The 227,799-nt window shown below is 65.0% G+C and carries 202 protein-coding genes, 2 tRNA genes, 18 pseudogenes and 1 riboswitch (2 of these 223 cut by a window edge); of the genes and pseudogenes, 113 read left to right on the top strand and 109 right to left on the bottom strand.

The genetic code is table 11. From position 1 onward, the window contains the following. Positions 1-861, bottom strand: partial view of a PAS domain-containing methyl-accepting chemotaxis protein gene (locus tag FOM02_RS01405; protein ID WP_035730573.1) — the 5' portion only. It extends 786 nt beyond the left edge of the window; 861 of the gene's 1,647 nt are visible here — the first part of the coding sequence; its start codon is at positions 859-861; its stop codon lies beyond the left edge, outside the window. A gap of 375 nt (positions 862-1,236) precedes the next feature. On the opposite strand from FOM02_RS01405, the pseudogene FOM02_RS01400 reads away from it, so the two are divergent. From FOM02_RS01400 to trmB, 12 genes and pseudogenes are all read left to right on the top strand, one after another. Next, positions 1,237-1,503: pseudogene (locus tag FOM02_RS01400) on the top strand (tRNA (adenosine(37)-N6)-threonylcarbamoyltransferase complex dimerization subunit type 1 TsaB); the annotation flags it as partial. Then, a pseudogene (gene rimI / locus FOM02_RS01395) lies at positions 1,463-1,879 on the top strand (ribosomal protein S18-alanine N-acetyltransferase); the annotation flags it as partial. The pseudogenes FOM02_RS01400 and rimI, both read left to right, overlap by 41 nt. A 38-nt stretch (positions 1,880-1,917) precedes the next feature. After that, positions 1,918-2,373, top strand: a complete 456-nt coding sequence (locus tag FOM02_RS01390) for a Fur family transcriptional regulator (RefSeq protein ID WP_027563929.1) — start codon at positions 1,918-1,920, stop codon at positions 2,371-2,373. A 9-nt stretch (positions 2,374-2,382) separates the two neighbouring features. Beyond that, positions 2,383-3,063, top strand: a complete 681-nt coding sequence (locus FOM02_RS01385; RefSeq protein WP_027563928.1) for an HAD family hydrolase — start codon at positions 2,383-2,385, stop codon at positions 3,061-3,063. A gap of 191 nt (positions 3,064-3,254) precedes the next feature. After that, positions 3,255-4,649, top strand: a complete 1,395-nt coding sequence (gene miaB / locus FOM02_RS01380) for a tRNA (N6-isopentenyl adenosine(37)-C2)-methylthiotransferase MiaB (protein WP_027563927.1) — start codon at positions 3,255-3,257, stop codon at positions 4,647-4,649. Positions 4,650-4,713: 64 nt separating this feature from the next. After that, entirely contained in the window at positions 4,714-5,709 is a 996-nt protein-coding gene (locus FOM02_RS01375) for a PhoH family protein (RefSeq protein ID WP_265441411.1), read from the top strand. Between the two features lie 82 nt (positions 5,710-5,791). Next, a complete protein-coding gene (ybeY, locus tag FOM02_RS01370; RefSeq protein ID WP_416207757.1) occupies positions 5,792-6,280 on the top strand; it encodes an rRNA maturation RNase YbeY in 489 nt (162 codons plus the stop codon). Position 6,281: 1 nt separating this feature from the next. Then, positions 6,282-7,400: a hemolysin family protein gene (locus FOM02_RS01365; RefSeq protein WP_027563924.1), complete on the top strand. Its 1,119-nt coding sequence runs from the start codon at positions 6,282-6,284 to the stop codon at positions 7,398-7,400. Continuing rightward, positions 7,397-9,010 (top strand): apolipoprotein N-acyltransferase, encoded by a 1,614-nt coding sequence (gene lnt / locus FOM02_RS01360; RefSeq protein ID WP_027563923.1) that lies wholly within the window; start codon positions 7,397-7,399, stop codon positions 9,008-9,010. The genes FOM02_RS01365 and lnt overlap by 4 nt, the downstream gene beginning before the upstream one ends. Positions 9,011-9,231: 221 nt before the next feature. After that, on the top strand, positions 9,232-9,645 hold the full coding sequence (locus FOM02_RS01355) for a helix-turn-helix domain-containing protein (RefSeq protein ID WP_018319423.1): 414 nt from the start codon (positions 9,232-9,234) through the stop codon (positions 9,643-9,645). A gap of 85 nt (positions 9,646-9,730) precedes the next feature. Continuing rightward, positions 9,731-10,888, top strand: a complete 1,158-nt coding sequence (locus FOM02_RS01350; protein ID WP_027563922.1) for a M20 family metallopeptidase — start codon at positions 9,731-9,733, stop codon at positions 10,886-10,888. Beyond that, on the top strand, positions 10,885-11,595 hold the full coding sequence (gene trmB / locus FOM02_RS01345) for a tRNA (guanosine(46)-N7)-methyltransferase TrmB (protein ID WP_027563921.1): 711 nt from the start codon (positions 10,885-10,887) through the stop codon (positions 11,593-11,595). The genes FOM02_RS01350 and trmB overlap by 4 nt, the downstream gene beginning before the upstream one ends. Positions 11,596-11,649: 54 nt before the next feature. Here trmB and FOM02_RS01340 read toward each other — a convergent pair whose 3' ends face one another. Next, positions 11,650-12,732, bottom strand: coding sequence for a DUF2336 domain-containing protein (locus FOM02_RS01340; protein WP_027563920.1), 1,083 nt, complete (start codon positions 12,730-12,732; stop codon positions 11,650-11,652). A 369-nt stretch (positions 12,733-13,101) separates the two neighbouring features. Between FOM02_RS01340 and rimP the strand changes: the two genes are divergently transcribed. The 8 genes from rimP (at position 13,102) to pnp (ending at position 23,047) form a co-directional block, all read left to right on the top strand. Further along, positions 13,102-13,857 carry a ribosome maturation factor RimP gene (gene rimP, locus FOM02_RS01335; protein ID WP_027563919.1) on the top strand — a complete coding sequence of 252 codons (756 nt, stop codon included), beginning with the start codon at positions 13,102-13,104 and terminating at the stop codon, positions 13,855-13,857. 2 nt (positions 13,858-13,859) lie between these two features. Then, complete coding sequence (gene nusA, locus FOM02_RS01330; protein WP_027563918.1) at positions 13,860-15,470, top strand: transcription termination factor NusA; 1,611 nt, start codon at positions 13,860-13,862, stop codon at positions 15,468-15,470. A gap of 23 nt (positions 15,471-15,493) precedes the next feature. After that, positions 15,494-16,177 (top strand): RNA-binding protein, encoded by a 684-nt coding sequence (locus FOM02_RS01325; RefSeq protein WP_027563917.1) that lies wholly within the window; start codon positions 15,494-15,496, stop codon positions 16,175-16,177. Positions 16,178-16,248: 71 nt separating this feature from the next. Further along, entirely contained in the window at positions 16,249-18,540 is a 2,292-nt protein-coding gene (gene infB / locus FOM02_RS01320) for a translation initiation factor IF-2 (protein WP_265441410.1), read from the top strand. A gap of 156 nt (positions 18,541-18,696) precedes the next feature. After that, entirely contained in the window at positions 18,697-19,128 is a 432-nt protein-coding gene (gene rbfA, locus FOM02_RS01315; RefSeq protein ID WP_265441409.1) for a 30S ribosome-binding factor RbfA, read from the top strand. Then, positions 19,125-20,243, top strand: a complete 1,119-nt coding sequence (gene truB / locus FOM02_RS01310) for a tRNA pseudouridine(55) synthase TruB (protein WP_027563914.1) — start codon at positions 19,125-19,127, stop codon at positions 20,241-20,243. The genes rbfA and truB overlap by 4 nt, the downstream gene beginning before the upstream one ends. Before the next feature lie 2 nt (positions 20,244-20,245). Then, positions 20,246-20,515: a 30S ribosomal protein S15 gene (gene rpsO / locus FOM02_RS01305; RefSeq protein WP_018644188.1), complete on the top strand. Its 270-nt coding sequence runs from the start codon at positions 20,246-20,248 to the stop codon at positions 20,513-20,515. A 369-nt stretch (positions 20,516-20,884) separates the two neighbouring features. Further along, the gene (gene pnp / locus FOM02_RS01300; RefSeq protein ID WP_027563913.1) at positions 20,885-23,047 is read left to right on the top strand and encodes a polyribonucleotide nucleotidyltransferase; all 2,163 of its coding nucleotides are present in this window, start codon (positions 20,885-20,887) and stop codon (positions 23,045-23,047) included. A 106-nt stretch (positions 23,048-23,153) separates the two neighbouring features. On the opposite strand, the gene katG is transcribed toward pnp, so the two are convergent. Beyond that, positions 23,154-25,313, bottom strand: coding sequence for a catalase/peroxidase HPI (katG, locus tag FOM02_RS01295; protein WP_027563912.1), 2,160 nt, complete (start codon positions 25,311-25,313; stop codon positions 23,154-23,156). Between the two features lie 114 nt (positions 25,314-25,427). On the opposite strand from katG, the gene FOM02_RS01290 reads away from it, so the two are divergent. The 3 genes from FOM02_RS01290 to FOM02_RS01280 all read left to right on the top strand — a co-directional run bounded on the left by FOM02_RS01290 (position 25,428) and on the right by FOM02_RS01280 (position 27,487). After that, positions 25,428-26,354 (top strand): hydrogen peroxide-inducible genes activator, encoded by a 927-nt coding sequence (locus FOM02_RS01290; RefSeq protein WP_027563911.1) that lies wholly within the window; start codon positions 25,428-25,430, stop codon positions 26,352-26,354. 78 nt (positions 26,355-26,432) lie between these two features. After that, complete coding sequence (locus tag FOM02_RS01285) at positions 26,433-26,894, top strand: GNAT family N-acetyltransferase (RefSeq protein ID WP_027563910.1); 462 nt, start codon at positions 26,433-26,435, stop codon at positions 26,892-26,894. Further along, positions 26,891-27,487 carry a glutathione S-transferase family protein gene (locus tag FOM02_RS01280; RefSeq protein ID WP_027563909.1) on the top strand — a complete coding sequence of 199 codons (597 nt, stop codon included), beginning with the start codon at positions 26,891-26,893 and terminating at the stop codon, positions 27,485-27,487. Before FOM02_RS01285 ends, FOM02_RS01280 begins: the two co-directional genes overlap by 4 nt. A gap of 111 nt (positions 27,488-27,598) precedes the next feature. Here FOM02_RS01280 and fabI read toward each other — a convergent pair whose 3' ends face one another. The 3 genes from fabI to fabA all read right to left on the bottom strand — a co-directional run bounded on the left by fabI (position 27,599) and on the right by fabA (position 30,316). After that, positions 27,599-28,396: an enoyl-ACP reductase FabI gene (gene fabI / locus FOM02_RS01275; RefSeq protein WP_027563908.1), complete on the bottom strand. Its 798-nt coding sequence runs from the start codon at positions 28,394-28,396 to the stop codon at positions 27,599-27,601. A gap of 135 nt (positions 28,397-28,531) precedes the next feature. Then, positions 28,532-29,755 carry a beta-ketoacyl-ACP synthase I gene (gene fabB / locus FOM02_RS01270; RefSeq protein ID WP_027563907.1) on the bottom strand — a complete coding sequence of 408 codons (1,224 nt, stop codon included), beginning with the start codon at positions 29,753-29,755 and terminating at the stop codon, positions 28,532-28,534. A gap of 39 nt (positions 29,756-29,794) precedes the next feature. Further along, positions 29,795-30,316 carry a bifunctional 3-hydroxydecanoyl-ACP dehydratase/trans-2-decenoyl-ACP isomerase gene (gene fabA, locus FOM02_RS01265; protein WP_027563906.1) on the bottom strand — a complete coding sequence of 174 codons (522 nt, stop codon included), beginning with the start codon at positions 30,314-30,316 and terminating at the stop codon, positions 29,795-29,797. A gap of 354 nt (positions 30,317-30,670) precedes the next feature. Between fabA and irrA the strand changes: the two genes are divergently transcribed. After that, on the top strand, positions 30,671-31,162 hold the full coding sequence (irrA, locus tag FOM02_RS01260; protein ID WP_027563905.1) for an iron response transcriptional regulator IrrA: 492 nt from the start codon (positions 30,671-30,673) through the stop codon (positions 31,160-31,162). Between the two features lie 175 nt (positions 31,163-31,337). Here the strand turns inward: irrA and FOM02_RS01255 are convergent, their stop codons facing one another. Further along, positions 31,338-31,868, bottom strand: coding sequence for an SH3 domain-containing protein (locus FOM02_RS01255; protein ID WP_027563904.1), 531 nt, complete (start codon positions 31,866-31,868; stop codon positions 31,338-31,340). Positions 31,869-32,186: 318 nt separating this feature from the next. Here FOM02_RS01255 and FOM02_RS01250 point away from each other — a divergent pair, with 318 nt between their 5' ends. Continuing rightward, complete coding sequence (locus tag FOM02_RS01250) at positions 32,187-33,188, top strand: 2-hydroxyacid dehydrogenase (protein WP_027563903.1); 1,002 nt, start codon at positions 32,187-32,189, stop codon at positions 33,186-33,188. Positions 33,189-33,330: 142 nt separating this feature from the next. On the opposite strand, the pseudogene FOM02_RS01245 reads toward FOM02_RS01250, so the two are convergent. Further along, positions 33,331-34,243 (bottom strand): annotated as a pseudogene (locus FOM02_RS01245) (LysR family transcriptional regulator). Positions 34,244-34,359: 116 nt separating this feature from the next. Here FOM02_RS01245 and FOM02_RS01240 point away from each other — a divergent pair. Next, positions 34,360-35,367 (top strand): aldo/keto reductase, encoded by a 1,008-nt coding sequence (locus FOM02_RS01240; protein ID WP_027563901.1) that lies wholly within the window; start codon positions 34,360-34,362, stop codon positions 35,365-35,367. A 9-nt stretch (positions 35,368-35,376) separates the two neighbouring features. On the opposite strand, the gene FOM02_RS01235 is transcribed toward FOM02_RS01240, so the two are convergent. Further along, positions 35,377-36,180 (bottom strand): HesA/MoeB/ThiF family protein, encoded by an 804-nt coding sequence (locus FOM02_RS01235; RefSeq protein WP_027563900.1) that lies wholly within the window; start codon positions 36,178-36,180, stop codon positions 35,377-35,379. 156 nt (positions 36,181-36,336) lie between these two features. Between FOM02_RS01235 and FOM02_RS01230 the strand changes: the two genes are divergently transcribed. Together FOM02_RS01230 and FOM02_RS01225 are read left to right on the top strand one after the other, a co-directional pair. Then, positions 36,337-37,698, top strand: a complete 1,362-nt coding sequence (locus tag FOM02_RS01230; RefSeq protein WP_027563899.1) for a serine protease — start codon at positions 36,337-36,339, stop codon at positions 37,696-37,698. Between the two features lie 123 nt (positions 37,699-37,821). Further along, positions 37,822-39,303, top strand: a complete 1,482-nt coding sequence (locus tag FOM02_RS01225; RefSeq protein ID WP_027563898.1) for an aldehyde dehydrogenase — start codon at positions 37,822-37,824, stop codon at positions 39,301-39,303. Between the two features lie 67 nt (positions 39,304-39,370). Here FOM02_RS01225 and ggt (FOM02_RS01220) read toward each other — a convergent pair whose 3' ends face one another. Beyond that, complete coding sequence (ggt, locus tag FOM02_RS01220; RefSeq protein ID WP_027563897.1) at positions 39,371-41,050, bottom strand: gamma-glutamyltransferase; 1,680 nt, start codon at positions 41,048-41,050, stop codon at positions 39,371-39,373. Between the two features lie 245 nt (positions 41,051-41,295). Here ggt (FOM02_RS01220) and FOM02_RS01215 point away from each other — a divergent pair, with 245 nt between their 5' ends. Next, positions 41,296-42,039, top strand: a complete 744-nt coding sequence (locus tag FOM02_RS01215; RefSeq protein WP_027563896.1) for a ParA family protein — start codon at positions 41,296-41,298, stop codon at positions 42,037-42,039. Between the two features lie 230 nt (positions 42,040-42,269). Here FOM02_RS01215 and FOM02_RS01210 read toward each other — a convergent pair whose 3' ends face one another. Both FOM02_RS01210 and mutM read right to left on the bottom strand, forming a co-directional pair. Next, entirely contained in the window at positions 42,270-42,854 is a 585-nt protein-coding gene (locus FOM02_RS01210) for a GNAT family N-acetyltransferase (RefSeq protein WP_027563895.1), read from the bottom strand. Positions 42,855-42,860: 6 nt separating this feature from the next. Further along, positions 42,861-43,760: a bifunctional DNA-formamidopyrimidine glycosylase/DNA-(apurinic or apyrimidinic site) lyase gene (mutM, locus tag FOM02_RS01205; protein WP_027563894.1), complete on the bottom strand. Its 900-nt coding sequence runs from the start codon at positions 43,758-43,760 to the stop codon at positions 42,861-42,863. An 81-nt stretch (positions 43,761-43,841) separates the two neighbouring features. On the opposite strand from mutM, the gene ubiE reads away from it, so the two are divergent. From ubiE to FOM02_RS01145, 12 genes and pseudogenes are all read left to right on the top strand, one after another. After that, entirely contained in the window at positions 43,842-44,603 is a 762-nt protein-coding gene (gene ubiE, locus FOM02_RS01200) for a bifunctional demethylmenaquinone methyltransferase/2-methoxy-6-polyprenyl-1,4-benzoquinol methylase UbiE (protein ID WP_027563893.1), read from the top strand. Beyond that, complete coding sequence (ubiB, locus tag FOM02_RS01195) at positions 44,600-46,174, top strand: 2-polyprenylphenol 6-hydroxylase (protein WP_027563892.1); 1,575 nt, start codon at positions 44,600-44,602, stop codon at positions 46,172-46,174. The genes ubiE and ubiB overlap by 4 nt, the downstream gene beginning before the upstream one ends. Before the next feature lie 57 nt (positions 46,175-46,231). Further along, positions 46,232-47,684, top strand: a pseudogene (gene coaBC / locus FOM02_RS01190) (bifunctional phosphopantothenoylcysteine decarboxylase/phosphopantothenate--cysteine ligase CoaBC). Further along, positions 47,681-48,139, top strand: coding sequence for a dUTP diphosphatase (gene dut / locus FOM02_RS01185; RefSeq protein ID WP_027563890.1), 459 nt, complete (start codon positions 47,681-47,683; stop codon positions 48,137-48,139). The pseudogene coaBC and the gene dut overlap by 4 nt, the downstream one beginning before the upstream one ends. A gap of 278 nt (positions 48,140-48,417) precedes the next feature. Further along, complete coding sequence (locus tag FOM02_RS01180; RefSeq protein ID WP_027563889.1) at positions 48,418-50,922, top strand: sensor histidine kinase; 2,505 nt, start codon at positions 48,418-48,420, stop codon at positions 50,920-50,922. Beyond that, positions 50,919-52,451 (top strand): tRNA (adenosine(37)-N6)-threonylcarbamoyltransferase complex ATPase subunit type 1 TsaE, encoded by a 1,533-nt coding sequence (gene tsaE / locus FOM02_RS01175; RefSeq protein WP_027563888.1) that lies wholly within the window; start codon positions 50,919-50,921, stop codon positions 52,449-52,451. The genes FOM02_RS01180 and tsaE overlap by 4 nt, the downstream gene beginning before the upstream one ends. Before the next feature lie 77 nt (positions 52,452-52,528). Further along, complete coding sequence (locus FOM02_RS01170) at positions 52,529-52,846, top strand: PilZ domain-containing protein (RefSeq protein WP_027563887.1); 318 nt, start codon at positions 52,529-52,531, stop codon at positions 52,844-52,846. Positions 52,847-52,984: 138 nt separating this feature from the next. Beyond that, positions 52,985-53,707: a nucleotidyltransferase family protein gene (locus FOM02_RS01165; protein WP_027563886.1), complete on the top strand. Its 723-nt coding sequence runs from the start codon at positions 52,985-52,987 to the stop codon at positions 53,705-53,707. Between the two features lie 218 nt (positions 53,708-53,925). After that, positions 53,926-57,072 carry a double-strand break repair protein AddB gene (gene addB, locus FOM02_RS01160; protein ID WP_027563885.1) on the top strand — a complete coding sequence of 1,049 codons (3,147 nt, stop codon included), beginning with the start codon at positions 53,926-53,928 and terminating at the stop codon, positions 57,070-57,072. Then, the gene (addA, locus tag FOM02_RS01155) at positions 57,066-60,575 is read left to right on the top strand and encodes a double-strand break repair helicase AddA (protein ID WP_027563884.1); all 3,510 of its coding nucleotides are present in this window, start codon (positions 57,066-57,068) and stop codon (positions 60,573-60,575) included. The genes addB and addA overlap by 7 nt, the downstream gene beginning before the upstream one ends. Positions 60,576-60,642: 67 nt before the next feature. Continuing rightward, positions 60,643-60,963 (top strand): thioredoxin, encoded by a 321-nt coding sequence (gene trxA, locus FOM02_RS01150; protein ID WP_008540017.1) that lies wholly within the window; start codon positions 60,643-60,645, stop codon positions 60,961-60,963. 144 nt (positions 60,964-61,107) lie between these two features. Further along, entirely contained in the window at positions 61,108-62,121 is a 1,014-nt protein-coding gene (locus tag FOM02_RS01145) for an ATP-dependent DNA ligase (RefSeq protein ID WP_027563883.1), read from the top strand. Here FOM02_RS01145 and FOM02_RS01140 read toward each other — a convergent pair whose 3' ends face one another. From FOM02_RS01140 to FOM02_RS01080, 12 genes and pseudogenes are all read right to left on the bottom strand, one after another. Beyond that, positions 62,122-62,862: a metallophosphoesterase family protein gene (locus tag FOM02_RS01140; protein WP_027563882.1), complete on the bottom strand. Its 741-nt coding sequence runs from the start codon at positions 62,860-62,862 to the stop codon at positions 62,122-62,124. 142 nt (positions 62,863-63,004) lie between these two features. Then, a pseudogene (locus tag FOM02_RS01135) lies at positions 63,005-64,347 on the bottom strand (bifunctional folylpolyglutamate synthase/dihydrofolate synthase). Further along, complete coding sequence (accD, locus tag FOM02_RS01130) at positions 64,344-65,285, bottom strand: acetyl-CoA carboxylase, carboxyltransferase subunit beta (RefSeq protein ID WP_027563880.1); 942 nt, start codon at positions 65,283-65,285, stop codon at positions 64,344-64,346. Before accD ends, FOM02_RS01135 begins: the two are co-directional and overlap by 4 nt. A 175-nt stretch (positions 65,286-65,460) precedes the next feature. Next, positions 65,461-66,297, bottom strand: coding sequence for a tryptophan synthase subunit alpha (trpA, locus tag FOM02_RS01125; protein ID WP_027563879.1), 837 nt, complete (start codon positions 66,295-66,297; stop codon positions 65,461-65,463). Beyond that, entirely contained in the window at positions 66,294-67,511 is a 1,218-nt protein-coding gene (gene trpB, locus FOM02_RS01120) for a tryptophan synthase subunit beta (RefSeq protein ID WP_027563878.1), read from the bottom strand. The genes trpA and trpB overlap by 4 nt, the downstream gene beginning before the upstream one ends. Beyond that, the gene (locus FOM02_RS01115; RefSeq protein WP_027563877.1) at positions 67,508-68,167 is read right to left on the bottom strand and encodes a phosphoribosylanthranilate isomerase; all 660 of its coding nucleotides are present in this window, start codon (positions 68,165-68,167) and stop codon (positions 67,508-67,510) included. The genes trpB and FOM02_RS01115 overlap by 4 nt, the downstream gene beginning before the upstream one ends. 65 nt (positions 68,168-68,232) lie before the next feature. Beyond that, complete coding sequence (locus tag FOM02_RS01110) at positions 68,233-68,625, bottom strand: lipopolysaccharide assembly protein LapA domain-containing protein (RefSeq protein WP_027563876.1); 393 nt, start codon at positions 68,623-68,625, stop codon at positions 68,233-68,235. Positions 68,626-68,696: 71 nt separating this feature from the next. Further along, on the bottom strand, positions 68,697-69,002 hold the full coding sequence (locus FOM02_RS01105; protein WP_008539997.1) for an integration host factor subunit beta: 306 nt from the start codon (positions 69,000-69,002) through the stop codon (positions 68,697-68,699). Positions 69,003-69,174: 172 nt separating this feature from the next. Further along, complete coding sequence (gene sppA, locus FOM02_RS01100; RefSeq protein ID WP_027563875.1) at positions 69,175-70,155, bottom strand: signal peptide peptidase SppA; 981 nt, start codon at positions 70,153-70,155, stop codon at positions 69,175-69,177. An 899-nt stretch (positions 70,156-71,054) separates the two neighbouring features. Next, positions 71,055-72,578, bottom strand: a complete 1,524-nt coding sequence (locus tag FOM02_RS01090; protein ID WP_027561593.1) for an AMP-binding protein — start codon at positions 72,576-72,578, stop codon at positions 71,055-71,057. Positions 72,579-72,634: 56 nt separating this feature from the next. Beyond that, on the bottom strand, positions 72,635-73,765 hold the full coding sequence (locus tag FOM02_RS01085; protein WP_027561594.1) for a DUF5938 domain-containing protein: 1,131 nt from the start codon (positions 73,763-73,765) through the stop codon (positions 72,635-72,637). A 38-nt stretch (positions 73,766-73,803) separates the two neighbouring features. Continuing rightward, positions 73,804-74,607, bottom strand: a complete 804-nt coding sequence (locus FOM02_RS01080) for an SDR family NAD(P)-dependent oxidoreductase (protein ID WP_027561595.1) — start codon at positions 74,605-74,607, stop codon at positions 73,804-73,806. 280 nt (positions 74,608-74,887) lie between these two features. Between FOM02_RS01080 and FOM02_RS01075 the strand changes: the two genes are divergently transcribed. After that, positions 74,888-75,526 carry a TetR/AcrR family transcriptional regulator gene (locus FOM02_RS01075; protein WP_035730566.1) on the top strand — a complete coding sequence of 213 codons (639 nt, stop codon included), beginning with the start codon at positions 74,888-74,890 and terminating at the stop codon, positions 75,524-75,526. Between the two features lie 24 nt (positions 75,527-75,550). Here the strand turns inward: FOM02_RS01075 and FOM02_RS01070 are convergent, their stop codons facing one another. From FOM02_RS01070 to FOM02_RS01025, 10 genes are all read right to left on the bottom strand, one after another. Continuing rightward, the gene (locus tag FOM02_RS01070) at positions 75,551-76,663 is read right to left on the bottom strand and encodes a tetratricopeptide repeat protein (protein ID WP_027561597.1); all 1,113 of its coding nucleotides are present in this window, start codon (positions 76,661-76,663) and stop codon (positions 75,551-75,553) included. Positions 76,664-76,786: 123 nt separating this feature from the next. Continuing rightward, a complete protein-coding gene (gene ptsN, locus FOM02_RS01065; protein ID WP_008141251.1) occupies positions 76,787-77,248 on the bottom strand; it encodes a PTS IIA-like nitrogen regulatory protein PtsN in 462 nt (153 codons plus the stop codon). A gap of 252 nt (positions 77,249-77,500) precedes the next feature. Then, entirely contained in the window at positions 77,501-78,112 is a 612-nt protein-coding gene (gene hpf / locus FOM02_RS01060; RefSeq protein WP_027561598.1) for a ribosome hibernation-promoting factor, HPF/YfiA family, read from the bottom strand. A 170-nt stretch (positions 78,113-78,282) separates the two neighbouring features. Continuing rightward, positions 78,283-79,911, bottom strand: coding sequence for an RNA polymerase factor sigma-54 (rpoN, locus tag FOM02_RS01055; RefSeq protein ID WP_027561599.1), 1,629 nt, complete (start codon positions 79,909-79,911; stop codon positions 78,283-78,285). 90 nt (positions 79,912-80,001) lie between these two features. Continuing rightward, positions 80,002-81,003 (bottom strand): LPS export ABC transporter ATP-binding protein, encoded by a 1,002-nt coding sequence (gene lptB, locus FOM02_RS01050; protein WP_027561600.1) that lies wholly within the window; start codon positions 81,001-81,003, stop codon positions 80,002-80,004. Between the two features lie 243 nt (positions 81,004-81,246). Beyond that, complete coding sequence (locus tag FOM02_RS01045; protein WP_027561601.1) at positions 81,247-81,972, bottom strand: LptA/OstA family protein; 726 nt, start codon at positions 81,970-81,972, stop codon at positions 81,247-81,249. Between the two features lie 5 nt (positions 81,973-81,977). Continuing rightward, positions 81,978-82,697 (bottom strand): LPS export ABC transporter periplasmic protein LptC, encoded by a 720-nt coding sequence (lptC, locus tag FOM02_RS01040; protein WP_027561602.1) that lies wholly within the window; start codon positions 82,695-82,697, stop codon positions 81,978-81,980. A 145-nt stretch (positions 82,698-82,842) separates the two neighbouring features. Further along, complete coding sequence (locus FOM02_RS01035) at positions 82,843-83,457, bottom strand: ribonuclease D (RefSeq protein WP_027561603.1); 615 nt, start codon at positions 83,455-83,457, stop codon at positions 82,843-82,845. A gap of 98 nt (positions 83,458-83,555) precedes the next feature. Then, complete coding sequence (locus FOM02_RS01030; RefSeq protein ID WP_265441403.1) at positions 83,556-84,629, bottom strand: UbiA family prenyltransferase; 1,074 nt, start codon at positions 84,627-84,629, stop codon at positions 83,556-83,558. Further along, a complete protein-coding gene (locus FOM02_RS01025; protein WP_265441402.1) occupies positions 84,623-84,874 on the bottom strand; it encodes a hypothetical protein in 252 nt (83 codons plus the stop codon). Before FOM02_RS01025 ends, FOM02_RS01030 begins: the two co-directional genes overlap by 7 nt. A 305-nt stretch (positions 84,875-85,179) precedes the next feature. Here FOM02_RS01025 and FOM02_RS01020 point away from each other — a divergent pair, with 305 nt between their 5' ends. The 3 genes from FOM02_RS01020 (at position 85,180) to FOM02_RS01010 (ending at position 87,104) form a co-directional block, all read left to right on the top strand. After that, entirely contained in the window at positions 85,180-86,451 is a 1,272-nt protein-coding gene (locus FOM02_RS01020; RefSeq protein ID WP_027561605.1) for an MFS transporter, read from the top strand. A 99-nt stretch (positions 86,452-86,550) separates the two neighbouring features. Then, a complete protein-coding gene (locus FOM02_RS01015) occupies positions 86,551-86,808 on the top strand; it encodes a type II toxin-antitoxin system ParD family antitoxin (protein ID WP_027561606.1) in 258 nt (85 codons plus the stop codon). Continuing rightward, a complete protein-coding gene (locus tag FOM02_RS01010) occupies positions 86,805-87,104 on the top strand; it encodes a type II toxin-antitoxin system RelE/ParE family toxin (protein ID WP_027561607.1) in 300 nt (99 codons plus the stop codon). The genes FOM02_RS01015 and FOM02_RS01010 overlap by 4 nt, the downstream gene beginning before the upstream one ends. A gap of 48 nt (positions 87,105-87,152) precedes the next feature. On the opposite strand, the gene FOM02_RS01005 is transcribed toward FOM02_RS01010, so the two are convergent. Continuing rightward, positions 87,153-87,239, bottom strand: a tRNA-Leu gene (locus FOM02_RS01005). A 149-nt stretch (positions 87,240-87,388) separates the two neighbouring features. Between FOM02_RS01005 and FOM02_RS01000 the strand changes: the two genes are divergently transcribed. Continuing rightward, entirely contained in the window at positions 87,389-88,354 is a 966-nt protein-coding gene (locus FOM02_RS01000; RefSeq protein WP_027561608.1) for a complex I NDUFA9 subunit family protein, read from the top strand. A 102-nt stretch (positions 88,355-88,456) separates the two neighbouring features. Here the strand turns inward: FOM02_RS01000 and FOM02_RS00995 are convergent, their stop codons facing one another. The 3 genes from FOM02_RS00995 to FOM02_RS00985 all read right to left on the bottom strand — a co-directional run bounded on the left by FOM02_RS00995 (position 88,457) and on the right by FOM02_RS00985 (position 91,428). Next, on the bottom strand, positions 88,457-89,197 hold the full coding sequence (locus FOM02_RS00995; protein ID WP_035730563.1) for an SDR family oxidoreductase: 741 nt from the start codon (positions 89,195-89,197) through the stop codon (positions 88,457-88,459). Between the two features lie 3 nt (positions 89,198-89,200). Then, entirely contained in the window at positions 89,201-90,526 is a 1,326-nt protein-coding gene (locus FOM02_RS00990; protein ID WP_027561611.1) for an FAD-binding oxidoreductase, read from the bottom strand. 95 nt (positions 90,527-90,621) lie between these two features. Then, positions 90,622-91,428 carry an undecaprenyl-diphosphate phosphatase gene (locus FOM02_RS00985; protein ID WP_027561612.1) on the bottom strand — a complete coding sequence of 269 codons (807 nt, stop codon included), beginning with the start codon at positions 91,426-91,428 and terminating at the stop codon, positions 90,622-90,624. A gap of 169 nt (positions 91,429-91,597) precedes the next feature. Between FOM02_RS00985 and FOM02_RS00980 the strand changes: the two genes are divergently transcribed. From FOM02_RS00980 to FOM02_RS00970, 3 genes are all read left to right on the top strand, one after another. Beyond that, positions 91,598-92,290 carry a glutathione S-transferase family protein gene (locus FOM02_RS00980; RefSeq protein WP_027561613.1) on the top strand — a complete coding sequence of 231 codons (693 nt, stop codon included), beginning with the start codon at positions 91,598-91,600 and terminating at the stop codon, positions 92,288-92,290. After that, positions 92,239-93,414 (top strand): tRNA epoxyqueuosine(34) reductase QueG, encoded by a 1,176-nt coding sequence (queG, locus tag FOM02_RS00975; protein WP_027561614.1) that lies wholly within the window; start codon positions 92,239-92,241, stop codon positions 93,412-93,414. Before FOM02_RS00980 ends, queG begins: the two co-directional genes overlap by 52 nt. A 222-nt stretch (positions 93,415-93,636) precedes the next feature. Then, positions 93,637-94,437 (top strand): acyl-CoA thioesterase domain-containing protein, encoded by an 801-nt coding sequence (locus FOM02_RS00970; RefSeq protein WP_035730561.1) that lies wholly within the window; start codon positions 93,637-93,639, stop codon positions 94,435-94,437. A 115-nt stretch (positions 94,438-94,552) separates the two neighbouring features. Here the strand turns inward: FOM02_RS00970 and FOM02_RS00965 are convergent, their stop codons facing one another. Both FOM02_RS00965 and FOM02_RS00960 read right to left on the bottom strand, forming a co-directional pair. Continuing rightward, positions 94,553-95,020 (bottom strand): nuclear transport factor 2 family protein, encoded by a 468-nt coding sequence (locus tag FOM02_RS00965; protein ID WP_027561616.1) that lies wholly within the window; start codon positions 95,018-95,020, stop codon positions 94,553-94,555. Between the two features lie 143 nt (positions 95,021-95,163). Continuing rightward, positions 95,164-95,952, bottom strand: coding sequence for an alpha/beta hydrolase (locus tag FOM02_RS00960; RefSeq protein WP_027561617.1), 789 nt, complete (start codon positions 95,950-95,952; stop codon positions 95,164-95,166). A gap of 251 nt (positions 95,953-96,203) precedes the next feature. Between FOM02_RS00960 and infC the strand changes: the two genes are divergently transcribed. Continuing rightward, a complete protein-coding gene (gene infC / locus FOM02_RS00955) occupies positions 96,204-96,743 on the top strand; it encodes a translation initiation factor IF-3 (protein ID WP_080134054.1) in 540 nt (179 codons plus the stop codon). 109 nt (positions 96,744-96,852) lie between these two features. Here infC and FOM02_RS00950 read toward each other — a convergent pair whose 3' ends face one another. Further along, entirely contained in the window at positions 96,853-97,257 is a 405-nt protein-coding gene (locus tag FOM02_RS00950; protein WP_027561619.1) for a hypothetical protein, read from the bottom strand. Positions 97,258-97,530: 273 nt separating this feature from the next. Between FOM02_RS00950 and rpmI the strand changes: the two genes are divergently transcribed. Together rpmI and rplT are read left to right on the top strand one after the other, a co-directional pair. Beyond that, positions 97,531-97,731, top strand: a complete 201-nt coding sequence (rpmI, locus tag FOM02_RS00945) for a 50S ribosomal protein L35 (protein ID WP_008539890.1) — start codon at positions 97,531-97,533, stop codon at positions 97,729-97,731. 80 nt (positions 97,732-97,811) lie between these two features. Next, positions 97,812-98,171, top strand: coding sequence for a 50S ribosomal protein L20 (rplT, locus tag FOM02_RS00940; RefSeq protein ID WP_027561620.1), 360 nt, complete (start codon positions 97,812-97,814; stop codon positions 98,169-98,171). An 8-nt stretch (positions 98,172-98,179) separates the two neighbouring features. Here the strand turns inward: rplT and FOM02_RS00935 are convergent, their stop codons facing one another. After that, positions 98,180-98,713, bottom strand: coding sequence for a hypothetical protein (locus FOM02_RS00935; RefSeq protein ID WP_416207756.1), 534 nt, complete (start codon positions 98,711-98,713; stop codon positions 98,180-98,182). A gap of 32 nt (positions 98,714-98,745) precedes the next feature. Here FOM02_RS00935 and pheS point away from each other — a divergent pair, with 32 nt between their 5' ends. The 3 genes and pseudogenes from pheS (at position 98,746) to FOM02_RS00920 (ending at position 103,023) form a co-directional block, all read left to right on the top strand. After that, positions 98,746-99,828 carry a phenylalanine--tRNA ligase subunit alpha gene (gene pheS / locus FOM02_RS00930; RefSeq protein WP_027561622.1) on the top strand — a complete coding sequence of 361 codons (1,083 nt, stop codon included), beginning with the start codon at positions 98,746-98,748 and terminating at the stop codon, positions 99,826-99,828. After that, positions 99,825-102,234 (top strand): annotated as a pseudogene (gene pheT, locus FOM02_RS00925) (phenylalanine--tRNA ligase subunit beta). Before pheS ends, pheT begins: the two are co-directional and overlap by 4 nt. Positions 102,235-102,253: 19 nt before the next feature. Then, positions 102,254-103,023 (top strand): annotated as a pseudogene (locus FOM02_RS00920) (sulfite exporter TauE/SafE family protein). A 176-nt stretch (positions 103,024-103,199) separates the two neighbouring features. On the opposite strand, the pseudogene FOM02_RS00915 reads toward FOM02_RS00920, so the two are convergent. Then, positions 103,200-104,595: pseudogene (locus tag FOM02_RS00915) on the bottom strand (flavin monoamine oxidase family protein). Between the two features lie 192 nt (positions 104,596-104,787). Between FOM02_RS00915 and FOM02_RS00910 the strand changes: the two are divergent. Beyond that, positions 104,788-105,772, top strand: a pseudogene (locus tag FOM02_RS00910) (YiiX/YebB-like N1pC/P60 family cysteine hydrolase). Positions 105,773-105,925: 153 nt separating this feature from the next. On the opposite strand, the gene FOM02_RS00905 reads toward FOM02_RS00910, so the two are convergent. Then, complete coding sequence (locus FOM02_RS00905; RefSeq protein WP_007598521.1) at positions 105,926-106,201, bottom strand: metal-sensitive transcriptional regulator; 276 nt, start codon at positions 106,199-106,201, stop codon at positions 105,926-105,928. A 51-nt stretch (positions 106,202-106,252) separates the two neighbouring features. On the opposite strand from FOM02_RS00905, the gene FOM02_RS00900 reads away from it, so the two are divergent. The 3 genes from FOM02_RS00900 (at position 106,253) to FOM02_RS00890 (ending at position 110,206) form a co-directional block, all read left to right on the top strand. Beyond that, complete coding sequence (locus tag FOM02_RS00900; RefSeq protein WP_027561627.1) at positions 106,253-108,712, top strand: heavy metal translocating P-type ATPase; 2,460 nt, start codon at positions 106,253-106,255, stop codon at positions 108,710-108,712. A 57-nt stretch (positions 108,713-108,769) separates the two neighbouring features. Then, a complete protein-coding gene (gene nikR, locus FOM02_RS00895) occupies positions 108,770-109,216 on the top strand; it encodes a nickel-responsive transcriptional regulator NikR (protein ID WP_027561628.1) in 447 nt (148 codons plus the stop codon). A gap of 249 nt (positions 109,217-109,465) precedes the next feature. Continuing rightward, positions 109,466-110,206 carry a sulfate transporter family protein gene (locus tag FOM02_RS00890; protein WP_027561629.1) on the top strand — a complete coding sequence of 247 codons (741 nt, stop codon included), beginning with the start codon at positions 109,466-109,468 and terminating at the stop codon, positions 110,204-110,206. A 6-nt stretch (positions 110,207-110,212) separates the two neighbouring features. Here the strand turns inward: FOM02_RS00890 and FOM02_RS00885 are convergent, their stop codons facing one another. The 3 genes from FOM02_RS00885 to nth all read right to left on the bottom strand — a co-directional run bounded on the left by FOM02_RS00885 (position 110,213) and on the right by nth (position 113,889). Continuing rightward, the gene (locus FOM02_RS00885) at positions 110,213-111,841 is read right to left on the bottom strand and encodes an MFS transporter (RefSeq protein WP_027561630.1); all 1,629 of its coding nucleotides are present in this window, start codon (positions 111,839-111,841) and stop codon (positions 110,213-110,215) included. Beyond that, entirely contained in the window at positions 111,828-112,964 is a 1,137-nt protein-coding gene (locus FOM02_RS00880) for an HlyD family secretion protein (protein WP_027561631.1), read from the bottom strand. The genes FOM02_RS00885 and FOM02_RS00880 overlap by 14 nt, the downstream gene beginning before the upstream one ends. A 136-nt stretch (positions 112,965-113,100) precedes the next feature. Further along, a complete protein-coding gene (nth, locus tag FOM02_RS00875; protein ID WP_027561632.1) occupies positions 113,101-113,889 on the bottom strand; it encodes an endonuclease III in 789 nt (262 codons plus the stop codon). Positions 113,890-113,911: 22 nt separating this feature from the next. Between nth and FOM02_RS00870 the strand changes: the two genes are divergently transcribed. Beyond that, complete coding sequence (locus FOM02_RS00870; protein ID WP_027561633.1) at positions 113,912-114,445, top strand: DUF2244 domain-containing protein; 534 nt, start codon at positions 113,912-113,914, stop codon at positions 114,443-114,445. A gap of 54 nt (positions 114,446-114,499) precedes the next feature. Then, positions 114,500-115,396: a methylated-DNA--[protein]-cysteine S-methyltransferase gene (locus FOM02_RS00865; protein WP_027561634.1), complete on the top strand. Its 897-nt coding sequence runs from the start codon at positions 114,500-114,502 to the stop codon at positions 115,394-115,396. Positions 115,397-115,532: 136 nt separating this feature from the next. Here FOM02_RS00865 and FOM02_RS00860 read toward each other — a convergent pair whose 3' ends face one another. From FOM02_RS00860 to dnaK, 8 genes and pseudogenes are all read right to left on the bottom strand, one after another. Then, positions 115,533-116,156: a 2,3-bisphosphoglycerate-dependent phosphoglycerate mutase gene (locus FOM02_RS00860; RefSeq protein WP_027561635.1), complete on the bottom strand. Its 624-nt coding sequence runs from the start codon at positions 116,154-116,156 to the stop codon at positions 115,533-115,535. 25 nt (positions 116,157-116,181) lie between these two features. Then, on the bottom strand, positions 116,182-117,000 hold the full coding sequence (dapB, locus tag FOM02_RS00855) for a 4-hydroxy-tetrahydrodipicolinate reductase (RefSeq protein ID WP_027561636.1): 819 nt from the start codon (positions 116,998-117,000) through the stop codon (positions 116,182-116,184). 182 nt (positions 117,001-117,182) lie between these two features. Next, the gene (locus tag FOM02_RS00850) at positions 117,183-117,494 is read right to left on the bottom strand and encodes a DUF1330 domain-containing protein (RefSeq protein WP_027561637.1); all 312 of its coding nucleotides are present in this window, start codon (positions 117,492-117,494) and stop codon (positions 117,183-117,185) included. 22 nt (positions 117,495-117,516) lie between these two features. Next, positions 117,517-118,227 carry an orotidine-5'-phosphate decarboxylase gene (pyrF, locus tag FOM02_RS00845; RefSeq protein WP_027561638.1) on the bottom strand — a complete coding sequence of 237 codons (711 nt, stop codon included), beginning with the start codon at positions 118,225-118,227 and terminating at the stop codon, positions 117,517-117,519. Between the two features lie 6 nt (positions 118,228-118,233). Beyond that, positions 118,234-118,812, bottom strand: coding sequence for an NADPH-dependent FMN reductase (locus tag FOM02_RS00840; protein WP_027561639.1), 579 nt, complete (start codon positions 118,810-118,812; stop codon positions 118,234-118,236). A gap of 57 nt (positions 118,813-118,869) precedes the next feature. Beyond that, positions 118,870-119,469: a class I SAM-dependent methyltransferase gene (locus FOM02_RS00835; RefSeq protein WP_027561640.1), complete on the bottom strand. Its 600-nt coding sequence runs from the start codon at positions 119,467-119,469 to the stop codon at positions 118,870-118,872. Positions 119,470-119,557: 88 nt separating this feature from the next. After that, positions 119,558-120,687, bottom strand: a pseudogene (dnaJ, locus tag FOM02_RS00830) (molecular chaperone DnaJ). 244 nt (positions 120,688-120,931) lie between these two features. Then, positions 120,932-122,833: a molecular chaperone DnaK gene (gene dnaK, locus FOM02_RS00825; protein WP_025033017.1), complete on the bottom strand. Its 1,902-nt coding sequence runs from the start codon at positions 122,831-122,833 to the stop codon at positions 120,932-120,934. Between the two features lie 397 nt (positions 122,834-123,230). Between dnaK and FOM02_RS00820 the strand changes: the two genes are divergently transcribed. Both FOM02_RS00820 and pncA read left to right on the top strand, forming a co-directional pair. Next, positions 123,231-124,172, top strand: a complete 942-nt coding sequence (locus FOM02_RS00820) for a hypothetical protein (protein ID WP_027561642.1) — start codon at positions 123,231-123,233, stop codon at positions 124,170-124,172. Positions 124,173-124,446: 274 nt separating this feature from the next. Beyond that, positions 124,447-125,169, top strand: coding sequence for a bifunctional nicotinamidase/pyrazinamidase (gene pncA, locus FOM02_RS00815; protein ID WP_027561643.1), 723 nt, complete (start codon positions 124,447-124,449; stop codon positions 125,167-125,169). A 59-nt stretch (positions 125,170-125,228) separates the two neighbouring features. Here the strand turns inward: pncA and grpE are convergent, their stop codons facing one another. Together grpE and hrcA are read right to left on the bottom strand one after the other, a co-directional pair. Beyond that, positions 125,229-125,828, bottom strand: a complete 600-nt coding sequence (grpE, locus tag FOM02_RS00810; RefSeq protein WP_027561644.1) for a nucleotide exchange factor GrpE — start codon at positions 125,826-125,828, stop codon at positions 125,229-125,231. A 96-nt stretch (positions 125,829-125,924) separates the two neighbouring features. Continuing rightward, a complete protein-coding gene (gene hrcA, locus FOM02_RS00805) occupies positions 125,925-127,013 on the bottom strand; it encodes a heat-inducible transcriptional repressor HrcA (protein ID WP_027561645.1) in 1,089 nt (362 codons plus the stop codon). A 169-nt stretch (positions 127,014-127,182) separates the two neighbouring features. Here hrcA and rph point away from each other — a divergent pair, with 169 nt between their 5' ends. The 3 genes from rph to hemW are packed head-to-tail and all read left to right on the top strand — an operon-like array spanning position 127,183 to position 129,743. Further along, complete coding sequence (gene rph / locus FOM02_RS00800; protein ID WP_027561646.1) at positions 127,183-127,896, top strand: ribonuclease PH; 714 nt, start codon at positions 127,183-127,185, stop codon at positions 127,894-127,896. 10 nt (positions 127,897-127,906) lie between these two features. After that, a complete protein-coding gene (gene rdgB, locus FOM02_RS00795) occupies positions 127,907-128,542 on the top strand; it encodes an RdgB/HAM1 family non-canonical purine NTP pyrophosphatase (RefSeq protein WP_027561647.1) in 636 nt (211 codons plus the stop codon). A 16-nt stretch (positions 128,543-128,558) separates the two neighbouring features. Continuing rightward, complete coding sequence (gene hemW, locus FOM02_RS00790) at positions 128,559-129,743, top strand: radical SAM family heme chaperone HemW (protein WP_051378281.1); 1,185 nt, start codon at positions 128,559-128,561, stop codon at positions 129,741-129,743. 118 nt (positions 129,744-129,861) lie between these two features. Here hemW and FOM02_RS00785 read toward each other — a convergent pair whose 3' ends face one another. After that, positions 129,862-131,097, bottom strand: coding sequence for a penicillin-binding protein activator (locus tag FOM02_RS00785; RefSeq protein WP_027561649.1), 1,236 nt, complete (start codon positions 131,095-131,097; stop codon positions 129,862-129,864). Between the two features lie 352 nt (positions 131,098-131,449). Between FOM02_RS00785 and rsmI the strand changes: the two genes are divergently transcribed. The 3 genes and pseudogenes from rsmI (at position 131,450) to gshB (ending at position 133,744) form a co-directional block, all read left to right on the top strand. Next, on the top strand, positions 131,450-132,400 hold the full coding sequence (gene rsmI / locus FOM02_RS00780; RefSeq protein WP_027561650.1) for a 16S rRNA (cytidine(1402)-2'-O)-methyltransferase: 951 nt from the start codon (positions 131,450-131,452) through the stop codon (positions 132,398-132,400). Beyond that, entirely contained in the window at positions 132,387-132,788 is a 402-nt protein-coding gene (locus FOM02_RS00775) for a YraN family protein (RefSeq protein WP_027561651.1), read from the top strand. Before rsmI ends, FOM02_RS00775 begins: the two co-directional genes overlap by 14 nt. A gap of 10 nt (positions 132,789-132,798) precedes the next feature. Continuing rightward, positions 132,799-133,744, top strand: a pseudogene (gene gshB / locus FOM02_RS00770) (glutathione synthase). A gap of 24 nt (positions 133,745-133,768) precedes the next feature. Here the strand turns inward: gshB and FOM02_RS00765 are convergent. Beyond that, the gene (locus FOM02_RS00765; protein ID WP_231164172.1) at positions 133,769-134,767 is read right to left on the bottom strand and encodes a helix-turn-helix transcriptional regulator; all 999 of its coding nucleotides are present in this window, start codon (positions 134,765-134,767) and stop codon (positions 133,769-133,771) included. Between the two features lie 184 nt (positions 134,768-134,951). Here FOM02_RS00765 and FOM02_RS00760 point away from each other — a divergent pair, with 184 nt between their 5' ends. The 6 genes from FOM02_RS00760 to FOM02_RS00735 all read left to right on the top strand — a co-directional run bounded on the left by FOM02_RS00760 (position 134,952) and on the right by FOM02_RS00735 (position 140,591). Beyond that, positions 134,952-135,422 carry a hypothetical protein gene (locus FOM02_RS00760; protein ID WP_231164173.1) on the top strand — a complete coding sequence of 157 codons (471 nt, stop codon included), beginning with the start codon at positions 134,952-134,954 and terminating at the stop codon, positions 135,420-135,422. Next, positions 135,419-135,850, top strand: coding sequence for a BA14K family protein (locus tag FOM02_RS00755; protein ID WP_084334613.1), 432 nt, complete (start codon positions 135,419-135,421; stop codon positions 135,848-135,850). Before FOM02_RS00760 ends, FOM02_RS00755 begins: the two co-directional genes overlap by 4 nt. 312 nt (positions 135,851-136,162) lie before the next feature. Beyond that, the gene (cpaB, locus tag FOM02_RS00750; protein WP_027561656.1) at positions 136,163-136,981 is read left to right on the top strand and encodes a Flp pilus assembly protein CpaB; all 819 of its coding nucleotides are present in this window, start codon (positions 136,163-136,165) and stop codon (positions 136,979-136,981) included. A gap of 13 nt (positions 136,982-136,994) precedes the next feature. Then, positions 136,995-138,518 (top strand): type II and III secretion system protein family protein, encoded by a 1,524-nt coding sequence (locus FOM02_RS00745; RefSeq protein WP_027561657.1) that lies wholly within the window; start codon positions 136,995-136,997, stop codon positions 138,516-138,518. Positions 138,519-138,570: 52 nt separating this feature from the next. Further along, the gene (locus FOM02_RS00740) at positions 138,571-139,305 is read left to right on the top strand and encodes a CpaD family pilus assembly protein (RefSeq protein WP_027561658.1); all 735 of its coding nucleotides are present in this window, start codon (positions 138,571-138,573) and stop codon (positions 139,303-139,305) included. Beyond that, on the top strand, positions 139,302-140,591 hold the full coding sequence (locus tag FOM02_RS00735; protein WP_027561659.1) for an AAA family ATPase: 1,290 nt from the start codon (positions 139,302-139,304) through the stop codon (positions 140,589-140,591). The genes FOM02_RS00740 and FOM02_RS00735 overlap by 4 nt, the downstream gene beginning before the upstream one ends. A 56-nt stretch (positions 140,592-140,647) precedes the next feature. Here the strand turns inward: FOM02_RS00735 and FOM02_RS00730 are convergent, their stop codons facing one another. Next, positions 140,648-141,421 carry a tetratricopeptide repeat protein gene (locus FOM02_RS00730; protein ID WP_027561660.1) on the bottom strand — a complete coding sequence of 258 codons (774 nt, stop codon included), beginning with the start codon at positions 141,419-141,421 and terminating at the stop codon, positions 140,648-140,650. Positions 141,422-141,501: 80 nt separating this feature from the next. Further along, positions 141,502-141,747: a PilZ domain-containing protein gene (locus tag FOM02_RS00725; protein WP_011083489.1), complete on the bottom strand. Its 246-nt coding sequence runs from the start codon at positions 141,745-141,747 to the stop codon at positions 141,502-141,504. A gap of 224 nt (positions 141,748-141,971) precedes the next feature. Here FOM02_RS00725 and FOM02_RS00720 point away from each other — a divergent pair, with 224 nt between their 5' ends. The 3 genes and pseudogenes from FOM02_RS00720 to FOM02_RS00710 all read left to right on the top strand — a co-directional run bounded on the left by FOM02_RS00720 (position 141,972) and on the right by FOM02_RS00710 (position 146,447). After that, complete coding sequence (locus FOM02_RS00720; protein WP_092211635.1) at positions 141,972-143,510, top strand: YifB family Mg chelatase-like AAA ATPase; 1,539 nt, start codon at positions 141,972-141,974, stop codon at positions 143,508-143,510. Positions 143,511-143,621: 111 nt separating this feature from the next. Next, positions 143,622-144,089, top strand: a complete 468-nt coding sequence (locus FOM02_RS00715; RefSeq protein WP_027561665.1) for a hypothetical protein — start codon at positions 143,622-143,624, stop codon at positions 144,087-144,089. A gap of 196 nt (positions 144,090-144,285) precedes the next feature. Next, positions 144,286-146,447: pseudogene (locus FOM02_RS00710) on the top strand (ATP-binding protein). Between the two features lie 133 nt (positions 146,448-146,580). On the opposite strand, the gene coaA reads toward FOM02_RS00710, so the two are convergent. The 7 genes and pseudogenes from coaA to hisB all read right to left on the bottom strand — a co-directional run bounded on the left by coaA (position 146,581) and on the right by hisB (position 151,309). Beyond that, on the bottom strand, positions 146,581-147,537 hold the full coding sequence (gene coaA, locus FOM02_RS00705) for a type I pantothenate kinase (protein WP_027561667.1): 957 nt from the start codon (positions 147,535-147,537) through the stop codon (positions 146,581-146,583). A gap of 21 nt (positions 147,538-147,558) precedes the next feature. Then, a complete protein-coding gene (locus FOM02_RS00700; protein ID WP_027561668.1) occupies positions 147,559-147,885 on the bottom strand; it encodes a phosphoribosyl-ATP diphosphatase in 327 nt (108 codons plus the stop codon). Between the two features lie 76 nt (positions 147,886-147,961). After that, a complete protein-coding gene (gene hisF / locus FOM02_RS00695; protein ID WP_027561669.1) occupies positions 147,962-148,735 on the bottom strand; it encodes an imidazole glycerol phosphate synthase subunit HisF in 774 nt (257 codons plus the stop codon). 3 nt (positions 148,736-148,738) lie between these two features. Beyond that, positions 148,739-149,475: pseudogene (gene hisA, locus FOM02_RS00690) on the bottom strand (1-(5-phosphoribosyl)-5-[(5-phosphoribosylamino)methylideneamino]imidazole-4-carboxamide isomerase). Then, positions 149,472-150,122 (bottom strand): imidazole glycerol phosphate synthase subunit HisH, encoded by a 651-nt coding sequence (hisH, locus tag FOM02_RS00685; protein ID WP_027561671.1) that lies wholly within the window; start codon positions 150,120-150,122, stop codon positions 149,472-149,474. The pseudogene hisA and the gene hisH overlap by 4 nt, the downstream one beginning before the upstream one ends. Further along, complete coding sequence (locus tag FOM02_RS00680; protein WP_027561672.1) at positions 150,119-150,649, bottom strand: DUF2628 domain-containing protein; 531 nt, start codon at positions 150,647-150,649, stop codon at positions 150,119-150,121. Before FOM02_RS00680 ends, hisH begins: the two co-directional genes overlap by 4 nt. Positions 150,650-150,715: 66 nt before the next feature. Continuing rightward, positions 150,716-151,309, bottom strand: a complete 594-nt coding sequence (hisB, locus tag FOM02_RS00675; RefSeq protein ID WP_027561673.1) for an imidazoleglycerol-phosphate dehydratase HisB — start codon at positions 151,307-151,309, stop codon at positions 150,716-150,718. Positions 151,310-151,563: 254 nt separating this feature from the next. Here hisB and hslV point away from each other — a divergent pair, with 254 nt between their 5' ends. From hslV to FOM02_RS00650, 5 genes are all read left to right on the top strand, one after another. Continuing rightward, positions 151,564-152,124, top strand: a complete 561-nt coding sequence (gene hslV, locus FOM02_RS00670) for an ATP-dependent protease subunit HslV (RefSeq protein WP_027561674.1) — start codon at positions 151,564-151,566, stop codon at positions 152,122-152,124. Positions 152,125-152,310: 186 nt separating this feature from the next. After that, positions 152,311-152,796, top strand: a complete 486-nt coding sequence (locus FOM02_RS00665; protein ID WP_027561675.1) for a GNAT family N-acetyltransferase — start codon at positions 152,311-152,313, stop codon at positions 152,794-152,796. Beyond that, a complete protein-coding gene (locus FOM02_RS00660; RefSeq protein ID WP_027561676.1) occupies positions 152,793-153,410 on the top strand; it encodes a DUF2585 domain-containing protein in 618 nt (205 codons plus the stop codon). The genes FOM02_RS00665 and FOM02_RS00660 overlap by 4 nt, the downstream gene beginning before the upstream one ends. 49 nt (positions 153,411-153,459) lie before the next feature. Then, positions 153,460-154,764, top strand: coding sequence for an ATP-dependent protease ATPase subunit HslU (hslU, locus tag FOM02_RS00655; RefSeq protein ID WP_027561677.1), 1,305 nt, complete (start codon positions 153,460-153,462; stop codon positions 154,762-154,764). Between the two features lie 193 nt (positions 154,765-154,957). Next, positions 154,958-156,082 carry a hypothetical protein gene (locus tag FOM02_RS00650; protein ID WP_027561678.1) on the top strand — a complete coding sequence of 375 codons (1,125 nt, stop codon included), beginning with the start codon at positions 154,958-154,960 and terminating at the stop codon, positions 156,080-156,082. A 5-nt stretch (positions 156,083-156,087) separates the two neighbouring features. Here the strand turns inward: FOM02_RS00650 and FOM02_RS00645 are convergent. The 3 genes and pseudogenes from FOM02_RS00645 to FOM02_RS00635 form a co-directional block, all read right to left on the bottom strand. Next, positions 156,088-156,480, bottom strand: a pseudogene (locus FOM02_RS00645) (Smr/MutS family protein); the annotation flags it as partial. Between the two features lie 18 nt (positions 156,481-156,498). Next, positions 156,499-157,902, bottom strand: coding sequence for a murein transglycosylase A (locus FOM02_RS00640; RefSeq protein ID WP_265441396.1), 1,404 nt, complete (start codon positions 157,900-157,902; stop codon positions 156,499-156,501). Further along, on the bottom strand, positions 157,880-158,578 hold the full coding sequence (locus FOM02_RS00635) for a Tim44/TimA family putative adaptor protein (protein ID WP_027561681.1): 699 nt from the start codon (positions 158,576-158,578) through the stop codon (positions 157,880-157,882). Before FOM02_RS00635 ends, FOM02_RS00640 begins: the two co-directional genes overlap by 23 nt. A gap of 410 nt (positions 158,579-158,988) precedes the next feature. Between FOM02_RS00635 and secB the strand changes: the two genes are divergently transcribed. Continuing rightward, entirely contained in the window at positions 158,989-159,477 is a 489-nt protein-coding gene (secB, locus tag FOM02_RS00630; RefSeq protein WP_027561682.1) for a protein-export chaperone SecB, read from the top strand. A 22-nt stretch (positions 159,478-159,499) separates the two neighbouring features. Here secB and dnaQ read toward each other — a convergent pair whose 3' ends face one another. From dnaQ to FOM02_RS00610, 4 genes are read right to left on the bottom strand one after another with little or no spacing between them, the layout of a single operon-like run. After that, complete coding sequence (gene dnaQ, locus FOM02_RS00625; protein ID WP_027561683.1) at positions 159,500-160,216, bottom strand: DNA polymerase III subunit epsilon; 717 nt, start codon at positions 160,214-160,216, stop codon at positions 159,500-159,502. A gap of 30 nt (positions 160,217-160,246) precedes the next feature. After that, the gene (coaE, locus tag FOM02_RS00620; RefSeq protein ID WP_027561684.1) at positions 160,247-160,846 is read right to left on the bottom strand and encodes a dephospho-CoA kinase; all 600 of its coding nucleotides are present in this window, start codon (positions 160,844-160,846) and stop codon (positions 160,247-160,249) included. A gap of 24 nt (positions 160,847-160,870) precedes the next feature. Then, on the bottom strand, positions 160,871-161,479 hold the full coding sequence (locus tag FOM02_RS00615) for a Maf family nucleotide pyrophosphatase (protein WP_027561685.1): 609 nt from the start codon (positions 161,477-161,479) through the stop codon (positions 160,871-160,873). Then, on the bottom strand, positions 161,479-162,318 hold the full coding sequence (locus FOM02_RS00610) for a pyruvate, water dikinase regulatory protein (RefSeq protein WP_027561686.1): 840 nt from the start codon (positions 162,316-162,318) through the stop codon (positions 161,479-161,481). The genes FOM02_RS00615 and FOM02_RS00610 overlap by 1 nt, the downstream gene beginning before the upstream one ends. 460 nt (positions 162,319-162,778) lie before the next feature. Between FOM02_RS00610 and hemJ the strand changes: the two genes are divergently transcribed. From hemJ to FOM02_RS00575, 7 genes are all read left to right on the top strand, one after another. Further along, on the top strand, positions 162,779-163,213 hold the full coding sequence (gene hemJ / locus FOM02_RS00605; RefSeq protein ID WP_027561687.1) for a protoporphyrinogen oxidase HemJ: 435 nt from the start codon (positions 162,779-162,781) through the stop codon (positions 163,211-163,213). Between the two features lie 249 nt (positions 163,214-163,462). Beyond that, positions 163,463-164,728, top strand: a complete 1,266-nt coding sequence (gene rho / locus FOM02_RS00600) for a transcription termination factor Rho (RefSeq protein WP_011083462.1) — start codon at positions 163,463-163,465, stop codon at positions 164,726-164,728. A 316-nt stretch (positions 164,729-165,044) separates the two neighbouring features. After that, the gene (gene mnmE / locus FOM02_RS00595) at positions 165,045-166,394 is read left to right on the top strand and encodes a tRNA uridine-5-carboxymethylaminomethyl(34) synthesis GTPase MnmE (RefSeq protein WP_265441395.1); all 1,350 of its coding nucleotides are present in this window, start codon (positions 165,045-165,047) and stop codon (positions 166,392-166,394) included. A 529-nt stretch (positions 166,395-166,923) separates the two neighbouring features. After that, positions 166,924-168,804 carry a tRNA uridine-5-carboxymethylaminomethyl(34) synthesis enzyme MnmG gene (gene mnmG, locus FOM02_RS00590; protein WP_027561689.1) on the top strand — a complete coding sequence of 627 codons (1,881 nt, stop codon included), beginning with the start codon at positions 166,924-166,926 and terminating at the stop codon, positions 168,802-168,804. 22 nt (positions 168,805-168,826) lie between these two features. Then, a complete protein-coding gene (gene rsmG / locus FOM02_RS00585; RefSeq protein ID WP_027561690.1) occupies positions 168,827-169,600 on the top strand; it encodes a 16S rRNA (guanine(527)-N(7))-methyltransferase RsmG in 774 nt (257 codons plus the stop codon). Between the two features lie 30 nt (positions 169,601-169,630). Then, the gene (locus FOM02_RS00580) at positions 169,631-170,485 is read left to right on the top strand and encodes a ParA family protein (protein WP_027561691.1); all 855 of its coding nucleotides are present in this window, start codon (positions 169,631-169,633) and stop codon (positions 170,483-170,485) included. Positions 170,486-170,630: 145 nt separating this feature from the next. Then, complete coding sequence (locus tag FOM02_RS00575) at positions 170,631-171,518, top strand: ParB/RepB/Spo0J family partition protein (protein ID WP_027561692.1); 888 nt, start codon at positions 170,631-170,633, stop codon at positions 171,516-171,518. A 292-nt stretch (positions 171,519-171,810) separates the two neighbouring features. Here FOM02_RS00575 and holA read toward each other — a convergent pair whose 3' ends face one another. The 3 genes from holA to leuS form a co-directional block, all read right to left on the bottom strand. Beyond that, positions 171,811-172,839 (bottom strand): DNA polymerase III subunit delta, encoded by a 1,029-nt coding sequence (gene holA / locus FOM02_RS00570; protein ID WP_027561693.1) that lies wholly within the window; start codon positions 172,837-172,839, stop codon positions 171,811-171,813. Positions 172,840-172,951: 112 nt separating this feature from the next. Further along, positions 172,952-173,503, bottom strand: a complete 552-nt coding sequence (gene lptE, locus FOM02_RS00565) for an LPS assembly lipoprotein LptE (RefSeq protein WP_027561694.1) — start codon at positions 173,501-173,503, stop codon at positions 172,952-172,954. Next, positions 173,490-176,114 (bottom strand): leucine--tRNA ligase, encoded by a 2,625-nt coding sequence (leuS, locus tag FOM02_RS00560; protein ID WP_027561695.1) that lies wholly within the window; start codon positions 176,112-176,114, stop codon positions 173,490-173,492. The genes lptE and leuS overlap by 14 nt, the downstream gene beginning before the upstream one ends. A gap of 190 nt (positions 176,115-176,304) precedes the next feature. Between leuS and FOM02_RS00555 the strand changes: the two genes are divergently transcribed. Continuing rightward, a complete protein-coding gene (locus FOM02_RS00555; protein WP_027561696.1) occupies positions 176,305-177,351 on the top strand; it encodes a GGDEF domain-containing protein in 1,047 nt (348 codons plus the stop codon). Here the strand turns inward: FOM02_RS00555 and FOM02_RS00550 are convergent. Further along, a complete protein-coding gene (locus FOM02_RS00550; RefSeq protein ID WP_027561697.1) occupies positions 177,348-179,051 on the bottom strand; it encodes a diguanylate cyclase domain-containing protein in 1,704 nt (567 codons plus the stop codon). The genes FOM02_RS00555 and FOM02_RS00550 overlap by 4 nt on opposite strands. A 107-nt stretch (positions 179,052-179,158) precedes the next feature. On the opposite strand from FOM02_RS00550, the gene FOM02_RS00545 reads away from it, so the two are divergent. Beyond that, complete coding sequence (locus FOM02_RS00545) at positions 179,159-179,848, top strand: YggS family pyridoxal phosphate-dependent enzyme (protein ID WP_092211609.1); 690 nt, start codon at positions 179,159-179,161, stop codon at positions 179,846-179,848. 160 nt (positions 179,849-180,008) lie between these two features. Here FOM02_RS00545 and FOM02_RS00540 read toward each other — a convergent pair whose 3' ends face one another. Together FOM02_RS00540 and FOM02_RS00535 are read right to left on the bottom strand one after the other, a co-directional pair. Next, positions 180,009-180,794 carry a 2-keto-4-pentenoate hydratase gene (locus FOM02_RS00540; RefSeq protein WP_027561699.1) on the bottom strand — a complete coding sequence of 262 codons (786 nt, stop codon included), beginning with the start codon at positions 180,792-180,794 and terminating at the stop codon, positions 180,009-180,011. A 6-nt stretch (positions 180,795-180,800) separates the two neighbouring features. Continuing rightward, the gene (locus FOM02_RS00535) at positions 180,801-181,370 is read right to left on the bottom strand and encodes a L,D-transpeptidase family protein (RefSeq protein ID WP_027561700.1); all 570 of its coding nucleotides are present in this window, start codon (positions 181,368-181,370) and stop codon (positions 180,801-180,803) included. A gap of 202 nt (positions 181,371-181,572) precedes the next feature. Here FOM02_RS00535 and FOM02_RS00530 point away from each other — a divergent pair, with 202 nt between their 5' ends. Together FOM02_RS00530 and FOM02_RS00525 are read left to right on the top strand one after the other, a co-directional pair. Further along, positions 181,573-182,259: a response regulator transcription factor gene (locus FOM02_RS00530; RefSeq protein ID WP_008142830.1), complete on the top strand. Its 687-nt coding sequence runs from the start codon at positions 181,573-181,575 to the stop codon at positions 182,257-182,259. Between the two features lie 58 nt (positions 182,260-182,317). Further along, the gene (locus FOM02_RS00525) at positions 182,318-182,761 is read left to right on the top strand and encodes a cyclic nucleotide-binding domain-containing protein (RefSeq protein WP_027561701.1); all 444 of its coding nucleotides are present in this window, start codon (positions 182,318-182,320) and stop codon (positions 182,759-182,761) included. A gap of 150 nt (positions 182,762-182,911) precedes the next feature. On the opposite strand, the gene xth is transcribed toward FOM02_RS00525, so the two are convergent. From xth to FOM02_RS00465, 12 genes and pseudogenes are all read right to left on the bottom strand, one after another. Further along, positions 182,912-183,727, bottom strand: coding sequence for an exodeoxyribonuclease III (gene xth / locus FOM02_RS00520; protein WP_027561702.1), 816 nt, complete (start codon positions 183,725-183,727; stop codon positions 182,912-182,914). A gap of 160 nt (positions 183,728-183,887) precedes the next feature. Beyond that, positions 183,888-184,644: pseudogene (locus FOM02_RS00515) on the bottom strand (outer membrane lipoprotein carrier protein LolA). A 150-nt stretch (positions 184,645-184,794) separates the two neighbouring features. Next, a complete protein-coding gene (locus FOM02_RS00510) occupies positions 184,795-187,164 on the bottom strand; it encodes an FtsK/SpoIIIE family DNA translocase (RefSeq protein ID WP_265441394.1) in 2,370 nt (789 codons plus the stop codon). A 9-nt stretch (positions 187,165-187,173) separates the two neighbouring features. After that, on the bottom strand, positions 187,174-188,388 hold the full coding sequence (locus FOM02_RS00505) for an aminotransferase class I/II-fold pyridoxal phosphate-dependent enzyme (RefSeq protein WP_027561705.1): 1,215 nt from the start codon (positions 188,386-188,388) through the stop codon (positions 187,174-187,176). A 322-nt stretch (positions 188,389-188,710) separates the two neighbouring features. Next, on the bottom strand, positions 188,711-189,115 hold the full coding sequence (locus FOM02_RS00500) for a GFA family protein (protein ID WP_027561706.1): 405 nt from the start codon (positions 189,113-189,115) through the stop codon (positions 188,711-188,713). Positions 189,116-189,319: 204 nt separating this feature from the next. Next, on the bottom strand, positions 189,320-190,768 hold the full coding sequence (locus tag FOM02_RS00495) for an ammonium transporter (protein ID WP_027561707.1): 1,449 nt from the start codon (positions 190,766-190,768) through the stop codon (positions 189,320-189,322). Positions 190,769-190,805: 37 nt separating this feature from the next. After that, on the bottom strand, positions 190,806-191,144 hold the full coding sequence (locus FOM02_RS00490; protein ID WP_027525082.1) for a P-II family nitrogen regulator: 339 nt from the start codon (positions 191,142-191,144) through the stop codon (positions 190,806-190,808). Between the two features lie 401 nt (positions 191,145-191,545). Further along, positions 191,546-192,148 carry an ATP-dependent Clp protease proteolytic subunit gene (locus FOM02_RS00485; RefSeq protein WP_092211597.1) on the bottom strand — a complete coding sequence of 201 codons (603 nt, stop codon included), beginning with the start codon at positions 192,146-192,148 and terminating at the stop codon, positions 191,546-191,548. 41 nt (positions 192,149-192,189) lie between these two features. Beyond that, complete coding sequence (locus FOM02_RS00480; RefSeq protein WP_027561709.1) at positions 192,190-192,546, bottom strand: SRPBCC family protein; 357 nt, start codon at positions 192,544-192,546, stop codon at positions 192,190-192,192. Between the two features lie 12 nt (positions 192,547-192,558). After that, complete coding sequence (locus FOM02_RS00475) at positions 192,559-192,873, bottom strand: ArsR/SmtB family transcription factor (protein WP_027561710.1); 315 nt, start codon at positions 192,871-192,873, stop codon at positions 192,559-192,561. A 39-nt stretch (positions 192,874-192,912) separates the two neighbouring features. Beyond that, positions 192,913-194,214, bottom strand: coding sequence for an ammonium transporter (locus tag FOM02_RS00470; RefSeq protein WP_027561711.1), 1,302 nt, complete (start codon positions 194,212-194,214; stop codon positions 192,913-192,915). Between the two features lie 128 nt (positions 194,215-194,342). Next, the gene (locus FOM02_RS00465) at positions 194,343-194,681 is read right to left on the bottom strand and encodes a P-II family nitrogen regulator (RefSeq protein ID WP_027535359.1); all 339 of its coding nucleotides are present in this window, start codon (positions 194,679-194,681) and stop codon (positions 194,343-194,345) included. A 237-nt stretch (positions 194,682-194,918) separates the two neighbouring features. On the opposite strand from FOM02_RS00465, the gene FOM02_RS00460 reads away from it, so the two are divergent. Then, entirely contained in the window at positions 194,919-195,803 is an 885-nt protein-coding gene (locus tag FOM02_RS00460) for a DUF4339 domain-containing protein (protein ID WP_027561712.1), read from the top strand. Positions 195,804-195,872: 69 nt separating this feature from the next. Here FOM02_RS00460 and FOM02_RS00455 read toward each other — a convergent pair whose 3' ends face one another. Beyond that, complete coding sequence (locus tag FOM02_RS00455; RefSeq protein WP_231164174.1) at positions 195,873-196,739, bottom strand: IclR family transcriptional regulator; 867 nt, start codon at positions 196,737-196,739, stop codon at positions 195,873-195,875. Positions 196,740-196,814: 75 nt separating this feature from the next. Here FOM02_RS00455 and FOM02_RS00450 point away from each other — a divergent pair, with 75 nt between their 5' ends. From FOM02_RS00450 to FOM02_RS00435, 4 genes are read left to right on the top strand one after another with little or no spacing between them, the layout of a single operon-like run. Then, positions 196,815-198,377, top strand: a complete 1,563-nt coding sequence (locus FOM02_RS00450) for an acyl-CoA synthetase (RefSeq protein WP_027561714.1) — start codon at positions 196,815-196,817, stop codon at positions 198,375-198,377. A 15-nt stretch (positions 198,378-198,392) separates the two neighbouring features. Then, positions 198,393-199,532 carry an FAS1-like dehydratase domain-containing protein gene (locus FOM02_RS00445; RefSeq protein WP_027561715.1) on the top strand — a complete coding sequence of 380 codons (1,140 nt, stop codon included), beginning with the start codon at positions 198,393-198,395 and terminating at the stop codon, positions 199,530-199,532. A 24-nt stretch (positions 199,533-199,556) separates the two neighbouring features. Further along, a complete protein-coding gene (locus FOM02_RS00440; RefSeq protein ID WP_084334626.1) occupies positions 199,557-200,780 on the top strand; it encodes a CaiB/BaiF CoA transferase family protein in 1,224 nt (407 codons plus the stop codon). Positions 200,781-200,831: 51 nt separating this feature from the next. Continuing rightward, on the top strand, positions 200,832-201,794 hold the full coding sequence (locus tag FOM02_RS00435) for a Bug family tripartite tricarboxylate transporter substrate binding protein (RefSeq protein WP_051378275.1): 963 nt from the start codon (positions 200,832-200,834) through the stop codon (positions 201,792-201,794). A 61-nt stretch (positions 201,795-201,855) separates the two neighbouring features. Here FOM02_RS00435 and tesB read toward each other — a convergent pair whose 3' ends face one another. Beyond that, entirely contained in the window at positions 201,856-202,719 is an 864-nt protein-coding gene (gene tesB / locus FOM02_RS00430; protein WP_028146488.1) for an acyl-CoA thioesterase II, read from the bottom strand. Positions 202,720-202,925: 206 nt separating this feature from the next. Between tesB and FOM02_RS00425 the strand changes: the two are divergent. Next, positions 202,926-204,145, top strand: a pseudogene (locus FOM02_RS00425) (ubiquinone biosynthesis hydroxylase). A 67-nt stretch (positions 204,146-204,212) separates the two neighbouring features. Here the strand turns inward: FOM02_RS00425 and FOM02_RS00420 are convergent. Both FOM02_RS00420 and FOM02_RS00415 read right to left on the bottom strand, forming a co-directional pair. Then, positions 204,213-204,410 (bottom strand): Trm112 family protein, encoded by a 198-nt coding sequence (locus FOM02_RS00420; RefSeq protein ID WP_007598651.1) that lies wholly within the window; start codon positions 204,408-204,410, stop codon positions 204,213-204,215. 52 nt (positions 204,411-204,462) lie between these two features. Continuing rightward, entirely contained in the window at positions 204,463-204,993 is a 531-nt protein-coding gene (locus tag FOM02_RS00415; RefSeq protein ID WP_027561720.1) for a TetR/AcrR family transcriptional regulator, read from the bottom strand. 92 nt (positions 204,994-205,085) lie between these two features. On the opposite strand from FOM02_RS00415, the gene FOM02_RS00410 reads away from it, so the two are divergent. The 6 genes from FOM02_RS00410 to FOM02_RS00385 all read left to right on the top strand — a co-directional run bounded on the left by FOM02_RS00410 (position 205,086) and on the right by FOM02_RS00385 (position 208,668). Continuing rightward, positions 205,086-205,436 carry a hypothetical protein gene (locus FOM02_RS00410; RefSeq protein ID WP_027561721.1) on the top strand — a complete coding sequence of 117 codons (351 nt, stop codon included), beginning with the start codon at positions 205,086-205,088 and terminating at the stop codon, positions 205,434-205,436. A 41-nt stretch (positions 205,437-205,477) separates the two neighbouring features. Next, positions 205,478-206,281 (top strand): crotonase/enoyl-CoA hydratase family protein, encoded by an 804-nt coding sequence (locus FOM02_RS00405; RefSeq protein WP_027561722.1) that lies wholly within the window; start codon positions 205,478-205,480, stop codon positions 206,279-206,281. Beyond that, positions 206,278-206,721, top strand: a complete 444-nt coding sequence (locus tag FOM02_RS00400) for a PaaI family thioesterase (RefSeq protein WP_027561723.1) — start codon at positions 206,278-206,280, stop codon at positions 206,719-206,721. Before FOM02_RS00405 ends, FOM02_RS00400 begins: the two co-directional genes overlap by 4 nt. Before the next feature lie 3 nt (positions 206,722-206,724). Continuing rightward, positions 206,725-207,537, top strand: a complete 813-nt coding sequence (locus FOM02_RS00395) for an SDR family oxidoreductase (protein ID WP_027561724.1) — start codon at positions 206,725-206,727, stop codon at positions 207,535-207,537. 224 nt (positions 207,538-207,761) lie between these two features. Continuing rightward, entirely contained in the window at positions 207,762-208,040 is a 279-nt protein-coding gene (locus FOM02_RS00390; RefSeq protein ID WP_027561725.1) for a PepSY domain-containing protein, read from the top strand. A 34-nt stretch (positions 208,041-208,074) separates the two neighbouring features. Further along, positions 208,075-208,668: a cytochrome b/b6 domain-containing protein gene (locus tag FOM02_RS00385; protein ID WP_027561726.1), complete on the top strand. Its 594-nt coding sequence runs from the start codon at positions 208,075-208,077 to the stop codon at positions 208,666-208,668. Positions 208,669-208,787: 119 nt separating this feature from the next. Here the strand turns inward: FOM02_RS00385 and FOM02_RS00380 are convergent, their stop codons facing one another. Together FOM02_RS00380 and trxA (FOM02_RS00375) are read right to left on the bottom strand one after the other, a co-directional pair. Further along, on the bottom strand, positions 208,788-209,465 hold the full coding sequence (locus FOM02_RS00380; RefSeq protein ID WP_027561727.1) for an LON peptidase substrate-binding domain-containing protein: 678 nt from the start codon (positions 209,463-209,465) through the stop codon (positions 208,788-208,790). Between the two features lie 84 nt (positions 209,466-209,549). Further along, entirely contained in the window at positions 209,550-210,473 is a 924-nt protein-coding gene (gene trxA, locus FOM02_RS00375) for a thioredoxin (RefSeq protein WP_027561728.1), read from the bottom strand. Between the two features lie 276 nt (positions 210,474-210,749). Here trxA (FOM02_RS00375) and FOM02_RS00370 point away from each other — a divergent pair. Next, positions 210,750-210,824 (top strand) — tRNA-Gly (locus FOM02_RS00370). Positions 210,825-210,900: 76 nt separating this feature from the next. Next, positions 210,901-211,887, top strand: a complete 987-nt coding sequence (locus tag FOM02_RS00365; RefSeq protein ID WP_027561729.1) for an NAD-dependent epimerase/dehydratase family protein — start codon at positions 210,901-210,903, stop codon at positions 211,885-211,887. Positions 211,888-211,963: 76 nt separating this feature from the next. Here the strand turns inward: FOM02_RS00365 and FOM02_RS00360 are convergent, their stop codons facing one another. Further along, on the bottom strand, positions 211,964-212,089 hold the full coding sequence (locus FOM02_RS00360) for a hypothetical protein (RefSeq protein WP_265441393.1): 126 nt from the start codon (positions 212,087-212,089) through the stop codon (positions 211,964-211,966). Between the two features lie 178 nt (positions 212,090-212,267). On the opposite strand from FOM02_RS00360, the gene FOM02_RS00355 reads away from it, so the two are divergent. Continuing rightward, positions 212,268-213,542 carry a PQQ-dependent sugar dehydrogenase gene (locus tag FOM02_RS00355; RefSeq protein WP_027561730.1) on the top strand — a complete coding sequence of 425 codons (1,275 nt, stop codon included), beginning with the start codon at positions 212,268-212,270 and terminating at the stop codon, positions 213,540-213,542. Positions 213,543-213,726: 184 nt separating this feature from the next. Further along, entirely contained in the window at positions 213,727-214,320 is a 594-nt protein-coding gene (locus tag FOM02_RS00350) for a c-type cytochrome (RefSeq protein WP_027561731.1), read from the top strand. Between the two features lie 183 nt (positions 214,321-214,503). Here the strand turns inward: FOM02_RS00350 and panE are convergent. The 4 genes and pseudogenes from panE to FOM02_RS00330 all read right to left on the bottom strand — a co-directional run bounded on the left by panE (position 214,504) and on the right by FOM02_RS00330 (position 218,201). Beyond that, positions 214,504-215,428 (bottom strand): annotated as a pseudogene (gene panE, locus FOM02_RS00345) (2-dehydropantoate 2-reductase). Between the two features lie 112 nt (positions 215,429-215,540). Next, positions 215,541-216,149, bottom strand: coding sequence for a 2-hydroxychromene-2-carboxylate isomerase (locus FOM02_RS00340; protein ID WP_027561733.1), 609 nt, complete (start codon positions 216,147-216,149; stop codon positions 215,541-215,543). Positions 216,150-216,239: 90 nt separating this feature from the next. Beyond that, complete coding sequence (locus FOM02_RS00335) at positions 216,240-217,589, bottom strand: MATE family efflux transporter (protein WP_027561734.1); 1,350 nt, start codon at positions 217,587-217,589, stop codon at positions 216,240-216,242. An 88-nt stretch (positions 217,590-217,677) separates the two neighbouring features. Continuing rightward, positions 217,678-218,201 (bottom strand): annotated as a pseudogene (locus FOM02_RS00330) (DUF2239 family protein). Between the two features lie 152 nt (positions 218,202-218,353). Between FOM02_RS00330 and FOM02_RS00325 the strand changes: the two are divergent. Further along, positions 218,354-219,019, top strand: a complete 666-nt coding sequence (locus tag FOM02_RS00325) for a glutathione S-transferase family protein (RefSeq protein ID WP_027561736.1) — start codon at positions 218,354-218,356, stop codon at positions 219,017-219,019. 104 nt (positions 219,020-219,123) lie between these two features. Here the strand turns inward: FOM02_RS00325 and FOM02_RS00320 are convergent, their stop codons facing one another. Both FOM02_RS00320 and ggt (FOM02_RS00315) read right to left on the bottom strand, forming a co-directional pair. Further along, on the bottom strand, positions 219,124-220,419 hold the full coding sequence (locus FOM02_RS00320) for an MFS transporter (protein WP_027561737.1): 1,296 nt from the start codon (positions 220,417-220,419) through the stop codon (positions 219,124-219,126). A 94-nt stretch (positions 220,420-220,513) separates the two neighbouring features. Next, complete coding sequence (ggt, locus tag FOM02_RS00315) at positions 220,514-222,262, bottom strand: gamma-glutamyltransferase (RefSeq protein ID WP_181411725.1); 1,749 nt, start codon at positions 222,260-222,262, stop codon at positions 220,514-220,516. 103 nt (positions 222,263-222,365) lie between these two features. Here ggt (FOM02_RS00315) and FOM02_RS00310 point away from each other — a divergent pair, with 103 nt between their 5' ends. After that, on the top strand, positions 222,366-223,754 hold the full coding sequence (locus FOM02_RS00310) for an MFS transporter (RefSeq protein ID WP_027561739.1): 1,389 nt from the start codon (positions 222,366-222,368) through the stop codon (positions 223,752-223,754). Positions 223,755-223,955: 201 nt separating this feature from the next. On the opposite strand, the gene purH is transcribed toward FOM02_RS00310, so the two are convergent. From purH to FOM02_RS00295, 3 genes are all read right to left on the bottom strand, one after another. Then, positions 223,956-225,548 (bottom strand): bifunctional phosphoribosylaminoimidazolecarboxamide formyltransferase/IMP cyclohydrolase, encoded by a 1,593-nt coding sequence (gene purH, locus FOM02_RS00305; RefSeq protein WP_027561740.1) that lies wholly within the window; start codon positions 225,546-225,548, stop codon positions 223,956-223,958. 24 nt (positions 225,549-225,572) lie between these two features. After that, positions 225,573-225,654, bottom strand: a riboswitch (ZMP/ZTP riboswitch). Positions 225,655-225,712: 58 nt separating this feature from the next. After that, positions 225,713-227,431: a heparinase II/III family protein gene (locus tag FOM02_RS00300; protein ID WP_027561741.1), complete on the bottom strand. Its 1,719-nt coding sequence runs from the start codon at positions 227,429-227,431 to the stop codon at positions 225,713-225,715. A 155-nt stretch (positions 227,432-227,586) separates the two neighbouring features. Further along, a protein-coding gene (locus tag FOM02_RS00295) for an RsmB/NOP family class I SAM-dependent RNA methyltransferase (protein ID WP_027561742.1) crosses the window boundary here: on the bottom strand, positions 227,587-227,799 show its final stretch. 1,134 nt of this gene lie beyond the right edge of the window; the window shows 213 of its 1,347 coding nt (coding positions 1,135-1,347); its start codon lies beyond the right edge, outside the window; its stop codon occupies positions 227,587-227,589.

The following is a 227,799-nucleotide window of genomic DNA, read 5'->3' as shown; positions in this document are numbered from 1 at the left end:
CTTGCCTGATATCTCGGACAGCGTATAGCCGAGCGCACTGAGGAAGTTCGCATTGGCGGTCAGAATCTTGCCGTCCATGCTGAACTCGATCACCGCCTGCGACTTGCCGATCGCCTCGATCTGGCCGGCGAAATTCGCGTTCGACAGCTTCTGCGCGCTGACGTCGGTGGCGAATTTCACCACCTTGAACGGCTTGCCGGCGTCATCGAGGATCGGATTGTAGGAGGCGAGGATCCAGACCTCCTTCCCACCCTTGCCAAAGCGTTTGTACTCGCCGGACTGGAATTCGCCGCGGCCGAGCTTCGCCCAGAACTCGCGATAGGCTGCGCTGTCGCACTCGCCGGCGCCGACGAACATGCTGTGGTGACGGCCCTGGATCTCGTCGAGCCGGTAGCCGACCGTCGCCAGAAAGTTCTCGTTGGCGGTGATGATGGTGCCGTCGAGATTGAATTCGATCACCGCCTGCGCGCGGCCGATCGCGGAGATCTTGCCGGCATCTTCCAGGCTGCGGATCTTGCGCGCGGTGATGTCGGTCGCGAACTTGACGACCTTCACCGGCTTGCCGGCCTCGTCGATGATCGGATTGTAGGACGCCTGGATCCAGATCTCACGGCCGCCCTTGCCGAGCCGCTTGTACTCTGCGGACTGATATTCGCCGCGGGCGAGCCGTGCCCAGAATTCGCGATAGGCCGCGCTGCCCCGCTCCTCCGGCGTCACGAATATGGAGTGGTGCTTGCCTGCGATCTCGTCGAGCCGGTAGCCCATCGCGTGCAGGAAATTCTGGTTCGCGGTGATGATGGTGCCGTCGAGGTTGAATTCGATGACTGCCTGCGATCTCGAAAGTGCGGTGACCTGGGCCATAGCCTCGCGCGCTGAAGAGCCGCTTCGCCAAAAAGACATTAATAAAATCCTTCCAATTGCCCGGAACGCGCGTGGCTCGATCTGCCAAAAATGCATCGCCCGAGTCGCCGTTGACTCGCTTTTCCGCAACCGAAGGGTCTCACTTGATTGCTAACGCACTATTAATTTGAAACAATTTCAAGCACTTACACATCTTTTAGGTTGTAAATAATGCGATTGCATCAAATCAGGAGAGCCGATCAGGGCTGAGAATTGCATGCTTTTCCCGAAGACGTAGAATTACGGGAGAGGTCGACTTGTCGCGCCGCTGGCCGGTTGTGCAATCCTCAAACTTGGTTCTGGTTCTGTCGGTACAGGACCGACTAGATTGCAGCCATGCTGATCCTTGCCATCGATACCGCGCTGGAGGCGTGCGCGGCTGCCGTTCTCGACACCGACGCCGGCGAGCTGCTCGCGCAAGAATCCCTGCTCATGAAGCGCGGTCATGCCGAGGCGCTGATGCCGCTGATCGCGCGCGTGATGCGGTCGGCAAACCTTGCGTTCACCGCCTATCTGATCGTGCTCTTGATCGACGAGCGTCCGGAAGAAGTCACGGACATGCAGCGCGCGGCTCGCGCAGCTGCACGGCGCGTCGTTTGCGCGCGGCTGGGGCGAAGGCGAATTCGAAAGCATGATGATCGAGCGCAACACGCTGGTGCATCGCTTGCGCCTCGGCCGCAACACGATCGGCTTTGCGGTGTCGCGGATCGGCGCCGACGAGGCGGAAATCCTCTCGATTGCAGTCGACCGGGCCCATCGCGGCCGCGGTCTTTCGCGGACACTGCTGATGACCCATCTCGGCCACCTCGCCGGGCGCGGGGTGCGCACAATATTTCTCGAAGTCGAGGAAAATAACCAGCCGGCGCGGCGGCTCTACGATGGGGCCGGATTCATGGTGGTGGGCCGCCGCGTACGCTACTATAAGCAGCCGAACGGGGAACAATTGAACGCCCTTCTGATGCGACGTGACTTGTCGTAACATCGATGGCAGAAAGCGCCCCGCCAGGCAGACACATCATGACCGCACTGAAACCTTCTTCCGCATCCAAGGCGTCCGGCATCGAGGCGCGCTGTGCCGCCACCGGCATGCGCATGACCGAGCAGCGCCGTGTCATCGCCCGCGTGCTGGCCGAGGCGGTCGATCATCCCGATGTCGAGGAATTGTACCGGCGCTGTGTCGCCGTCGACGACAAGATCTCGATCTCGACGGTGTATCGCACCGTGAAACTGTTCGAGGATGCCGGCATCATCGAGCGCCATGATTTCCGCGAGGGCCGCGCGCGCTACGAGACGATGCGCGACAGCCATCACGACCACCTCATCAATCTGCGCGACGGCAAGGTGATCGAGTTCACCTCCGAAGAGATCGAGAAGCTGCAGGCGGAGATCGCCCGCAAGCTCGGCTATCGCCTGGTCGATCACCGGCTCGAGCTCTATTGCGTCCCGCTCGACGACGACAAGCCCACGTCTTAAGTAAGTCTAGTGTCCATCGATCTCATCATCTTCGATTGCGACGGCGTGCTCGTGGACAGCGAGGCGATCTCCTGTCGCGCGCATGCCGATGTGCTCACCCGCCACGGCTATCCGATCACGTCGGCACAGGTGTCCGAACGCTTCCTCGGCCGCTCGACAAAACAGGCCAATCTCGAGATCGAAGCCGAGCTCGGCCGTAAATTGCCCGACGCCTATCACGGCGATCTGCAGGACGAGCTGTTTCGCGCCTTCGAAGCCGACCTCGAAGCGATCCGCGGCATCCACGACGTGCTCGACGTCCTGACGCAACGTGTCTGCGTTGCCTCGAGCGGTTCGCATCCGCGCATGCAAGTGAGCCTAGGGAGCACGGGGCTCTATGAACGCCTCGCGCCGAACATCTTCTCGTCCTCGCAAGTGACGAATGGCAAACCCGCACCGGACCTGTTCCTGTTCGCGGCCAAGGAAATGGGCGTGCCGCCGGAACGCTGCGTCGTCATCGAGGACAGTCTGGCCGGCATTACCGGCGCACGGGCGGCCGGGATGAAAGTATTCGGCTTTTACGGTGGCAGTCATTGCGGCGCCGGCCATGCCGAAACCCTGCGCCAGGCCGGGGCCGACCTGACCTTTGCCGACATGCACCAGCTGCCGGAGCTGGTCCGGCGGGTCGAGGCCGACGCCCTGACAGGCTGATTTCGCGCCTCCCGGTCATTCCGGGGCACGCGCGGCGCGCGTGAAGTGCGGAATCCAGAGGTTTTGGCGCGAGATTCCGGGTTCGCGCTGGCGCGCGCCCCGCAATGACGGCCGAAATGGCCTCCTTCGCTGGATTTTCGGCCCTCCAGCCTATATCTGAGGGCCGTCCTCCACCTCAATTTTCGGGTTCCATGACGCCGCCGCGCAAGCTGCACATCAAATCATATGGCTGCCAGATGAATGTCTACGATGCCCAGCGCATGGTGGACACGCTGGCTCCGGAAGGATTCGTGGAGACGGCGAGCGCCGAGGACGCCGATCTCGTCATCCTCAACACCTGCCATATCCGCGAGAAGGCTTCCGAAAAGGTCTATTCCGAGCTCGGGCGCTTACGCGTCGCCAAGGACGAGGCCGCGCGCTCTGGCCGCGCGATGCAGATCGCGGTCGCCGGCTGCGTGGCGCAGGCCGAGGGCGAGGAGATCGTGCGCCGTGCGCCTGTCGTCGACGTCGTGGTCGGGCCGCAGAGCTATCATCACCTGCCGGATCTCTTGAAGCGCGCCGGCAATGAAGGCCGCGCGATCGAGACCGAGTTTCCGGCCGCGGACAAGTTCGGCTTCCTGGCCCAGCCCAAGCCCGACGCGATCCGCGCGCGCGGCATCGCCGCCTTCGTCACGGTGCAGGAAGGCTGCGACAAGTTTTGTACGTTCTGCGTCGTGCCGTACACGCGAGGCTCAGAAGTTTCGCGACCGGTCGCGAAGATCGTCGACGACGTGAAGCGGCTCGCCGACAACGGCGTGCGCGAGCTCACGCTGATCGGCCAGAACGTCAACGCCTATCATGGCGAGGGCCCTGACGGGAAAACCTGGCCGCTCGGCCGCCTGCTCGAGCATCTCGCGACGATTCCCGGCATCGCACGGCTGCGCTATTCGACCAGCCATCCCCGCGACGTCGATGACAGTTTGATTGCGGCCCATCGCGATCTCGATGCCTTGATGCCGTTCGTGCACCTGCCGGTACAATCGGGCTCCGACCGGATTCTCGCTGCCATGAACCGGAAACATACCGCCGATGATTATCGGCGTGTCGTCGACCGTTTCCGTACCGCACGCCAAGACATTGCTTTTTCATCAGATTTTATCGTCGGCTTCCCCGGCGAAAGCGAGCAAGATTTTCTCGCCACTCTCGCGCTTGTCACGCAAATCGGCTACGCTGCAGCATATTCGTTCAAATACTCCGCCCGGCCGGGAACGCCGGCCGCGGATATGCAGGAGACGGTGTCCCCCGCCGAGATGGACCAGCGATTGGAGCGGCTCCAGGAACTGATCGACAGCCAGCAAGCGGCCTTCAACAAGGCTGCGATTGGCTCAACGGTCGACGTGCTGTTCGAACGTCCGGCGCGCAAGGACGGCCAGATCGTCGGCCGCACCGCCTTCCTCCAGCCCGCGCATGTGATGGCCTCGCCCGACATCATCGGACAGATCCTGCCGGTCAGGATCGACAGCCTCGAGCGCTACAGTTTCCTCGGCGAGCTCGCCACACCGCGCAGCGCGCGCGAGCCCGCTTTATCGCAAGCCACTGGAGCCTGAACCCTTGCCCAAAAGCGCATCGGATTCGTCTTCTATCGCTCCCAGCCGCAAATTTGACCGCGACATGCAAGTTCCGCCCGAGACCCAGGTCGTCATCGACTTCGACGACAACCGCGCCGCATCCGCGCTGGTGGGCCCTTATGGCCAGCACCTCGCGCAGATCGAGCGGCGGCTCGGTGTCGTCGTCGACTCCAAGGGCAACCATATCACCATCGGCGGCACGCGCGACGGCTGCGATGCCGCGCGCCGCGTGCTGGAGACGCTCTACGCGCAAGCCGTGAAGGGACAGGACCTCGACCAGGGCGAGGTCGAGGGCGCGATCCGCGCCGTGATCGCGCAGGGGTCGCTGTTCGAATTCGACGCCAAATCGGCCAAGGCGACCTTCGACAGCATCAACTTGCGCAAGCGTCCGGTGCGCGCGCGCACCCCTGCACAGGATTCCTACATCCGCGCGCTGAAGCGGCACGAGCTGGTGTTCGGCATCGGCCCCGCCGGCACCGGCAAGACCTGGCTCGCGGTGGCGCATGCCGCGCAGCTGTTCGAGCGCAAGGAAGTCGACAAGATCATCCTGTCGCGTCCGGCGGTGGAAGCCGGCGAGCGGCTCGGCTTCCTGCCCGGCGATCTCCGCGAGAAGGTCGATCCTTATCTGCGCCCGATCTACGACGCGCTTTATGACCTCATGGATGCGCGCATCGTCGAACGCGCGCTGCAGACCGGCGAGATCGAGATCGCGCCGCTCGCCTTCATGCGCGGCCGCACGCTGACCAATGCCGCCATCATCCTGGACGAGGCGCAGAACACCACGTCGATGCAGATGAAGATGTTCCTCACTCGTTTGGGCGAGAACAGCCGCATGATCGTGACCGGCGATCCCTCGCAGATCGACCTGCCGAACGGCCAGACCTCGGGTCTCGCGGAAGCGACCAAGCTCTTGAGCGGCGTCGAAGGCATCGCACAAGTTCATTTCAAGGCCGAGGACGTGATCCGCCACGAGCTCGTGGCGCGGATCGTCGCCGCTTACGAAGGCTCGCCGCAGCGGCCGGCACCCGATAGATCCTGACGGGACAACAGCCGGACCAAGCGGGCGCGGACACAGCGCCTCATCGTTCCGAACAAACACAATGTCACATCCGAACCTTCCCATGACCGAGGTCCTCGTCGTTGCCGATTGCTGGCAGCGCGAGCCCGATTCCGAAGCCGTGATCCAGCGCGCCGTTGCCGCCGCCGCCGAGAGCGTCGATGAAGACGTCGCCGACGCGGAAGTGGCTGTGATGCTGACCGATGACGCCGGCATCCGCACCCTCAACAGCAACTGGCGCGGCATCGACAAGCCGACCAACGTGCTGTCGTTCCCCGCGCTCCAGCCTGAGGGCGAGTGGAAGGAAGGCGATGCACCCCGCATGCTCGGCGACATCGCGATCGCCTACGAGACCATGCGGCGCGAGGCGGACGAGGAACACAAGCCGTTCGACCATCATTTGAGCCATCTCGCCGTGCACGGTTTCCTGCATTTGATCGGCTACGACCACGAGAACGACGACGACGCCGAGGAAATGGAAGCGCTGGAGACGCAGATCCTCGCTCACCTCGGCATCCCCGATCCCTATGCCGAGCGCCCGGGGACGCACTGAGATGCCGGATTCAGAGCCTATTCACGACAATCCGCGCAACACGGCCAATCTGCCGGCCGTGGTGACGCCCGGCGAAGTTCTGCGCCCGACCGCGGAAGGCTGGTTGCTGCGCGCCATCCGCACGCTGTTCGGCTGGAAGGCCGGATCGGTGCGCGACGACCTCCAGGTCGTGCTCGACGCGACTACGCCCGACGACACCGGCTTCTCCGCGGTCGAGCGCACCATGCTGCGCAACATCCTCGGCCTGCACGAGCGCCGCATCGCCGACGTCATGGTGCATCGCGCCGACATCATCGCGGTGAAGCGCGACATCCCGCTCGGCGAGCTGATGGACCGCTTTGAGAGTGCCGGGCATTCGCGCCTTGTCGTCTACAACGAGACGCTCGACGATCCCGTCGGCATCGTCCACATCCGCGACCTGCTCGCATTCATGACCGTGCGTGCGCGCGTGTCGGAAGCCGCCAAGACCAAGCGCAAGAAGCCGCTGCCGGCCGGGCTCGACCTGCGGACGGTCGATCTCGCATTGCCGCTCGAGGATGCGCGCATCATCCGCAAGCTGCTCTACGTGCCGCCGTCGATGCGGGCGATCGATTTGCTCGCGCAGATGCAGGCGACGCGCATCCATCTGGCGCTGGTCGTCGACGAATATGGCGGCAGCGATGGCCTCGTTTCGCTGGAAGACATCGTCGAGCAGATCGTCGGCGAGATCGACGACGAGCACGACAGCGACGAGCCGCCGTCGATTGTGCGCCTGCCTGACAACGCTTTCATCGCCGACGCCCGCGCCAGCCTCGACGACGTCCGCACCGTGATCGGCGAGGACTTCGTCACCGGCGAGGCCGGCGAAGAGGTGGAGACGCTCGGCGGCTATCTCGTCAGCTTCGTCGGGCGCCTGCCGGTGCGCGGCGAGGTGATCTCGGGCCCCGGCAATTACGAGGTCGAGGTGCTCGATGCCGATCCGCGCCGCGTCAAGCGGCTGCGCATCTCGACACGCAAGGAACGCCCCGCCCCGCGCACCCAGCGCGAGAGCCGCCGCCGCGAGGCTGCGCCGGATAGCAGTCAGCCGCCGGCCGGCGACACGCCCACCCCGCCGCCGAGCGAGGGGACCGGCCAGCAGTGAGCGCGCTCCAGCGACTTCGGCAGATCGCGCTTGCCATCATCCTCACCTGGGGCTGGAAGCGTGCGCTCATCGCGATGGCGGCCGGCGCATTGTCGGTGCTGGCATTGGCGCCGTTCAATCTCTTCCCGGTACTGTTCATTACTTTTCCGGTGCTGGTCTGGCTGATCGACGGCGCCGGCGCGGGACGCTATCGCGGCGTGCCCGCTGCGGCGCTGACCGGCTACTGGTTCGGGCTCGGCTATTTCGTTCCCGGCCTCTACTGGATCGGCTACGCCTTCTTCGTCGACGCCGATGTGTTCGCCTGGCTGACGCCGTTCGCGGTGCTGGGCCTGCCGGCCTATCTGTCCATCTTCACGGCGATCGGCTTTGCGCTCGCGCGCCTGCTCTGGTCCAAGAACGCCACGCGCGTGCTTGCTCTCGCGGCTAGCCTCACCATCAGCGAATGGCTGCGCGGTCACGCGCTGACCGGCTTTCCCTGGAACGCGTTCGGCTACGCGCTGTCCGAGCCGCTGCCGCTGGCGCAGACGGCGTCGCTAATCGGGCTGTGGGGCATGACGTTCCTGACGGTTGCGATCTTTGCGAGCCCTGCGACGCTGATCGACCGCACGCCCGATCGCCGCCTGCAATGGCGCGTGCCGGCGGCTGCGATCGCGCTCCTGATCGTCATGGCCATCTTCGGCGCAGTCCGGCTGTCGCTGCATCCGACCACGATGGTCGCGGGCACCAAGCTGCGGCTGATGCAGCCCGACCTGCAGCAGGACGCGAAATTCAACTACGCCGCCAAGGCGGAGGTGATGAAGAAATACCTCGCGCTGTCGGACCGCGCCTCCGGGCCGCAATCGACCGGCGTGCGCGATGCCACCATCCTGATCTGGCCGGAATCCGCCTTTCCGTTCTTCCTGACCCGCGAAGCGGACGCGATGGCGCAGATCGCCGAGCTGCTGCCGAAGGGCACGACGCTGATCACGGGTTCGGTGCGCGCGCCCGATTTGCCGCGCGGCGTGCCGATCACACGCGCCTACAATTCGATCTATGTGATCGATCACGACGGCAGCGTGCTCTCGGTCTACGACAAACTGCACCTCGTGCCGTTCGGCGAATTCCTGCCCTATCAGAATTTGATGGAGAAGCTCGGCTTCGAGCAACTCACGCGCGTGCGCGGCGGCTTCATTCCCGGAACCGTGCGACATGCCCTTTCGGTACCGGGCGCGCCGAGCGCGCTGCCTCTGATCTGCTACGAGGCCATCTTTCCCGGTGAAGTTGCCGGACGCAACGAGCGTCCAGGCTGGATCGTGAATCTCACCAATGACGGCTGGTTCGGCATCTCGACCGGCCCTTATCAGCATCTCGAGCAAGCGCGCATGCGCGCGATCGAGCTCGGATTGCCGCTGGTGCGCTCCGCCAATACCGGCGTCTCCGCGGTGATCGATCCGGTCGGACGAACGATTGCCAGCCTCGGTCTCGGCATCGAAGGCATTTTGGATGCAAGCCTGCCCGCCGCGATCCCGCCGACCGTTTATGCGCGCGTCGGCGATGCGCCGGCAGCGATGCTCGTCGCGCTGGCGGTATTTCTGGCGCTCCGCCGCCGTGTTGCGAAGCGGCACCCCTGATCGCACCGTTGCCGCCGGCCGGGCCGGAATCCTTTGACAACCGTAGTCCCACGGTTGACAGACTGCACGCGGGTTCCCCATTCTGCACGGGCTGCGAAAGACAGCTGTGCATTGCTAAATTTCTCCGCAATGTGACCCAATAACAGGGTTTGATTTTGACGATGCTGGCACCTGAGGCAACTTGCTGATTGCGCTGAGGGTGGTGTTTGGAGGCTGAGGAAATGTCGAAAGCGCCCAACCCTGTTGACAAATATGTCGGCAGTCGCGTGCGTATGCGCCGCATCATGTTGGGCATGAGCCAGGAAAAGCTCGGTGAAGCTTTGGGCCTGACTTTCCAGCAGATTCAGAAGTACGAGAAGGGCACCAACCGCGTCGGCGCGAGCCGCATCCAGCAGATCGCCGAGATTCTCCAGGTGCCGGTATCGTTCCTGTTCGAGGGCGGACCGAGCGGCGTGCCGGGGCCGGATGGCTTCAGCGAAGGCGCCTCGCCCTCTTACGTCTCCGACTTCCTCGCGACCTCCGAAGGTCTCGCGCTGACCAAGGCGTTCACCCGAATCACTGATTCGAAGATGCGTCGCTCGATCGTCGATCTCGTCGAGCAGATCGCCGCGCGCGAAGGCCCCGACAAGCGCTGAGGCGCCGCCTCGATCCGATTTGAGACTGCGCGAAATCTGGCCTATGTCGTCATTTGCGGCCGCGTTTTGTTGCGCGCCCTTTCCGATGATGCAGTTCGAAGGCACAGATGCGTTCATGACCAGCGCCAATTGGTTCGATACCCAAACTATTCTCGATGGCATCCGCCGCTGGGTGGAGATCGAGACACCGACGGACACACCCGAACAGGTCAACAGACTGATGTCGCTGGTCGCGGAGCAACATCGCGATCTGCCTGTCACGCTCGAACGCGTCGCCGGCATCGATGGCTGCGGCGATCATCTCATCGCGCGTTCGACGTGGGGACAGGACCAGCCGGGCATCCTGGTCCTCAGTCATCTCGACACCGTTCACCCCATGGGCTTCATCGAGCGCCTGCCGTTCAAGGTCGAAGGCGACAGCGCGTTCGGTCCCGGCATCTACGACATGAAGGGCGGCGCCTACATCGCCCATCACGCCCTTCGCGCGCTTTGCGCCGATGGCAATCGCTCGCCGCTCGGCATCACCCATGTCTTCACCTCCGACGAGGAGATCGGCAGCCCCACATCGCGTGCGCTGATTGAGAAGGAGGGACGCAAGGCGAAATACGTGCTGGTGACCGAGCCAGCGCGCGAGGGCGGCAAGATCGTCACCGGGCGCAAAGGCGTCGGACGCTTCCGCGTGTTTATCAAGGGCGTGCCTGCGCACGCCGGCACGCGGCCCCAGGACGGCCGCAGCGCCGTCCGCGAGCTCGCCAACGTGATCCTGGCGCTCGAAGGCATGAACGATCTGAATCGCGGCGTCACCGTGAATGTCGGCGTGGCGCGCGGCGGCACTCGCCCCAACGTCACGCCGGAGGAGGCCTATGCCGAGGTCGATCTGCGCGTGCCGAGCTTTGCCGATGCAGAAGAATTCGTCGGCAAGATTCTCGGACTGACCTCGAAGACTGAAGGCGTCACCGTCACGGTCACAGGCGAACTCAATCGTCCGCCTTACGAGAAGAGCAATGCCGGCGCCTCGCTGTACGAGCATGCCAAGACGCTCGCCACCGAAATCGGCTTCGAGCTGATCGACACCCACACCGGCGGCGGCTCGGACGGCAATTTCACTGCCGCGCACACCGCAACGCTCGACGGCCTCGGCGTCGACGGCAAGGGCGCGCATACTCATTATGAGCAGCTCTACGTCTCCTCGCTCGCGCCGCGCGCGCGGCTGCTGCATCGCCTGTATCAGACGCTGCGATGATCGAGCGCAAATCAGATCCCGATCGCGACGACAGCGAGCGCGCCTTCTTCGGGCGCCGCAAGGGCCACAAGATGCGGCAGCACCAGGCCGAGCTGATCGATCAGCTGCTGCCGCATCTCGCGCTCGACATTGAGAGTGAGGCGCCGGCGAATGCCGCGGAGATCTTCGATCCCGCAGCAGACGATGTGCGGCTCGAGATCGGCTTCGGCGGCGGCGAGCATCTTGCGGCGGAAGCGCAGCAGTTCACGACGACCGGCTTCATCGGCTGCGAGCCCTATGTCAACGGCATGGCAAAAATCCTCGCGCAGATCGAGGCTGCCAATATTTCCAACATCCGCCTGTTCGCCGGCGATGCCGCCGAGCTCGTGGCGTGGCTGCCGCCGGCGTCGCTGTCGCGGATCGACCTGATCCACCCCGATCCCTGGCCGAAGCGGCGGCACTGGAAGCGGCGCTTCGTCCAGGACAGGACGATCGCCGCGATGGCGCGCGTGCTGAAGAGCGGCGGCGAATTCCGCTTCGTCTGCGACATCGACGATTATTGCGCCTGGACGCTGTCGCATCTGGCGCGCTCTTCCGATTTCGTCTGGCTTGCCGAACGCGCCGACGATTTCCGCCAGCCATGGGCCGGCTACACCATGACGCGCTACGGCCGGAAGGCCGCGCGTGAGGGCCGCAAGGCGGCGTACTTGCGGTTCAGGCGGAAATGATTGTCTTCCGGGGCGATGCGCAGCATCGAACCCGGAACGACCAGCAAAGAAAACTCAGATCGCTTGCCGGTTGCGCCAGAAATTGACGACGCGTTCGGCCGTCGCGGGCATCAGGCGCGTGAAGTTCACGCGAGCCTGCTCGATGTCGGCATCGGCCGGCGTGCGATGCAGCCCGTACCACATCAGCACCAGCGCGCGCACCGTGGGCCAGCCGAGATTCAGCATGCGGCCCAGCACCAGGATCGGATCGTAACGGTCGCCCGCGATCAGGCGGTCGAGGATCGAGAGGCGGACGCCGGACATCGCCGACAGCGAAGCGATCGATTCCTCGTATTTGTGCGCCTTGGCGAAGCCGAGCAGCGCGCTCTCGCCGAGATGACCCTCGCGGTGCAGTGCGAGCACGGTGCGCTGCGCGCCCGAGTAATCGCGGCGCGGCCCCGGCGGCAGCGCGGCCTCCTCGATCGCCGCCATGGCTCGCTTGATCTCGACCTGACGCACGGGATTGACCACGGTGGAGAGACGTCGGCGGATGACGTCGAGCGTGCCGTCGAGCAGCTCCTTCAGATTCTCACCCGAGAGATCGCTGCGCTGACCAATCTTCAGCGTGAGCACGCCGTCCTGCGCCGCGCGCTTGATCAGCTCGGAATAGCTGCCGGGCGAGAACACGGCGCCGGCATTGCCCGCGGCGCGACGCACCACGTCGCGATCGCCGCGCTCGACCAGCACGTCGGTGATGACAGAAGACAGAACGGGACGCTCGGTCATCGCCAGCAGATGGCCCTGGCCCTTCAGCCGCGCGATCTCGACCAGAGCGGCGTCGTCGAGCACGGGCGAGCGGCGCAGCACGGGGCCCGCCACCATGATGTCGTTTTCGTGCGCGAGCTGGTTGACCAGATGCGGAGGCGCATTGTTCAGGCGCGAGAAGCGCTCGGCGAGATCGATCCGCGAGGCGAGCTCGGCATGGGGGACGAGATCGGTCAGGAGATTGTCGAAGAGATCGATCAGCTCGGGACGGAGCCTTTCGGGATCCTGGAAGAACAGGTCGGAGATGGCGCGCGCGATCTCGCCACGACGCCTGGGGTCGCCGCGTTTGACGATATCGTCCAGTCCGGGAATGAGCGACGTGGCAACGGTCATGAAAACGCAAACTCGTACAGGGCACGCCGCGGGTGCGCCCTTGGTCCAAGCCGCCCCACAATCAGGGAATTTAGGCCTGCTTGATGAAAGAAGCGTTGCCGCTGGGGACCGCGAATCGGGCCCAAAAAGCCTCCTCGCCCCCGCGATGGGCCTTGTCCGGGAGGACGGAAAGGGCTATATCAGCGCCAATTCATCTTCTCATACGATCCGCGTAGTGAGAGTGGGCCCGAAAGGACCCGCTCTTTTTTATTACCTGAGCGCGGCTCGGCGGAAGATGCGGCCCGACGCGCTGTCGGGAAAGTTCCAAAGCGGGCTTTGTTAACCAAGCCTTAACCCACGCGTTAATCAACGAGCGCCTTGATCCCTGCGATGACCGAACCGACCACTGGTTCCACCGATGCCGAGTTGCTGGCCGAGCCGAGGCTCGTGGTCGAGCCGGGCGTGGCGGCACGGGTATCTGCGGTCGCAACGCCTGTGCTGGAAGGCATGGGTTACCGCCTGGTGCGGATCCGCATCTCTGGCGAGGCCGGCTGCACCGTGCAGATCATGGCCGAGCGGCCGGATGGCTCGATGCAGCTCGAGGATTGCGAGGCGATCTCGCGGGCGCTGTCGCCCGTGCTCGACGTCGCCGATCCCATCGACCGCGCCTACCGGCTGGAAATCTCATCGCCGGGGATCGATCGTCCGCTTGTGCGCCGTTCCGATTTCGAGCGCTATTCCGGGCATCTCGTCAAGATCGAGATGGCGGTTGCCCATGAGGGGCGGAAGCGGTTCCGTGGCATGATCGGGGCTGTGGAAGGCGACCGCGTGCATCTGCATCGCGATGACGTCAAGGCGGGCGATAATCCCGACGTGCTCCTGACGATGGAAGACATCGGCGAGGCACGGCTGGTGCTGACCGACGAGCTGATCGCCGAATCCATGCGCCGCGGCAAGGCCGAGGAGCGGCAGATGCGCCGGGATCTCGGCCTGGAACCGCCGCAAGCACCGCACGCCAAGATCAGCGAAAAAACCACCAAGAACACCAAGCCGAAGAAGAAACCGGCCCCGACCAATACCAAGAAGCATCGCCTGGCCGCCGAACGGGCGCGGCGTGGCGAGATCGAGCCTGACGAAGGAGACTAGCCATGGCAGTCAGCGCCAATCGACTTGAATTGCTCCAGATCGCCGACGCCGTTGCGCGCGAGAAATCGATCGACCGCGGCATCGTCATCGCAGCGATGGAGGACGCCATCGCCAAGGCCGCGCGCGCCCGTTACGGCAGCGAGACTGACGTTCATGCCGAGATCGACCCGAAGAAGGGCGAGCTGCGGCTGTCGCGCCACATGCTGGTAGTCGACAAGGTCGAGAACCACTCCAACCAGATCTCGCTGATCGATGCGCAGCGCGCCAATCCGGGCGCTCAGGTCGGCGACACCATCGCCGACACCCTGCCGCCGCTGGAATACGGCCGCATCGCCGCGCAGTCGGCCAAGCAGGTGATCGTGCAGAAGGTGCGCGAGGCCGAGCGCGACCGTCAGTATCAGGAATTCAAGGACCGCATCGGCGACATCGTCAACGGCGTCGTCAAGCGCGTCGAATATGGCAGCGTGATCGTCGATCTCGGCCGTGGCGAAGCCATCATCCGCCGCGACGAGATGCTGCCGCGCGAAGTCTTCCGCAACGGCGACCGCGTCCGTGCCTATATCTTCGACGTCCGCCGCGAGACGCGCGGCCCGCAGATCTTCCTCTCCCGCACCCATCCGCAGTTCATGGCGAAGCTGTTCGCGCAGGAAGTGCCTGAGATCTACGACGGCATCGTCGAGATCAAGGCGGTCGCCCGCGATCCGGGCTCGCGCGCGAAAATCGGCGTGATTTCCCGCGATTCCTCGGTCGACCCGGTCGGCGCCTGCGTCGGTATGCGCGGCTCGCGCGTGCAGGCGGTGGTGAACGAATTGCAGGGCGAGAAGATCGACATCATCCCGTGGTCGCCCGACATCGCGACCTTCGTGGTCAATGCGCTGGCGCCGGCCGAAGTCTCCAAGGTCGTCATCGACGAAGACCGCGAGCGCATCGAGGTCGTGGTGCCCGACACCAACAACCAGCTCTCGCTGGCGATCGGCCGCCGCGGCCAGAACGTGCGTCTGGCCTCGCAGCTCACCGGTTGGGACATCGACATCCTGACCGAGCAGGAGGAATCGGAGCGCCGTCAGGCCGACTTCGAGAACTCCACCCGCGTCTTCATGGAATCGCTCAACGTCGACGAAGTGGTCGGCCAGCTCCTGGCGTCCGAAGGCTTCACCTCGGTTGAGGAACTCGCGATGGTGGACCTCAAGGAACTCGCCAGCATCGAAGGCTTCGACGAGGAGACCGCGCAGGAGCTCCAGAGCCGTGCCCGCGAATATCTCGAGCAGCAGGAAGCCGAGATCGAAGCCCGCCGCAAGGAGCTGGGTGTCGAGGACGCTGTCAAGGACGTCCCCGGCGTGACCTCGAAGATGCTGGTGAAGTTCGGCGAGAACGACATCAAGACGGTCGACGACCTCGCCGGCTGCGCCACCGACGATCTGGTCGGCTGGACCGAGCGCAAGGAAGGCGGCGAGCAGACCAAGTTCGCCGGCGCGCTCGACGGCCTCGGCATCTCCCGCGACGAAGCGGAAGCCATGATCATGCAGGCCCGCGTCAAGGCCGGCTGGATCACCGAGGCCGATCTCGCCAAGCCCGCTGAAGAGGCCGAGGCGACCGAAGATCAGCCGGCTTAAGGACGAAGGAGAATGTCGCCCGGATGCTCGCAGACACTGCTCACGAACTTGACCATGGACCGCGGACCGAAAGGTCCGCGACCATGCGCACGTGCGCGGTCAGTCGCGAGGTCCGGCCGATCGACGAGCTGATCCGCTTCGTCATATCGCCTGACGGGCAGATAGTTCCCGATCTCAAGCGCAAGCTGCCCGGGCGCGGCATGTGGATCACCGCCTCGCGCGAGGCGGTTGCGGAAGCCGTCCGGCGTCACCAATTTAGCAAAGCCTTCAAGCGCGAGCTGCGCACCCCTCAGACGCTTTCCGCCGATATCGAGGCGCTTCTGGTTCGGAGCGTGACGGAAGCCCTTGGGATCGCCGCCAAGGCGGGCCAGGTCGTGGCCGGCTTCGGCAAGGTCGAAAGCGCGCTTCGGGAAGGCACGGTCGAGGTCCTGATCCACGCCAGCGACGGGGCCGCGGACGGAATCCGCAAATTGGACATGCTGGCGCGTCAAAATGACGGGAATCGCGGCGCCAAGCCGCAGATTCCCGTCGTCACCGCACTGAAATCGGTAGAATTGGATTTGGCACTAACCCGGTCAAATGTGATACATGCTGCCCTGCTCGCGGGCCCGGCGAGCAAGTCATTCCTGTCGCGTAGCCAGATGCTGGTCCGATACCGGATGGCGGACGCTGACAAGACTGCCGAAAAGCCCGGCCAGGATTTCTGAGAGACAACGACGACCCGATGGGACTGTGCGGGAACGCACAACACTAACAAGATCAGGATTAGGACTGCTGAATGGTTGATACCAAGACCCCTGGCGACAAGAAGCTGAGCGTTCCGAGCAAGACGCTATCGCTCAAGCCGCGCGTCGAAACGGGCACTGTGCGCCAGAGCTTCAGCCATGGCCGCAGCAAGCAGGTCGTGGTCGAGAAGCGCGGCAAGCGCCGCATCGACGGCACCCCTGAGCCGCAGACTGCCGAGGCGCCGAAGCCCGCGCCTGCTGCGCCCGCGCCCGCGACCGCGCGCCCCGGAACGACCACAGCAAGGCCGGCCGGCGGCCCGTTGGGTCGCGCCCCCGCCGTTGCGGCCGGCCCGGATGAGGATGATGGTCCGCGCCAGATCCGTCGCGGTCCTGGCGGCGCTGCGCGTCCTGCGGCGGCTCCCAAGACCACCCACAAGCCCGGCCCGCAGAAAGAGCGCGGCCGCCTCACCGTCGTCACCGCGCTCAATGCCGACGAGGTGCGCGAGCGTTCGATCGCCTCGTTCCGCCGCCGTACCCAGCGCCTGAAGGGTCACGCCTCGAACGAGCCGAAGGAAAAGCTCATCCGCGAGGTGACGATCCCGGAAGCGATCACCATCCAGGAACTCGCCAACCGCATGTCCGAACGCGCGGTCGATGTCATCCGCATGCTGATGAAGCAGGGCGCGATGCACAAGATCACCGACGTGATCGATGCCGATACCGCGCAGCTGATCGCCGAAGAGCTCGGCCACACCGTCAAGCGCGTTGCCGCCTCCGACGTCGAAGAGGGCCTGTTCGACCAGGTCGACGATTCCACCGACACCGAGACGCGGTCGCCTGTCGTGACCGTGATGGGCCACGTCGACCACGGCAAGACCTCGCTGCTCGACGCGCTCCGTCATGCCAACGTGGTCTCCGGCGAAGCCGGCGGCATCACCCAGCATATCGGCGCCTATCAGGTGTCCTCGCCCGAGACCGGCAAGAAGATCACCTTCATCGACACGCCCGGCCACGCCGCGTTCACCGCGATGCGCGCCCGCGGCGCCAAGGTCACCGACATCGTCGTGCTGGTGGTTGCGGCCGACGACGGCGTGATGCCGCAAACGGTGGAAGCCATCAACCACGCCAAGGCGGCAGGCGTGCCGATCATTGTTGCCATCAACAAGATCGACAAGCCCGATGCCAAGCCCGAGCGCGTGCGCACCGAGCTGCTCCAGCACGAGGTGCAGGTGGAATCCTTCGGCGGCGACGTCGTCGACGTCGAGGTGTCCGCCAAGAACAAGACCAATCTCGACAAGCTGCTCGAGATGATCGCGCTCCAGGCCGAAATCCTCGACCTCAAGACCAATTCGGAGCGTCCGGCCGAAGGCACCGTGATCGAAGCCAAGCTCGATCGCGGCCGTGGTCCGGTCGCAACCGTGCTGGTCCAGCGCGGCACGCTCCGTGTCGGCGACATCATCGTCGCCGGCGCCGAGATGGGCCGCGTCCGCGCGCTGATCTCGGATCAGGGCGAGACGGTGCAGGAAGCCGGCCCCTCGGTGCCGGTCGAAGTGCTCGGATTCAACGGTCCGCCGGAAGCCGGCGATCGTCTCGCCGTGGTCGAGAACGAAGCTCGCGCCCGCCAGGTCACCAGCTACCGCGCGCACCAGAAGCGCGAGAACGCGGCGGCCTCGATCTCCGGCATGCGCGGCTCGCTCGAGCAGATGATGTCGCAGCTGAAGACGGCGGGCCGCAAGGAGTTCCCGCTGATCGTCAAGGCCGACGTGCAGGGCTCGCTGGAAGCGATCCTCGGCTCGCTGGAGAAGCTCGGCACCGACGAAGTCGCAGCCCGCATCCTGCATGCCGGCGTCGGCGGCATCTCGGAATCCGACGTGACGCTCGCGGAAGGCTTCAACGCCGCGATCATCGGCTTCTCGGTTCGTGCCAACAAGGAGGCCGCTGCGGCCGCCAAGCGCAACGGCATCGAGATCCGCTACTACAACATCATCTACGACCTCGTGGACGACGTGAAGAAGGCGATGAGCGGTCTGCTCGCGCCGACCTTGCGCGAAACCATGCTGGGCAATGCCGAGATCCTCGAGATCTTCAACATCTCCAAGGTCGGCAAGGTTGCCGGCTGCCGCGTCACCGACGGCACCGTGGAACGCGGCGCCAACGTGCGCCTGATCCGCGACAACGTCGTCGTGCACGAAGGCAAGCTGTCGACGCTGAAGCGCTTCAAGGACGAAGTGAAGGAGGTCCAGTCCGGTCAGGAATGCGGCATGGCCTTCGAGAACTATCACGACATGCGTGCCGGCGACGTGATCGAGTGTTATCGCGTGGAGACGATCCAGCGCTCCCTGTAAGTCCAAATCTTACCGAAGCGCCCGGATCTTTTTGAGCTGAAATTGCGGGAGTGCGATGGCCGGATTTTTTCCGGCCATCCACACCTTATTCGTTTCAACAGGACAAATGACAATGCTCGTGTCCCAAACACGGGCACGACGAGGTGATTTTCGACGATGCCGCGCCACCACCAGAAGAAGAGTTCCGCGCCCGGCGGCTCGCAACGGCAGTTGCGCGTCGGCGAGCAGGTTCGCCATGCGATGGCCGAGATTCTGGCGCAAGGCAATGTGCATGATGCGGACCTCGAAGGTCACATCATCACCGTGCCGGAGGTACGGATGTCGCCAGACCTGAAGCTCGCGACAGTCTATGTGATGCCGCTCGGTGGCCGCGACACCGAGATCGTGATCGCTGCGCTCGAGCGCAACAAGAAATTCCTGCGCGGCGAAGTCGCGCGGCGCATTAACCTGAAATTTGCACCTGACATTCGTTTCCGCGTCGACGAGCGATTCGACGAAGCGGAACGGATCGAGAAGCTTTTGCGAACACCTGCGGTGCAGAAGGACCTGGAACAGGATCCGGATACGGATCGGGAAGAAGAGCAATGACGATGGACCCCGTACACGGCACGATCGGCGGCAACGATGCCGATCAGCGCGACGTGACGAAAAATAATTTTGCGGATCTCGGCGGCAATTCCCAGCCGCATCAGGAGCCGCGCCGCGTCAACAACGACCCGCGCGCCAGGCAGCAGAAGGGCAACCAGCCTCGCCGCGACCGCCGCGACGTCCACGGCTGGGTGGTGCTCGACAAGCCGATCGGCATGACCTCGACGCAGGCCGTTGCGGTGCTCAAGCGCCTGTTCAACGCCAAGCGCGCCGGACACGCCGGCACGCTCGACCCGCTCGCCTCGGGCGGCCTGCCCATTGCACTTGGAGAAGCCACCAAGACCGTCCCCTTCGTCATGGACGGCCGCAAGCGCTACCAGTTCACCGTGTGCTGGGGCGAGGAGCGCGATACCGACGACATCGAGGGACGCGTCACCGCGACCTCCGACCAGCGCCCGACCCGGGAGGCGATCCTGGCGCTGCTGCCCCGCTTCACCGGGGTGATCGAGCAGATCCCGCCGCGCTATTCCGCGATCAAGGTCCAGGGCGAGCGGGCCTATGACCTCGCCCGCGACGGCGAGGTCGTGGAACTGGCCCCCCGTCCGGTCGAGATTCACCATTTAACCCTTGTGGATCAACCGGATAACGACCGGGCCGTGTTCGAGGCCGAGTGCGGCAAGGGCACCTATGTCCGGGCGCTGGCCCGCGATATGGGCCGGATTCTCGGTACTTTCGGCCATATCTGCGCGCTGCGGCGGACCCTGGTCGGCCCATTTGACGAAAACGACATGATTCCGCTGGATCAGTTGGAGGCTTTGTGCGATAGAGCCGCGTCCGGCGAGGGCAGCCTCGCCGACGCGCTCATGCCCGTTGAGACCGCGCTGGACGACATCCCGGCACTGGCCGTCACTCGGGCTGATGCGGCAAGGCTCCATCGGGGCCAAGCCGTTTTGTTGCGCGGACGGGATGCGCCCACTTGTAGCGGCACAGTCTATGTCACGGTGGCAGGCCGTCTTTTGGCGCTTGCTGAAGTCGGCAATGGCGAAATCATCCCCAAGCGTGTGTTCAACCTGACCGGCCTGACTGCCAGCCCCGGTCGCAACGAGAGAAATTGACGATGTCGATTGCCGCCGAACGCAAAGCGGAAGTCATCAAGACGAATGCCACCAAGGCCGGCGACACCGGCTCGCCCGAGGTTCAGGTCGCGATCCTGTCGGAACGCATCAACAACCTGACCAACCATTTCAAGACCCACGTGAAGGACAACCATTCGCGTCGCGGCCTCTTGAAGCTGGTCTCGACCCGCCGCTCGCTCCTCGACTACCTCAAGAAGAGGGACGAGGCGCGGTACAAGGCGCTGCTCGAGAAGCACAACATTCGTCGTTAAGTGTCCCTGCGCGCGCCACTGGCGCGCGTTTTCGCGCGTGGTTTCGAACGAAAGCGCTTATTTAAAGGTTTTTGATCGAGGCTGCGTGCGCGTCGGATGCAACGATTCGCATCCGAGGCATGATCGGCGAAGACCGCGGTTCGGTGTTCGCGTTCGTGCCGACTGACAGTCCAGCAGCAATCCGGCGGCTGGGCACAACGGGCAAGGCGCCCGTATGACCCGAAAGGATGGACGCCATCCGACATCCAAAAACCATGGCAGGATCGCAGGACGCTGATCGCCCGCTTCGATCAGCGTCCCGCAATCTTGCGCATGGTTTTTGTTTTTCGAGCCGTCCCTTCTTTCGAGAACCCATGAAAGAAGACCTCTATGTTCAATAAGCATTCAGTCGAGATCGACTGGGGCGGACGCCCTCTCAAGCTGGAAACCGGCAAGATCGCGCGCCAGGCCGACGGCGCCGTCGTCGCCACCTATGGCGAGACCGTGGTGCTCGCCACCGTCGTCGCGGCGAAGGCGCCGCGCGAGGGCGTCGACTTCCTGCCGCTGACCGTCGACTACCAGGAGAAGACCTACGCCGCGGGCCGCATTCCCGGCGGCTATTTCAAGCGCGAGGGCCGTCCGACCGAGAAGGAGACGCTGGTCTCCCGCCTGATCGACCGTCCGATCCGTCCGCTGTTCGTCGACGGTTGGCGCAACGAGACCCAAGTGATCGTCACCGTGCTCTCGCACGACATGGAAAACGACCCCGATATCGTCGCGCTGGTTGCGGCCTCCGCCGCGCTGACCCTGTCCGGCGCACCCTTCAAGGGCCCGATCGGCGCAGCGCGCGTCGGCTTTGCCAATGACGAATTCATCCTCAACCCGACGCTCGACGAGATGGTCGACACCCAGCTCGACCTCGTCGTCGCCGGCACCGCCGACGCCGTGCTGATGGTGGAATCGGAAGCCAAGGAGCTGAACGAAGACATCATGCTCGGCGCCGTGATGTTCGGTCACCGCCACTTCCAGCCGGTGATCAACGCGATCATCGATCTCGCCGAGAAGGCCGCCAAGGAGCCGCGCGAAGTCACCGTCATCGACAATTCGGCGCTCGAGAAGGAAATGCTCGGCCTGATCGAGCAGGAGCTGCGCGCCGCCTACGCGATCCCGGTGAAGCAGGATCGCTATGCCGCGGTCGGCGTCGCCAAGGAAAAGGTGATGGCCCACTACTTCCCGGAAGGACAGGAGCCGAAATACGACAAGCTCCGCGTCGCCGGCGTGTTCAAGGAGCTGGAAGCCAAGATCGTCCGCTGGAACATCCTCGACACCGGCAAGCGCATCGACGGCCGCGATTCCAAGACCGTGCGCAACATCGTCGCCGAAGTCGGCGTGCTGCCCCGCGCCCACGGCTCGGCGCTGTTCACCCGCGGCGAGACCCAGGCGATGGTCGTGACCACGCTCGGCACCGGCGAGGACGAGCAGTACATCGACGCGCTGTCGGGGACGTACAAGGAAACGTTCCTGCTGCACTACAACTTCCCGCCCTACTCGGTCGGTGAGACCGGCCGCCTCGGCGGCACCAAGCGCCGCGAGATCGGCCACGGCAAGCTGGCCTGGCGCGCGATCCATCCGGTGCTGCCGCCGCACCACGAATTCCCCTACACCACGCGCGTGGTGTCGGAGATCACCGAGTCCAACGGCTCCTCGTCGATGGCTTCGGTCTGCGGCGCCTCGCTCGCGCTGATGGACGCCGGCGTGCCCTTGAAGCGGCCGACCGCGGGCATCGCGATGGGCCTGATCCTCGAAGACAAGCGCTTTGCGGTTCTCTCGGACATCCTCGGTGACGAGGACCATCTCGGCGACATGGACTTCAAGGTCGCCGGCACCGAGCAGGGCATCACCTCGCTCCAGATGGACATCAAGATCGAGGGCATCACCGAGGAGATCATGCGTGTCGCCCTTGGCCAGGCCAAGGAAGGCCGCATCCACATCCTCGGCGAGATGGCCAAGGCCCTGACCGCTGCGCGCGCCGAGCTCGGCGAATACGCGCCGCGCATCGAGACCTTCAAGATCCCGACCGACAAGATCCGCGAAGTGATCGGCACCGGCGGCAAGGTGATCCGCGAGATCGTCGAGAAGACCGGCGCCAAGGTCAACATCGAGGACGACGGCACCGTGAAGGTCGCCTCCAGCGACGGCGAGGCGATGAAGGCTGCGATCAAGTGGATCAAGTCGATCGCGTCCGAGCCGGAAGTCGGCCAGATCTATGACGGCACCGTCGTTAAGGTGATGGAGTTCGGCGCCTTCGTGAACTTCTTCGGCTCCAAGGACGGTCTCGTCCACATCAGCCAGCTCGCTTCGGCGCGCGTGCAGAAGACCTCCGACGTCGTCAAGGAAGGCGACAAGGTCAAGGTCAAGCTGCTCGGCTTCGACGATCGCGGCAAGACCCGCCTGTCGATGAAGGTGGTCGACCAGACCACCGGCGAGGACCTCGAGGCCAAGGACAAGGCCGCCGAGGGCGAGAAGGCCCCGCGCGAAGCCGCCGGCGAGTAAGCCTCGCTGCTGCATCAGAAACACGAAGGGCGGCCGAGAGGCCGCCCTTTTTGTTTGTGTCGGAAGCGCTGTGCACCTCTCCCGCAAGCGGGAGAGGTGCAGTAACTCACGCCGCGATGTCGAAGCGGTCGAGGTTCATCACCTTGGTCCAGGCCTTGGCGAAGTCCTTGACGAACTTCTCTTTCGAATCCGAGGTCGCATAGACCTCGGCGAAGGCGCGGAGCTGCGAGTGCGCGCCGAAGATGAGATCGGCACGGGTGCCGGTCCAGTTCACCGCGTTGGTCTTGCGATCGCGGGCCTCGTAGCTGCCGTCGGCCGCCGGGGTCCACTGCGCGCTCATGTCGAGCAGGTTGACGAAGAAGTCGTTGCTCAGCGTGCCCACCTTCGAGGTGAGGACACCGTGCTTCGACCCGTTCGCGTTGGCGCCGAGCACGCGCAGGCCGCCGACCAGCACGGTCAGCTCGGGTCCGGTCAGCTTCAGAAGCTGCGCGCGATCAATGAGCGCCTCTTCCTGCTGCAGGAACTGCTGCTTCTTGCCGATATAGTTGCGGAAGCCATCGGCCCGCGGCTCGAGCGGAGCGAAAGACTCCGTATCGGTCTGCTCCTGCGAAGCATCCATGCGGCCCGGCGTGAAGCCGACCTTGACGTCGACGCCGGCATCCTTCGCGGCCTTCTCGACCGCGGCGGTGCCGCCGAGGACGATCAGGTCTGCGAGCGAGACCTTCTTCGCACCGGTGCTGAACTCCTTCTGGATCGCTTCGAGCTTGCCGAGCACCTTGGAGAGCTGGGCCGGCTGGTTGACCTCCCAATCCTTCTGCGGGGCAAGACGGATGCGCGCACCATTGGCGCCGCCGCGCTTGTCCGAGCCGCGGAACGTCGAGGCCGACGCCCAGGCGGTCGAGACCAGCTCGGAGACCGAGAGGCCCGAAGCCAGGATCTTGCTCTTCAGCGCCGCGATGTCCTGGTCGCTGACCAGCTCGTGGTCGACCTTCGGAATCGGATCCTGCCAGATCAGCGTCTCCTTCGGCACCAGCGGGCCGAGATAGCGCTGGATCGGGCCCATGTCGCGATGGGTGAGCTTGAACCAGGCGCGGGCGAAGGCGTCCGCGAACTGATCCGGGTTCTCCAGGAAGCGACGCGAGATCTTCTCGTAGGCCGGATCCATGCGCAGCGAGAGGTCGGTGGTCAGCATGGTCGGCCGATGCTTCTTCGACTTGTCGAAGGCATCCGGAATGATGGCGTCGGCGCCCTTGGCCGTCCACTGGTTCGCACCGCCCGGGCTCTTCGTCAGCTCCCATTCGTACTTGAACAGGTTCTCGAAGAAGTTGTTGCTCCACTTGGTCGGCGTCGCGGTCCAGGTCACTTCGAGACCGCTGGTGATGGAATCACCGGCGAGGCCCGACGCATGCTTGCTCTTCCAGCCGAGGCCCTGGTCTTCCAGCGCGCCCGCTTCCGGCTCCGGTCCGACCAGCGACGGATCGCCGGCGCCGTGGGTCTTGCCGAAGGAGTGGCCGCCGGCGATCAGCGCGACGGTTTCCTCGTCGTTCATGGCCATGCGGAAGAAGGTCTCGCGGATGTCCTTGGCCGCGGCGACCGGATCCGGCTTGCCGTTCGGACCCTCCGGGTTGACGTAGATGAGGCCCATCTGCACGGCGCCGAGCGGCTCGGCGAGCTGGCGTTCGCCGCTGTAGCGCTCATCGCCGAGCCAGGTGCCTTCCGGACCCCAATACAGCTCTTCCGGCTCCCACACGTCGGCGCGGCCACCGGCAAAGCCAAACGTCTTGAAGCCCATCGACTCCAGCGCGACGTTGCCGGCGAGCACCATCAGATCGGCCCAGGAGATCTTGCGGCCGTATTTCTGCTTGATCGGCCAGAGCAGACGGCGCGCCTTGTCGAGGTTGGCGTTGTCAGGCCAGCTGTTCAGCGGCGCGAAACGCTGCTGACCGGCGCCGGCGCCGCCGCGGCCGTCGGTGGTGCGATAGGTGCCCGCGCTGTGCCAGGCCATGCGGATCATGAGGCCACCATAGTGACCGAAGTCTGCGGGCCACCACTCCTGCGAATCCGTCATCAAGGCGGTCAGGTCCTTGATGACCGCGTTCAGGTCGAGCGTCTTGAATTCCTTGGCATAGTCGAAGTCCTTGCCCATCGGATCGGACAAGTCGGAATTCTTGTGCAGCATCTCGATGCTGAGCTGGGTCGGCCACCAGTCGCGGTTCACGCGCGTGGGTTTTCCGCCCGAAAACGGGCACTTCGAAGTGTCATCCATGATTACCTCCTCTGGTGGCGTCGAACTCGCGCCTTTGACCAGGTAGAACCACTCTAAGCGCCGCCTCCTATCAGGTGAAGTTGACTTTAGTGATCGCTGCGATAGGATTTTCTGATGATCAATCTGACGCTGCGCCAGCTCCGGTATTTCGACGCGCTGGCGCGGCACGGTCATTTCGGCCGCGCGGCGGAGGCCTGCTCGATCTCACAGCCGGCCTTGTCGATGCAGATCAAGGAGTTGGAGGAAGCGCTCGGCGGCCTGCTGCTGGAACGCAGCGCCCGGCAAGTGGCGCTGACCCGGTTCGGCGAGGAACTCGCCCAGCGCGTCCGCGACATTTTGCGCTCGGTCGATGAGCTCGGCGATTTCGCCCGGGCGTCGCGGGACCGCTTTGCCGGCCGCCTGCGCATCGGCATGATCCCGACCATCGCGCCCTATCTGCTGCCCAAGATCACGAAAAATCTCACGCGCCTGCATCCGGAGCTCGACATCCGCGTGCGCGAGACGATGACGCCGCGGCTGATCCAGGAGCTGGTGGAGGGCCGGCTCGACACCGCCATCGTGGCGCTGCCGGTGTCGGAGCCCTCGCTCACCGAGGTCGCCTTGTTCGACGAGAAATTCTTGCTGGTGCGCCCCGGCTCCGACGAAGGCACCCCGGTGCCGTCACGCGAGATGATGCGCGAGATGCGGCTGCTGCTGCTCGAGGAGGGACACTGCTTCCGCGACCAGGCGCTGTCGTTCTGCAACATGCAATCGGCGCCGCCGCGCGAGATGCTGGATGCGAACTCGCTGTCGACGCTGGTTCAGATGGTCAGCGCCGGCATCGGCGTTACCTTGATTCCGGAGATGGCCGTGCCGGTGGAGACACGCTCCGCCTCGGTCTCGCTGTCGCGCTTCCGCGACCCGCAGCCCTCGCGCACCATCGGCATGGTCTGGCGCAAGACCAGTCCGCTCGCGCGCCAGCTCCTGCAAATCTCCGAGGTAGTATGCCTGTCGGCCGGCAAGGCACGACCGAAGCAAGTCGTGCGCAGCCAACGGGCCTGAAGCGGGAATTTCTCGAGACAGTCGGGATCATTCAAGTGACCTCCCGCGCATGGCGGGCAGATCGAGCCGAGAACACCGATGCCTGATCCGATCATCCGCCCCGCCCGCACCGACGAATATGACGAGATCGGCCGCGTCTGGATGGAGAGCTGGGTCTCGACGGGTCTGGCCGAAGCCAGCGAATTCCTGCTGGCGAACCTGCGTGCGCGGATTCGGCGCGAGATCGACAACGGCTGGAGGCTGTTCGTCGCCGACGACGAAGGCACCATCGCCGCGATGCTGGCGCTGCATCTGCCGAAGCTTTATCTCGACATGTTGTTTGTCGGGCCCGCCTACCAGGGCCAATCGCTCGGGCGGAAACTGCTCGCCTTCTCGCGCACGCAAATGCCCGACGAGATATACCTGCGCTGTGTCCGCGAGAACGAGAAGGCCTGGCGCTGGTACGAGCGCGAAGGTTTTGTGTTCGAGAAGGAAGAGATCGAACCGTCGAACGGGTTCATGATGAAGTATTACCGGTGGAAGAAGGGAATCCCGCCATGATCAAGCTCTATTGGTCGCCCCGCTCGCGCTCGTTCACGACGCTCTGGCTGATGGAAGAAAGTGGCCTTCCCTATGAGCGCGTGCTGACCGACATCTCGACCGGTGCACAGAAGGCGCCGGAGTTCCTCAAGGTCAACCCGATGGGCAAGGTGCCCGCACTCAGCGACGGCGACGCCGCGCTCGGCGAAGCCGCGGCGATCTGCGCCTACATCGCCGATCGCTATCCCGAAACGAAGCTGGCGCCCACCGCGACCGATTCGCGCCGCGCGCGCTATCTGCAATGGCTGTTCTTCTCGCCCGGCTGCATTGAGCCCGCCATCATCCAGATCTTCACCAAGATTGAGATCCCGGCCTCGACCGCAGCCTGGGGCAGCGCGACGCAGGTGTTCGACGTGCTGGAGGCCGCGCTTGCCGAGGGACCGTGGATTCTGGGCGAAAAATTTTCCGCCGCCGACATCACGGTCGGCTCGGGCCTGAACTTTGCGGTGCGCCTGTTCAAGATGGTGCCGTCGCGCCCGGCCTTCGACGCCTATATCGCGCGCTGCATGGCGCGGCCGGCGTTCCAGCGCGCGGAGAAGATCGCGGCGGGCTGAAGTGACTCTCGTAGGGTGGGCAAAGGCGCAGCGCGCCGTGCCCACCATCTGCAATTATTGAGAGATGGTGGGCACGTCGCTTGCGCTCCTTTGCCCACCCTACGGCATCGTCTATTCCGGCTTCAAATCGTCCGGGCGCGGCATCAGGACGATGTTGTAGCCGGAATCGACATAGTGGATCTCGCCGGTCACACCGCCTGACAGATCCGACAGCAGATACAGCGCCGAACCGCCGAGCTCGTCGAGCGTGACGCCGCGGCGGAGCGGCGAATGCTTTTGCATGAAGGCGAACATCGCGCGCGCCTCGCCGATGCCGGAGCCGGCGAGCGTGCGGATGGGCCCCGCGGAGATCGCGTTGACGCGGATGCCGCGCGGTCCGAAATCGGAGGCAAGATAGCGCACCGAGGCTTCCAGCGCCGCCTTGGCCACGCCCATCACGTTGTAATTCGGCATCGCACGCTCGGAGGCGCCGAAGGTCAGCGTGATCATGCTGCCGCCGTCGGTCATGAGCTCGGCCGCGCGTTTTGCCACCTCCGTGAAGGAGAAGCAGGAGATCACCATGGTGCGCGAAAAATTCTCGCGGCTGGTGTCGGCGTAGCGACCCTTCAGCTCGTTCTTGTCGGCAAAGCCGATCGCGTGAATGACGAAATCGAGCTTGCCCCACTTTTCACGGAGCGCAGCGAAGGTCGCATCGACGCTGGCGATGTCCTCGACGTCGCAGGGCAGCACCAGATCGACGCCGAGCTGTTCCGCCAGCGGCTTGACGCGCTTGCCGAGGGCTTCGCCCTGGAAGGTGAAGGCAAGCTCGGCACCGTGGGCATGCAGCGTCTTCGCCATGCCCCAGGCGATCGAATGATCATTGGCGATGCCCATGATCAGACCGCGCTTGCCTTTCATCAGTCCTTCCATTTCGCAATTACTCTCCGCTGTCCGTCATGCCCGGGCTTGTCCCGGGCATCCACGTTCTTCCAACCGGTAACAAAGACGTGGATGGCCGGGACGAGCCCGGCCATGACGAAAAACTACCAGTGCGTACGCAAGGCCTCACACATCCAGCCGGCTGAACACCAGCGTGGCGTTGGTGCCGCCGAAGCCGAAGGAGTTCGACAGTACGGTGCCGATCTTGGCATTGTCGATGCGCTTGCGCACGATCGGCATGTCAGCGAACACCGGATCGAGCTCCTGGATGTGCGCGCTCTCGCAGATGAAGCCGTTGTTCATCATCAGCAGCGAGTAGATCGCTTCCTGCACGCCGGTCGCACCGAGCGAGTGGCCGGTCAGCGCCTTGGTCGCCGAGATCGGTGGGCATTTCTCGCCGGCGCCGAACACGCGACGGAGCGCGTCGATCTCCGGCGGATCGCCGGCCGGGGTCGAGGTCGCGTGCGGGTTGATATAGTCGACCTTGGTCTTCACCGTCGACATCGCCATGCGCATGCAGCGCTCGGCGCCTTCACCCGACGGCGCGACCATGTCGTAACCGTCAGAGGTCGCGCCATAGCCGACGACCTCGCCATAAATGCGCGCGCCGCGCGCCTTGGCATGCTCGAGCTCTTCCAGGACGAGGACTCCCGCGCCGCCGGCAATGACAAAACCGTCGCGGTTGAGGTCGTAGGGCCGCGAGGCGGTGGCGGGCGTGTCGTTGTACTTCGAGGACATCGCGCCCATGGCGTCGAACAGCACCGAGAGCGACCAGTCGAGCTCCTCGCAGCCGCCGGCGAAGATGACGTCCTGCTTGCCGATCTGGATCGTCTCATAGGCGTTGCCGACGCAATGGTTCGAGGTCGCGCAGGCCGAGGAGATCGAGTAGTTCACGCCCTTGATCTTGAACCAGGTCGCAAGCGTCGCGGAGGCCGTGGACGACATCGCCTTCGGCACTGCAAACGGACCGACGCGCTTCGGGCCCTTGGTGCGGGTGATGTCGGCGGATTCGACGATGGTGCGCGCCGACGGGCCGCCGGAGCCCATGATGATGCCGGTGCGGATGTTGGAGACTTCCTCAAGCGACAGGCCGGAGTCCTGGATCGCCTGCTCCATCGCGACGTGATTCCACGCCGCGCCCTGGCCGAGGAAACGCATTGCACGCCGGTCGACCACCGTCGAAGGATCGAGCGTCGGCGCACCCGCGACCTGCGACCGGAAGCCGAGCTCGGCATATTTTTCAGCCCGCGAAATGCCCGACTTCGCCTCGTGAAGGCTCGCAAGCACTTCCTGGGTGTTGTTTCCGATGGACGAGACGATGCCCATCCCGGTGACCACAACCCGCCTCATGACAGCCTCGCCTTAATCGTTGTCTTCTTGCTAATGCGCTCAGCCCAGGCTCGTGCCCTGCTTGAACAGGCCAACCTTCAGATCCTTGGCGCGATAAATAATCTGGTCATCGACCGAAAGCCACCCGTCGGCGATACCGAGCACCAGCTTTGAACGCATCACGCGCTTCATGTCGACGTTGTACACAACCTTGCGGGCCTCGGGCAGCACCTGGCCGCCGAACTTCAATTCGCTGAGGCCAAGAGCACGGCCACGACCTTCGCCGCCGACCCAGCCCAGATAGAAGCCGACCATTTGCCACAGCGCATCGAGGCCGAGGCAACCCGGCATCACCGGATCGTTCTTGAAGTGGCAGCCGAAGAACCAGAGATCCGGCTTCACATCGAGCTCGGCGCGGACCAGGCCCTTGCCGAACTCTCCGCCAGTCTCGGTAATTTCCGTGATGCGGTCGAACATCAGCATCGGCGGCAGCGGCAGCTGGGCATTGCCCGGACCGAACATCTCGCCACGGGCACATGCCAGCAGATCTTCGTATTCGTAACCGTTGCGCTTGTTCAGCATGCACGAGCCTCTGTTCTAATCCCGATTGAGCGGCGTTTTTTGGCGAAAATGGGCCCCGTCGCGATCGGAGAGCAACGCCAACTGCCACCGTCGGGCGCCGTTCCCGCAAGGCCGCCCGGATGGGCTGCTGGCCGGGCTTGCCTGCCTGGCCGCGCCAAAATCGGCCAGCGGAACCGCGCGCTCTCTAACACAGGCCTTTTCGGTGGCAAAGCGCTGTCATGAAGGTAAAATGACGGGGGTCCTCGCCCAGTTCCAAGGTTAATTAGAACCTCTCTAGTTGCGAGAAACTTGCATCTGCATCTATCTGTCCATATATTGCAGATAGATAGTGTCAATGCGTGCCGAAATCTGGAAATGAGCGAGAATACACCGCATCATCACGACGACGATGCCCACACGGCGGCCCTTCTGTCCGGCCGCCAGCCTGCGCTGACCGGCTGCCCGTGGCATGACGTCAACGAAATGCTTCAGTCGGCCGGCCTTCGCCCGACGCGCCAGCGCATGGCGCTCGGCTGGCTGCTGTTCGGCAAGGGCGCGCGCCACCTTACGGCTGAAATGCTCTACGAGGAAGCAACCCTCGCGAAGGTTCCGGTGTCGCTGGCGACCGTCTACAACACGCTGAACCAGCTCACCGATGCCGGCCTGCTCCGCCAGGTCAGCGTCGACGGCACCAAGACCTATTTCGACACCAACGTCACCACCCACCACCATTATTACCTCGAGAACAGCCATGAGCTGGTCGACATCGAGGATCCGCATCTGGCGCTGTCCAAGATGCCGGAGGTGCCGGAGGGTTACGAGATCTCCCGCATCGACATGGTCGTGCGGCTGCGCAAGAAGCGCTGAGATCGTCCCAAGATCGGATTGAGATCGTCATGGCCTGGCTTGTCCCGGCCATTGTCGTTTCACGCCGTCATTCCGGGGCGGTGCGAAGCACCGAACTACGGTGCGCGCTTGCGCACCTGAGGATCCCGAGATCCCGGGTCTGGCGCCTTGCGCCATCCCGGGATGACCCTTTGCGTCAATTCACCTGCTCGTCCGAATAGACGCCCCAGAGGCGTTCCTGCTGGATCCAGCCGTCAAAACCGTTGCCGGTGACGCGGCACCAGCTTGCGACGCACTTTTTCACCTGCGTGACGACGCCGGCCTGGAGCTTTGCTGCAACCGCGCTGTCGGGATCGGCGCGGTCATAGATCGGCGCCAAATCGTCCTTGTGCTTCATGGTGACGACCGCAGTGCGGCGGCCCGACAGCAGTGAGTGATAGACCCAGCCCTCGGCGCCCTCGGAATCGCGCACCCGGCGCCAGTTTTCGAACTCGGCGGTGATTTCGACCGGCAGGCCGGCGCGGGTATAGACCCAGGCGACGTCGTTGTCCTTGGTCGGACCGGCGCGGACATTGACGTGGTCGGACTTGAGGCTGACATAGCGCGGCACGGGCAGCCCGCTGGCGGTCTGCGGCGTACTGTCCTTGGCCGAATGCGAGGGACCGACCGAGGCGCCCAACCAGGTGCAAACGAGCGCCATCACCGAACAAAAACGCCCCAACGCCATCAAACCCGTCTCCTGTCGAAGACCCGGCCAGGCCAGGTCCTCACCCAAATTCCAAACTCTGCCGTGCACCCCGCCCGCCCCACGCGGGTGTTCCCGAAGCTGACCCGTGGTTCTTGTCTTGGCCCGGCCTTCTGCTAGAGAGGACGGGCACTTGAACAACCAGTTTGCCCCGATTTTCCGGCCGGAAATGTCGGGAGAGCTTGAAGGAAACGCCGGGGACGACACGGCAAGGGCAGTGTCGAACAACCGGGTTAATGAGGCCTGAACGGCCGGCCTTTGGTGACAGAGGCGGCCCCCAGCGCCTCATGAGGGCAGGATATGTCGGTGAAGAAAAAGCCCCTCGTCGTGGTGACGCGCAAGCTGCCGGACTCGATCGAGACGCGGATGCGCGAGCTGTTCGACGCGCGGATCAATCTCGAGGACACGCCGATGTCGGCCGAGCAGCTCGCGGAAGCCGCGCGCACCGCCGACGTGCTGGTTCCGACCGTCACCGACCACATCACCGCCGACATCGTCAACCAGCCGGACTGCAAGCTCCGCCTGATCGCCAATTTCGGCAACGGCGTCGACAATATCGACGTCGAGGCCGCGCATGCCCGCGGCATCACCGTCACCAACACGCCGAAGGTTTTGACCGAGGACACCGCCGACATGACCATGGCGCTGATCCTGGCGGTGCCGCGCCGGATGATCGAAGGCGCCTCGATCCTGACCGAAGGAAAGCCGTGGCCGGGCTGGTCGCCGACCTGGATGCTCGGCCACCGCATCGGCGGCAAGCGTCTCGGCATCATCGGCATGGGCCGCATTGGCCAGGCGGTGGCGCGCCGCGCCCGCGCCTTCGGCCTTCAGATCCACTATCACAACCGCCGTCCCGTCGCGCCGAAGATCGCCGAGGAGCTTGGCGCGACCTATTGGGAAAGCCTCGACCAGATGCTGGCGCGGATGGACATCATCTCGGTGAATTGTCCGCACACGCCGGCGACCTATCATTTGCTCTCGGCGCGGCGGCTGAAGCTGATCCGCAAGGACGCCTACATCGTCAACACCGCGCGCGGCGAGGTCACCGACGAGGACACGCTGATCAAGCTGATCGAAGGCGGCGAGATCGGCGGCGCCGGCCTCGACGTCTACGAGCACGAGCCCGCGGTGAATCCCAAGCTGGTGCGGCTCGCCAAGGCCGGCAAGGTGACGCTGCTGCCGCATATGGGCTCGGCCACGATCGAGGGCCGCGTCGAGATGGGCGAGAAGGTGATCATCAACATCCGCACCTTCCTCGACGCCCACAAGCCGCCGGATCGCGTGCTGCCGAGCATGCTCTGAGTCAACTTTACTGCGTGCCAAGCTGTATGCCCTCATCCTGAGGAGCCAGCGAAGCGGCGTCTCGAAGGATGAAAGGCCGAGCTGCATCAGCGCGGGCCTGCATGGTTCGAGACGGCGTTTCGCGTCTCCTCATCATGAGGGTCTACTGTCTGCGCCCTTCGCGCTTGCGCCAATCCGCGACGAAATCGATGAAAGCGCGCAGCGCAGGTGGCGTCTGTCGTCGGCTCGGATAATACAGGAACGGGCCCGGAAACGGCTCGCACCAATCTTCCATCAGGCTGACCAGCGCGCCGGACTTCACGGCGTCGCCGACATAGCCATCGAGCGTCGCCCAGATACCGGCACCATCAAGCGCAGCGCGCATCGCAAGATTCATATTCGTCGAGATCAGTTTTGCCGGCGGATCGACCTTCACGATCTGGCCCGCCTTCTCGAACTCCAGATCATGCATGACCCCGCTCGAGTAGCGGGCGCGGATGCAATCGTGATCGAGCAGGTCCTTCGGATGAAGCGGCCTACCGCGACGCGCGATGTAATCGGGTGACGCCACGACGACGTAACTCTGCGGACCGCTCAGCGGAATCGCGACCATGTCCTGCGCAAGATGCTCGCCGTAGCGCACGCCGGCGTCATAGCCCCCGCTCACGATGTCGACGAAGCCGCTTTCCGAGACGATGTCGAGGTCGACCTGCGGATGCGCGGCGAGGAATGGGCCGACCATCGGGCGCCAGCACGAGGTCGACCGCCGGCGGCGGTGCGTTGATGCGCAGCCGGCCCGAGGCGACCTCGCGCAGGCCCCGCACTTGATCCAGGGCGTCGCCGACATCGCGCAGCGCCGGGGCGACGCGCGACAGCAGCAGCTCGCCGGCTTCGGTTAGCGCGACGCTGCGGGTGGTCCGGTTCATCAGGCGGACGCCGAGGCGCTCCTCGAGGTCCCGCAGCCGCTGGCTAAGGCTCGATACCGACGCGCGCATTTCGACCGCCGCACGCCGGAAATTGCGGGTGCGGGCAACCGCCAGGAAGACATCGAGATCGCGAAGGTCGAGATCGGCCATTGTTCGCCAATGTGAACAAGTCGTTCCGTATTGTCCAGCTTATCGGCGCAATCGCGCCGGCGCATATCTCGCCTCGTCACGCGGCGCGATCAGCCGCCCTTTCGAGGAGAGCCATCATGGAACAGCGCAAACTCGGTTCAACCGGCCCCATTGTTTCTGCCCTCGGGCTCGGCTGCATGGGCATGTCGGAAGTCTACGGCCCCGCCGACCGCGGCGAGGCCATCGCCACGGTGCATGCGGCGCTCGATGCCGGCATCACGCTGCTGGATACCGGCGACTTCTACGCCATGGGTCACAACGAGATGCTGATGCGGGACGCACTCGAGGAAGTGTCGCGCGAAAAGGTGCAGATCAGCGTGAAGTACGGCGCGCTGCGCGGACCCGCCGGCGAATTCGCCGGAATGGATACGAGGCCGGCCGCGACCAGGAACTTTCTCGCTTACTCGCTGCAGCGCCTCGGCACCGACTACGTCGACGTCTATCGCCCGGCCCGGCTCGATCCCAACGTGCCGATCGAGGAGACCATCGGCGGCATCGCCGACCTCGTGAGGGCCGGCTATGTCAGGCATATCGGCCTGTCCGAGGTCGGCTCCGACACGATCCGCCGCGCGCATGCCGTGCATCCGATCGCCGATCTCCAGATCGAATATTCGCTGATCGAGCGCGGGATCGAACGCGATATTTTGAAAACCTGCCGCGAGCTCGGCATCGCCGTCACCGCCTACGGCGTGCTCGCGCGCGGCCTGATCAGCGGCCATTGGACGAAGGATTCCGGGAAAGCCGGCCGCGACTACCGGCTGATGACGCCGCGCTTCCAGGGATCCAACCTCGACGCCAATCTCGCGCTGGTGGAGCAGTTGCGCGCCATCGCGACCGAGATCGGCGCCACGCCGGCGCAGATCGCGATCGCCTGGGTGGCGGCGCAAGGCAAGGAGATCGTGCCGCTGATCGGCGCCCGCACCCGCAATCGCCTCAGCGAAGCGCTCGGCGCGACGAAGGTGACGCTGACGCCGGCTCATCTCGCGGCGCTGGCCAAGGCATTTCCGCCGAACGTTGCCGCCGGCACACGTTACGCGGCCGAGCAGATGGCGCATCTCGACAGCGAGAAGCCGGCGACGAGGTAGCGCCAGCACTCAGGTGCGATGGGCGCTGAGATCGGTGATCACAGGCCCGTCGCCATTGAGCGGATTGGCGGGATCACGTCCGTACCGCAGCGTCTCAAAGCGCATCGCGCGCGCATCGATCATCAGGAGGCGGCCGATGAGGCCGTCGCCGAAGCCGACAATCTCGCGGATCGCCTCCAGCGCCATCATCGAGCCCAGCACGCCTGCAAGCGCGCCCATGACGCCGGCTTCCGCACAGGCCGGCACCGTGCCGGGCGGCGGCGCTTCCGGAAACAGGCAGCGATAGGTTGGGTTGAATTCGCCCTGCTCGTTCCTCTCATGCGCGCGGATGGTGGTGAGCGAGCCGTCGAAAGTGCCGAGCGCCGCCGTGATCAGCGGCCGCTTCGCGAAGAAGCAGGCGTCGGAGACCAGATAGCGCGTCGAGAAATTGTCGGAGCCGTCGAGCACGAGATCGTAGTCGCCGATCAGGCTGAGTGCGTTATCCGCGTTGAGCCAGGTGGCGTGTCCGACGAAGCGCACATGCGGATTGAGCGCGGCGATCCGCTCCGCCGCACTCTCGACCTTGTGGCGGCCGATATCGGGCGTGGTGTGGATCACCTGACGCTGGAGATTGGACAGCGAGACCACGTCGTCGTCGACCACGCCGAGCGTGCCGACGCCGGCTGCGGCCAGATACATCAAAGCGGGCGCGCCGAGCCCGCCGGCGCCGATCACCAGCACGGAAGCCTTTTTCAGCGCAGCCTGGCCGGGACCGCCGACATCGCGCAGCACGATGTGGCGGGCATAGCGTTCGAGTTCGTCCGGGCTCAGCATCCTTCGTTCCTCTCAACCCTCATGGTGCGGAGGCGCCAACGGCTCCACAGGATGAGGGTTTGGCCCTTATTGCAGGCCCGAACCACCCCAACATTGTTCGCGACCAACGAGATGTGCTTCAATGGCATGGCGTTCAATGGGCTGGCTGGATTTGTCATGAGATCGATGCTTGCGGCAACACTGATGTTGGCGTCTGCCGCGGCTGCGAACGCCCAGATGACGACGCCACAGGTCCCCGGCACCAAGCCGAAGGTCGTCCAGACCGTTCCGATCAAGCCGCCCGCCCTCCAGACGCCGTCGGAAACGGCGGACGGCATGACGCAGGGCGAGCGGCTGTCGCTCCAGTCTGATCTTGCCTGGGTCGGCCAGTATAACGGCGCCATCACTGGCGATGTCAGCACGCGGATGGTCGAGGCCATCAAGGAATACCAGAAGCTCAAGGGCGGCAAGCTGACCGGCGTGCTCAACCCGCAGGAGCGCGCCGCGCTCGCCGACACCGCGCGGCGGAAGCAGGAGAGCGTCGGCTGGAAGATCGTGACGGAGATGACCAGCGGCGCGCGGCTCGGCATTCCCGCAAAGCTGGTGCCGCAGCAGGTGACCGACGCCAACGGCTCGAAATGGACCTCGCCGACCGGAACCGTGCAGGTGCTGCTGAGCCGCCGCAAGGAGGCAAACCCGACGACCGCGAAGCTCGCGGACGCCGAGAAGAAGGAGCCGGCCGGCCGCAAGGTCGACTACACCGTGGTGAAGCCCGACTTCTTCGTGCTGTCGGGGCTCCAGGGCCTGAAGAAGTTTTACGTCCGCGGCACCTTCAAGGGTGACGAGGTCCGCATCATGACGATCCTCTACGACCAGGCCACCGAGAACACTGTCGAGCCCGTCGTGATCGCGATGTCGAGTGCGTTCAATGCATTCCCGTCAGGACCGCAGGCCGGTCCGCCGCCGCGCAAGACCGTCGAATACGGCACTGGCATCGTCGTCAGCGACGACGGCGCGATTATCGCGGATCGCCTCGTCACCGATAGCTGCCTCGCGATCACGATCGGCGGCTATGGCAGCGCCGACCGCCTCGCCGAGGACAAGGAGCACGATCTCGCGCTGCTGCACATCTACGGCGCGCGCGGCCTGAAGCCGCTCAGCCTCGCCGGAGGCGGGATGAAGACGAGTGTCGATATCATTGGCATCGCCGATCCCCAAAGCCAGGGCGGCGCGGCCAACATATCGACCGTCAAGGGCGCGCTGGCGCCGGTCACATCGAGCGATTCCGCATTGTCACCGCCGCCTGCGGTCGGGTTTTCGGGTGGCCCGGCCGTCGACGGCGACGGCAAATTCGCCGGCATTGCGCTGTTGAAGCCGGCAATGGTCGCGGGACCCGCGACGGCGGTGCCGGCGTCGCAGGCGGTGATGGTCTCCGCAGAGACGGTGCGCGATTTCCTGAAAGCGAACGCCGTCACCGCGAACGGCACGTCGACCGACGCAAAAGCCGCCGTCGTGCGCGTGATCTGCGTACGGAAGTAGGCTGGCGCGACAAGCGCAGACCAGCCGCAACTTTTGTGAGTGGCTCCGCCGCAACGAAGTCATGGTAGCCGTGATAGCCTCCCCTTCAGCCGCAATCATAATGCGCCCGGTCGGGAGGATTTCATGAAGACCTATCAGCTCTACATCAACGGCCAATATGTCGACCCAGCCAATGGCGAGTGGTTCGACACGGTTGATCCTTATCAGGGCAAGCCCTGGGCAAAAATTCCCCGCGGATCGGCTGCCGACGCCGACAAGGCCGTGAAGGCGGCCAATGAGGCGATGTGGCGCGGCCCATGGGCGAAAATGACGGCCTCCGCGCGTGGCAAGGTCATGCGCAAGCTTGGCGACCTCGTTGCTGCAAACGCGGAACGTCTTGCCGAGATCGAGGTGCGTGACAACGGCAAGCTGATGGCGGAGATGCTGGGCCAGCTTCGCTACCATCCGGAATGGTGGTGGTACTTTGGCGGACTGGTCGACAAGCTGGAAGGCGGCCTCGTGCCGATCGACAAGGCCGACACCTTCGCCTACACGACGCATGAGCCTGTCGGCGTCGTCGCGGCGCTGACCGCCTGGAACTCACCGCTGCTCTTTGTCGCGTGGAAATGCGCCGCAGCACTCGCCGCCGGCTGCGCCGTCGTCGTCAAGCCGTCGGAATTCACCTCGGCCAGCACGCTGGAATTTGCGGCGCTGACGAAGGAAGCCGGTATTCCCGACGGCATCTTCAACGTCGTCACGGGTTTCGGCCCCGAGATCGGCAGCGAGCTGATCTCGCATCCCGGCGTCGCCAAGATCACCTTTACCGGCTCGGACACGACAGGCGCGCGGGTTTACGAGACCGCCGCACGCAGCCTAAAGCGCGTGTCGCTCGAGCTCGGCGGCAAGTCGCCCAACATCGTGTTCGAGGATGCCGATCTCGCCGCGGCAGCCGCCGGTGCCGTCTCCGGCATTTTTGCCGCGACTGGCCAGACCTGCATCGCCGGATCGCGCCTGCTCGTGCAACGCTCGATCAAGGACAAGTTCGTGGACCGCCTGCTGGAGCTCGCGCGCTCGGCCAAGATCGGCAATCCAATGCAGGCTGACACCAACATCGGCCCCGTCACGACGCCCGCGCAGTACAAGAAGATCCTCGACTATATCGATATCGCCAAGGCCGAAGGGGCGCGCTGCCTGCTCGGCGGCAAGCCGGCTAAGGGCGAAGGCATCATCGGCGGCCAGTTCGTCGAGCCGACGATCTTTACCGATGTCGACAATACGATGCGGATCGCGCGCGAGGAGGTGTTCGGCCCGGTGCTCTCGATCATCGCCTTCGACACCGAGGAAGACGCCATCCGCATCGCCAATGACACGATCTACGGTCTTGCGGCAGGCATCTGGACCCGCGACCTCGCGCGCGCCATCCGCGTGCCAAAGCAGCTGCGCGCCGGAACAGTGTGGGTGAACACCTATCGCGCCATCAGCTACATGATGCCATTCGGCGGCATGAAGCACTCCGGCGTCGGCCGCGAAAGCGGCATCGACGCAGTGCGCGAGTATCAGGAAACCAAGAGCGTCTGGATCTCGACCGCGACGGACGTGCCGGCCAATCCGTTCGTGATGCGGTAGCGAAACGCGATGTCGCGTCTTCACCTCTCCCGCTTGCGGGAGAGGGAGCCGACCTTCCGGGTGTTGGCTAGCCCAGTCTGAACCGGATCCCGCTCTTCGCGAGCCCACCCGAAATCCCGATCGGCGTGCCGTCGGCGCGCCAGCAGGCGGCGCCCGTCATGGTGCCGTCGTCATGGAAGGCGATGCCGTTCATGCCGCCGGCGACGGTTGCGACGGGTTGCACCTCGTGGCCGAGCGCGGCGAGCCCTAGACGCACGCTATCCGGCACGGTCTGCTCGACCTCCAGCGCATTGCCCTCAGTCCAGACCCGCGGCGCCTCGACGGCTTCCTGCAGGCTCATGTCGTGGTCGATCAGGTTGACCAGCGCCTGCATCGCGCTCGGGAAGATGCGCTTCCCGCCGGGCAGGCCGAGCGCATAGCGCAGCTTGCCGTCACGCAAGGCCATCATCGGTGACATCGAGGTGGTCACGCGCTTGCCTGGCGCGACCGACAGCGCATGGCCCGGACGCGGATCAAACAGGTTCATGTAGTTGTTGGCGATGGCGCCCAGGCCCGGGATCATGATCTTGGCACCGAACAGATTGTTGATGGTCTGCGTGGTCGCGACCACGTTGCCGAAGGCATCCGCCGCCGTCATATGCGTGGTATGCGCGCCTTCGAGCTGCGACACGCCGGCGCCCCAGGCCTGCGCCCGTGCCGGATCGATGGCGCGACGGCGCTCCTCGGCATAGGCCTTCGAGGTCAGCTTCTCCACGGGCACGCCGACATAGTCAGGATCGCCGCTGGCCGCGGCGCGGTCGGCGAAGGCGATCTTCAGCACTTCGGCGAGATAGTGGATGGTCTCGGGCGTGCCGAAGCCGAGACCGCCTATGTCGTAACCCTCCAAAATGTTCAGCATCTGCGTGATATGCACGCCGGAGGCCGCTGGCGGCGGCGGGCCAAGGATGGCCCAGCCGCGATAGTCGGCGCGGATCGGCTGCCGCTCGACGGTCTTGTAATTGCTGAGGTCGTTGCGGCGGATGAAGCCGCCGGTCGTCTCCATGTAGTCGACGAGAATGTCGCCGAGCGGCCCTTCGTACAGCGCCTTCTCGCCGTGATCGGCGATATATCGCAAGGTCTCGGCATATTCGGCCTGCACCACCCGCTCGCCGACCTTCAGCGGCTCGCCATCAGGCAGGTAGATCGCCGCGATCGGCTTGTCCTTGCGCATCTCGGCGGCGCTCTCGCTGATGCATTCGTGCAGATAAGGCGTCGCCGCATAGCCGCGCGCGGCATGCTTGATCGCCGGCTGCATGACATCGGCGAGCGGCATGGTGCCGAACCTTTGCAGCGTCTCGCACCAGGCCTTCAGCGAGCCCGGCACTGCGACCGCCTTCGGGCCGTTGAGGTTCTCGTTGCCGACAGTGTCGAAAACGTCGTGCGCCGAGCCCGGTTTGGAGGTGTAGGTGGTGTCGCGCACCGCGGCCGGCACGGTGCTCTGGCCGTCGATGAAGCGGTGGCTGCCGTCGGAGAGACGGATATGCGCCATACCGCCGCCGATGATGCCGACCATCATCGGCTCGACCACGGTCAGGGTGAACAGGGTCGCGATCGCGGCATCGATAGCGTTGCCGCCGGCCGCCAGCATCTCGGCGCCGGCACTGGAGGCCAGCGGGTGGTTGCTCACCACCATGCCGCGGCTCGAAACCGCCGGCATCTTCTGGCATTCAAAGGTAGTTGCCGTCCGGTCGCGCCAATTTCCGCCCATGCCGCCTGCCTTCTTGTTCACGGCGGCCAGCACATCACGCGCACAACGACGGGTCCAGTGATGGTACGGATTGGCTGGCATTCCCGATTCTGCCATCATCGTACCCGTTGATTCGGACATCCGCGGTCCCCTTTGGATCGGGCAGGGCACGTCCTGAGCGAGAAGAGCTCAGCATCGAGAAGCGATGCACGTTCGCGTGTGGCGTTACCCCAAAGACCCAGGCATTCCAAAGGATTGAACTTTCCATGCATACGATCGTACTGGCCACCCAAAAGGGCGGCAGTGGCAAGAGCACGCTCGCCATCGGCCTCGCGCTGGCAGCCAAGCAGGCCGGCTTCACCGTCCGCCTGATCGAGACCGACCCACAGGGCACGCTGTCCAACTGGCTGCGTCGCCGCAACACCGACGATGTCGTCGTCGAGCCGATCTATCACGCCGCCGATTACGAGCCGCGCCTGAAGATGCTGGCCGACAGCGGCCTCCAAGTCGCGATCGTCGACACCGCGGCCGGCCTGTCCGCCGTGACCACCGCCGCGATCCGCCATTCCGACCTCTGCCTGATCCCGTCCCGCCCGACCGTCGCCGACATCGAGGCGACCGTCTCGACGCTGAGCGTCGCGCGCGCCTGGAAGCGGCCCTACAGCTTCGTGCTGAACCAGACCCCGATCCGCGGCCAGCGCATCGACAATGCCGCGGTCGCGCTCGCCGAGGAGGCCGCGCTCGATCTCGCTGAGGTGCTCGCGCGTCCCCTGATCGTGATGCGCAACGACCACCAGGATTCGCTCGCCTCGGGCCTCGCCGTCAGCGAGTTCGCGCCGAACGGCAAGTCGGCGGACGAGATCCGCGGCCTCTGGCGCTGGATCGAGAACCGGCTCGAGCTCGAGGCCACGACCAACGTCCTCATCGACCAGGTCATCTTGGCCGCGAACGGCGTGTTGCACGTCGCCGCCGGGCTTGCGGCAGACGAGACCACGACACTGGCGTCCTGAGCGGGGCGATCGCTCGGGCGACAGGCGGGCTCCTCGCTATCCGGTGAAAGGCCCAAGCGACGAAGCAATTCGGCCACCAGCCCGGCCGGATTGCTTCGCTTCGCGGTTTTTGTCGAAAACAACCCCATGCACAGTAGAACCGCATTCGACCGAATCATCTCGGTGACGGGGCGTAGATATTTGACTGCTCGGGCAAAACCGCCGTTCGGCGAACAACGACTTAGACTGCGTCAAATCTCGCCTGGCTTCGCCACTGGCGTCACGGACCTGCCACTCAGCCAAGCCTCCCGCCGCACGATCCATTTCTCCGACTTCGTCTGCCCGCCGTGATGGGCGAGCTCGATGAAGCCGACAAACTCCGCGCCGGTCTTCTGCTTGACCCGGCGCGAGGCCTCGTTGGTGGCAGCGTTGCAGACGTAGAAATGATCGAGGCCGAGCGTGAGGAATGCAAAATCGTTCACCGCGGTGATGGCCTCCGTCATCAGGCCGCGGCCCCAGTAGGGTTCAGCCAGCCAGAAGCCTCGATTGCCTTTGGCGCCGTCGGCACGGGGACGGAAATGAATGTTGCCGATCGCCTCGCTATCGCGGCCCTTCAGCACCAGCACCCAATGATTGATCTCCTCGCCGGCTGAAATCTTGTCGAGCTGCATCCTGACGAAGGTCTCCGCACCATCAGCCGGATACGGCCAGGGCACGACGGCAGCGAGATGCCGGATGATATTCCAATTGTCGAAATGGCGCTGGATCGCAGGCGCGTCGGATAGCGCCAGCGGACGCAGGATCAAGCGTTCGGTCTCGAGCTGCGGCGTCTGCATGGCCTGCTACTTCTGGCACTTCGGACACCAGAAGGTCGACCGGCCATTCTGGGTGAAACGCTTGACCGTGCCGCCGCAGCCGGGCGTCGTGCATTTCTCGCCCTCGCGGTCATAGACCTTGAAGGAGTGCTGGAAGTAACCGAGTTCGCCCGAGGTCTGGCGGTGATCGCGCAGCGACGATCCGCCGGCCTTGATGGCGTCGTTCAGCACGGTGTGAATCGCGCTGACGAGCCGCTTCGCGTGATCGGTCGGCTCGCCGCCGCCAGCGCCCTTGCGGCCCTTGGTCGCGAGCGTCGCGGCGATCCGGCGCGGCGACAGATGCGAGCGGTGCAGCGCTTCACAGACATAGATGTTGCCGAGACCCGCGACCACGCGCTGGTCGAGCAGCGCCGCCTTGAGGCTCGTGGTCTTGCCTGCGCAGGACCGCGCCAGCATCGCGGCGTCGAATTCGTTGCCGAGCGGCTCGGGGCCGAGCCCGCGCAGCAGCGGCTCATCGTCGAGCGCGTTGCGTGCGATCACTTTCATGTAACCGAAGCGGCGCGGGTCGTTGAAGACGATGTCGGCGCCGGAGGACATCCGAAACAGCACGTGGTCGTGCGTGGAATCCTTGCCCCTGGGATAGTGAAACTCGCCGGGGGCCGCCTCGTTGTCCGGCTTGACGACGCGAAACGAGCCCGACATGCCCAGATGCATCAGCAGCACGTCGCCGGAGGCGAGATCGGCCATGAGATATTTTGCGCGGCGGCCGAGGCCCGTGACGACCTGCCCCTTGAGCCGGGCCACGAAGTCCGGCTGGAACGGAAAGCGCAGATCAGGCCGGCGGGCCTCCGCCTTGAGGATTTTTGCGCCTTCCATGACGGGCTGAAGGCCGCGGCGGACGGTCTCGACTTCGGGCAATTCAGGCATGGTCAGGCATTCACCTTATGAGGGCGGTGTGATAGCGCCATTGCGGCGGGCAGGCTATGGTCCGCCTCGTGGAGTAGAGTAATGGATCGGCCGGGCGAAACCACGCATTTTGGCTTCAGGGACGTTCCCCTGGGGGACAAGCAGACGCTGGTGAACGATGTGTTTCACAGCGTGGCGTCGCGCTATGATTTGATGAACGATTTGATGTCCGGTGGCCTGCACCGGGTCTGGAAGGACATCATGATCAACACCCTCAACCCACCCAAGGGCGACCGGCCGTTCGCGCTGCTCGACGTGGCCGGCGGCACCGGTGACATCTCGTTCCGCGCCGCCAAGGCGGCGGGCCCGGGCTTCCATGCCACTGTCTGCGACATCAATTCCGGGATGCTCGACGTCGGCCGTGAGCGCGCCGCCAAGCAACATCTCGATACCCAGGTCGATTTCGTCGAGGGCAATGCCGAGGCGCTCGCCTTCGCCGACCGCAGCTTCGATGCATATACGATCGCTTTCGGCATTCGCAACGTGCCGCGGATCGACCTTGCGCTGCGCGAGGCCTATCGCGTGCTGAGGCCCGGCAGCCGTTTCCTGTGCCTGGAATTCTCCACCGTCGAGGTGCCCGGGCTCGACCGGATCTACGACCTGTTCTCGTTCAAGGTGATCCCGCCGCTCGGCCGCATGGTCACCGGCGATGCCGAGTCCTATCAATATCTGGTCGAATCGATCCGTAAGTTTCCCAAGCCCAACGCCTTCGCCGACATGATCCGCGACGCCGGCTTCGCCCGCGTCAGCTGGCAGACATTGTCCGGCGGCATCGTCGCTCTGCATTCGGGCTGGCGTTTGTGATCTCTGCCTTTACCCACATTGCGCGCCTGATCCGCGCCGCGTTCGTATTTGCGCGCGAGGGCGTGTTCGGCTCGGTCGATCCCAGCCTGGTGCCGCCGCCCGGCCAGCTTGCGCTGAAGCTTGCGCGCATCGTCGAGCGGCGCGGCGTCAAGCAGGGCCCGCGGATCTCGCGCGCACTGACGCGGATGGGCCCGGCCTATCTCAAGCTCGGCCAGTTCCTGGCGACCCGCCCCGACGTGGTCGGCTTCAACATGGCGCGCGACCTGGAAAGCCTCCAGGACCGCCTGCCGCCGTTTCCGCAGGCGGAGGCGGAAGCTGCCATCGCGACGTCGCTGGAGCGGCCGCTCAAGGACGTGTTTGCCAGCTTCGGCCCGGCGGTCGCAGCCGCCTCGATCGCGCAAGTGCATCGCGGCGAGGTGCTGCGCGATGGCATTTGCAAGCCTGTCGCGGTCAAGGTGCTCAGGCCGCACGTGGCCGCGCGCTTCCGCCGCGACCTCTCCGACTTCTTCTTCGTCGCGCACAAGGCCGAGACCTATTCGGCCGAGGCGCGGCGCCTGCGCCTGATCGAGGTCATCAACACCATGTCGCGCTCGGTCGCGATGGAGATGGACCTGCGGCTCGAGGCTGCCGCGTTGTCCGAGATGGCGGAGAACACGCAGGACGATCCCGATTTCCGCGTGCCGACCGTCGACTGGGACCGCACCACGCACAACGTGCTGACCATGGAGTGGATCGACGGCATCGCGCTGAACGATCACAAGCGCCTGGAAGAGGCGCAGGTCGACCTGCCCGATCTCGGCCGCAAGGTGATCCAGAGCTTCCTGCGCCACGCGCTGCGCGACGGCTTCTTCCATGCCGACATGCATCCGGGCAATCTGTTCCTGGATGAGGCCGGCCGCCTGGTCGCGGTCGATTTCGGCATCATGGGCCGGCTCGGGATGAAGGAGCGGCGCTTCCTCGCCGAGATCCTGCTCGGTTTCATCACCCGCGATTATCGCCGCGTCGCCGAGGTGCATTTCGAGGCGGGCTACGTGCCCGCGCATCACTCGGTCGAGAATTTCGCGCAGGCGATCCGCGCCATCGGCGAGCCCATCCACAACCGCACCGCCGAGGAGATCTCGATGGCGCGGCTCTTGACGCTGCTGCTCGAGGTCACCGGCCTGTTCGACATGACGACGCGGCCCGAATTGATCCTGCTGCAGAAAACCATGGTGGTGGTCGAGGGCGTGGCGCGCGCCTTTGATCCCAAGCTCGACATCTGGAAGATCGCCGACCCCGTGGTGCGCGAATGGATCGAGCGTAACCTCGGTCCGATCGGCCGGGTGCAGGGCGCGCTCGCCGGCGGCGGCGACCTCGCCCGCGTGCTGATGCGCCTGCCCGACATCGCCCAGCGCTCGGTCGCGGTGCTCGAGCAGCTCGAGACCATGACGCGGGAGGGCATCCGGCTGTCGCCGGAGAGCATCGCCGCCATGGGCCGCAGCGAGGGCCGCAAGAACCGTTGGCGCACCGTGGCGCTCTGGATCATCGCCGCGACCTTCATCGGGATCCTGATCGCCGTCCGGAATCTGTGATTGCACTGCAATCACGTGGATGATAGCATCGCTATCATTCCGTGCTGGAGGGGCGTCATGGCAAGCCTGACCATCCGCAAGCTCGATGAGGGCGTCAAAACCTATTTGCGGCTGCGCTCGGCCAAGAACCGCAGATCGGTCGAGGAAGAGGTCCGCATCATCCTGGGCGAGCTGATCCAGGGCCACGAGGAGCCGCTGACGCCGATGGCCGCTCCCCCGGATCATGCGCCGGCTCCTGTCTCCCAGCGCACCGGCGCCGTTCCAGAGGCCAGCGTCACCCTGATCATCGGCGGCGGCATCGCGGCCTATAAATCGCTCGACCTGATCCGCAGGCTGAAGGAACGCCGCGTCGAGGTCCGCTGCGTGCTGACCAAGGCCGCGCAGCAATTCGTCACGCCGCTGGCGGTGAGCGCGCTCTCGCATGAGCGCGTCTATACCGACCTGTTCGATCCCCAGAGCGAGTTCGACGCCGGCCACATTCGTCTGGCGCGCGACTGCGATCTGATCGTGGTGGCGCCCGCGACGGCGGACCTCATCGCGAAGATGGCGAACGGCCATGCCGACGATCTCGCCAGCGCCATCCTGCTCGCGACCAACCGCAAGATTCTGCTGGCGCCGGCGATGAACCCGCTGATGTGGAACAACGCGGCGACGCGGCGCAACGTCGCGCAGGTGCAGCGCGACGGCGTTGTGCTGATCGGACCCAATTCCGGTGAGATGGCGGAAGCGGGCGAAGCCGGTGTCGGCCGCATGTCGGAAGCCACTCGAGATCGCCACCGCCGCCGAGCGGCTGCTGCGGCCGCCGGTGCCGCGCCCGCTCGCCGGCAAGCGCGTGCTGATCACCGCGGGTCCGACGCATGAGCCGATCGATCCGGTGCGCTACATCGCCAACCGCTCCTCCGGCAAGCAGGGTTTTGCCATTGCCGCCGCAGCGCAGGCCGCGGGCGCCGAGGTGATCCTGGTCAGCGGCCCCGTCGATCTCGACGATCCCGCCGGTGTCACCGTCAAGCATGTCGAATCCGCCCGGCAGATGCTGGAGCAGGTGCAGGCCGCACTGCCCGCCGACATCGCGATCTTCGCGGCCGCCGTGGCTGACTGGCGCGTCGCCAATGAGGGCGAGCAGAAGCTGAAGAAGACCTCGGCCGGCATGCCGCCACTTCAGCTGGTCGAGAATCCCGACATCCTCGCCACGATCTCGAAACTGACCGACAAGCGCCCGCCGCTGGTGATCGGCTTTGCTGCCGAGACCGAGCATCTGATCGACAATGCCAAGTCGAAGCTCGCCCGCAAGGGCTGCGACTGGATCGTCGCCAACGACGTCTCGCCCGCAACCGGCGTGATGGGCGGCGACCGCAATACGGTCCACCTCATCAGCCGCAAGAATGGTGAGAAGGACGGCGAGATTGCTGTTGATTCCTGGCCGGTGATGACCAAGGAACAGGTCGCCATCGAACTGGTCGCGCATGTCGCAAAGAGCGTGACCGGCAAATCCCTGGAGTCCGCATCTTGAGCACGAAAGTCACGGTCGAACTGCAACGCCTCGCCCATGCCGAGGGCCTGCCGCTGCCGGCCTATCAGACCGCGGAGGCCGCCGGGCTCGATTTGATGGCTGCAGTTCCAGAGAGCGAGCCGCTGACGCTCGCGCCCGGCCAATATGCGCTGGTGCCGACGGGCCTTGCGATCGCATTGCCGCCCGGCTTTGAAGCCCAGGTGCGGCCGCGCTCGGGCCTTGCCGCCAAGCACGGCGTCACGGTGCTGAACTCGCCGGGCACGATCGATGCGGACTATCGCGGCGAGATCAAGGTGATCCTGATCAATCACGGCACCGCGCCGTTCGTGATCAAGCGCGGCGAGCGCATCGCGCAGATGGTGATCGCACCCGTGGTGCAGGCCGCGCTGGTTCCGGTGGCGACATTGTCGGCGACCGATCGCGGCGCCGGCGGTTTTGGCTCGACAGGGCGCTGACGCAGCCCGCGAGCTGGGTGAACCTCCCCCGCAAGCGGGGAAGGCGGCGCAGCTTCATCGGGGCAGGCAATCCGCGTGACGCGCTAACCCACGGCAATCCCAGACGAATCACCCGCAGGATGACGCGAGCCTGGAACCTCACGCCCCGCATTTTTTTGGGGCCGCCTTTGCGTTCACGATCTGGACTCTTACCGCTGGAGTCGCGGTGGGGGTATTGTCGTTTGATTCGCGTGCGGCGGGGGTCGCTGCGCGCAAATCCGTGCGGTCTTGGGGCAACTATGTCAGGCGTGATCGTGTCGATGCGTCGGACGCTGCTGTCGTGCACATCGTTGGCGCGCAACAGCTTGTTGGGAGGCGCTCTCGCAGCGCTGCTGCCGGCTGCGCCGGCCGAGGCCGCCGACCTCATCGACACCCTCTCCACATTGCTGGATTTCAACCGGCAGGAACTCGCAGTGCTCGCCACTGCGCTGGCCCTGCTCGGCTTCTCGGTGATGGCCGCGATCTTGTTGATGCGCACGCGCGTGCGCACGGCGGACAACGAGGCGCGGCTGCTCGCGCGGATCGGCGAACTCCAGCTCCAGGCCGACCGCTACGGCGCGCTGCTGTTCGCCGAACCGCAGATCATGATCTCCTGGCCCGCCGGCGACAACCGCGCCCAGATCACCGGCGACATCTCGATGGTGATGCCGCGCGATTCCTCGCCGCAGCGCGTGCTGGCGTTCGGAACCTGGCTGCCGCCGGAACCTGCGCTGCAGATGGACCATGCGGTCGATGCGCTGCGCGAGCGCGGCGACGGGTTCCAGCTGACGCTGACCACCGCGCATGGCCACACCCTCGAGGCCATCGGCCGCGCCATCGGCGGCCAGGCCATTGTCAGGATTCGCGAACTGTCCGGACTGCGGCGCGATCTGGCCGAGACCCATCTGCGCTACAAGGCGCTCTCGGACGAGACCGAGATGCTGCGCGGCTTCGCCGCCGCCGCGCCCTGGCCGATCTGGGCCAAGGCCGCGAACGGCGCGCTGACCTACGCCAACCCTGCTTATGTCCGTGCGACCGAGGCCGCCAGCATCGCCGATGCCCACGAGCGCAAGCTCGAACTGCTCGACAGCGCCGACCGCACCGCGATGGAGCGGGGACTGAAGGACGCCGCCAGTTTCACCTCGCGGCTGCCGATCGTCGTCAGTGGCGAGCGGCGCATGTACGATGTGCGCGCGGTCAATGTCGGCAGCAACAGTGTCGGGGTCGCGATCGACGCCAGCGAAGCGGATGCGCTGAGCTCGGCGCTGGTGCGGATGGCCGAGGCGCATCGCCGCACGCTCGACCAGCTCTCCTCCGGCGTTGCCGTGTTCGACGGCCATCGGCGCCTTGCCTTCTACAACGATTCCTATCGACGGCTATGGGACCTCGACCGCACCTTCCTCGACGCCAACCCCGACGATTCCAGCGTGCTCGACCAGCTCCGCGCTGCGCGCAAATTGCAGGAGCAGCCGGATTTCCGCGCCTGGAAGGCCAAGCTGCACGAGGCCTATCGCGCGGTCGAGGCGACCCATGACACCTGGTATTTGCCGGACGGTCGCGCGCTCTCCGTCGTCACGACGCCGAATCCGGAAGGCGGCGTCACCTACCTGTTCGACGACGTCACCGAAAGCCTCGACCTCGCCCGCCGCTTCGACGGCCTGATCCGGGTCCAGCGCGAGACGCTCGACAGTCTCGCCGAGGGCGTCGCGGTGTTCGGCAGCAATGGCAAGGCCCAGCTGTTCAACCCGGCCTTTGTCCGGATGTGGAAGCTCTCCAGCGACGCCATGCGCGACGAGCCGCACATCCAGACCGTCGAAGGCTGGTGTCACCAGCTGTTCGACGACGCCGTGGTCTGGCGGCAGATCCGCGAGGCCATCACCTCGATCGAGAACCGCGGCGATGTGCCGCTGAAGCTGGAGCGCAAGGACGGCAGCGTGCTCGACGGCATGATCCGCCCGCTGCATGACGGCGCCACCATGCTGACGTTCCAGGACATCACCGACACCGAGAACGTCGAGCGTGCGCTGCGCGAGCGCAACGAGGCGCTGGAGGCCGCCGACCAGATGAAGGTGGATTTCGTCCACCACGTCTCCTACGAGCTGCGCTCGCCGCTCACCACCATCATCGGCTTCGCGCATTTCCTCAGCGATCCCTCGACCGGGCCGCTGACGCCGAAACAGGCCGAATATCTCGACTACGTCACCAAATCGACCAACGCGCTGCTGGCGCTCACCAACAACATCCTCGATCTCGCCACCATCGATGCCGGCGCGATGAAGCTGGAACTCGGGCCGGTCGACGTCAGCAAGACCATCGAGCTCGCCGCGGAAGGTATCCAGGACCGGCTCGCCACCGACCGCATCCGCCTCAAGGTCGAGATCGCGCCCGATATCGGCAGCTTCGTCGGCGACGAGAAGCGCGTGGTGCAGGTGCTCTATAACCTCCTCGCCAACGCCGTCGGGTTTTCTCCACAGGATTCCACCGTCGGCATCAGTGCGCGGCGCACCGAGCGCAGCGTGGTCTTCACCGTGACAGATTCCGGGCCCGGAATACCCGCCGACATGAAGGACAAGGTGTTCAACTGGTTCGAAAGCCGCTCGCAGGGCTCGCGTCACCGCGGCGCCGGACTCGGCCTGTCGCTGGTGCGCTCCTTCGTCGAGCTGCATGGCGGCAAGGTGCGGGTGGATTCGATCGTCGGCCGGGGCACGGTCGTGATCTGCGATTTCCCGACCGACCAGGCGGCGCATCGCGACGCCGCCGAATGATCGCGCCAACCACATTCTCCGTCGCGCTTCAGAACGAGACGGCCACCGCGCAACTGATGGCCGATCTAGCGCTGCTGGTCGGCCCGGGCGACGTCATCACGCTCACCGGTGACCTCGGTGCCGGCAAGACCGCAGCCGCCCGCAGCCTGATCCGTTATCTCGCCGGCGACGACGAGCTGGAAGTGCCGAGCCCGACCTTCACGCTGGTGCAGGGCTACGAGCTGCCGCCCTTCCCAGTGATGCATGCCGATCTCTACCGCGTCGAGGACGAGAGCGAGCTCGAGGAGATCGGCCTGTCGCCGCTCCCCGATGCGACGCTGGTGCTGATCGAATGGCCGGAGCGTGCGCCATCGGCGATGCCGGAAGACCGCATCGACATCGCACTGACGCATCGGCCGGCGCTCGGCCCGAATGCGCGCGCGGCCGACATCACCGGCTATGGCAAGGCTGCCGCCACTGTTGCGCGGCTGCAGACGCTGCGGGAATTCCTCGATGCGTCAGGTTACATCGACGCAGGCCGCAAGCGCATGGCGGGTGACGCCTCCACCCGCTCCTATGCGCGGCTGCTGCGCGATGACGAGATCGTCATCCTCATGAATTCTCCGCAGCGGCCCGACGGCGCGGCACTCTACAATGGAAAGTCCTACAGCGCCGCGGTGCATCTCGCCGAGAACGTCAGGCCGTTCGTCGCGATCGACGAAGCCCTGCGCGCGCAAGGAATTTCGGCGCCGGCGATCCATCATGCCGATCTCGACCATGGCTTCCTGATCACCGAGGATTTCGGCAGCGAAGGCGTGATCGAAGGCGATCCGCCGCGACCGATCGCCGAACGCTACGAGGCTGCGACCGACGCGCTCGCCATGCTGCACGGCAAGACGCTGCCGGAGACATTGCCGCTGGCGGATCAGACCTATGCCATTCCCGTCTTCGACGCCGAGGCGCTGCTGATCGAGATCGGCTTGATGCCGGAATGGTATCTGCCCGACCGCAACGCGCCGCTGAGCGCGGAGACGCGCGACGAATTTTTCGCGATGTGGCGCGAGCTTTTGAAGAAGCCGATGGCTGCGCCGAGAACCTGGATCATCCGCGACTATCATTCGCCCAATCTGATCTGGCTCGCGGACCGCACCGGCATCGAACGCGTCGGTGTGATCGATTTCCAGGATACCGTGCTCGGACCGCAATCCTATGACGTGGTCTCGCTGCTGCAGGATGCCCGCATCGACGTGCCCGAGAATATCGAGCTCACGCTGCTGTCGCGCTACATCAAGGCGCGCCGCGCCGAGGATGCAGGCTTCGACGCGGCAGGCTTTGCCGAGCTCTACGCCATCATGTCGGCGCAGCGGAACACGCGCCTGCTCGGCACCTTCGCCCGGCTCAACCGCCGCGACGGTAAGCCGCATTATCTGCGCCATCAGCCGCGGATCTGGACCTATCTCCAGCGCTCCCTCGCGCATCCGGCGCTCAGCTCCTTGCGCGACTGGTATCTCGCCAACGTGCCGCCGCCGGTAGCCCAGACTGGAACCTGATTTACCGCCTGTTAGCCATCGCATCGGTATCATCGCCCGCAGTCAGCCGGAGAATTACGGGGCTGGAGCAAGGGCAGATGGCGGTGAAGACGGACCAGCGCGGCAACAGCCGGGTTGTTTTCGAACGCGGGATTCCGGCCCAGATGATGGGGATCGACGGGACCTGGCGACGCGACTGCACCATGGAGGACGTCTCCGAGAGCGGCGCCAAGCTGACCATCGACGGCTCGGTTGAAGGACTCCACCTGAAAGAATTTTTCCTGCTGCTGTCGTCAACCGGACTCGCGTACCGGCGCTGCGAGCTGGCCTGGGTCAATGGCGACCAGATCGGCGTCAATTTCCTGAAGCTTGGCGACAAGAAGAAAAAGGCGCGTTCCACATCTGTTGGGGCGTGAGGGCAACACTCGTCGTACAACCGTCACGGCGGCTGGTTAAGGCGGATGAGATGCGGTGCGGCCGGTTGCGGTCCGTGCTAGGATTGCTGCGAACGCGAAATCGACAGGTCAGAGAAAGAAGATCCGAGAAAGCAATTGATGTCCGTCAAACCGACCAAAGCCATGGTGCTCGCCGCAGGGTTCGGCCTGCGCATGCGTCCGTTGACGGATAAGATGCCAAAGCCCCTGGTGCGGGTGGCGGGCCAGCCGCTGCTCGACCATGTGCTCGACAAGCTCGGTCAGGCCGGCGTCACCGATGCCGTGGTCAACGTGCACTATCTGCCGGACCAGATCATCGACCACACCGCATCCCGCAAACATCCGCGCGTGACCATCTCGGACGAGCGCGACCAGGTGCTCGGCACCGGCGGCGGCGTGGTCAAGGCGCTGCCGCTGCTCGGCGATGCGCCGTTCTTCCACGTCAACTCCGACACGCTGTGGATCGACGGCGTGCGCTCCAACCTGGCGCGGCTTGCTGAAAACTTCGATCCCGCGCGGATGGATATCCTGCTGCTGATGGCGCCGACCGCGACCAGCATCGGCTATAGCGGCCGCGGCGATTACGGCATGACGCCCGACGGTGCCCTGCGCAAGCGCAAGGAAAAAGAGATCGTTCCGTTCGTCTACGCCGGCGCTGCGATCCTGTCGCCGGCGATCTTCGCCGATGCGCCGCAGGGCGAGTTCTCCCTGACCAAGATGTTCGACCGTGCCAATGAGCAGGAGCGCCTGTTCGGCCTGCGCCTCGATGGCGTCTGGATGCATGTCGGCACGCCGGATGCGGTGCATGCCGCGGAAGAGGCGTTTTTGGAGAGCGTGGCGTAAGGGCCCCCTCGCACACAGTGCCGTAGGGTGGGCAAAGCGAAGCGTGCCCACCATTCAACCTGAGAAACTCGATGAGAGACACGTGGGCACGGCGCTGTCGCGCCTTTGCCCACCCTACGGCACCTGTCCTGGTCGAACAGCGGGGACGACTCGCTCCCAGCCCATGACCGTTCGCGCCCGCCTCCCTATATTGCCGTGATCTCCGAATCAGGCAGCCCATGCGCGTCGTCAGCGTTCCCCTCTCAGTTCCATTCCTGCGCACGGTCGTCTCGAGCCTGCTCGACGGCCGGCTGGTCGATGGATTCGAGGCGCGCAAGGAACCGGCGCGGCTGGCCGACGCGACGCTGTATTTGCCGACACGGCGCGCCATGCGCGTCGTCCGCGAGATCTTCCTCGACGAGATGAAGGCCGATGCCGTGGTGCTGCCGCGCATCGTCGCGCTCGGTGACATCGACGAGGACGAGCTCGCTTTCGCCGACGAAGGCGAGCAGTTTTCGGGCCTGGCGCCGCTCGACATTCCGCCGCGGCTCGGCGAGCTGGAACGGCGGCTGACACTGGCGCAGCTCGTCGCGGCGTGGGCCAAGGGCCCGGTGCTGTCGCCGCTGGTTGTCGGCGGGCCCGCCTCGACGCTGGCGCTGGCCGGCGATCTCGCGCGGCTGATCGACGATATGGTCACGCGCGGAATCGACTGGAGCGCGCTCGACGGGCTCGTGCCTGACATGCTCGACCGCTACTGGCAGCATTCGCTCGAATTTTTGCGCATCGCCCGCATCGCCTGGCCTGGGCATCTGGCCGAGATCAACCGCATCGAGCCCGCGGCGCGGCGCGACCTCTTGATCGCTGCCGAAGCAAGGCGCCTGACCGCACATCCTCATGGCCCCGTCATTGCGGCCGGTTCGACCGGCTCGATGCCCGCCACCGCAAAATTCCTGCATGCGGTCGCTTCGCTGCCGCATGGCGCGGTCGTGCTGCCGGGCCTCGACACCGATCTCGACGACGATGCCTGGCGCACCATCGGCGGCGTGCGCGATTCGCTCGGCAAGTTCGCCGAGCATCCGGCCTCGAACCATCCACAATATGCCATGCACGCGCTGCTGGATCGCTTCGGCATCAAGCGCAGCGACGTCGAGATCCTGCAGCCGCCGGCGGACGGCGGCCGCGATCTGCTCGCCTCCGAATCGATGCGGCCGTCGGCCAAGACCGAAGTCTGGCACGATCGGCTGAAGCAGCCGGATGTCGCCGCGAAGATCGCCGGCGGCATGAAAAACCTCGCGGTGGTCGAAGCCCCCAATCCCGAGATGGAAGCGCTCGCGATCGCCATTGCGATGCGCGAGGCGCGGCATCTCGATAAGTCCGCAGCGCTGGTGACGCCGGATCGCGCGCTGGCGCGGCGGGTCATGGCGGCACTGACGCGATGGAATCTCGATTTCGACGATTCCGGCGGCGACGTGCTGATGGAAACCTCCGCCGGCGTCTTTGCACGCCTGGTGGCGGAAGCCGCGACCAAGGGACTGGAACCGCCGACGCTGCTGGCGATGCTGAAACATCCGCTGTGCCGGCTCGGCCGCGCGCCCAGCGCGTGGAAGATGGCGATCGAGAGCCTTGAGCTCGCGGTGCTGCGCGGCACGCGCCCGCCTGCGGGCACGGGCGGCCTCTTGCGCGAGTTCAATCGCTTTCGCGACGAGCTGACAAAGCTGTGGCGTAGCGAGCTCTCCGCACTCCACAAGGCCGAGCCGCGCGCACGTCTCAAGGCCGAAGACCTCGATCGTATCCAGACGCTGATCGACACCTTGCAGAAGGCCTTGGCGCCGATCGAGAGCCTCGCATCGTCAAAGCCATTCGACTTTGCCGAGCTCGCGCACCGGCATCGCGAGATCATGATCGAGCTGTCGCGCGACGAGCAGGGCATTCCGCTCGCCTTCGAGGAGCGCGAAGGCCTCGCACTCGCTTCCGCCTTCGACGATCTGCTGCGCGGCGGCACCACCAGCGGACTGATGGTGACGCTGCCTGATTATGCCGACGTGTTCCAGACCGCGTTCAGCGATCGCGCGGTGCGGCGGCGCGACAAGCCGGGCGCGCGCTTGCAGATCTACGGCCCGCTGGAATCGCGTCTGATGCAGGCCGACCGCATCATCGTCGGCGGGCTGATCGAAGGCGTCTGGCCGCCCGCGCCGCGGATCGATCCCTGGCTGAGCCGGCCGATGCGGCATGAGCTGGGCCTCGATCTGCCGGAACGCCGCATCGGCCTCTCCGCGCACGACTTCGCGCAACTGCTCGGCGGCGACGAGGTGATCCTCACCCATTCCGCCAAGGCGGGCGGCGCGCCGGCGGTAGCCTCGCGCTTCCTGCATCGGCTCGAAGCAGTCGCGGGTGACGAGCTCTGGAAGGCCGCCATCCGCGCCGGCGAGAAGTACGTGCAGTTCGCGGGCGCGCTCGACCAGCCCGCCGAGGTCAGGCCGATCAAGCAGCCCGAGCCGCGGCCACCGCGCGCGACGCGGCCGCTGAGCATGTCGGTGACCGCGATCGAAGACTGGCTGCGCGACCCCTACACGATCTACGCAAAATACATCCTGCGGCTCGATGCGCTCGATCCCGTCGACATGCCGCTCTCGGCCGCCGACCGCGGCTCGGCAATCCATGATGCGATTGGCGAGTTCACGGAGCAATATACGACGCGCCTGCCCGACGAACCCGCCCGCGTGTTGCGCGCGATCGGCGAGAAGCATTTTGCGCCGCTGATGGAACGGCCCGAGGCGCGGGCGCTGTGGTGGCCGCGTTTCCAGCGCATCGCGCGCTGGTTCGGCGAATGGGAGACCGCGCGGCGCGATGCGATCGGCTCAATCACGGCGGAGACGCGCGGCGAGATCTCGATCACGCTCGACAACAACCGCAGCTTCCGCCTCTCCGCCCGCGCCGACCGCATCGAGCGGCGCCAGGGCGGCGGCTATGCCATCCTCGACTACAAGACCGGCCAGCCGCCGACCGGCAAGCAGGTCCGCATGGGCCTGTCGCCGCAGCTCACGCTGGAGGCCGCGATCCTGCGCGAGGGCGGTTTCCCCGAGATCGACGCCGGTTCGTCCGTGAGCCAGCTCGTCTATGTGCGCCTCAGCGGCAACAATCCGCCCGGGGAGGAGCGCATCCTCGAGCTCAAATACAAGCCGGGCGACGAGCCGCAGCCGCCGGACACCGCAGCTGCGGAAGCGCGGGCCAAGCTGGAGGCGCTGATCCGCGCGTTCGAGGACGAGAACCAGCCCTACACCTCGCTGAACCTGCCGATGTGGACCAACCGCTACGGCGCCTATGACGATCTCGCCCGGATCAAGGAATGGTCCGCGGCCGGCGGCCTGGGGATCGAGGAATGGTAAAGCTGCCTCGCCCGATTCCCGACGAGGTGCGCGCGCGTCAGGCGCGTGCGTCGGATCCCACTGCGTCGGCCTTCGTGTCGGCCAATGCCGGCTCGGGCAAGACGCATGTGCTGGTGCAGCGCGTGATCCGTCTGTTGCTGTCGGGCGTGCCACCGGAAAAGATCCTCTGCATCACCTTCACCAAGGCCGCCGCCGCCAACATGGCCGAGCGCGTGTTCACCACGCTTGGTCATTGGGTGACGCTCGACGATACCGGCCTCGATGCCGCGATCCGCGCCGTCGGCATCCCCCACCCCGATCGCAAATTGCGGCGCGACGCGCGAAAACTGTTTGCCTGCGCGCTGGAGACGCCGGGCGGACTGAAGGTGCAGACCATCCACGCGCTGTGCACCCGCCTGCTGCAGCAGTTTCCATTCGAGGCCAACGTGCCGGCACGCTTCGCCGTGATCGACGAGCGCGACCAGACCGACATGATGGAGCGCGCCAACCTGAAGGTGCTGCTGGAGGCCGCACGCGACCCGGAGACTGTCACCGGCCGCGCGCTGCTGACGGCGATGGCGAGCGCCGCCGACGTCACCTTCAAGGAGGTCGTTCGCGAGGCGTGCCTGAGCCGCGACCATTTCATGGCCTGGACCGACGAGGCCGGCAACGCTGAAGCCGCTTCCGCGCAGATGGCGGCGGTTCTGGGCGTCGATGCCAGCGACCGCATCGAGGACGTCGAGACGGAGATTCTCGACGGCCCGTTCCTGCCGCGCTCGCGCTGGGACGACATCGCCTTTGCGCTGGAGGATGGCAGCAAGTCCGACAACGACCAGGCCAGCCGCCTCCGCGAGGCAAAAGTGTTCTCCGGCGCGGCGCAGGTCGATGCCTATCTCTGCGTCTTCCTCACCGACGAGAAGCTGTCGCGCAAGGCGGTGCTGACCAAGAAGTTCGGTGAGCACAATCCGTCCGTCGCGCGCCTGTTCGAGAACGAGGCGCAACGCCTCGCTGGACTGATCGAGAAGCGCCGCGCGGTGACCATGCGCGACCGCACCGCGGCGCTCCTGCATATCGCGACTGCCGCCGCGGCAAACTACCGCCGCGAGAAGCAGGAACGCGGCCTGCTCGACTACGACGACCTCATCGACAAGACGCTGGCGATGCTGAACCGCGTCTCCTCGGGCTGGGTGCACTACAAGCTCGACCGCGGCGTCGATCATGTCCTGATCGACGAGGCCCAGGACACCAGCCCGCGGCAATGGGACATCGTCGCGCACATCATCTCGGAGTTCACGGCCGGCGAAGGCGCGCGCGAGGGACTGAACCGCACGGTCTTCGCCGTCGGCGACGAGAAGCAGTCGATCTTCTCGTTCCAGGGGGCTGACCCACACGAATTCGATACGCGCAAGCGGGAGCTAGGCCGCAGATTCACCGCTGCAGGGCTGAAGTTCGATCCAGTCGCCTTCACCTATTCGTTCCGCTCGGGCGCCGCGATCCTGCACTCGGTCGATCACGTCTTCCGCGAGCCCCAGATCTACAAGAGCATCCATTCGGTCGACATTGGCCAGCCTCTGCACAATTCGCTCGCCGACGCCGGACCCAGCGTGATCGAGCTGTGGGACCTTGCGGAGGCCGACGACCGGCAGGAGATCGAGGGCTGGCGCGCGCCGTTCGATGGCGTTGCCGCCACTAGCCCCGAAGTCAAGCTCGCGCGCCGCATCCAGACCGAGATCAAGCGGCTGGTCGAGAGCGGCACGCTGACCGGGCACGCAGGCGAGCGCCGTCCCTTGCGTTACGGCGACATGCTGATCCTGGTGCGCCGGCGCGGCAATGCGTTCGATGCGGTGATCCAGGCGCTGAAGCACGCTGGTGTCCCGGTCGCCGGCGCCGACCGGCTCAAGCTCACCGAGCACATCGGCATCATCGACCTGATGAATCTTGCGGACGCGCTGCTGCTGCCGCAGGACGATCTCGCGCTCGCGGTCGCGCTGAAGAGTCCGCTGTTCGGGCTCGACGACGACGATTTGTTTCAGCTCGCCCATGGCCGCAAGGGACCGCTGCGCCGCGCGCTCGGCGAGCATGCGGCTGGAAGCGAGAAGTTCACGACGGTGCAGCGGCGCCTGGAAGCCTGCGAAATCCGTGCCCGCGAGGAGACGCCGTTCGCGTTCTACGCCTGGCTGCTCGGCGGCGACGGCGGGCGCGCGCGCATCCTGCGCCGGCTCGGCCATGAGGCCAACGACGCGCTCGACGAATTCCTGGAGCTGGCGCTGAACTATGAGCGCAAGGCGCCGGCTTCGCTGCAGGGTTTTATGGCCTGGCTGCGCTCGGCCGACACCGAGGTGAAGCGCGACATGGAGATTTCGCGGGACGAGGTGCGGGTGATGACCGTGCACGGCGCCAAGGGCCTCGAGGCCTCGGTCGTGTTCATGGTCGACACCACGTCGTCGCCCGCGGACTCGCAGCGGGTCCGGCTGATCCACGTGCCGCGCGGCAATGGCGGCGAGGTGGTGGTCTGGGCTGGGCGCAAGGCAGACGATCCCAAGCCCGTCGCAGACGCGCGCAAGGCGATGCTGGAAGAAACCGAGGACGAATATCGCCGCCTGCTCTATGTCGCGATGACGCGCGCGGCCGACCGGCTGATCGTCGGCGGATGCATGCCCGGCAACATGCGGACGGTGCGGAAGCTGAGCTGGTACGACCTGATCGACACCGGGCTCACCGGCTCGGGTCTTGCCAAGGAGACAGTCGAGACGCCGCTCGGCAAGGTGACCCGATTCGCGCGGCCCGAGGATGTCGCTGCGCTCGGCACGCCGGCGACGGCCGTGGACCAGTCCATCGCATTGCCGGATTGGCTGCGGACACCGGCGCCCGGCGAAACCGCCGACGACGATCCCGTGCGCCCCTCCGGCCAGTCGGCCGAGGAAGGCCGCTCGGTGCGATCAGGCGAATCGGTCCAGTCCCGCGCGCTGGCATTGCAGCGCGGCACGCTGGTGCATCGACTGCTGCAATCCCTGCCCGACATTGCCACCGAGCGCCGGCGCGAGGCCGCGCTCGGCTTCATGGCGCGCAACGCCTCGGACTGGACGGAGGGCGATCGCATCGCGCTCGCCGACAAGGTGCTCGCCTTGATCGCCGAGCCGCGCTTCGCCCCAGTCTTCGCCGCCGGCAGCCGGGCGGAGGTTGCCATCGTCGGCAAGCTCGAACGGCCGGGCCGGCCGCCGGCGCTGGTGTCGGGCCAGATCGACAGGCTGGTCGTGCGTCCGGATGAGGTTCTGATCGTCGATTTCAAGACCAACCAGGCCGCGCCCAAGAGCGCGGCTGAGGCGCCGGCGGCCTATGTCCGGCAGCTTGCCCTTTACCGGGCGGTGCTGGCCCGGCTTTATCCCCAAAAGCCCATCCGGGCCGTCCTGCTCTGGACCGAGGCCCTTGAATATATGGAGATTTCGGCCCCCGCGCTGGACGCGGCGCTGGCATCCCTTCATCTCGGTGTGAGCGTCCTTGACCCGGCAAGGGGCCGTTCATAGGTTGACGCCATGATCCCGGGCGCGATTCCCATCCGCGCCGATTCTTTCAACCGAGTGAGGTACTCCAATGGCCGTTAGCAAGGTTTCCGACGCCGATTTCGAAGCCGAAGTGCTCAAGGCGAACGGCCCCGTGGTCGTCGATTTCTGGGCCGAATGGTGCGGCCCCTGCCGCATGATCGCCCCCGCCCTCGACGAGATCGCCGGCGCGATGGGCGACAAGGTCAAGATCGTGAAGCTCAATGTCGACGAGAGCCCGAAGACCGCGTCCAAGTACGGCGTGATGTCGATCCCGACCCTGATGATCTTCAAGGGCGGCGAGATGGCCTCCCGCCAGGTCGGCGCGGCGCCGAAGGCGAAGCTGCAGCAGTGGATCACCTCCGCGGTCTGATCCACCCGAGCCGCTATTATTTTCGACAACGGCCGGCGAAATGCCGGCCGTTTGCGTTGACGGGACGTGTCTTGCGTATGACGAGTCCCACCCTTGCCCGCCCCTCCCAAAAAACGCCCGGGAAAATCCACCTCGCTCGTCGCGATGGAGGCGAAGTCGGTCGATGCCATCCCGCGCAGCAAGGAGTGGCAGTACGAGCCGAAATGGGATGGCTTTCGCTGCCTGCTGTCGCGTGATGGCGGCAGCATCGATCTGCGCTCGAAATCCGGCGAGGACCTCGCGCGCTATTTTCCCGAGATCGTCAGCGCTGCCTTGAAGCTGAGAGCGGACCCGTTCACGCTCGACGGCGAGATCGTGGTGCCGCAGGGCAAGGGCTTTTCCTTCGACGCGCTGCTGCAGCGGATTCATCCCGCCGCAAGCCGCGTGACGAAGCTCGCGCAGGAGACGCCGGCGCTGTATCTCACCTTTGATCTGCTCGCGACAGCCAGGGAGAAGCAGCTTGCCGGAAAGCCGCTGAGCGAGCGGCGGCCGGCGTTGGAAGCATTTGCCAAGGCCCATCTGAAGGGCAGCATCTTCCGCCTCTCGCCGACGACGCCGAGCTACGCCACCGCGAAAAAATGGCTGGCGCAATCCGGCGGCGGCTCGGACGGCGTCATCGCCAAGCGCGTCGACCTGCCCTATCAGGCGGGAAACCGCGACGGCATGCAGAAGATCAAGAAATTCCGCAGCGCCGATTGCGTGGTCGGCGGCTTCCGCTACGCCACCAACAAGCTCGCCGGCCGCAAGGTGGTCGGCTCGCTGCTGCTCGGACTCTATGACGACAAAGGGCTACTGCATCATGTCGGCTTTACCTCGGCGATCAAGACCGCGGCAAAGCCTGCTCTGACCGATCGGCTGGAGGCGTTGATCGGCGAGCCCGGCTTCACCGGCAACGCGCCGGGCGGGCCGAGCCGCTGGTCCACCGAGCGCTCCGCAAAATGGTGCCCGCTCAAGCCAAAGCTGGTGATCGAGGTCTGCTACGACCATTTCAGCGGCGAGCGTTTTCGCCACGGCACCTCGATCCTGCGCTGGCGCCCCGACAAGGCACCGCGGCAATGCAATTTCGATCAGTTGAAACAGAAGGTGGCCGATCCGATGAAGCTGTTGAAGTACCCGTAGCTATTTGATCCAGCCCGTCGCCAGCGCGTTCGCCAACTCCGCCTGGCCATTGCGGCGTGCGAGCGCGGCCATCGTCTCGTGATCGTACGCGACGTGGCGGAACGTCACCTGCCAGGCGCCGTTAGAGAGTTCGAGGATCGCATAGCGCGCGTGCGGCGTGCCGGCTTCGACGACATGCGGGAACGGATGCTTGTCGCGATAGCCGGGGCTACCGACGCTGCCGGGATTGACGATCAGCCGGCCGTCGCGCAAGCGCACCGCGCGGGCGAGATGGGTGTGAGCGCAGAGGATTAGCGGCAGCGTGACGCCTTGCGCGAGCTGCTCGATGCGGTCCAGCGGCGATAGCGCCACCGTGCCATCGGGATGCACGGTGTCGAGCCAGTAGACTTCATCGTTGTCAGGCGTTGCGTGGCAGAGGAACACCTGATCGCGAAACACCCGCGTCATCGGCTGCGCGCGCAGCCAGTCGAGCTGCACCGCATTGAGCTGTGCATGCGCGGGGCGGTCCCACGAGCCCATCTTTTCCGGCGGACGGTCGAGCAGATAGCGGTCGTGATTGCCGAGCACGTGGACGGCGTCGAGCTTCATCAATATCTCGATGGTCCGACGCGCATCGAGCGGTCCGCTCAGCATGTCGCCGAGATTGACGATGTCGGTGATATCGAGGGCGCGGATGTCGGCGAGCACCGCCTCCAGCGCGAGATAGTTTCCGTGGACGTCGGCAATCGCGGCAAAACGCATTGTTGTCCTCACTCTCGTGCGCCGGACGCGGCGCAGCACATCAGTGGTGCGCTGCTGAGCCGGGGGCCATGTCGCGGCATGCTGAGTCCCGGTTCAGCGGAGCAGCGTTGCACGCTGCACCGCGTCCGGGACACGAGACCGACTATGCAGGAGGCGTGCCGTTGATGGCGAGCACGTGCCCGGCGAGATAGAGCGAGCCGGTGATCAGGATGCGCGGGGGCACCTCGTAAGCCAGCTTCGCCAGGGCGCGGAGCGCAGGCTCGATGCCGGGCGCGGGCTCGACCCGCATGCCGAGGCTGCGCGCCGCATCGGCGAGGCGGTCGACCGGCATCGATTTTCGGTATCGGGGATCGGCACCGCGATGATGTGACGGGTGAGGCCGGCGAAATTGGCGAGAAAGCCCAGCGCGTCCTTGTTGGCCATCATGCCGGCGATCACGACCAGCGGCCGCGACACGCGCTCTTCGAGATCGCCGAGAGCGGCGGCCGCAACGCGTCCGCCTTCGGCATTGTGGCCGCCGTCGAGCCAGATCTCCGAACCCTGCGGCCCCCAAGGAAGCAGCGCGCCCGTGGTGATGCGCTGCATCCGCGCCGGCCATTCCGCACCGACGATGCCGGCCTCGAATGCCGCGTGATTGATCCTGAAATTCGGGATCGCGCGCAGCGTCGCGATCGCAAGGCCTGCATTGTCGAACTGGTGGCGGCCGAACAGGCGCGGTGCGGCGAGATCCATCAGGCCGCGCTCGTCGGAATAGACCAGGCGTCCGTGCTCGACATTGACGTGCCAGCTCTCGTTCGCGGCAAACAGTGGCGCGCGCATGCGCTTGGCTTGCGCCTCGATCACGGCCATCGCCTCGCCCATCTGCTCGGCGCAAATCACGGGCACGCCGCGCTTGATGATCGCTGCCTTCTCAGCGGCGATCGACGTCAGCGTGTCGCCGAGGAAATCCATGTGGTCCATGCTGACCGGCGTGATCACGCAGGCCGCTGGCGCGTCGATCACGTTGGTCGAATCGAGCCGGCCGCCGAGGCCGACTTCGAGCAGCACGACATCGGCCGGGTTCTGCGCGAAGAGAAGGAAGGCGGCAGCGGTCTTCAGCTCGAACACCGTTGCGGCCTCGCCGGCATTGACGCGTTCGACCTCTTCCAGCGCCGCGCGCAGCTCGTCGTCGCCGACGAGCGCGCCGCCACCGACGCGACCAAGGCGAAAACATTCGTTGATGCGGACGAGATAGGGCGAGGTGTAGGCGTGGACGCGCAGGCCGGCGGCTTCCAGCGTCGCGCGCAGATAAGCGAGCGTCGAGCCCTTGCCGTTGGTGCCGGCGATGTGGATCACCGGCGGCAGCTTGCGCTCGGGGTGTCCGAGCCGCTCGAGCAGGCGGTGCATCCGCTCAAGGCCCAGATCGATGCGCTTCTGATGCAGGGCCGACAGCCGCCCGATCAACGCGTCGAGCGACGGCTTTGCGTTATCAGCGGACGCGTTCACGCGTGGGGCGCAGCCGGCGCTGTCTCAGCGGCCGACACGATCTGCGCGGGGCTGACGATTGGCTGCACCGCTTTCGAGGCGCCATCTTGCGCCGGCGCCTTGGTCAGCAGGCGGCAGAGCCGCGCCAGGGTCGGACGCAGCTCGTGGCGATGCACGACCATGTCGACCATGCCGTGCTCCTTCAGATATTCGGCGCGCTGGAAACCCTCCGGCAGTTTCTCGCGGATGGTCTGCTCGATCACGCGTGCGCCGGCAAAACCGATCAACGCGCCGGGCTCGGCGATCTGCACGTCGCCCAGCATGGCGTAGGACGCGGTGACGCCGCCGGTGGTCGGGTTGGTCAGCACGACGATATAGGGCAGCTTTGCCTCGCGCAGCATCTGCACCGCGACCGTGGTGCGCGGCATCTGCATCAGCGACAGGATGCCTTCCTGCATGCGGGCACCGCCAGATGCGGCGAACACGATGAACGGCGACTTCTTCTCGACCGCAAGCTCGAGCCCGCGCACGATGGCCTCGCCCGCGGCCATGCCGAGCGAGCCACCCATGAAATCGAAATCCTGCACGGCGACGACGACGGCCGCGCCCTCGAGCTTGCCGTAGCCAACCTTGATCGCGTCGTTGAGGTTGGTCCGCGCCCGCGCATCCTTGATGCGGTCGACATACTTCTTCTCGTCGCGGAACTTGAGCGGATCGGGCGTCACGTCAGGCAACGCGACATCGAACCAGGTCTCGTTGTCGAAGATCGACTTCAGACGCGCCACCGCGCCCATGCGCATGTGGTAGTTCGAGCCGGGGATGACGAACTGGTTGGCCTCGACGTCCTTGTAGAACACGAGCTGTCCGGAATCCGGGCACTTGATCCACAAATTCTCCGGCGTCTCCCGCCGCAGCATGTTGCGGATCTTCGGCCGGACCACATTGGTAAGCCAGTTCATGGTTTGCTCCGATGTGCGAGCCCGCCTCGCGGGATCGCCTGAAAGGATATATGGCGGCCGGGCCACTGCCCGGCAAGCCGCCGTGTCGTCCGCGTTAGAGCATGATCCGGAAAAGTGTGAAGCGGCTTTCCGACAAGATCATGCTCAAACTAAAGAGCTAAAGCGGAATTATGGCCTATTCGGCCGCCTGTTTCGCGCCCTTGACGCCCTGGGCCAGGGCTGCCGTCAGCTCAGCCACGGCGTTAACGGTTTTGGCGGTCGCCCGCCCCTCGGCATCGAGGCTGTTCTTGAGCGCATCGACCAGCGCAGTGCCGACCACCGAACCATCGGCCTTCTCGGCAATGGCGCGCGCCGCCTCCGGCGTGCGGATGCCAAAACCAACGCAGATCGGCAGCTTGGTATGCCGCTTGATGCGCGCGACAGCTGCACCGACGGCATTGGCGTCCGCCGCCGCTGCACCGGTGATGCCGGCGATGGAGACGTAATAGACAAAGCCTGATGTGTTCGCGAGCACCGCGGGCAGGCGCTTGTCGTCGGTGGTCGGGGTCGCCAAGCGAATGAAGTTCAAGCCCGCCTTCAGCGCAGGAATGCAGAGCTCGTCATCTTCCTCCGGCGGCAAATCGACGATGATGAGGCCGTCGACGCCGGCCGTCTTGGCATCAGCCAAAAACTTATCGACCCCGTAAATGTAGATCGGATTGTAATAGCCCATCAGCACCAGCGGCGTGACGTTGTCGTCCTTGCGGAAGTCGCGCACCAGCTCCAGCGTCTTCTTCAAGGTCATGCCGTTTTTGAGCGCGCGCAGACCTGCCGCCTGAATCGAGGGACCATCCGCCATCGGATCGGTGAAGGGAATGCCGAGTTCGATGACGTCGGCGCCTGCCTTGGGCAGCGCCTTGACGATATTGAGCGAAGTCGTGAGATCGGGATCGCCGGCCATCACATAGGTGACGAAGGCCGAGCGCCCCGCTTTTTTCAGCTCGGCGAAACGGGTGTCGATACGCGTGGTCACTTGCTCTTGCCCCTCAGGATGTCGCCGACCTGCGGGACGTCCTTGTCGCCGCGGCCGGAGAGATTGACGACCATCAGGTGGTCTTTCGGCCGCTTCGGTGCGAGCTCCATCACCTTGGCGATGGCGTGCGCGGGCTCGAGCGCGGGGATGATGCCTTCGAGACGCGACAGCAGCTGGAACGCGGCGAGCGCCTCGTCGTCGGTCGCGGAGAGATAATTGACGCGGCCGATCTCGTGCAGCCAGGAATGCTCGGGGCCGATGCCGGGATAGTCGAGGCCGGCCGAGATCGAATGCGCGTCCTGGATCTGGCCGTCTTCATTCATCAAGAGATAGGTGCGGTTGCCGTGCAGCACGCCGGGACGGCCGCCCGCGATCGAAGCCGCATGCAGCTGCGTCAGCCCATGACCGGCGGCTTCGACGCCAAAGATCTCGACGGAGGGATCGTCGAGGAACGGATGGAACAGGCCCATCGCGTTCGAGCCGCCGCCGATGCAGGCGACCAGCGAATCCGGCAGGCGACCCTCGATCTCCTGCATCTGGGTCTTGGTCTCGTTGCCGATGATCGACTGGAAGTCGCGCACCAGCGTCGGATAGGGATGCGGACCCGCGACCGTGCCGATGCAGTAGAACGTGTTGTGCACGTTGGTGACCCAGTCGCGCAACGCCTCGTTCATGGCGTCCTTCAGCGTGCGCGTGCCCGACTGCACCGGAAACACCTTTGCGCCCAGCATCTCCATGCGGATGACGTTGGGCTGCTGCCGCTCGACGTCGACGGCGCCCATATAGACGACGCATTCGAGGCCGAAGCGCGCGCACAGCGTCGCGGTCGCGACACCGTGCTGGCCGGCGCCGGTCTCGGCGATGATGCGCTTCTTGCCCATGCGCCGCGCCAGCATGATCTGGCCGAGCACGTTGTTCACCTTGTGCGAGCCGGTGTGGTTGAGCTCTTCGCGCTTCAGGTAGATCTTGGCGCCGCCCAGATGTTCGGTGAGACGCTCGGCGAAATAGAGCGGCGAGGGCCGGCCGACATAGTTCTTGAGATAGCCGTTCATCTCGGCCTGGAAGCCTGGATCGGCCTTGGCCGCGGTGTAGGCCTTCTCCAGATCGAGGATCAGCGGCATCAGGGTTTCGGCGACGAAGCGTCCGCCGAAGATGCCGAAATGGCCGCGCTCATCGGGCCCGCTGCGGTAGGAGTTTGGTTTGGCGATGTTCATCGTACGCTCAACTCTTGAGTGGCGCGCGCGGCGCGAATGAAGGCCTCGATCAGCTGCGGATCCTTGACGCCGGGTGCGCTCTCGACACCGGAGGAGACGTCGACGCCGCCGGCGCGGGTGACGCGGACCGCTTCGGCGACGTTGCCGGCATCGAGCCCGCCCGAGACCATGTAGGGCAATTTCAGATCGAGATTTTCCAGCAGGTGCCAGTCGAACGGCGCGCCCAGGCCGCCGGGCCGGGTCGCATCCTTCGGCGCCCGCGCATCGAACAGGATGCGGTCGGCGACTGCGGCATAGCCGGGCAGCACGGCGAGATCGGCGGCGGTTGCGACCGGCACCGCCTTCATCACCGGGCGGCCGAACCGCTGCTTGATGTCGCGCAGCCGCGCCACGCTCTCCTTGCCATGCAGCTGCAAGATGTCCGGCGACAGCGCATCCATGATGTTGTCGAGCGTGGCGTCATCGGCATCGACGGTGAGCGCGACCTTGAGCGCGCGACGCTTCACCTGGCGGCCGAGGTCACGGCCGGCTTCCAGCGACAGATGCCGCGGCGACGGCGGAAAGAACACGAACCCCACCATGTCGGCGCCGGCGTCGAGCGCGACGTCAAGCGTCTCGCGCGTGGACAGGCCGCAGATTTTGACGAGCAGGGACATGGTCTCAAAGCGGGTAGCGGCCGCAAGGGGCGGCCGGGAAACGGGTTTTTCGGTCGGGGCCGCTTCTACAACGTCGCGCGCTGCTTGTCTCGCCCGATAGGCCCGTAAAGGCCCACCCCCGAGGGGACGGGGAGGCGCTGGGATTCGGGCTTTGCGGCGGCCATTTGGGCCCGCAGATCGGCCAGCTCGACCCGGGCAGCCCGTGCATCCGCATCGTTCCGTCGCGCCGCGCGGCGCCAGCGCCGCTGGCCGAACCAGACCGCACAGCCGCCGGCGACGACCCCGATGGCGGCCACCAGGATCAGCAGCAGGAACAGCGGCAGCGTCACCGCGAAGGACGGATCGTCGGTGACGAAGGGATCGAAGGAGACCGTGACGAAGTGCCGGTTGGCGACGGCGAAGGTCACCAGGATCAGGCCCAGCGGAATCACGATCAGCGCGGTCAGGAACTTTCGCATCGCGATCGCTCGTCTTGAATCAAGCTTGCTGCCGCATCATGCGGCCGTTCGGTTAAGCGCCGACGACAGCCTTAGTCTGCAGCGCCGGGATCCGGATGGTCGCGGTTCAACCGCTCGCGCATTTCCTTGCCGGTCTTGAAGAACGGAACGCTCTTCTGGTCGACGGGCACATGGGCGCCGGTGCGCGGATTGCGCCCGGCGCGTGCAGGGCGATGCTTGACCGAGAAGGCACCGAAACCGCGCAGCTCGACGCGGTCACCGCGCGCGAGGGCCGCTACGATCTCTTCGAGAATCGCATTCACAATGTTCTCGACATCCCGCTGGTACAGATGCGGGTTGTGCTCGGCGATACGCTGAACAAGTTCGGATTTGATCATCGAGAGATAGGACCCGGAAGCGTGCGGATGACCATTTCCGTGAAAATACTGTGATCTGTCAAGACGCTAAATCAAGGTTGAGTGTCGGGAAAATACGTGACAAATGCCGGAAAAGCGGGCTGACGGGCCACCCGCCAGACGGGAAAATCCTCTAGACCTCGCCCGGTTCCCGTCAATTCGACGCCGCCGGCTGCCACAGGGCCAGCATTCCATCCATTCCGACCCGATCCACGGCCTGTATCACCCCAGTTTGCCCGATCTGATGCGCAATCGCGCCTAAACCAAGCGCTTCCAGCGTCACAGCGGCTGCAGTCTTGAGGAATGGCAGATCGCTAAAGCGCGGCTGGAGCTTGTAATCGCGCACCGAAAGACCCTTCTTGACGCCTTTCTGCTCGACCAGCCAGGTCACCGCCGTCTTCTCATCGCCGATCTGATCGATCAGCTTGAGATCGATCGCCTGGCGTCCGGTGAAGACGCGGCCGTCAGCGACTTTTTCCAGCTGCGTGTCATCCATGCCACGCCGGTCCTTCACCAGGCCCTTGAACCAGGCATAGGAATCCTTCACCAGCGCATCGAGCGCGGCCCGCGCCTCAGGGCTGGTCGGCTCAAAACCGTTCGGCGCGGCCTTCAGCGGCGAGGATTTGACCTCCTCGACCTTGACGCCGATCGTCTTCAGGAGCTCGGCGACGTTGGGATACTGGAACAGCACGCCGATCGAGCCGACCAGCGAGCTTTGCTGCGCGATGATGTGGTCGCTCGCGATCGCGGTGATGTAGCCGCCGGAGGCGGCGAGACCCTCGACCACGACGACGAGCGGCTTCTTCGCCTTGAGCCTCACGAGCGAATCGTAGAGCTGCTCGGAGCCGGCGGTGGTACCGCCCGGCGAGTTGATGTGAACGATGACGGCGGCGGCCTGCGAGTTCTCCAGCCGCTCCAGCGCCTGCGTGCGGTCGGAGTCGCTGCGGATCAGGCCTTCGATCTGCACCCGCGCGATCGACCCGGCGGATGCGAAGGTGCCGCGCGCGCCGGGCGTTGCGACCATCGCGAAGCCCGCAATCGCAGCGATCGCGATCAGCGCGGCCATCACGCGCCAGAACGTCAGCTTGCGGCGGATCCTGCGGCGATCGACGATGATGTCCGAATCGAGCGACATCGGAATATCTCCAAATGAAAGGCGCGTCCAAGTGAAAGGCCTGGCGCGTTGTGCCGTCACAGCGTGACGATTGGCTTATCTCGATACATCAATTGCGGCGCAATTTGAAGAAATGAAGGCTGTGCGGCGGTGTAGCCCGCACGCTGCCACATACCCGCCGTCGTCCCGGACAAGTGCAGCGAAGCGGAGCGCCGATCCGGCAACTGTTATGTTGGGTTGGCTTTCAGGTACGGCTTTCTGTCACGCATCATTTTGCGCATGATCTTTTCGGAAAACCGCTGCGCACTTTTCCGGATCATGCTTTAGCCTTTAGGAGATATCGCGGCGAACGCGCATATCGTTGAATACATGGTCAAACTCGAACCGGCGGCGGCGTGGACGGATTTTCTGGTCGCGGCACGGAGCAGGAAGCGTGAGGCCACCGGTCACCCGACCGTCATTCCGGGCACGCGACCCCATGCTGCCGGAGCGATCGAAGCCGGCGCACGCCGCTCTCGCGTCATTTTAAAAAACCAAGCCCTTCGCGCGCCGTTTCCACGGCCCATTTGTCGGTCGGCGGCAGCGCGAGCACGCTGTTGAAATCCGGGGCTGCTGCTAGACGGTGGTGCCGGCTTTACGCCGAGCTGTTCGCTCGCGTAACCGAGGCCGGACACGATCGCATCGTCTGCGAAGTGAATCGGCAGCCGGCGAACCGGCGTCGGATGCGTTTCACGCCGCTCTGGGATTTGCCGAGGTCGGCAGCGCCAACATCCACAATGGCAGCAAGACGGTGCGCTATCTCTCGCGCACCCTCTGACCACACTCAAAGAAAGCGGTTGGGCGGCCTTGGGCCGCAGTTGTGGCCGACAGTACCGAACAGGATCGCCTACGCCTCGCGCGAGGCGCACGGGCAAGCCCAATCAGGTCAATCGCGCACGGATGTCCGGTTTCAGGACCTTTCCGACCTTTGAGCGCGGAAGATCGTCCCAGACCTCGATCTGCTTCGGCGTCTTGACGCTGCCGATCTGTTCCTTGACAAAGGCGGCGAGCACCGCGGGGTCAATCCGCTGGCCGGCGCGGGGCTGCACCACGGCCACGATCCGCTCGCCCCACTTCGGATCGGGCAGCCCGATCACGGCGCAATCCTGCACCGCCTCATGCGCCCGCAGCGCGTTCTCGACCTCGATCGAGTAGACGTTGAACCCGCCGGTGATGATCATGTCCTTGGCGCGATCGACGATATAGAGGTAGCCGTCGTCGTCGATGTAGCCGATGTCGCCGGTGTGGTGCCAGCCATGCGCGGAGGCCTCCGCCGTGGCCTCGGGATTCTTGTAGTAGCCCTGCATCACCAGCGAGCCGCGGACCACGATCTCGCCGCGCGCGCCTGATGGCAGCAGGTTGCCGTCGCCATCCATGATGCCGGCCTGCACCAGCGGGCTGATCCGCCCGGCCGAAGCGAGGCGCTCCATCGCGATGGTGCCGTCGGCATTGTAATGCTCATCTGGCGCCATCATCGAGATCATCATCGGCGCTTCGGTCTGACCGAACAACTGCGCCATAGGCCCGATACGCCGGAGCGCCTCCGCAAGCCGCGCGGCCGAGATCGGCGCCGCGCCATACCAGAAGCATTGCAGCGAGCCGAGGTTGGCGGAGCCGAGCTTGGGATGATCGAGCAGCATGTAGATCACCGTCGGCGGCAGGAAGGTGTGCGTGACGCCGTAGCGCTCGATCAGATCGAGGAATTCGGCAATGTCGGGGTGATGCATGATCACGATGCGGCCGCCGAGCGCCATGATCGGGAAACACAGCACGCCGGCCGCGTGGGTCAAGGGCGCGAGCGCGAGATAGACCGGACGGCCCTTGAAGGGATAGCCCATCAGCGTCAGGGCCGTCATGGCCTCGATGTTGCGGCCCGACAGCATGACCCCCTTCGGCTTGCCGGTGGTGCCGCCCGTGCCGGGAATCATCGCGAGATCGTCGACCGTCTCGCGTTGATAGGGGTCGTCGGAAAGGCCGGCGAGCCAGCCGTCGAACGATGGCGCGAAGGGCAACTCAGCATCGAGGCAGACGAGGGCGCGCAGCTTCGGCAGCTCTGCACGCACCGCTTCGACCATCGGCGCGAAGCTTGAATGAAACAGCAGCAGGCTGCAGTCGAATTGGTCGAGGATGATCCGGTTTTCGGCCGCCTCGTTGCGCGGATTGATCGGGCACCAGACCGAGCCAGCGCGGGAAAGGCCGAACACGCACGCAAAGGCGACAGGATCGTTGCCGGAGAGGATTGCGACCTTCTCGCCGGCGGCAATCCCCGAACGCGCGAGCCCGCGCGCGATGCGATAGCTGAGCTGCTGCACCTCGCCATAGCTGAGGTCGCGCCCATCCATGGTGAGGCACGGCGCATCCGGGCCGAGCGAGGCACCTTTGTCCAGGTAATCGATGAAGCGCATGGTCGCCCCCGAAGTGGCAGCGGGTGACGCGACAAGCCGCGCCCCCCGCGATCTAGTTAATCGTGTACGGTCAGAACAGGCTTGCTGACCAGACCAAAACTGCGCAATTGCCCGAGCAGCTCGTGATGGCCGAACGCCTGGCAGCCGGAGGCGAAGCCCACGCGCTTGGGCGGCTGCTGCAGCAGGTGCGCCGCGGCATAGGCCTGCAGCAGGCCGGTCTGCTTGTAATTGCTGTTGCCGTTGATGACGCAGTGCGCGCGCCCCAGCGGGCCGGAGGCATGCACCGAATCCAGCGACTTGTTGACACGCGGGTTCTCGCGCGGCGGCATGGTGTTCATGACGCCGGCGGCGGTCTGCGCCAACGCGGCGTAGCGGTCGTCGGGGTTCATGTCCTTGGTCGCGTCCAGCGCAGCGGCGACGATCTGCGGCACGCCCAGCATCAGTGCGCGGTTGAACACGCCGCCCAACACCTTGACGTTGGCTACGCGCGGATCGCGCTTGAACCACACCGGGTGCGAGGTGCCGCCCCAGGGCAGCGCCAATGCCAACTCATGCTGGCCGGGGATGGCGAGGTTGTAGAGGCCGGCGTCGGGCTGATGTTCGACATATTTGTTCTGCTCCAGATAGTAGGCCTTGGCCATCGCGGCATTGACCAGGATGGTCTGCGTCGAGGCGATGGTCGGGCTGCCGCCCCAGAACACGGCGATATCGAGCGTATCGAGGCCGGGCGTCTCCAGGCACAGCTGCGCGGCGATCTCGCCGGTGGTGTACATCTGTGCGATGCCGGGCGCGAGCAGCAGGCCGGCATTGGCGAACTTGGCGCCCCACTCCTGCTCGAGCGTGATCAGCCAGTCCTGCTCGCCAGTCGTGTCGGTGTAGTGGCATCGGGAAGCCCAGCACGCCTGCACCACCTCGCCGCCGAACCTCGCGAAGGGGCCCACGGTGTTGAGCACCACCGAGGCGCCGTTGAACAACTCCGACAGTGCGCCCACGGTGTGGGGCACTTCCACCACTTCGTAGTCGGCGGTCTCGATGCCGGCGACGTTCGCCTTCATCGCGGCGTTGAGTTTCCCGGCGCTGCGGCCGGCAGCGATGAAGGGAATGTTATACTCGCGTAAGTATTCGCAGACCAGACGGCCGGTGTAGCCGGACGCGCCATAGACGATGACGGGCTTCTTCGCGCTCATTGCGTTCCTCCGAAATGTTCGTTGTCAGGTTTTTTGCCTCACATGCCCATGCCGCCATCGACCGGCAGTCCGATGCCGGTGATGAAGCGCGCCTCGTTCGAGCACAGGAACACCGCGGCGTCGGCGATGTCGCCGACCTCGGCGAGCTTGCCGAGAGGCGTCTGCTCCACCACCGAGCCGACCGCGGCGTTGACGTCGGGCGCAAGACCGATCTTCACGATGTCGTTGGCCAGCTGCATACCCATGTCGGTCGGGATCAGGCCGGGATAGATGCAGTTGACGCGCACGCCATAACCGAGCTTGCCGGCCTCCATCGCGGCGACCCTGGTCATGCGATCGACCGCGGATTTGGTACCGGAATAGACAGCGATGCTCGGGAAGGCGATCGTCGCCGCGACGGAGGCGATGTTGACGACCGCGCCGCCCTTCCCCGCCGCTCCGCCCGGCCGCATCGCGCGGAAGGCGTGCTTCATGCCGAGCACGGTGCCGACGATGTTGACGTCGCACATCCGCCGCGCATCCTCGGCTCTGATCTCGCTGACCAGCGAGGTGATCTCGATGCCGGCATTGTTGATGAGGATGTCGTAGCCGCCGAGGGTGGCGACAGTCTTGGCCACCGCCCGCTCCCATTGTGCGTCGTCGGTGACGTCGAGCTGGACGAAGCCCGTCGCGACATCTTCCTTCGCGATTCCCGCTGCGCTGGCGCGGCCGGCCTCCTCCAGAATGTCGGCGATCATGATCGAGGCGCCGGCGCGCGCCAGCGCCTGCGCGATGGCCGCGCCGATTCCCCGAGCACCGCCGGTGACCAGGGCTTTCCTGCCTGCAAGGCTCTTCCCGCTCATGACGCACTCCTCCGTTGCTGGTGATTGATTCGTGCTGCGTCCATCGACGCGCACCAAGTCGATGGGCGCAGGCCTTTCGGCGGCACCCAGCGAAGCGTTCCTCCATGGCCGGACGTCTTGACGACTGTCCAAATTATTGGCGGGAGCCTCCGCCAGAATCTTGACACTTGTCAAGATCGAATTTGACAGTTGTCTAAGGAAGTGGTTGTGAGGAGGCGGAGCTATTCCGCGGTCGACGCGGTTTAAGCCCTTGAAAAAACGGGACTGAGGAAAGGACGACATGGCGCGGCAGGTGACAGGGGCGGCCCGGCGTGTGGCCGATGCGGCCGAGGTGCTGCGCGACGAGAAGTTCAACGCGCGGCGCATCGAGCTTGCCGAGGCTGCGCTCGAAACCCTCGGAGAGCTCGGCTTCGCCCGCACCAGCCTGCGGGAGATCGCGCAGAACTCGGCGTTCACGCACGGCGTGTTCCACTATTATTTCAGCGACAAGCTCGACCTGATCTGCTGCTGCGTGCGCCACTACAAGGCGAAGTGCGTGACGCGATATGACGAGGTCGTCGCAACGGCAACGAGCCGCGAGGAATTGACGGAGGGCTTCCTCGCCAAGCTCGCAGCAACGCTGCAGAACGAAGCCCGCATGCACCGGCTTTGGTACGATTTGCGCTCGCAGGCGATGTTCGAGGCGGCGTTCCGCAAGGACGTGCTCGAGATCGACAAGAGCCTGGAGGCGATGATCTGGCGCATCGCCTCGCGCTATGCCGAACTCGGCGGCAAGCGGCCGGCGTCGTCACCTGCTGCGCTCTATGCGCTGTTCGACGGCCTGTTCCAGAGCGCGCTGCTCAGGCACCTCGCGGGCGACGAGACGGCGGTTGCTGAACTGCTCGACGAAGTCCGGCGCCTGCTGCCGACGGTGTGCTGACGCGCAAGAGTGACGCCTTCGCCGTCACTTCAAAAAGCCAAGCCCTTCGCGCGCGGTGTCCACGGCCCATTTGTCGGTCGGCGGCAGCGCGAGCACGCTGTTGAAATCCGCGCGCGCATGTTTGGCGTCGGACAGTTTCATATAGAGGATGCCCCGATTGGCCAGGGCGATTTGGTTGTTGGGATCGAGCCGGATTGCCTCGTTGTAGTCGGCGAGCGCACGTTCGTTCTCACCCATGTCGCGAAACGCGGCGGCGCGATTGTTGTAGGCGGCCGAATTTCCCGGCTGCAGCCGAATCGCTTCGTCGAAATCGGCAATGGCACGCTTATCGTCGCCCTTTCTGTGCCAGGCGAGGGCGCGTGCGAGATATGCCTTCTCGAAAGACGGCATGATCCTGGTGACGTCATCGAGCTCGTGGATGGCATTGTCGATGTCGTTCCTTTTCAGGAGAACGATGGCCCGGCAATAGTGGCCGCCGGCATTCCCCGGCTCCAGACGGACGGCGGTGTTGCAGTCGTCGAGAGCCGCGTCGATCTCGCCCTTGTCGAAATGGACGACGCTTCGCAGCTCGTAGGGCCATGCGGCGGCGGGATTGCGCCGCATCGCCTCGTTGTAGTCGGCGACGGCACGATCGGTGTCGCCCTTCCCTGCGTACGCTTCGCCCCTCTTGATGAAAGCAAAATAGGCTTGCTTGGGATTGCGCTCGATGGCCTCGGTGAAACCAGTGATCGCGAGATCGAAATCGCGCTTGTTGAGATATTCGAGGGCGCGGGAGGTGTAGGACGGTCCATAGCCGGGATCGAGGCGAATGGCCTCGTTGTAATCGGCCATGGCATGATCGCGATCGCCTTTCGCCGAATAGGCGCGGCCGCGGCAGTTATAGGCGCGCCCGAAATTCGGATCGATTCGGATCGCAGCGCCGCAATCCTCGAAGGCACGAGTCCAGTCGCGCTTGAGGTAGTAAGCTTCGCCGCGCAGCTCATAGGCAACCGCATTGGTCGGATCGCCCGCGATGATCTCGGTCTTCTCGGCGATGACGCGGTCGTTGGACGCCTCGTCTGCACGGGCCATTGCCGTGGCGCCGATGGTGACAGAACAGAGCAGACCAAAGACCCTGCCGATCGAACGGCACATCATGTCGCAAGATCCTCGCGCCAAACCCGTGCCGAGCGCAGGTGGACATGGTGGCGAAATTTCGCAGCGCCCGGCTGCGAAATAAGTCGCGGACGACGCGGCTCGGGTTCGAATGGAGGAGAGTGCTTACGCCGCCGTTGCCGGCGGCAGGGCCAGCACCGAATAGATCGCCTGGGCATCGCGCGAGGCGCGGAGCTTCTTGGCGATGTCCTGGTCGCGGAGCAGGCGGGCGATGCGGGCGAGAGCCTTGAGGTGATCGGCGCCGGCACCTTCGGGGGCGAGCAGCAGGAAGACGAGATCGACCGGCTGGCCATCCATCGCCTCGAAATCGATCGGGCGATCGAGCCGCGCGAACAGGCCAAAAATCTTTTCCAGCTTGGGCAGCTTGCCGTGGGGAATGGCGACGCCATAGCCGACCGCGGTGGTGCCGAGCTTCTCGCGCTGGAGCAGCACCTCGAACACGGAGCGTTCGTTCTGTCCGGTCAACTCGGCAGCCTTGGCCGCAAGTTCCTGAAGCGCCTGCTTTTTGCTGTTGACCTTCAATGCCGGGAGAATCGCCTCGGGTGCGACCAGATCGGTAATCGGCATGGAAGCTTTCCGAGGTGAATTAAACCGTCAGGTTCCGATTTGGCCAGCGTGGGGATAACCGCGCCGGGCCGGCGTCAAGAAGGTGAAGCAGGAGGGAGACTTAGCCAGTCCCTAGACCCTGATGTGGGGCGCTTCTACTCCAACGCAATCCCGGTGCCAACTCCCGCGTAGGGCTTTGCCCCGGTCATTGTTAAGGGCTGCGGATGGTACGGGGTCCCGGGCCTGCCCCCCTTCTGGCCCCAGTTCCTGGCCCTAGCCACTGGCCTTGCCGTCGGCCTTTCCGCCCGGCGGGTCGATCCAGCCGACATTGCCGTCGGCCCGGCGATAGATGATGTTCACCCGGCCGCTGGAACCATGCTGGAACACCAGGCAGGGCGCCCCGGTCAGGTCCAGTTCCATGACGGCTTCGCTGACCGAGAGCTGCTTCAGGGAGGTGGTGGCCTCGGCGATGATCACGGGGTTGTAGCCGGTGACCTCGTCGTCGTCCTCACCCTCCCCTGGGGCCTCCAGCACGTAAGCGGTGGCGTCGAGGGCAGCCAGCGCCGCAGAGGCGACATGAGCCTTGCGGGCGGAGCGGTCCTTGAGGCGGCTCTTGTAACGCTTGAGCCGCTTCTCGATCATGATCAGCGCCTGGTCGGCACTGGCATAGGCGTCCGGCGCGTTCGAATCGGCCTCCAGCGTAATTCCCGAATCGAGATGCAGCGCACAGTCGGTGCGGAAGCCGAAGCCATCCTTGGACAGCGTGATGTGGCCGGAATAATTGCCATCGAAATACTTGCGCAGGACCTCTTCAGTCCGGTCGGTCACGCGGCCACGCAGGGCCTCGCCGACGCTGACGCTCTTTCCCGAAATCCGAAGAGTCATTGTGATGCCTCGCTTGGTTTGCACCCGGCTACGCTGACGCGTCATCGTAGCTGGGGTTGTTCCCTGCGCATGATCTTTTCGGAAAACCGCCGTACACTTTCCGGATCATGCGCGTGCTTGGATCGGTCGCAATGGGGGGAAGAGAGTAGCGCGATTTCGCGCCAGCGCAATCAGGCCGGTTCGGTGTTGCGGGAGCGGTCGGACAGTGCGTTGGAGAGGACGTTACCAAGGGCGCTCTGCTTGTCGCGGCGACGTTGCACCGAGGACGGGATGCGCATGGCTTCGCGGTACTTCGCGACCGTGCGGCGGGCAATATCAATGCCCGAGGCGCGCAAGCGTTCCACGATGGTATCATCCGACAGGATCGCCGAGGGTTCTTCCGAATCGATCAGCTGCTTGATGTGGTGACGCACCGCTTCAGCGGAGTGCGCTTCGCCGCCGTCGGCCGAAGCGATCGACGCCGTGAAGAAATATTTCAATTCGAATGTGCCGCGATTTGTCGCCATGTATTTGTTGGCGGTGACGCGCGACACCGTGGATTCATGCATCTGGATGGCGTCGGCGACGGCCTTCAGATTCAGCGGCCGCAGATGCGCGACGCCATGGGTGAAGAAGCCGTCCTGCTGGCGCACGATCTCGGTCGCAACCTTGAGGATGGTGCGGGCGCGCTGGTCGAGCGCGCGCACCAGCCAGGTCGCATTCTGCAGCGCGTCGGTGAAATAGGACTTGTCGCCGTCCTTACCGATCTTCTTCGATAGCTCGGAATAGTAGGTCTGGTTGACAAGCACGCGCGGCAAGGTGTCGCTGTTGAGCTCGACATGCCAGCCGCCATCGGGACCCGGACGGACATAGACGTCGGGCACCATGGTCTGCAAACGGGCCGAGCCGAATTTCATGCCGGGCTTGGGATTGAGCCGGCGGATCTCGCCGATCATGTCGGCGATGTCCTCGTCGTCGACGCCGCAGAGCTTGCGCAAGCTCGCGATGTCGCGCTTGGCCAGCAGATCGAGATGCTCGACCAGGGCCTGCATCGCGGGATCGTAGCGGTCGAGCTCGCGGAGCTGGATCGCGAGGCATTCGCTCAGATTGCGCGCGCAGACGCCCGGCGGATCGAATTTTTGCAGCACGGCAAGGACGTCCTCGACGTCTTTTTGCGATGCGCCAAGACGCTCGGCAGCCTGGCCGAGATCGGGTGGCAGATAGCCGGCCTCGTCGACGAGGTCGATCAGGTACTGGCCGATCATCCGCTGCGCCGGCGCGGTGAAGGCAACCGAGAGCTGCTCGGCGAGATGGTCCGACAGCGTCATCTCGGCGGCGACGAAGGCTTCGAGATTGTAGTCCTCGTCGCCGGAGGCGCCGCCGCCCCACTCGGTGTAGACGCTCGGCGCGGCGTCCTGCGCGTTGCGCGCGGCGGCCTCGGCCGGCTCCTCGGAGAAGACGTTGTCGAGGCCCGTGTCCAGGGTCTGCTCGATCTCGGCGCGGGTGCCGAGATCCTTGCTCATCCATTCTTCCTGGCCGGGCTCGAAAGCGTCGCCGCTGCCGCCAAAGCCGTCACTGTCGCCCTGGCTGCCTGAATCTTCGCCATCGTGGTCGCTGAACTGGCCGGCCTCGGCCGGGGTCTCGCCGCCGGGGGCCTCGTCATTGGCCCGCTCCAGCAGGGGGTTACGCTCGAGTTCCTCCTCCACGAAGGTCGTGAGATCGAGATTGGACAATTGCAGCAGCTTGATCGCCTGCATCAGCTGCGGCGTCATGACCAGCGACTGCGATTGCCGGAACTCTAATCTCTGCGTAAGCGCCATGAAGCAAGAACCGATCCAAAAAGTTGGTCCGATTTTTGCTTATCCTAGTCCGAGCCCGATGTACACGTCTTGACGAATGGGAAAAACGGGCTAGAGGCGGAATTCCTCGCCGAGGTAAAGCCGGCGAACGTCGGGGTCGGCGACGATCTCGTCCGGGCTTCCCTCCGTCAGGATTTCACCGGCATAGACGATATAGGCGCGGTCGGTGAGGCCAAGCGTTTCGCGGACATTGTGGTCGGTGATCAGCACGCCGATGCCGCGATTGGTGAGATGGCGCACGAGGTCCTGAATGTCGCCGACCGCGATCGGATCGATGCCGGCGAAGGGCTCGTCGAGCAGCATGTAGTTCGGGCGCGTCGCCAGCGCGCGCGCGATCTCGACTCGGCGGCGCTCACCGCCTGACAGCGCGATCGACGGCGATTTGCGCAGCCGCGTGATGTTGAACTCGTCGAGCAGCGAATCGAGCTGCTGCTCGCGCTTCTTGCGCGAGGGCTCGACCACTTCGAGCACGGCGCGAATGTTCTGCTCGACGGTGAGGCCGCGGAAGATCGAGGCTTCCTGCGGCAGATAGCCGATGCCGAGCCGCGCGCGCTGATACATCGGGAGTTGCGTGACGTCGTGGCCGTCGAGCTCGATCGCGCCGCGATCGGCCTTGATCAGGCCGGTGATCATGTAGAACACGGTGGTCTTGCCGGCGCCGTTCGGGCCGAGCAGGCCGACCGCTTCGCCGCGGCGCACATAGATGCTGACGCCGCGCACCACCTGGCGGCTGCCGAACGCCTTTTCCACGCTATGCACAGCCAGGAAGCCCGGACGGCGCAGCAGCTGCGGTCCGCCGGTGCCGTTCGGCTTGGCGGCGCTCCTGACGGGGTGAACCGCACGCGGCGGCTCAGGCTGGTAGTCGGCCTGATAGTCGCCTTGATAATGGTCGGGCGCGTGCATCGGCTGGTCACGGGCGATTGGCGGGGCGTCCCGCACCGGGCTGGTCACGAGGCCCCCGACGCTGTCCCCGAGCGCGGTGATGTCGCGCGCAAATCCTGGCCGGCCGCGTTTGGCGGGGCGCCGACGGAACATGCTGAATAGATCGACCATCCCCGCCTTCCAGCCTTTCGCGGTTCTTGCGCGGTGTTTGCGCAGCGTTCGCGCGATCTGCCGCGCCGGCCTTTCGATTCGCCGGAGCAGCATGAATGAAGGGATGTCTCATGCCCAGTGAAACACGCCCGAAAAGCGGCGGATCCCGCTTCGAAGCCCTGCGCGTAGATACAGTCTCGCCACGCAAGCTTCAACCTCGGATCGACAACATCCGACCCAAGTCCATGAATTTACTTTCAGAATTTACTTTTTGCCAACGCCGGGCAACAGCGAGGGCGGGGCCGCGCCGGGCTTGGCCGGAGCGCCCGAACCGCAATCACTGCCGGCGCCCTGCGGCAGCAGGACCTGAACGCCCCGGCCGCTGTCGGATTCCACGCGGGACACGCCGGTGGTCATGTCGACCGTCAGCCGGTCGCCGCGCATCACATTCTTGCACTGTGTCATGACCACCTGGCCTGCACCGCCGCCAAACATGGTGATGAGGTTGGTCTTGGTGTCGAACACGGCGGTCTCGCCCGTCACCACCTGGTCCTTCTGGGTGACCACGACATTACCGCGGGCCTCCAGCCGCTTGATCGAGGAGCTGCCGCCCGGGCCCGGCGTCGCCGACTGCATCGGCGCACCCTTGGCGCCTTTCGCTGCGGGTTGCGGCGTGGCCGGCTTGTCGCCGCCGCCGGATTCGTAGAACACCACCAGCGTCTTCGAGGTCATGGTGGTGTCGCCCTGGATGACCTTTACATTGCCGGAGAAGGTCGCCTCCTTCTTCTTGTCGCGCATCTCGAGCGAGGCGGCCTCGATCTGGATCGGCTGATCGCGATTCTGCGAAAAGCCCTGCAAGGCGTTGGGCTGGCCCTGTATCGTGCTCTGCGCGATCGCGCTACCCGCCGTCAGCGCGATGCCGAGGGCAAGCGCGGCCGCGCCGAGGATGGCGCACCCTTTGACTTCGCTGCGCGGAAAAAACCTGATCATGAAAATCATCTTGAATTAGCGGACTTGCTCTTTGACTTCGCCGGCGGCGGCGCCGGCTGCTCGACGGGGGCGGCGACATCATCCGTGCTGATCTTGTCCAGATGCATCACGACATTGCCCTCGAAGCGGATGACGTCGCCGCCTTCCGTAATTCGTAAGCGATCGGCGGTCAGCGTGCCGTTGGTCAGCTTGACGTCGACGTGCTCGTCCGAGGAGACCGTGCCTTTGCCCATGTCGACGAAGGCCGAGTTCAGCCGCGCCTCATAGCCGGTCGAGGTGCGCAGGAAGATGTCCTTGTGCAGGTCGAGCTGCTGCTGCTTGTTGTCGAAGCGGCCGTTGCGGGCATCGAGGAACAGGGTGGATTGATCCTCCATCAGCACCTTGGCGCGCAGATCGGCGAGATCGACGTGATCGGGGTCAGTGATGTCCTGCGTCGCGGTCTTGGCCCAGAGCTCGTAGGGCCGCTGGTCCGGCGTGAAGCCGGACATATGCGGCGATTCCATCGTGATCTTGGTTCCCGTCACCACGAGATTTCCGGAGTCGAGCTTGATCGGGATCTGGAACGGATTGAGGAAGGTCGAGACGGCGACGATCGCGGCCAGGGACACGATCACCGTCACCGGCACCGCGATGCGCAGAATCCGCACCAGGCGGCTGTGGCGCGCCGCGCTGGCAAACTTCGCCGCAAGCGCGGCGTCGTAGGTGGGAATCTGGGCCGAATTCACTGCTGCTCCAGAGTGTCGCTCGCTCTGTCCGGTTGAAAAGCGCCCCATTGTACCCGGTGCCGCCACGATATGCAGCCGGCGACAGGCCGTTACGAAAGTGTCCGAAACGGGGCGGCGGCCATGAGGCTAGCCGCCGCGCGCGGGCTCAGGAATGCGCAAAAATGTCCTCTTCGGCCCAGCCCTGGAGGTCGAGCAGGGCGCGGGTCGGCAGGAAGTCGAAACAGGCCTTGGCCAGCGCTGTGCGGCCTTCCCGCACCAGCATGGCATCGAGCCGCTCGCGCAGGGCATGCAGATGCAGCACGTCGGACGCGGCATAGGCGAGTTGCGGCTCGGACAGGCTGTCGGAACCCCAATCGCTGGACTGCTGCTGCTTGGAGAGATCGACATTGAGCACCTCGCGCACGAGGTCCTTCAGGCCATGGCGGTCGGTATAGGTACGGGACAGGCGGGAGGCGATCTTGGTGCAGTAGATCGGCCCGGTCATGACGCCAAAGGTCTGGTACAGCACCGCGACGTCGAACCGCGCAAAGTGGAAGATCTTGGTGATGGCGGGATTCGCCAGCAGGGCCTTCAGGTTCGGCGCGTCGGTATGACCCTTGGGGATCTGCACGACGTCGGCGCTGCCGTCGCCGGGCGAGAGCTGTACCACGCAGAGCCGGTCGCGGTGCGGGTTCAGCCCCATGGTCTCGGTGTCGATCGCCACCGCTCCGGTGTAGCGGGACAGGTCGGGCAAATCGCCGCGGTGCAGGCGTACGGTCATGGCGGGTCAAAACCTCAATCGAATCGGTTTGTCGACATCATAGGCTAATCGGATGGCCCGCGATGTAGCCACTGGGGGCGGGCCGCGCAAGCGCCCGTTCAGATTGCGGCCAGCATGATGCAGATCATCGCCGCGACCGTGATGCGGCTGGGGCCGTCGCGGAACGCGTAGAGAATAGGATCATCAGGCATCTCGCGGCGGTGCGCCATCATCAAGGCGCGGCCGAACCAGTACAGCAGCAGCGGGTTGAGCAGCCACAGCATCCAGGGACGGCCGTACAGCGGCGTCACCGCCGTTGACGACACATAGAGCGAGAACACCGTCACCGCGTTCATCGCGCTTGCCGCCGCCATCGCGGCGATGACATGAAGGTCGGTGATCCTGTAGTCGCGGTTGGAGGGATCGGCGAGCCCTGCGCTCTCGCGCATGCTGAGCTCGCTGAAGCGCTTGATCAGCGCCAGCGAGGTGAACACGAACAGCGAGAAGATCAGCAGCCATTCCGACAGCACCACGCCGACGCCGACCGCGCCGGCGACGATGCGCAGGCTATAGAGCCCGGCAAGCGTGACGACATCGACCAGCATCTTGCGCTTGAGCACGAGCGAATAGGCGATGGTGGTGGCGAGATAGGCGCCGAGCACGCCGAGGAACAGCGGCGAGATGCAGAGGGAGGCTGCGACCGCGAACAGCCACAGGGCAGGGATCGCAAGCAGCGCGGAGGAGATTGGCAGCTCACCTGACGCAAGCGCGCGATGGCGCTTGGTCGGATGCTGGCGGTCGGCGCCAAGATCCAAGAGATCGTTCATCAGATAGGCGCCGGACGCACAGGCCGAGAACGCCATGAACGCCAGCAGGGCATAGCCGAGCGTGGCGAGATTCATCTGATGCGCGGTGATCGCAGGCACGAACACCAGCGTGTTCTTGGCGTATTGATAGACGCGCAGCGCGTTGGCCCAGGTCTTGAAGCTCGCGCGCGCGTGGGCGCGGCTCTCGATGCGCTCGATGGAGCCGCGATCGAACGGCAGCTTGTCGCCCGCAGCAAGATCGGCCGGCGTCACGACGCCATCAAAACCGAGATGCGCGGCGATGCCCGCGGCATGACGGGCAAAGCGGCTCGCTGCCAGATAAATCTTCTCGCCCCGCGCCCGCGCCGCCAGCGCCTGGTTCAGCACCCCGGAATCGTAGGGCAGGTGGGCGTAGTCGATGTCGGCCTGCGCGAGGACATCCGTGAGCGCGCCATGCCTGGGCGCCCGCCCGCGCCGAAGCGAGCCAGCAGACGGCCGGGGCTGGAGAACAGCGCCTCCATCAGCAGCTCGGACCGCAGCAGCGCGCCTTCGAGGTCGATGACGAGCGTCCGCGCCGCCGCGGCCGACGGCTCGGGCGTGCCAAAATCATGCTGCCGGGCGGGCTGCTCCATCCGAAAAAGCTCTGAATTGCCGTAAAACTGACCGGCGCTCAGGCCGGGGAGCAGGGAAATGGACGCCAGCGAGCCTAGGGGGCATTCGCTAAGGGCGGCTTAATTTGGCCGGACAAGGCCAGCGGCCCCGGCGGGACGATCAAGTCACATCGGTGTGTCAGGCTGTTGCAGGGATCCCACAACCCGGCGTGAGCTTCGTGTTCCGACACAGCCTTTGCCGTGTGCCCCGTGGAAATCCTCACCATTCACCCTATCTGCCAGTTTCGCGCGGCGCCCTGTCGCGCCCACCCGCGAACCAGGTGCCCATGACCGAACAGACGTTAGCTGCGCCGATCGACGATCAACCGGAACGGCAGCGCGGCTTTTCGCGCTACCAGTCGCTCCTGATCGCGCTGCTCGCCTTTACGCAATTCACGATCATCCTCGACTTCATCATCATGTCGCCGCTCGGCGCCATCCTGATGCCCGCGCTCAATATCACGGCCACCCAATTCGGCATCGCGGTGTCGGCCTATGCGTTCAGCGCGGGAATTTCCGGCGTGCTCGCCGCCGGCTTTGCCGATCGCTTCGATCGCAAGCGGCTCTTGCTGTTCTTCTATGTCGGCTTCACGCTCGGCACCCTGCTCTGCGCCGCCGCGCAGAATTACCACGTGCTGCTGCTCGGCCGGATCGTGACCGGGTTGTTCGGCGGAGTGATCGGCTCGGTCGTGCTTGCCATCATCACCGATCTGTTCCCGCTGCATCTGCGCGGCCGCGTCATGGGCTTCGTCCAGACCGCGTTCGCCGCGAGCCAGGTGCTCGGCATTCCCGCAGGGCTGTTTCTCGCCAATCACTGGAACTGGCACATCTGTTTCGTAGCGATCGTCGGCCTGTCGATCGCGGCGATCGCGGTCATCGTCTTCGCGATGGAGCCGGTCGACGCGCATCTGAAGCTGAAGCAGGACCGAAACCCGTTCCGCCATCTGGTCGCGACGGTCTTCGAGCCGCGCTACACGCTGGCCTTCGCGGTGACGACATTACTGGCGACCGGCGGCTACATGCTGATGCCGTTCTCCAGCGCCTTCACCGTGCACAATCTCGGCATCGACATCACGCATCTGCCGACGATCTATCTCGTCTCCGGCCTGTTCAGCATCGTCACCGGGCCGCTGGTCGGCCGTGCCAGCGACAGGTTCGGCAAATACCCGACCTTTGTGTTCGGCAGCGTGGTGTCTGTCATCATGGTGCTGATCTACACCCATCTCGGCCACGTCACGCTGACGACCGCGATTCTCGTCAACGTCCTGATGTTCGTCGGCATCTTCTCGCGCATGATCCCGTCGCAGGCGCTGATGTCGGCGATCCCCGATCAGAGCCAGCGCGGCTCCTTCAGCGCGATCAGTGCCTCGCTCCAGCAGCTCTCCGGCGGCCTCGGCTCGGTGCTCGCCGGCGCCATCATCGCGCAGGCACCTGATGGCTCGCTGCTCCATTTCGACCGGATCGGCTACGTCGTCTGCGCGTCGGCGGCCGTCGCGCTGGTTGCGATGTATTTCGTGCAGAAGGCGGTGGCGGAGCGGGCGGGGAAGACGGTGGTGTGAGGGCCTGTGAGCCATGGTCGGTCGGGAAGGGAAATGCCGCTTGATGCAAAGGGTCTCCAATAATAGTTATTAAGGACCAACCCCTAGCGGAGAAATGACATGGCGGTCAGTGCAGATCTCGGCGAAGCCCTTGAAAACTTTGTGACAAAGCTGGTCGCTTCGGGCCGCTACCACTCCAAGAGCGAGGTCCTGCGGGAGGGCGTGCGCCTGATCCAGGAGCGCGAAGCGCGGCTGGCCGCATTGGACGCCGCGATCGCGCGCGGCCTTGAGGATGCCGATGCAGGTCGGATCAAACCGAGTTCCGAGGTTTTCGACCGGCTAGAAGCGAGATTGGCCGGCAAGGCCGACCGCTCGTGATCGTTGTCGTCACCGCGGAGGCTGAAGCAGATCTTGACGACATCGCGTCCTACGTCGCCGAGCAAAGCCCGCGAAGCGCACTTGTGCTCATCCGTGGACTACGTGAAAAGTGCGAATCCCTTGCTGACGCGCCGCGCGGCTATCCCCTGGTACCGCGCTACGAACACACGGGCATTCGGCGGCGTCTGTTCGGGAATTACCTGATCTTCTATCGGGTGGGTGACGACGCGATCGAAGTGATCCACATCCTTCACGGTGCGCGCGACTACGAGCCGCTGCTCTTCCCGGAGAACTAGGTTTCTCGTGAAGGAGGTAACGGCCGGATAGGGCGCACAAACCTCAAATGGTGCCCAGGAAAGGACTCGAACCTTCACGGCCGTTAAGCCACTGGCACCTGAAGCCAGCGCGTCTACCAATTCCACCACCTGGGCATGCCGTTTGGGGCACGGAGGCGGTTACTACGGTTCGGTGACGCCGTTGTCAATTCATGCTTGCCCGGTTTTGGCGATGCGGATTGCGCATCGCAAACCGGCCCGATACAAGCCTGATAATACGCACTCTTCCTGCAGGATTGGACCCCATGGCATCGAATCTGGACACGCTGGTCACGGTTTTCGGCGGATCGGGATTTTTGGGCCGGAATGTCGTCCGGGCGCTGTGCCGGCGCGATTACCGGGTCCGTGTTGCGGTGCGGCGGCCGGAACTCGCCGGATACCTCCAGCCGTCCGGCAAGGTCGGCCAGGTCCATGTCGTCCAGGCCAATCTGCGCTATCCGGCCTCGGTCGAGGCGGCGCTGCGTGATTCGCATGTCGTGATCAATCTCGTGGGCGTGCTGGCCGAGAGCGGCGCGCAGACCTTTGACGCCGTCCAGGCCAAGGGCGCCGAGACCGTCGCCAAGGCAGCTGCGGCGGCGGGCGCCCAGGTGATCCATGTCTCCGCCATCGGCGCCGATGCCGAATCGCCCTCGCGCTATGCCAAGGCCAAGGCGGCCGGCGAGGCGGCGGTGCTGGCCGCGGTGCCGTCGGCGACGATCTTCCGCCCCTCCGTGATGTTCGGCCCCGAGGACCAGTTCACCAACCGCTTTGCGGCGCTGGCGCGGATGTCGCCGGTGCTGCCGCTGATCGGCGCCGAGACGAAGATGCAGCCGGTCTATGTCGGCGACGTCGCCACCGCGATAGCGGATGCGGTCGACGGCAAGGCCAAGGCGGGCGCGACCTACGAGCTCGGCGGGCCCGAGGTGCTGACCATGCGCGAGATCATCGAGGCCATTCTGGCCATCGCCAACCGCAAGCCGGCGCTGATCCCGCTGTCGTTCGGGCTCGCCCGCTTCCAGTCCAACTTCCTGCAATTCGCGCCTGGCGCGTTCAAGCTGACGCCGGACCAGGTCACGCTGCTCGAGCGCGACAATGTGGTGTCGGATGCGGCGAAGGCTGCCGGGCTTACGCTGGAAGGGCTTGGCATCACGGCCGATTCGCTCGAGGCGATCGCTCCGCAATATCTCTGGCGCTTCCGCGCCGCCGGGCAATTCCAGCGCATGAGCGTGTGAGACGCCCTCTCTCCGTTGTCATGGCCGGGCTTGACGAGTTTGTGGGACGAACGGGGCGAGGGGGCGCACCGCCGCTGCGGCTACAGCGTAGTTCCTGCAGCCTCAAAACTTCAACTTCTTGAACACCGCCTCCGGCAGCGTCTTGATGATCAGCATCACGAGACGCCATTTGCCGCTGACATAGACGACGTCGGTTTTCTTCTCGACGGCCTGAAGGATCGCATCGCCGACGACAGGCGCTTCGACCGTGAGCGGGCCGATCAGCTTCATGCCTTCCGTCATCTTGGTGCGGACGAAGCCGGGCTTGACGGTGACGACATGCACACCGCCGCGACTGGCGCGGGCGCGCAGGCCCGAGAGGAATGCGGAGAAACCTGCTTTCGCCGAGCCGTAGACATAGTTCGAGGCCCGGCCGCGATCGCCGGCGACCGAGGACACGCCGACGAGCGTGCCAGCGCCACGACCTAAAAATTTCTCCGCGAACAGACCGAGGATCAGCGACGGACCTTCGTAGTTGGAGCGCATGATCGTGGTGGCATGGGCAAGATCGCTCTCGGCATCCTGCTGAACGCCGAGCAGGCCGACGATCGAGATGACGACGTCAGGCAGCGCGGGAAGGGCGGCGACAAAGCCATCGAACGAAGCGGTGTCGAGCACATCGAACTTATAGAGATTGGCCTCGACATTGTAACGCGCGCGCAGATCGGCCGCATCAGGCTCCAGCACAGCGACGTCACGGCCAGCGAGGCCGACATCGTATCCGGCCTTGGCAAAGGCGCGCGCCGCGGCGCGGCCGATATCGGAGGAGCCACCGAGCACCAGAACGGTCTTGCGTGACGTCACGGCTTACACCTCATCGAACAGGCGTTGCGAAAGCTTTGAGCGGATTGTCCCGGCGGGATCGAGCGATTTTCGGATCGCGTTGAAGCGCGACAAGGCGGGATAGCCGGCCTCGAACGTCGCGCGCGACTGCCGCGCGTCTTTTGCCAGATAAAGCCGGCCGCTGGCCGCGACGACGAGACGATCGATCTCGTCGAGGAAATTCAGGATGTCGCCCTTCACTGGGAAATCCAGCGCCAGCGTGTAGCCCGGCAGCGGAAAGGACAAAATGCCGTCGCCCTGGCCGAGCTTCTTGAGCACCGCGAGGAAGGAAGCATCGCCGCGCTTGGCGACGCGGTCGAGGATCTCGCCGAGCACGGCGCGCGCATTGTGTTCCGGGATCACGCATTGATGCTGGAGGAAGCCGCGCTTGCCATAGATGCGATTCCAGTCGGCGATCGCGTCGAGCGGAAAGAAATAGGGATAGAGCGAGACCACATGGCTGCCGCCGGCGCGCCGCGCACCCATGCGGTAATAGAGCTCGTTGAAGGCGCGGATGCTGAAGCGGTTCAGCGTCATCGACGGCAGATCAATGGGTACGGCGAGGGCGGGATTCTTGCCGGTGGGAAATGCATCGGCGGCGTTGGCGAGCTCGTCTCTGCTGGCGTGCTCACCGAGATAGATCAGCGAGCGGCCGAGATCGCGCCCGCGCGCGGCGCAATCGATCCACGCCACCGAATAGGTCGAGGCATCGCCCGCATCCAGCGCACGCATCGCTGCGTCGAGATCGGATGCGGAGATCACGCGCTCGCGGATCCAGCCCGTTTCAACCGGCCGCAGCCGAATCGTCGCTTCGAGGATGATTCCGGTGAGGCCCATGCCGCCGATGGTCGCAAAGAAGGCATCGGAATTTTGCTCGCGCGAGGCTTCGATGACTTCGCCCATACCGGTGCGCAGCAAAATGCTGTCGACGTAGCGGCCGAAGCCGCCCTCGCAATGGTGATTCTTGCCGTGCACGTCGGCGGCGATCGCGCCGCCGACCGAGACGAAGCGCGTGCCGGGCACGACGAAAGGCAGGAAGCCGCGAGGACCAAAAGTATCGATCAGATCCGCGAGCTGCACGCCGGCTTCGAGATGGATGCGCCCGGTCGCGGGATCGAACGACCTGACCCGGTCGAACCCGGCCATCCCGATCGTCCTGACCGCGCCGATCGCGGCATCGCCATAGGCGCGGCCGTTGCCCCGCGCCACGGAGCCAGTCACCACGGCTTCGCCCAGCGCCGCGAACGAGCGCGGCCGCAGCATTTCGCTATCGACGACCGGGAAGCGCCCCCAGCCGCTGACGAGGGTCATCGTTCAGCTCCGCCCGCGGGCCACCCCGCTCCGGAAACTGCCTACCGGTCAAAAGCTGATATTGCGTTGAGGCGTATCGGCTAGTTTTTGAGAAGTTAACGTCCCAGCGCCAGCGCGATCAGGCCGAGCGTGCCGACGATGACGCGCCACCAGGCGAACACCACGAAACCGTGGCGGGTGACGTAGCCGAGGAACGCCTTCACCACGATGATCGCGGTGATGAACGACACCACGAAGCCGATCGCGACGATGCCCATGTGGTCCATCGTCATCTCGGAGCGGTTCTTGTAGAAGTCGTAGGCGAATGCGCCGATCATGGTGGGGATGGCGAGGAAGAACGAGAACTCCGCCGCGGCGCGCTTGTCGGCGCCCAGGAACATCGCGGCGACGATGCTGGCGCCGGAGCGCGACACGCCGGGGATCATGGCGACGCACTGCGCGATGCCGATATAGAGGTACATCAGCAACGGGAACTTGGTGGCGTCGTGCTCGCGCGGCTTGAGGTCGAGCTTGTCGACCCAGAGCAGGATGGCGCCGCCGACGATCAGCGTGAAGCACACGACCCAGGGATTGAACAGCACGCTCTTGATGTATTTGCCGGCGACGAGGCCGACCACGACGGCCGGCAGGAACGCCACCAGCACGCCGATCACGAAACGGCGTGCATAGGCATCGCCCGTGAACAGGCCGATCGCGACATCCCAGAGCTTCCTGAAGTAGAGCCCGACGATCGCGAGGATCGCACCCAGCTGGATCAGAACCGTAAACGAATCCCAGAAGGCGCCTTCGCCGAGGCCGAAGAAGCGTTCCGCGAGCAGCAGGTGGCCGGTCGAGGACACGGGAAGGAACTCGGTCACACCCTCGATGATGCCGAGGATCACTGCCCGTATTGCATCTGACATATTTACGGTCCATTTCGGCTGGAAAAGCGGGGCTCTTCTCGCCTATTCCCCTAAATGCTGCAATCGCAAAATGCGGCGTCTCGCACTTGCTTCGCAGTTTTGAGGAACTAGTGTGGCGCCGCACAAACATTGATGGATTCTTAAGCACCATCAAATAGTCAAAGGCTTCATGTTTACGCTGTTTCATCATCCGTTCTGTCCGCATTCGCGCTTCATCCGCCTGATCGCGGGCGAATACGGGCTCGATCTGAAGCTGATCGAGGAGCGTAGCTGGGAACGGCGCGAGGCATTTCTGCTGCTCAATGCGGCCGGCACGACGCCCGTACTGGTGGACGACGAGCAGCCGCCGATCCCGGGCGCGGCCATCATCGCCGAATATGTCGACGAGGCCTATGGCGCCGGGATGGGACCCAAGCGCCTGATGCCGGAGACGACCTTCGAGCGCGTCGAGGTGCGCCGACTGATGGCCTGGTTCAACGAGAAGTTCTTCGAGGAGGTCTCGCACCCGCTCGTCACCGAGCGCATCTACAAGCGCTTCATGAGCGAGGAGAATGGCGGCGGTCCGCCCTCGGCCGACGTGATGCGCGCGGCCAAGGCCAACGTGCGCTATCATCTGGCCTATATCGGCTGGCTGGCGCAGACGCGCAACTTCCTCGCCGGCGACCGGCTCACCTACGCGGATCTCGCCGCCGCGGCGCATCTTTCGGCGATCGACTATCTGGGCGACGTGCCATGGAGCGAGGACGACGCAGCAAAGGCGTGGTACGCGCGGGTGAAATCCCGCCCGTCGTTCCGTCCGCTGCTGAGCGAATGGCTGGCCGGTGTGCCGGCGTCGCGGACCTACGTGGACCTGGATTTCTGAACTCCGACCCGACTGAACTGAAGACGGCGCTCGCGCGCGAGGCGCGCGCGCTCGGCTTCGACTGCATCGGCATCACCGAGCCCGGCACGATCGAAAAGGCCGGCGCGCATTTTCTCGAATTCATCGCCTCGGGCGGCCATGGCGACATGGACTGGCTCGCGAACCAGCCGGAGCGCCGCGTCGATCCGCGCGGGCTGTGGGCCGACGTGCGCAGCGTCATCATGCTTGGCGTCAATTACGGCCCCGATTCCGATCCGCTCGCGATCCTGAAAGAGCGCACGCGCGCGGCGATCTCGGTCTATGCGCAGGGCGACGACTACCACGATCTCATCAAGAAACGTCTGAAGGCGCTGGCCCGCTGGCTGGTCGCAACCGCGCCGTCCGAAGTGAAGGTGTTCGTCGACACCGCGGCCGTGATGGAGAAGCCGCTCGCGCAGGCCGCGCATCTGGGCTGGCAGGGCAAGCACACCAATCTGGTCTCGCGCGAGTTCGGATCGTGGCTATTCCTCGGCGCGATCTACACCACGCTGGAGCTGCCGCGCGATGTTGCCGAGATCGATCATTGCGGCTCGTGCCGGGCCTGCCTCGACATCTGCCCGACCTCTGCATTTCCCGCGCCGTACCAGCTCGATGCGCGGCGCTGCATCTCCTATCTCACCATCGAGAACAAGGGTCCGATCCCGCACGAGTTTCGTAAAGCGATGGGCAACCGCATCTATGGCTGCGATGATTGCCTTGCAGCGTGTCCCTGGAACAAGTTCGCGCAGGAGGGACGTGAAGCCAAGCTCGCCGCGCGTGATGAATTGCGCGCGCCTGGTCTTGCTGAGCTTTCACGGCTCGATGACGCAGCGTTCCGCGCGCTGTTCACGAAGTCGCCGGTCAAGCGCATCGGCCGCGATCGATTCTTGCGGAATGTGCTGATTGCGATTGGCAACTCCGGCGAGGCGGCGCTGGCGGATGAGGCGCGGCGATTGCTTGACGATGCGAGTCCGCTGGTGCGCGGGGCGGCGGTGTGGGCGCTGGGGCAGTTGGTGTCGCGGGAAGAGCTTGAGGCGCTGAAGGCAGCGGCAATAAGCAACGAGCGCGACGAGAGCGTTCGTGAGGAATGGCGCGCCGCCTCCTAACCCACCGCTGTCATTCCCCGCCTAGTGCGCAATTGCGCACGGGGGCGGGGAATCCAGTCCGCCGCGGCCTATTGATTCAATCACTGCTGTCTCGGAGTACTGGATCGCCCGCCCCAGTGCGCAAGGGCGCACAAGGCGGGCGATGACACCGTTGTTGTGGCCACGGTGTGCGCGCCTCACTGCCCTTGATTTCCCCGCGCATTCCCTCAAAAGTCGCGCACCATGACAACAAACATTCCCTTCTTCACACGCAACGGCGATACTTTCCATCCGACGGAAGTGGCCAATGGCCCGTGGGATCCGAAATCGCTGCACGGGCGCGTCATCATCGGCCTGCTCGGCTTCGCCATCGAGGAGCGCCATTCAGGGCCTGAATTCGTGCCGGCGCGGCTCACCGTCGACATGTTCCGGCTGCCGACCATCGACAAGCCGATCGAAGTAACGACGCGGCTCGTGCGCGACGGCCTGCGCATCCGCGTGGTGGAAGCGGAATTCTTTTCCGGCGGGGTCAGCATGGCGCGCGCGTCGTGCCAGCTGTTGCGCAAGACGCAAAATCCCGACGGCAATGTCTGGTCGCCGCCGAACTGGGACGTGCCGAAACCATCAGACATTCCAAAGCCGACCGATCCGAGGCTCGGCATGAACGGTAAATGGACGACGCGCCCCATTGTCGGCCACATGGGCTCGCTCGGCCCGCGCCGGCTGTGGATGAGCGAGGTGCGCGAGCTCGTCGCCGGCGTGCCGATGACGCCGTTCGTGCATGTCGCTGTTGGTGCCGATTTCGCCAGCCCCTTTGCCAATGCCGGCGACAAGGGGCTCGGCTACATCAACAGCGACGTCACGATCTATCTGCACCGCTTGCCCGTGACGAACTGGATCGGTTTCGACGTGGTGAATCACCAGGCGACCGAAGGCGTCGCGATCGGCGAATGCTGGCTCTATGACGAGCAGGGCCCGATCGGCACCGCGACGGTCGCCGCACTGGCGCAGCGCAAGCCGATGGCGAAGCCACCGCCGCCGTAGGCTCGCATTCTCTGCCGCCGTCATTCCGGGGCACGCGAAGCGTGAGCCCGGAATCCATACTCAGGATCGTGGTTATGGATTCCGGGCTCGTGCTTCGCACGCCCCGGAATGACGGTCAGGTGAGATGCCGCTTCATCTCCGGCCGCGCCTTCAGCTCGGCGCCCTGCTTGGCGACGATCTTCGCGATCCGCTCAGGCGCGAACTTCAGATCGACAAACGCCGGCGCGGTGTTGGCGACCTCGTGATAGTTCACGATCTTACCGTCACGCAGCGTCATGATCGCGACGCCCTCGAACATCGCCCGCGCGCCATTCGCTTCCGGCAGGGTGGAGCGATAGCTGAAGGTGTAGCGGGCATAGAGCGTGGTGCCGTCGGTGACGGGGTCATGCATGTCCCAGCGGAAATCGGTCGCCGTGCGATAGAACCAATCGTCGATCATCGCAGCGATCTTCTCGCGGCCGGCGAAGGCGCCGTAAAAGACGTCGTGATAGACGCCGTCCTCGGTGAACAATTCAGCGAAGGCCCGGCCATTGCGCTGCTCGACCGCATCGCAGAAGGCGCGCAGCATGGCGGTGGTGGTCATTGGCGTTGCCTCCCAATCTCTTGGTCATGCCCCGCGAAAGCGGGGCATCCAGTACGCCGCGGCTTCTCGGCTAGATCACCACGGCCGCGGCGTACTGGATCGTCCGCCTTCGCGGACGATGACACCGGATGTTTGGAGACACTTCACCCGATCTCGGCCACCGCGGCAAGAATGCGCGCAATGTCCTGCGGGCGGGAGAGGCGGTGGTCGCCGTCCTGGATCATGGTCAGCACGACGTCGTCGGCCGGCAGGCGATGCGTCAGCGCGAAGGCGTGCTGCCACGGCACATCGGGATCCTGCGCGCCTTGCAGAATGCGCACGGGACAGCCGAGATCGATGGCGCTGCCGAGCACGAGATGGTTGCGGCCCTCCTCGATCAGGTTCCGCGTGATCGGATAGGGCGAGCCGTCGCCATAGTCCGACGGTCGCAACCAGAAGCCCTTGGTCTCGATCTCCTTCTTCACCGCGGACGAAAAGTTCTTCCACATCAGTTCCTCGGTGAAATCGGGCGCCGGTGCGATCAGCACGAGGCCCGCCAGCGAGGCTTTGCCGGAACGCTTCCTGATCTCGCGCGCGAGCAGCAGCGCCATCCAGCCGCCCATGGAGGAGCCGATCAGGATCTGCGGTCCCTCGCAGAACCGCTCGAACACTGCGACGCTGTCCTCGAGCCAGCTGCCGATGGTTCCATCGGCAAAATTGCCGCTGGATTCACCATGACCGGAATAGTCGAACCGGACCGCGGCACGGCCGTGCTCCCCAGCCCAGGCATCCAGCGCCTGGGCCTTGCCGCCCTGCATGTCCGATTTGAAGCCGCCGAGCCAGACCAGCCCGGGTCCTTGACCGCGCCGGCTGCGCACCGCGATTTTGCGCGCGGATGGACCCTCGCCCACATCGATGAAGTCGAGCATGGCATCAGGAATTGTTTCGGTCATGGAACGTTTACTCTGGCTGTGCGGTTTCAGCAGTTCTAGGCGCGTGCGATTGAGTAACCGCTGCCGGCATTGTCCCTTTGGGACGCTTGCGGAACAGAAGCAAGGTGTCTATGTCGGTCAGCGTGCCGACAGGCGTGGCCCAAATGCCTCGCATTTGAGGGTTTTTCGCCTCTCGCACACGCGACTTGCTTGCCGGCAAACGCTTCTTCCTTCAAAATAGCCGCTTCTTTCACAACTTTGGAGAACCACCCATTCGCCGTCCTAATAAAGCTCCGCCCGCTGCCAGCAAAGACGGGCCGCGCATCAATGATGATATTCGCAATGCGCAGATCCAGCTGATCGATCAGACCGGTGATAATAAAGGCACGGTCGAGACCGTCGTCGCCATCCGGATGGCCCAGGAAGCTGGCATGGATCTGGTCGAGATTTCGCCGAATACCAGCCCTCCCGTCTGCAAGATCATGGACTACGGGAAGTACAAGTATTCCGCTCAGAAGAAAGCCGCGGAAGCCCGCAAGCGGCAGAAGACCGTCGAGATCAAGGAGATCAAGCTCCGCCCGATGATCGACGATCACGATTACGACGTGAAGATGCGCGCGATGCAGCGGTTCTTCGAAGAGGGCGACAAGGTCAAGATCACGCTGCGCTATCGTGGCCGCGAAATGGCGCATCAGGAGATCGGCACCAAGCTTCTGGACAAGATCAAGACCGACGTCGCCGAGCTCGCCAAGGTCGAGCAGGACGCACGGTTCGAAGGTCGCCAGGTCGTCATGGTGCTGGCGCCGCGCTGAGGCGAGCTTTTCAGGGGACTTGAGAATTCAACGGCCCGTCCGGATCTCCGGCGGGCCGTTTTGTTTTGGTCGCGGTACAAGCCACGAATTCGGCTCGAATGCTTGGGCACTACGTCCGCGTCGCCTGCCAGGTGCCGCTGCACTGGTCGCCGGAGATGATGCCCCTCCAGGAACCCGCGCCGTTCACGCCGGCGAGCCGGCCGCCGCCACTCGCATGGGACGCGCCGACCGAGACCTCGACTGCGACGGCGCCGGAACGTTTGATCCGGCCCGAGACCCGGCCGCCGCCGGCGGACGACACCCGACTGCCTGCCACGGTGAAGGGGACGCTGTAGCCGGAGCTGCAATTGCCCCGGGTGGTGGCGAAGGTGACGTTCCAGATGCCGTCATAGCCGCCGACACGGGCGTCGGCAGTCGACGGCAGTGCCGCGGTGGCGAGCACGGCGAACAGCACCAGATGGCGCGGGCGGGCGAAATTGGTCAACGACGAAATAAATTGCGGGAAATGGGCCATTTTGGTCCTGCTTCAGGCGACAAGGCTGGGACATGAGGGGTGACAACTTGCAATAGTCGGCGAGCCGGTTCCCCCGGTTCATCGTTGCCAATCGGCCTGTCCTCTGTCATAAGCCCAGCCTTCATCGCCCGGCTGATTTAAGGGCTGCCGTGGCGGTGTTCGTGCGGGTGTCGCGCTTGTTCGCGAAACCTGAGCACAATCAACGCTCTAACGAGCATTTTTGACGGCCAGCCGCCTTCGCGGGCGGATCTCTGTGGCCATTAGGAGAGCCAAATGCCCAAGCTGAAGACCAAATCGGGCGCTAAAAAGCGCTTCAAGGTGACTGCCACCGGCAAAGTGATGCACGCCCAGCGCGGCAAGCGTCACGGCATGATCAAGCGGACGAAGAAGCAGATCCGTCAGCTCCGCGGCACCCGCGTGCTGTTCAAGACCGACGGCGACAACGTCAAGAAGTACTTCTTGCCGAACGCCTGATCGCGTCCACGATCACTGCCATCCGTGCCGCGCATCCCGCGGCAATCCGATAACCGAAGTCATCTCTGAAGGATTTTGTCATGTCTCGCGTCAAACGCGGTGTGACCGCCCACGCCAAGCACAAGAAAGTCTACAAGGCCGCCAAGGGCTTCTACGGCCGCCGCAAGAACACCATCCGCGCCGCCAAGCCGGCCGTGGAGAAGGCCCAGCAATACGCCTTCCGCGACCGCAAGCGTAAGAAGCGCACCTTCCGCGCGCTCTGGATCCAGCGCATCAACGCCGCCGTCCGTCCGTTCGGCCTGACCTACAGCCGATTTATCGACGGCATGGCCAAGTCCGGGATCACCGTGGACCGCAAGGTGCTGTCGGATCTCGCGATCAGCGAGCCCGCCGCGTTCCAGGCGATCGCCGAGAAGGCCAAAGCCGCGCTCGCGGCCTGAGGCTTGCGCTAGCGGGCCTTCTGGCCCGCAGCCTTCAGCGCGCGTTGCGAGTGACGCTGGGCGACCTCCGCCCGGCAAAAAGCTGCGAACGAGAGATACATGGTGCCGGACTTGTTCCGGTACTTGAGGTCGCATGCGCGCATCTCGCGTTTGTAAGCCTGATGCTGCGCCGTGCTGAGGCCGGGCATGAAGTCCGCCTCGCATTTCTTCTCGACGGCGGCGCCGAGCTGGACATCGCCGCTCGCGGTCAATTGGCAATCCTGAAACAGCTTCATCGCGCTCGCGCAGCTCTTCTGGGTGCTGATGGCGTCGGCCACCTCGTCCAGCGTCATGGATTTATCCATGCAGACCATGGCGCGCGCAGGGGTGCCTGCGACCGACAGAACGACGGCCAGAACAGCCAGGCAGGATTTCGAAAGCATCGCAAATGTCTCCTCGTGTCCCCGTTGGTGCCGGGCCCCCGCGTGAGGTTCAACCCTGCCGTCCGTCAGCCCGAAATGACCGGCTTTTTGCTTGACGTTACGGCCTTCGGGCGGCGACAACCCAGCCGAATTTTTGCAGCAAGGATTTGACAGTGTCCGACCTCGCAACGCTCGAAACATCCATCCTCGACCAGATCGCCGCAGCCGGCGACGAAGCCGCGCTCGAAGCGGTGCGCGTCGCCGCGCTCGGCAAGAAGGGCTCGATCTCCGCGCTGCTGGCCACGCTCGGCAAGATGTCGCCGGACGAGCGCAAGACGCAGGGCGCCGCGATCAACCAGGCCAAGGACAAGGTCACCGAGGCGCTCACAGCCCGGCGCGACGTCTTGAAGTCGGCCGCGCTCGATGCGCGGCTCGCCTCCGAAACCATCGACGTCACCCTGCCGCTGCGCGATCCGCCGGCCGAGGCCGGCCGCATCCATCCGCTGAGCCAGGTCTGGGACGAGCTCACCACGATCTTCGCCGACATGGGCTTCTCGGTCGCCGAAGGTCCCGATATCGAGACCGACGACTACAACTTCACAAAACTGAATTTTCCGGTCGGCCATCCCGCCCGCGAGATGCACGACACCTTCTTCTTCCATCCGAAGGAGGACGGCTCGCGCATGCTGCTGCGGACCCACACCTCGCCGGTGCAGGTGCGCACCATGCTGACCCAGAAGCCGCCGATCCGCGTGATCTGCCCGGGCCGCACCTATCGCATCGATTCGGATGCGACCCACACGCCGCAATTCCACCAGGTCGAAGGCCTCGTCATCGACAAGCACTCGCATCTCGGCCACCTCAAATGGATCCTGCACGAGTTCTGCAAGGCGTTCTTCGAGGTCGACCACATCAACATGCGCTTCCGCCCCTCGTTCTTCCCGTTCACCGAGCCGTCGCTGGAAGTCGACATCCAGTGCCGCCGCGACAAGGGCGAGATTCGCTTCGGCGAAGGCGAGGACTGGCTCGAGATTCTCGGCTGCGGCATGGTGCATCCGAACGTGCTGCGCGCCTGCGGCATCGATCCCGACGAGTACCAGGGTTTTGCCTGGGGCATGGGCATCGACCGCATCGCCATGCTGAAATACGGCATCGCCGATCTCCGCCAGCTGTTCGACAGCGACGTCCGCTGGCTGTCCCACTACGGCTTCAAGCCGCTGGAAGTGCCAACGCTTGCCGGAGGGCTGAGCTCGTGAAATTCACCCTCTCCTGGCTGAAGGATCATCTCGACACCGACGAGCCCTTGGAAAAGCTCGCCGACAAGCTCACCATGATCGGGCTTGAGGTCGAGAACATCGAGGACAAGGCGAAGGCGCTCAAGCCCTTCACCATCGCGAAGGTGATCTCGGCCGAGCAGCATCCGAACGCCGACCGGCTGCGCGTCTGCATGGTCGACACCGGTGACGGTGGCGCGCCCGTGCAGGTCGTGTGCGGCGCGCCGAATGCGCGCGCGGGGCTTGTCAGCGTGTTCTCCCCGCCCGGGACCTACATTCCCGGCAAGGACATCACGCTCGGCGTCGGCACTATCCGAGGCGTCGAGAGCCGCGGCATGCTGTGCTCGGCGGCGGAATTGCAGATATCCAACGACCATGACGGCATCATGGAATTGCCGGCGGACGCGCCTGTTGGTGCTGGCTACGCCGAATGGGCCGCGCTCGCCGATCCCGTGGTCGAGATCAACCTGACGCCAAACCGGCAGGACTGCACCGGCGTGCACGGCATCGCGCGCGATCTTGCCGCTGCCGACATGGGCAAATTCAAGGACCCGACGATCAAGCCGATCAAGGGCGAATTTCCGTGTCCCGTGAAGGTCACGGTCGAGGACGCGACGCTCTGCCCGGGCTTCGCGCTGCGCCTCGTGCGCGGAGTCAAGAACGGGCCGTCGGCCGGAATGGCTGCAGAAGCGGCTGACCGCGATCGGGCTGCGTCCGATCAACGCACTGGTCGACATCACCAACTTCATGACCTACGACCGCGCGCGTCCGCTGCACGTGTTCGACGCCAAGAAGGTGAGAGGCAATCTCGTGGTGCGCCGCGCCCGCGACGGCGAGGCGCTGCTGGCGCTCGACGGCCGCACCTACAATCTCGATCCTTCGATTTGCGTGATCGCGGATGAGCACGGCGTCGAATCGCTCGCCGGCATCATGGGCGGCGAAGCCTCGGGCTGCGACGAGAACACGACCGACGTGCTGATCGAATCGGCGCTGTGGAACGAGATCAACATCGCGCAGACCGGCCGCAAGCTCGGCATCAATTCCGATGCGCGCTACCGCTTCGAGCGCGGCGTCGATCCGGCCTTCATGGTGCCCGGTCTGGAGCTTGCGACCAAGCTCGTGATGGAGATGTGTGGCGGCACGCCGTCCGAGAACGTCGTGGTCGGCAAGGCCTTCGGCGACGACCGCGTGATCGATTTCCCGATCACCGAAGTGAAGCGCCTCTCCGGCATCGAGGTGCCGCAGCCGGAGATGAAGCGCATCCTGACCCATCTCGGCTTCATGATGGCGGGTCCCGGCCCGGTGGTGAAGGTCGCGGTGCCGTCCTGGCGCTCCGACGTGCACGGCAAGGCCGATATCGTCGAGGAGATCGTCCGCATCTTTGGCGTCGACAAGGTGCCGATGACGCCGTTCGAGCGCGGCGACGACGCGCGCAAGCCCGTGCTGACCCCGCTGCAGCTCCGCACTCGCCGCGCCCGGCGCGCACTGGCGAGCCGCGGCATCGTCGAAGCTGTGACGTGGTCGTTCATCACCAAGACTGCGGCAAAATTGTTCGGCGGTGGCCAGCGCGAGCTCGAAGTGGCCAACCCGATCGCGTCTGATCTCTCCGACATGCGCCCGACCTTGCTGGCGGGACTCATCTCCGCAGCGCAGGCGAACGCCGATCGCGGTTATGGCGACGTCGCGCTGTTCGAGGTCGGCCAGGTCTTCAAGGGCGATCGCCCGCAGGATCAGTTCATGGCTGCGAGCGGCGTGCGGCGCGGCCTGGCTTCGTCCGAAGGTCTCGGACGGCACTGGACAAGCTCGGCGCAGGCCGATGTGTTCGACGCGAAAGCCGATGCACTGGCGGTGCTGGCGGCGGCCGGCGCGCCGATGCAGGCGCTTCAGATCGTGGCCGGTGGACCGGCCTGGCTGCATCCGGGCCGCTCCGGCACGATCCAGATCGGCCCGCAGAACGTGCTCGGCTATTTCGGCGAGGTGCACCCGCGCGCGCTCGAGGCGCTTGGCGCCGACGGCCCGCTTGTCGTGTTCGAGGTGATCCTCGACCGCATCCCCGAGGCCAAGAGGAAGCCGACCCGCGCCAAGCCGTTGATCGAGCTCTCGGCCTTCCAGCCTGTGTCGCGCGACTTCGCGTTCATCGTCGACCGTGCCGTGAAAGCCGGCGACATCGTGCGCGCGGCGCAGGGCGTCGACAAGAAGCTGATCACCGGTGTCAACGTCTTCGACGTCTATGAGGGCAAGGGCATCGAGGACGGCAAGAAGTCGATCGCGATCGCGGTGACGCTCCAGCCGCGCGAGAAGACCCTGACCGATCAGGAGATCGAGGCCGTCGCCGCGAAGATCGTGGCGGAGGTCACGAAGAAGACCGGCGGCACGCTGCGCGCATGATGCTCTGGAATGGCAGGGCATGAGTATCGCCGACTTCCTTCCGAAGGACGTCAGCCTCACCATTGCGATGGCGCTCTGCGCCGTCGCTTTTGTTTCCGGCACCGCCCGCGGCTTCTCCGGCTTCGGCTCGGCGCTGATCTTCATGCCGCTGGCGAGTAGCATCGCCGCGCCGCGGCTCGTTGCGGCTTTGCTGCTCGTGATCGATTTCGTCGCCGCCGCGCCGCTGCTGCCGGATGCGTGGCGGAAGGCGGACCGAAGAGCGACCGCCGTGATCGTGCTGGGCGCGCTGATCGGCGTTCCCGTCGGCACCTATTTCCTCAGCGTGCTCGAACCCGTCACCACGCGCTGGATCATCTCCTGCTTCGTCGCGGCGCTGCTGCTTCTGCTGCTGTCGGGCTGGCGCTATTGCGGCAAGGACCACGCCTGGCTCTCGGTCGGCATCGGTGGTCTCTCCGGCTTCTGCAGCGGCCTGGCGCAAACCGGCGGGCCGCCGATCGTCGGCTATTGGCTCGGGCGCCCGATCGCGCGATCGTCGCACGCGCCAATATCGTGCTGTTTTTCGGCGCGTCGGATTTCTTCTCGATGGTGAGCTATGCGACGACGGGATTGATCTCGCGCGAGTCGCTCGTGCTCTCGCTGATCGTCGGCCCGGTCTATGCGCTCGGCGTCGCGTTTGGTGCGTCATTGTTCGGGCGCGCGAGTGAAAAGGTGTTTCGCGGGATCTGCTACGGGCTGATCGCGATGGCGGTGATTTTCGGACTGCCCGCGCTTGACGGGGTTTTGCGTTAGCCACCGCTGTCGTCCCTGCGACCGCAGGGACCCATAACCACAGGAAGCGGTTATGGGGCGAACTGATAACTCCGAATCTTCGTCAAACCTCTCCCTGTGGTTATGGGTCCCGGATCGGCGCTCCGCTTCGCTGCGCTTGTCCGGGACGACAGCGGAGTTCGTTGCGGCTTATTGCCCTATCCTCGCGGCGCCCTGCGCTTCTTCGTCGACTGCGTTGGCACTTCCTGCTCGTCCCTGATCGCGCCGATCTTGCGCAGGGCGGCATCCGCGGCGCGCTCGCCGCTTTCCCAGGCGCCATCGACGGTGCCCCACAGCGTCTCGTGGGTGGCTTCGCCGGCGAGGAACATGCAGCCGACCGGCTCGGCCAGGACCTTGCGCGAGAGCTGGCCGCCCGGCGAGGCCGCCGACATCGCACCCATGACGTAAGGCGAAGCATTCCAGCGCGTCGCGGTGGTCTTCTGCACGGCGGACGCGGCCTCGCTGCCGAACAGCTTCGTGACCCATTCCTTCGCGAAGGCGGCCATCGCCTTCTCGCCCTGCTCGGAGAGATCGCGGCCGAACGAGCCGCCGACGTCGATCGAGCACAGCGAGGAGCCGCCGATATTGGCGTACAGCAGTGCCGTGCGCGTTGAGTTGCTCTGCTCGATCAGGATGTCGTCGCGCGACAGTCCGAGCGGGTTGCCGGGCAGCTGCAGCACGATGTGATCGTAGCTGCCGAGAGAGAGTTTTGATGCCGCGTCCAGCGTCCGCTTGGGAAGATCGGGCCCGAACTTGATCGCGCCCGAGGTCAGCACGTTGGTCGAGACCGTGATGATGGCCGCGCGCGCGGCGATCTTGCCGCTTTGCGTCTCGACGCTGACGTCGCGATTGCTCCAGACGATCCGGCTCGCCGGCGTCGACAGCGCCACCGGCGCCTGCTCGCCGAGCCTGGTGATGAGCGTGCCGAGGCCCTGCCGGCAGGCGATCGGAGCGTTGCGGTCCTGCGCGCGGGCCTTGTCGATCGCGGACAGCTCCTTCAAATCCTTGCCGGCAAAGCTGGCGCCCAGCATGAATTCGGCCGCACCGGCCAGTCGCCGAGATCCTTCGGCAGCGCGGATGCGCAGGAGGTATCGAGCTTGCCGCGCGCGGCTTCGTCGATGGCGCGGTTGGCGCGCACCAGCGCCGCCAGAAATTCCTCGGTCTCGCCCGCCCGCGCATTGCGGCGGCCGATGCGCATCTTCTGCCCCGCCGGCGCCTGCACCACGTCGAGCCCGGCGGCGCGCGCAGGCGGATCATCGGATTGGTTTCGGGATTGTGCATCCAGCGCGCGCCGCGGTCGAACGGCGTGTCGAAGGTGGTGGCATCCGTGATGCAGCGGCCGCCGATCTGCGATGCCGCCTCCACCACCACGACCTTGCGGTTGGCCGCCATGATGCGTCGCGCCGCAGCGATTCCGGCCGCACCAGCCCCGATCACGACAATGTCCGCCTCGCGCGGCAGCGGCGCGGCGGTGGCCCGCAAGACCGGCATCAAGACCGGCATCGCAGCGAAGGCCGCCGACGCCGAAAGGAAACCGCGGCGCGTGATTGTCATGTCATGGTTTCCGGGGACTTGCGGCGAACGGGAACAGCCCGCGAACCTTGCCGTATCTGGTGTTGCGCGGCAACCATCATGGTGAATCAATCGTGCTTGATCTCACAGACTGATGAACCGAATTGCAACACGTTTCGACCATGATACAGATGGGAAAAAGGTGGCCGGAAAAGGCCGCGGGGGGAGTGGAAGATGGGGACGGTTCTGGACTCAGTCGGCAAGCTGATTGCCGCGTACCTCTCGAAGGAGGTGCCGGGCTATGAGCCGTTCACTCCGAGCGACCCGGAGCACTTGCGCGGCGTCGTCGAGCCCGGCGACGTGCTGCTGGTCGAGGGCAACAATCGCATCTCCGGCATCATCAAATATCTGACGCAGTCGACCTGGTCGCATGCCGCGCTCTATGTCGGCCCGATCGAAGGTGCGGAAGAGCCTAACGGCGAGCCGCATGTGCTGATCGAGGCCAATATCGGCGAGGGCGTCACCTCGGCGCCGCTATCAAAATACTTCCCGTATCACACCCGCGTCTGCCGCCCGGTCGGGCTGTCCTACGAGGACCGCACCACGGTCTGCCGTTATGCGATCAACCGTATCGGCTTCGGCTACGACACCAAGAACATCGTCGATCTGATGCGCTTCCTGTTCCCGCTGCCGATACCGCAGCGCTGGCGGCGGCGCATGATCGCAATCGGATCGGGCGACCCGACCAAGATCATCTGCTCGGCACTGATCGCGCAGGCGTTCGACGCCGTGCGCTACCCGATCCTGCCCAAGATCACCAAGGCCGGCAGCCGCGCCGCCCGCCGCGAGATCCTGCACATCCGCGATTCCTCGCTCTACATGCCCCGCGACTTCGACATCTCGCCCTATTTCGAAGTCGTCAAACCCACCATCGTGCACGGGTTCGTGCTACACCGCCCTGCACTGGGCCGACAAGCAGAAGCCGCTCGAGGAGGTAGCGGGCACGTTCAGTGTGTTTCCAGAAACGCTCCGTGCGCCGCCGCTCGTTCCTGAAGCGATTGACGAAGAGACGCCGGCTGAAGTTCCGGCTGAAGAAGTGAGCGCGCAGCCGGCGGAGACGACCGGGCGTGTCACCGTCTCCAGGCATTTCCCGCTGCTGAAGAAGCTGACGATGTACCGCTCGCGGCGGCGCCGACGCGCGCGGGAGATTGCGGCATAAGCTCCGCTTTCTTCCCTGCGAACGCAGGGACCCATACCGCGGAATCTATCGCGTCCGGGCGGTAGACATACCGAACGACCAGTCTTCGCCAAACTCCACCCTGGGGTTATGGGTCCCTGCGTTCGCAGGGACGACGCCGGTGGCGAGAGCGCCCTACCGCTCTGCCCGTCCGATCACCGCCATCAGCTCCGCGATCTTCTCGCGCTGATCGGCCTTGTCGCCGCTGGCGATGGCGTGCTCGACGCAATGGGCGACGTGGTCCTTCAAAACCTCTTCCTCGACCCGGCGCAGCGCGGCGCGCACCGCCGAGATCTGCGTCACGATGTCGATACAATAACGGTCCTCCTCGACCATTTTCGACAGGCCGCGAACCTGGCCCTCGATCCGGCCGAGACGTTTTCCGACGGATGCCTTGATGTCTTTGCGCATGAGGTCTATATACCCCTACCGGGTATGGGTTACAAGGGCCGGAGTGCGGAAATGAACGACGCCAACCACAACCATCATCACGACGCGGAAACGCATTCCGGATGCGGCTGTTCCAGCAAAGCCGCTGCGCCCGCTCCGAAGCCCGCAGCCTCATCCTGCTGCGGCGGCAATGGCGATGCCGGTCATGGCCATCATCACGCGCATGACCACGGTCCCGCCGCGACAAAGGTCCTCGATCCCGTCTGCGGCATGACGGTCGATCCCGCGACTTCAAAACACCACCTCACACATCACGACCAGAGTTTCCATTTCTGCTCGGCCGGCTGCCGCACCAAGTTCGCCGCCGATCCCGCGAAATATCTCGCCAAGGACAAGGCACCCGAGCCGGAGATGCCCGCGGGCACGATCTACACTTGCCCGATGCATCCGGAGATCCGTCAGGTCGGACCCGGCAGCTGCCCGATCTGCGGCATGGCGCTGGAGCCGGAGGTCGCAAGCCTCGACACCGGGCCCAATCCGGAGCTCGCCGACATGACGCGGCGGTTCTGGATCGGCGGCGCGCTGGCGCTGCCGGCCGTGGTGCTGGAGATGGGCGGCCATCTCGCAGGGCCTCACAACTGGATCGATCCTGTCCTGTCGAACTGGATCCAGCTCCTCTTCGCCACGCCCGTGGTGTTGTGGGCCGGCTGGCCGTTCTTCGTCCGCGGCTGGCAGTCGCTGGTGACGCGCAACCTCAACATGTTCACGCTGATCGCGATGGGCACGGGCGTCGCCTATGTCTACAGCGTCGTTGCGACCGTCGTGCCGCAGATTTTCCCGGCGACCTTCCGCGGCCATGATGGTGCCGTAGCCGTCTATTTCGAACCGGCGGCCGTCATCACGGTCTTGGTTTTGCTCGGCCAGGTGCTGGAGCTGCGCGCGCGCGATGCGACCTCGGGCGCGATCAAGGCGCTGCTCCAGCTCGCGCCAAAGACGGCGCGGCGCGTCGATGCCGACGGCAATGAGCATGAGGTCGAGATCGACACGCTCCATGCCGGCGACTCCTTGCGCGTGCGGCCCGGCGAGAAGGTGCCGGTCGACGGCGTCATCCTGGAGGGGCGTTCCTCGCTCGACGAGTCGCTCGTGACGGGCGAATCCATGCCGGTGACCAAGGAGACGGGCGCCAAGGTGATCGCCGGCACGCTCAATCAATCCGGCAGCTTCATCATGCGCGCCGACAAGGTCGGCCGCGAGACGCTGCTGTCGCAGATCGTGCAGATGGTCGCCGACGCGCAGCGCTCGCGCGCGCCGATCCAGCGGCTGGCCGACCAGGTCGCCGGCTGGTTCGTGCCGACCGTCATCATCGTCGCGATCGCCGCCTTCGCGGCCTGGGCCTGGTTCGGACCGGAGCCGCGGCTCGCCTTCGGCCTCGTCGCCGCCGTCAGCGTGCTGATCATCGCCTGCCCCTGTGCGCTGGGACTTGCGACCCCGATGTCTATCATGGTCGGCGTCGGCCGCGGTGCGCAGGCAGGCGTGCTGATCAAGAACGCCGAGGCGCTGGAGCGGATGGAAAAGATCGACACGCTGGTCGTGGACAAGACCGGCACGCTGACCGAGGGCAAGCCCAAGGTCGTGGCGATCGTGCCCGCGACCGGCTTCGCGGAAGACGACATTCTCCGGCTCGCGGCCAGCGTCGAGCGTGCCAGCGAACATCCCCTGGCCGACGCGATCATGCGCGCGGCGAAGGAGAAGCAGCTCAGCCTCGGCCAGGTCGAACAGTTCGACTCGCCGACCGGCAAGGGTGCAACCGGCAGGGTCGACGGCAAGACCGTCGTGCTCGGCAATGCCAAGTACCTGTCGTCGACCGGCATCGACACCAAGCGGCTCGACACTGACGCCGAGCGGCTGCGCGGCGACGGCGCCACGGTGATCAACATGGCCATCGACGGCAAGCTCGCCGGCCTGTTCGCGATCGCCGATCCGGTCAAGGCCTCGACGCCGGAAGCGCTGAAGGCGCTGGCGGCCGAAGGCATCAAGGTGATCATGCTGACCGGCGACAACCGCACGACGGCGGAAGCCGTGGCGCGCCGGCTCGGCATCGCCGAGGTCGAGGCCGAGGTGCTGCCGGACCAGAAGAGCGCGGTCGTCACAAAACTGCAAAAGGCCGGGCGCAGCGTCGCGATGGCCGGCGACGGCGTCAACGACGCGCCGGCGCTGGCGGCGGCCGAGGTCGGCATTGCCATGGGCACTGGCACGGACGTGGCGATGGAGAGCGCCGGCGTCACCCTGCTCAAGGGCGACCTCACCGGCATCGTCCGCGCGCGAAAGCTGTCGCAGGCGACGATGAGCAATATCCGGCAAAACCTGTTCTTCGCCTTCGTCTACAACGCCGCCGGCATCCCGATCGCCGCCGGCATCCTCTATCCCGCATTCGGCATCCTGCTCTCGCCGATCATCGCCGCGGCGGCGATGGCGCTGTCCTCGGTCAGCGTGGTCGGGAACGCGCTGCGGCTGCGCGCGACGCGGCTGTGATGGTCACGAAATCGGTGTAGAACAGGTCCATTCGGCGGTACCCGCGGAGAGGACCTGATGCAGCGAATTACCATCACGATCGAGGACGATCTCCTGGCCGAGATCGACGCCGCGGCCGAGGCGCGCGGCTATCAGAACCGCTCCGAGATCATCCGCGACCTCGCCCGCGCCGGGCTGCAACAGAGCACCGAGGACACCGCGCAGACCGGCCAATGCGTCGCCGGTCTCGTCTATGTCTACGACCACGCCGCGCGCGATCTGTCGAAACGACTGGTGCAGGAATTCCATGGCCACCACGACCTCGCGCTCGCGACGCTGCACGTCCATCTCGACCACGACAATTGCATGGAGATGACCGCGCTGCGCGGCGACGCCGCCGAGGTCAGGCATTTCGCCGACCACATCATCGCCGAACGCGGCGTGCGCTACGGTCGCGTGATGATGATCCCGACGGGGGAGGGCAAGCCGGCGAAAGCGCGGAAGCATGGGCACCGGCACGAGTAGGCGTAGCTCTCCCTCCCCGTGTAGGTGAGGAGGTCTATCCGCTCGCTCAAAATCGTAGGGTGGGCAAAGGCGCACTTGCGCCGTGCCCACCATCAATCCAACACGGCAACAGAAGCGGTGGGCACGCTTCGCTTTGCCACCCTACGATACTGCGGTCGTGGGGAGGGGAAACAGGCCGCAGCCGCCCGCCCTTGCCGAAGCCGCATTCGGTGTCTACCTCTCGCGAGGTGTTTACCTGAGAGGTCCCCTATGCTGGATGCCGCCGCAAAGGCGCTGTCGCAAATGCTGTCGCCGCCGATGCGCTCGATCCTGTGGCGATCGATCGGGCTTGCGCTGGTGCTGATCACCGTGCTGGCGATCGGCCTGCAGCGGCTGCTCAGCTGGTTTGCGACCTCGGGCGAGGTCTGGCTGGAAGGTCTGCTCGGACCGGGCTGGCATTCGTCGCTCGAAGTCCTGGCCTGGATCGTCTCGATCGCGGCCGGCCTCGGCGTTGTATTCGGCGGCGTGTTCCTGATGCCCGCGATCACCTCGCTGGTGGCGAGCCTGTTCGTCGACGACGTCGCCGACATCGTCGAGCGCGAGCATTATCCCGCCGAGCGGCCGGGCGTGGCGCTGCCGTTCAATCAGGCGATCTTTGAAGGCATCAAGACCGCGCTGCTGACGATCCTGGTGTATCTCGTCGCCCTGCCGCTGGTGCTGTTCGCCGGCGCCGGCTTCCTGATCTTCTTCCTCGCCGCCGCCTGGCTTTTGGGCCGCGAATATTTCGAGCTCGCCGCGATGCGCTTCCGCTCGCCCGAGGAGGCCAAGGCGATGCGGCGCGACAACGCCGCGACGATCTTCACCGCCGGCCTCTTCATCGCCGCCTTCGTCTCGATCCCGGTCGTCAACCTGGCGACGCCGATCTTCGGCATGGCCTTCATGGTCCACATGCACAAGCGCCTGTCAGGCTCGCGGCCCGAGCTGGTCGAGCCGGCGCGGCAGATGCGCTGACCTCGATCAGGTCACCTTCACCCCGCACTTGTGCAGCACCGTCTTGGCAAAGCCGAACGGTTCGGGGGTGAACGGGCCCGGCCGGGCGCGAGTGACCAGCGCGATGACGCCGAGCCCGGCGATCGCCAGCCAGAAGCACAGCCAGAAGCCGTCGATATAGGCCAGCACATTGGCCTCGCGCTGCACGAAGCCTGCGAGCGTGCCGATCGCGCGTGCCTGCGCCGAACCCGTTCCGTGGGCCGCAAAATAATCGGTCAGCTGCTTCAGTGCCTGCGTCACGTCGATGTCGCCGTTCAGCACGTGCTGTCCGATATAGAAGGAATGCACCTGCTCGCGGACACGTAGCCAGGTTCCCATCAGCGCCACGCCGATCTCGGCGCCGCCGAGCCGCATGATCTGGATATAGGCCGCAAAGGACGTGGCGCGGCTCGGATCGGCGTTGGACAGTAGCGTGATGATGAGCGGCAACAAGCTCAGCGACTGCCCGATCGACTGCAGCAGCACGATGCCGATGAAATCCTCTCGCGCCCAGTCGTGGGTCAGCTGGGTCCCCCAGAGATTGGCGGCAGCAAAACAGGCAAATCCGACCACCACCACCGTGCGCGTATCGAAATGCCGCAGCAGCCAGATCGAGATCGGCACCAGCACGAACATCGGTAGCGCACCATAGGTGAGCAACAGCCGGCCGCTCTGCTCCGGCCTTAGCAGAGCGACATTGCCGAGGAAGTTCGGCACCAGCGACGAATTGGAGAGGCTGGTCAGCGTGTAAAGCAGGATCAAGACCAGACCCAGTCCGATGTTGCGCGAGAACAGCACATCGACATGGGCCCAGGGCTGGCGCACCAGCGATTCGTTGATCAGGAAGCCCGCAAACAACACGGCTCCGCCAACGAGCAGCGCCATCACCGTCCCGTCGCCGAGCCAATCGAGACGATTGCCCTGGTCGAGGCCGGCATAGATCATCGAAACCGATGTGCCGAGCAAAAGCATGCCGCCCCAATCGGCCTCGCGCAGCAGCGCGCGGTTCACTGGCTCGCTCGGCGTGCCCAGATAGACCATCAGGCCCATCAGCGGCGCGATGATCACGCTCTGCCAGTAAACCCATTCCCAGCCGAGATGGTCGACATAGAAGCCGACCAGCGAGCTCGACGTGTCAAACGCAAAGCCGACGCGGATCGAATAGAGCGCGATCGCCGGCAACCACCAGCGCATCGGCAAGTTTCGAAAAATGATCATCAGCGTCGCCGGCACGAAAGTGCCGAGCAGCAGGCCATGGACGACGCTGAGCGCCATCAGCGTCTGAAAATCGTGCACGAAGGGAACGACCAGCGAGATCACGGCATAGATCAGGCTCGGGATGCCGAGCACGCGGCGCAGCCCGAACACGGTCGCAAGCCACGGCACCGCGGGCGCGATCAGGATCTGCGATCCGATGCCGGCGGTGGAGAGCCAGGCGCCCTCGTCGAATGAGAGCGAGAACGCGCCGCGCAGATCCGGCAAGCCGACCGTGGTCAGGCGGCTGTCGACATTGGTGAGGAACGAGCCGAGCAGCACCGCCGCCACGGCAAACAGCGGCTGGGGCGCGATGCCGCCGAGCGAGATCGGTCCGCGGCGGGCATCGTCATTTTCTGCCATTGCCGCTCTTCGTGTCGATGCTTGTGACGACCGACATACCCGGCACCAGCCGCGCCAGCAGCGGCTGGTTGTCGTCGAACTGGATGCGGACGGGAATGCGCTGCACCACCTTGGTGAAATTGCCCGTGGCGTTGTCCGGCGGCAGCAGCGCGACCTGCGCGCCCGTTGCCGGCGCGATGCGCTCGACCTTGCCGCGCAATTTCTCGCGCGGAAAGCTGTCGACGGTGATCTCGACCGGCTGGCCCGGCGCAACATGCGTCAGCTGGGTCTCCTTGTAGTTCGCGATCACGTAGACTTTCGGCAGCGGCACCACGTTGATGAGGTTGGTTCCGATGTTGACGTAGTCGCCGGGCTGCACCTGGCGCTCGCCGACGACGCCGTCGAACGGCGCAGTGATCTTGGTGTATCCAAGCTTCAGCTTCGCGCTGGCCAGCGTTGCCTTGGTGGCGTTGAGATCGGCCGCGCGCTGCTTCTTGGTGCCCTGCAAGACTTCGAGCTGATGCTGCTGGGCCGCGATCACGGCGCGACTCGCGCGGACGTCGGCCTGCGCCTTGGCAAGACCCGCAACCGCCTGCTCGAGCCGTTGCCGCGTACCGGCTTCGGTCTGCGACAGCGATTGCTGGCGCACCTGCTCCTGCTTTGCCTCGACCTCGATCGCCTCTGCCGACAGCCGCGCGGCCTCGGCCTGCGCGATCGTCGCATATTGCAGCTCGATCTGGTTGGCGAGATTGTCGAGCACGGCCTGCGCAGCGGCGACCGCGGCCTCGGATTGCGCGACCTGGGCCTCGTAATCGGCGGGATCGATCTGGATCAGGAGGTCGCCGGCCTTGACGCGCTGGAAGTCGGTCACCGCAACGGTCAGCACCTCGCCGGAGACGCGGCTCGAAAGTCGCGTCAGATCGGAGCGCACATAGGCGTCATTGGTGGTCTGGACCACGGCATCGCCGACCCATTCGTCGAAGCGCTGCGTCGCCAGCGCGACGAAGGCGAGCGCAACGATCACGGCAAACAGCGGGATCACGAGCCGGCTCCAGAGCGAGACGGCTGGAGCCTGCGTGGGCTTGGGCGGCGCGGTCGGGGTGGCGGGAGGTGCCGACGGTGCGATCTGTTCCTGTTGACTCACGACATGACCCTAAACCATTTGCCCGCACGCGAATCTCACGATCGTCATTCCGGGATGGTCCGAAGGACCAGACCCGGAATCTCGAGATTCCGGGTTCGATGCTGCGCATCGTCCCGGAATGACGGGAGCCTCCAGCTTACACCGTCTTCTCCGGCCACCGGCAGAGATCGTTGATCAGGCACACCTCGCAGCGCGGCTTGCGCGCGAGGCAAGTATAACGGCCGTGCAGGATCAGCCAATGATGGGCATGCAGCATGAACTCGGCCGGGATCACCTTTTCGAGACCCAGCTCGACGTCGAGCGGCGTCTTGCCGGGTGCTATCCCGGTACGGTTGCCGACGCGGAAGACATGCGTGTCCACCGCCATGGTGTGCTCGCCGAACGCCATGTTGAGCACGACATTGGCGGTCTTGCGCCCGGCGCCGGGCAGCGATTCGATCTCGGCGCGCGTGCGCGGCACCTCGCCGCCGAAATCACTGAGCACCTTCGCCGACAGCGCGATGACGTTCTTCGCCTTGGTACGATAGAGGCCGATGGTCTTGATATACTCGCGCAGGCGCTCTTCGCCGAGATCGAGCATCTTTTGCGGCGTGTCGGCGATCTCGAACAAGGCCCGCGTCGCCTTGTTGACCCCGGCATCGGTCGCCTGCGCCGACAGCACCACGGCGACCAGCAACGTGAACGGATTGACGTGCTCGAGCTCGCCCTTGGGCTCGGGATTGGCCTTGCGGAAACGGCTGAAGACCTCGTGGATCTCGGCCGGCGTCCACGGCCTTGTGGCTTTGAGCGATTTCTTGGCGGGCGCCGATGTCTTGGCGGAGGCCCCTTTCTTAGAAGAGGCCTTGGGCTTCGCGACGGCCGGCTTTGCCTTCTTCTTCGGCACCGCGGCTTTGCGCGGGGCCGGCTTGCGGGTGATTTTCGCCATGATCGGGATATACTGAGGGACGATGAGCACAGGCAACGAAATTGAGCGCAAGAGCTCTGAAGATCCGCGCGAGGTGCAGATCTTCTCCGCGCTGCTGACGCCGCACCGCTCGCTGAACCGCACCGGCTTCCTCGCCGTCATGCTGTTCCTGAGCGTCGTCAGTTTTGCGACCGGCCTTGCCTTCCTGATGAAGGGCGCCTGGCCGGTGCTGGGCTTCTTTGGCCTCGACGTGCTCGTGGTCTGGTGGGCCTTCAAGGTCAATTTCCGCACCGCACGGGCGAGCGAGGAGATCGTGGTCACGCCGTCGGAGCTGCGGGTGCGGCGCGTCAGTCATCGGGGCGCGATCGCCGAATGGACCTTCAATCCGCTCTGGGTCCGCCTCGACATGGAGGTCGACGAGGATTTTGGCATCGAGCATCTCTATCTGATCTCGCGCGGCCATCAGATCCAGATCGCAAGGTTCCTGGGGCCGGATGAAAAAGCTAGTTTCTACAAAGGCTTGGTCGAAGCGCTGAACGCCGCCAAGCGCGGCCCGACCTACAATCCGGTGACCTGAACGCAGTCAGAAATCGGGTGGTTTCATGGCCTCCGTCCTCCTACATTTCCGGTCATGATGACACTCGCCATACATGACCAGCGCCTGGCCAAGCCGGGCCCCCAGAACGCCGCGCTGCGCGACTATGATTCCGTGCGCCGGGCGATCGCGTTCATCTCGGAGAACTGGCGCGCGCAGCCGACCATCGAGGCGATGGCGGATGCCGCCGGCGTCACGCCGGATGAACTGCACCATCTGTTCCGCCGCTGGGCCTCGATCACCCCGAAGGCTTTCATGCAGGCGCTCACCCTGGACCATGCGAAGGGCCTGCTGCGGGACTCCGCAAGCATCCTCGACGCCGCGCTCGACTCGGGGCTATCGGGACCGGGCCGGCTGCACGATCTCTTCGTCACCCACGAAGCGATGTCGCCGGGTGAATGGAAGAACGGCGGCGCGGGCCTCACCCTGCGCTACGGCTTCCATCCCTCGCCGTTCGGCACCGCGATCGTGATCGCGACCGATCGCGGCCTGTCGGGCCTCGCCTTTGCGGATCACGGCGAAGAGAAGATCGCACTCGCGGACATGACGCGGCGCTGGCCGAACGCGAGCTATGTGGAAGATCACGAAGGCACCGCGCCGCTCGCCCAGCGCATCTTCGACCCCAAGATGTGGGGGCCGGACCAGCCGCTGCGCGTGGTCCTGATCGGCACCGATTTCGAGGTGCGGGTGTGGGAGACGCTGCTCAAGATCCCGATGGGGCGCGCGGTGTCGTATTCGGACATCGCCTGCAACATCAACAGCCCGAAGGCCTCGCGTGCCGTTGGTGCGGCCGTCGGCAAGAACCCGGTGTCCTTCGTCGTGCCCTGCCACCGCGCCCTCGGCAAGAGCGGCAAGCTCACCGGCTACCACTGGGGCGTCACCCGCAAGCAGGCGATGCTGGGCTGGGAAGCCGGGCGGCTCGGAGTGCAGTAGATCGTCGTTCCGGCGAAGATGCCGTAGGGTGGGCAAAGGCGCAACGCGCCGTGCTCACCATCTTTCTCAGATCGCTGACGCTGCGTGGGCACGCTGCGCTTTGCCCACCCTGCGGCAGCGGGCTTGCGGCAAAAGCCTAGCCTGCCAGATCCAGCTTCGAGGCCACGGTCGAATCGGCATTGAGCCGGTAGATGATCGGCACGCCTGTCGCGAGCTCGCGCTTCAAAATGCCTTCGGGCGAGAGCTTTTCCAGCACCATGATCAGCGCGCGCAGCGAGTTGCCGTGGGCGGCGACCAGCGTGCGCTTGCCGTTGAGCACGCCGGGCAGAATTTCCTGCACATAATAAGGCAATGCGCGCGCGAGCGTATCCTTCAGGCTTTCGCCGCCGGGCGGCGGCACGTCGTAGGAGCGGCGCCAGATCAGCACCTGATCTTCGCCCCACTTCTTGCGCGCGTCGTCCTTGTTGAGGCCGGAGAGATCGCCATAGTCGCGCTCGTTCAGCGCGAGGTCCTTCGAGGTCGGCAGACCTTCTTGCCCGAGCTCGCCGAGGATGAGGTCGAGCGTATGCTGCGCGCGCGTCAGCACCGAGGTGAAGGCGACGTCGAACACGAGACCCTGCGCCTTCAGCTTGCGGCCGGCTTCGGTGGCTTCCTTCACGCCGAGCTCGGTGAGGTCAGGGTCCTTCCAGCCGGTGAACAGGTTTTTCAGATTCCATTCGCTCTGGCCATGCCGTACCAGCACGAGAAGACGTTCGCTCATTGACTGTTTCCGTTGCTTGCTTTGTTCAGATGTCGGCGAGACCGAGCACGTCGGCCATGGAGTAGTGCCCCGGCTTCTTGCCATGCGCCCACAGCGCCGCTTTGAGGGCGCCGTGCGCGAACAACATGCGGTCTTCGGCCAGATGCGACAGCGTGAGCCGCTCGAACGGGCCGAGGAAGGTCACGCTGTGCTCGCCGGCGACGGTGCCGCCGCGCAAGGAGGCGAAGCCGATCGCACCCGGCTTGCGCGCGCCGGTGATGCCGTCGCGACCACGTTCCGAATGCGCCGCGTCGAGCGGGATGCCGCGACCGGCCGCTGCCGCCTCGCCCAGCATCAGCGCAGTCCCGGAGGGCGCATCGACTTTCATGCGGTGATGGGATTCGACGATCTCGATGTCAAAGCTCTCATCGAGCGCCTTGGCGACGCGCTTGACCACCGCTGCGAGCAGATTGACGCCGAGGCTCATATTGCCGGATTGCACCACGACGGCGCGGTTGGTGACGCTTTTGATCACCGCGTTGTCGGAACCCGACAGCCCGGTGGTGCCGATGACATGGACGAGGCCGCGCTCGGCGGCGATCGCGACATTGGCAATGGTGGCCGCCGGCACGGTGAAATCGAGGATGCCGTCGGCCTCCTTCGACATCGCCCAGAGATCGGCGGAAAGCTTGATGCCGTTGGCGGGGAGCCCTGCGAGCACGCCGGCATCCTTGCCGAGCAGCTCCGAGCCCGGCGCCTCCAGGGCGCCCGCCAGCACCGCGCCTTTGCTCTCGGCAATCACCCGCGTCAGCGTCCGGCCCATCCGGCCGCCAGCTCCAGCAACAATCAAGCGCATGTCGGACATGGTGTGATCCTCTCTCGGGCCGTTGTAGCGGGGGGATGCAGTTCCGGCAACCGAGGCGGATCGGGATCACAGTCCGTCATTCCGGGGCGATGCGCAGCATCGAACCCGGAATCTCGAGATTCTCAGGTGCGCAATTGCGCACCGGAGTTCGCCCTTCGGGCGCCCCGGAATGGCAGCATGCCTCAGCCGTCCTGCGGCTGCGGGCCGTCATAGCCCTCGATGATGATGAGGTCGGCGATCGAGTGCGGCTGGCGCACCTTGATGTTGGCCTGGTATTCCGGCGAGTTGTAGCAGGCGATCGCGGTCTCGTAGTCGGGGAATTCGATCACGACGTTGCGGGTGCGGCTGGCGCCTTCGACGGTGGTGAACTTGCCGGCGCGGACGGCGAAGCGGCCGCCCCATTTCTTGAAGATCGGACCGTTGGCGACGGCATAGGGCTTGTAGCCCTCGTCATTGCTCACGTCGACGCGTCCGATCCAGTAGCCCTTTGCCATTGTTCTTCTCCTTGCTTGTTCGTTAGCCAAGCGCTTGCGCGATCTCGGTCTGGATAGCTTCAGCAACCGCCTTGGGATCGGCGGCTTCCACCACCGGCCGCCCGACGACGAGATAATCCGCGCCCGCGACAATCGCGCGACCGGGCGTCATGATGCGCTTCTGGTCACCTGTTGCCGAGCCCGCCGGGCGGATGCCGGGCGTGACGAGATGCATCTGGTGACCGACGATCTTGCGAAGGCTGCCGACTTCCTCGGGCGAGGACACGAGGCCGTCGACGCCGAGCACCTGCGCCTGCTGCGCGCGCGCCTCGACCAGCTCGGAGACACCGAGCCGGTAGCCGGCCGCGTGCAGATCGTCCTCATTGTAGGAGGTCAGCACCGTGACGGCGAGGATCTTCAGCTTCGAAGAGCCGCGGCCTTCGACAGCGCCCTTCATGGTCTGCGGGTAGGCGTGCACGGTGAGAAAGGTCGCACCCAGCTTCGTGATGCTCTCGACGCCCTGCGTCACGGTGTTGCCGATGTCGTGCAGCTTGAGATCGAGAAAGACCTTCTTGCCCTTGTCGGCAAGCTTGGCGACGAGCGGCAGGCCGCCGGCATAAGCGAGGCGGTAGCCGATCTTGTAGAAGCTGACGCTGTCGCCGAGCCGAGCGATCATCGCCTCCGCGGCATCGACGCTGGGCAGATCGAGCGCGACGATCAGGCGGTCTTTCGGGACGATCTCGGCTGGCGTCATGTCACCTCACATCATGCGTTGGGAAATGTCGATCAACTGCGCGACCAGCTGCTTCAACGCGGCGATATCGCCCTCGTTCTTCAGCCTGTCCATATCGTCATAGGCCTGGTCGGCAAAGGCGAGCGTGAGTTGGCTGGCAATCACGTTGGCGTGGCAGGAGGTCAGGATCAGCCTGAGCGCCTGGAGCGCGCGCGCGGCACCTAACCGGCTCTGCGATGCGCCGGCAAGCGCGAAGGGACGGTTGCGGAACACGTCGCCGCGCGCCTCTTGCAGCTCCTGCACGCGGCTGACCCAGTCGATCGCGTTCTTCAGCAGCGGCGGCACCGAGGCGTTGTATTCGGGCGTGACGAGCAAGACGCCATGATGCGCGCCGATCATGCGCTTGAGATTGATGGCGTGCTTAGGAATGCCTGACTTGGCCTGGAGATCGCCGTCGTAGATCGGCAGCGGGAAATCGGCGAGCGAGATGCGGGTGACGTCGACGCCGGCCTGGGCGAATTCATAAGCGGCTACCGCCGCCAGCTTCGCATTGTGCGAGCCGGTGCGCAGCGAGCCGGGAATGACCAGGATTTTGGGTGCGGGCATCCGATCCAATGCGTGCGGCGAAACGAGCCCGCCGCGCAAAGGGAAATGCCGGCGGAATTAGTCTTTGCGATACACCCAGACGCGGGCCGGCGGAAGGTTCATCCAGATCCGTTCCGAGGCCTCTGTGGACACGCCGGGCAGCGATTTCGGGATCGGCGGGACCACTGCATAGGTGAATTGGACGAAGGGCGCGCCGGGCGCCAGCGCCGTGAAGGCATCGCGGATCAGCCGCAGCCGCGTCAGCATCGGTTTTGTCACCAGCGGCAGGCCCGAGACGACGGCGCTCGCCGGCGCGCTCAGCACGTTCCAGAGCGTGTCGCGCAGGCGGTAGGCATCGCCCTGCACCACCTTGGCTTGCGGGTAACGGTCGCGCAGCAGCGCGCAGAAGCCGGGATTGTATTCGACGAGGACGAGACGCTTCTGGTCGACGCCGCGCTCGACCAGAGCCGAGGTGATGGCGCCGGTGCCGGGCCCGAGCTCGACCACCGGGGCATCCGAATCGATATCGACGTAATGCGCCATGGTCCGGGCCAGGAGCTTGCCCGACGGCATCACCGCGCCCATATGCAGCGGTTTTTCGATCCACGACCTGAGAAAACGCACCTCGTCGTCGAGACGAGGCTTCTTCAACGCACGCGCGGACGATGGCAAGGGCATGTCTGGACCGGACGGGACCGCGTGACCGCGGCGTGTCAGAAAATGGTCATAAACAGGTATAGGCCGAAGGCGGCACGGTCAAGACGAGTCAGTTCGCCCGATTACTGAAGAGATCCTTGACCTTGGCGAAGAAGCCGACCGACTCCGGCTGGGTATTGCCGGAGGACAGTTTCTCGAATTCGGCCAGCAATTCCTGCTGCTTCTTGGTGAGATTCTGCGGGGTCTCGACCGCGACCTGGACGTACATGTCGCCGGTCTGGCGCGAGCGCAGCACCGGCATGCCCTTTGATGCGATGCGGAATCGGCGGCCCGACTGGGTTCCGGCCGGCACCTTCACCTTGGTTTTCCCGCCCTCGATGGTCGGCACCTCGAATTCGCCGCCCAAGGCGGCCGTCACCATCGAGATCGGGACCCGGCAGTGCAGGTCGGCGCCATCGCGCTGGAACAGCTGGTGCAGCGCCAGCGACAGGAAGATGCAGAGGTCGCCGGGCGGACCGCCGCGGACGCCGGCTTCGCCTTCGCCGGCGAGCCTGATCCTGGTGCCGTCCTCGACGCCCTGGGGAATGTTGACCGAGAGCGTACGCTCGCGGGTGACCCGGCCCTGGCCCGCGCAGGACGGGCAGGCGTCCTCGATCATCTGGCCGCGGCCTGGCAACCGTGACAGGTCCGCTCCAGCGTGAAGAAGCCCTGCGACTGCCGCACACGGCCGGCGCCGCCGCAGGTCGAACAGGTCTTCGGCTTGGTGCCGGCCTTGGCGCCGATGCCCGAGCAGGCCTCGCAGGTCACCGAGACCGGAATCTCGATCTGCGCGGTCTTGCCGCCGAAGGCTTCCTCGAGCGTGATCTCCATGTTGTAGCGCAGGTCCGCCCCGCGCTCGCGGCCGCCGCGGCCGCGCTGCCCGGCCATGCCGAACAGGTCTTCGAAGATGTCGGAGAAGGAGGAGGCGAAGCCCGCGCCGAAACCGGCGCCGCCGCCAAAGCCGCCGCCCTGCTCGAAAGCTGCATGGCCGAAGCGGTCGTAGGCGGCCCGCTTGTCCTTGTCCTTGAGGACCTCGTAGGCCTCGTTGATTTCCTTGAACTTGACCTCGCTGCTGTCGTCACCGGGATTGCGATCCGGGTGGAATTTCATCGCAAGCTTGCGAAAGGACGATTTCAAGACGGAATCGTCAGCGGTGCGTTCGACTTCGAGGGTTTCGTAATAGCAGCGCTTGGTGGACATGGCAGGCTCGGTCTATCCAATCGCGAGTCAAGTCGGAGCGAAACAACGTCGCCACGCGACGATATAGGCAGCCTTCTGATTTGCGGCAGAGGGCTGCATGGCAGCGTTGAGCATAGATGCTGGGATTTGATTGATCGTAACGGGCATCCCGCCCGCCCGTCCCGACACGACGGCCTCCCCCTTGAGGGGGGAGGCCAGTTTAGCGTGTGGGGTCCAAGCCGTCCGCATCACACCCTCTCGGGGTTCAGGCGGACTTCTTGTTGTTCTTGTCGTCGTCGACCTCGGTGAACTCCGCGTCGACGACGTCGTCCTTGGCCGCATCCTTCTTGGCGTCGGCCTCGGCCTGCTGCTTGTACATGGCCTCGCCGAGCTTCATCGAAGCCTGGGCCAGCGTCTGGGTCTTGGCCTTGATCGCCTCGGCATCGTCGCCCTTCAGCGCTTCCTTGAGGTCGCTGACGGCATCCTCGATGGCGCGGCGCTCGCTCTCGGCGACCTTCGAACCGTGTTCGGCCAGAGCCTTCTCGGTCGAATGCACGAGACCATCCGCCTCGTTCTTGGCAGTGACGGCCTCGCGGCGCTTCTTGTCCGCCTCGGCATTGGCCTCGGCGTCCTTGACCATCTTCTCGATGTCGGCTTCCGACAGACCACCGGAGGCCTGGATGCGGATCTGCTGCTCCTTGCCCGTGGCCTTGTCCTTGGCCGAAACGTTGACGATGCCGTTGGCGTCGATGTCGAAGGTCACCTCGATCTGCGGCATGCCGCGCGGCGCCGGCGGAATGCCCATCAAATCGAACTGGCCGAGCATCTTGTTGTCGGCCGCCATCTCACGCTCGCCCTGGAAGACGCGGATGGTGACCGCGTTCTGATTGTCCTCGGCGGTCGAGAACACCTGGCTCTTCTTGGTCGGGATCGTGGTGTTGCGGTCGATGATGCGGGTGAACACGCCGCCCAGCGTCTCGATGCCCAGCGACAGCGGGGTCACGTCGAGCAGCAGCACGTCCTTGACGTCGCCCTGGAGCACGCCGGCCTGGATCGCGGCACCGATCGCCACGACTTCGTCCGGGTTGACGCCCTTGTGCGGCTCCTTGCCGAACAGCTGCTTCACGACTTCCTGGACCTTCGGCATGCGCGACATGCCGCCGACCAGCACGACTTCGCCGATCTCACCGGCGGTGACGCCGGCGTCCTTCAGCGCCTTGCGGCAGGGCTCGACGGTCTTCTGGATGAGGTCGTCGACCAGCGCCTCGAACTTGGCGCGGGTGAGCTTCATCGTCAGATGCTTCGGGCCGGTCTGGTCCGCGGTGATGAAGGGCAGGTTGATCTCGGTCTGCGTCGTCGACGACAGCTCGATCTTGGCCTTTTCAGCGGCTTCCTTCAGGCGCTGCAACGCGAGCTTGTCGTTGCGCAGGTTGATGCCCTGCTCCTTCTGGAACTCGTCGGCCAGATAACCCACGAGGCGCATGTCGAAATCTTCGCCGCCGAGGAAGGTGTCGCCGTTGGTCGACTTCACCTCGAACACGCCGTCGCCGATTTCGAGAATGGAGATATCAAACGTGCCGCCGCCGAGGTCGTACACGGCGATGGTGCCGGCCTTGGTCTTGTCGAGGCCATAGGCGAGCGCGGCCGCGGTCGGCTCGTTGATGATGCGCAGCACTTCAAGGCCCGCGATCTTGCCGGCGTCCTTGGTCGCCTGGCGCTGGGCGTCGTTGAAGTAGGCAGGAACGGTGATGACGGCCTGGTCGACCTTCTGGCCGAGATGGGCTTCCGCGGTCTCCTTCATCTTCTGCAGGATGAAAGCCGAGACCTGTGAGGGCGAGTAGGTCTGGCCGTCGGCCTCGACCCAGGCGTCGCCGTTGGAAGCCTTCACGATCTTGTACGGAACGAGCTTCTTGTCCTTCTCGACCATCGGGTCGTCGTAGCGGCGGCCGATCAGGCGCTTCACTGCGAAGAACGTACGCTCGGGATTGGTAACGGCCTGGCGCTTGGCAGGCTGGCCGACGAGGCGCTCACCGTCGTCCGTGACGGCGACGATCGAAGGCGTCGTGCGCATGCCTTCGGAATTCTCGATGACTTTGGCGTTCTTGCCATCCATTACGGCGACGCACGAGTTCGTGGTGCCGAGGTCGATCCCAATGACCTTTCCCATGGTCCTGATATCCTTCTTTTTGCGGCAGGTTGGCTGGGCCCAGAAGGCACCCGAACCGAAACCCCCTAAGATCAAACATCCGCGATATTGCGATGATTGAGGCTCATATAGGAGGGGGGGAGGGGGCCGCAAGGACCGAACGCAAGTTTCGGCCGTGAAAACATTGGGTTTTGGAAGAACATATCCGGGCTCAACCGCCCTTGCGGGTGAGGAAATATTAACAGGTCCGGCGGTCCGCCAGCCCCCGCCACCGTGATCCGCCCCGCCCTGTTACCGGCAGGCCAAACCCGCTACAAGGCGGACCGGCCGGACAGCCTCGCCACCGGGCTGCTTCGCGCGACAAAGGGCCCGATCGCCGACCATCGAACGGCCTCAATGTGAACCAATCAGAGTGCCCATGAAGCTGATCCGCCCCCTCGCTGCGCTCGCCCTCCTCGTTGCCTCGGCGCTGCCGGCCCTTGCTGCCGACGCCATTTACCCGCCCGGACTTCGTCTCGGCATGGTGCCGTTGGTCGGGCTGAACACGGCCAAAACCTTTCCGGGCTTCGAGAGCGAGGACGGCAGCGTCAAGGTGCTGATCACCGAGCTGCCGCCGGCGGCCTATGGCGAGGTCGTCAGCGCCTTCAATTCCAATCCGGCTGGCACTGGCGGCGTCAAGCAGGACAAGATCGAGACCCCCGCGGGTCTTGCCTATTTCACCACCGAAAGCGGCAAGGCGGGCGACACCCCGGTGAAGCGCTATTCGATGATCGTGCCGGGCGCCGGCTTCTCCGGCTATGTCGCGGTCCAGATTCCGGAGAACGCGACCAAGATCTACACCGACGAGGCGGTGCGGCAGATGTTTGCCAGCGCCACCACCCGCAAGCAGGTCTCGGCCGAAGAGCAGATCGCGCTGATGCCGTTCAAGATCACTGATCTGGCCGACTTCAAGGACATCCGCACGCTGGCGCCGGGCTCCAGCATCATCCTCGCCGACGGCAACGAGAGCACCGGCTATGAGCAGAAGCCGTTCATGATCCTCGGCCTGATCGGCGCCACCCCGCAAGCCGCCGACGACCGCGCCCGCTTCGCCCAGGAGGCGGCGCTCCAGATCCCCGGCGTGCGCGAGTCGCGCGTCACCATGTCGGAGCCGATCCGCATCAACGGCCAGCAGGGCTTTGAGACCCGGATCGACGGCGTCAGCGGCAAGGACAAGGTCCCGGTGACCGTGGTGCAGTGGATCCGCTTCTCGACCGGCGGCGCCTCGCTGCGCATCATCGCCAGCGCCCCGCGCGACCAGTGGCAGGCCGCCTTCACCCGCTTCCGCGCGGTGCGCGACGGGATTCAGCCAAAGGGGTAGCAACACATTCGGTGTCGTCCCCGCGAAGGCGGGGACCCATACCGCGTGATCTGGCGATCGTGATCGGTCGCAGTACCAAGCGTCTTCGCCAAACATCTCCCTGTGGTTATGGATCCCGGATCGGCGCGCGCCTGAGGGCGCGCTTGTCCGGGACGAGCGATGTTGGGGCCGGCAAGCCCAACCCCTCACCAAAGCCGGCTGCATTTTCGGGCTTCAGTTCGCTCGCGCGCGGAACTAGGCTTTGCCTCCATTGGCTCACAAGGGGAGGCGAACGATGCTGGATCGGCGACAAATCCTGGCGGCGCTTGGAACGACGGCGCTTGCTGCCCTCACTCCGACCGCACTCCTCGCAGCGGCATCGATCAAGCCGGACGACACCTCGGCGCTGCTCGTGATCGACGTGCAAAACTGCTTCCTGCCCGGCGGCAGCCTCGCGGTGAAGGAGGGCGAGCAGGTGGTGCCCGTCATCAACAAGATCGCGAAAGGTTTTGCGAATGTGGTGATGACGCAGGACTGGCACACGCCCGGCCACATCTCGTTCGCCTCGGTGCATTCCGGCAAGAAGCCGTTCGAGACCGTCGATTTGCCCTACGGCAAGCAGGTGCTGTGGCCCGACCATTGCGTGCAGGGTACCGACGGCGCGTCGCTGTCGAAGGACCTCGCGATCCCGCACGCCGAGCTCATCATCCGCAAGGGCTTTCACAAGGACGTCGACAGCTATTCGGCGTTCCTCGAAGCCGACGGCAAGACCTCCACGGGCCTCGCCGGTTATCTCAAGGGCCGCAAGATCAAGCGCGTCTTCGTTGCGGGATTGGCGACGGATTTCTGCGTCGCCTGGACCGCGCTCGACGCGCGCAAGGCTGGCTTCGAGGTCTATGTCGTGGAAGACGCCTGCCGCGGCATCGACACGCAGGGCTCGCTCGCCAAGGCCTGGGCCGATATGGCCAAGGCCGGGGTGAAGCGGATCCAGTCGGCGGATATCGCGGTGAGTGCGTAGGCTCTCACACAGTCGTTCCGGGGCGGCTCGCAGAGCCGAACCCGGAATGACGCCCGAACTCAGTTCACTTCGTTGCTGTTGGCCGCCGCCTTCGCGCCGCCCTTGGCGACACCGACCAGGGCCGGGCGCAGCACGCGCTCGCCGATGGTGTAGCCGGCCTGCACGACCTGCACCACGGTGCCCGACGGCACCGACGCATCGGGTACTTCGAACATCGCCTGCTGGAAGTTCGGATCGAACTTCTGGCCCTGCGGGTCGAACTTCTTCACGCCGTGCTTTTCCAGCGCGTTGAGCAGCGAGCGCTCGGTGAGCTCGACGCCCTCGATCAGGGAGATCAGGCCGGGATCGGCCGCGGCCCGCGCCTCGGCCGGAACGGCATCGAGCGCGCGCTGGAGATTGTCGGCGATGTCGAGCACGTCGCGGGCAAAGCCGGTGATGCCGTAGAGGCGGGCGTCGGCGACCTCCTTGGTGGTGCGCTTGCGCAAGTTCTCCATCTCGGCCAGCGTCCGCAGCATGCGGTCGCGCGCCTCGGCGGCTTCCTTCTGCAAGGTTTCGACCGAACCCGGCTCGGGATCGTCGGGCATGATGTAGGGTTTTGACACCACGGGCTCGCCGGTCGGTGCGGTCGTGTCTTCGGGTTGCCGGTCTCGATCGGTCATCGGCTCAAATCTCGAACTCGTTTCCAGGGATTGTTGGCCCGGATATCGTGCCTAAGCGGGCGAAAATCAAGCGCCCGTGATCGGCGCAAATGCCGGTCAGCCCCCCAGGAGCCGGCTGACGATGCGGGCGGCGTAGTCCACGGTCGGGATCACGCGGGCATAATTCAGCCGCGTCGGCCCGATCACGCCCAAAACGCCGACGATATGACCGGCGGCATCCCGATACGGCGAGATGATCGTCGAGGAGCCGGACAAGGAAAACAGCTTGTTCTCCGAACCGATGAAAATGCGCACGCCCTCGGCGGTCTCAGCGCGGCCCAAGAGGTCGATCACGCCGCGCTTGGTCTCGAGATCGTCGAACAACAGGCGAACCCGCTCCAGATCCTCCAGCGCGTGCAGATCCTCGAGCAGATTAGCGTGGCCGCGGACGATGAGCTGGCGATCCTCGTTCTCGCCGCCGGACCAGCTCGCGATCCCGGCGGAAATCACCTTCTGCGTCAGCTGATCGAGCTCGGCGCGGGCTTCGCCCAGCGCGGTTTCGAGCTCGAGCCGCGCTTCGGCGAGCGTGCGGCCGCGAATGCGCGCATTGAGGAAATTGCCGGCCTCGGTGATCGCCGAGGAGGGAACTCCGGGCGGTAGCGTCAGCACGCGGTTTTCGACCTGGCCGTCTTCGCCGACCAGGATCACCAGCGCCTTCTCGGGTTCCAGGCGGACGAACTCGATATGCTTCAGCCGCGCATTGGATTTCGGCGTCAGCACCACCGCGGCCGCGCGGGTCAGGCCCGACAGCCGCGTCAACGCCTGGTCCAGCGCGGCCTCGACCGACTGCGCCTGGCCGACGCTGGCAAGCTGGCTCTGGATCGACTGCCGCTCGGCCTCGTTGAGGTCGCCGACCTGCATCAGGGCGTCGACGAAGAAGCGCAGGCCGAGTTCCGTCGGCAGCCGGCCGGCGGAGGTGTGCGGAGCATAGATCAGGCCGAGCTGTTCCAGATCGGCCATGACGTTGCGGACCGAGGCCGGCGACAGCGGCAGGGCGATCAGCCGCGAAATATTGCGCGAGCCGACCGGCTCGCCGGTCGCGAGATAGCTTTCGACAATTTGACGAAAGATGTCGCGGGAACGCTCGTTGAGCTGGGCGAGGCCTGCGCGCGGCGCGATCAGATGGATCGGATCGTGTTGGGCCACAGACGGTAACTCCTCTCAGATGCTCATAATTTGTCCATCCCCGATGCGTCTGACAAGCGTGGTGTTTGCGGGCCTGGAATCAGGGGACGAAAAGGCCTTGCCGCCCACCCTCACCCCACCTACAAGCACCGCGAACAGCCCTTTTCAGTGAGTTTTTGGAGGATTTTCCATGCGGCCAAGCCGCCGTGCGCCCGACGAATTGCGCCCCGTGACGCTGGAGCGTGGCGTGGTCAAATATGCGGAAGGCTCCTGCCTCGTGAAATTCGGCGACACCCATGTGCTGGTCACGGCCACTCTGGAAGACCGGCTGCCGCCATGGCTGAAGGGCCAGGGCCGCGGCTGGGTCACCGCCGAATACGGCATGCTGCCGCGCGCGACCTCGGAACGCACCCGCCGCGAAGCCTCCGCCGGGAAACAAAGCGGCCGCACGGTCGAGATCCAGCGCCTGATCGGCCGCTCGCTTCGCACCATCGTCGATCTCGAAGCGCTCGGCGAGCGCCAGATCACGGTCGATTGCGACGTGCTCCAGGCCGACGGCGGCACCCGCACGGCCTCGATCACCGGCGCCTGGGTCGCGCTCGCCGATTGCATCAACTGGATGAAGGCGCGCAACATGATCAAGACCAACGTCATGCGCGACAACGTCGCCGCGATCTCCTGCGGCATCTACAACGGCACGCCCGTGCTCGACCTCGACTATGCCGAGGATTCCGAAGCCGAGACCGACGCCAATTTCGTCATGACCGGCGATGGCCGGATCATCGAGGTGCAGGGCACCGCGGAACGCGAACCGTTCACGCAGGACGAGTTCCTGAAGCTGATCGCCCTGGCGCAGAAAGGCATCGCGCGCCTGGTGGACTTGCAGAAACTGGCCGTGGCGTAGTCAATAAGCCATGCACCGCCGAATCACCGGAAAGCTCGTCATCGCGACCCATAATCCCGGCAAGCTCGCCGAGATGAAGGAATTGCTCGCGCCTTACGGCATCGAGGCGGTGTCGGCCGGTGAGCTCGGCTTGGGCGAGCCGGAGGAAACCGGCAACGACTTCCGCAGCAATGCCGCGATCAAGGCGATCGCGGCGGCAAAGGCGACCAACCTTCCCTCTTTCGCCGATGATTCCGGCATCGTGGTCGACACGCTCGACGGCGCGCCCGGCATCTACAGCGCGCGTTGGGCCGGACCGAGCAAGGACTTTGCCGCGGCGATGGCCCAGATCGAGCGCCTGCTCCAGGAACGTGGCGCAACCACGCCAGCGAAGCGCACCGCGCATTTCGTTTCTGCGCTCTGCGTCGCGTGGCCTGACGATCATCTCGAAGAGGTCGAGGCGCGCGTCGACGGCACGCTGGTCTGGCCGCCGCGCGGGAATGCCGGTTTTGGTTACGATCCGATGTTCCTGCCTGACGGATACGACCGCACCTTTGGCGAGATGACCAGCATCGAGAAGCACGGCCTGCCGCCGCTCGGCCTCGGCCTGTCGCACCGCGCCCGCGCCTTCGTGAAACTGGCGGAGATCTGCCTTGAGCCGCGATAGAGCGTTTTCGAGCGAAGTGGTTACCGGTTCGCGCCAGGAAAACGCGTCAAAACAAGAATCTGAAGCCTTTGGCGTCTACGTGCACTGGCCGTTCTGCCTGTCGAAGTGCCCGTATTGCGACTTCAACAGCCATGTCCGCCATGCCGCGATCGACGAGGCACGCTTTGCCTCCGCCTTCGCGCGGGAGATCGCAACGACAGCGCAGCGCGCGCCCGGCCGCAAGGTCACCTCGATCTTCCTCGGCGGCGGCACGCCGTCATTGATGCAGCCCGCAACCGTCGGCGCCGTGCTCGACGCCATCGGCAAGCACTGGACCGTCGCGAGCGACGTCGAGGTCACGCTGGAAGCGAACCCGACCAGCGTCGAAGCCACGCGCTTTGCCGGCTATCGCGCCGCCGGCGTCAACCGCGTCTCGCTCGGCGTGCAGGCGCTCGACGATGCCTCGCTGAAGGCGCTCGGCCGCCTGCACAGCGCACGCGAGGCGCTCGATGCCGTCGCCATCGCGCGCCGCTCGTTCGACCGCTATTCGTTCGACCTGATCTACGCCCGCCCCGACCAGACGCCGGCGATGTGGGCCGATGAGCTGCGGCACGCCATCGATGAAGCCGCCGAGCATCTGTCGCTCTATCAGCTCACCATCGAGGAAGGCACGCCGTTCTTCGGCCTGCACCAGGCCGGCAAGTTGAAGACGCCGGACGAGGCGGTCGCCCGCGCGCTCTACGACGTGACGCAGGAGACCTGCGACAAGCTGGGGCTGCCCGCCTACGAGATCTCCAATCACGCGCGCCGCGGCGCCGAGTGCCGGCACAATCTGGTGTACTGGCGCGGCGAGGAATATGCCGGCATCGGCCCGGGCGCACATGGCCGCCTCGATATCGACGGCGTGCGCCATGCCACCGCCACCGAGAAGCGTCCCGAAGCCTGGCTGCTCCGGGTCGAGACCAACGGCCACGGCGTCGTCACCGACGATCTCCTCAACAGCGAAGAACGCGCCGACGAATTTTTGCTGATGGGATTGCGCCTCGCCGAGGGCATTGACCCCGCGCGGTACAAGGCGCTCTCCGGCCGTCCGCTCGATGCCGGCCGCATCGCGCTGCTGCGCGAGGAGGGCGCGATCATGGTCGATGCAACGGGCCGCCTGCGCGTGACGAGCAGCGGATTCCCGGTGCTGGATGCGGTGGTCGCGGATCTCGCGGCGTAACGAGCTCTCGTAGGGTGGGCAAAGGCGCACTCGCGCTGTGCCCACCATCTCTCACTACATCACGTGAAATTCGTGGGCACGCTTCGCTTTGCCCACCCTACGGGACCGTCGTCCTGAACTACGCCCCAAAGCTCTTCGGCGAGCCCGCAACCGCCACGCCGCCGCCAGTCGTCACCTTCATCACCGCAAGTCCGCGCTCATTGGTGCCATCCGCGCGGAAGCGGAACAGGCCGTCGATGCCGGCAAAGCCCGAGGGATTGGTGAGCACGTCCGCCGAGAAGCGCGTGGTGCCCTGCGTGCGCGCGAGCGCGGCGACGAGGGCGACGGCGTCATAGGCCAGCGTCGCGGTGCGGATCGGCTCGGCGCCATATTTGGTGCGATAGCGGCCGGAGAACGCGCGAAAACCGGCCGGATCCGGCGCAGCGTAGAGGCCACCTTGCAAGTTTTGGCTGGCATAGACGCGCGGATTGTCCCACAGGCCGGTGCCGAGCAGCTGGATGTTGCGCAAATTCGCGCCGGCCGCGGTCATCGCATCGGCCACCGCGACGACGGCATCGCCGTCATCGGCAATGAACAGCGCATCGGCGCTGCCGAGCTGCTGTGCGACCGTGCGCGCCGGCGTGGCGCGATCCGCACCATATCTTTCGAATGCGACGACGCGTCCGCCGCGCCGCGGCACCGCCGCCTTCACCGCGGCCTCGACGACATTGCCATAGGCATTGTCGGGCACGAGTACGGCGACCGAGCGCTTCCCGATGCTGGCGGAGTATTCAATGATGCGGTTGACGTCGGACTCGGGGAGGAAGCTCAGCAGATACACACCGCGGCCGGCGATGCTGGAATCGGTCGAGAACGCGATCACCGAGATGTTGCGCGTGCGCGCGACCTGCGCCACCGCCGGCACCGACTGCGCGAACAGCGGCCCCAAAATGATCTCGGCACCTTCCTCGACCGCCTGCTGCGCGCCGGCCTGCGCGCCCTGCGGGGTGCCATTGTCGTCCTTGATCAGCAGCTGGATGTTCGGGTTCTGGAACTCCGCCAGCGCCATCTCGGCGGCATTGCGCATCGACTGAGCGGCAAGGCCGGCATTGCCGGCGGCCGAGAGCGGCAGGATCACGGCTACCTTGACCCCGCCGGTGCCAGCGGTGGTCGCCTGTTGCGGCGGTCCGGCCGGCTGGGCCGGCGGCGGAGAGGAGCTGCTGAAGGGATTTGAGAACTGGCTGAGGCTTTGCTGCACGCCGGCGCAGGCCGAGAGCAGGGGGGCGCCGAGCAACAGGCCGAGCGCACCCCGCCGGGTCGCCCCGGACATTCGGGGCCCCTCAACGGGAGATTTCGGATCACGCGGGCCCAGCATTGCAGCTTCTCTTCTGACCAGCGATCGCCAGCCGGTCACAACATTCATTGCCGCGACAGAAGCCGCGGATTCAGGCATATTGTCGGCAAATAGTTAACCAAAACAAAAGGATAATGACCGCTTAACACGGCCGCACCCGTAGGTCCTGGCTGTCCGCCGACCCCTCGACAGCATCAAGGCGGCGTTTCCGCCGCGAATATGACGTTGACGCTTCATACCCTCTCGCATGTGACCCGGTGGATCACATTCCCGTCCTTTCCCGCCCCCACCCCGTCGTATCTTGGGTTTGGCCGCGATCTTTTTCGGAGGACCGGTTCCCAGCCCCGGGGATCATGCCTAAGTTCGATTCATTATGCGCGCAAAGCCGGCCCCGATAAATACGCCTGAAGGCCCAGACGCCGCTCCACGCGGTTTCTCCATCGACGCCCATCGGCTCCCGGCCCCGAAGGCGGCGCCGGGCCTGTATCTGGTCGCAACCCCCATCGGCAATCTTGGCGACATCACGCTGCGCGCGCTTCAGACCCTCGCCGGCGTCGACGTCATCGCCTGCGAGGACACCCGCATTACGCGCCGCCTGACCGAGCGCTACGATATCTCCGCCCAGCTCAAGCAATATCACGAGCACAACGCCGAGGCCGCGCGCCCAAAGATCCTGGAGGCGCTTGCCGCGGGCGGCTCGGTCGCGCTGGTGTCGGACGCCGGCACGCCGCTGATCTCCGACCCCGGCTTCAAGCTGGTGCGCGAGGTCTGCGCCGCCGGCCATGCGGTCTATGCGCTGCCCGGCCCGTCCTCGGTGCTGGCCGCGCTGTCGGTCGCCGCGCTGCCGACCGATCGTTTCTTCTTCGAGGGTTTCTTGCCGGCCAAATCAGCGGCGCGAAAATCGCGCCTGGCCGAGCTCGCCCGCATCGATGCGACCCTGGTGATGTTCGAATCCGGCAATCGCGTGCAGGATACGCTGGCCGAGCTCGCCGAGATCATGGGCAGCCGCGAGGCCGCGATCTGCCGCGAGCTGACCAAGCTGCACGAGGAGATTTCGCGCGCAACGCTAGCCGAGCTGGCGCGTGACGCCGCTGGGCTGGAGACGCGCGGCGAGTTCGTGCTGGTGATCGCTCCGCCGGCGGCCGACGCCGAGGTGCTGACATCGGATGCGCTGGACGATCTCCTGCGCGAGCAGCTGGCCGCGCACAGCGTCAAGGATGCCGTTGCGCATGCGGTTGCGCTCTCGGGCCGGCCGCGCCGCGAGGTTTATGCCCGCGCGCTCGAGCTCGCCAAGGACCTGCGGGGCGGCGATGGCGAAGACTAGGGGCGACGCGGAACCGAAAGTCGCCTCGCCCGAGCGCGTCGCCGCGTTCCGCACCGGCATCTCGGCCGAAAGCCGCGCCGCCGCCTATCTCATGGCCAAGGGCTACCGCATCCTGGCAAAGCGCTACCGCACGGCGCATGGCGAGATCGATCTCGTGGCGCGCCGCCGCAATTTGATCGCCTTCATCGAGGTCAAGGCCCGCGCCAGCCTCGATGACGCCGCTTATGCGGTGACCCCGCGCCAGCAGCAGCGCATCATCGACGCCGCGCAAGGCTGGCTCGTGGCGCATCCCGAGCATGCCGAATTCGAATTGCGATTCGACGCCATGCTGATTGCGCCGCGCTCACTTCCGCGCCATGTGTTGGCGGCATTCGACGCCTCGACCTGAAAGGCAGACCATGAAACTCAACGTCGCCGTCCAGATGGACCCCATCGCCCGCATCAACATCAAGGGCGATTCGACCTTCGCGCTGCTGCTGGAGGCGCAGAAGCGCGGCCATGGCCTGTCCTATTACACCCCCGACAAGCTCTCGATGGTCGGCGACGAGATCGTGGCTCCGGTCCAGCTGCTGACCGTGCGCGACGAGCCCGGCGACCATTTCACCCTCGGCGAGCCAAGGCGCGAGGCGCTGAACGGCTTTGACGTGGTGCTGCTGCGCCAGGATCCGCCGTTCGACCTCGCCTACATCACCTCGACGCATTTCCTCGAGCGCATCCATCCGAAGACGCTGGTGGTCAACGACCCCGCCTCCGTGCGCAACGCGCCGGAAAAGCTGTTCGTGATGAACTTCCCGCAGCTGATGCCGCCGACCCTCGATCTCGCGCGACCTGGACGAGATCAACGCGTTCCGCGACAAGCACGGGGCCGTCGTGATGAAGCCGCTGCACGGCCATGGCGGCGCGGCGGTGTTCCGCGTGATGCCGCAGGACATGAATTTCGGCTCGCTGTTCGACATGTTCTCGGTCACCTTCAAGGAGCCCTGGGTGATCCAGCAATTCATTCCCGAGGTGAAGCACGGCGACAAGCGCATCATCCTCGTCAATGGCGAGTTCGCCGGCGCGGTGAACCGCGTGCCGGCCACCGACGACCTCCGCTCCAACATGGTGCGCGGCGGCGCGGCCAAGGAGACCGAGCTCACGCCGCGCGAGCGCGAGATCTGCGCGACGATCGGTCCGGCGCTGCGCGAGCGCGGCCTGCTGTTCGTCGGCATCGACGTCATCAACGGCAATCTCACCGAGATCAACGTGACCTCGCCCACGGGCATCCGCGCCATCGCGCGGCTCGGCGGCCCTGATGTCGCGGCGAAGATCTGGGACGCGATCGAGCAGAAGCGAAAGAAGTAGCTTCGGAGCCTTGCGTCGCCTCCTTCAGCCGCAAAATCCCCGAGCGCGCCGGGCTGTGTCGGACGGATACAATCCAAAGGCCGCTCGGTATGACGCCGCAAACCGGCCCATGTGGGTAAAGCCCCACTTCAGCGCGACTTCACTGACCGGAAGCAGATTCTCCGGTCGCGACAGCTCGTCGTGGATCGCTTCGAGTCGAATTCTGCGCAGATAGGCGACCGGCGTCGTGCCGTGGATTCGGCGAAATCCCGATTGCAGCAACCGGCTGCTGATCCCGACATTCCCGGAAATATCGGCGATCGTCAGCGGCAGATGCAGGTTGGCCCGCATGTACTCGACGGCCCGCCTGACGTGGCGAGGCGGCGCATCCATGGGATGGCGGTTCAGGCGGTCGGTCAGCCGATGCGGAACATTTTCTAGGATCAACTGCATCGCGGCTTCCGAGAGCAGAGCACTGGCTTTCGGCGAGCGTGCAAGAATCCCGTCACGCAGGCCGGCCGTACTGGCACGAATGAGCTGAAACAGGATCTGCCCGGCACTGGTCGACAAATCGAGCTTCGGCGTCAGATCGAGATCGTCCAGGGCCGCGCTTCCGAACGTCGCAGACAGAGCCTTGGTCACCACATCCGTGTGCAATGTCAGCGTGACACTCGAATATCTTCCATCCACCGCTTCGACGCTCTGCTCCTGCAGGTTCGGAAGCGACACGATGGCCACGTCAGTGGACGTTCGCTGTACGCTCTTTCCTGCGATGAGCAATTCGGCTTTGCCGGCGTTCAGCAGGCTGATGGCGAGCTCACCCGACGATTTGCCGTATGAATAGCGCCAGTCCCAGCCTGCGGACAGCTCCGCCCGCACCACGTCCATGCCGGCGCCGACTGCAACATCCGCATGCCAACGAAATGATCCGTCGGGCTTCGGCGCGGAATGAGCGTTGATCCCATGAGGCCGAAGTATTTCGAGCAGCTCCTGAAACGACGATCCTGATCGGGCAAGAGGCGCAGCGATTATGTCTTCGAGCATGCGATATCCATCGTTCAGGGCGTCCGCGAGAGACCGCAGCACCACGCTAGCACAATTCCAGTGAACGCGGGCCGAGCGGCCGCGCTCGATATCCAATTGCCGCACGAAACATCCAGATCGCGCAATTGTACCGCGGCACGCAGGCCAGAATCCGAACGCCTCCATCCCGAATGCGACGGCGACCATGGACTTGCGGCGCGGCTGGCCTAAGTCCCCCCGACTGCCTCAAACAGGTTATGAAAACATGCTTACGAGAACATTTTGCGCGGTCGCGCTGATGGCTGTTTCGTCAATGCCGGCGCGGGCCGACAGCTGCGCAGACCACTATCAGATGAGCGGTGTTCCGCTGGTCACGGGCACGACCCACAAGGTCTGGATGATCTTCCCATCGGTCAATCCCGCCGTTGCCCTCGACAGGGTCTCCCGTGCCGTCATGGCGGAAGGCTTCGTCGACGTGAACGTCGACAAGGCGCTTGGCACGCTGACCACTCAGCAGGAGACGACCGGATCCGGGCGGCCGCAGACGCTGCGCGTCGTCGTGCGCAAGGACGTCAAAGGCAGCCGCGTCGATGCGGTCTTCATCATGCCGCCGGGACAGGTCGCTCCGGGCATCAGCAGCAACTTGTGCCGTGTGGTGGATGCAGCCGGCCAGTGAACGCCGCGTTCAAGGGAAGCGGGTGGCAGGTGCCCTGCACCCACAGCAATGAAGCAGGAAATTCGATGCGAAACGATCACATGTCAAAAATCGTCCTGATGGCCGCCGTCGGCGTCGCGCTGTTGTCGACCTCCGCGATGTCGGCGCCGTTACAGACCAATCCGGGCCTTGCTGCCACGGCGCCTGAAATGACCGAGCAGGTCTGGTGCCGTTACGGACAGTGCTATGACAACGGCGCCGGTGTGGGCGGACTGGTCGGTGGCCTCATCGGCGGCGCGATCGCAGCCGGTGCAGCCAGCGCCGCCGCGCAACAGGAAGCGGCGGCCGCCCAGCAACACGCGACCTCCTGCGCGCAACGTTATCGCTCATACGATCCGGCGACGAATACGTTCGCGGCAAAGGATGGCCGGCGCTATCCTTGCCAGTGAATCTTGAGAGCGGTGGCGTCGGCGGGCGAGATGGCGCCTGTCACGTCATGGCGCAGCATCAGCTCAAGCGCCACTAACCACCCGTTCACCATGACGCCTCGCGCCTCGTGCGAACGCAGGAGCGGCCCCGCGTGAAACTACGGGGCCGCTGGCCGACCGGATAACGCGGCGTTCACCATCTGCCCAAAACCAGCAGCGTGACCGGCGATCACATTCGACCTCGCAACACCCCTTATACTTTTCCTCCCTACTCATCGACGCAGGGGAACCCGCCAGGTGCGGTTCGAGTGCCCCGCGTAAGAGTAGAAGCGTATGAACACCGCACGCATTGTCGTTCTCGTCATCGCACTGGGCGCCGGCGGCGTCGCTGCGTATCTGGCGAGCGGCTATCAGAATACTGCCGCACCCGTCCTTCCAATCGTCGAGAAGCTGCCGACGATCGAGGTTCTGGTCGCCAAGAACGACATCCAGCTCGGTCAGGCCGTGAAGCCCGAGGACCTGGTATGGCAGGCCTGGCCGGCGGCGACCGCAAGCAGCGCTTTCATCCGTCGCGACAACAGGCCCGAGGCGCAGACCCAGCTCACCGGCTCGATCGCGCGCGTGCCGCTGATGCAGGGCGAGCCGATCCGCGAGCAGAAGCTGGTCAAGGCCGAGGGCTCCGGCTTCATGGCCGCGATCCTGCCGTCGGGCATGCGCGCCGTTTCCACCGAGATTTCCGCCGAGACCGGCGCCGGCGGATTCATCCTGCCGAACGACCGCGTCGACATCGTGCTGACCCGCCGCCTGAAGAATCCTGACGGCGGCAACAACAACGGCCCGACCGGCGGCAACGACCTCATCCTGTCCGAGGTCATCCTGACCAATATCCGCGTGCTCGCGATCGACCAGGCGCCGAAAGAAAAGGACGGCCAGAACGCCGTCGTCGGCAAGACCGTCACGCTCGAGCTCAGGCCCGACCAGGTCGCCACGCTCTCGGCCGCGCGCCAAGGCGGCACGCTGACGCTCGCGCTGCGCAGCATCGTGGATGCCAACGCCATCGACGGCACGCCTGAGGAGGCGGTCAAGCGTCCGGGCGGTGTGAACGTGATCCGTTACGGGGTGCAGGCGCGGCAGCTGACGTCACAGAAGTGATGATGGGGATAGCATGAACTACGGGGAAGATCGGATGGGCCTGCGCCTTCGGGGGAAGCGCGCGCGCTCGTCCTTAGCAGGGGCAATGCTGATGCTGGGGCTGGTCGCAGCCCCCGATTTCGTCACCGCCGCGGATGCGCCGGTCGGCGACCAGGCGCCGATGCAGGCGCCGCCGGATCTCAGCATATCGCCGGTTTCGACCATTGCATCGGCCCGCACGCGGTTCCTCTCGCTTGGCGTGGGCAAATCCGTCGTCATCGACCTGCCGCGCGAGGTCAAGGACGTGCTGGTGGCCGATCCCAAGATCGCCAACGCGGTGATCCGCTCGGCCCAGCGCGCCTACATCATCGGCGGCCAGGTCGGCCAGACCAATGTCGTGTTCTTCACCGCCGACGGCCAGCAGGTCGCCGCCTACGACATTGCGGTGAAGCGCGATCTCAACGGCATGCGCGCGGCGCTGCGCCAGTCGCTGCCGGGCGTGCAGATCGAAGGCGTCGGCGACAGCGTGATGCTGACCGGCTCGGTGTCGAGCCCGGTCGAGGCCCAGCAGGCCGGTGACGTCGCCGCAAAGCTCGTCGGCGGCTCGGACAAGGTCGTCAACAACATCGTCGTGCGCGGCCGCGACCAGGTGATGCTCAAGGTCGTCGTCGGCGAAGTCAGGCGCGACATCGTCAAGCAGCTCGGCGTCGATCTCAGCGCCAGCCTGAACGCCGGCACTGCGGTGGTGAATTTCAACAATACGAACCCGTTCACGGTCTCCGGCGGCCCGCTGGTCGGCACCAACGGGCTCGGCGTCGCCGGCATGGCCAAGGGCGTGGCCACCGTCAGTGCCACCATGCGCGCGATGGAAACCGCCGGCGTGATGCGCACCTTGGCCGAACCGAGCCTGACGGCGATCTCGGGCGAATCCGCGACCTTCATCGCGGGCGGCGAATTCCCGATTCCGGCAGGTTATTCCTGCGATCCCATCACCCACGTCTGTACCACCCAGATCTCCTACAAGAAGTTCGGCATCTCGCTGAACTTCACGCCGGTCGTGCTCAGCGAAGGCCGCATCAGCCTGCGGGTCATGACCGAGGTCTCGGAGCTGTCGAACCAGCAGGCGATCACCGTGACGCAGGCGGTGTCGTCGTCCGTGAACAACTCGATCACCATCCCCTCGATCCAGACCCGCCGCGCGGAGACCACGCTGGAAATTCCCTCGGGCGGCTCGATGGCGATGGCCGGCCTGATCCAGCAGCAGACCAAGCAGGCGATCAACGGCCTGCCCGGAATCGACCAGGTGCCGATCCTCGGCGCGCTGTTCCGCAGCCAGGACTTCGTCAACAACGAGACCGAGCTGATGGTGATCGTGACGCCCTACGTGGTGCGCGCGGTCGCCCAGAAAGAATTGTCGCGGCCCGATGACGGCTTTGCACCGGCCTCGGATGCGCAGACCGCGCTGCTCGGCCGCATGAACCGCCTCTATGGCATCGCGGGCCGCCGCGTCGATCCGATCGACGGCTTCCGCGGCGATTTCGGCTTCATCATCGACTGAGACCGACGGCTTGGGGGCCGGGGCGAGACACGGGGCAGGAGGGGATAAGGCGATGACGAAGATGACAGCCGATCGACGTCGCAGCTTACGGATTGCGCTGGCGCTGACGGGGCTCTCCGTCCTGCTCGGCGCCTGCAACACCACTGGCGAAATCGTCACCCAGACGGTGCCGACCGACTACCGCCAGCGCCACCCGATCGCGGTGCAGGAAGGCAAGAAGTCGATCGTGATCTTCGTCGGCAAGGCCAGAGGCGGCCTCTCAGCCGCGCAGCACGCCGACGTCGCCGGCATCGCCCGGGACTGGGTGCGCGAAGGCACCGGCTCCGTCGTGGTCGACGTGCCCGTCGACACCGCGAATTCACGCGCCGCGGCGGCGACCTATCAGGAGATCCGCTCCGTGCTCGCCTCCGGCGGCGTGCCGTCGCGCGCCATCGTCCAGCATCGCTACCGCCCCGAGGATCCCGGACTACTGCCGACCATCCGCCTGAGCTATTCGAAGATCACGGCCGTCGCGGGCCCCTGCGGGCTGTGGCCGGAAGACGTCGGTCCGTCCATCCTCGATCCCGGCTACAACGAGAACCATCCCTACTTCAATCTCGGCTGCGCCAGCCAGCGTAACCTCGCGGCCATGATCGACAATCCCGCCGACCTCGAGCAGCCGCGCGCGGAGACGCCGGCCTATACCGCGCGGCGCGAGATCGCCTTCGACCGTTACCGCAAGGGCTCGACGACCGCGACCACCTATCCAGAGTCCGACAGGGCCAAACTGAGCGACACAGGCAAATGACCAGCGTCCACGACGAAGAGGCGGACGATCCGCAGCACCCCGAGGAACACATTGCGCCGGTTCCTCGCATCTCCGTGCAGGCCTTTTGCGAGACCGAGCAGACGCTCCAGGCGGTGACCGCCGCCGGGCAGGACCGCCGGCTCGCCAAGGCGCATCTGACCGCCAAGAGCGGCGGCCTCGCCGCGGCGATCGAAGTCTACGATTCGATGCCGACACCGAACGTCATCGTGATCGAGTCCGACGGTACGCGCGACATCCTCGAGGGCCTCGACGATCTCGCCGGCGTCTGCGATCCCGGCACCCGCGTGGTGGTGATCGGCAATCCCAACGACACTGCGCCCTATCGCGAGCTGGTCCGCCGCGGCGTCAACGACTATGTGGTGGGACCGGTCGAGACCCTCGACGTCGTCCGCTCCATCTGCAGCCTGTTCTCGGCGTCCGAAGCCATCATCACCGGCCGCGTCATCGCCGTGGTCGGCGCCAAGGGTGGCGTCGGCGCGTCCACGGTCGCGCACAACGTCGCCTGGACCATCGCGCGCGACCTCGCGCTCGATTCCGTCGTGATCGATCTCGACCTTGCCTTCGGCACCGCCGGCCTCGACTACAACCAGGACCCGGTGCAGGGCATCGCCAATGCGGTGCTGTCGCAGGACCGCCCCGACACGGCGCTGATGGAACGCCTGCTCGCCAAATGCACCGACCGCCTCAGCCTTCTTGCTGCACCCGCCACGCTTGACCGCGTCTACGATTTCGGCGCGGAAGCCTTTGATGCGGTGTTCGACACGCTGCGCATGACCACGCCCTGCATCGTGCTCGACGTGCCCCATCAATGGTCGGGCTGGACGCGGCGCGCGCTGGTCAATGCCGACGACATCGTGATCGTGGCCGAGCCTGATCTTGCCAACCTGCGCAACACCAAGAACATGCTCAGCGTGCTCAAGGCCGCGCGACCGAACGACCGGCCGCCGCTGTACTGCATCAACCAGGTCGGCATGCACAAGCGCGCCGAGATCGAGGTCAAGGCATTTGCCAAGACCATGGAGAGCCAGCCGCTCGCGGTGATCCCGTTCGATTCGAAACTGTTCTCGACCGCAGCCAACAACGGCCAGATGATCGCGGAGGTGTCCAGGAGTCACCGCACCACCGAGCTGTTCCAGAATATGGCGAACCGCCTCGCCGGCCGCGGCGAGGTGAAGAAGCCGAAGCGCTCGCTGCTCGGACCACTGCTGAAGAAGCTGAAGGGCCGGTCAAGCCGCAGCTCCGCGCCGCACCGCAAGGCGTCGTAAGGTCTCCGTCGGAGCGCTAGGTGAGTCTCATCCCATAAGGCGTCTATAGAGGCCGGCTACCTGTCCGCCCGCTGCTGCTTCTTTGCCAGCAGCTGCCGCAGCGCCGTGACCTTGGCCGCGGCCTGGTCCGGCGGCAGATCGGCCTTCACGAGGATTTCGGCCTCGGACTCGCGGCCCTGCAATCCCAGCACGAGTGCGAGATTGGCACGGACCCGCGCATCGTTCTGATTGCGCTGATAGGCGCGGCCGAGCACCTGTTCGGCCTTCGGCAGATTGTTCTGCAGCACGTAGGACAGGCCGAGATTGGACAGCACGGTCGGCTCGTCGGGCGCGATCTTCAGCGCCGCGGCGTAATATTGCTGCGCTTCCTCGTTGCGGCCGAGCTGATCGAGCGCCGCGCCCTGCGCCGACAGGATGCGCCAGTCGGGATCCTCGGGCGAATGCGCGCGGCCGAGCACGTCGAAGGCCTGCTGGAAATTGCCGTTGTCGGCGAGCGCACGGCCATAGCCGGCGAGCAGCGCCTTGCTGCTGGGATGACCGAGCACGGCCTGCTCCAGCACCGCGACCGCCTGCGCGCGCTGGCCGCTCTCGCGCAGCGCCTTGCCGTATTCCAGCGCGACGTTGGGATCACTGGGCTTGGCGCGATAGCGCTCGCGCAAGGTGTCCATGTCCGACTTCGGATCGGCCTTGCCGGCTGTCTCCGATTTGCCGCCAAGCGCGCCGGTGACGTCCTCGAGGCCGGTGGTCTGACAGCCGCCGAGGGCAAGTGCCAGCAACGCGGACAACAGATATCGCGCCGGGGGAGAGGCAACGGGCAAACGCTTGGACATACTCTGATCACTCGGCGACTGATCAGAGATGCTTTGCCTATTAACGCTAAAGTCCCGTTAAAGAGACAGTCGTTCAGACCTTAGTCGGTGAATTCGGCGCCGAATTCGCAGCCGATACGCCAGCGCAGGCGGCATTGGCGGGAATAGTCCGGCGCGAAGATGATGGTGAATTGCGGCGGCACTTCCAGAAATTCAGCCACGACCTTCACGCCGCCATCCGAGATATCCGTGATCGTGCAATCCCGCGGCAGCGAGCCCGCGCCAAAATGAATCTTGGCGAGCCGGCTGCACACCCGACGTTCGCTTCTCCGGCGATTTGCAAGCATTTGAACTGTTCACCCGTTAGACCACGGCCCATCCCGCACCTTAGAAGTAGCGAACATTCGTTGGGATGTGCTGAGCGCAGCCGCTCGCATTCGAGGCTTAGTGTCTGGCCCCCGTTTACGGCTCGTTAAGGCTTGCCTCGCCCGGAAATGTTCCCGTATTGTTCTTGCGGAGTGCGCCGGGCTCTGCTACCCTCGATTGTACGAGAGGGCAGGCTGGTTCGGGCATGGTTCAGCGGGTTTCTACCGTCGCCTTTGAGGGGATCGAGGCTCGTGCGGTCGACGTGCAGGTGCAGGTCGCGCCGGGCCTGCCGGCCTTTGCCATCGTCGGCCTGCCGGACAAGGCGGTTTCGGAGGCGCGCGAACGCGTGCGCTCGGCGCTGATCGCCTCGGGGCTGGCGCTGCCGGCGCGGCGGATCATCGTCAATCTGGCGCCGGCCGACCTGCCGAAGGAAGGCAGCCATTACGACCTGCCGATCGCGCTCGGGCTGATGGCGGCGATCGGCGCGATCCCGCCGGATGCGCTGACGGGCTTTACCGTGCTCGGCGAGCTCGGTCTCGACGGCTCGATCGCACCGGTGGCCGGCGTCCTGCCGGCCGCGATCGGCGCCAATATGCGCGAGGAAGGCTTGATCTGCCCGGCGTCTTGCGGCTCCGAAGCGGCCTGGGCGAGCCCGGACATCCAGATCATCGCCGCAAGCTCGCTGATCCAGATCGCCAACCACTTCAAGGGCACGCAGGTGCTGTCGCGGCCCTCGCCGAAGGTGCACGAGGCCGCCGCCTCCACGCTCGATCTGCGCGACATCAAGGGCCAGGAGAGCGCCAAGCGCGCGCTGGAGATCGCGGCCGCCGGCGGACACCATCTCCTGATGATCGGCGCGCCCGGCGCCGGCAAATCGATGCTGGCGGCGCGCCTGCCCTCGATCCTGCCGCCGCTGTCGCCGGGCGAATTGCTCGAGGTCTCGATGATCGCCTCCGTTGCCGGCGAGATCGAAGGCGGCGCGCTGACCGCGCGGCGGCCGTTCCGCTCGCCGCATCATTCGGCCAGCATGGCGGCGCTGACAGGCGGCGGCATGCGCGCAAAGCCCGGCGAGATCTCGCTGGCGCATCAGGGCGTGCTGTTCCTCGACGAGCTGCCGGAGTTCGATCCGCGCGTCTTGGATTCGCTGCGCCAGCCGCTGGAGAACGGAGAGGTCGCGGTGTCGCGCGCAAACCACCGCGTCACTTATCCGGCGCGCTTCATGCTGGTCGCAGCGATGAATCCGTGCCGCTGCGGCAACGCGTTCGAGCCGGGCTATGCGTGCAAGCGCGGCCGCGTCGATCGCTGCACCGGCGACTACCAGGCGCGCATCTCCGGCCCGCTGATGGACCGCATCGATTTGCGCATCGAGGTGCCCGCGGTCACCGCAGCCGATCTGATCCTGCCGCCGCCGGCGGAAGGATCCGCCGAAGTCGCCGCGCGCGTCGCGGCGGCGCGCGACATCCAGCTTGCACGCTATGCCGATGCCGGCCTGCCCAATGTCCGCACCAACGCCGAAGCGCCCGCCTCCGTGCTGGAGGACGTCGCCAAGCCCGACGCACAGGGACAGAAACTGCTGCGCGACGCTGCCGAGACCATGCGGCTGTCGGCGCGCGGCTATCACCGCGTACTGCGGGTGGCACGCACGCTCGCCGACCTCGACAATGCCGACAAGATCGGCCGGCTGCATCTCGCCGAGGCCCTGTCCTACCGCGCACTCGCGGAGGATGTGCGGCAGCTCGCCTGATCATTCTGCGCATCAACCCGGCGGTAACGAGTTTCCTTTACGCTCTGCAAACCATAAGGCCATGCGTTCTTAAGGGGACAGTTCCCGAGCGGCCTTGGTGAGTAGAGTGTCATGTTGCGTTTCAAGATCCTGGCCTCGGTTGTTCCCTTGTTGGCGGCTGCGGTGTTCGCCCGCGGCGAGATCGGATCGGTCTCGCATCCCTGCATCGCTCTCGGCGAAACCTCGGTCGAGCTGACATCGCTGTTCTGGACCGCCGGTGTCCATGTCGCCTTCACCGACGATCCCGACAAGGCGACGGTGCGGGTTCAGATCACCGATGATGCGGACGCTGCGGACTTCGCCGTCGTCGACGACGGCCTCGGGTCCGAGCCGGACTCCTGCGAGGCTACTGCGTCGAACCGCCTCGTCTCGATTGCCGCGCAGCCCGTCGATGGCGGTCCGGTGATCTATCTCTCCACTGAGGGACCGGCGGATTACCGCATCTATGTGCGCTCGCGGACGTTCTCCCAGCGCGAGGCGGCGGCGCTGATCGTCGGCGCCCGCGGCGGCCACCGCCACCTCCATGCTGCCTCGCTCTAGGTTTGAGCATGATCTTTCCGGAAAACCGCTGCACACTTTGCGCAAACGCGGCCCTTCGGGTCCGGATCATGCTCTGAGGCATTAACACCTCGTCAACCCTGTTTGGAGGCTGCCCCAAAGCCTCAAACTGTTCGCAAGGTCGGCACGACATCGTCGCACGCGCTGGCGGCGGGGTTTCGGATAAGGGTCGGTGGAGATGGATCGGATGTTCCGGATCAAGGTGCGCATGCGCCGCTTCAGGCGGCGGCATCCCCGCATCGCCTTCGCGATCCGCTCCTTCATGATCTTCTCGGCGACCTTCGGTGGCGCCTATGGTTTCGTCACCGGCAGCCGGGCCGAGAATTCCGGCTACGATCCCCACGCCTTTGCGATCGGCGCGAGCTTCCTGTTCGCGCTCGCCTGCCTCGGCCTTGCCACGCTGAGCATGCGCCTGCGCTTCGTCAACAAACGGATGCGCAAGCTCGCCGCGCATAACGAGGCGCTGATCGACCGCAATTGGGAGCTGAAGGAGGCCGAGGAGCGCGCGCGCAGTTTGTTCGAGCAGCAGGGCGATCTGATCGTGCTGCGCGACACCCAGGGCCGCATCACCTTCGCCAATGACGCCTATTGCGTGCTCGCGGGGCAGCCGCGCGGCGCGCTGGTCGGCACGCGGTTTGACTTTGACGTGCTGGAGCAGGGCGACAGCGCCCGCGAGAGCAGCGGCACGCGCGTCCACGACCAGAAGATCGCAACCCCGCTCGGCGCGCGCTGGATCGCCTGGCGCGAAGGCTATGTCCGGCTCGACGCCGGCCAGCCCGCCGAATTGCAGAGCGTCGGGCGCGACGTCACCGACCGCACCGAGAGCGAACGCGCGCTGTCGGACGCGCGCGACCAGGCCGATGCCGCCAACCGCGCCAAGTCGCGCTTCCTGGCGATGGCCTCGCACGAGATCCGCACGCCGCTGAACGGCATCATCGGCATGGGCGGCCTGTTGCTCGACACCAATCTGACGCCGGAGCAGACGACCTACGCCAGGGCAGTGAAGACATCGGGCGAAGCCTTGATGGCGCTGATCGAGGAGCTGCTCGACTATTCCAAGATCGAGGCCGGCAAGCTCGATCTCGAGCTTCGCCCGTTCGCGCTCTCGACCCTGATCGAGGAGATCACCGAGCTGCTGGCGCCGCGCGCGCAGGCAAAGCAGCTCGAGATCGCCGCCTATGTCGACGAGCGCCTGCCGCTGGAAGTGGTCGGCGACGCCGCACGGCTGCGTCAGGTGCTGCTCAACCTCGCCGGCAACGCCATCAAGTTCACGGCAAACGGCGGCGTCGCGCTGATCGTCGAGCCCGGCATCTGGCAGAATGAGATCAGTTTTCTGGTGCGCGACACCGGCATCGGCATCGCACCCGACGCGCAGCAGCGCATCTTCCGCGAATTCGAGCAGGCCGACGCGCGCGTCGCCCGCACCTATGGCGGCACCGGGCTTGGCCTCGCCATCAGCGAGCGCATCGTCAAGCGCATGGGCGGCCGCATCACGCTGACGAGCGAGCCGGGCAAGGGGGCGACCTTCGAGGTCGCGCTGCCGCTGGCGGCATCGCCGGGCGGCGCAGGACAGACGGCGTTTCCGAACCCTGACCTCACCGGCAAGTCGATCCTCCTGGTTGCCGACGGTATCGAGGCCTCGCTGATCGCGCGGCGCCTGGAACGCTGGGGCGGCCAGACCTGCATGACGTCCGATGCCTCGGTCGCGGAAGCGCTGCTGCCGGAGCGATCCTGGCACGCAATGCTGGTCGATCGCGCGATCGGCGCAGCCATCGCCGACCGGCTTGGCGGGCTGGCGCGCGCGCATGCGGCGCAGCGGCTGGTGCTGCTGACGTCGAGCTCGCGCCACGAGAAGTTTTCGGCTTGATTTCACCGGCTTCCCGGTCAAGCCCTTACGCGCCGCCTCGCGACTCCACCGGCGCAGCCCCGGCAAGGGGCATGTCGATCCTCGTCGCCGAGGACAATGAGATCAACGCGCTGCTGATGCGCTCGCTGCTGACAAAACTCGGTCACCGCGTCGTCATCGCCGTCCATGGCGAGGCCGCGCTGGAATCCTGGCTCGCGGCATCATCGGCCGGCACGCCCTATGATCTCGTGCTGATGGACATCCAGATGCCGCAGCTCGACGGCATCGAGGCGACCAAACGCATCCGCGGCCACGAGGCTGCAACCAGCGGGCAGCACACGCCGATCCTCGCGCTCACCGCCAATACGCTGGTGGAAGATCGCTACGCTTGTTTCGAGGCCGGCATGAACGGATTTCTGATCAAGCCGCTCGATCGCGAGAAGCTGGAAGAGGCGCTGACCGGACTGGCGGCAGCGCGGCATCTGGCGGTGTAGCCACATCGAAGGTGCCGTAGGGTGGCAAAGCGAAGCGTGCCCACGCATCGTTCGACAACAGGCACAGAGCGTGGGCACGGCGCTTCGCGCCTTTGCCCACCCTACGGCACCGCGGCCTACGGCTACAGCACCGTCACAGCCGCCGCAGCGCCACGCTCTCCACGGTATGATCGGCGCCCTTCTTCAGGATCAGCGTCGCGCGGGGGCGGGTAGGCAAGATGTTGTCCTCGAGGTTGGCGAGGTTGGTGCGTTCCCAGATCGCGATCGCGGTCGCGGTGGCTTCCTCGTCCGACAGCAGCGCATAGCGGTTGAAGTAGGACTTTGGATTGGTGAACGCGGTGTCGCGCAGCGCCAGGAAGCGCTTGATGTACCACTGCCGCAGCGCCGCCTCGTCGGCGTCGATATAGACCGAGAAATCGAAGAAGTCGGAGACGACGGGCACCGCCTTGCCGTCGCGCGGCAGCTTGCCGGTCTGCAGCACGTTGACACCTTCGACGATCAAAATGTCGGGCTGGTCGACCTCGGCCCACTGGCCCGGCACGATGTCGTAGGTCAGATGCGAATAAACCGGCGCACGCACATGGCGGCGGCCGGACTTGATGTCGGAGAGGAAGCTCAAGAGCAGCGGCAGGTCGTAGCTCTCCGGAAAACCCTTCTTCTGCATGATGCCCTGCCGGTCGAGCACCGCGTTCGGATAGAGGAATCCGTCCGTGGTGATCAGCTCGACTTTCGGCCGCGGCGACCAGCGCGCCAGCAGCGCCTGGAGCACGCGGGCCGTGGTCGACTTTCCGACCGCGACCGAGCCGGCGACGCCGATGATATAGGGCACCTTGCGGTCGCGGATGTTGAGGAACTGGCGCTCGGCGTAATACAGCCGCTGCATCGCATCGACATAGATCGAGAGCAGGCGCGACAGCGGCAGGTAAATGTCCTCGACCTCCTGCAAGTCGAGGCGGTCGTGCAGGGAGCGCAGCCGGTCGAACTCGCCCGGCTCCAGCGTCATCGGCGTATCGTCACGCAGTCGCGCCCACTCTTCGCGCGAATAGACGCGGTAGGGGTTATACTGCTGCTCCGGTGCGCGGATATCCATGACGCGACCTCTCCACCTCGGCTAGTTGCCGCTCTTGCGCGACGCTTTCTCTTCCAACCCTGACATATTCGTACGCTTGTCCAGCGCCGCTTCCACCTCTTCCAGCTTTACGCCGCGGGACTTGAGCAGCACAAGGAAGTGATAGAGCAGGTCGGCACTTTCAGCGATCAGATGCGCGCGATCGTTTTCGACTGCTGCGATTACGGTTTCGACTGCTTCCTCACCGAACTTCTTGGCGCAATGCTCGGCGCCCTTGTCGAGGAGCTTACGGGTATAGGAGGCCTCGCCACCGGACGCCGCGCGGGCGTCGATGGTCTCGGCGAGATGATGGATCGTGAAACGCGCCATACAGAACACTCAATACACGTCCGGCTGAACGAGCCGGTCTCGCCCGCCTATGTAGCATTTTTATGAAGCGGAGTCGTCAGGCATCAAGGCGCATGGCTAGCCCGCGCCGGGCCATATGCTCCTTGGCTTCGCGGATGGTGAATTCCCCGAAGTGGAAGATCGAGGCGGCCAGCACCGCGGTGGCGTGGCCGTCGCGGATACCGTCGACGAGGTGGTCGAGATTGCCGACGCCACCCGAGGCGATCACGGGAACGGGAACGCTGTCGGCGATTGCCCGGGTCAGCGGGATGTCAAAGCCCTGCCTGGTGCCGTCGCGATCCATCGAGGTGAGCAGGATTTCGCCGGCACCGAGCGAGACCACTTCCTGGGCATATTCGATGGCATCGATGCCCGTGGAGTTGCGCCCGCCATGGGTAAAAATCTCCCAGCGGTCGCCGCCCGGGCGCTTCACCCGCTTGGCGTCGATCGCGACCACCACGCATTGCTCGCCGAACTTTTCGGCGGCTTCCTTGACGAACTCGCGGCGCGACACCGCGGCGCTGTTGATCGAGACCTTATCGGCGCCGGCGCGCAGCAGCGTCTTGATGTCGTTGACCTCGCGCACCCCGCCGCCGACGGTCACCGGCATGAAGCAGGCCTCGGCCGTGCGCCGGACCACGTCGAGCATGATACCGCGGTTCTCATGGGTCGCAGTGATGTCGAGGAAGGTGAGCTCGTCGGCGCCGGCGGCGTCATAGGCGATCGCGGCTTCGACGGGATCGCCGGCATCGCGCAGGTCGACGAAGTTGACGCCCTTGACGACGCGGCCGTCCTTGACGTCGAGGCAGGGGATGACGCGCACCTTGAACATGTGTCAGCTCCTGCGCGCGTCGCGGATCAAGGTGAGGGCGGCGGCAGGATCGAGCCGGCCGTCGTAAAGCGCGCGCCGGCGATCGCGCCGGCGAGCTTTTTCGCGCGCGGCGTCAGCATGGCCTTGACGTCCTCGATCGAGGCGAGGCCGCCGGAGGCGATCACCGGAATCGAGATAGCGTCGGCAAGCGCGATGGTCGCATCCAGGTTCAGGCCCTTGAGCAGGCCGTCGCGCGCGATGTCGGTGAAGATGATGGCGGCGACGCCGGCATCCTCGAAACGCTTTGCGATCTCCAGCACCGTCACTTGCGAGGTCTCGGCCCAGCCTTCGACCGCGACCTTGCCGTCGCGGGCGTCCAGCCCGACCGCGACGCGGCTGGGGAATTTCTTCGCAGCAGACTTCACCAGCTCGGGATCGCGCACCGCGGCGGTGCCGATGATGACGCGGGTGATGCCCTTGTCGAGCCAGGCTTCGACGGTCTTGAGATCGCGAATGCCGCCACCGAGCTGCACCGGAATCTTGATCGTCTTCAGCATCGCCTCGACGGCCTCGGCATTCACCGGCTTGCCGGCAAACGCACCGTCGAGATCGACGACGTGGAGATACTCAAAACCCTGCTCGGCAAAGCTCTGCGCCTGCGCGGCAGGATTGAGGTTGAACACGGTCGCGCGCGCCATGTCGCCTTGCTCGAGGCGCACGCATTGGCCGTTCTTGAGGTCGATCGCGGGAAAGAGAATCACGGTTTCCATCGCAAGAAATTCGAGATCAGGGCCAGACCAAAACGCTGGCTCTTCTCGGGGTGAAACTGCGTGCCGACCGCGGTGTCCTTGGCGACGATCGCGGTGACAGGTCCGCCATAATCGGCGCGCGCGAGCACGTCCGCCTCGCTGGCGGGATTGAGGTGGTAGGAGTGCACGAAATAAGCATGCTGGCCCTTGGGGCCGAGCGGCAGCTTGTTCAGCACCGGATGCTCGCGCAACACCTCGAGCGTATTCCAGCCCATGTGCGGGATCTTCAGGTTTTCATCGCGCGGCGTGATCTTCTCGACGTCGCCGCCGATCCAGTTCAGGCCTTCGGTGATGACATGCTCCTTGCCGCGGCTCGCCATCAGCTGCATGCCAACGCAGATGCCGAAGAACGGCCGCGCCTTGACGCGGACCGCCTCGGTGATCGCCTCAACCATGCCGTTGACGGCATCGAGCCCGCGCCGGCAATCGGCGAAGGCGCCGACGCCCGGCAGCACCAGACGGTCAGCCTCATAGGCCTGATCGGGATCGCTGGTGACGAAAACCTTTTGCGGATTTTCCAGGCTGCGCGCGGCGCGCTCGAAGGCCTTCGCGGCGGAATGCAGATTCCCGGAACCGTAATCGATGATGGCGACGCTCATCTTGACCCTCCCGGTTCTGGAAACAAACCAATGATGCCGCCGGCCGGAATCGGCGGCGGGTTCGAGAATTGCTGGCCCGGCACGCTGCGGGTCGGCGGCGGGCCGCCGCGATCGACCGCCCATTGATCGTTGACGATGCCGTGCTGCTTCTGGCTCCAGCGCTCGAAGAAGCGGCGCTCGGCGGTGTCCTCGTCGTCGGCAATCACGACGTCGAGCTGCCGCCATTTGCCGCGCGACAACGTCCAGCGACGCAGGCTCGAGGCCTCAAAACCCATCAAGAGCGCGACGATGAGATCTGAGAAGAAGATCGACGAACGTCCGACACCGAGGCTGGACAGGCCGGCGTTGAATGCGGCCACGAAAATCAGATAGCCGATCAGCGCCAGCCAAAGCCGGTTCCACAGCAGCCAGAACGGGCCGAAGATCATCGCCCAGAAATGAAAGCCGTCGCGCACGAACACGAACTTGTCGGTCGCGCGCAGATCGGCTCCGGCAGGAGAGGGAGCATGAACTGTGTAGACAGGCATGGCGATGCCCCGTGCTCGAGAATTGAGTAGAAAGCGCAAGCGGCGCATGCCGCCGGCCGGAAGACGTCAGCCGCCGAGCGAGCCCTTGGTGGACGGGATCTCGCCCGCAGCCTTCGGATCGATCGCGACCGCGGTGCGCAGCGCCCGCGCGAGACCCTTGAAGCAGGACTCGGCGATATGGTGGCTGTTATCGCCATATAGGGTCTCGACGTGGAGAGTCACGCCGGCGTTGATGGCGAAGGCCTGGAACCACTCGCGCACCAGCTCGGTGTCGAACTCGCCGATCTTGTCGCGGGGGAAGTCGGCCTTGAACACCAGGAACGGGCGGCCCGAGATGTCGATGACCACGCGCGACAGCGTCTCGTCCATGGGCATGTGCACGCCGGCATAGCGGGTGATGCCCGCCATGTTGCCGAGCGCCTGCTTGACCGCCTGGCCGAGCGCGATGCCGGTGTCTTCGGTGGTATGGTGATAATCAATGTGCAGGTCGCCGACCGCCTTGACCGTGAGGTCGATGCGGGAATGGCGGGCGAGGAGATCGAGCATATGGTCGAAAAAGCCGATGCCGGTCGCGATATTGGCCACGCCGGTGCCATCGAGGTTCACGGAGACCTCGATGTCGGTTTCCTTGGTCTTGCGCTTGATCGTCGCGGTGCGCATGGAAAATCGGTTTCCACGTTGGTTTTGAGCATGATCTTGTCGGAAAACCGGTAGCCACTTTTCCGGATCATGCTCTTTGAGCCGAAAACGCCAGTCTCTTAACAGCCAAATGACGCCTTCGCTACTGCGGGAACGGCTGGCGGGGCCTCTACTTCTGCCTATGGTGAGCGAAATTCGGCCCGGAACGGCCCGTTGTGCGCCTGTTGTCCCTTGGCTCCCGACCCCCTAAATCAGCCCGGACAACGAGGATTACGATGCAGGATTCCCAGAACAGCTCGCCGGGCTGGCACGGCACCACGATTTTGACGGTCCGCAAGGGCGGCAAGGTGGTGGTCGGAGGCGACGGCCAGGTCTCGATCGGCCAGACCGTGATCAAGTCCAACGCCAAAAAGGTCCGCAAGCTCGGCAAGGGCGACGTCATCGGCGGCTTTGCCGGCGCCACGGCCGACGCCTTCACCCTGTTTGAGCGGCTGGAGAGCAAGCTCGAGCAATATCCGGGGCAATTGACCCGGGCCGCCGTGGAGCTGGCCAAGGATTGGCGCACCGACCGTTACCTCAGGCGGCTGGAGGCCATGATGATCGTGGCCGACAAGGACGTCTCCCTGGTGCTGACCGGCACCGGCGACGTGCTCGAGCCCGAGGCCGGCGTGATGGCGATCGGCTCCGGCGGCAACTATGCCCTGGCGGCAGCGCGGGCCCTGATCGACACCGACAAGGACGCCGAGACCATCGTCCGCCGCTCCCTCGACATCGCCGCCGACATCTGCGTCTACACCAACCGTAATCTGACCATCGAGAGCCTGGCGACCGGGTAGAGCTTGCCCGTGATTGGACGGCGGAGCTCAGGAGCCGTTGTAGCCTCTCCCGCTTGCGGGAGAGGTTGGCGCGTAGCGCCGGGTGAGGGCTCTCTCCACCCAGGGAGTGTCCCGATGCTGAGATACCCTCTCCCCAACCCTCTCCCGCAAGCGGGAGAGGGGGCGAAGCACCGTTGTGGCGGCTAGATGAGCCTCTCCTACACTTTCCGCCCGATGAGACCAGCCGACCTGCCGCTGATCCGGCGGTGGCTGAGGGAGGCGCATGTGCGGGAATGGTGGGGCGATCCGGACGAGCAGTTTACGCTCGTCAGCGGCGACCTCGATGAGCCCGCCATGGACCAGTTCATCGTGTTGGCTGACGACAAGCCGTTCGGCTATCTTCAGTGCTACCGCCTGACCGCCTGGAATACGGGCTTCGGGCCGCAGCCGGAGGGCACGCGTGGGATCGACCAGTTCATCGGCGAAGGCGACATGGTCGGGCGCGGCCACGGCTCGGCGTTCATCCGCCAATTTGTCGATGATTGCTTCCGGCACGGCCTGCCGCGCATGGTCACTGACCCCGATCCGCTCAACGCGCGCGCGCTGCGCGCTTACGAGAAGGCAGGTTTCGTCCGCGACCACATGGTCGACACGCCCGACGGGACGGCGCAGCTGATGGTGCGCGAGCCATGACGCTAGTCCACGCGCGCGCGAGTAGGGCCGCAGTCTCGCCGCTCGCCTGGGCCGGGATCGCGCTGTCGCTGCTGGCGCTGCAGGCCGCGGTGCTGTTCGCGATGGGGCGTGTGCCGATCTGCACCTGCGGCTATGTCAAGCTCTGGCACGGCGTGGTGAACAGCTCGGAGAATTCGCAGCACATTGCCGACTGGTACAGTTTCTCGCACGTCCTGCACGGCTTCCTGTTCTATGGCCTGACCTGGCTGCTGTTCGCGCGGCTGCCGCTGCTACGCCTCTCCTGGCCCGCCCGGCTGATCATCGCCATGCTGATCGAAGGCGCCTGGGAGATCGTCGAGAATTCGCCGTTCATCATCGAGCGTTACCGCGCCGGCACGATCTCGCTGGATTATTACGGCGACAGCATCGTGAATTCGGTCTCTGACACGCTGTTCATGATGCTCGGGTTCCTCGCCGCGCGTGTGCTCCCCATATCTGTGACCGTCCTCACCGGGCTCGCCTTCGAAATCATGCTGGCGCTCCACATTCGCGATAATCTGACGCTCAATATATTGATGCTGATCCATCCGATCGAGGCCGTGAAGCAATGGCAATCGGGCCCGCCCATCATCTGACCTAAAATGCGGCTTGTCCTTGGCCGCCTCCAGCCCTAGCTAAGCAGACATGACAGACTTCTCCCCCCGCGAAATCGTATCCGAACTCGACCGTTTCATCGTCGGCCAGACCGACGCCAAGCGCGCCGTCTCGATCGCGCTGCGCAACCGCTGGCGGCGGCAGCAGCTTGAAGGCTCGCTGCGCGAGGAGGTGCTGCCGAAGAACATTTTGATGATCGGACCCACCGGCGTCGGCAAGACGGAGATCGCGCGGCGGCTCGCCAAGCTTGCGAATGCGCCGTTCCTGAAGGTGGAAGCGACGAAGTTCACCGAGGTCGGCTATGTCGGCCGCGACGTCGAGCAGATCATCCGCGATCTCGTCGAGGTGGCGATCGCCCAGGTCCGCGAGCGCAAGCGCAAGGACGTGCAGGCGCGCGCGCAGCTCGCCGCCGAGGAGCGCGTGCTAGACGCGCTGGTCGGCGCCAACTCAAGCTCGGCGACGCGCGAATCCTTCCGCAAGAAGCTGCGCGCCGGCGAGCTCAACGACAAGGAAATCGAGATCGAGACGCAATCGTCCGGCAGCGGCATGCCGATGTTCGAGATCCCCGGCATGCCGGGCGCGCAGATGGGCGCGATCTCGATCGGCGACATCTTTGGCAAGCTCGGCGGCCGTCCCAAGACGCGGCGGCTGACAGTGGAAGGCTCGCACGAGATCCTCGTCAACGAGGAATCCGACAAGCTGCTCGATTCCGATCAGCTGACGCTGGAAGCGATCAGCGCCGTCGAGAACAACGGCATCGTGTTCCTCGACGAGATCGACAAGATCTGTGCGCGCGAAGGCCGCGCCGCCGGCGACGTCTCGCGCGAGGGCGTGCAGCGCGATCTGTTGCCGCTGATCGAAGGCACCACGGTCTCGACCAAGCACGGCGCGGTCAAGACCGACCACATCCTGTTCATTGCCTCCGGCGCCTTCCACGTCGCAAAGCCGTCGGACCTCTTGCCGGAATTGCAGGGCCGGCTGCCGATCCGCGTCGAGTTGCAGGCGCTGACCCGCGACGACATGCGCCGCATCCTGACCGAGCCCGAGGCCTCGCTGATCAAACAATATGTCGCCCTGATGCAGACTGAGGGCGTCACGCTCGACATCACCGACAGCGCCGTCGACGCGCTCGCCGACGTCGCGGTCGCCGTCAACTCCACCGTCGAGAATATCGGCGCGCGGCGGCTCCAGACCGTGATGGAGCGGGTGCTGGACGAGATCTCCTTCACTGCCCCCGACCGCAGCGGCGAGACCGTCAAGGTCGACGCCGATTTCGTGCAGAAGCACGTCGGCGACCTCGCCAAGAACGCGGATCTGAGCCGGTTTATTTTGTAGTTCGCGAGAGATCGGCTATCTATTCCGCCGTCGTCCCCGCCAACGCGGGGACCCATAACCACCAGCGGTCCTTATTGAAACAGATGGCGGCTCCGATTCCGGCACACACGACCTCCTGTGGTTATGGGTCCCGGGTCGCGCTTCGCTTGCCCGGGACGACAGCGGAGATAGATCGCGCCAGCTCAGGTGCGGCGTGATCGCTGACATCCAGAAAAATCCCTGGCGCGTGCTGCTCGCGATCAACGCGGCGGTCATCGTCGGCGTGTTCATTCACAAGATCCTGCTGCCGCCTTACGTCCCCTACATCCACCTCCTCGTCGACTACCATTTCGGCTTCATCAAGCGCGCGCTGATCGGGGCGATCGTCGCGCTGTTCACGGACAAGGTGCCGGTGTGGCTCGTGTTCGCCATCTCAGGCGCGGCGTGGCTGGTGACGCTGGGGCTGTTCCTCAGGCTCTTCCAGAAGACGTTCGGCTTCTCCAATAAGACGCTGCCGCTGTTCGTCCTGATCGCGGGCTCGCCGTACTTCCTGAAGAACTTCATGCACACGCTCGGCCATTTCGACATCTATGGCTGCGTGTTCGCGCTCATCCTGCTGCTGATGCCGGCCGGCTCGCTGCTGTTCGTCGCGACAGCCACGCTGTTCGCGATCATCCTGGTGCTGATCCACCACATCCATCTGCTGATGTATGTGCCGACCATCATCACCATCGTCGGAATCAAGCACTATCTCGTGCACGGCATCACCAGAACGAATATCGCATTCGGTTTTGTGGCGCTGCTGTGCGTGAGCACGCTGTTCCTCGCTGCGCAGTTCCTGGGAACGATGCCGATCCCCGAGGCGGATTTCCTGGCCTATCTGAAGAGCCGCATGGCCGATCCGTCCCGCACCAGCCTGCTCCAGTTCAGCTACATCTGGTACCAGCCGCTGTCGAAGGAGGTGTCCGACACCTGGAAATGGCTGCCGCACAACAGTCTCGGCCTGCCCGTGTTCGCGCTGCTGCTCTGGCTGCACACGCCACTGTGGCGCTATTTCGCCGACCTGATCGCCGCGCTCGCGAACGAGCTGCACCGGCGCTTGGTCATCGCGGCGCTGCTCGGCATCAGCCTCGCCTATCTCATCATGTTCGCGATGGTGTTCGATTATTCGCGCTGGATGTCGAACTGGGCGGTCTGCATGTTCCTGATCCTGCACGCGGTGAAGACGCTGCCCGCCGCGCGCGAAACCGCGTTGATCCCGTCGGACGACAAGAGGACCAACATCTTCGGCCTGGTCCTCACCCTGATCCCGCGCGTCGGAATCGTCCGGCCGTTCTAGCGGATTTAAAATCTCGCCCGCCTGATCCGCACATACAGCGCACCCTCGCCGCCGTGGCCGATTGCGGCCTCCTCGAAGCCGACGACGAAGGCGCGGAATTCCGGCAGGCTCAGCCACTCCGGCACTTGCCGTCGCAGCACGCCGCTTTCGCCGCCGCTGCGGCCCTTGCCGGTGATGACGAGCACGAAGGTCAGGCCGTCATGATGGGCGCGGTGCAGGAATCCGGTGAGGGCACGATGGGCGCGCATCTGGGTCATGCCGTGCAGGTCGAGCCGCGCCTCGATCTCGCTGCGGCCACGCGACAGTTTTGTGCGCTCGCGCTTGCCGAGCGGCGCCAGCGGCGGCATCGCCGGTTTTGCCACGCGCGGCGCGGGCGCAGCCGCAACCGGCCGCGGTGACAAGGGCGATGAGTTTCATCATTTCGGCTGGAATGCCTGCTCCTCCGCCTTGTCGGTTTGCGGAAACAGCCTTGCGATCTTCTCCGACGGCCTGGGATCCGGCACCGGCAGCCGGGCGGCCCGCGCCGCGGGATCGATGCCCTTCGGCACCAGCATGACAAAGTGCATGGGATGGCGGAGCCGCCCGGAAACGCGACCGGCCTCCTGGCCGGCACCAAAGTAGAGATCGGCGCGCGCAGGGCCGATGATGGCCGAGCCGGTGTCCTGCGCGATCATCAACCGATGGAACGGTGTCTTGGACCGTTCGGAATCGATCGGCAGCTCGCCCTCGATAAAGAACGGCGTGCCGTAGACATGCAGCGACTTGTCGACCGCGATCGAGCGGCCGGCGGTGAGCGGAATGCCTTGCGCGCCGACCGCCTCGTCCTTGTCGGAGAGATTGACCTCGCGGAAGAAGATGTAGGAACGGTTCTGGCGCCGCAGCTCCTTGGCGCCGTCAGGGTTCTGCGCCATCCACTCCCTGATCTTCTGCATCGACATCTCTTCCTTCGGAATGATGCCGCGCTCGATCAGGATGCGACCGACGGCGGTGTAGGGATAGCCGTTATAGGCGTCGTAGTTGAGCCGGACGGTGCCGCCGTCGTCGAACTTGATCCGCGCCGAGCCCTGGATCTGGGCGAACAAGAGATCGGTCGGATCCTTCAGCCAGGCGATCTCGAGCCCGCGGCCGGCGATCTTGCCGTCCTCGATCTCACCGCGATCGTAATAGGGCACGAGCTTGCGGCGGCCGATCTTGCGGTACACCGGCCCCTTGTTGGGCAAGCTCACCGAATCCTGCTTGTAGCCGCGCACGAACAGGTTTGACGGGCGGCGATAGACCGGCACGTTGAAGACGTCAGTCTGCGTGCGCGATCCCTCCAGCACCGGCTCGTAATAGCCGGTGACGAAACCGTCGGGCTCGCCAAGGCGGGAGATGCGCAGCGGCGCGAAATTCTGCTCGAAGAAGGCTTTTGCTTTCGCGTCGTCGCTGAGGTCGAGCGATTTGGCGGCGCGGCAGGGCTCGTTCAGCGAGGCGCCGAGCGCTTTCGGCTCAGCCGCACCCGACTGTGCATTGATAGACTTGCAGCTCGCGCGAAAGGTCTTGTAGGCGGCGAGATGGTCGTCCTCGCTCCAGCCCTTCACGTCGGCCCAGGCCAGCGGCAGGTATTGCGCGCCTGATATCTCGAATGGCAAGGGAAGCTGCGGATAGGGCAAGGCCCGCGGAGGGTGGGCAGCCAATTCCGGGAGATGATGGTGATGACTGCGATAGTGGCGGCGGGCCGCCTCGGCGCCGAGCGAAAACGACGATAGCGCGACGACACCTGCGCAGAGCGCCGTCGCGCTATTCTTCAGAAGGGTCTTAATTCGCGCTTCCGGTGCCAACCAGCTTCCAGTTCGGATCGCGAGAGGTGGTGTCGCGGGCGAAAGTCCAGATGTCGGTGATGTCGGCCACCGTGTCGGCGCTGCCGTCGACGATGGTGCCGGTCTTGTCGCGGGTCGCCGAGATCATCTGCGAGACGAAGCGCACGGTGAGCTGGGCGGTACGGTCGCGCAGCTCGGCGCCGACGAGCTCGGCCTTGTCGATCGAGACGAAGCGCGTCTCGGTCTTCTGCTCGTTCTTCTCGCGCTCCTTGATCGCGGCGTCGAAGCTCTCATAGACCTCCGACGACAACAGGTCGCGCAGCGCGCGGCGGTCGCCATTGGCAAAGGCCAGCACGATCATCTCGTAGGCGCCGCGCGCGCCCGAGATGAAATGGCGCGGGTCGAAGGTGGAATCCTTCTCGACGATGGCGTCGAGCCCCTGGGCGAGCGGGGTGCCCGGCTCGGCGAGGCCCTTCCAGCGATCGGAGGGCGGGGCCGGCTCGGTCGCCGGCGCCAGCGGGGCCTGGTCGATCACCTTGCCCGGCATGGTCACGACGTTCTTGTCCTGGGCGCCCTGAAGCGCGTTGCGGTCGAACGGCGGCGGCCGCTCGTTGCCCGTGCGCTGCCCCAGCACGCTGCGCAGCCTCAGGAAGATAAAGACCGCCAGCGCCAGGAAGATGATGGTGTAGATGTCCACGTCGTATTCGCTTTCTGGTCTTATCGAGAAGGGTCTTCGGGATCGTTGCCGGGAAAATCAATCCGGCCAGTAGACCGTTCCATACGGGAACGGCAAGTCTACATCACCATTTTAGGTCCACGTCAGGTCCGTGGGATGTAGGCACGGAATCTTGCCCGGCCAATGGCGCCTTTTGGCACAGCCGCGAGTGTAGCGCGTTTTATCCTTAAGGGGAAACCCGATCGTGCCCGGAAATCGCGCATCTTCAATCATTTAAGGCGTAATTTCGCCAAAAGGCCGGGCCGAGCGTCACAGTTGTGGGCGCGGCCCCGGATACCTCATCCGGCACCGTTCGTCCTTGTGGAACGAGGCGGCCCTATGTTAGCCAACCGCCGCGAAATTCAGCCCCAATCGGGTAAGGAGAGACTTTCATGACCAACGGTAACGGCACCCCTCCCGAGGCGGCCCAGGCTCCCCAGCTCAACGTGCTGGCGCAGTATACCAAGGACCTGTCGTTCGAAAATCCGAACGCGCCCAGCTCGCTCCAGCAGCAGAGCCAGCCGCCCCAGATCAACATCCAGATCAATGTCAGCGCCAACAATCTCAGCGAAACCGAATTCGAGGTGACGCTGTCGGTCGACGGCAAGGCCGAGACCGCGGGCAAGATCATGTTCTCGTTCGAGCTCGCCTATGCCGGCGTGTTCCGCGTCGCCAACGTGCCGAAGGAGAACCTGCATCCGCTGGTCATGATCGAGTGCCCGCGCCTGCTGTTCCCGTTCGCACGCGAGATCATCGCGACCGCCGTGCGCGACGGCGGCTTCCCGCCCCTGATGCTGGACCCGGTCGATTTCGTCGGCCTCTACCGCCAGAACATGGAGCGGCAAATGGCCGCCCAGGGCGGTCAGCCCGGCCAAGCCTGATCAGCAAGCCTGATCGGCGAGCCTAACCGGCAGCGACGGCGGCTGGAGCGGCGAGGTACTCGTTCCAGATCGCCTTCTCGCCGAGGGTTGCGATGAAGGCCTTGTGCGCCTCGCGCTCGGCGTCTGAAACCCGCGGCGCAAGCGGCACCAGCCGCTGCCGCCGCGGCGCATCGCCGGTTGTGCCGACGCGAATCTCCTCGGCGTCCGACGCCAGCAGCAGCTGCGACTGCCGTGCCCCGACCAGATCGACATAGACTTCGGCCAGAAGCTCGGCGTCGAGCAGCGCGCCGTGCTTGGTGCGGTGCGAGTTGTCGATCGAATAGCGCGAGCAGAGATCGTCGAGCCGGTTCGACACGCCGGGATGCTTGCGTCGCGCCAGCAGCAGCGTATCGACCAGCCGCTCGCGCGGGATCGCCACACGCTTGATGCGGTCGAGCTCGGCATTGATGAAGCTGATGTCGAACGAGGCGTTGTGGATCACCAGCGGCGCATCGCCGATGAACTCCAGAAACGCGTCGACCACCTCGTGGAACAGCGGCTTGGTCGACAGGAATTCGGCCGACAGCCCGTGTACCGCAAAGGCTTCCGCCGGCATGTCCCGCTCGGGATTGATATAGACGTGATACGTCTGTCCCGTCGGCATGCGGTTGAAAATCTCGACGCAGCCGATTTCGACCAGGCGATCGCCGCGGAGCGGATCAAGGCCGGTGGTTTCGGTGTCGAGAACGATTTCGCGCATGATCTTGAGGAAGCCGGGTGGGTCGACGAATCAGGTCCGCCGCTGCGGCATCTTAACGACCTCGGCCAGGATGTGCGCGATTTGCGCCCGCACGGGTTCAAGTCCGTGTGACGTATCCACCACGAAATCGGCGCGCCTGCGCTTTTCGGCGTCGGGTGTCTGCTTGGCGATGATGGCGTCGAGCTTGGCCTCGTCCATCGTGCCGCGCGCCAGCACCCGCTCGCGCTGAAGTTCCGGCGAGGTCGAGACCACGACCACGGCATCGACACGTTTTTCGCCGCCGGTCTCGAACAGCAGCGGGATATCGAGAACCACGACCGGCGCCTTGGCCGCTTCGGCATCGGCAAAGAATTTTTGCCGGGAGGCGCCGAGCATCGGATGAACGATCTGCTCGAGCTGCTTGATCGCGGCGGGATCGTGCACGACGCGCGCGGACAGTTTGGGCCGGTCGACCTTGCCGTTCACGGTGGTGCCGGGGAAGGCGGCCTCGATCGCGGGAGCAGCCTCACCTTCATAGAGCTGGTGGACGGCGGCATCGGCGTCGTAGACGGGCACGCCGGCCTCCGCGAACAATTTTGCGGTGGTGGATTTGCCCATCCCGATCGAGCCGGTCAGTCCGAGGATACGCATCAGCGCCGAGCCATTCCTGTTCACTCACACCGCAACTAGCCGTTCGCGCCGCAGGAACGCAAGCAGCGGCAACAGCGGCAGGCCGAGAATGGTGAAATGGTCACCCTCGATGCGCTCGAACAGGTGCACGCCCAGGCCTTCGAGCTGATAGGCGCCGACGCTGGTTGTGACCACCTCGCCGGCGGCGTCGAGATAGGCGGACAGTTCAGCATCGGTCATCGACCGCATGGTCATGCGGGCGACCGAGACATCCTCAAAGACGATCTTGCCGTCATGCGCTACGGCCACGGCGGAATTCAGCTCATGGCTGTTGCCGGCGAGATCGCGCAGTTGCGCCAGCGCCTGGGCGCGGCCGGCGGGCTTGTTGAAGAGGCGATCGCCAAGCGCCAGCGTCTGGTCGGCGCCGATCACGTAGCTTCCCGGATGATGAGCCGAGACCGCCTTCGCCTTCTCGCGCGCCAGCAGCAGGCCGATCTCGCGCGGGCTGGAAAGTTTTGACGCAGCCTGTATGCCGCGCTCGTCGATGTCAGCGGTGAGGGCCTTGAACTCGAGCCCGGCATTGGCCAGCAGCAACTTTCGCGCGCTGCTTTGCGAGGCCAGAATCAACGGAGTTTTGCCGCGCCAGAGAGCCATTATTCCGACGGCCGGTTGCGCTGACGATCGCTGTAGAGCTTCATGATCGCCGCCGCGGTTTCCTCGATCGAGCGGCGCGTGACGTCCAGCAGCGGCCAATCATGCTTGGCGCTGAGCTTGCGCGCAAACGCGACCTCCTCGGTGACCGACTGTCTGTCGGTGTAGGTGTCGCTGCCGGAGTCGGCGCCGAGTGAGAGCAGGCGGTTCTGACGGATCTGGATCAGGCGTTCCGGCGTTGCGTGCAGGCTGACGACCAGCGGCCGTGTCAGCTTCTCCAATTGCTCGGGCACCGGGATGCCGGGAACCAGCGGCACGTTGGCGGTGCGGATGCCGCGATTGGCGAGGTAAATCGACGTCGGCGTCTTCGAGGTGCGGGACACGCCGACCAGCACCACGTCGGCATCGTCGAGGCCTTCGACATGCTGGCCGTCGTCATGAATCATCGTGTAGTTCAGCGCGTCGATGCGCTTGAAATATTCCGCATTCAGGACGTGCTGGGCGCCGACGCGGCCCGTCGTCGCAGCACCGAGATAAGCTTCGAACAGCTGCATCACCGGGCCGATGATCGACAGGCTAGGAACATTGATCCCCTTGCACTTGTCCTCGAGCCTCGAGACGAGGTCCTTCTCGAGCAGCGTGAACAGCACGATCCCCGGCGCCTCCTCGATCTCGTCGAGCACGCGGTCGAGCTGCTTCTGGCTGCGCACCAGCGGATAGACATGCTCGACCGGGGTCACGTTGGCGTATTGGGCGGCGACGGCGCGCGCCACGGTGATCAGCGTCTCACCGGTCGAGTCGGAAACGAGATGCAGATGGAAATAATTGTTCGAGGTCGGCACAAAAACCCTTTGAATTTCGTTGGGGCGGTTTGTGGATTTCTGTGGAGCTTAACCGCTCGGAAAGGGATGCGCGACACCAGGGGCGGGACAAGTGCCAATTTTCTTCACACCGCTGCCCATCAGAACAAGTCCGGCGCCCTCGCGGCAGGAAAACGGGATTGCGCGGACAACTCCCTTGATAAGCTGCCGACGGAAGCGTGCAAGCCTTTGAAGCTGGGCGACTTATCGGAAGTCGCCGGAGCTTGCCGGGATATGTTGATGGATGTGAACAAGCGCGCGCGAACCGGCGGACGGCGTTGCGTGAGTCCAATCCACGGTCACTCAGACTCAAACCTTTAAGAATCTAAGATTCTAGATTTGAGGAAGGCGCTACGGACGGATATGTGTGCAGGGGAAGACCTTAACGAGTTCTTACTATCCCCAGCCTTCCCTAGGCTGGGCGGGAATCCGGGCGCAGAGCATGTTCGAAGACGTCTATCTCTGGATCAAGGCGCTGCATGTGATCGCCGTCATCTCCTGGATGGCGGGCATGCTCTATCTGCCGCGGCTGTTCGTCTATCACTGCGAGGCCGAGATCGGCTCGAAGCAGTCCGAGACGTTCAAGATCATGGAACGCCGGCTGCTCAAGGCGATCATCAATCCCGCCATGATGGTGACCTGGCTCGCCGGCCTCTATCTGGCCTGGTCCGGCCACTGGTTCACCTTCGGCTGGCTGCACGTAAAACTGGCACTGGTGCTGGCGATGTCCGCGGTCCACGGCTTTTTTTCCCGCTGGGTGAAGGACTTCGCTGCCGACCGGCGCCCGCGCAGCCAGAAATTCTATCGAATTATCAATGAGGTGCCGACCGTCCTGATGATTGTCATCGTCATCATGGTAATCGTGAAGCCGTTCTAGGCAGCCCGCGCGACGTTTCGCTCAGCGCTTCGTCTTGCAGAGCCGAAAGCGATTTTCTATATTATCGCCATCCCACCCAACGCAGGCGGATGTGGTTGTGTCTGAGCTTTCCAGAGGCCGGACACCGCATCAGGTTTGAAGCCTCACCGGCACTCTCCTTGCCAGACCTGCGGACCTTACCTTCTCACGTCCGCATTTCAGAGCCTCCTCGCACCCCCTCTCCCCAGGTTACCCCACAGGACCACCCCAATGCGGGAAATTAAACTCCAGGACCTCAAGTCGAAGACGCCGGCCGAGCTCGTCTCGTTCGCGGAAGAGAATGGGGTCGAGAACGCCAGCACCATGCGCAAGCAGGAGCTGCTCTTCGCCATCCTCAAGCAGCTTTCGCTCGCCGAGACCGATATCGTCGGCGAAGGCGTCGTCGAGGTTCTTTCCGACGGCTTCGGCTTCCTCCGTTCGCCCGACGCGAATTATCTTCCGGGCCCTGACGACATCTACGTTTCGCCCTCGCAGATCCGCCGTTTCGGCCTGCGCACGGGCGACACCATCGAAGGCCACATCCGCAGCCCGAAAGAGGGCGAGCGCTACTTCGCGTTGCTGAAGGTCAACACGCTCAATTTCGAGGACCCGGAAAAGGCCAAGCACAAGGTCAATTTCGATAATCTCACCCCGCTGTTTCCGAATCAGCGTTTCCGCATGGAGATCGACGATCCGACGCGGAAAGACCTGTCTGCACGTGTGATCGACATCGTGGCCCCAATCGGCAAGGGCCAGCGCGCACTGATCGTGGCGCCGCCGCGCACCGGTAAAACCGTGCTGATGCAGAACATCGCGCACTCGATCACGCACAATCATCCCGAATGCTATCTGATCGTGCTCTTGATCGACGAGCGTCCGGAAGAAGTCACGGACATGCAGCGTTCGGTGAAGGGCGAGGTCGTGTCGTCGACCTTCGACGAGCCGGCGGTGCGTCACGTCCAGGTCGCCGAGATGGTGATCGAGAAAGCAAAGCGCCTGGTCGAGCATGGCCGCGACGTCGTGATCCTGCTCGATTCGATCACGCGCCTCGGCCGTGCCTACAACACCGTGGTGCCGTCATCCGGCAAGGTGCTGACCGGCGGCGTCGACGCCAACGCGCTGCAGCGTCCGAAGCGCTTCTTCGGTGCCGCCCGCAACATCGAGGAGGGCGGCTCGCTGACCATCATTGCGACCGCGCTGGTCGATACCGGCAGCCGCATGGACGAAGTCATCTTCGAAGAGTTCAAGGGCACCGGTAACTCGGAACTGATCCTGGACCGCAAGGTCTCGGACAAGCGCACCTTCCCGGCGATCGACATCTCGCGCTCCGGCACCCGCAAGGAGGAGCTCATCACCGATCCGCAGGTGCTCAAGAAGATGTACGTCCTCCGCCGCATCCTCAATCCGATGGGCACGATGGACGCGATCGACTTCCTGCTCGACAAGCTGCGCTCAACCAAGAGCAATTCGGAGTTCTTCGACTCCATGAACACCTGAGTGCAGTGCAGCAAAAGATCAGAGGGCGCCTTTGGGCGCCCTTTTTGTTTGTGCGGTCTTGCTGCGCAAAAAGTGCAGCATGGCTGGTGAGTACGATCGAAACTATCGGGTTTAGTAACTTGTTGATATACAATCAGAATGCTTGACTTTTATCGCCGATGAGTCGTGCGCGGGAGTAAGGTATTACAGTAAAGGCGGTGTGTTTTGCTGCATTGCAATATCGATTTTGTTGCGCGCGGAACCGCAGCAAAACTGGCGACTGAGGCTGCTTGGAAAGCTGCGTTTGCCTTTTCCCCGCCAGCCGGACAAATAGGCCATGCATCCGCGAGACCAGACCATCTTTGCGCTGTCGTCCGGCCGTGCACCGAGTGCGATCGCGGTGGTGCGCGTCTCGGGTCCGCAAGCTAGCGCGGTCCTGACGGCGCTCGCGGGCAGGCTGCCGGCGCCGAGGCAAGCCAGCCGGCGACTGCTGCGAGATGGCGCGGGCGAGCCGATCGACGACGCGGTCGTGCTCTGGTTCCCGGGGCCAGGCAGCGCGACCGGCGAGGACGTCGCCGAATTCCATGTCCATGGCGGACGAGCAGTGCTGGCTGCGCTCTTCGCCGCTATTTCGTTAATTCCGAGTTCGCGCACGGCCGAGCCGGGTGAGTTCACGCGCCGCGCGTTCGAGAACGGCAAGCTCGATCTCACCGAGGCCGAAGGCCTCGACGACCTCATTCATGCCGACACCGACCGTCAGCGGCGCCAGGCGCTACGTCAGCTTGAAGGCCTGCTCGGCAATCGTGCGCGCGACTGGCGCGAGCGGATCATCGAGGCGTCGGCGCTGATCGAGGCCGGCATCGATTTTTCCGACGAGGGTGATGTGCCGGCCGCGCTGATGGCGCCGGCGGTGCACGCGATCGGGGCGCTGCATGATGAGATTGCAAAAGTCCTTGCGGCACAGGGACATTCTGAACGCCTGCGCGACGGCATCGTGGTTGCGATCGCCGGCGAGCCGAATGTCGGCAAGTCGACGCTGATGAACCAGCTCGCGCGCCGCGAGGTCGCGATCGTCTCGCCGCATGCCGGCACGACACGAGACGTGATCGAGGTGCAGCTCGACCTCGACGGCTATCCGGTCACGGTCATCGACACCGCCGGCATTCGCGAGACCAGTGATCCGGTCGAGCAGGAGGGCGTCCGCCGGGCGCGGGCGCGGGCCGAAGACGCCGACCTCGTGCTGTGGTTGGTGGAGGCTGAGCAAGTCGTCGATCCGGACGCGATGCGGTCGCTTCGGAAATCCGGAGACGATCATCAGTCAGGCGGCCCGGTCTGGATCGTGCGCAACAAGATTGATCTCGGGTTCGAACCCCGGTCGTCGGGAGAGTTCGCCATTTCGGCAAGCCGGGGGGATGGCATCCCGGCCATGGTCGACGCGCTCATAAAATTCGCCGCCGAGTTTTTCGGTACCAGCGAGGGCGCGTTGGTGACCCGGGCGCGCCAGCGCGAGCTGCTGGGCCAGGCGCGAGATAGCTTGCGCCGGAGTCTGGAGCTTGTAGAAGAGGGCGAGGAGCTCGCCGCTGAAGAGCTTCGTTCCGCTGCCTATGCCCTGGGACGGCTTTTGGGCCGGGTGGACGTCGAGGACGTCCTCGGGGCTATTTTCCAGAAATTCTGCATTGGAAAGTAGAGCTAGTTCTTCATTCTAGAACTAGTGCTTCTTCCATTACTTGTGTTTCACGTGAAACAACGCGCCGGCTGGCTCGACCAGGTTTTGCGTGAAACGCGACTAGAGTTCGCGTCCGAGAGGGCATGGGTTCCAACGCGCCGATCGATTTCGCTGCGGGAACGGTGCGTGCTGGGGCTGACGAGTTTGCCTCGATCTCCGTCATTGCGAGGAGCTCTTGCGATGAAGCAATCCTGGCTGCTTCCGCGGTGGCATTCTGGATTGCTTCGCAACGCTCGTCATGACGGGCGTAGTGTCAACCTCGCTCTCCTACGCCTGCGCCCCGGTGTCGCGGTGTTAGCTCTGTCGCCACCCTGTCGCGCCGTCGGACCAGCTTGTTTCACGTGAAACAGCAGTCCGCTCAGCGCCCGCCTACTGTGCATGGGGTTGTTTTCACCACAACGCATTCGCCCCCGCCGTCCGTTTCACGTGAAACACCCGCGCACCCAGTTTCTACTTCCGGCTTTCACACCTCTGAGCTAGAAGTCGGCCCATGCGAACAGAGCGAGAGAGCTTCGACGTCATCGTGATTGGCGGCGGCCACGCCGGCTGTGAGGCCGCGGCTGCGTCTGCACGGCTGGGCGCAACGACCGCCCTGGTGACGCACCGTTTCGCCACCGTCGGCGCGATGTCCTGCAATCCCGCCATTGGCGGTCTCGGCAAAGGCCATCTCGTCCGTGAAGTCGATGCGCTCGACGGCCTGATGGGCCGCGTCGGCGACGCCGGTGGTATCCAGTTTCGCGTCCTCAACCGCCGGAAGGGTCCCGCTGTGCGTGGTCCTCGGGCCCAGGCGGATCGGAAGCTCTACGCCGCCGCGATGCAGGCCGCGATCCGGGAGACCGTGGGTCTTTCGGTCATCGAAGGTGAGGCCGACGAGCTGATCGTGGTCGACGGCCGGGTGACTGGGCTGCGCCTGGCAGATGGCCGGGAGCTTCGGGCAGGGGCTGTTGTGGTCACGACCGGCACCTTCCTGCGCGGTCTGATCCATCTCGGTGAGAAGAACTGGCCAGCCGGTCGAGTCGGTGAGGCCCCTGCGATGGGTCTTTCGACCTCCTTTGAACGCGCCGGCTTCACCCTGGGACGGCTCAAGACCGGCACCCCGCCGCGCCTGGACGGCACCACGATCGACTGGTCTGCGGTCGAGATGCAGCCGGGAGATGAGCCGCCGGAGCCGTTCTCGGTGATGACGGAGCGGATCACGACCCCGCAGATCCAGTGCGGCATCACCCGGACCACGGCCGCGACCCATGAGGTGATCCGGGCGAACGTCCATCGTTCCCCGATGTACTCCGGCCAGATCAAGAGCTCCGGCCCGCGCTATTGCCCCTCGATCGAGGACAAGATCGTCCGCTTCGGTGACCGCGACGGCCACCAGATCTTCCTGGAGCCGGAAGGGCTCGACGACAGCACAGTTTATCCCAACGGCATCTCGACCTCGCTGCCGGAGGAGGTCCAGCTCGCGATCCTCGCCAGCATCCCCGGCCTCGAGCGGGTCAAGATGGTCCGGCCGGGCTATGCCATCGAATACGACCATATCGATCCCCGCGAGCTCGATCCGACCCTCCAGACCAAGCGTCTGCGTGGCCTGTTCCTGGCCGGGCAGATCAACGGCACTACTGGATACGAGGAAGCCGCCGGGCAGGGCATCGTGGCCGGCCTGAACGCCGCGCTCGCCGCCAGTGGTGCGGCGCTGACCGTGTTCGACCGCGCCGACGGCTATCTCGGGGTGATGATCGACGACCTCGTCACCCGCGGGATCACCGAGCCCTATCGGATGTTCACGTCGCGCGCCGAATACCGGTTGACGCTGCGGGCTGACAATGCCGACCAGCGCCTGACCGAAAAGGGGATCGCTCTCGGCTGCGTCGGGAGTGCCCGGACCCAGCATCACCGCGCCAAGATGGACGCTCTGAACGCCGCCCGGACCCTCTCGAAGTCGCTCACGATCACTCCGAACGAGGCGATCAAGCATGGACTGTCCCTAAACCGGGACGGCCAGCGCCGTTCGGCCTTCGAGCTGATGGCCTATCCGGAGATCGGCTGGAGCCAGGTCCGATCGATCTGGCCCGAGCTGTCCGCGATCGATCCCGTCATCGCCACCCATCTTGAGATCGACGCCAAGTATGACGTCTACCTCGAGCGCCAGAGCGCCGACGTCGAGGCCTTCCGGCGGGACGAGGGCATGGTGCTCTCGGATGTCGACTACAAGCTGGTCCCGGGTCTCTCCAATGAGGTCCGCGCCAAGCTGGAGAAAGCCCGCCCGTTCACGGTCGGCCAGGCCGGCCGGATCGACGGCATGACGCCGGCGGCGCTCGGCATCCTCGCGGCCTATCTCCGCCGCGAAGCGCGGAAAACCTCCAAGGCAATCGCATAAGCCAATCGTATAGGCGTTTCACGTGAAACAGCGCGGACCGGGCGGGGACAGACCGCTATCCCGACGACCCGGAGCGGGTGAGGGCGCCGCTCGCCGATCCGACTCGGCGCAGGCCAAACCGAAGATCGACAAGGCCAGCGCGAACGATCAATCGCTCGACGCCGTCATCGCCGCCGACAAGATTGCCGCGCTGAAGCTCGCTTCCGTTTCACGTGAAACCGAGGACCGGCTCGATCGCTACATCGCGCTGCTGCGCGAATGGCAGGCCAAGACCAATCTGGTCGCGCCCTCGACCCTACCGAACGTCTGGACGCGGCACATCGCCGATTCGCTTCAACTGGTCGATCTGGCGCCGACCGCAAGGCGCTGGGCCGATCTCGGCAGCGGCGGCGGCTTTCCCGGCGTGGTGCTCGCCTGCACCATGGCGGGGACGCCGGGTACGAGCGTCCATCTCGTCGAGCGAATCGCCAAGAAGGCCGCGTTTTTGCGTGAAGCAATTCGCGTCACCGCATCTCCGGGGGTCGTACATCTCGCTGAGATCGGGGATAATGTGGATAGAATCACTGGCCCCGTCGATTGCGTCACCGCGCGTGCGCTGGCTCCGCTACATCAACTCATCGGCTTTGCGGAGCCGCTGATGCGCCAGGGCGCAAAGGCGCTATTTCTCAAGGGTCAAGATGTAGAGGCTGAATTGACCGAAGCCGCTAAATATTGGAATATTGAGCCGCGACTCTACCAAAGCCGGACTGGGGACGGCTGGATCGTCGAGCTGACTTCAGTTGAACGGCGCGGGTGAAACGTTCAGGGGTTGAGTGGGGAATTTGCGATGACCGTGATTGACGAGCCGCAGCAAGAACAGACCGCAGAAGTCCCGCAGGGCCACCCGCGCATCCTGGCGCTGGCGAATCAGAAGGGCGGTGTGGGAAAAACAACCACAGCGATCAATCTCGGCACGGCACTCGCCGCGATTGGCGAGCGTGTCCTGATCGTCGATCTCGATCCGCAGGGCAACGCCTCCACCGGCCTCGGCATCGACCGCCGCAACCGAAGCTGCTCGACCTATGACGTGCTGATCGGCGAAGCGAGCTTGCGTGAAGCGGTGGTCTCGACCGCGGTGCCGCGGCTGCACATCGCGCCCTCGACCATGGATCTCTCCGGCCTCGAACTCGAGCTCGGCACCACGCCCGGCCGCGCCTTCAAGCTGCGCGACGCGATCGGCGCGCTCAACAACAATGTCTCGCCGGACGCCGACTACACCTATGTGCTGATCGACTGTCCGCCCTCGCTCAACCTGCTCACGGTCAACGCGATGGCGGCATCCGACGCGATCCTGGTGCCGCTGCAGTGCGAGTTCTTCGCGCTCGAAGGTCTGTCGCAATTGCTGCAGACGGTGGAGCAGGTGCGCTCGACGCTCAACCCGAGCCTGTCGATCCACGGCATCGTGCTGACCATGTTCGACTCGCGCAACAACCTCTCGAACCAGGTCGTCGCCGACGTCCGCCAGTTCATGGGCGAGAAGGTCTACAAGACCATGATCCCGCGCAACGTGCGCATCTCCGAGGCGCCGTCCTACGGCAAGCCGGTGCTGGTCTACGATCTCAAATGCGTCGGCAGCGAAGCTTACTTGCGGCTCGCCACCGAGGTGATCCAGCGCGAGCGCGAGCTGCGCGTCACACATTGACGGTGCCGTAGGGTGGGCAAAGGCGTCTTCGCCGTGCCCACCATCTTCCGCACATGACCAACCGGTGGGCACGCTTCGCTTTGCCCACCCTACGATTCGAAATTCAGTTCTGGAGTGCTGCACCGTGAATCCAAGGGAGTTGGCAATGGCCGACGAAGCGCGTTCGCGATTGGGCCGGGGTCTTGCGAGTCTGATCGGTGATGTCGGCGGCGAGGCTCAGCACGTCGACCGTCCGCGCACGCAGCGCAAGGTACCGATCGAATTCCTCAAGGCCAATCCGCGCAACCCGCGCCGCACCTTTTCGGACACCGAGTTGAAGGAGCTCTCCGAGTCCATCAAGCAGCACGGCGTGATCCAGCCGATCGTGGTGCGGCCGGTGAAGGGCGCTCAGGACCGCTACGAGATCATCGCCGGCGAGCGGCGCTGGCGCGCTTCGCAGATGGCGGGCCTGCATGAAGTGCCGATCGTGCCGGTCGACATCAGCGACAGCGATGCGCTGGAGTTCGCGATCGTCGAGAACGTGCAGCGCGAAGATCTCAACCCGATGGAAGAGGCGCTCGGCTATCACGCGCTCGCCAACGAGTTCAAGCGCAGCCAGGACGACATCGCAAAGGTCGTCGGCAAGAGCCGCAGCCACATCGCCAACATGATGCGGCTGACAAAACTGCCGACCGAGGTGCAGGCCCTGATCACCAGCGGCGATCTGACCGCCGGCCATGCCCGCGCGCTGATCGGTGTGCCCGATCCGCTTGCGGCCGCCAAGCGCATCGTCGAGGAAGGTCTCAACGTCCGCCAGGCCGAGGCGCTCGCGCATGAAGAGGGCGTGCCCGAGCGCAAGCCGCAGAAGGCGCGCTCGACCGGTGGCAAGGAAAAGGACCCCGACACCATCGATCTGGAGAAGCGCGTCAGTGACGCGCTCGGTCTCAAGGTCACCGTCAACCATCGCGACCCCGGCGGCTCGGTCCAGGTCAACTACCGCAACCTCGATCAGCTCGACGAGGTGATGAAGCGGCTCGCCAAGGGCGTGCTGTAGACGTACCCACTCTCTATCACCGTCCCCCTGAGGTGGCCGCTTCTTCAGCGTCCCTCGAAGGGCGACGGCCCGGCTGCATCGGGGCCGTTCATCCTTCGAGGCTCTCCGCGCGCCGCGTTGCGCCACGCGGCTCGCACCTCAGGATGACGGATCTGACGTTTCGCTGCGTTATTGCGGCGCATCGGTTTCCACATCGTCATTGCGAGCGCAACGAAGCAATCCAGAATCTCCCCGCGGAGGGACTCTGGATTGCTTCGCTTCGCTCGCAATGACGGCAGTAAGAGTGGAGATCTCAGCCCCGCCGCTTCGCGTTCGCGGCAATCGCCATCAGTGTGCGCTGGGCGATGGCGGCGGCGAGGGTCGATTGCTTGCGGGTGTCGAGCGCGGCGGTCGCGAGTTGCTCGATCACGGCGGTAAGCCGCGCCACGCTGAAATTGCGCAGTGCCGTTTCGACCATGGGCTTGCGCGAAAAATGCAGCCGCGGATAGCCGCCGTCGAGCACCGCGGAGGCAGGCTGTCCGTCGGCGATCGCGAGCGCGGATTTGTGCAGCCACGCCGCCTGGCGCTGCGCGGCCGAGATGATTACGCCGGGATAGGTGCCGGCGATCATGGCTTTTGCGAATTCGGTCTCGACGATATCGGGCCGGCCGGCGAAGGCGCCGTCGACTATCGGATCGAGCTTCAGTTCGGACGCATCGGCGACCACGGACATCACATCATCCAGCGTGATCTCGCCCTTGCCATGAGCATAGAGCGTGAGCTTGCGCAGCTCGTTGCGCGAGGCCTGGCGGTCGCCACCGAGGAAGGACATCAGCGCGGCGCGGGCATCCTGCGTGATGCGCAGATTGGCGATGCGGAGCTCGTCTTCCATCAGTTTTGCGAGGTCGCGCTCGGTGTCGGGATAGCAGCCGATCGCCACCGCGGTCTTGGCCTTCTCGCAGGCCTTGCGCAGCGGCGACTCGGGGCGCAGCTCGCCGGCCTCGATCACGATGCGGCAATCCTTCACGCTCATGTCCGCAAGCGTGTCGACGCCGCTGGCAAAGCTGCGCGAGCCGGCGCGGATGCGGATGGCGCGGCGGCCGCCGAACAGCGGCACGGTCATGGCTTCATCGACCAGGCGCGACGGCTCGGCGGAGAGCTCGTCGCCGTCGAGCTTGACCAGCGAGAAGGGATCGTTGGGATCATCGACCGCCGAGGCGATCAGCGCATCGGCGCGCTCGCGCACGAGGCCGGCGTCAGGTCCATAGAGCAGGATGATCGGACGGCCCGCATCGGGACGGGCGAGGAAGGCATCGATCTCTTTTCCGCGCAGCGCGACCATGTTGCCTCAACGGCGTCATTCCGGGGCGCGCGACGCGCGAGCCCGGAATCCAGAGGTTGGGGATCGAGATTCCGGGTTCACGCTTCGCGTGCCCCGGAATGACGGAAGGGTTTTACGTACCCGCGGTGAAGAACGCGGCCAGCCGGGTCGTGATGTTCTCGGCGATCTCGTTGGCGGCGCGATCCTCGGCGTCGCGCACGGCGCGGTTGCGGGCGAAGCGCTGATAAGAGCCCGGCATGTCGTAGGACACGCGCGAGAACGTGGTGCCGGTCATCACCGACTTGCCGGTGGCGACTTCGATCAGGTTGTACTGGGCGTCGATCCCGTAGTTTTCGCTGGTCGGCAGGGCCGTATTGGGATCGACCAGCAGCGACGACTTGCTGGAAGTGAAGCGGATGTCGAGGCGGTGGGTCGGCGGCATGCCGGTGGCGGTGCCGTAGAGCTTGAAGGCCAGGGCGTTGCGGACCTCGACCCCGACACGGGCCTCGCGGGAGGCGTTCGGCTTGGCGATCGGCGGAAGCTCGACCCCCATCAGCTTTTCGCGCAGGCCGGGGGTGCCGTCGGTACGCTCGGCATACATCGGCTGGAAGCAGCCGGCCGTCAGCGCCGCCAGAGCGGCAACCGCCACCAAGCGGGCTGCGATACGGATCCTAGCCGACAACATTCACGATCCTCTTGGGGACGATGATCACCTTGCGGACGGGCTTGCCGTCCAGGGCCAGCTTTACCGCATCGAGGGCCAAAACGGCAGCCTCGATTTCCGGATTCTGGGCCGCTGTTGCAACTGTGACCTCGCCCCGCTTCTTGCCGTTGACCTGGACCACCAGGGTCACGCTGTCTTCAACCAGCAAATCGCGTTCGATTTGCGGCCAATTGGCCTCTGAAACCAGCCTGGAGTGACCCAGGACCTGCCAGCACTCCTCGGCCAGGTGCGGCATCATCGGGGAGAACAGCTGGACCAGGATCTGGCTCGCCTCCCGGATCGCCCAGGCCAAATCAGGGGCCGGCTGGCCGGGACGCTGCAGCACCTCCGAAAACGCATTCGTGAACTCGCGGATATGGGCGAGGCATACGTTGAAGTGCAGCCGTTCGATGCCGGTGGTGATCTTGTCCAGCGCACCATGGGCCGCCTTGCGCAAGGCGGTCGCGTCAGGGCCGAAGGAGGCGGGCCGATCCGCCGGCGCGGCCTTGCCGAGATCCACGGAGTCGTTCACCAGCCGCCACAGCCGCTGCACGAAGCGCGAGGCGCCCTGGACGCGCTCGTCGCTCCAGATCACGTCGCGGTCGGGCGGGGAGTCCGACAGCATGAACCAGCGGGCGACGTCGGCGCCGTAGGTTTCGATGATGTCGTCCGGATCGACCGTGTTCTTCTTCGACTTCGACATCTTCTCGATCGGGCCGATCGTGATGTCGTCGCCTGATGCCAGCAGCGTCGCGCGCCTGCCATTAGCGCCGACCTCGATCTTCACCTCGGCCGGCTGCACGTAGGTGCCGTCGGCCGTCTGGTAGGTCTCGTGCACCACCATGCCCTGCGTGAACATGCCGGCGAACGGCTCGTCCAGCGCGATGTGGCCGGTCGCCTTCATCGCGCGGGTGAAGAAGCGGCTGTAGAGCAGATGCAGGATCGCGTGCTCGACGCCGCCGATATACTGGTCGACCGGCAGCATCCGGTTGGCGACCGCAGGCGTCGTCGGCGCGTTCTCGTTCCAGGGATCCGTGAAGCGCGCAAAGTACCAGGACGAATCCACGAAGGTGTCCATGGTGTCGGTTTCGCGTTGCGCCTTGCCGCCGCATTTCGGGCAGGTGACGTGCTTCCAGGTCGGATGATGGTCGAGCGCGTTGCCCGGCTTGTCGAAGCTCACATCCTCCGGCAGCACCACCGGCAACTGGTCGTCCGGCACCGGCACCACATCGCATTTCGGGCAATGGATGACGGGAATCGGGCAGCCCCAATAGCGCTGGCGCGAAATGCCCCAGTCGCGCAGGCGGAAATTGACCTGGCGCTCGCCTACCGGCGCATTGCCGCGCAGCTCGCTCTCCAGACGCTTCGCCACCTCTTCCTTGGCCTGATCGATGGTCATGCCGTCGAGGAAGCGCGAATTGATCATGCGGCCGTCACCGTCATAGGCGGTGTCGGTGATGACGAATGATTTCGGGTCCTGGCCTTCGGGGCAAACGACCGGCGTGTTGCCGAGATTGTATTTGTTGACGAAGTCGAGGTCGCGCTGGTCGTGCGCCGGGCAGCCGAAGATCGCGCCGGTGCCGTACTCCATCAGCACGAAATTCGCGACATAGACCGGCAGCTTCCAGGAGGGATCGAACGGGTGCACCGCGCGGATGCCGGTGTCAAAACCCTGCTTCTCCGCGGTGTCGATGATCGATTGCGCGGTGCCGATCTTCTTGATGTCGGAGATGAATTCCGCAAGCTTCGGGTTCTTCGCGGCAGCGGCCTGCGCCAGCGGATGATCCGACGAGATCGCCATGAATTTCGCGCCGAACAGCGTGTCGGGGCGCGTCGTGAAAATCTTCAGCTCGCTCTCGCCGGCAGGTGTCGTCGCCTGATCCAGCGCGAAGCGGATCAAGAGGCCCTCGGAGCGGCCGATCCAGTTGCGCTGCATCAGCCGCACCTTGTCGGGCCAGCGGTCGAGCCCGTCCAGCGCGGACAGAAGCTCCTGCGAGTACTTCGTGATCTTGAAGACCCACTGGCTCATCTCGCGCTGCTCGACAATTGCGCCCGAGCGCCAGCCGCGGCCGTCGATCACCTGCTCGTTGGCGAGCACGGTCATGTCGACCGGATCCCAGTTGAGCTTGCGCTTCTCGCGCTCGGCGAGGCCCGCGGCGAGCATGTCCAAGAACATCTTCTGCTGATGCTTGTAGTAGCTGGGGTCGCAGGTCGCGAATTCGCGTGACCAGTCCAGCGACAGCCCGATCGAGCGGAGCTGCTTCTTCATCGCGGCGATGTTGTCGTAGGTCCAGGACTTCGGCGCGACCTTGCGTTCGATGGCGGCGTTCTCGGCCGGCAGGCCGAACGCGTCCCAGCCCATCGGGTGCAGCACGTTGTAGCCCCTGGCGCGCATGAAGCGGGCCAGCACGTCGCCGAGCGTGTAGTTGCGGACATGACCGATATGGATGCGTCCGGACGGGTAGGGGAACATCTCGAGGACGTAGTATTTCGGCCGCGAATCGTCGTTCTTCGAGACGAAGATCGCTTGTTCGTCCCATTGGCGTTGCCAGCGCGGTTCGGCGTCGCGGGCGTTGTAGCGTTCGGAGGTCATGGAATCGTTGGTTTTCTTGGATTCGGCCGTCTAAAGACGGCGGACTAGGCCATAGAAGTCCTCAGGGGGTCAATGGGTTGCCGCGATTTGGAACTTTGGCCAGCGGCATCCGCATAAGTACTGAGCCCTCGTTGGGGGGTGATTAAGGGCTCGGTGCGAGGTTGCGGCCTGCTAAGGCCCAGATGCCGCGATGGATTCCAGCTTCGACGATCCCGATTACGACTATGCCGCGTCCATCGCCGGACGGGCGATGCGGGCCATGGCCGAACAGCAGATTCCGCCGACGCCGATCAATTTTGCCGTCTGGTTCCAATATTTCGCGGGCAGCCATGACGATCTGCGCAACGCCATCGATCTCCTGATCGACCACAACCGGCCTTTCGACAGCAGGACCAATCTGGATCTGTTCGAGACCTATGTCGCGCCACAGGTGAGCGCCGTCGTCGCCGACACGTCCGAGCGGCTGCATACGCTGATGGGTACGGCGAGGGAGTTTCTGACGACCGCGATCGCCGATAATCATTCCCAGATGCAGGCGATCAGCGAAGTTGCGGACCAGGGCAAGGCCGGCGTCGATCCGAAGGTGCTGGTCGCCCAGCTCATGAACGAGCTGGCGCGGGCCGCGACCAGGGCGACGCGGCTCGAGGCCGGCTTTGCCGAAAAGACCCGCGAGCTCGACGTGATCCGCGATTCGCTGTCGCGGTCCGAGGAGCGCGCCCGGACCGACACGCTGACGGGGCTCGCCAACCGCCACGCGCTCGACGAATTCCTGCGCAAGGCGCAGGCGACCGCGGATTGGGGTGAGCCGCTCAGCGTGCTCCTGCTCGACATCGATCACTTCAAGACCTTCAACGACAATTTTGGTCACGGCGTCGGCGACCAGGTGCTGCGGCTGATGGCAAAAGTGTTGCGCGAAAAGGTCCGCCCGCAGGATCTGCCGGCGCGCTATGGCGGCGAGGAGCTGATCGCGGTGCTGCCGGACGCCGACCTCGCCACCTGTGCCGAGCTCGCCGAGCGCATCAGGCGCGCGATCGCCGAATGCACGATCACGCGCCGCTCGACCGGCGAGACCCTGCCCGGCATCAGCGTGTCGATTGGCGTTGCGCAGTACCGGGCCGGCGAAGCGATCACTGATCTGATCGAGCGCTGCGACCGCGCGCTCTATCTCGCCAAGGGCGGCGGCCGCAATCGCGTGGTGACGGAGATCGAGCTCGATCGCGCCGGCGCTGCCGGCTAGGCGCTGGCGGCTATCATCATCTGTGCGCCGCCGGCGTCGATCACCTGCACGCCGTGCTCGACGACGTTGTTGCGGCCGCGGTGTTTTGCGGCGTAGAGCGCGGCATCGGCGGCTTCGATGAGATCGCCGGGACGCAAGGCCTCGTTCGGCTTGGTCGCGGCAACGCCGATCGAGACGGTGACGATCATGTGGCTGGAGGTGATGTGCGGCAGGCACAGCTTCAGCACGGCCGCGCGCACCTGCTCGCCGATCTCGACGGCGCGGTTCACGTCGGTGTTCGGCAACAGCAGGCAGAACTCCTCGCCACCATAGCGGGCTGCAAATCCCATCGTATCAGCGGCGATGCCGGACAGCGATTCGCCGAGCCTGGTCAGGCAGGAATCCCCTTCGAGATGGCCATAGGTGTCGTTGAAGAGCTTGAAGTGGTCGACGTCGATCATCAGCAGCGCGAGCTCGCTGCCATATTGCTGCGCGCGCATCCATTCGAAATCGAGCCGGCTCTGAAAGCCGCGGCGGTTGGCGAGGCCCGACAGCATGTCGATCGAGGCCATCACGGTCAGGCGGTCGTTGCTCGCGATCAGCTCGCGCTCGCGCTGGCTGAGCTGCGCCGCCATCGCGTTGAAGGCGCGGGCCAGCGGCACGAACTCGGCGGGCAATCGGTTGCGCGCGGCGCGCGCCGAGAGGTCGCCTTCGCCGAGGCGCTTGGCCATGTCGGCCAGCATCTCGATCGGCTTGATCACCAGCTTCTCGGCCGCGATCAGCGCGCCGAGTAGGACGAACACCACGACGAAAGCGAGCTGAAGATAGGCGGTGCGGATGTCGCGGCTGACCGCCGCGGACACCTTGTCCTCGTCGATGCTGGCGATCAGGCGGGCATTGGTGCCGGCAATGCGGATGTAGCTGACCGCGCGGCGCGAGCCGTCGGCGGCGAGAAAGGACAGCGAGCCTTCGTCCTGGTCCGACCGCAATGCCTTGTCGGCGATCGCCGACATCAGCGGCATGTTGTCGAGGGGGCGGCCGACCGCGCTATGCTGGTCGGCGGGCGCGGCCAGCACCGTGCCGGCGCTATCGACCAGCACCGCGGTGATGCCGGCGCGGCCGCCGAGATTGCTCATGACCTTCGACATCCAGTCGAGGTTGACGGTGGCGAGCACGACGGCATCCGTGACGCCGCTGAAGGCGGACACCGGATAGACGGCCATCACGGTCGGCGATGGCACCGGCCGCGACAGGATGAAGTCGCTCAGCACGAAGCGGCCGGTTTCCTGCGCCTGCTGGAAGTAGGGCCGGTCACTGAGGTCGAGGCCGACATACATGTTGTTGGTGGCGCACTGGATGCGGCCGTCCTGGCCGGCGATCAAGAGCGTGCGGATCCAGGGAAGGTTCGACGGTAGGCTCGCGCGCAGCACGTCGCAGCTCTTGCTGATGCCGCCGGCGGAGGCGCGGATGAAGGCTTCCGATTTCAGGATGGTCTCGACCGACGAGATCACCTCGCGCTGCGCATCGGCGCTGTGCCTGGCAATGGTGGTGAATTCGGCCGCAGCCTGCGCGATCTGCTTGGCGCGCGTGTCTTCGAGCGAGCGGATGCGCTCGAACATCAAGGGCGTCACCAGAATCACCGCGAGCAAGGCGAGCCGCGCCCGGATCCCGAGAACCTGCTTGAGTTTCGCTCGTTTGCGGTTGAAACTGACGTTTGCCATCTTCGCTGCCCACCCCGCGGGCAAGGTAAAGCGAAGGGTTCAAAAACTCTTTCTTGAACTCGGTAAAATTGGACTTACCTCCCGTACGTTCACGGTCAATCGACGTCATGACAGAACACAACGACGCGCCGGTAACCGGCGATTCACCAAGCGCGCTCGCCGCGGTCGAAGCCGAGATTGCACGCGCCTGCAAGGATGCGCAGCGCGATCGCGCCTCGGTGACGCTGATCGCGGTGTCGAAGACGTTCGCCGCGGATGCAATTACACCGGTCATCGACGCCGGACAGCGCGTATTTGGCGAGAATCGCGTGCAGGAGGCCAAGGGCAAGTGGCCGGCGTTAACGTCTGTTTACCTCGATATCGCGCTGCACCTGATCGGGCCGCTGCAATCTAACAAGGCGAAAGAGGCCGTTGCGCTGTTCGACGCCATCCATTCGGTTGACCGCCCGAGCATTTGCCAAGCGTTAGCCAAGGAAATCGAATCCCAGAAAAAGCACCCGCAGCTGTTCGTCCAGATCAACACCGGCGAGGAGCCGCAGAAGGCGGGCATCGCCCCCGGCGAGGCCGACGCCTTCCTCGCGAGCTGCCGCGACACCTATGGGCTGACGATCTCCGGCCTGATGTGCATCCCGCCGGTGGACGAGCCGCCGGCGGCGCATTTTGCGCTGACCGCGAAGATCGCCGCGCGAAATGGATTGAAGAACCTGTCGATGGGCATGAGCGCGGATTTTGCGACAGCCATCATGCTGGGCGCCACCCATGTGCGGGTGGGGAGCGCGATCTTCGGGCACAGGTAGTCTTTGTCGTCCCGGACAAGCGCAGCGAAGCGGAGCGCAGATCCGGGACCCATAACCACAGGGAGCAGTTTGGCGAAGACTCGTGGTTGCCAACTCGCGCCACGCCCCTCCCTGGGGTTATGGGTCCCTGCTTTCGCAGGGACGACAGTGGGTGTGCTACCTACGCAAACCCCACCGACACCTTCCCCAGCACACCAAAATCCACCGCAAAATAATCGCCGGCCTGGATCGGCAGCGGCGGATGGCAGGTGCCTGTGGTCACCACCTCCCCTGCCCGCAAGGTGATGCCGAGCCCGCGCAGCTCATTGGCGAGCCAGGCGAGCGCAACGCGGGGGTCGCCGAGCACGTTCTTGCCGTGGCCGGTGTAGTGCTGGCCGCGCAGCGTGATCTGCGGCCGCTCGTCGACGAGATCGATCGCGCGCCAGTTCGCCGATGTCGCCGCGCCCAGCACGAACAGATGCGCGCAGGCATTGTCGGCGATGAGCTGCGCTTCGCCGGCGCTGGCGAAATCGGCAAAGCGCGAATCGGGAATCTCGATCGCAGGATGCAAGCTCTCGACGGCCGCAAGCACCTCGTCGACGCTGTAGGACGCGGCACGTGGCGGCAGGTCGTGTCCCATGCGAAAGGCGAATTCAGGTTCGCCGACGCGCATCTCGTTACCCTTCATCGACGCGGTGCCGCCGTCGGCGATCACCGTGTCGCTCATGATACGACCGGCCAGCGGCCCCGCGACGTTGATGTGCTTCTGGCCGGCCTCGCTGGTTGCTGCGATCTTCCAGCCGAAAAGTTTTCCGAGCGACTGCGTTTCGAGCGCGGCCTGGATGGCATAGCCGTCAGCGCGGCTCTGCGGCCGCAAACTCGTCTCCAGCGCGCCGAGCTTGGTGCCGTCGCGCCAATGCTTGACCAGGACGTTGGAAGCTGTGGCGATGTGATCCTTGCCGAGCATGTGCCCTCACCCGATGATGATTTTTGTTTTGGGTCCGAGCCGTCGCAGCAATTGCAGCATCGCCGCCTTGGTCATGGAGACGCAGCCTGCTGTCGGCCCGAAATTGTCGCGCGCCAGGTGGAGGAAGACGGCGCTGCCGCGGCCGGCGATGCGCGGCCTTGTGTTGTGGTCGATCTCGATGATGAAGTCGTAGAGATGGTCGTCTCGCTTGAGACGGTCGCCGCCCTCGCCCTGCCCGCGCCGGATCCACTGGTTGTAATGGCGATCGACAGGATCTTCGCACCAGGCGTCCGCGCCGGTGATGGTCCTGGCCGGAAGGAAGGTCTTGGGACGGCTGTGCCGGTCGGCGCGCCACCACAATTGCCTGGGACGGAAACTGCCCCTGGGGGTGCCGCCGTCGCCCTCGCGCTTGTTGGCGAGAATGCCGCCCCGCCCCAGCGCCACCGGAATTGTCAGCGCGCCGGCGGTCAACCAGCCCCGGCGTGGATTCCCGGCGGCAGGCCTAACGCGGATCGCAGGCAGCGGTCCGGCGCTCCGATTTCGGGTGTAACTAGCTGATATAGCTTTGTTTTTCATGTGACCGTGCAATGTCGAATTCATTACAGGACATTCATCAAATCGCCCTGCTATTCTGCGTTAGAGTGGTTCTGGCTTGAGAATCGGCAACAGCCCACTACTTCAACACGAACAACAATAATAACGGCGACCCCTAACTTTCCCTCGCGGCTGGGTGCAGCATGTATGCGCGCTGAGCCGGACTCCAAAAGGATGACCCCCTATGGCCAATGCCCGCAAGATCCTGATCGTGGATGACGATACCGATCTGCGCGATACGTTGGTGGAGCAATTATCGCTGCACGAAGAATTCGAAGCCTCCGCCGTCGATACCGGCGCCAAGGGTGCAAGCGCCGCAAAGGCCAATTCCCCCGATCTGGTCCTGATGGATGTCGGCCTGCCCGACACCGACGGCCGCGAGGTGGTCCGCTCCTTGCGCAAGGGCGGCTTCAAGGCCCCAATCATCATGCTGACCGGGCATGACACCGATTCCGATACGATTTTGGGGCTGGAATCCGGCGCCAACGACTACGTCGCAAAGCCCTTCCGTTTCGCCGTGCTGCTGGCCCGTATCCGTGCCCAGCTTCGGCAGCACGAGGCCAGCGAGGACGCGGTGTTCTCGGTCGGCCCCTACTCCTTCCGTCCCGGCTCGAAAATGCTGACCGCGGCCAATGCCCGCAAGGTGCGGCTGACGGAAAAGGAAACCGCCATCCTCCGCTTCCTCTACCGGGCAGGCCAGATGCCGGTCTCGCGCGAGACCCTGCTCCAGGAGGTCTGGGGCTACAATTCCGGCGTCACTACGCACACGCTGGAAACCCACATCTACCGTCTGCGCCAGAAGATCGAGAAGGACGCCGCGAACCCGGAGATCCTGGTCACGGAAGCCGGTGGCTACAAACTGGTGCCGTGATACGCTTCGGGGGCGCGCGAATCGTTTTAGATATCGTGCCCTTGAGCCTCGGACCTGAATGTCAATCGACGACGACGTAGCGCTTCTCGAGCGTGTCCCGACCTTGCGCCTGTTGGGAGACGCCTCGTTGCGCATGCTGGCGATCGGCTCCGAGCAGCGCAACTTCGTCCGCGGCGACGTCCTGTTCAATCTCGGCGACGAGGCCGATGCCGGCTTCGTGGTCCAGCGCGGCGCCTTCCGGGTCGACGACGGCGCCGGTGCCGAGATGATCGCAGGCCCCGGCGCGCTGATCGGCGAGCTCGCGCTGGTGGTGCCGATGAAGCGGCCGTCGAGCGCGGTCGCGCTGGAGCACGCCTCCGTCATCCGTGTCGCGCGCAGCCTTTTCCAGCGCGTGCTCGAAAGCGATCCCGCTGCCGCGGTCCGCTTGCGGGATGAATTCGCGGTGCGCTCGAGCCAGATTGCCAGCGATATCCTGATGGCGGGCGCGAAGCTGACGTCGTGAGGTCGGTCTCTCCACCCGTCATTCCGGGGCGCGCGTAGCGCGAGCCCGGAATCCATTGAGCGTCAGCGACGGTGGATGAGTGGATTCTCAGGTGCGCAATTGCGCACCATCGCCTGCGACTTTGTCGCGCCCCGGAATGACGGCAGGGGTTTAAACCTCCAGCGTCACGGTCACCGGCACGTGGTCCGACGGCCGTTCCCAACTGCGCGCATCACGCAGGATCTTGAAATCGCTGACCGCATCCTTCAGCGCGCGCGAGACCCAGATGTGATCGAGCCGGCGGCCGCGGTCGCCGACGGTCCAGTCGGCGGAGCGGTAGCTCCACCACGTATAGACTTTTTCCGACATCGGGATGCGGTCGCGCGCGACGTCGATCCATTCGCCGGCGGCAAGCGCAGCCTTCAGCTTCTCGGTTTCGACAGGCGTGTGCGAGACCACCTTCAACAGCTGCTTGTGCGACCACACGTCGTTCTCGTGCGGGGCGACGTTGAGATCGCCGACGAGGATGTGACGGTCCTCGCCGCGTGGATGCAGCGGCTCGCACGCCGTCATCTCGTCGAGGAAGCGGAGCTTGTGGTCGAACTTCTCGTTCAGCGCGGGATCGGGAACGTCGCCGCCGGCGGGCACGTAGAAATTATGCAGCACCAGCGGCTTTGCGATGTTGGCCTTCTCACCGAACGACACCGAGACATGGCGCGAATCCACCTTGTCGCAGAAGGTGCGGATGTCTTTCGATTCGAACGGAATCTTCGAGACGATGGCAACGCCGTGATAGCCTTTCTGCCCGTTCAGCGCGACATGCTCATAGCCGAGCCGCTTGAAGCGCTTCAGCGGAAAGGCATCGTCGATGCACTTGGTTTCCTGGAGACACAGCACGTCCGGCCGCGCGCTCTTGAGGAATTTCGCGACCAGGTCGATGCGCAGCCGCACCGAATTGATGTTCCAGGTTGTCAGGGAAAGACGCATGAGGGTTGCGTCTTAGCATGGATTGGCGTGGGCAAAATGCTTGTCCACAGCAAGCCCTCGTAGGATGGGCAAAGCGAAGCGTGCCCACATTGCCTCCACGAGGACGAGATGGTGGGCACGGCGCAAGCGCGCCTTTGCCCACCCTACGGCAGCGGAGCGCTTATCCCGGCGCCGGGCCGTAATTGGTGAAATCGATCTTGAACATGCCGGGATCGAGCTTCTTGCTCGAATCCAGATTGTAGACCGCGATCGTGGTGTCGTAGCCCTGCGGGTCGGTGACGGTCCATTGCTTGAGCTGGCCGTCCTTGGCGCCGAACATCAGCAGCAAGCGGCTGGTGCCGACCAGCGCCTGCTTCTCCTCGATGGTCACGCTGACGAAGAGGTCGTCGGCCGTGACGTTGACGACATTGGTGTCCTTCATCAGGTCGATGCGGTCGGACAACAGGAAGCGCAGCGGCGTCTGCGACAGCGGATAGACGTCCTGGGTCGCCAGCTTGCGGTCGCGCACCACCAGCGAGGAGCCGTCGGCGACGATGTCGATCGGGCTCGGCGCGTCATATTCGAAGCGCACCTTGCCGGGCTTCTGGATGTAGAAGTCGCCCTGCGTCTTGCTGCCGTCGGGACCGACCTGGACGAAATTCCCGACCAGCGTCTGGAGCGAGGACAGATAGGCGCTGACCTTGGCCGCCTGCGCCTTCTGCTTGTCGTCGAAGGTCTGGAAGATGCTGCTCGGCGACATTGCGGCGCGGATCCGGGATTACCGGATTCGGCGGCTGCTGGGTCGCACCGGTGACCGCGGGGCCGCCAGCGGATGCCCCGCCATCGCGGCCCTTCGGTGCGGGTTTTGGCACGGGGACGTTCTGCGCGAGCGACGCAGTGGTCACCATCGCGGCGGTGACGAGAAGCACGCCGGCCATGCGCGCGCTTCGCGCGGCAATGCTGGCAGCGAATCGAGTGTCCGGATGTCTGATCAACGCGTCGTCCTGTGTGGCTGGGCGTCTTTTAGCGTGATTTCGGGCAAAAGCAGATATCGATTCTACGTGAAATTTCGTTCAGAGGCAGCTGCCTCACATATGGCTGTCTTCTTCCTCGACCAGAATCTCGCGCTTTCCGGCGTGGTTAGCGGGTCCGACGATGCCTTCCAGTTCCATGCGCTCCATCAGCGATGCGGCGCGATTATAGCCGATCTGCAGGCGGCGCTGAATGTAGCTGGTCGAGGCCTTGCGGTCTCGTTTGACGATCGCAACGGCCTGCGCGAACAGGTCGCCGCCGCCGTCCGCGCCCATGCCGGTGGCGTCGAACACCGCCCCGTCCTCGTCCTCGGTCGGCTCTTCGGCGGTAACCGCTTCGAGGTATTCCGGCTGGCCCTGCGTCTTGAGGTGACGCACCACCTTCTCGACTTCCTCGTCGGACGCGAACGGTCCGTGCACACGGCTGATGCGGCCGCCGCCCGCCATGTACAGCATGTCGCCCTGGCCGAGCAGCTGCTCGGCGCCCATCTCGCCGAGAATGGTGCGGCTGTCGATCTTCGACGTCACCTGGAAGGCGATGCGGGTCGGGAAGTTGGCCTTGATGGTGCCGGTGATGACGTCGACCGACGGCCGCTGCGTCGCCAGGATCACATGCAGGCCGGCGGCGCGCGCCATCTGTGCGAGGCGCTGCACCGCGCCTTCGATGTCCTTGCCCGCGACCATCATCAGGTCGGCCATTTCGTCGACGATGATGACGATGTAGGGCAGCGGGTCGAGCGAGAGCTTCTCTTCCTCGTAGATCGCCTTGCCGGTCTCCTTGTCGAAGCCGGTGTGTACCGTGCGCGTCGGCTCCTCGCCCTTGGCCTTCAACTCGCCGAGGCGCGTGTTGTAGCCGTCGATGTTGCGCACACCGAGCTTGGCCATGTTCTTGTAGCGCTCTTCCATCTCGCGCACGGCCCATTTCAGCGCGACCACCGCCTTCTTCGGATCGGTCACGACAGGCGTGAGCAGATGGGGAATGCCGTCATAGACGGAGAGTTCGAGCATCTTCGGATCGACCATGATCAGCCGGCACTGATCGGGGCGCAGCCGGTAGACCAGGCTGAGGATCATGGTGTTGATGGCGACCGACTTGCCCGAGCCGGTGGTACCGGCGATCAGCATGTGCGGCGTGCGCGCGAGGTCGATGATGACGGGGTCACCGCCGATGGTCTTGCCGAGGCAGAGCGGCAGCTTCGCGACCGTCTCGGTCGCTTCCTTCGCGACCAGCAGTTCACGCAGGTAAACCTTTTCGCGATGCGCGTTCGGCAGCTCGATGCCGATCGCATTGCGGCCCGGCACGACGGCGACGCGCGCCGACAGCGCGCTCATCGAGCGGGCGATGTCGTCGGAGAGGCCGATCACGCGTGAAGACTTGATGCCGGGCGCCGGCTCCAGCTCGTACAGCGTGACGACCGGACCCGGATTGGCCTTCACGATTTCGCCGCGCACGCCGAAATCTTGCAGCACGCCTTCGAGCGAGCGCGAATTGGCTTCCAGCTCGGCCTTGCTGAGTGGTTGGCGATCGCCGGCCTTGGGCGCGGCCAGCACGGAGACGGACGGAAGCTCGAACTTGTCGGAGGATTTCTTGGAAGCGGCCTTCGGCGCAGCCTTCTTGCGCGGGGCGCGCGCGGCGGGCTCTTCCTCTTCTTCCTCTTCCTCCTCGCCTTCCTCTTCGTCCTCCTCGTGCTCGCCCTCGTCGTCCTCGTCTTCGGACTGCGGCGAGATCGAGGGCGCGGTGCGGCCGCCGCCGAGATTCGGCTCCTGGCGGCTGAACGCAACGGCCTTGGTCTTCGGTCCGCTCGAGACCAGCGCGCGGTAGGCGGCACCACACAGCCAGATCAGGCGTGCCTTGGTGCTCATCAGGGCGTGGAACAGCCAGCCCAGCGACACCGAGCCGCGATCGCTCCCCTCGTCCTCATCGAGCGGCTTGTCGTCATCCTCGATCTCGGCGAGCTCGTCGTCATGCTCGCGTGCGCCGAGGCCGCAGGCGATCAGGAACGTCGCAGTCATCGCGGCGAACAGGATCGTGCCGAGTACCATGCGGTAGATCGTGCCGGCGGGTCCGAAAATCACCGCGGGCGCGCGCACCAGGGCGTCGCCGACCACGCCGCCGAGGCCGGTCGGCATCATCTGATCGCGCCGGCGATGGTGCTGGCGCTGGTCGAGACCGCGATGTGGCTGCATCGCAAGGTCGGCGCCGATCGCACCGGCATAGCCGAGAATGTTGCGGATCGGCCGCGAGGTCGCGTGGCTGAGGCTGGGATCCTGCACCGACCAGGTCATCAGCGCGGCCGAGGCCACGCCCGCCAGCCCGACCATGCCGAGGCCGGTGAGCTCGCGCATCCGCCGCGCCAGACCCTCGCGGATCGACGGCGGCAGATGGCCGACCAGTGGAATGACACGTTCGATTGCCGACATGCTCATGGGCCCCGCCTAACCCAGAGTTTCGACCAGCCGGTGCAACGCCTGCGCCGTGGTCTCACTATCCTGCACCAGCGCCAGGCGAATGTAGCCGGCACCGGGATTGAAGCCGTCAGGTTGAAGCCGCGCGAGATAGGAGCCGGGCACCACGCGCACGCCGGCTTCCCTAAACAGCTTCAGGGTCACCGAGACGTCGTCACCGATCTCGGACGTGTTGAGCCAGACGCAAAAGCCGCCGTCGGGCCGGCGATAGCCGTAGCGATTGCCGATGATCTGGTCGGCGAGATCGAACTTGATCCGGTAGAGCCTGCGGTTCTCCTCGACATGCGCCTCGTCGCCATAGGCAACGGTCGCGACATGCTGCAGCGGCACCGGCACCTGCGGCGCCGCAATGTTGCGCAGCTCGAGGAACATGCCGATGAACTTCTTGTCGCCCGCGGCGAAGCCGACGCGCAGGCCCGGCAAATTGGAGCGTTTTGACAGCGACTGGAACGCAGCCACGCGGGTGAAGTCGGCACCCGCGGATTCGAGCGCGCTGCCTGGCGCCTCGCGGGTGTAGATCTCCGAATAGCACTCATCGCTGAGGATCATGAAGTTGTAGCGGTCGGCGAGCTGCTTCAGCCGCCTGAAATAATCGGGCTTGGCGACCGAACCCTGCGGATTTGCGGGCGAGGCCAGATAGAACGCCACGGTGCGCGCCAGCGTCGCCTCGTCGATGGCGTCGAGATCGGGCAGAAAACCGTTTTCGACGGTGGTCGGCAGATAGACCTGTTCGCAGGCTGCGGCACCGGCGCCCGCGCCATAGACCGGATAGAACGGGTTCGGCATCAGGATGGCAGGCTTGCCTGGCTTCGGCCCGACATAGCGCGCCGCTGCAATCGCGGCGAGGAACAGCCCCTCGCGGCTGCCATTGAGGACGAGAATTTCGGTCTTGGGGTCGAGCGGTCGCGGCAGCTTGAAGCGCGACGACAGCCAGGCACCTGCTGCCTGGCGGAACGGCTCGGTGCCCTGGTTCATCGGGTAACGGCCGAAATCGGCGATGTGCTTGGCCAGCACCGGGCCGACGAACTCGGGCACGGGATGCTGGGGCTCGCCAACTGCAAGCGAAATCAAGGGCTTGCCCGGCTGATGCGGGGCCAGCAGCTCGTTCAGCCGGACGAAGGGCGAGCGTTGGGAATCGGAGCTACCACCGCCCTGCGGCGCACGGGATGAAGCGGTCAGAGCCATTCGTTGGGCGCCAGTACTCTTGGAACAGCCGGTCGCATCAAGGCGCCGGCGGGAAGCGGTTCAGTTCACCATAGATAGGGCGAGGTTAAGACGCGATTAACCATCGGCCGCCGCCTCCGTCCAGAGCGGGGATAATGAGACCGGATAACAACGGGATGGAGGGCGATTCCGACCTCTCCCGCTTGCGGGAGAGGTCGGCGCGCCCCGGGCGATGCGTAGCATCGTCCCGCGCGCCGGGTGAGGGCTCTCTCCTCTTGGCGAATCCCACCGCGGAGGCGCCCTCCCCCGCATTCGCGGGAGGGAGCGCACCATCATCGCGACCTTAATGCCCCGGCAGCTTATCGAATGTCTTCATGCCCGCGGGGATCGCGTGGAACTCCTGCATGTCGCAGGTGTAGATCGCCATCTGCGGGTGGAACTGTTTCGGCTCGTCCAGCGTGCCGACCTTCAGGATCGCGGCGGGCAGGCCGGGGACCTTGGTCACCAGATGCGTGCCGCATTCGGCGCAGAATTCGCGCGTCACGGCGCGTTCGAGGTCCTTGCGCGTGAACTGCTTCGGCTGCCCGGTGATGTAGCTGAAGCCGGCCGCCGGCATCGCGATGAAGGTGTTGGGCGCGCCGCCCGAGATGTACTGGCACTCGCGGCAATGACACTGGGCCTGCATCATCGGGTCGCCCTCGGCCACGTAGCGCACTTCGCCGCAATAGCATCCGCCTTCCAAACGCATGACGACCTCCCGGTTTGTTGTTCGTTGTGGCCGGTATTTCTGCGCCGGCAATCTGGAATGGCAATCCTTTTCTTTTGCGCGCGGTCAAAAAGAAAGGGGCTCCAACTTGCGCTGGACGCCCTCACGGTCGGGGCATTGCCGGGTATGTGCCCAAACCGTAGTTGTGGACGCGGTCCCCTAGGAGACCGCGCCCGGGAGGAGAGGTTACATGTTGTAGGCGCGCTCGGTGTGCTCGGTGATGTCGAGGCCTTCACGCTCGCTCTCGACATTGGCGCGGAGGCCAACGATCACGTCGACGACCTTGTAGAGGATCGCCGAACCGACGCCCGACCACACCAGCGTGGTGCCGACAGCCTTGAGCTGGGACAGCATCTGCACGGCGAAGTCGTAATCGGCAACCTTGGGCGGGATCGCGGTGTAGTCGATGATGCCCGCACCACCGAGAGCCGGATTGACCAGGATGCCGGTGCCGAGCGCGCCGACGATGCCGCCGATGCAGTGCACGCCGAACACGTCGAGGCTGTCATCGTAGCCGAGCGCGTTCTTCACGACGGTGCAGAAGAACAGGCAGACCACGCCGACCACGAGACCGAGGACGATCGCGCCCATGACACCGGAGAAGCCGGCGGCAGGCGTGACGGCCACGAGGCCCGCGACAGCGCCGGAGATGACGCCGAGCACCGACGGGTGACCCTTCACGATCCACTCCGCGAACATCCACGACAGCGCGGCGGCCGCGGTGGCGACGAAGGAGTTGGTCATGGCGAGGGCGGCGCCGCCGTTGGCTTCGAGGTTGGAGCCGGCGTTGAAGCCGAACCAGCCGACCCAGAGCAGCGAGGCGCCGATCATCGACATGGTCAGCGAGTGCGGAGCCATCAGCTCCTTGCCGTAACCGACGCGCTTGCCGATCAGGAGAGCGCCGACGAGGCCTGCGATGCCGGCGTTGATGTGCACCACGGTGCCGCCGGCGAAGTCGATCGCGCCTGCCTTGAAGATCCAGCCAGCATCGGCGTTGATCTCGTCGAGCTTGGCCTGCGCCGCGGTCTTCGCCGCCGCGTCAGTGGCAGCAGCAAGAGCCTTGGCCGCATCCTGGATCGCGTCCGGGCCGGGCCAGTACCAGACCATGTGCGCGATCGGGAAGTAGATCAGCGTGACCCAGAGCGGGATGAAGAGCGCGATCGCCGAGAACTTCATGCGCTCGGCGAAGGCGCCGACGATGAGGGCGGGCGTGATCGCCGCGAAGGTCATCTGGAAGCACATGTAGATGAGCTCCGAGATGTTGGCGTCGACCGAGAAGGTCGCGGCCTTCGAGTCGGTGGTGACACCCATCATGAAGGCCTTGGAGAAGCCGCCGATGAAGTCGGAGCCGCCCGTGAAGGCGAGGCTGTAGCCGTACACGGCCCAGATCACGGTGACGACGCAGACGGTGTAGAACACCTGCATCAGCACCGAGAGCATGTTCTTGGAACGGACGAGACCGCCGTAGAACAGCGCGAGGCCGGGGATCGTCATCAACAGCACGAGCACTGTCGATGTCAGCATCCAGGCGTTGTCTCCCTTGTTGACCGTTGGCTCGGCGTAGGCTGCGGTCGCAGCGAACAGGCCGACTGCGAGAGCCGCCAATCCCGCGCCATAGGGACGCTTAAACGTCATTTTATTCACTCCTGATTGGATAAGGTTGAGCGCGAAATCAAAGGGCCGCGGCGTCGGCCTCGCCGGTGCGGATGCGAACCGCATGGTCGAGACTGATCACGAAGATCTTGCCGTCGCCGATCTGTCCGGTTTTCGCCGCGGACGTGATGGCGTCGATGGTCTTGTCGACCTGGTCGGAGGCGACAGCGACCTCGATCTTGATCTTGGGCAGGAAGCTCACGGCATATTCGGCGCCGCGATAGATTTCCGTATGGCCTTTCTGGCGGCCATATCCCTTGACTTCCGTCACCGTGAGTCCGTGAACGCCAATGGCGGTCAGGGCGTCACGGACTTCTTCCAGCTTGAATGGCTTGATAATCGCCATAACAATTTTCATGGGTCCTATCCCCGCTTGAGCCCGGTCCGGACGTGGCCGGGCGTTTCTCGACTGGTTCGCCACGAGGGAGAGTTCACTACGCGGGCACAGCCGGGACCCTTAGAATCAAATGCCGTGCCAGATCGGGCGCATTGCCTAACGGACTATGAAAACGGGTGTTTTCGCGCTCGACGGGTATTGCGCTGCAGTGCGCTAATACGTCGCGCTCAAAACGTGGTCAGATCTGCTTAAAATGTGAGCACGACAGGCTGCCGACACAATGTTGCTCATGTGTCGGGCAGCCCAAAGGTATCAGCTTAGGGGGTGAGGGGCGCGCTGAGCCGCAAAATATCGAGCCTAGGCGCCGGTGCCCACGCGATACGCGCAACCGATCATGCAGATGAGCGGCCGCAGGCGGAGTGTCAGGCAGCATCGCGCGCTGCAAAAACCCGATCGATCAATCCCCATTCGACCCCCTGCTGCGCGGTCATGAAGTGGTCGCGGTCCAAGGTCCGCTCCACCTCCGCCTCGGAGCGCCCGCAATGCTGCGCATAGAGCCGGATGAGGCGCCGCTTGGTTTCCTGCATCTCGTTGGCATGGATCAGGACGTCGGAAGCCTGGCCCTGAAAGCCGCCGAGCGGCTGATGCACGTGAAGGCTTGCATTGGGCAAGGCGGCGCGGTGACCGGGCTCGCCGGCCATCAGCAGGAACGAGCCCATCGAGCGCGCGGTGCCCATGCACAGCGTATGGACCGGCGCCTTGATGAACTGCATGGTGTCGTACATCGCAAGTCCAGAGGTGACCACGCCGCCGTAGGAATTGATGTAGAGATTGATCGGCCGGCTCGGATTCTCCGCTTCCAGGAACAAGAGCTGCGCGCAGACCAGTCCGGACATCGCGTCATTGACCTCGCCGTTGAGGAAGATGATGCGCTCGCGCAGGAGCCGCGAATAGATGTCGAAGGATCGTTCGCCGCGCGCCGATTGTTCGACGACCATAGGGACGAGCTGAAGCATGTCGCGCATCGGCGACCTCCATGTCTACGGGTGATGAAGTCTTGTTGGGGTTAAGCGGCCGCGCGCATCAGGCAGCAATTGCTGTTGGCCGGCTGCGGCAGCTTCGTTCGATCGTCGCAGGCTTGCTGGATGATGCGGAAGCGGGTGCCGCCGTCCTCGTTCGGCTCGATCCGGAAAATGACGTGGCTCTCTCGATACGGCGGCTCGGAATCGCGTAGCCGGTAGCGCACCTCTTCGCCAGGGATCGCTGATTCCGGCTCGGCGCCCGCAAGGTCGCAATCCGGCAGCCAGCGCTCGCGCAATTCAGGAATGGTCACGGCGCGCCAGACCTTTGCCGGCGGCGCATCGAAATCATATTCGAGCACGAGGTTTGCGTCGGGATGATCAGGTTTCGCGGCGTCGCTCATTGATCCCTGTCCTTATTGATCCATGTCCTTCAAGAGATCGGCGAGTGCTTCCATGCGCTTCGGCCAGTAGGCGCGGTAGCGCGCGAGCCATGTCCCGATGGCGGCGATCCCGTCCGGATCGACCTCGTAATTCACAAAGCGGCCTTGCCGCTGCTCGCGCACGAGCCCCGCCGCACGCAGCACCGAAAGATGCTGCGACATCGCCGGCTGGCTGATCTCCAATCCGTCGCGCAAGGCGCTGGCATTCAGGCTTCCGCCAGCGAGCTTCTCAAAGACTTTTCGGCGCGTCGGGTCGGCGAGTGCCTTGAAGATGTCGGCTTCGATCATGACGACACATAAGCACGTGCTTATGTGTCGTGCAAGCCCTTACTGCAAGGCCTCGCCGTGCTGGGTGATGTCGAGACCCTCGAGCTCCTGCTCACGGGAGACGCGCAGGGGTACGAACAGGGCGACCAGCTTGAGCAGGATGAAGCTCACGCCCGCCGCCCAGACGAAGGTGACGGCGACGCCATAGAGCTGGATCAGGAGCTGCTGCGGATGGCCCTCGATCAGGCCGGCGGTGCCGCCGATCGCGCTGGTTGCGAACACGCCGGCCAGAAGCGTGCCGGTCAGTCCGCCAATGCCGTGGACGCCGAACACGTCGAGCGAGTCGTCATAGTTGAAGCGATGCTTCAGCCAGGTACAGGCCCAGTAGCAGACCGCGCCGGCGGCGATGCCGATAACGATGCCGTGCCACGGCGCGACGAAGCCGGAGGCCGGCGTGATAGTGCCGAGGCCTGCGACCGCGCCGGAGATCATGCCGAGCACGGAAGGCTTGCGCCGGGTCGACCATTCGATCGCGCCCCAGGTCAGCGCGCCGGAGCAGGCGGCAAGATGCGTCGCGATGATCGCCATCACCGCGCGCGAATTGGCCGCGCCCGCCGAGCCGCCGTTGAAGCCGAACCAGCCGACCCACAACAGGCCGGTGCCCATCACCGCGAGCGACAGATCGAACGGCGAGAGATTTTCGGTGCCGTAGCCGTGGCGGCGTCCCATCACCTTGGCGGCGACGAGGCCGGCGGTGCCGGCCGACAGATGCACGACGAGGCCGCCGGCGAAATCCATCACGCCCATGCTGGCGAGGAAGCCGCCGCCCCACACCCAATGCGCCAGCGGAATGTAGACGAAGATGAACCAGGCGACAGAGAACAGCAGATAAGCGGAGAACCGCATCCGGTCGGCGACCGAGCCTGCGACCAGCGCCACCGTGATGATGGCGAACGTCATCTGGTACAGCATGAACAGCGATTCCGGGATCGTCTTCGCCGCCGGATTGACGCTATCCATGGTCATGCCCGCGAGGAACCAGCGGTCGAGCGAGCCGATCCACGGGCCGTCGCCGACGAAGCACAGCGAATAGCCGAACGCGACCCAGAGAATCGAGATGATCGTCACCGCGGCGAGGCTTTGCGCCATGGTGGCGAGCACGTTCTTCTTGCGCACCATGCCGGAGTAGAACAGCGCCAGCCCGGGGATCGTCATCATCAGCACCAGCGCGGTGGCGACGATCATCCAGGCGGTGTCGGCGGTGTTGATCTCGGAGCTTGCTGCATGCGCCGGCGCAGCCAAAGCGAACACAAATCCGATCGGCGCAGCCAAAGCGGCCGCGCGGCGCAACAATCCCGCCATGTCATTTCCCCCGGCATCAATTGGCGTCGCACGCTGCGGCGTCGTTGCCCGGTGCGATCGAAAGGTTCAAAGCGTTTTCAAGCGAAGTGGATACCAGTTCGCGTGAAGAAAACGCGTCAAACAAGAATCTAAAGCGCGTCGCTGTCGGTCTCGCCGGTGCGGATGCGCAGCGCATGGTCGATCGGCGTGACGAAGATCTTGCCGTCGCCGATCTGACCGGTGCGCGCGGACGCGGTGATCACGCCGACCGCCTTGTCGGCGATGTCGGAGGCGACCGCGATCTCGATCCGCAGCTTCGGCAGGAAGTTCACGACATATTCGGCGCCGCGATATATTTCGGTGTGGCCCTTCTGGCGGCCGTAACCCTTCACCTCGGTCACAGTCATGCCGTGGACGCCGATCGCCGTCAGGGCCTGGCGGACCTCATCGAGCTTGAAGGGTTTGATGATCGCGACGACGAGTTTCATGGTCAGGCCTATTCCCCGGGATGCGCCGCGCCGTATGTCCCCGGCGCCGCGTCAATCTGGCATCTTTCCGGGCAAATGGCATAAAAAAGTTGCAGGTTGAAGCGGAAAAACGTTTGGCCGTGTGAACGGCCGCCTCTGTACAGGGCAGCCGTTCATCATTCACAATGCATTTTTGGCATGGATGCGGTGAACCTGCGCCTGTCGAGCGGTACATAAGTATTTTGAGGGGGACGCTTCATGGCAAGTTGGTTTTACGCGGCTGAGGGCAAGCAGCAGGGGCCGTTCCAGGAAGGGCAATTCCGCGATCTGGTCGCGCAAGGAATCGTGCGGCCGGATACGCTGGTGTGGTCCGAGGGCATGGCCGGCTGGCAGAAGGCTGCCGAAATCCCCGGCCTGATTGGCGGCGGCGGCGGCGGTGCGCCGCCGATGGTCCCGGCCGGCGGCCCGCCGATGATGGGTGGCGGAGCTTATGCTGGCGCCGGCGGAGCACTCGCGGTCGATTTCGGCATCCTCGAGTTCACCTGGCGAACGATCGTGATGGTGATCGCCTCGTGCTTCATCATCCCGATCCCGTGGGTGTTCGTCTGGTACACGAAGTGGATCGTGTCCTGCGTGAAGGTCCCGGGACGTCCGAACCTCAGCTTCACCGGCAATGCGATGACGCTGGTGCCGTGGTTCTTCGGCTTCATCGTGCTGGCAATCGTGATTGGCTACATCGGCAGCCAGCTGCTCAGCAATTTGCTGTTCATCGTGCAGATCGTGCTCTACTGGCTCCTGATCAAATGGATGGTCGCGAACCTCGCCTCCAACGGGCAGCCGCTCGGCCTCAGCTTCTCCGGCTCGGTCTGGGCCTATATCGGCTGGAATCTGCTGTTCGCGATCTCGATCATCACCATCATCGGCTGGGCTTGGGTCGCCGCGGCCCAGATGCGCTGGTTCTGCCGCAGCGTCGAAGGCACGCGCCGCGAGATCGTGTTCAAGGGCAGCGGTCTCGGGATTCTCTGGCGCGGAATCGTGGCAGCGATCCTGTGCAGCCTGATCATCCCGATCCCGTGGGTGTATCGCTGGATCATGAACTGGTTCGCATCGCAGACCGAGCTCGCTCCGCGCGGGTCGCTCTAAGCATGGTCCGGTAAGCCATCAGCGCGAATTATCGCGTTTATGGCGATCGGGCTTTTCCGCGCGGATGTATCAGGCGTGGATCGCCAGCTGTGGAGCGATCGCTTCCGCCACGGTGCGCATGTCTCGCGCAAGCGCCAGCGAGGTTGCGCGGTCCAGCTGGCTGCCGAGGCCGACGGCCGCGATCGTGTGCGAGATCGTTCCCTTCGCGTTCAGGACCGGCACCGCGACGATCGTGACGCCGGCAATGTAATTGCCGCGATCGATGCTGAAACCCTGCTTGCGCACCTGATCGACTTCCTTGCGCCAGGCCTCGAAGGTCGGCGCGTTATGCCAGCGCAGCAGGCGAAAGCGCTTTTCGATCTCCTTCTCCGGCTGGCCGCTGAAGGCGGCGACGCAGCGTCCCGTGGCGCTGATCAGCGCCGGAAAGCGGCTTCCGATGTCGACATGAAGCCGCACCGGCGCCTGACTGCGCGCCAGCGCGACGACGATCATGTTGTCGAGGTCCGGCACCTCGACGCCGATCGCAGTGACGCCGTATCGGCCTGAAAGCTCCTCGAGCTTCGGCCGCATCAGGCTGGGAAAATCGGCATTATCGAGCACCGCGCGCGCCAGCGGCAGCATGCCGACGCCGAGGCTGTAGCGCTTGGTCTGCGGATCGACCTGGAGCAGATCTTCCGCCAGCAGCGCGCGCACGATGTGCAGTGCGGTGCTCGGCACCAGCTCGAGCGTGTCCGCGATCGCCTTGAGACTCTGCGGCGCGGGATTGCGGCTGAGCAGGCGGAGGATGGCGACCGCGCGCGTGACCGCGGGCACGGCGCGGACGCGGGGTGATTTGGGATTCGGCATGATCGTATCGGTACAACAGCGGCCGGAGCGCAACAACACTGTCTCGTCGAAGCACAGATCGTCGTCGTCGCGGCGCAGCGCGTTCGTCATCGCTTCGGGCTAATTGTACATATACAATTCATAGCGCTATTTGACAATTAACGTGGCGTCGGTATCTTGCCGGCCATGACCAAGCTGACCGACTACACGAGCTACGCCGCCGCGCAGACGATGTTCTCCCCGGAGAAGCTCTGGGAATTGTTCGACGGCAATCGTGCGCAGCTGAACATCGCGCATGAATGCATCGACCGGCATGCCGGTCGATCCAATCCGGCCGTGATCGTCGTTCACGCGGACGGGCAGGACGAGGTGCTGAGCTTTGCCGAGCTTGCCGAAGCGTCCGCGCGCTTCGCGCATGATCTGGTAAGCCGCGGGATCAAGGCCGGTGATCGCGTCGCGGTCATGCTCGAGCCCTCGCGCGCCTTCTACGTAGCGGTGTTCGGCACGATGAAGGCCGGCGCCATCGCCGTGCCGCTGTTCACGCTGTTCGGGCCCGACGGCGTCAAGCTGCGCGTCGACGACTGCAAGCCGCGGCTGATCGTGACCAACGCCGAGAAGGCCCAGCTGCTCGCCGGGATCGGAACCGAAGTGGTGGTCGCCGATGCCGCCTTCCTGAACGATCTGCAACGCTTTGCGCCGCACTTCACGCCGGACACGGCGGCCGACGCCATGGCGCTGTTTCAATATACCTCGGGCACCACGCGCGAATTGCCGGAAGCGGTCAGGCACACGCATCGCTCGATCGTCACGCTGATGGTCGCGGCGCTCTACGGCACCGGCCTGCGCCCGGGCGATCGCTTCATCTGCCCGTCATCGCCGGCCTGGGGACATGGGCTCTGGCACGGCACGCTCGCGCCGCTGGCGCTCGGCATCACCATCGGCTCCTATGCCGGCAAGTTCAATCCGGAGCGGCTGCTCGCCGCGCTCGAACGGCACCGGTTCACCAACATCTCGGCGGCCGCTACGCATTATCGCATGATGCGGAATTCCGGCGCTGCGCCGCGCTACCGCTATGTGCTGGAGAAAATGTCGTTCACCGGCGAGCCGATCGACAGCGAGACGGCAGCCTTCATCAGCGACACCTTCGGCCATCAGGTCTGCAGCATGTACGGCACCACCGAGATCGGAGTGATCCTGGTGAGCTATCCCGGCGCGCGCGATTTCGTCGTCAAGCCGGGGTCCCTGGGCAAGCCAATCCCCGGTGGGCGCGTCGAAGTGCAGGACGCCGAAGGCAAGCCCTGCGCGCCCGGCGTGACCGGCGAGCTCAAGCTCTGGCGTCGTGGCGAGTGGATCGCGACCAAGGACCTCGGGCGCATCGACGAGGACGGCTACTTCTATCACGGCGGTCGGGCCGACGACGTCATCATCTCCGCCGGCTGGACCATGAGCGCCGTCGAGATCGAGGATGCGATCCTAAAGCATCCGCAGGTGCGCGAGGCCGCGGCCATCGGCGTTCCCGATCCGCTCCGCGGCCAGGTCGTGAAGGCCTTCGTGGTCACCGACCGGCCGGGCGATGCGTCCTTCGAGCACGAGATCCAGGACGTCGTGCGTCAGCGCCTCAGCCATCACGAATATCCGCGTCTGGTCAGCTTCGTCGCGGAGCTGCCGAAGACGCCGGCCGGCAAGGTCAATCGCAAGGTGCTGCGCGACCGCGAGCACGCCGCCAAGCAATCAGAAGCGACGAATTAACGAGAGGAACGCTATATGCTGGACAAGACCGAAACCAGGTTTCCGAAGATCACGGAAGAGGGCCTCGACGATCTGCGCAAGCGCATCGGCGTCACGATCGGCGTGACCGCCGAGCCCTGGTGCTACGAGGCGACGCGCGACAACATCCGTCACTACGCGCACGGCATCGGCGACGACAATCCGCTCTGGTGCGATCCCGACTACGCCGCCAAATCCAGTTACGGCGGGATCATCGCGCTGCCGAGCTTCCTGTTCTCGACCAGCCGCATCGTGTCCGGCTATGTCGGGGGCCTGCCCGGCGTCCACGCGATGTGGTCCGGCGCGGACTGGACCTGGCACAAGGCCGTCCGCCGCAACGACGTGATCTCGACCGAGGCCAAGCTGAAGGACCTCGTCGAGCATCAGACCCGGTTCGCCGGCCGCGCCATCCAGCAGACTTATCACGTCGATTTCTTCAACCAGCAGGGCGACCTCGTCGCCGAAGCCGACAGCTGGTGCTTCCGCACCGAGCGCGACCACGCGCGCGAGCAGGGCACCAAATACAAGGAAGTCAGGGCGCGCGAGCCGCGCCGCTATACAGAGCAGGAGCTGGCTGCGGCCTACAAGCACTATGCCGAGGAGCGGATCCAGGGCTCGCGGCCGCGCTACTGGCAGGACGTCACCGAGGGCGAAGCGCTGCCGGTGATGCTGAAGGGGCCGATGACGGTCACCGGCTTCATCGCCTATGCGCAAGGCTGGGGCGGTCTTTACATCCGCGCCAACAAGCTGGCCTGGAAGCTCGCCGACGCCCATCGCGGCCTCGGCATCCCGAACCGCTTCAATATCCCCGACTGCCCCGAGCGCGTGCACTGGGAAGAGGAGTTCGCGCTCGAGGTCGGCGCGCCCGGCGCTTATGATTACGGTCCGGAGCGCTGCTCCTGGCTCACCCATCACCTCACCAACTGGATGGGCGATGACGGCTTCCTGCGCCGCGCCACCTGCAAGATCCGTCGCCACAATCCCGAGGGCGACATCCTGTTCATCAAGGGCAAGGTGAAGCGCAAGTTCGTCGAGAACGGCCGTCACCTCGTCGAGATCGAGCAGGAAGCGCGCAACCAGGATGACGAGCTCTCCGTGCTCGGCACCGGCATCGTGGAATTGCCAAGCCGCAGCTGACAACAACCAGATGGGCGCATGAGCATGCCCGCACCAGATCTCACGCGCGGAGCGGTGACCGGCCTCAAGGTCGTCGATCTCTCGCGCGTACTGGCGGGACCGCTGTGCACGCAGATGCTGGCCGATCATGGCGCCGACGTCGTCAAGATCGAGCCGCCATCCGGCGATGAGACGCGCGGTCTCGGGCCGCCCTTCGACGCGGCGGGACAGGCGGCGTATTTCGGCGCCGTCAATCGGGGCAAGCGCGGCATGGCGCTCGATCTGTCGCGCGCCAACGGGCGCGCGGTGCTCGAAGCGCTTCTGAAGGATGCCGATGTGCTGGTGGAGAATTTCCTGCCCGGCACCATGGAGCGCTGGGGGCTCGGATACGAGGGGCATCTGTCCGAACGCTTTCCGCGACTGATCTACTGCGCCATCTCCGGCTTTGGCGCCGATGGGCCGCTCGGCGGCCTGCCCGGCTACGATGCGGTGCTCCAGGCCATGTGCGGCCTGATGAGCATCAACGGCACACAGGACTCCGGCGCAACGCGCGTCGGTGTGCCCATCGTCGACTACGTCACCGGCTACAATGCGCTCACCGGAATCCTGCTGGCGCTCGCGGCGCGCGAACGAAGCGGACGGGGGCAGCGCGTCGAGGTGACGCTGTTCGACACGGCGCTCGGCCTCCTGGTGCCGCACGCGGCGAACTGGCTTTGCTCGGGCAGCACGCCTGGTCGCCTCGGCAGCGCCCATCCCAACATCGCCCCTTACGACAAGTTCGCGGCGGCCGACGGCGAGATCTTTCTCGGCATCCTCAATGACGGCCAGTTCCGCCGCTTCTGCCAGAAGGTCGGGCGCGGCGATCTCCTGGATGATCCGCGCTTCCGGACCAACGCCGATCGGCTCAGCCACGTCGCCGCGCTTCGCGCTGAGCTGGAGCGTACGCTGGCCGGCTTCAAATCGGACGCGCTTTGCCGCGAGTTGATGCAGGCCGGCGTTCCCGCGGGCGCCGTCAACACCGTGCCGCAGGCGTTCGCGCAGGCGCATGTCGCCCACCGCGACATGCTGGTCGAGGGCGAGGGCCACCGCGCGCCCGGCATTCCCGTGAAGCTCAAGCAGACGCCCGGCAGCACCGGACGTCGGCCACCGCGCTTCGGCGAGCATGTCCGTGAAATTCTGGCGGATGCCGGTTTCGACGAGGCAACGATCGATCGCCTGATCGACACCGGGGTCGTCACGCCGCAACGGAAGGACAGCGCGCAACGATAGAAGGCGACGACAACAATCAAAAACAAACAAATATAACGAGAGGAAACGAAGATGCTGAAATCCGCGAGATGGGCCGTGGGATTGCTGGCCCTGCTATGGAGCTGCGCAAGCCTTGCGCAAACCTATCCGACCAGGCCCGTCAAGATCATCGTTCCCTATCAGGCGGGCCAGGGCACCGACGTCGTGGCGCGATATCTGGCCGACCATTTGTCGCGGACGCTGGGCCAGCGCTTCTATGTCGAGAACAAGCCCGGCGCCGGCGGCAATATCGGGGCCGAGCAGGCGGCGCATTCCGAGCCCGACGGCTACACGCTGATGATGGGCACCAACGCTACCCAGACCATGAACGAGTTCATGTATCCTTCGATGGGCTTCGTGCCGGACAAGGATTTTGCCCCGATCATCCTGGTCGGCAAGCTGCCGCTGGTGATCACGGCCAGCCCGTCGTTCGCCGGAAACAACGTGGCGGATCTGATCACGGCGGCCAAGGCGAAGCCGGATCGGATCGACATCGCGCTGCCGAGCACGACGGCGCGCGTCATCTTCGAGTTTCTGAAGGAAGTGACTGGCGCGCCTATGTTCGGCGTCCCCTACAAGGGCTCCGCGACGGCGATGACCGACGTGCTCGGCGGGCAGGTGCCGCTGCTGATCGATACCGTCACGGCGGTGCGCACCCAGATCGACGACGGCAAGCTGAAGGCGCTCGGCGTCACCGTGCTGAAGCCGAGCGAGCTGCTGCCGGGCGTGAAGCCGGTGGCCGAGCAGGGCGTGCCCGATTTCGAGATGGCGGGATGGAATGCCTTCTACGCGCCGCGCGACACGCCGCAGGCCATCATCGAGCTTCTGAACGGCGAGTTCGCCAAGGCGCTGGCCTTGCCCGAGACGCGCAAGCGGCTGCAGGAGCTCGGCTTCGATCCGGCAGGCGGAACGCCGACGGACCTCGCCAAGTTCGAGGCGCGCGAGCGGCTCAAATGGGGGCCGGTGATCAAGGCGACGGGCTTGCAGGGCGGCTGAGGTCGCTCAGGTCTTTGCTTGAGCATGATCTCGTCCGAGAACCGGTTCCCGCTTCTCGGGATCATGCCTTGCGCTCGCGCACCGAGCCTTCCTGCGCCACCGACGCGACCAGCGTGCCGTCGGGCTTGAAGATGAGGCCGCGCGACAGGCCGCGGCCGCCGCGCGCGTTCGGCGAATCCTGGGCGTAGAGCAGCCATTCGTCGGCGCGGAACGGGCGGTGAAACCACATCGCGTGATCGAGGCTCGCCGGCATCATGCGCTTGTCGAACAGCGTGCGGCCGTAGCGCGCCATGATTGCATCGAGCAGCGAGAAGTCCGACGCATAAGCGAGCGCGCACAGATGCAGCGCGGGATCGTCGGGGAGCTTCGCCGCGGTGCGGATCCAGATGTGGATGCGGCCGTCGTCGACCTTCTGGCCGAAATAGCGGCCGATCTCGACGGGCCGCAATTCGATCGGACGATCCATCTCGTAATAGCGGCGGATGAACTCCGGCATTTCCTTGAAGATCGGCTGCTTGGCCACCTCCTCCGCGGTCAGCTTCTCCGGTGGCGGCACATCAGGCATCTTGTCCTGGTGATCGAAGGCGCTCGCCTCCTCGGCATGGAATGAGACCATGATCGAGAAGATCGCGTTGCCGTGCTGGATCGCGGTGACACGGCGGGTCGAATAGCTCTTGCCGTCGCGCAGCCGCTCGACCTGGTAGATGATCGGGACCTTCGGGTCGCCCGGCAGGATGAAATAGCAATGCAGCGAATGCGGCAGGCGGCCCTCGACGGTGCGGCAGGCCGCGACCATCGCCTGCCCGATCACCTGGCCGCCAAACACCCGCTGCCAGTCCGTCTTCGGGCTGTTGCCGCGGAACAGGTTCACCTCGAGCTGTTCGAGGTCGAGGATCGAAATGAGGTCGAACAGGCTTTTGGACATGATGATGCTTCCAAATGTCTCGTCATTCCGGGGCATCGCGCCAGCGATGAACCCCGAATCTCGAGCTGAATGACCTCCGGATTCCGGGTTCGCGCTCTTGCGCGCCCCGGAATGACGGAATGAGGCCGTTCCGCCCTTGTTTCACCGCACTGTTTCGCCCAGCTCAAGTCTGCTAGCAAGACCGAGAATTGACCAGGAAGCTTGGTATGTCGGTACAGGGTAGCATTGTCATCGGTGGCGGCGCGTTTGCGGGCCTTGCACTGGCGCTGGCGCTGCGCCAGGGGCTGGGCCCCGAGATTCCCGTCATCGTCGCCGATCCCGCGCTCAGCACACGGCCGAGCCGCGATCCGCGCGCGACCGCGATCGTGGCGGCCTGCCGCCGCCTGTTCGAGGTGATCGGCGCCTGGGACGACGTCCGGGCTGAGGCCCAGCCGATCCTCGACATGGTCGTCACCGACTCCAAGCTGGAGGATGCCACCCGTCCGGTGTTCCTGAACTTCGCCGGCGATGTCGCGCCCGGCGAGCCTTTGCCCACATGGTCGAGAACCGCCGCCTGATCGATGCGCTGGTGGTGCGGGCCGAGGCCGAGGGCATCGATCTGCGCGCCACCACCGTGGCATCCTATGATGCGCGCGCCGAGGGCATCGACGTGACGCTCGGCGACGGCAGCGTCGTCGCGGCCAGCCTTCTGGTCGCTGCCGACGGCGCGAAGTCGAGGCTGCGCGAACGTGCCGGCATCGCCACCCACGGCTGGGAATACGACCAGTCCGGCATCGTCGTCACCGTTGGCCACGAGCGCGATCACGAGGGCCGCGCCGAAGAGCACTTTTTGCCTGCCGGCCCCTTCGCGATCCTGCCGCTCACCGGAAAACGCTCGTCGCTGGTGTGGACCGAGCGCCGCGCTGAGGCCGCGCGCATCATTGCGCTCAGCGACGAGGAGTTCCACGCCGAGCTCGAGCAGCGGTTCGGCCTGCATCTCGGCGAGGTCAAGGCGCTCGACAAGCCGCGCGCATTTCCGCTGTCCTATTTCGTCGCGCGTTCCTTCATCGCCGACCGTATGGCGCTGGTCGGCGATTCCGCGCATGTCATCCATCCCATTGCGGGCCAGGGTCTCAACATGGGGCTGAAGGACGTCGCGGCGCTGGCCGAGGTCGTCGTCGATGCCGCGCGGCTCGGCATGGATCTCGGCGGCGCCGATGTGCTCGAGCGCTACCAGCGCTGGCGCCGCTTCGACACCATGGCGATGGGCGTTGCCACCAACTCGCTGAACTTCCTGTTCTCCAACCAGTCGACGCTGCTGCGCACCGTCCGCGACATCGGCCTCGGCCTCGTCGACCGCGCCCCGCCGCTGAAGAACCTCTTCATCCGCCAGGCCGCCGGGCTGACCGGCGAGGTGCCGCGGCTGTTGAAGGGCGAGGCGCTGTAGGGCGAATGGTGAGTGGCGAATAGCGAGTGGTGTCCATTCGCTATTCGCCACTACCTACTCGCTAAGATCAATCGATCTTCCGCGCCTCTTCCGGCAGCATGATCGGGATGCCGTCGCGGATTGGATAAGCGAGCTTGGCGCTGCGCGAGATCAGCTCCTGCTTGGCAGAATCGAATTCCAGCGGGCCCTTGGTCAGCGGGCAGACCAGGATCTCCAGCAGCTTGGGATCGACACTGGCTTCGGGGCGTTCGGTGGGCGCGTTCATTTTGGTCTCCGGCAGTCGGTTGCCTCTAGCACAGAAATTCGCATCCGCCCATCTACGCGGAGATCATCCGCAGCAGCTCGTCGATCAGGACTTGGATCCGCGCCGCCGGCACCGGCGTGCCCGACAGGGCAAAGCCGAGAAAGGTCCAGTACAGTATCTGCGCCCGGGCCTGCGCCGCCGCGGGCGCGAGCCCGCGCTTTGCGAGCAATGCCTCGATGTAATCGATCCTGCGGCGGTCGATCGCGCGGACCGCGCCTTGTGCGGTCGCATCGAACGCCGCCCAGTTGCGCACCGCGCGTTCGAGGTCGAGCCGCGCGCCAAAGGACCTGCGCAGCAACGCCCTCAGCGGCTCGTCCGCGGCGGCCTCGACATCGGCGATGATCTGCTCGGCCGCGATCTCGCGCCAGCGCTTGAGGACGGCGGCGTGGAACGCGCCGAGATCGGCAAAATGCCAATAGAAGCTGCCGCGCGACACGCCCATGGCCCGCGCCAGCGGATCGGCCTTCAGCGCGGTGAAACCGCTCCTGGCCAGCGCCTTGAGGCCCTGATCGATCCAGTCGTCTGCGGAGAGCTGCTCAGTCATGTCGGGGTTCCGAAAGATCCACCATACACTAGTGTATTGACAGGCGGCGGGCCAGCGCCTAATCAACCATACACAGATGTATGGAGGCATCGATGCGTGATCTCTTGCTCCAGTGCGCCGGCGTCCTGACCATTGTCGTGGCGCTCATCCACGGCTACCTCGGCGAGGCCAAGGTGTTCCCTCGCGCCCGGATCGAGCCGGAACGGCTGCGCACCCTGATCCGCCTGGTCTGGCAGGCCTCGACCGTCGCCTGGATCGGCGGCGGCGTGCTGCTGATCGCAACACCCTGGATGGGCTCGGAGCCGGCGCGCCACTGGATCGTCGTCACCATGGCCTGCGTGTTCGGCTTCTCGGCTTGCGCCAACGCATGGGCGACGCGCGGCCGGCATTTTGGCTGGATGATGCTCAGCGCGGTCGTCGCGCTGGCGGTTGCGGGATACTGAGCGTCGAGACGACAAGCCAGGCATTCAAGCGGAGCGGCATCATGGACTATCGTGTTCGACTGACCATCGAAAACGGCGTAGCCCATCTCCGGCTGAACCGCCCGGACAAGATGAATGCGCTCGACCCGGCGATGTTCGAGGCCATCATCGAAGCAGGCACCCAGCTGGGTGCGGCCAAGGATCTCCGCGCCGTCGTCCTCTCGGGCGAAGGGCGCGCCTTCTGCGCAGGCCTCGACCTCGATCGCCTTCTCGCCACCGCGAACGGCAATCCGCTGCTGCCGTCCATTGACCTGACGCGCCGAACCCACGGCATCGCGAACTATGCCCAGCATCTCGTCTGGCTCTGGCGCGAACTGCCTGTGCCGGTGATTGCAGCGGTTCATGGCGTTGCGTTCGGCGGCGGCTTCCAGCTCGCGCTTGGTGCTGACCTGCGCTATGTCGCGCCCGGAACAAAGCTCGGGGTCATCGAGACCAAATGGGGTCTCGTGCCCGATATGTGCGGCACTCAGCTGATGCGCCGTCTCGCACGCGACGACATCGTGCGAGAGCTGACCTATTCCGGCCGCGTCTTCTCCGCGGAAGAAGCGCTCGCCTACGGCTTTGCGACGCGGCTGACCGACGATCCCCTGGCGGCTGCGCTCGCCACGGCGCACGAGATCGCGAGCCGTAGCCCCGACGCCGTCCGCGCGGCCAAGCGCCTGTTGAACCTGTCCGCGACCGCGGATCCGGCGACCGGTCTCGCCGCGGAGACCACCGAACAGGCGGCGCTGCTTGGCACGCCCAATCACATCGAGGCCATCAGAAGCAATCTGGAAAACCGCAGGCCGCGATGGAGCTATGCATGAGCGAGACGCAAGGGTTCGACCTGCAAGCACTCGACGCGGTCAACGCCTCGGCGGCCTTCAACCGCTCCGCCGGCTTCGACGTGGTCGCTGCCGGTCATGGCGAGGTGACCATCCGCATGGGCTGGCGGGACGATCTGACCCAATATTCCGGGCATCTCCACGCCGGTCTGATCGCCGCCCTGCTCGACACCGCCTGTGGCTTCGCCGCAGCGACGCTCGTCGGTGCGGTCACCGCTTCGCATTTCTCGATGAATTGCCTGAGGCCGGCGATCGGCCGCTATTTTGTCGCGAAGGGAACGACGCTCCGCGCCGGGCGCAGGCAGGTGTTCGCCCGCGCCGAGCTCTTCGCGGCCGACGAGCGAGATGATCTCGCCCTCGTCGCGACCGGCGAAACCGTGCTCGTCCCCACCGGCGAACCGCGCAAGGTTGACGGGAGTTGAGCCATGGCGCTGACGCTCGTCACCGGAGGTACAGGTCATCTCGGCGGGGATATCGTCGATCGTCTCGTTCGCGCCGGGCATCGTGTCCGGGTGTTTGCGCGCTCGCCAGGCGCGCGACCGGATGTCGAATGGGCCTCAGGTGATCTTGCCACGGGCGCCGGTCTGCGGGCCGCGCTACATGACGTGGACACGGTCATCAATGCCGCGACGTATTCGCCGATCGCGCGGCGCGGCGGCATCCGTCCGATCGACTTCTTCAGGTCGCCCTCCGCCGTGGATGTCGAAGGCACGGAACGTCTGCTGGCCGTTAGCGGGGAAGCTCAGGTGCGGCACTTCCTCCACGTCTCGATCGTCGGTCTCGACGAGGCGACCCTGCCCTATGCGCGGGTCAAGCTCGCCGGCGAATGGCTGGTGCGTGCATCCGACCTGTCCTGGTCCGTCGTTCGCGCGATGCCGTTCTATTATCTGCTCGACAGGCTGCTTTCGGGCCTGTCCTGGCTTCCGGTGTGGCCGATGCCGACGGCGCGGTTCAATCCGGTCGATACGACAGACGTTGCCAACCACGTCGTGGCTTGCGCATTCGACGGGCAGCGCGGCGTGCGCGCGGAGATCGGCGGGCCGGAAGCTCTCGATCTCGTCGCCCTCGCCCGCCAATATCAGGACGCGAGAAGACTGCATCGAAAAATTCTGCCGATCGATCTTTCGGAGGCTAAGGCGCGCGGCATGGGTTTTGTCGTCAGTCAGGGTGTGCGTGGCCGCCTCACCTGGGCGGACTGGCTGCGGCGCAACGATCCGGGGACGCGAAGCGCGGCCTAGCGCAACTGGCAAGGCCAGGGTGCCATCCCCCAAACCGTGAGGCGTAAGGCCGCAGCAGTCTTCGAAATGTACGCCGCACACGGAGAGCGCTGATGTTTTTCGGATCGTTAGAATAACTCTAAAGCCGGGACGCGCCGAACCGGATTGACTTCATCATCTCCTTTGCTTCCTTCGGTCCCGCTTCGCGGTTCTGCGCAGCGCCCACGACAGAAGAGGAGACGTTCGTGAAGGTCATTCGTGTTGTTGCCATTGCACTGATGGTCGGGATTGGCATGAGCTCGGCGGCGATGGCCGACGGTTTCAAGAACTGCACCAAGATCGACAAGGCGTCGTGGAAGCCGGCGAGCGATGCCGAAGCCAAGGCCAAGGCCGCCGGCTACGAGGTGCGGCGCTCCAAGGTCGAAGGTTCGTGCTATGAGGTCTACGGCGTCAAGGAAGGCAAGCTCTACGAGCTGTTCTACAGCCCGGAAGATCTCAGCCTGAAGCACACGATCGCCAAGTAATAGGCGTCAAGTAAGGTTTAGGGATGGTCCCGGCTTGATCGACGAAGCGGTGCCAGAAACGCGCGGGGCGTCCGACAGGACCCCCGCGGATCGAACTGCATCGCGGACGGTTGCGGTCTGGGACCTCCCGCTACGCCTCTGGCATTGGGCTCTCGCGGCCAGCATCCTGGCCGCCTGGTTCACCCCTACGGTCTACGACAGAGCTCATCGCATCGTCGGCTATACGGTGCTCGGGCTGCTCGCCTTCCGTCTGGCCTGGGGCTTCTGGGGAAGCCGCTATTCGCGCTTCCGCATGGTCGGCGTCAGGCTCCGTGCCGCGCCGCGCTATCTCTGGAATCTGCGCCGCGGCATCACCGGCCGCTATATCGGGCTCAATCCCGCCGGCACCCTGATGCTGGTGGCGCTGCTGCTCTCGATTGCCGTCTCGGCCATCACCGGCGCGATGTCGGTGACGGTGACGTTCTTCGGCGTCTGGTGGGTCGAGGACACCCATCACTATTCATCGGACGCGGTCATCGTCCTGGTCGTGCTGCATGTATTGGGCGTGGTGCTGATGGGAATTCTCCAGCGCGAGAACCTGATCCGCGCGATGTTCACCGGCCGCAAGCGCATCCGGCATCATCAGTAGGGTTTTCGAAGCGACACTCTTTCGTCGTCATGCCCGGGCTTGTCCCGGGCATCCACGTTCTTAATGCGGCACGAAAGACGTGGATGGCCGGGTCAAGCCCGGCCATGACGGAACAGCCCTCACTGCAACGGCGGATCGCCGCTGGTGCGCTTCTTGGCCAGGTCCATCTCGGTCACCGCGATCAGGATCTCGGCGCGGGTCTTGAGGTCCGGCGCCTCCAGCATGGCCTGTTTCTCGGCCGGACCATAGGGCGACATCATCGCCAGCGCGTTGACCAGCGCCTCGTTGGGCGCGCTTTCGACGCCTTCCCAGTCGACCTTGAGGTTGTTGGCTTTCAAGAAGTCCGCCAGCACGGACAGCAGTGCCTCGCGATCGACGTCGTCCTCGCCCATGCGCGCGGTGAAATCGTCGACGAAGGCGAAGAAATCCACCTTGCACTGGCGGTAGGCGGTCAGCACATCGAGCTCCGCGACCACCTTGAAGCGGGAGACGCCGGTGAGCTCGAGGATGTAGCGGCCGTCGCCGGATTCGGCGAGCTGGGTGATGCGGCCGACGCAGCCGACGCGGAACAGCGCCGGCTTATCCGAATTCTTCGGCGAATGCGCGACGTCAGGCTGGATCATGCCGATCAGGCGGTGGCCGTCGCGGAAGGCATCGTCGACCATCGCGAGATAGCGCGGCTCGAAGATGTTGAGCGGCATCTGGCCGCGCGGCAGCAACAGCGCGCCCGGCAGCGGAAACACCGGAATGATCTCCGGAAGGTCGGCGGGCCCGCGATATTCGATGTTGATCGGCATCTGGTCCCCGCTAGAGCATGATCCGGAAGAGTGTGCAGCGGTTTTCCGCCAAGATCATGCTCAAACAATAGTCGCGCGTTTTCCTTACGAAAACAGGATCGTCGACAAGCGCTTTCGACCCTCGACGGTTGCGTCATCCGTGCCGCCCCAGGCCTCGAAGAACTGCACCAGCTGCTTGCGGGCGCCGTCATCGTTCCACTTGCGGTCGCGCTTGACGATCTCGAGCAGCTGCTCGGTGGCCGCAGTGCGGTTGCCTTGCGCGTTGAGGGCGGTCGCAAGGTCGAACCGTGCCTGATGATCGAGCGGGTTTGCGGCGACTTTCTGTTCAAGCTCGGCGACCGGGCCGAGCTGCTCCGCCTGCTCGGCGAGCTCGATCGTGGTCTGCACGGCCTTCACCGCGGGGTCGTTGCGCTTGGATTCCGGCACCATGGCCAGCGTCTGCTTGGCCTGCTCCATCGCGCCCGACACCGCGTAGCACTTCGCAAGGCCGGCAAGCGCGGCGATGTTGGTCGAATCATGCTGGAGCGCCTCGGCATAGATCTGCGCGGCGGCCGCGGCATCGCCCTCGGCGAGCACCGCTTCGGCCTCCTGCACGATCTCGGCGACATTGACCTCGCCGGGCGCAGTCATGCCCTTGGTCAGCCGCTCGATGAAGGCGTTGACCTGGCTTTCCGGCACCGCGCCCATGAAGCCATCGGCGGGCTGGCCATTGACGAAAGCGATCACGGCCGGGATCGACTGGATGCCCATCTGGCCCGGGATCGCCGGATGCTGGTCGATGTTCATCTTGACCAGCTTGACCTTGCCCTTGGCCGCCTTGACTGCCTTTTCCAGCACCGGAGTGAGCTGCTTGCAGGGGCCGCACCACTCCGCCCAGAAGTCGATCAGCACCGGCTGGCGCTTCGATTCCTCGATGACGTCCTTCACGAAGGTCTGGGTGGTGGTGTCCTTGATCAGATCGGCCGCAGCCGGGCCCGCCGCTCCGTTACCCTGGTCGATGATCGTCACGGGATCCCCTCGTCTGATGTCTGGAATGGCGGGTCTTTAGCACGTCGCCGATTCTTATGCTGTGGTGTCGGCGCTAAAATTGGGCCGGGACGGCCGAATTTCAATCCATCGCAGCCGATTTGGCGGTTCCAGGCCGTTTTCGGTCGATTTGCCGCGCGTTAGGCTCCATATGGGGCCTCAAAGATACCAATCTATGCCGCGGGTAGCTGTTGCATTCCCTTTCCGCTTTTGGCATACGACAGCCGTTGCCGGCGCGTCACGCGGCCGACACAGGATGCGGGTGTAGCTCAGTGGTAGAGCACGACCTTGCCAAGGTCGGGGTCGAGGGTTCGAGCCCCTTCGCCCGCTCCAATTTTTCCCAGAGCATCCAGCCAAATCAGGTCGGGCCGTGGTTTTCCACGCCGCTGGTGGCTGTATTGGGTCTCAAATGACAATTCTTGTTACGGGCAGCACGGGTCACCTCGGAGAGGCGATCCTCCGCACGCTTCGTGGGTGCGGTTCCTTGGCGCGTGGAGTCGATCTGAAGCCATCACCATTAACCGATGCCGTCGGCTCGATCGTCGATCCCGATTTCGTCCGGCGGCAGATGGAGGGCATCTCCGCCGTCATCCACACCGCGACGCTGCACAAGCCGCATGTGGCGACTCACAGCAAGCAGGATTTTGTCGATACCAACGTCACCGGCACGCTCAACCTGCTCGAGGCGGCGGCGGCCGCCGGCGTGCGCAGCTTCGTCTTCACCAGCACTACCAGCGCGTTCGGCTCGCAGCTTCGTCCCGAAGCCGGGCAGGCGGCGGTGTGGGTCACCGAGGATCTGCCGCCGGTGCCGAAAAACATTTACGGCACGACCAAGCTGATGGCCGAGAACCTCTGCGAGCTGTTCTTTCGCGAGCGCGGCCTGCCGGTCGTGGTGTTGCGGACCTCGCGCTTCTTTCCGGAGGACGATGACGATCCCGCGATGCGGTCGGCCTACCCGCTGGACAACGCGCAGGCCAATGAGTTGCTCTATCGCCGGCTGGATATAGCGGACGTGGTGGGCGCGCATCTGCTCGCGGTCGAGCGCGCGCCGAAGATCGGCTTTGCCCGCTACATCGTCTCCGCCACAAGTCCGTTCGAAGAGCACCATCTCGGAGCGCTGGCGCGCGACGCGGCCGCTCTCGTGCGAGCGCTCTATCCCGACTGCGAGAACCTCTACGCCGCACGCGGCTGGCGCCTGTTTCCGCAGATCGACCGCGTCTATGTCAATGAGCGCGCGCGGCGCGAGCTAGGCTGGCGGCCGGAATTCGACTTTGCCCATGTGCTGCGCAGCCTTCGCGATGGCCGCGATTTCCGCAGTGCGCTAGCGCGCGAGGTCGGCTCGAAGGGCTATCATGATGTGGCTTTCGACGACGGGCCCTACCCCGTCGCCTCATAAGCGCCGCGTTCGTCATTTTGCTCGATGCATCAAGTGTCTCCCGGGCGTCGCCGGGAGCAAGCCGGCCTCGGCCGTTCTACTGTGCATGGGGTTGTTTTCGCAGTTCTTGTTTGATGCCCTTCGCGCTGTCTGAAGATCGGACGCGCGCGATCTTGATTCCGCGTTGCAGCGAGAGCGCTTTCGTCGCGGAGGTCGCCTTCATTGACACTCCGTCTCAATTTTTATTGAGCGCAATCGCAGCACGCGCAGCGCGCTTCTCAGGGCTGGCAGATGTGCTAACCTTTTTGCGTCTGCCATTCGGCAGACTCCTAACTTCGCCTCTCGACTAGCCATAACAAAATAAAGCGCGGCCTTGACGGCTGCCTTAGGGGAGTGACGCGATGACATCGATGTTCCATCGATCCGTGTTGGCGCTTGCAGCCGTGGCCCTTCTTGCGGGGACCAGCGCCGGCAATGCGCAACAGCAGGACAAGAACCGGGCGCTGAAGAAATACGAATCCGGCACCAAGGAATTCTGGACCCATCCGCCGGATGACTGGTTCCTCGGCGATGAGACCGAGGCGCAGAAGGGCCTCGCGCCGCCCTCGGGGCCGCCGACGGGTGCCTCCGACGCCGAGCTCGCCAACATCGTCAAGAAGATCAAGCTGCCGCCGGGCTTCAAGATCGAGGTCTATGCCTCCGGCGTGCTGGCCGCGCGGCAGATGGCATGGGGCGACAAGGGCACGCTGTTCGTCGGCTCGTTCGGCCTCGGTAACGTCTATGCCATCAAGGACAACAACGGAAAGAAAGAGGTCAAGACCATCCTCAAGGGGCTGAACATGCCCACCGGTCTCGCCGTCAAGGACGGCGCGCTCTACGTCATCGCGGTCGACAAGCTGATCCGCTACGACGATATCGAAAACAAGCTCGACAATCCCGGCGAGGGCAAGGTCGTCTATGACGACATGCCGTCCTATGCCGCGCATGGCTGGAAGTACATCGCGGTCGACAAGGAAGGCTGGTTCTTCCTGCCGTTCGGACCGCCCTTCAACATCGGCATTCCGCCGACCAGCGTATCGCAGATCCGGCGCGTCGATCCCAAGACCGGCAATGCCGAAATCTGGGCGCTCGGCGTTCGCAACTCCGTCGGCGGCGACGTCGATCCGCGCACCGGCAAATACTGGTTCACCGAGAATGCCCGCGACTGGATCAGCGACGACAAGCCCAGCGACAAGCTGAACATGATCAACAAGATCGGCGAGCATTTCGGCTATCCCTATTGCCACCAGGGTAATTTGCCGGACGACAAGTTCGCGATGGGCCATAAATGCTCCGAGTTCACGCCGCCCGTGTTGAACCTCGGCGCACACGTCGCTCCGCTTGGGATGAAGTTCTATACCGGCGACCAATTTCCGCCGGAGTACAAGAACAACATCCTGATCGCCGAGCACGGCTCCTGGAACAGGCACAAATATCAGGGCGCGCGCATCGTGCGCGTGATCGTCGGGCCTGACGGAAAGAACCCGAAGGAAGAGGTGTTCGCGTCCGGTTGGCTCGAGGGCGACCAGGGCTATCTCGGTCGGCCCGACGACATCATCCTCGCCAAGGACGGCTCGATCCTCGTCGCCGACGATTGGGCCGGCGCGATCTATCGCATCAGCTACAGCAAGAAGTAGCGCGACACGAACGGAGGCTGCGACCGGGTGACGGCCGCAGCCTTTTCATTTCAGCCCCCACGGTGTCGTTCCGGACTTGCGCGCAAGTCCGGAACCCATAACCCCGATTCGTGGTTATGGATTCCGGGCTCGCGCCAAGCGGCGCGCCCCGGAATGACGAGCTCGATAGATCGGAATCCCGACCATGCGCCGGCAATTCATCTCGCACGCGATCAGCGCGGTTGCGCTCGCAACGCTTGCATTCGTTCCAGCAAGCGCCGCCGACAACGCCGCGATCAAGGAGAAGGCCGCCGTCTGCTCCGGCTGTCATGGCGAGAACGGCATCTCACAGACCGAGAATATCCCCTCGCTGGCCGGCCAGCCCGATCAATTCCTCCAGTGGCAACTGGTGTTCTTCCGCGCCGGCTCGCGCAAGAACGATCAGATGCAGCCGATCGTGGAAGAGATCACCAACGAGGACATCCGCAATTTCGGCGCCTATTTCGCAGCAATGACGCCGCCGAAGGCAGCGGAGGACAACGATCCCGATCTGTCGAAGAAGGGCGCACAAGTCGCCGTCGGCCGTCGCTGCGCCTCATGCCACACCGACAGCTTTGCCGGCACCAAGGCGGTGGCGCGGCTCGCAGGTCAGCGCGAAGAATATCTGGTCAAGGCGCTGCACGACTACAAGGCGGGCGCACGCGTCGGCGGCGGCGTCGCCGCGATGGCCGATGTCGCCTATCACATGAGCGACGAGGAGATCACGGCGGTCTCGCACTATCTCGCGTATTTCAAGTAGTGGAGAGTGCGAGCCGTAAAACTCCGCTGTCGTCCCGGACAAGCGAAGCGCAGATCCGGGACCCATAACCACAGGATCGCGTTTGGCGAAAGACTCGTGGTGATCAGCTCGACCCATAACCATTCCCTGTGGTTATGGGTCCCGGGCTCGCGCTGCGCGCGCCCCGGGACGACAGTGCCGCGGTTAGCTCGCCCGCTGCTTTTCATACGCCTTCAAATGTGTATACGCGATCCGCAGCTTCGGCACCGGCACCTTGGCAGCGTCAGCGCGTGCGATGAGGTCGCCGATCACGTGATCGGCCTCGACCGGCAGGCCCGCCTTGATGTCGCGGAACATCGAGGCGGTCATCGGCGAGCCCTCGGTGGTGATGTTGCCCTTCACCCGCTCGAAGAACGGGGCCGCCCGGCGCGTAGCCTGACGCGGTCGCGATCGCGCTGGTTTCATCGAGCATGCCGAGCAGGAAGTCGCGGCCGCCCGGCGCGGCCAGGATGTTGCCGACGGAGGTGCGCATCAGGCTGGTGCTTGCGGCGAGCGAGGACAGGAATACCCACTTCTCCCACATGTCCTGCATGATGTTCTGGCTCGCGGCGGCGCCGTTGATGCCGCTCTTGAAAGCCTCGTCGATGGCCTTGACCCGATCCGACAGCTTGCCATCGCGCTCGCCGTAATTGAGCGACTGCATCGGCTGCAGCTGCACCACCTCGCGCTTGTCGTTCAACGTCGCGGCAATGGCGCAGAGGCCGCCCAACACGCGCTCCTTGCCGAACTTCGCATCCAGCGTGTCGAGATGCTTCATGCCGTTCAGCATCGGGATGATCGACGTGTTCGGCCCGACCGCGGGCGCAAACGACTTGATGGCGTCGTCGAGGTCGAACGCCTTGCAGCTAAGCAGTACGACGTCGAACTTGTCCTTGATCGCGTCGGCCTGCACGGTCGGCGGATTCTTCAAGGTTACATCGCCATTCGGGCTCTTGATGACGAGGCCGGCGCTGGCCAGTTCGCTGGCGCGGCGCGGCCGGACCAGGAAGGTGACGTCGCGACCGGCCTGCAACAGCCTGCCACCAAAATAGCCGCCGATGGCGCCGGCGCCGACCACGAGAATGCGCATGGGATATTCCTTTTTGTTGCTATTGGCGGTCCATCTATAGTCGCCCTTGCGCGCGAAGCGAAGCAACCCAGAATGTCGCCGCGATCACATTCTGTCGCTGAAGATGCGTGGATTACGTCCCCAGCACCATCTCCTCGACCTCGCGCAGCTGCTCCTTGCCGAAGAACATCTCGTTACCGACGAAGAAGGTCGGCGAGCCGAAGGCGCCGCGGGCGACCGCCTCCTCGGTGTTCTTGATCAGCTTGCCTTTGACCTCGGGCTCCTGGGCGCGGGCAAGCAGCTTTTGCGCGTCGAGACCCGAGGACGCCAGCGCCTTTGCCGCGACTTCCGGATCGTCCATCTTCTTGGGCTCGCGCCACATGTGATGGAAGGCGGCGTCCACGTATTTCTCGAACACGCCCTCGCGCTGAGCGGCGATCGCGGTGCGCATCAAATTCAGCGTGTTGACCGGGAAGTGCGGATTGAAGACATAGGGCTGGACCTTGAAACGCTTGATGAAGCGCTCGGTCTCGACCTGCTGGAATTCGCGCTTGTTCTTGATGCCGGCGAGCGTCTCGGCCGGCGACTTGTTGTTGGTCGACTTGAAGATGCCGCCGAGCAGGATCGGCACGTATTCGAACTTGACGCCGATGCGCTGCTCGATCGCGGGAATCGCGAGATGGCTGAGATAGGCGTTCGGGCTGCCGAAATCGAACAGGAACTGCGGAGCTGTGCGGGTCAAGATCGATCTCCCTGAGGTCGCTTTCGACCCATTGTGGCGCAGCGCGCGTCACGGGTCCACCGTTTAATGATGGTCATAATACTTTGATGATCAAACCAGACGCCGGATCGCGCGCCGGCGCCAGACCAGGAGGTAATAGCCCATCTGCAAAACGAACATGGCGCAGAATACGATCGGATAGGCCGCCCACACGCCGTCAAGGCCGATCGTGCGGCTCAGGATCACCGCGGACGGCAGCTCGATTGCGACAATGGCGAAGATCGACAGCAGCATCGGCGTCAGCGCCACGCCGGCCGCACGCATCGCGCCGGAGAATACGGTGGCCAGGCCGAACGGCACCGAGCTCCACAGGGCGATGTACAGCAGCCCTTTCGCCAGATCGAGCACGGCGCCGTCGGTGATGAAGAGGCCGAGCACGGCGCGCGGCACGAGATAAATCAGCGCCACCAGCCCGCCGGTCAGGACCAGGTTGAATGCGAGCCCGGTACGCACGATGCCGTCGAGCCCTGCGCTGTCGCCGCGGCCGATCGCCTGCGCGCCCAGGATCGAGACCGCGATCGAAATCGACATCGCCGTGAACTGCGTATAGCCCATCACCTGGTTGACGGCGCCGTAGGCCGCGGTGGCGTCGGATCCAAAGCCGTTGACGAGGCCGAGCAGCACCAGCTCGGCGATTGCCATCACCACCATGCCGATTGCGCTCGGCAGTCCGATGCCGAGGATTTTTCCGAGCACGGCGCGATTGAGCCGGAGATGACGCAGCAAGACAGCATCCGGCGCCAGCGCATGCTTCTTGCGCAGCAGATAGACGGCCAGCGCGAGCAGAGTCAGCGTGTTTGAGACTGCAGCTGCCCAGGCCGGGCTGGTGATGCCGGCAGCGGGCAATCCGAACGCGCCGCGGATCAGCATCGGCGTGATGATCAGGCCGATCGCAGTCGACAACCCCAGCGCCAGCAGTGGCGTCAGCGCATCGCCGACGCCGCGGATCATCGCCGTCATCAGCAGGAAGACGAAGCCGAGCGGCATCGTCAGCAGCATGATGCGGGCATAGGCGCTGGCCTGGTCGAGAATGTCGGCGGGCGTTGCGAGCGCCATCATCAATTGCCGGCTGAAGACCCCACCGATCAATGCGACGGAAATCGAGAGCAGGAGGCCGACCGCGAGCGTCGTTCCGACAACGCTTCTGATCTTGTTGTGCTCGCCCGCGCCAAAGGCCTGACCGATCAGCACGGTGGCGCCGGTGCTCAGGCCCATGACGAAGGCGAACAGGAAGAACATCACCGGAAAGAACGCCGACACCGCCGCGAGCGCGTCGACGCCGATCATCTGGCCGAGATACATATTGCTGACGGTGCCGAACAGCGATTGCAGCGCGTTGCTCAGCATCAGCGGTGCAAGGAAGCGGAGGAAGGTGGTCCAGAGTGGCGTGGGCGTCGACATGGGTTTGCCTTTCATCAGGGCGCGCGAAGCCGCTGCCGCGCAATGCGCGGCTCGGCCGTCGATGGGGTTGAGAGAGAGAGAGCGGGCCTTAGGCGCGGTCGCTGTAGGCGAGCTTGACGATGTGGTCGCGAATGTCGGTCGGCCAGTCCGCGATCAGTCCGGTGAAGCGTCGCCTGTCATCTGCGAACAGCGCGCGCGAGGCTTCCTCGAACTGCGGCAGATTGCCGGCCATGGTCGACATGAAATGATAGGCCGCATCGCGCGCCTGCCGCTCGCGGTCCTTGTCGCCGCTGGCGCGCCTCGCCTCGTCGACGAGCTTGCGCAGCGCGACCGAGGCGCCGCCCGGCTGCGCGTTGACGGCTCGCTCGGCGGTGCAGTCTCCTCGACCGGGGGCGGGAGAAGCTTCGCCAACCGCGCCAGCACCTCGCGGTCGCCGCCGCGCAGATCGAAATCGATCGATCGGCCCGTGGCGTCCTCGAAGATGATGATGGGCTCGTCCGGCCGTGCCGCCATCCGCTTGACGACGAGCGCGACCTCTCCGGCCGGTCCGGACACCAGGCGGCGCGGACCCTGGAAGGCGGTGAAAATCTTCTGCATTGGAATCATTGCCATATTTGAGCAGCGTTGGCGACTTAATACCCGGGTAAATTATATCCGTCAATATACCCGGGTGAAAATATCCGTACCGACGGCTCGACATTGCGGTCCCGGGCTGGCACGAACGGCGCGGCCGATCGACCACGCCTAGCCTGGGGACTCCACCGATGCTGACCGTTCACCACCTCAACAATTCCCGCTCGCAGCGCGTGCTGTGGCTGCTCGAGGAGTTGGGCGTGCCCTACGAGATCGTGCGCTATCAGCGCCAGCCCGACATGCGCGCGCCGAAGGAGCTGCGCGCGATCCATCCGCTCGGCAAGTCGCCTGTGATCACCGACAATGGCAACACCATCGCCGAGTCAGGCGCGATCATCGAATATATCGTCGCCACCTACGGCAACGGCCGGCTGATCCCGCCGCCGAACACGCCGGAGCGGCTGCGCTTCACCTATTGGCTGCACTATGCGGAGGGCTCCGCGATGTCGCCGCTGCTGTTGAAGTTGCTGTTCACGCTGATGCCGAAGCGCGCGCCCGCATTGCTGCGCCCGCTGGTGCGCAAGGTCTCGAACCAGGCGCTCACTGCGCTGGTCAATCCGCAGCTCAAGCAGCACATGGATTACTGGGAAGGCGAGCTTGGCAAGAGCGAGTGGTTCGCCGGCAACGAGTTCACTGCGGCCGATATCCAGATGAGCTTCCCGCTCGAAGCTGCGCAAGCGCGCGGCGGACTGGAGCAGGGCCATCCCAGGGCAATGGCGTTCCTGGAGCGCATTCACGCGCGGCCGGCCTATGCGCGTGCGCTGGAGAAGGGCGGGCCGTATCAGGTGGGGCGGTAAGTCTCTCCCACCGTCATTCCGGGGCACGCGGAGCGTGAACCCGGAATCTCGCGCCACTATCTCGAGATTCCGGGTTCGCCCTTCGGGCGCCCCGGAATGACCGATTAGTCCGCGTGCAGCACGCGCCCGCGCGTCTCGGGCAGCGCGAAGGCGGCGATGAAGAACACCACGTAAGCCACCACCGCGAAGATCGCGATGGCATTCGCAAGCGACGTCGTCGCCGACAGTGCACCGACGAGAAACGGAAACAGCGCGCCGATGCCGCGGCCGAAATTGTAGCAGAAGCCCTGGCCCGAGCCGCGCAGCCGCGTCGGATAGAGCTCGGTCAGGAACGCGCCGATCCCCGAGAAATAGCCCGAGGCGAAGAAGCCCAGCGGGAAGCCGAGCACCCAGAGGATCTCGTTGGTGAGCGGCAGCTGGGTGTAGAGCAGCACCACGGCCATCGCGCCGATCGAGAAGATCAGGAACAGATTGCGCCGCCCGATCCGGTCGGCGAGCCAGGCGCCGGTGAGATAGCCGATGAAGGAGCCGATGATCAGCGTCGAGAGATAGCCGGTCGAGCCGACGATCGACAGATGCCGCTCCTTGGTCAGGAACTGCGGCACCCAGAAGGTGATCGCGTAATAGCCGCCCTGGCAGCCCGTCGCCATCAGCGACGCCAGGATCGTGGTCTTCAGGATCGGACCTGAGAAGATTTCCCAGAGCGCCGGCCGGTCGCCGCTCGCCGCCTGCCTGGCGCGGGCTTCAGCCGCGATCTCCGGCTCGGTGACGGAGCGGCGGATGTAGAATACCAGCAGCGCCGGCAGCGCGCCGATCACGAACATCCAGCGCCACGCCGTCTCCGCCGGCATCAGCGAGAACAGGATCGCCTGCGACAGCACCGCAAGGCCCCAGCCGACCGCCCAGCCCGATTGCACCGAGCCGACCGCGCGTCCGCGATACTGCGGCCGGATCGCCTCGCCCATCAGCACCGCGCCGGCGGCCCATTCGCCGCCGAAGCCGAGGCCGAGCACGGCGCGCGCGATCAGGAGCTGGTCGAAATTCTGCACGACCGCGCAGACCAGCGAGAAGAACGAGAACCAGATGATGGTGATCTGAAGCGTTCTGACCCGGCCGATGTGATCGGAGAGATAGCCGCCGAGCCAGCCGCCGATCGCGGAGGCGAGCAACGTCACCGTGCCGGCAAGACCTGCCGAGGCCGCATCAACCTTCCACAGCGCGATGATGGTGCCGATCACCAGCGGATAGATCATGAAGTCCATGCCGTCGAGCGCCCAGCCCGCCGCACAGGCCCAGAAGGTCCGGCGTTCGGCGACGTTCATGTCGCGGTAGAAGGCGAGAAGGCTGGTGTCCTCGATCTCGGCGCGTTCGATGCGCCGGTTCGGATCGGCGATGGTCATGTGCGTTTCCCGGCAGTTTCTTTGGCCGGGCGGTGGTAGCACGCGCGGCGGCTTGCGCAAGCCGGAGCAGGGCTTCGCGCCATGCAGGGCAGAATTACTGCCCTGCTGCCTCTGCGCCTCGCGTGCGCGGATCGGGCGCGCCGAGCGGCCCGTTGGCGGTCACGAGAATCGAGTTGGCCGAGGTCTGGCCCATCGGCTCGACGACGAGGTGGCCCATCGCCTTCAGCTCGGACAGGACAGTTTCGGGAAAGCCGCTCTCGACGCGGACCTCGTCCGGCAGCCATTGGTGATGCAGCCGTGGCGCGGCGACAGCGGCCGCAACGTCCATCCTGTAGTCGAGAACGTTCACGATCACCTGGAGCACGGTCGAGATAATGCGGCTGCCGCCGGGTGAGCCCGTCACCAGCACCGGCTTGCCGTCCCTCAGCACGATGGTCGGCGACATCGAGGACAGCGGCCGTTTGCCGGGCCCGGGCAGATTGGCCTCGTAGCCGACGAGGCCATAAGCATTTGACGCCCCGACCGCCGCGGTGAAATCGTCGAGCTCGTTGTTGAGCAGCACGCCGGTGCCCTCGGCAACGAGGCCGACGCCATAGCTGAAGTTCAGCGTGGTGGTGTTGCTGACGGCATTGCCGCGGGCGTCGACGACGGAAAAATGCGTGGTGTTGCTGCCCTCGCGCGGCGCGGCAGCGGCGGGCACGAGCTCTTTCGATGGCGTGGCGCGTTGGATGGAAATGCTCGCGCGCAGCTTGGTAGCATAGTCCTTCGCGGTGAGCGTCTCGATCGGTGCGTTGACGAAGGCGGGATCGCCAAGATAGCGCGCGCGATCGGCATAGGCGCGCTTCATGGCTTCGATCAGCAGATGCAGCGAGGCCGGCGATCCCTGCTTCAGATCGGCGAGCTGAAAGCCTTCGAGAATGTTGAGCGTCTCCACCAGCACCACGCCGCCGGAGGACGGCAGCGGCATCGAGACGATGTCGTAGCCGCGATAGGTGCCGCGCACGGGTGCGCGGATCACGGGCTGATAGGCTTTCAGGTCGGCCGATGTCATGATGCCGCCGGCATCGGACATGGCCTTGGCGATCTTGTCTGCAACCGGACCTTCATAGAAGCCGCGCGAACCTTGGGCGGCCACGGCCGACAGCGTGTCGGCGAGATCGCTCTGCACCAGCCGGTCACCTTCGCCGAGCGAAGTCCCATCGGGCCGTGAAAAGATCTTGGCCGAAGACGGCCAGCGCGCGAGCCGCCGGTGCCAGCCCGGCAGGCTGTCGGCGATGTCGTCGCTGATGATGAAGCCGTCGCGGGCAAGCGCAATCGCAGGCTCGAGCAGCTGTGCCAGGGTGAATTGGCCGGAGCCGTATTTCTCCAATGCCAGAGCCAGGCCCCCTACCGTGCCGGGCACGCCGACGCCGAGTGCGGAATCGCGCGACTTCGCCGGGTCGGGCTTGCCGTCGGTACCAAGGAAGATCTGCGGCGTGGTCGCGGCCGGTGCCGTCTCGCGATAGTCGATCGTGACGTCTTCGTTACGCTCGGCCGAATGGATCACCATGAAGCCGCCGCCGCCGATATTGCCGGCGCGAGGATAGGTCACGGCCATCGCAAAGCCGGTGGCGACCGCGGCATCGATCGCATTGCCGCCGCGTCGCAGGATGTCGGCGCCGACTTGTGCGGAGATCTTCTCCTGCGCCACCACCATGCCGTGTTCGGCGGGAACGGCGTGGATGCTGTCGGGCGGTGGCGGGACATAGGTCCGCCGCGCATCCTGTGCGGTCGCAGGCGCAAGACCAAACGCCAGAGTGGCAATGAAGGCGAAAAATATCCGCCGCGTCGAAGGTGACGACATGATCAAATTTCCGCCGTGGCTTCGGGCCAGTTCACACACGTCACGGTAATGCTATACGGTTTGCGCCCTGAGAGGCAAAACAGTTCGTGATGAGGACCGCGTGATGACGACGATCGCCGAGGACGCGCGCATGGCCGGCGTGCAGCGGACCTATCCGCCGCGCGCCGCCGTCATCAGCTGGATCTTCTTCGATTGGGCCGCGCAGCCTTATTTCACGCTGATCACGACCTTCGTGTTCGCGCCCTATTTCGCCACCAGCATTGCGCCAGATGCTGCCACGGGCCAGTCGCTGTGGGGCTTTGCGATGGCGGCCGCGGGCCTTGCGATCGCGCTGCTCTCGCCGGTGCTGGGCGCGATCGCCGACGCGTCCGGCCGCAGGAAGCCGTGGATCGCGGGATTCGGTGCCGTGCTGGTGCTGGCCTCCTGCACGCTGTGGATCGGCAAGCCCGGCGATCCCTCGATCATTCCGCCGCTGCTGACCGCGGTCGCGCTCGCCAGCGTCGGCGCGGAATTCGCCACCGTGTTCAACAATGCGATGATGCCGACCCTGGTGCCGCCGGATCGGATCGGGCGGCTCTCCGGCACCGGCTGGGCCACGGGTTACATCGGCGGCATCGTCAGCCTGATCATCGTGCTCGGCTTCCTCGCTGCGAATCCCGAGACCGGACGCACGCTGCTTGGCTTCACGCCGCTGTTCGGGCTCGATCCCGCAACCCACCAGGGCGATCGCGCCGCGGGGCCGCTGACCGGAATATGGTTCATCGTCTTCGTGACGCCGATGTTCCTGTTCACGCCGGACTATCCGGCGAAGCGGCCGTTGGGCGAGGCGCTGCGCGAAGGCTTGCTCGAGCTGAAGCAATCGATCAGGAGTCTGCCGCAGCGGAAATCGCTCGCGGCGTTCCTGCTCGCCAACATGATCTATACCGACGGCCTGGTATCGCTGTTTGCATTCGGCGGCATCTATGCCGCGGGCACGTTCGGCTGGCACACCATCCAGATCGGCACCTTCGGTATCATGCTGGCGATCGCCGGCACGTTCGGCGCGTGGCTTGGCGGCAAGCTGGATGATCGTCTCGGACCGAAGCGTGTCATCGCCGGCAGCCTGCTGATCCTGCTGCTGGCGGTGGCGGCGATCCTCCTGGTCGACAAGGACAGTGTGCTGTTCGTGGAGGTCGCGCCGCCGCAAGCAGGCGCGCCGCTGTTCTCGAGCGCGGCCGAGCGCGCGTATCTCGTGCTGGGCTGTCTCATCGGTGCCGCCGGCGGCCCGCTTCAAGCCGCATCGCGCACGCTGCTGATCCATCTCGCGCCGAAGGACCGCATCGCGCAGTATTTCGGCCTGTTCGCGCTGACGGGGAAGGTGACGTCCTTCATCGGCCCGCTGCTGATTGGGATGATCACGGCAGCGACGGCAAGCCAGAAGGCCGGCATGGCTGTGCTGGTGGTGTTTTTCGTGACGGGGCTGGGACTGTTGATGCGGGTGCGGGAGAATTAGCTCCGCTGTCGTCCCGGACAAGCGCAGCGAAGCGGAGCGCAGAGCCGGGACCCATAACCACAGGCCGTGACTTGGCGACGACTCGTAGTTACCAGCTCGTGCTGCGATTTCTCCCTGGGGTTATGGGTCGCCGCGCCCGTGCGCAATTGCGCACTAGGCGGGGGCGACCCGTTGAGAGTTCGGTGCACGACAGCGGGGGCATCAATGCCTGAAGTGCCGTGTCCCCGTGAACACCATGGCGATGCCGTGCTCGTCGGCGGCCTTGATCACCTCGTCGTCGCGCATCGAGCCGCCGGGCTGCACCACGGCGGTGGCGCCGGCTTCGATGCAGGCGAGCATGCCGTCGGCGAACGGGAAGAACGCATCCGACGCCACGACCGAGCCCTTGGTGAGCGGCTCGGCGAGCTTCAGCTCGTTCGCCGCATCCTGCGCCTTGCGCGCCGCGATGCGGGCTGAATCCACGCGGCTCATCTGGCCGGCGCCGATGCCGACGGTGGCGAGATCCTTGGCGTAGATGATGGTGTTGGACTTGACGTGCTTGGCGACACGGAACGCGAACTTCAGGTCGCGCATCTCCGCGTCGGTCGGCGCACGCTTGGTCACGACCTTGAACGTCATGTCGTCGACCACGGCATTGTCGCGGCTCTGCACCAGCAGGCCGCCCGCGACCGTCTTGGCGGTGAGGCCGGGCGCGCGCGGGTCGGGCAGGCTGCCGGCGAGCAGCAGGCGCAGGTTCTTCTTCCCGCCGATGATGGCGATGGCCTCTTCGCTCGCGTCGGGCGCGATGATCACCTCGGTGAAGATCTTGGTGATCTCGCGCGCGGTGTCGGCGTCGAGCGGACGGTTCATCGCGATGATGCCGCCGAAGGCCGAGGTGGAATCGCAGGCCAGCGCCTTGCGATAAGCGTCGACGAGGTTCGCGCCTTCCGCGACGCCGCAAGGATTGGCGTGCTTGACGATGACGCAGGCCGCGGTGCGCTTGGCGTCGAACTCGGCGATGCATTCATAGGCCGCATCGGTGTCGTTGATGTTGTTGTAGGAGAGCTCCTTGCCCTGGAGCTGCCGCGCGGTCGAGACGCCCGGGCGCTTGTCGGGCGTCGCGTAGAACGCCGCGGTCTGGTGCGGGTTCTCGCCATAGCGCAGCGACTGGATCAGCCGGCCGCCGAAGGCGCGGAAGTCAGGCGCATCGATCTCGAGCTGGCGGTTGAACCAGTTGGAGATCGCAGCGTCATAGGCTGCGGTGCGCGCATAGGCTTTCGCGGCAAGCCGCCGGCGCAGCTTCAGCGTGGTCGCGCCGTTGTTGGCGGCGAGCTCGTCGAGCACGGCCTTGTAATCTTCTGCCTCGACCACGACGGCGACGTCGTCATGGTTCTTGGCGGCGGCGCGGATCATCGCGGGGCCGCCGATGTCGATGTTCTCGATGCAATCCTCGAAGCCTGCGCCTTTGTCGACGGTGGCCTCGAACGGATAGAGATTGACGACGAGAAGATCGATCGGCGCGATGCCGTGCGCCTTCATCGCCTCCGCGTGCTCCTTGTTGTTGCGGATCGCGAGCAGGCCGCCATGCACCTTCGGATGCAGCGTCTTGACGCGGCCGTCCATCATCTCCGGGAAGCCGGTGAGGTCGGAGACGTCCTTCACCTTGAGGCCGGCCGCGGCGATCGCTTTCGCGGTGCCGCCGGTCGAGACCAGCTCGACATCATGCGCGGCAAGCGCCTTGGCGAACTCGATGAGGCCGGTCTTGTCGGAAACGGAGAGAAGGGCGCGGGTAACGCGGCGGGGATGGTCAGTCATGAGCAAGATCCTCTGTTCAGGGAGTGTCTATGCCCAGGCGCGCGGCAGATACGTGTCGCGCTTCCCGATGGTGCTCCATCCAAGGTCGCCAGTCGCGCGAACGAGCGCTCGATAGCAGCTTTCGGCCGTTTTCACAACGAAGAGATAGGGCCGAATTCGCGCGTTTACAGCGGAAGTTCCGGCTCGCGCCGGGCGTTGCGGCGGGCATTGGTGACGGTTGGCGAGGCGGTGGAGCGGACGAAGCTCCAGCGGATCGAGGGCGCCTGCCGCGCGTCCTGGCGGATCACGATCTGCGCGGTGCGGCGAGGGCCGTCATTGCCGGCCAGGAACACGCTGTCCTCGAGGTCGACCTTGTCGTCCAGCGCTTCAAAGGTCCAGACGTCGCGGTTCGGCAGCACCAGCATGACGCCGCGGGCATCCGACAGCCGGCTCGCCTTCACGGCCGGATGCAGATGGAAGCGCAGCGCGAAATCGGCGTCCGCGCCCTTGAAGCGTCCGCCCTGCGGCGGCGACAGCGTGTCCTCGCCGTCGATGCGCGCGCCGTCATTGGCGATCATCAGCACACGGCGATGGATCGCGCCGAATTTGGCGAGATAGCCGTCATGCGAGGTCGTCAGCAGCGTGCCGTTCTGCACCACCTCGCGATAGCTCTCGACCTCGACGGGACCGCTGGTGACGGGCGAGCCGTGCAGCAGCCGCTTCATCGCCGACATCTCCACGAACTGGCAGGACGAGGTGTCGTGATAGGTCAGCGTCGAATGCGCCGCGGTGCCGCGCGCGAACGGCCGCCAATTGTCGCGACCCGTGGTCGGCATGCCGCAATTGGTGACGATGCGGCTGATGCCGGAGGATAATTCGAACGACAGGCAGCCGGCATGGGCGTCGTGACTGATGCCGGCCGGCGGCGGCGGCCCGGTGTCGATGATCAGCGTCGTCTGGCCGGCATCGAGGCGCTGGAAGCCGGTATGCGGCATGTTCGCCATCGGCGCGCCGTGGGTGTCGTCATAGGCGAGCAGCGTCGCGAGCAGGTCCGAAGGCGTCGCGCTCATGCCGTTGAACAGCGCAAAATTGCCGTCGCCGTGGCGGAAGAAGCGCAGCATCGGCATCATGCGGTCGATCGCATTGAGCAGCGCCGCCGGCGGCGCGATGTTGCGCGCGGCAAAAGTCTGCCGCAGCGGCAACAGGTCGATCAAGAGCTCGATCAACGCGCCCGGGTTGCGCGAGATGTGTCCGCCGTCGGGCAGGATCTGCCGTTGCAGCTCGTCGGAGAGTTTTTTCGAGGCGCTGCGGATGTGACGCGCCTGGTTGGCGAGGCACAGCGTCGTGTAGCACAGCGCGATCATCACCTGGAGCTTTGGCACCCCGTCGGGGATGTCGACCATGGTGTAGCGCAGCAAGCGGATCTCGCGCGCGAGCGCGCGCAAGTAACGGCGATAGAATTTGTTGTCGGTGTCGCCCAGCACCAGTGGCGCCTGCGACAATAGCGAGATCACGCGGCGTGCCAGCACGTCGGCGCGTCGCGCGACCGGGCGGCGCTTGTTGGCGGGGTTGGCGATCCAGTCCTCGACGAGTGCGCGCGCATTGGCCCGCGTCAGCGCGGTGTCGGCGGCGCGCAAATGGCGCAGCCAGCCGAAGCCGAGCAGCGCGACCTCCCAATCCTCCGACGGCGGCTCCAGATCGAAGATCGAGCGGCCATGGCAATTGACGATCTTGCCGGCGAAGACGAAGCGGCCGGCATAGATCTCTGCGGCGCGGGTCGCATCGGCGGTGCGCAGGTCGTGTGGTGCGATGATCAGCCGATCGGTGCGGCCGGGCCAGACCCGCGACAGCGCAACGGGGCCGCCGCTCGCGCGCGCGAGCATGTTCCGCGCGAAGCGGTTCATCACCAGCGTCGAGATACGTCTGCGTTGAGCGACCGACACGCCTTGCCTTGGAGGGGAGAGGATTCCGACGAATCCTTATTAATCCCAAAATCGGACGGCTGACACCACCTTGAACGGTCCGAATCAGTATCGTGGTGGCAAAATCCGGTGCAAAATCAGGATTTAACGAGCCGGGTCGCGTAAAATCCATCGAGCCCGCCGAGCTTGGGATCGGCGTTCGGCAGATGGCTGGGCAAGGTGCGCAGGTCACCCTCGGCGGTGACGATTTCGCTGAGCCCCGACACCTCGGACGCTTCGATCGGCACGCGCCGCAGGCCGGGCTCTGCCTGAAGCAGGGCAGCGATCGCCTGCTCGCCCTCCTCCGGTTC

Source organism: Bradyrhizobium sp. SEMIA, from assembly GCF_014844175.1.
Classification (GTDB): domain Bacteria; phylum Pseudomonadota; class Alphaproteobacteria; order Rhizobiales; family Xanthobacteraceae; genus Bradyrhizobium; species Bradyrhizobium arachidis.
Note: the sequence above shows the minus strand (reverse complement) of the source record. Positions and strands in the feature narration are given on the sequence as shown.

Coding starts and splice junctions, on each gene's coding strand:
- FOM02_RS01390 (WP_027563929.1), top strand. CDS start 1,918: ATGACCGCACTGAAACCTTCTTCCGCATCCAAGGCGTCCGGCATCGAG.
- miaB (WP_027563927.1), top strand. CDS start 3,255: ATGACGCCGCCGCGCAAGCTGCACATCAAATCATATGGCTGCCAGATG.
- FOM02_RS01375 (WP_265441411.1), top strand. CDS start 4,714: ATGCAAGTTCCGCCCGAGACCCAGGTCGTCATCGACTTCGACGACAAC.
- ybeY (WP_416207757.1), top strand. CDS start 5,792: ATGACCGAGGTCCTCGTCGTTGCCGATTGCTGGCAGCGCGAGCCCGAT.
- FOM02_RS01365 (WP_027563924.1), top strand. CDS start 6,282: ATGCCGGATTCAGAGCCTATTCACGACAATCCGCGCAACACGGCCAAT.
- FOM02_RS01355 (WP_018319423.1), top strand. CDS start 9,232: ATGTCGAAAGCGCCCAACCCTGTTGACAAATATGTCGGCAGTCGCGTG.
- FOM02_RS01350 (WP_027563922.1), top strand. CDS start 9,731: ATGATGCAGTTCGAAGGCACAGATGCGTTCATGACCAGCGCCAATTGG.
- trmB (WP_027563921.1), top strand. CDS start 10,885: ATGATCGAGCGCAAATCAGATCCCGATCGCGACGACAGCGAGCGCGCC.
- FOM02_RS01340 (WP_027563920.1), bottom strand. CDS start 12,732: ATGACCGTTGCCACGTCGCTCATTCCCGGACTGGACGATATCGTCAAA.
- rimP (WP_027563919.1), top strand. CDS start 13,102: ATGACCGAACCGACCACTGGTTCCACCGATGCCGAGTTGCTGGCCGAG.
- nusA (WP_027563918.1), top strand. CDS start 13,860: ATGGCAGTCAGCGCCAATCGACTTGAATTGCTCCAGATCGCCGACGCC.
- FOM02_RS01325 (WP_027563917.1), top strand. CDS start 15,494: ATGCTCGCAGACACTGCTCACGAACTTGACCATGGACCGCGGACCGAA.
- infB (WP_265441410.1), top strand. CDS start 16,249: ATGGTTGATACCAAGACCCCTGGCGACAAGAAGCTGAGCGTTCCGAGC.
- rbfA (WP_265441409.1), top strand. CDS start 18,697: ATGCCGCGCCACCACCAGAAGAAGAGTTCCGCGCCCGGCGGCTCGCAA.
- truB (WP_027563914.1), top strand. CDS start 19,125: ATGACGATGGACCCCGTACACGGCACGATCGGCGGCAACGATGCCGAT.
- rpsO (WP_018644188.1), top strand. CDS start 20,246: ATGTCGATTGCCGCCGAACGCAAAGCGGAAGTCATCAAGACGAATGCC.
- pnp (WP_027563913.1), top strand. CDS start 20,885: ATGTTCAATAAGCATTCAGTCGAGATCGACTGGGGCGGACGCCCTCTC.
- katG (WP_027563912.1), bottom strand. CDS start 25,313: ATGGATGACACTTCGAAGTGCCCGTTTTCGGGCGGAAAACCCACGCGC.
- FOM02_RS01290 (WP_027563911.1), top strand. CDS start 25,428: ATGATCAATCTGACGCTGCGCCAGCTCCGGTATTTCGACGCGCTGGCG.
- FOM02_RS01285 (WP_027563910.1), top strand. CDS start 26,433: ATGCCTGATCCGATCATCCGCCCCGCCCGCACCGACGAATATGACGAG.
- FOM02_RS01280 (WP_027563909.1), top strand. CDS start 26,891: ATGATCAAGCTCTATTGGTCGCCCCGCTCGCGCTCGTTCACGACGCTC.
- fabI (WP_027563908.1), bottom strand. CDS start 28,396: ATGGAAGGACTGATGAAAGGCAAGCGCGGTCTGATCATGGGCATCGCC.
- fabB (WP_027563907.1), bottom strand. CDS start 29,755: ATGAGGCGGGTTGTGGTCACCGGGATGGGCATCGTCTCGTCCATCGGA.
- fabA (WP_027563906.1), bottom strand. CDS start 30,316: ATGCTGAACAAGCGCAACGGTTACGAATACGAAGATCTGCTGGCATGT.
- irrA (WP_027563905.1), top strand. CDS start 30,671: ATGAGCGAGAATACACCGCATCATCACGACGACGATGCCCACACGGCG.
- FOM02_RS01255 (WP_027563904.1), bottom strand. CDS start 31,868: ATGGCGTTGGGGCGTTTTTGTTCGGTGATGGCGCTCGTTTGCACCTGG.
- FOM02_RS01250 (WP_027563903.1), top strand. CDS start 32,187: ATGTCGGTGAAGAAAAAGCCCCTCGTCGTGGTGACGCGCAAGCTGCCG.
- FOM02_RS01240 (WP_027563901.1), top strand. CDS start 34,360: ATGGAACAGCGCAAACTCGGTTCAACCGGCCCCATTGTTTCTGCCCTC.
- FOM02_RS01235 (WP_027563900.1), bottom strand. CDS start 36,180: ATGCTGAGCCCGGACGAACTCGAACGCTATGCCCGCCACATCGTGCTG.
- FOM02_RS01230 (WP_027563899.1), top strand. CDS start 36,337: ATGAGATCGATGCTTGCGGCAACACTGATGTTGGCGTCTGCCGCGGCT.
- FOM02_RS01225 (WP_027563898.1), top strand. CDS start 37,822: ATGAAGACCTATCAGCTCTACATCAACGGCCAATATGTCGACCCAGCC.
- ggt (WP_027563897.1), bottom strand. CDS start 41,050: ATGGGCGGAAATTGGCGCGACCGGACGGCAACTACCTTTGAATGCCAG.
- FOM02_RS01215 (WP_027563896.1), top strand. CDS start 41,296: ATGCATACGATCGTACTGGCCACCCAAAAGGGCGGCAGTGGCAAGAGC.
- FOM02_RS01210 (WP_027563895.1), bottom strand. CDS start 42,854: ATGCAGACGCCGCAGCTCGAGACCGAACGCTTGATCCTGCGTCCGCTG.
- mutM (WP_027563894.1), bottom strand. CDS start 43,760: ATGCCTGAATTGCCCGAAGTCGAGACCGTCCGCCGCGGCCTTCAGCCC.
- ubiE (WP_027563893.1), top strand. CDS start 43,842: ATGGATCGGCCGGGCGAAACCACGCATTTTGGCTTCAGGGACGTTCCC.
- FOM02_RS01180 (WP_027563889.1), top strand. CDS start 48,418: ATGTCAGGCGTGATCGTGTCGATGCGTCGGACGCTGCTGTCGTGCACA.
- tsaE (WP_027563888.1), top strand. CDS start 50,919: ATGATCGCGCCAACCACATTCTCCGTCGCGCTTCAGAACGAGACGGCC.
- FOM02_RS01170 (WP_027563887.1), top strand. CDS start 52,529: ATGGCGGTGAAGACGGACCAGCGCGGCAACAGCCGGGTTGTTTTCGAA.
- FOM02_RS01165 (WP_027563886.1), top strand. CDS start 52,985: ATGTCCGTCAAACCGACCAAAGCCATGGTGCTCGCCGCAGGGTTCGGC.
- addB (WP_027563885.1), top strand. CDS start 53,926: ATGCGCGTCGTCAGCGTTCCCCTCTCAGTTCCATTCCTGCGCACGGTC.
- addA (WP_027563884.1), top strand. CDS start 57,066: ATGGTAAAGCTGCCTCGCCCGATTCCCGACGAGGTGCGCGCGCGTCAG.
- trxA (WP_008540017.1), top strand. CDS start 60,643: ATGGCCGTTAGCAAGGTTTCCGACGCCGATTTCGAAGCCGAAGTGCTC.
- FOM02_RS01145 (WP_027563883.1), top strand. CDS start 61,108: ATGGAGGCGAAGTCGGTCGATGCCATCCCGCGCAGCAAGGAGTGGCAG.
- FOM02_RS01140 (WP_027563882.1), bottom strand. CDS start 62,862: ATGCGTTTTGCCGCGATTGCCGACGTCCACGGAAACTATCTCGCGCTG.
- accD (WP_027563880.1), bottom strand. CDS start 65,285: ATGAACTGGCTTACCAATGTGGTCCGGCCGAAGATCCGCAACATGCTG.
- trpB (WP_027563878.1), bottom strand. CDS start 67,511: ATGAACATCGCCAAACCAAACTCCTACCGCAGCGGGCCCGATGAGCGC.
- FOM02_RS01115 (WP_027563877.1), bottom strand. CDS start 68,167: ATGTCCCTGCTCGTCAAAATCTGCGGCCTGTCCACGCGCGAGACGCTT.
- FOM02_RS01110 (WP_027563876.1), bottom strand. CDS start 68,625: ATGCGAAAGTTCCTGACCGCGCTGATCGTGATTCCGCTGGGCCTGATC.
- FOM02_RS01105 (WP_008539997.1), bottom strand. CDS start 69,002: ATGATCAAATCCGAACTTGTTCAGCGTATCGCCGAGCACAACCCGCAT.
- sppA (WP_027563875.1), bottom strand. CDS start 70,155: ATGTCGCTCGATTCGGACATCATCGTCGATCGCCGCAGGATCCGCCGC.
- FOM02_RS01090 (WP_027561593.1), bottom strand. CDS start 72,578: ATGCGCTTCATCGATTACCTGGACAAAGGTGCCTCGCTCGGCCCGGAT.
- FOM02_RS01085 (WP_027561594.1), bottom strand. CDS start 73,765: ATGAGCGCGAAGAAGCCCGTCATCGTCTATGGCGCGTCCGGCTACACC.
- FOM02_RS01080 (WP_027561595.1), bottom strand. CDS start 74,607: ATGAGCGGGAAGAGCCTTGCAGGCAGGAAAGCCCTGGTCACCGGCGGT.
- FOM02_RS01075 (WP_035730566.1), top strand. CDS start 74,888: ATGGCGCGGCAGGTGACAGGGGCGGCCCGGCGTGTGGCCGATGCGGCC.
- FOM02_RS01070 (WP_027561597.1), bottom strand. CDS start 76,663: ATGATGTGCCGTTCGATCGGCAGGGTCTTTGGTCTGCTCTGTTCTGTC.
- ptsN (WP_008141251.1), bottom strand. CDS start 77,248: ATGCCGATTACCGATCTGGTCGCACCCGAGGCGATTCTCCCGGCATTG.
- hpf (WP_027561598.1), bottom strand. CDS start 78,112: ATGACTCTTCGGATTTCGGGAAAGAGCGTCAGCGTCGGCGAGGCCCTG.
- rpoN (WP_027561599.1), bottom strand. CDS start 79,911: ATGGCGCTTACGCAGAGATTAGAGTTCCGGCAATCGCAGTCGCTGGTC.
- lptB (WP_027561600.1), bottom strand. CDS start 81,003: ATGGTCGATCTATTCAGCATGTTCCGTCGGCGCCCCGCCAAACGCGGC.
- FOM02_RS01045 (WP_027561601.1), bottom strand. CDS start 81,972: ATGATCAGGTTTTTTCCGCGCAGCGAAGTCAAAGGGTGCGCCATCCTC.
- FOM02_RS01035 (WP_027561603.1), bottom strand. CDS start 83,457: ATGACCGTACGCCTGCACCGCGGCGATTTGCCCGACCTGTCCCGCTAC.
- FOM02_RS01025 (WP_265441402.1), bottom strand. CDS start 84,874: ATGGAGCAGCCCGCCCGGCAGCATGATTTTGGCACGCCCGAGCCGTCG.
- FOM02_RS01020 (WP_027561605.1), top strand. CDS start 85,180: ATGACCGAACAGACGTTAGCTGCGCCGATCGACGATCAACCGGAACGG.
- FOM02_RS01015 (WP_027561606.1), top strand. CDS start 86,551: ATGGCGGTCAGTGCAGATCTCGGCGAAGCCCTTGAAAACTTTGTGACA.
- FOM02_RS01000 (WP_027561608.1), top strand. CDS start 87,389: ATGGCATCGAATCTGGACACGCTGGTCACGGTTTTCGGCGGATCGGGA.
- FOM02_RS00990 (WP_027561611.1), bottom strand. CDS start 90,526: ATGACCCTCGTCAGCGGCTGGGGGCGCTTCCCGGTCGTCGATAGCGAA.
- FOM02_RS00985 (WP_027561612.1), bottom strand. CDS start 91,428: ATGTCAGATGCAATACGGGCAGTGATCCTCGGCATCATCGAGGGTGTG.
- FOM02_RS00980 (WP_027561613.1), top strand. CDS start 91,598: ATGTTTACGCTGTTTCATCATCCGTTCTGTCCGCATTCGCGCTTCATC.
- queG (WP_027561614.1), top strand. CDS start 92,239: ATGGCTGGCCGGTGTGCCGGCGTCGCGGACCTACGTGGACCTGGATTT.
- FOM02_RS00970 (WP_035730561.1), top strand. CDS start 93,637: ATGACAACAAACATTCCCTTCTTCACACGCAACGGCGATACTTTCCAT.
- FOM02_RS00965 (WP_027561616.1), bottom strand. CDS start 95,020: ATGACCACCACCGCCATGCTGCGCGCCTTCTGCGATGCGGTCGAGCAG.
- FOM02_RS00960 (WP_027561617.1), bottom strand. CDS start 95,952: ATGACCGAAACAATTCCTGATGCCATGCTCGACTTCATCGATGTGGGC.
- FOM02_RS00950 (WP_027561619.1), bottom strand. CDS start 97,257: ATGGCCCATTTCCCGCAATTTATTTCGTCGTTGACCAATTTCGCCCGC.
- rpmI (WP_008539890.1), top strand. CDS start 97,531: ATGCCCAAGCTGAAGACCAAATCGGGCGCTAAAAAGCGCTTCAAGGTG.
- rplT (WP_027561620.1), top strand. CDS start 97,812: ATGTCTCGCGTCAAACGCGGTGTGACCGCCCACGCCAAGCACAAGAAA.
- FOM02_RS00905 (WP_007598521.1), bottom strand. CDS start 106,201: ATGCGCAAAGACATCAAGGCATCCGTCGGAAAACGTCTCGGCCGGATC.
- FOM02_RS00900 (WP_027561627.1), top strand. CDS start 106,253: ATGAACGACGCCAACCACAACCATCATCACGACGCGGAAACGCATTCC.
- nikR (WP_027561628.1), top strand. CDS start 108,770: ATGCAGCGAATTACCATCACGATCGAGGACGATCTCCTGGCCGAGATC.
- FOM02_RS00890 (WP_027561629.1), top strand. CDS start 109,466: ATGCTGGATGCCGCCGCAAAGGCGCTGTCGCAAATGCTGTCGCCGCCG.
- FOM02_RS00885 (WP_027561630.1), bottom strand. CDS start 111,841: ATGGCAGAAAATGACGATGCCCGCCGCGGACCGATCTCGCTCGGCGGC.
- nth (WP_027561632.1), bottom strand. CDS start 113,889: ATGGCGAAAATCACCCGCAAGCCGGCCCCGCGCAAAGCCGCGGTGCCG.
- FOM02_RS00870 (WP_027561633.1), top strand. CDS start 113,912: ATGAGCACAGGCAACGAAATTGAGCGCAAGAGCTCTGAAGATCCGCGC.
- FOM02_RS00865 (WP_027561634.1), top strand. CDS start 114,500: ATGATGACACTCGCCATACATGACCAGCGCCTGGCCAAGCCGGGCCCC.
- FOM02_RS00860 (WP_027561635.1), bottom strand. CDS start 116,156: ATGAGCGAACGTCTTCTCGTGCTGGTACGGCATGGCCAGAGCGAATGG.
- dapB (WP_027561636.1), bottom strand. CDS start 117,000: ATGTCCGACATGCGCTTGATTGTTGCTGGAGCTGGCGGCCGGATGGGC.
- FOM02_RS00850 (WP_027561637.1), bottom strand. CDS start 117,494: ATGGCAAAGGGCTACTGGATCGGACGCGTCGACGTGAGCAATGACGAG.
- pyrF (WP_027561638.1), bottom strand. CDS start 118,227: ATGACGCCAGCCGAGATCGTCCCGAAAGACCGCCTGATCGTCGCGCTC.
- FOM02_RS00840 (WP_027561639.1), bottom strand. CDS start 118,812: ATGCCCGCACCCAAAATCCTGGTCATTCCCGGCTCGCTGCGCACCGGC.
- FOM02_RS00835 (WP_027561640.1), bottom strand. CDS start 119,469: ATGCCCTTGCCATCGTCCGCGCGTGCGTTGAAGAAGCCTCGTCTCGAC.
- dnaK (WP_025033017.1), bottom strand. CDS start 122,833: ATGGGAAAGGTCATTGGGATCGACCTCGGCACCACGAACTCGTGCGTC.
- FOM02_RS00820 (WP_027561642.1), top strand. CDS start 123,231: ATGAAGCTGATCCGCCCCCTCGCTGCGCTCGCCCTCCTCGTTGCCTCG.
- pncA (WP_027561643.1), top strand. CDS start 124,447: ATGCTGGATCGGCGACAAATCCTGGCGGCGCTTGGAACGACGGCGCTT.
- grpE (WP_027561644.1), bottom strand. CDS start 125,828: ATGACCGATCGAGACCGGCAACCCGAAGACACGACCGCACCGACCGGC.
- rph (WP_027561646.1), top strand. CDS start 127,183: ATGCGGCCAAGCCGCCGTGCGCCCGACGAATTGCGCCCCGTGACGCTG.
- rdgB (WP_027561647.1), top strand. CDS start 127,907: ATGCACCGCCGAATCACCGGAAAGCTCGTCATCGCGACCCATAATCCC.
- FOM02_RS00785 (WP_027561649.1), bottom strand. CDS start 131,097: ATGCTGGGCCCGCGTGATCCGAAATCTCCCGTTGAGGGGCCCCGAATG.
- rsmI (WP_027561650.1), top strand. CDS start 131,450: ATGCGCGCAAAGCCGGCCCCGATAAATACGCCTGAAGGCCCAGACGCC.
- FOM02_RS00775 (WP_027561651.1), top strand. CDS start 132,387: ATGGCGAAGACTAGGGGCGACGCGGAACCGAAAGTCGCCTCGCCCGAG.
- FOM02_RS00765 (WP_231164172.1), bottom strand. CDS start 134,767: ATGCTCGAAGACATAATCGCTGCGCCTCTTGCCCGATCAGGATCGTCG.
- FOM02_RS00760 (WP_231164173.1), top strand. CDS start 134,952: ATGGACTTGCGGCGCGGCTGGCCTAAGTCCCCCCGACTGCCTCAAACA.
- cpaB (WP_027561656.1), top strand. CDS start 136,163: ATGAACACCGCACGCATTGTCGTTCTCGTCATCGCACTGGGCGCCGGC.
- FOM02_RS00745 (WP_027561657.1), top strand. CDS start 136,995: ATGAACTACGGGGAAGATCGGATGGGCCTGCGCCTTCGGGGGAAGCGC.
- FOM02_RS00740 (WP_027561658.1), top strand. CDS start 138,571: ATGACGAAGATGACAGCCGATCGACGTCGCAGCTTACGGATTGCGCTG.
- FOM02_RS00735 (WP_027561659.1), top strand. CDS start 139,302: ATGACCAGCGTCCACGACGAAGAGGCGGACGATCCGCAGCACCCCGAG.
- FOM02_RS00730 (WP_027561660.1), bottom strand. CDS start 141,421: ATGTCCAAGCGTTTGCCCGTTGCCTCTCCCCCGGCGCGATATCTGTTG.
- FOM02_RS00725 (WP_011083489.1), bottom strand. CDS start 141,747: ATGCTTGCAAATCGCCGGAGAAGCGAACGTCGGGTGTGCAGCCGGCTC.
- FOM02_RS00720 (WP_092211635.1), top strand. CDS start 141,972: ATGGTTCAGCGGGTTTCTACCGTCGCCTTTGAGGGGATCGAGGCTCGT.
- FOM02_RS00715 (WP_027561665.1), top strand. CDS start 143,622: ATGTTGCGTTTCAAGATCCTGGCCTCGGTTGTTCCCTTGTTGGCGGCT.
- coaA (WP_027561667.1), bottom strand. CDS start 147,537: ATGGATATCCGCGCACCGGAGCAGCAGTATAACCCCTACCGCGTCTAT.
- FOM02_RS00700 (WP_027561668.1), bottom strand. CDS start 147,885: ATGGCGCGTTTCACGATCCATCATCTCGCCGAGACCATCGACGCCCGC.
- hisF (WP_027561669.1), bottom strand. CDS start 148,735: ATGTTCAAGGTGCGCGTCATCCCCTGCCTCGACGTCAAGGACGGCCGC.
- hisH (WP_027561671.1), bottom strand. CDS start 150,122: ATGAGCGTCGCCATCATCGATTACGGTTCCGGGAATCTGCATTCCGCC.
- FOM02_RS00680 (WP_027561672.1), bottom strand. CDS start 150,649: ATGCCTGTCTACACAGTTCATGCTCCCTCTCCTGCCGGAGCCGATCTG.
- hisB (WP_027561673.1), bottom strand. CDS start 151,309: ATGCGCACCGCGACGATCAAGCGCAAGACCAAGGAAACCGACATCGAG.
- hslV (WP_027561674.1), top strand. CDS start 151,564: ATGCAGGATTCCCAGAACAGCTCGCCGGGCTGGCACGGCACCACGATT.
- FOM02_RS00665 (WP_027561675.1), top strand. CDS start 152,311: ATGAGCCTCTCCTACACTTTCCGCCCGATGAGACCAGCCGACCTGCCG.
- FOM02_RS00660 (WP_027561676.1), top strand. CDS start 152,793: ATGACGCTAGTCCACGCGCGCGCGAGTAGGGCCGCAGTCTCGCCGCTC.
- hslU (WP_027561677.1), top strand. CDS start 153,460: ATGACAGACTTCTCCCCCCGCGAAATCGTATCCGAACTCGACCGTTTC.
- secB (WP_027561682.1), top strand. CDS start 158,989: ATGACCAACGGTAACGGCACCCCTCCCGAGGCGGCCCAGGCTCCCCAG.
- dnaQ (WP_027561683.1), bottom strand. CDS start 160,216: ATGCGCGAAATCGTTCTCGACACCGAAACCACCGGCCTTGATCCGCTC.
- coaE (WP_027561684.1), bottom strand. CDS start 160,846: ATGCGTATCCTCGGACTGACCGGCTCGATCGGGATGGGCAAATCCACC.
- FOM02_RS00615 (WP_027561685.1), bottom strand. CDS start 161,479: ATGGCTCTCTGGCGCGGCAAAACTCCGTTGATTCTGGCCTCGCAAAGC.
- hemJ (WP_027561687.1), top strand. CDS start 162,779: ATGTTCGAAGACGTCTATCTCTGGATCAAGGCGCTGCATGTGATCGCC.
- rho (WP_011083462.1), top strand. CDS start 163,463: ATGCGGGAAATTAAACTCCAGGACCTCAAGTCGAAGACGCCGGCCGAG.
- mnmE (WP_265441395.1), top strand. CDS start 165,045: ATGCATCCGCGAGACCAGACCATCTTTGCGCTGTCGTCCGGCCGTGCA.
- mnmG (WP_027561689.1), top strand. CDS start 166,924: ATGCGAACAGAGCGAGAGAGCTTCGACGTCATCGTGATTGGCGGCGGC.
- FOM02_RS00580 (WP_027561691.1), top strand. CDS start 169,631: ATGACCGTGATTGACGAGCCGCAGCAAGAACAGACCGCAGAAGTCCCG.
- FOM02_RS00575 (WP_027561692.1), top strand. CDS start 170,631: ATGGCCGACGAAGCGCGTTCGCGATTGGGCCGGGGTCTTGCGAGTCTG.
- holA (WP_027561693.1), bottom strand. CDS start 172,839: ATGGTCGCGCTGCGCGGAAAAGAGATCGATGCCTTCCTCGCCCGTCCC.
- lptE (WP_027561694.1), bottom strand. CDS start 173,503: ATGTTGTCGGCTAGGATCCGTATCGCAGCCCGCTTGGTGGCGGTTGCC.
- leuS (WP_027561695.1), bottom strand. CDS start 176,114: ATGACCTCCGAACGCTACAACGCCCGCGACGCCGAACCGCGCTGGCAA.
- FOM02_RS00555 (WP_027561696.1), top strand. CDS start 176,305: ATGGATTCCAGCTTCGACGATCCCGATTACGACTATGCCGCGTCCATC.
- FOM02_RS00550 (WP_027561697.1), bottom strand. CDS start 179,051: ATGGCAAACGTCAGTTTCAACCGCAAACGAGCGAAACTCAAGCAGGTT.
- FOM02_RS00545 (WP_092211609.1), top strand. CDS start 179,159: ATGACAGAACACAACGACGCGCCGGTAACCGGCGATTCACCAAGCGCG.
- FOM02_RS00540 (WP_027561699.1), bottom strand. CDS start 180,794: ATGCTCGGCAAGGATCACATCGCCACAGCTTCCAACGTCCTGGTCAAG.
- FOM02_RS00535 (WP_027561700.1), bottom strand. CDS start 181,370: ATGAAAAACAAAGCTATATCAGCTAGTTACACCCGAAATCGGAGCGCC.
- FOM02_RS00530 (WP_008142830.1), top strand. CDS start 181,573: ATGGCCAATGCCCGCAAGATCCTGATCGTGGATGACGATACCGATCTG.
- FOM02_RS00525 (WP_027561701.1), top strand. CDS start 182,318: ATGTCAATCGACGACGACGTAGCGCTTCTCGAGCGTGTCCCGACCTTG.
- xth (WP_027561702.1), bottom strand. CDS start 183,727: ATGCGTCTTTCCCTGACAACCTGGAACATCAATTCGGTGCGGCTGCGC.
- FOM02_RS00510 (WP_265441394.1), bottom strand. CDS start 187,164: ATGAGCATGTCGGCAATCGAACGTGTCATTCCACTGGTCGGCCATCTG.
- FOM02_RS00505 (WP_027561705.1), bottom strand. CDS start 188,388: ATGGCTCTGACCGCTTCATCCCGTGCGCCGCAGGGCGGTGGTAGCTCC.
- FOM02_RS00500 (WP_027561706.1), bottom strand. CDS start 189,115: ATGCGTTTGGAAGGCGGATGCTATTGCGGCGAAGTGCGCTACGTGGCC.
- FOM02_RS00495 (WP_027561707.1), bottom strand. CDS start 190,768: ATGACGTTTAAGCGTCCCTATGGCGCGGGATTGGCGGCTCTCGCAGTC.
- FOM02_RS00490 (WP_027525082.1), bottom strand. CDS start 191,144: ATGAAAATTGTTATGGCGATTATCAAGCCATTCAAGCTGGAAGAAGTC.
- FOM02_RS00485 (WP_092211597.1), bottom strand. CDS start 192,148: ATGCGCGACATGCTTCAGCTCGTCCCTATGGTCGTCGAACAATCGGCG.
- FOM02_RS00480 (WP_027561709.1), bottom strand. CDS start 192,546: ATGAGCGACGCCGCGAAACCTGATCATCCCGACGCAAACCTCGTGCTC.
- FOM02_RS00475 (WP_027561710.1), bottom strand. CDS start 192,873: ATGATCGAAGCCGACATCTTCAAGGCACTCGCCGACCCGACGCGCCGA.
- FOM02_RS00470 (WP_027561711.1), bottom strand. CDS start 194,214: ATGGCGGGATTGTTGCGCCGCGCGGCCGCTTTGGCTGCGCCGATCGGA.
- FOM02_RS00465 (WP_027535359.1), bottom strand. CDS start 194,681: ATGAAACTCGTCGTCGCGATCATCAAACCCTTCAAGCTCGATGAGGTC.
- FOM02_RS00460 (WP_027561712.1), top strand. CDS start 194,919: ATGGCAAGTTGGTTTTACGCGGCTGAGGGCAAGCAGCAGGGGCCGTTC.
- FOM02_RS00455 (WP_231164174.1), bottom strand. CDS start 196,739: ATGACGAACGCGCTGCGCCGCGACGACGACGATCTGTGCTTCGACGAG.
- FOM02_RS00450 (WP_027561714.1), top strand. CDS start 196,815: ATGACCAAGCTGACCGACTACACGAGCTACGCCGCCGCGCAGACGATG.
- FOM02_RS00445 (WP_027561715.1), top strand. CDS start 198,393: ATGCTGGACAAGACCGAAACCAGGTTTCCGAAGATCACGGAAGAGGGC.
- FOM02_RS00440 (WP_084334626.1), top strand. CDS start 199,557: ATGCCCGCACCAGATCTCACGCGCGGAGCGGTGACCGGCCTCAAGGTC.
- FOM02_RS00435 (WP_051378275.1), top strand. CDS start 200,832: ATGCTGAAATCCGCGAGATGGGCCGTGGGATTGCTGGCCCTGCTATGG.
- tesB (WP_028146488.1), bottom strand. CDS start 202,719: ATGTCCAAAAGCCTGTTCGACCTCATTTCGATCCTCGACCTCGAACAG.
- FOM02_RS00420 (WP_007598651.1), bottom strand. CDS start 204,410: ATGAACGCGCCCACCGAACGCCCCGAAGCCAGTGTCGATCCCAAGCTG.
- FOM02_RS00415 (WP_027561720.1), bottom strand. CDS start 204,993: ATGACTGAGCAGCTCTCCGCAGACGACTGGATCGATCAGGGCCTCAAG.
- FOM02_RS00410 (WP_027561721.1), top strand. CDS start 205,086: ATGCGTGATCTCTTGCTCCAGTGCGCCGGCGTCCTGACCATTGTCGTG.
- FOM02_RS00405 (WP_027561722.1), top strand. CDS start 205,478: ATGGACTATCGTGTTCGACTGACCATCGAAAACGGCGTAGCCCATCTC.
- FOM02_RS00400 (WP_027561723.1), top strand. CDS start 206,278: ATGAGCGAGACGCAAGGGTTCGACCTGCAAGCACTCGACGCGGTCAAC.
- FOM02_RS00395 (WP_027561724.1), top strand. CDS start 206,725: ATGGCGCTGACGCTCGTCACCGGAGGTACAGGTCATCTCGGCGGGGAT.
- FOM02_RS00380 (WP_027561727.1), bottom strand. CDS start 209,465: ATGCCGATCAACATCGAATATCGCGGGCCCGCCGACCTTCCGGAGATC.
- FOM02_RS00365 (WP_027561729.1), top strand. CDS start 210,901: ATGACAATTCTTGTTACGGGCAGCACGGGTCACCTCGGAGAGGCGATC.
- FOM02_RS00360 (WP_265441393.1), bottom strand. CDS start 212,089: ATGAAGGCGACCTCCGCGACGAAAGCGCTCTCGCTGCAACGCGGAATC.
- FOM02_RS00355 (WP_027561730.1), top strand. CDS start 212,268: ATGACATCGATGTTCCATCGATCCGTGTTGGCGCTTGCAGCCGTGGCC.
- FOM02_RS00350 (WP_027561731.1), top strand. CDS start 213,727: ATGCGCCGGCAATTCATCTCGCACGCGATCAGCGCGGTTGCGCTCGCA.
- FOM02_RS00335 (WP_027561734.1), bottom strand. CDS start 217,589: ATGTCGACGCCCACGCCACTCTGGACCACCTTCCTCCGCTTCCTTGCA.
- FOM02_RS00325 (WP_027561736.1), top strand. CDS start 218,354: ATGCTGACCGTTCACCACCTCAACAATTCCCGCTCGCAGCGCGTGCTG.
- FOM02_RS00320 (WP_027561737.1), bottom strand. CDS start 220,419: ATGACCATCGCCGATCCGAACCGGCGCATCGAACGCGCCGAGATCGAG.
- ggt (WP_181411725.1), bottom strand. CDS start 222,262: ATGTCGTCACCTTCGACGCGGCGGATATTTTTCGCCTTCATTGCCACT.
- FOM02_RS00310 (WP_027561739.1), top strand. CDS start 222,366: ATGACGACGATCGCCGAGGACGCGCGCATGGCCGGCGTGCAGCGGACC.
- purH (WP_027561740.1), bottom strand. CDS start 225,548: ATGACTGACCATCCCCGCCGCGTTACCCGCGCCCTTCTCTCCGTTTCC.
- FOM02_RS00300 (WP_027561741.1), bottom strand. CDS start 227,431: ATGAACCGCTTCGCGCGGAACATGCTCGCGCGCGCGAGCGGCGGCCCC.